212 protein-coding genes (2 of these 212 running past the window's edge) are annotated in these 230,686 nt (G+C 66.6%); 87 read left to right on the top strand and 125 right to left on the bottom strand.

What is annotated here, in order from left to right; genetic code table 11:
- Both B9C43_RS05100 and B9C43_RS05095 read right to left on the bottom strand, forming a co-directional pair.
- On the bottom strand, nt 1-396 hold the 5' portion of the coding sequence (locus tag B9C43_RS05100) for an MHYT domain-containing protein (RefSeq protein WP_051897410.1). It extends 375 nt beyond the left edge of the window; 396 of the gene's 771 nt are visible here — the first part of the coding sequence; the start codon lies at nt 394-396; the stop codon falls past the left edge of the window.
- A gap of 784 nt (nt 397-1,180) precedes the next feature.
- Entirely contained in the window at nt 1,181-2,524 is a 1,344-nt protein-coding gene (locus B9C43_RS05095; RefSeq protein WP_235038434.1) for a pyridoxal phosphate-dependent aminotransferase, read from the bottom strand.
- A 183-nt stretch (nt 2,525-2,707) separates the two neighbouring features.
- Between B9C43_RS05095 and B9C43_RS05090 the strand changes: the two genes are divergently transcribed.
- On the top strand, nt 2,708-3,550 hold the full coding sequence (locus tag B9C43_RS05090) for a TetR/AcrR family transcriptional regulator (RefSeq protein WP_084424865.1): 843 nt from the start codon (nt 2,708-2,710) through the stop codon (nt 3,548-3,550).
- 71 nt (nt 3,551-3,621) lie between these two features.
- Here the strand turns inward: B9C43_RS05090 and B9C43_RS05085 are convergent, their stop codons facing one another.
- Nucleotides 3,622-6,306 carry a helix-turn-helix transcriptional regulator gene (locus tag B9C43_RS05085; protein WP_143446124.1) on the bottom strand — a complete coding sequence of 895 codons (2,685 nt, stop codon included), beginning with the start codon at nt 6,304-6,306 and terminating at the stop codon, nt 3,622-3,624.
- A 270-nt stretch (nt 6,307-6,576) separates the two neighbouring features.
- On the opposite strand from B9C43_RS05085, the gene B9C43_RS05080 reads away from it, so the two are divergent.
- Together B9C43_RS05080 and B9C43_RS05075 are read left to right on the top strand one after the other, a co-directional pair.
- On the top strand, nt 6,577-7,122 hold the full coding sequence (locus B9C43_RS05080) for a hypothetical protein (RefSeq protein ID WP_143446123.1): 546 nt from the start codon (nt 6,577-6,579) through the stop codon (nt 7,120-7,122).
- Nucleotides 7,123-7,328: 206 nt separating this feature from the next.
- A complete protein-coding gene (locus B9C43_RS05075) occupies nt 7,329-7,934 on the top strand; it encodes a response regulator transcription factor (RefSeq protein ID WP_033391670.1) in 606 nt (201 codons plus the stop codon).
- A 187-nt stretch (nt 7,935-8,121) separates the two neighbouring features.
- Here B9C43_RS05075 and B9C43_RS05070 read toward each other — a convergent pair whose 3' ends face one another.
- The 5 genes from B9C43_RS05070 to B9C43_RS05050 all read right to left on the bottom strand — a co-directional run bounded on the left by B9C43_RS05070 (nt 8,122) and on the right by B9C43_RS05050 (nt 14,385).
- Nucleotides 8,122-9,276: a sensor histidine kinase gene (locus B9C43_RS05070; RefSeq protein ID WP_160096331.1), complete on the bottom strand. Its 1,155-nt coding sequence runs from the start codon at nt 9,274-9,276 to the stop codon at nt 8,122-8,124.
- A gap of 155 nt (nt 9,277-9,431) precedes the next feature.
- On the bottom strand, nt 9,432-10,919 hold the full coding sequence (locus B9C43_RS05065) for a SagB family peptide dehydrogenase (protein ID WP_084424861.1): 1,488 nt from the start codon (nt 10,917-10,919) through the stop codon (nt 9,432-9,434).
- A gap of 43 nt (nt 10,920-10,962) precedes the next feature.
- Nucleotides 10,963-13,242, bottom strand: coding sequence for a TOMM precursor leader peptide-binding protein (locus tag B9C43_RS05060; RefSeq protein WP_084424860.1), 2,280 nt, complete (start codon nt 13,240-13,242; stop codon nt 10,963-10,965).
- Between the two features lie 7 nt (nt 13,243-13,249).
- Nucleotides 13,250-13,459, bottom strand: coding sequence for a hypothetical protein (locus B9C43_RS05055; protein WP_033391659.1), 210 nt, complete (start codon nt 13,457-13,459; stop codon nt 13,250-13,252).
- A gap of 341 nt (nt 13,460-13,800) precedes the next feature.
- Nucleotides 13,801-14,385 carry a hypothetical protein gene (locus B9C43_RS05050; RefSeq protein WP_051897372.1) on the bottom strand — a complete coding sequence of 195 codons (585 nt, stop codon included), beginning with the start codon at nt 14,383-14,385 and terminating at the stop codon, nt 13,801-13,803.
- A 277-nt stretch (nt 14,386-14,662) separates the two neighbouring features.
- On the opposite strand from B9C43_RS05050, the gene B9C43_RS05045 reads away from it, so the two are divergent.
- Nucleotides 14,663-15,583: a glycoside hydrolase family 25 protein gene (locus B9C43_RS05045; RefSeq protein WP_160096329.1), complete on the top strand. Its 921-nt coding sequence runs from the start codon at nt 14,663-14,665 to the stop codon at nt 15,581-15,583.
- Between the two features lie 110 nt (nt 15,584-15,693).
- Here B9C43_RS05045 and B9C43_RS05040 read toward each other — a convergent pair whose 3' ends face one another.
- The 8 genes from B9C43_RS05040 to B9C43_RS05005 form a co-directional block, all read right to left on the bottom strand.
- Nucleotides 15,694-16,029 (bottom strand): hypothetical protein, encoded by a 336-nt coding sequence (locus B9C43_RS05040; protein ID WP_084425591.1) that lies wholly within the window; start codon nt 16,027-16,029, stop codon nt 15,694-15,696.
- Nucleotides 16,030-16,125: 96 nt separating this feature from the next.
- Nucleotides 16,126-17,127 carry a LacI family DNA-binding transcriptional regulator gene (locus B9C43_RS05035; protein WP_033391658.1) on the bottom strand — a complete coding sequence of 334 codons (1,002 nt, stop codon included), beginning with the start codon at nt 17,125-17,127 and terminating at the stop codon, nt 16,126-16,128.
- Nucleotides 17,128-17,167: 40 nt separating this feature from the next.
- On the bottom strand, nt 17,168-17,374 hold the full coding sequence (locus tag B9C43_RS05030) for a ferredoxin (protein WP_235038433.1): 207 nt from the start codon (nt 17,372-17,374) through the stop codon (nt 17,168-17,170).
- Nucleotides 17,371-18,627 carry an NADH-ubiquinone oxidoreductase-F iron-sulfur binding region domain-containing protein gene (locus B9C43_RS05025; protein WP_160096327.1) on the bottom strand — a complete coding sequence of 419 codons (1,257 nt, stop codon included), beginning with the start codon at nt 18,625-18,627 and terminating at the stop codon, nt 17,371-17,373. The genes B9C43_RS05030 and B9C43_RS05025 overlap by 4 nt, the downstream gene beginning before the upstream one ends.
- On the bottom strand, nt 18,624-19,163 hold the full coding sequence (locus B9C43_RS05020; protein WP_160096325.1) for a ferric reductase-like transmembrane domain-containing protein: 540 nt from the start codon (nt 19,161-19,163) through the stop codon (nt 18,624-18,626). Before B9C43_RS05020 ends, B9C43_RS05025 begins: the two co-directional genes overlap by 4 nt.
- Nucleotides 19,160-20,059, bottom strand: a complete 900-nt coding sequence (locus tag B9C43_RS05015; RefSeq protein WP_033391655.1) for an FAD:protein FMN transferase — start codon at nt 20,057-20,059, stop codon at nt 19,160-19,162. The genes B9C43_RS05020 and B9C43_RS05015 overlap by 4 nt, the downstream gene beginning before the upstream one ends.
- 106 nt (nt 20,060-20,165) lie before the next feature.
- Nucleotides 20,166-20,570, bottom strand: a complete 405-nt coding sequence (locus tag B9C43_RS05010) for a hypothetical protein (RefSeq protein WP_084424856.1) — start codon at nt 20,568-20,570, stop codon at nt 20,166-20,168.
- 63 nt (nt 20,571-20,633) lie between these two features.
- Entirely contained in the window at nt 20,634-21,770 is a 1,137-nt protein-coding gene (locus tag B9C43_RS05005) for a sialidase family protein (protein WP_051897369.1), read from the bottom strand.
- 78 nt (nt 21,771-21,848) lie between these two features.
- Here B9C43_RS05005 and B9C43_RS05000 point away from each other — a divergent pair, with 78 nt between their 5' ends.
- Nucleotides 21,849-22,592 carry a DUF3800 domain-containing protein gene (locus tag B9C43_RS05000; RefSeq protein WP_084424855.1) on the top strand — a complete coding sequence of 248 codons (744 nt, stop codon included), beginning with the start codon at nt 21,849-21,851 and terminating at the stop codon, nt 22,590-22,592.
- On the opposite strand, the gene B9C43_RS04995 is transcribed toward B9C43_RS05000, so the two are convergent.
- On the bottom strand, nt 22,587-23,534 hold the full coding sequence (locus B9C43_RS04995) for a tetratricopeptide repeat protein (protein ID WP_084424854.1): 948 nt from the start codon (nt 23,532-23,534) through the stop codon (nt 22,587-22,589). The genes B9C43_RS05000 and B9C43_RS04995 overlap by 6 nt on opposite strands.
- 191 nt (nt 23,535-23,725) lie before the next feature.
- Between B9C43_RS04995 and B9C43_RS57430 the strand changes: the two genes are divergently transcribed.
- Entirely contained in the window at nt 23,726-24,529 is an 804-nt protein-coding gene (locus tag B9C43_RS57430; protein WP_200825420.1) for a universal stress protein, read from the top strand.
- Nucleotides 24,530-24,589: 60 nt separating this feature from the next.
- Here B9C43_RS57430 and B9C43_RS57425 read toward each other — a convergent pair whose 3' ends face one another.
- The 4 genes from B9C43_RS57425 to B9C43_RS04975 are packed head-to-tail and all read right to left on the bottom strand — an operon-like array spanning nt 24,590 to nt 26,411.
- A complete protein-coding gene (locus B9C43_RS57425) occupies nt 24,590-24,733 on the bottom strand; it encodes a hypothetical protein (RefSeq protein WP_200825419.1) in 144 nt (47 codons plus the stop codon).
- 1 nt (nt 24,734) lies between these two features.
- Complete coding sequence (locus tag B9C43_RS57420; protein ID WP_084424852.1) at nt 24,735-24,935, bottom strand: hypothetical protein; 201 nt, start codon at nt 24,933-24,935, stop codon at nt 24,735-24,737.
- The gene (locus B9C43_RS04980; RefSeq protein WP_235038432.1) at nt 24,925-25,539 is read right to left on the bottom strand and encodes an alpha-ketoglutarate-dependent dioxygenase AlkB; all 615 of its coding nucleotides are present in this window, start codon (nt 25,537-25,539) and stop codon (nt 24,925-24,927) included. The genes B9C43_RS57420 and B9C43_RS04980 overlap by 11 nt, the downstream gene beginning before the upstream one ends.
- A gap of 38 nt (nt 25,540-25,577) precedes the next feature.
- Entirely contained in the window at nt 25,578-26,411 is an 834-nt protein-coding gene (locus tag B9C43_RS04975) for an NAD(P)-dependent oxidoreductase (RefSeq protein WP_084424850.1), read from the bottom strand.
- A gap of 82 nt (nt 26,412-26,493) precedes the next feature.
- Here B9C43_RS04975 and B9C43_RS04970 point away from each other — a divergent pair, with 82 nt between their 5' ends.
- Genes B9C43_RS04970 through B9C43_RS04960 form a run of 3 tightly spaced genes read left to right on the top strand, consistent with a single transcriptional unit; the run spans nt 26,494 to nt 30,644 of the window.
- Nucleotides 26,494-26,835 carry a winged helix-turn-helix transcriptional regulator gene (locus B9C43_RS04970; protein WP_327221651.1) on the top strand — a complete coding sequence of 114 codons (342 nt, stop codon included), beginning with the start codon at nt 26,494-26,496 and terminating at the stop codon, nt 26,833-26,835.
- Complete coding sequence (locus B9C43_RS04965; protein WP_084424849.1) at nt 26,835-29,870, top strand: AfsR/SARP family transcriptional regulator; 3,036 nt, start codon at nt 26,835-26,837, stop codon at nt 29,868-29,870. Before B9C43_RS04970 ends, B9C43_RS04965 begins: the two co-directional genes overlap by 1 nt.
- Nucleotides 29,871-29,915: 45 nt before the next feature.
- Nucleotides 29,916-30,644, top strand: a complete 729-nt coding sequence (locus tag B9C43_RS04960; protein WP_084424848.1) for a DUF2306 domain-containing protein — start codon at nt 29,916-29,918, stop codon at nt 30,642-30,644.
- On the opposite strand, the gene B9C43_RS04955 is transcribed toward B9C43_RS04960, so the two are convergent.
- Nucleotides 30,628-31,155 (bottom strand): hypothetical protein, encoded by a 528-nt coding sequence (locus tag B9C43_RS04955; protein WP_084424847.1) that lies wholly within the window; start codon nt 31,153-31,155, stop codon nt 30,628-30,630. The two genes, B9C43_RS04960 and B9C43_RS04955, sit on opposite strands and share 17 nt — an antisense overlap.
- Before the next feature lie 68 nt (nt 31,156-31,223).
- Between B9C43_RS04955 and B9C43_RS04950 the strand changes: the two genes are divergently transcribed.
- Complete coding sequence (locus tag B9C43_RS04950) at nt 31,224-31,964, top strand: ANTAR domain-containing response regulator (RefSeq protein WP_033391644.1); 741 nt, start codon at nt 31,224-31,226, stop codon at nt 31,962-31,964.
- Here B9C43_RS04950 and B9C43_RS04945 read toward each other — a convergent pair.
- Nucleotides 31,950-32,447, bottom strand: a complete 498-nt coding sequence (locus B9C43_RS04945; RefSeq protein ID WP_033391632.1) for a DUF6328 family protein — start codon at nt 32,445-32,447, stop codon at nt 31,950-31,952. The genes B9C43_RS04950 and B9C43_RS04945 overlap by 15 nt on opposite strands.
- Nucleotides 32,448-32,655: 208 nt before the next feature.
- Between B9C43_RS04945 and B9C43_RS04940 the strand changes: the two genes are divergently transcribed.
- On the top strand, nt 32,656-33,048 hold the full coding sequence (locus B9C43_RS04940) for an STAS domain-containing protein (protein ID WP_143446121.1): 393 nt from the start codon (nt 32,656-32,658) through the stop codon (nt 33,046-33,048).
- 1 nt (nt 33,049) lies between these two features.
- Here the strand turns inward: B9C43_RS04940 and B9C43_RS04935 are convergent, their stop codons facing one another.
- Both B9C43_RS04935 and B9C43_RS04930 read right to left on the bottom strand, forming a co-directional pair.
- Nucleotides 33,050-33,562, bottom strand: coding sequence for a hypothetical protein (locus B9C43_RS04935; protein ID WP_051897363.1), 513 nt, complete (start codon nt 33,560-33,562; stop codon nt 33,050-33,052).
- Nucleotides 33,563-33,643: 81 nt separating this feature from the next.
- Nucleotides 33,644-33,958: a DUF6292 family protein gene (locus B9C43_RS04930; protein WP_143446120.1), complete on the bottom strand. Its 315-nt coding sequence runs from the start codon at nt 33,956-33,958 to the stop codon at nt 33,644-33,646.
- Nucleotides 33,959-34,038: 80 nt separating this feature from the next.
- On the opposite strand from B9C43_RS04930, the gene B9C43_RS04925 reads away from it, so the two are divergent.
- From B9C43_RS04925 to B9C43_RS04905, 5 genes are read left to right on the top strand one after another with little or no spacing between them, the layout of a single operon-like run.
- Nucleotides 34,039-34,602 (top strand): type 1 glutamine amidotransferase domain-containing protein, encoded by a 564-nt coding sequence (locus tag B9C43_RS04925; protein ID WP_033391631.1) that lies wholly within the window; start codon nt 34,039-34,041, stop codon nt 34,600-34,602.
- A complete protein-coding gene (locus tag B9C43_RS04920; protein WP_143446119.1) occupies nt 34,599-36,860 on the top strand; it encodes a phosphoketolase family protein in 2,262 nt (753 codons plus the stop codon). Before B9C43_RS04925 ends, B9C43_RS04920 begins: the two co-directional genes overlap by 4 nt.
- Nucleotides 36,857-38,008 carry an acetate/propionate family kinase gene (locus B9C43_RS04915; RefSeq protein ID WP_235038431.1) on the top strand — a complete coding sequence of 384 codons (1,152 nt, stop codon included), beginning with the start codon at nt 36,857-36,859 and terminating at the stop codon, nt 38,006-38,008. Before B9C43_RS04920 ends, B9C43_RS04915 begins: the two co-directional genes overlap by 4 nt.
- An 11-nt stretch (nt 38,009-38,019) precedes the next feature.
- Nucleotides 38,020-38,490, top strand: a complete 471-nt coding sequence (locus B9C43_RS04910) for an SRPBCC family protein (protein ID WP_033391629.1) — start codon at nt 38,020-38,022, stop codon at nt 38,488-38,490.
- Nucleotides 38,491-38,522: 32 nt separating this feature from the next.
- The gene (locus tag B9C43_RS04905) at nt 38,523-38,921 is read left to right on the top strand and encodes a ChaB family protein (protein ID WP_033391639.1); all 399 of its coding nucleotides are present in this window, start codon (nt 38,523-38,525) and stop codon (nt 38,919-38,921) included.
- A 52-nt stretch (nt 38,922-38,973) separates the two neighbouring features.
- Here the strand turns inward: B9C43_RS04905 and B9C43_RS04900 are convergent, their stop codons facing one another.
- Together B9C43_RS04900 and B9C43_RS04895 are read right to left on the bottom strand one after the other, a co-directional pair.
- Nucleotides 38,974-41,145, bottom strand: a complete 2,172-nt coding sequence (locus tag B9C43_RS04900) for an RICIN domain-containing protein (protein ID WP_084425588.1) — start codon at nt 41,143-41,145, stop codon at nt 38,974-38,976.
- A 205-nt stretch (nt 41,146-41,350) separates the two neighbouring features.
- Nucleotides 41,351-42,163 (bottom strand): NAD(+)/NADH kinase, encoded by an 813-nt coding sequence (locus B9C43_RS04895; RefSeq protein ID WP_235038430.1) that lies wholly within the window; start codon nt 42,161-42,163, stop codon nt 41,351-41,353.
- A gap of 153 nt (nt 42,164-42,316) precedes the next feature.
- Between B9C43_RS04895 and B9C43_RS04890 the strand changes: the two genes are divergently transcribed.
- Nucleotides 42,317-42,856, top strand: coding sequence for a hypothetical protein (locus tag B9C43_RS04890; RefSeq protein WP_037257966.1), 540 nt, complete (start codon nt 42,317-42,319; stop codon nt 42,854-42,856).
- Nucleotides 42,857-42,865: 9 nt separating this feature from the next.
- Nucleotides 42,866-43,222, top strand: a complete 357-nt coding sequence (locus tag B9C43_RS04885) for an STAS domain-containing protein (protein ID WP_084424844.1) — start codon at nt 42,866-42,868, stop codon at nt 43,220-43,222.
- A gap of 130 nt (nt 43,223-43,352) precedes the next feature.
- Here the strand turns inward: B9C43_RS04885 and B9C43_RS04880 are convergent, their stop codons facing one another.
- The 3 genes from B9C43_RS04880 to B9C43_RS04870 form a co-directional block, all read right to left on the bottom strand.
- Entirely contained in the window at nt 43,353-43,874 is a 522-nt protein-coding gene (locus tag B9C43_RS04880) for a GNAT family N-acetyltransferase (protein WP_084424843.1), read from the bottom strand.
- A gap of 1 nt (nt 43,875) precedes the next feature.
- Nucleotides 43,876-45,030 (bottom strand): LCP family protein, encoded by a 1,155-nt coding sequence (locus B9C43_RS04875; RefSeq protein WP_084424842.1) that lies wholly within the window; start codon nt 45,028-45,030, stop codon nt 43,876-43,878.
- A gap of 101 nt (nt 45,031-45,131) precedes the next feature.
- Complete coding sequence (locus B9C43_RS04870; protein WP_235038429.1) at nt 45,132-45,752, bottom strand: alpha/beta hydrolase; 621 nt, start codon at nt 45,750-45,752, stop codon at nt 45,132-45,134.
- A gap of 18 nt (nt 45,753-45,770) precedes the next feature.
- Between B9C43_RS04870 and B9C43_RS04865 the strand changes: the two genes are divergently transcribed.
- From B9C43_RS04865 to B9C43_RS04855, 3 genes are all read left to right on the top strand, one after another.
- Complete coding sequence (locus B9C43_RS04865; protein ID WP_084424841.1) at nt 45,771-46,607, top strand: alpha/beta fold hydrolase; 837 nt, start codon at nt 45,771-45,773, stop codon at nt 46,605-46,607.
- Nucleotides 46,600-47,157 carry a nucleotidyltransferase family protein gene (locus B9C43_RS04860; RefSeq protein WP_084424840.1) on the top strand — a complete coding sequence of 186 codons (558 nt, stop codon included), beginning with the start codon at nt 46,600-46,602 and terminating at the stop codon, nt 47,155-47,157. Before B9C43_RS04865 ends, B9C43_RS04860 begins: the two co-directional genes overlap by 8 nt.
- 485 nt (nt 47,158-47,642) lie before the next feature.
- Nucleotides 47,643-48,359: a sugar isomerase domain-containing protein gene (locus B9C43_RS04855; protein ID WP_084424839.1), complete on the top strand. Its 717-nt coding sequence runs from the start codon at nt 47,643-47,645 to the stop codon at nt 48,357-48,359.
- On the opposite strand, the gene B9C43_RS04850 is transcribed toward B9C43_RS04855, so the two are convergent.
- Complete coding sequence (locus B9C43_RS04850) at nt 48,324-50,207, bottom strand: ABC transporter ATP-binding protein (RefSeq protein WP_084424838.1); 1,884 nt, start codon at nt 50,205-50,207, stop codon at nt 48,324-48,326. The two genes, B9C43_RS04855 and B9C43_RS04850, sit on opposite strands and share 36 nt — an antisense overlap.
- Before the next feature lie 73 nt (nt 50,208-50,280).
- On the opposite strand from B9C43_RS04850, the gene B9C43_RS04845 reads away from it, so the two are divergent.
- Complete coding sequence (locus B9C43_RS04845) at nt 50,281-51,552, top strand: glycosyltransferase 87 family protein (protein WP_235038428.1); 1,272 nt, start codon at nt 50,281-50,283, stop codon at nt 51,550-51,552.
- 35 nt (nt 51,553-51,587) lie between these two features.
- Here B9C43_RS04845 and B9C43_RS04840 read toward each other — a convergent pair whose 3' ends face one another.
- Together B9C43_RS04840 and B9C43_RS04835 are read right to left on the bottom strand one after the other, a co-directional pair.
- On the bottom strand, nt 51,588-51,797 hold the full coding sequence (locus B9C43_RS04840; protein WP_033391619.1) for a helix-turn-helix domain-containing protein: 210 nt from the start codon (nt 51,795-51,797) through the stop codon (nt 51,588-51,590).
- 172 nt (nt 51,798-51,969) lie between these two features.
- Nucleotides 51,970-53,598 (bottom strand): ABC-F family ATP-binding cassette domain-containing protein, encoded by a 1,629-nt coding sequence (locus B9C43_RS04835; RefSeq protein WP_084424837.1) that lies wholly within the window; start codon nt 53,596-53,598, stop codon nt 51,970-51,972.
- 190 nt (nt 53,599-53,788) lie between these two features.
- Here B9C43_RS04835 and B9C43_RS04830 point away from each other — a divergent pair, with 190 nt between their 5' ends.
- On the top strand, nt 53,789-55,000 hold the full coding sequence (locus B9C43_RS04830) for a low temperature requirement protein A (protein WP_084424836.1): 1,212 nt from the start codon (nt 53,789-53,791) through the stop codon (nt 54,998-55,000).
- Nucleotides 55,001-55,042: 42 nt separating this feature from the next.
- Here the strand turns inward: B9C43_RS04830 and B9C43_RS04825 are convergent, their stop codons facing one another.
- Nucleotides 55,043-57,814, bottom strand: coding sequence for a S8 family serine peptidase (locus tag B9C43_RS04825; RefSeq protein ID WP_407657069.1), 2,772 nt, complete (start codon nt 57,812-57,814; stop codon nt 55,043-55,045).
- A gap of 236 nt (nt 57,815-58,050) precedes the next feature.
- Between B9C43_RS04825 and B9C43_RS04820 the strand changes: the two genes are divergently transcribed.
- A complete protein-coding gene (locus tag B9C43_RS04820) occupies nt 58,051-59,022 on the top strand; it encodes an SMP-30/gluconolactonase/LRE family protein (RefSeq protein ID WP_084424834.1) in 972 nt (323 codons plus the stop codon).
- Here B9C43_RS04820 and B9C43_RS04815 read toward each other — a convergent pair.
- Nucleotides 59,019-59,663, bottom strand: a complete 645-nt coding sequence (locus B9C43_RS04815; protein WP_084424833.1) for a TetR/AcrR family transcriptional regulator — start codon at nt 59,661-59,663, stop codon at nt 59,019-59,021. The two genes, B9C43_RS04820 and B9C43_RS04815, sit on opposite strands and share 4 nt — an antisense overlap.
- 96 nt (nt 59,664-59,759) lie before the next feature.
- Between B9C43_RS04815 and B9C43_RS04810 the strand changes: the two genes are divergently transcribed.
- Complete coding sequence (locus B9C43_RS04810; RefSeq protein WP_084424832.1) at nt 59,760-60,641, top strand: MBL fold metallo-hydrolase; 882 nt, start codon at nt 59,760-59,762, stop codon at nt 60,639-60,641.
- Here B9C43_RS04810 and B9C43_RS04805 read toward each other — a convergent pair.
- Nucleotides 60,611-62,158: a deoxyguanosinetriphosphate triphosphohydrolase family protein gene (locus tag B9C43_RS04805; RefSeq protein WP_084424831.1), complete on the bottom strand. Its 1,548-nt coding sequence runs from the start codon at nt 62,156-62,158 to the stop codon at nt 60,611-60,613. The genes B9C43_RS04810 and B9C43_RS04805 overlap by 31 nt on opposite strands.
- A gap of 63 nt (nt 62,159-62,221) precedes the next feature.
- Between B9C43_RS04805 and B9C43_RS04800 the strand changes: the two genes are divergently transcribed.
- The 3 genes from B9C43_RS04800 to B9C43_RS04790 all read left to right on the top strand — a co-directional run bounded on the left by B9C43_RS04800 (nt 62,222) and on the right by B9C43_RS04790 (nt 66,607).
- Complete coding sequence (locus tag B9C43_RS04800) at nt 62,222-63,316, top strand: lycopene cyclase family protein (protein WP_084424830.1); 1,095 nt, start codon at nt 62,222-62,224, stop codon at nt 63,314-63,316.
- A 42-nt stretch (nt 63,317-63,358) separates the two neighbouring features.
- Nucleotides 63,359-65,038, top strand: a complete 1,680-nt coding sequence (locus B9C43_RS04795; protein WP_084424829.1) for a GGDEF domain-containing protein — start codon at nt 63,359-63,361, stop codon at nt 65,036-65,038.
- Nucleotides 65,039-65,167: 129 nt separating this feature from the next.
- Nucleotides 65,168-66,607, top strand: a complete 1,440-nt coding sequence (locus B9C43_RS04790; RefSeq protein ID WP_084424828.1) for an aminotransferase-like domain-containing protein — start codon at nt 65,168-65,170, stop codon at nt 66,605-66,607.
- On the opposite strand, the gene B9C43_RS04785 is transcribed toward B9C43_RS04790, so the two are convergent.
- Together B9C43_RS04785 and B9C43_RS04780 are read right to left on the bottom strand one after the other, a co-directional pair.
- Nucleotides 66,604-67,254: a response regulator transcription factor gene (locus B9C43_RS04785; protein WP_084424827.1), complete on the bottom strand. Its 651-nt coding sequence runs from the start codon at nt 67,252-67,254 to the stop codon at nt 66,604-66,606. The two genes, B9C43_RS04790 and B9C43_RS04785, sit on opposite strands and share 4 nt — an antisense overlap.
- A gap of 54 nt (nt 67,255-67,308) precedes the next feature.
- On the bottom strand, nt 67,309-68,556 hold the full coding sequence (locus B9C43_RS04780) for a sensor histidine kinase (protein ID WP_235038427.1): 1,248 nt from the start codon (nt 68,554-68,556) through the stop codon (nt 67,309-67,311).
- A 151-nt stretch (nt 68,557-68,707) separates the two neighbouring features.
- On the opposite strand from B9C43_RS04780, the gene B9C43_RS04775 reads away from it, so the two are divergent.
- Together B9C43_RS04775 and B9C43_RS04765 are read left to right on the top strand one after the other, a co-directional pair.
- Nucleotides 68,708-69,112: a hypothetical protein gene (locus tag B9C43_RS04775; RefSeq protein WP_084424826.1), complete on the top strand. Its 405-nt coding sequence runs from the start codon at nt 68,708-68,710 to the stop codon at nt 69,110-69,112.
- A 348-nt stretch (nt 69,113-69,460) separates the two neighbouring features.
- Nucleotides 69,461-71,395 (top strand): ABC1 kinase family protein, encoded by a 1,935-nt coding sequence (locus tag B9C43_RS04765; RefSeq protein WP_084424825.1) that lies wholly within the window; start codon nt 69,461-69,463, stop codon nt 71,393-71,395.
- Here the strand turns inward: B9C43_RS04765 and B9C43_RS04760 are convergent.
- Nucleotides 71,370-72,017: a TetR/AcrR family transcriptional regulator gene (locus B9C43_RS04760; RefSeq protein WP_084424824.1), complete on the bottom strand. Its 648-nt coding sequence runs from the start codon at nt 72,015-72,017 to the stop codon at nt 71,370-71,372. The genes B9C43_RS04765 and B9C43_RS04760 overlap by 26 nt on opposite strands.
- 83 nt (nt 72,018-72,100) lie before the next feature.
- Between B9C43_RS04760 and B9C43_RS04755 the strand changes: the two genes are divergently transcribed.
- The gene (locus B9C43_RS04755) at nt 72,101-72,475 is read left to right on the top strand and encodes an SgcJ/EcaC family oxidoreductase (RefSeq protein ID WP_084424823.1); all 375 of its coding nucleotides are present in this window, start codon (nt 72,101-72,103) and stop codon (nt 72,473-72,475) included.
- Here the strand turns inward: B9C43_RS04755 and B9C43_RS04750 are convergent.
- Nucleotides 72,454-73,422: an LLM class flavin-dependent oxidoreductase gene (locus tag B9C43_RS04750; protein WP_084424822.1), complete on the bottom strand. Its 969-nt coding sequence runs from the start codon at nt 73,420-73,422 to the stop codon at nt 72,454-72,456. The two genes, B9C43_RS04755 and B9C43_RS04750, sit on opposite strands and share 22 nt — an antisense overlap.
- Nucleotides 73,423-73,589: 167 nt before the next feature.
- Here B9C43_RS04750 and B9C43_RS04745 point away from each other — a divergent pair, with 167 nt between their 5' ends.
- From B9C43_RS04745 to B9C43_RS04710, 8 genes are all read left to right on the top strand, one after another.
- The gene (locus tag B9C43_RS04745; RefSeq protein WP_084424821.1) at nt 73,590-74,123 is read left to right on the top strand and encodes a hypothetical protein; all 534 of its coding nucleotides are present in this window, start codon (nt 73,590-73,592) and stop codon (nt 74,121-74,123) included.
- Entirely contained in the window at nt 74,120-75,025 is a 906-nt protein-coding gene (locus B9C43_RS04740; RefSeq protein WP_084424820.1) for a copper resistance D family protein, read from the top strand. Before B9C43_RS04745 ends, B9C43_RS04740 begins: the two co-directional genes overlap by 4 nt.
- Before the next feature lie 28 nt (nt 75,026-75,053).
- A complete protein-coding gene (locus B9C43_RS04735; RefSeq protein ID WP_084424819.1) occupies nt 75,054-75,992 on the top strand; it encodes a cupredoxin domain-containing protein in 939 nt (312 codons plus the stop codon).
- A gap of 70 nt (nt 75,993-76,062) precedes the next feature.
- Nucleotides 76,063-76,518: a YceI family protein gene (locus B9C43_RS04730; protein WP_084424818.1), complete on the top strand. Its 456-nt coding sequence runs from the start codon at nt 76,063-76,065 to the stop codon at nt 76,516-76,518.
- A complete protein-coding gene (locus tag B9C43_RS04725; protein WP_084424817.1) occupies nt 76,515-77,105 on the top strand; it encodes a cupredoxin domain-containing protein in 591 nt (196 codons plus the stop codon). The genes B9C43_RS04730 and B9C43_RS04725 overlap by 4 nt, the downstream gene beginning before the upstream one ends.
- Nucleotides 77,106-77,118: 13 nt before the next feature.
- On the top strand, nt 77,119-77,484 hold the full coding sequence (locus tag B9C43_RS04720) for a VOC family protein (RefSeq protein ID WP_033391601.1): 366 nt from the start codon (nt 77,119-77,121) through the stop codon (nt 77,482-77,484).
- A gap of 29 nt (nt 77,485-77,513) precedes the next feature.
- Nucleotides 77,514-78,188 carry a FadR/GntR family transcriptional regulator gene (locus B9C43_RS04715; RefSeq protein WP_084424816.1) on the top strand — a complete coding sequence of 225 codons (675 nt, stop codon included), beginning with the start codon at nt 77,514-77,516 and terminating at the stop codon, nt 78,186-78,188.
- A gap of 101 nt (nt 78,189-78,289) precedes the next feature.
- Nucleotides 78,290-79,228, top strand: coding sequence for a trypsin-like serine peptidase (locus B9C43_RS04710; RefSeq protein WP_084424815.1), 939 nt, complete (start codon nt 78,290-78,292; stop codon nt 79,226-79,228).
- A 50-nt stretch (nt 79,229-79,278) separates the two neighbouring features.
- Here B9C43_RS04710 and B9C43_RS04705 read toward each other — a convergent pair whose 3' ends face one another.
- Complete coding sequence (locus B9C43_RS04705; protein ID WP_084424814.1) at nt 79,279-80,439, bottom strand: cytochrome P450; 1,161 nt, start codon at nt 80,437-80,439, stop codon at nt 79,279-79,281.
- A gap of 101 nt (nt 80,440-80,540) precedes the next feature.
- Here B9C43_RS04705 and B9C43_RS04700 point away from each other — a divergent pair, with 101 nt between their 5' ends.
- Entirely contained in the window at nt 80,541-82,622 is a 2,082-nt protein-coding gene (locus B9C43_RS04700) for an ATP-binding protein (RefSeq protein ID WP_143446117.1), read from the top strand.
- Here the strand turns inward: B9C43_RS04700 and B9C43_RS59915 are convergent.
- Entirely contained in the window at nt 82,586-83,692 is a 1,107-nt protein-coding gene (locus B9C43_RS59915; protein ID WP_327221622.1) for a ThuA domain-containing protein, read from the bottom strand. The genes B9C43_RS04700 and B9C43_RS59915 overlap by 37 nt on opposite strands.
- Nucleotides 83,693-83,762: 70 nt before the next feature.
- On the bottom strand, nt 83,763-86,540 hold the full coding sequence (locus B9C43_RS04690) for a PQQ-dependent sugar dehydrogenase (RefSeq protein ID WP_084425583.1): 2,778 nt from the start codon (nt 86,538-86,540) through the stop codon (nt 83,763-83,765).
- Between the two features lie 395 nt (nt 86,541-86,935).
- On the opposite strand from B9C43_RS04690, the gene B9C43_RS04685 reads away from it, so the two are divergent.
- On the top strand, nt 86,936-88,186 hold the full coding sequence (locus tag B9C43_RS04685; protein ID WP_160096321.1) for a GGDEF domain-containing protein: 1,251 nt from the start codon (nt 86,936-86,938) through the stop codon (nt 88,184-88,186).
- Here B9C43_RS04685 and B9C43_RS04680 read toward each other — a convergent pair.
- From B9C43_RS04680 to B9C43_RS04665, 4 genes are all read right to left on the bottom strand, one after another.
- Nucleotides 88,128-88,655: a methylated-DNA--[protein]-cysteine S-methyltransferase gene (locus B9C43_RS04680; RefSeq protein WP_084424810.1), complete on the bottom strand. Its 528-nt coding sequence runs from the start codon at nt 88,653-88,655 to the stop codon at nt 88,128-88,130. The genes B9C43_RS04685 and B9C43_RS04680 overlap by 59 nt on opposite strands.
- A gap of 11 nt (nt 88,656-88,666) precedes the next feature.
- The gene (locus tag B9C43_RS04675; protein ID WP_033391585.1) at nt 88,667-89,020 is read right to left on the bottom strand and encodes a VOC family protein; all 354 of its coding nucleotides are present in this window, start codon (nt 89,018-89,020) and stop codon (nt 88,667-88,669) included.
- Nucleotides 89,017-89,817 carry a helix-turn-helix domain-containing protein gene (locus tag B9C43_RS04670; protein WP_143446116.1) on the bottom strand — a complete coding sequence of 267 codons (801 nt, stop codon included), beginning with the start codon at nt 89,815-89,817 and terminating at the stop codon, nt 89,017-89,019. The genes B9C43_RS04675 and B9C43_RS04670 overlap by 4 nt, the downstream gene beginning before the upstream one ends.
- A 102-nt stretch (nt 89,818-89,919) precedes the next feature.
- The gene (locus B9C43_RS04665) at nt 89,920-90,333 is read right to left on the bottom strand and encodes a peptidase inhibitor family I36 protein (RefSeq protein ID WP_160096319.1); all 414 of its coding nucleotides are present in this window, start codon (nt 90,331-90,333) and stop codon (nt 89,920-89,922) included.
- Between the two features lie 212 nt (nt 90,334-90,545).
- Here B9C43_RS04665 and B9C43_RS04660 point away from each other — a divergent pair, with 212 nt between their 5' ends.
- The 5 genes from B9C43_RS04660 to B9C43_RS04640 all read left to right on the top strand — a co-directional run bounded on the left by B9C43_RS04660 (nt 90,546) and on the right by B9C43_RS04640 (nt 98,973).
- Nucleotides 90,546-91,838 (top strand): helix-turn-helix domain-containing protein, encoded by a 1,293-nt coding sequence (locus B9C43_RS04660; protein ID WP_084424807.1) that lies wholly within the window; start codon nt 90,546-90,548, stop codon nt 91,836-91,838.
- A gap of 21 nt (nt 91,839-91,859) precedes the next feature.
- Nucleotides 91,860-92,825 carry an AAA family ATPase gene (locus tag B9C43_RS04655; RefSeq protein WP_051897353.1) on the top strand — a complete coding sequence of 322 codons (966 nt, stop codon included), beginning with the start codon at nt 91,860-91,862 and terminating at the stop codon, nt 92,823-92,825.
- Between the two features lie 6 nt (nt 92,826-92,831).
- On the top strand, nt 92,832-93,956 hold the full coding sequence (locus tag B9C43_RS04650; RefSeq protein ID WP_084424806.1) for a DUF58 domain-containing protein: 1,125 nt from the start codon (nt 92,832-92,834) through the stop codon (nt 93,954-93,956).
- A gap of 257 nt (nt 93,957-94,213) precedes the next feature.
- The gene (locus B9C43_RS04645) at nt 94,214-96,061 is read left to right on the top strand and encodes a transglutaminase TgpA family protein (RefSeq protein WP_143446115.1); all 1,848 of its coding nucleotides are present in this window, start codon (nt 94,214-94,216) and stop codon (nt 96,059-96,061) included.
- Nucleotides 96,062-96,129: 68 nt separating this feature from the next.
- Nucleotides 96,130-98,973: a PKD domain-containing protein gene (locus tag B9C43_RS04640; protein ID WP_143446114.1), complete on the top strand. Its 2,844-nt coding sequence runs from the start codon at nt 96,130-96,132 to the stop codon at nt 98,971-98,973.
- 30 nt (nt 98,974-99,003) lie between these two features.
- On the opposite strand, the gene B9C43_RS04635 is transcribed toward B9C43_RS04640, so the two are convergent.
- Together B9C43_RS04635 and B9C43_RS55390 are read right to left on the bottom strand one after the other, a co-directional pair.
- The gene (locus B9C43_RS04635; protein ID WP_084424803.1) at nt 99,004-100,335 is read right to left on the bottom strand and encodes a toll/interleukin-1 receptor domain-containing protein; all 1,332 of its coding nucleotides are present in this window, start codon (nt 100,333-100,335) and stop codon (nt 99,004-99,006) included.
- 27 nt (nt 100,336-100,362) lie between these two features.
- Entirely contained in the window at nt 100,363-100,815 is a 453-nt protein-coding gene (locus B9C43_RS55390) for a DUF1707 SHOCT-like domain-containing protein (RefSeq protein ID WP_143446113.1), read from the bottom strand.
- A 49-nt stretch (nt 100,816-100,864) separates the two neighbouring features.
- Here B9C43_RS55390 and B9C43_RS04630 point away from each other — a divergent pair, with 49 nt between their 5' ends.
- Nucleotides 100,865-101,866 (top strand): acyltransferase family protein, encoded by a 1,002-nt coding sequence (locus B9C43_RS04630; protein WP_160096317.1) that lies wholly within the window; start codon nt 100,865-100,867, stop codon nt 101,864-101,866.
- Between the two features lie 152 nt (nt 101,867-102,018).
- Here the strand turns inward: B9C43_RS04630 and B9C43_RS04625 are convergent, their stop codons facing one another.
- From B9C43_RS04625 to B9C43_RS04610, 3 genes are all read right to left on the bottom strand, one after another.
- The gene (locus B9C43_RS04625) at nt 102,019-102,318 is read right to left on the bottom strand and encodes an iron-sulfur cluster biosynthesis family protein (RefSeq protein WP_033391576.1); all 300 of its coding nucleotides are present in this window, start codon (nt 102,316-102,318) and stop codon (nt 102,019-102,021) included.
- A gap of 66 nt (nt 102,319-102,384) precedes the next feature.
- The gene (locus B9C43_RS04620) at nt 102,385-104,238 is read right to left on the bottom strand and encodes a SpoIIE family protein phosphatase (protein ID WP_084424800.1); all 1,854 of its coding nucleotides are present in this window, start codon (nt 104,236-104,238) and stop codon (nt 102,385-102,387) included.
- Between the two features lie 587 nt (nt 104,239-104,825).
- A complete protein-coding gene (locus tag B9C43_RS04610; protein ID WP_143446111.1) occupies nt 104,826-106,169 on the bottom strand; it encodes an LVIVD repeat-containing protein in 1,344 nt (447 codons plus the stop codon).
- A 116-nt stretch (nt 106,170-106,285) separates the two neighbouring features.
- Here B9C43_RS04610 and B9C43_RS04605 point away from each other — a divergent pair, with 116 nt between their 5' ends.
- The 3 genes from B9C43_RS04605 to B9C43_RS04595 all read left to right on the top strand — a co-directional run bounded on the left by B9C43_RS04605 (nt 106,286) and on the right by B9C43_RS04595 (nt 109,159).
- Complete coding sequence (locus tag B9C43_RS04605; RefSeq protein WP_084424795.1) at nt 106,286-107,611, top strand: peptide ABC transporter substrate-binding protein; 1,326 nt, start codon at nt 106,286-106,288, stop codon at nt 107,609-107,611.
- Between the two features lie 76 nt (nt 107,612-107,687).
- Nucleotides 107,688-108,407 carry a TetR/AcrR family transcriptional regulator gene (locus B9C43_RS04600; RefSeq protein ID WP_033391571.1) on the top strand — a complete coding sequence of 240 codons (720 nt, stop codon included), beginning with the start codon at nt 107,688-107,690 and terminating at the stop codon, nt 108,405-108,407.
- A complete protein-coding gene (locus B9C43_RS04595; RefSeq protein ID WP_084424793.1) occupies nt 108,404-109,159 on the top strand; it encodes a thioesterase II family protein in 756 nt (251 codons plus the stop codon). The genes B9C43_RS04600 and B9C43_RS04595 overlap by 4 nt, the downstream gene beginning before the upstream one ends.
- On the opposite strand, the gene B9C43_RS04590 is transcribed toward B9C43_RS04595, so the two are convergent.
- On the bottom strand, nt 109,138-109,764 hold the full coding sequence (locus tag B9C43_RS04590) for a nucleotidyl cyclase domain-containing protein (protein WP_084424792.1): 627 nt from the start codon (nt 109,762-109,764) through the stop codon (nt 109,138-109,140). The genes B9C43_RS04595 and B9C43_RS04590 overlap by 22 nt on opposite strands.
- 299 nt (nt 109,765-110,063) lie before the next feature.
- Here B9C43_RS04590 and B9C43_RS04585 point away from each other — a divergent pair, with 299 nt between their 5' ends.
- Nucleotides 110,064-111,146 carry a helix-turn-helix domain-containing protein gene (locus B9C43_RS04585; protein WP_084424790.1) on the top strand — a complete coding sequence of 361 codons (1,083 nt, stop codon included), beginning with the start codon at nt 110,064-110,066 and terminating at the stop codon, nt 111,144-111,146.
- The gene (locus B9C43_RS04580; protein WP_084424789.1) at nt 111,143-112,270 is read left to right on the top strand and encodes a hypothetical protein; all 1,128 of its coding nucleotides are present in this window, start codon (nt 111,143-111,145) and stop codon (nt 112,268-112,270) included. The genes B9C43_RS04585 and B9C43_RS04580 overlap by 4 nt, the downstream gene beginning before the upstream one ends.
- Here the strand turns inward: B9C43_RS04580 and B9C43_RS04575 are convergent.
- Nucleotides 112,242-112,754, bottom strand: coding sequence for a GNAT family N-acetyltransferase (locus tag B9C43_RS04575; RefSeq protein ID WP_084424788.1), 513 nt, complete (start codon nt 112,752-112,754; stop codon nt 112,242-112,244). The two genes, B9C43_RS04580 and B9C43_RS04575, sit on opposite strands and share 29 nt — an antisense overlap.
- A 56-nt stretch (nt 112,755-112,810) precedes the next feature.
- Here B9C43_RS04575 and B9C43_RS04570 point away from each other — a divergent pair, with 56 nt between their 5' ends.
- Nucleotides 112,811-113,878, top strand: a complete 1,068-nt coding sequence (locus tag B9C43_RS04570) for a GDSL-type esterase/lipase family protein (protein ID WP_084424786.1) — start codon at nt 112,811-112,813, stop codon at nt 113,876-113,878.
- Nucleotides 113,879-113,882: 4 nt separating this feature from the next.
- On the opposite strand, the gene B9C43_RS04565 is transcribed toward B9C43_RS04570, so the two are convergent.
- The 4 genes from B9C43_RS04565 to B9C43_RS04550 form a co-directional block, all read right to left on the bottom strand.
- Entirely contained in the window at nt 113,883-115,208 is a 1,326-nt protein-coding gene (locus tag B9C43_RS04565; protein ID WP_235038426.1) for a nucleobase:cation symporter-2 family protein, read from the bottom strand.
- A 74-nt stretch (nt 115,209-115,282) separates the two neighbouring features.
- Nucleotides 115,283-115,741, bottom strand: a complete 459-nt coding sequence (locus B9C43_RS04560) for an Lrp/AsnC family transcriptional regulator (RefSeq protein WP_037257803.1) — start codon at nt 115,739-115,741, stop codon at nt 115,283-115,285.
- Entirely contained in the window at nt 115,738-116,874 is a 1,137-nt protein-coding gene (locus B9C43_RS04555) for a M24 family metallopeptidase (RefSeq protein WP_084424785.1), read from the bottom strand. Before B9C43_RS04555 ends, B9C43_RS04560 begins: the two co-directional genes overlap by 4 nt.
- A 10-nt stretch (nt 116,875-116,884) precedes the next feature.
- A complete protein-coding gene (locus B9C43_RS04550) occupies nt 116,885-118,126 on the bottom strand; it encodes an MFS transporter (protein WP_084424783.1) in 1,242 nt (413 codons plus the stop codon).
- A gap of 123 nt (nt 118,127-118,249) precedes the next feature.
- Here B9C43_RS04550 and araD point away from each other — a divergent pair, with 123 nt between their 5' ends.
- A complete protein-coding gene (gene araD / locus B9C43_RS04545) occupies nt 118,250-119,962 on the top strand; it encodes an L-arabinonate dehydratase (RefSeq protein ID WP_084424781.1) in 1,713 nt (570 codons plus the stop codon).
- Nucleotides 119,963-120,060: 98 nt separating this feature from the next.
- On the opposite strand, the gene B9C43_RS04540 is transcribed toward araD, so the two are convergent.
- Nucleotides 120,061-120,606: a hypothetical protein gene (locus tag B9C43_RS04540; protein ID WP_200825417.1), complete on the bottom strand. Its 546-nt coding sequence runs from the start codon at nt 120,604-120,606 to the stop codon at nt 120,061-120,063.
- 62 nt (nt 120,607-120,668) lie between these two features.
- Entirely contained in the window at nt 120,669-121,568 is a 900-nt protein-coding gene (locus tag B9C43_RS04535) for a dihydrodipicolinate synthase family protein (RefSeq protein ID WP_033393365.1), read from the bottom strand.
- A gap of 172 nt (nt 121,569-121,740) precedes the next feature.
- Here B9C43_RS04535 and B9C43_RS04530 point away from each other — a divergent pair, with 172 nt between their 5' ends.
- The 4 genes from B9C43_RS04530 (at nt 121,741) to B9C43_RS04510 (ending at nt 125,067) form a co-directional block, all read left to right on the top strand.
- Nucleotides 121,741-122,724 (top strand): LacI family DNA-binding transcriptional regulator, encoded by a 984-nt coding sequence (locus tag B9C43_RS04530; RefSeq protein WP_033393368.1) that lies wholly within the window; start codon nt 121,741-121,743, stop codon nt 122,722-122,724.
- 9 nt (nt 122,725-122,733) lie between these two features.
- Nucleotides 122,734-123,663 carry a 5'-3' exonuclease gene (locus tag B9C43_RS04525; RefSeq protein WP_084424777.1) on the top strand — a complete coding sequence of 310 codons (930 nt, stop codon included), beginning with the start codon at nt 122,734-122,736 and terminating at the stop codon, nt 123,661-123,663.
- A 264-nt stretch (nt 123,664-123,927) separates the two neighbouring features.
- Complete coding sequence (locus B9C43_RS60075; RefSeq protein ID WP_143446110.1) at nt 123,928-124,398, top strand: NAD(P)-binding protein; 471 nt, start codon at nt 123,928-123,930, stop codon at nt 124,396-124,398.
- A 42-nt stretch (nt 124,399-124,440) separates the two neighbouring features.
- Nucleotides 124,441-125,067, top strand: coding sequence for a YdcF family protein (locus B9C43_RS04510; RefSeq protein ID WP_084424773.1), 627 nt, complete (start codon nt 124,441-124,443; stop codon nt 125,065-125,067).
- Here B9C43_RS04510 and B9C43_RS04505 read toward each other — a convergent pair.
- From B9C43_RS04505 to pafA, 13 genes are all read right to left on the bottom strand, one after another.
- Nucleotides 125,045-125,524, bottom strand: coding sequence for a hypothetical protein (locus B9C43_RS04505; RefSeq protein WP_084424771.1), 480 nt, complete (start codon nt 125,522-125,524; stop codon nt 125,045-125,047). The two genes, B9C43_RS04510 and B9C43_RS04505, sit on opposite strands and share 23 nt — an antisense overlap.
- Nucleotides 125,521-126,126, bottom strand: a complete 606-nt coding sequence (locus B9C43_RS04500; RefSeq protein ID WP_143446109.1) for an RNA polymerase sigma factor — start codon at nt 126,124-126,126, stop codon at nt 125,521-125,523. Before B9C43_RS04500 ends, B9C43_RS04505 begins: the two co-directional genes overlap by 4 nt.
- A 130-nt stretch (nt 126,127-126,256) precedes the next feature.
- Complete coding sequence (locus tag B9C43_RS04495) at nt 126,257-127,051, bottom strand: SAM-dependent methyltransferase (RefSeq protein ID WP_084425581.1); 795 nt, start codon at nt 127,049-127,051, stop codon at nt 126,257-126,259.
- A 141-nt stretch (nt 127,052-127,192) separates the two neighbouring features.
- Nucleotides 127,193-128,407: a GNAT family N-acetyltransferase gene (locus tag B9C43_RS04490; RefSeq protein WP_160096315.1), complete on the bottom strand. Its 1,215-nt coding sequence runs from the start codon at nt 128,405-128,407 to the stop codon at nt 127,193-127,195.
- Between the two features lie 46 nt (nt 128,408-128,453).
- Entirely contained in the window at nt 128,454-129,149 is a 696-nt protein-coding gene (locus tag B9C43_RS04485) for a DUF4333 domain-containing protein (RefSeq protein WP_084424764.1), read from the bottom strand.
- Between the two features lie 109 nt (nt 129,150-129,258).
- Nucleotides 129,259-132,009 carry a DEAD/DEAH box helicase gene (locus tag B9C43_RS04480; protein ID WP_084424762.1) on the bottom strand — a complete coding sequence of 917 codons (2,751 nt, stop codon included), beginning with the start codon at nt 132,007-132,009 and terminating at the stop codon, nt 129,259-129,261.
- Nucleotides 132,010-132,054: 45 nt separating this feature from the next.
- Nucleotides 132,055-132,948: a diacylglycerol/lipid kinase family protein gene (locus B9C43_RS04475; RefSeq protein WP_084424761.1), complete on the bottom strand. Its 894-nt coding sequence runs from the start codon at nt 132,946-132,948 to the stop codon at nt 132,055-132,057.
- Complete coding sequence (tatC, locus tag B9C43_RS04470; protein WP_084424759.1) at nt 132,948-133,856, bottom strand: twin-arginine translocase subunit TatC; 909 nt, start codon at nt 133,854-133,856, stop codon at nt 132,948-132,950. The genes B9C43_RS04475 and tatC overlap by 1 nt, the downstream gene beginning before the upstream one ends.
- A gap of 93 nt (nt 133,857-133,949) precedes the next feature.
- Nucleotides 133,950-134,306, bottom strand: a complete 357-nt coding sequence (tatA, locus tag B9C43_RS04465; protein WP_033393350.1) for a Sec-independent protein translocase subunit TatA — start codon at nt 134,304-134,306, stop codon at nt 133,950-133,952.
- Between the two features lie 48 nt (nt 134,307-134,354).
- Nucleotides 134,355-134,582, bottom strand: a complete 228-nt coding sequence (locus B9C43_RS04460; RefSeq protein ID WP_033393349.1) for a bacteriophage holin — start codon at nt 134,580-134,582, stop codon at nt 134,355-134,357.
- Between the two features lie 19 nt (nt 134,583-134,601).
- Nucleotides 134,602-135,564 carry a helix-turn-helix transcriptional regulator gene (locus tag B9C43_RS04455; protein WP_084424755.1) on the bottom strand — a complete coding sequence of 321 codons (963 nt, stop codon included), beginning with the start codon at nt 135,562-135,564 and terminating at the stop codon, nt 134,602-134,604.
- Nucleotides 135,561-136,535 carry a helix-turn-helix transcriptional regulator gene (locus B9C43_RS04450; RefSeq protein ID WP_033393346.1) on the bottom strand — a complete coding sequence of 325 codons (975 nt, stop codon included), beginning with the start codon at nt 136,533-136,535 and terminating at the stop codon, nt 135,561-135,563. The genes B9C43_RS04455 and B9C43_RS04450 overlap by 4 nt, the downstream gene beginning before the upstream one ends.
- A 718-nt stretch (nt 136,536-137,253) precedes the next feature.
- Complete coding sequence (gene pafA / locus B9C43_RS04445; protein WP_084424753.1) at nt 137,254-138,612, bottom strand: Pup--protein ligase; 1,359 nt, start codon at nt 138,610-138,612, stop codon at nt 137,254-137,256.
- A gap of 121 nt (nt 138,613-138,733) precedes the next feature.
- Between pafA and B9C43_RS04440 the strand changes: the two genes are divergently transcribed.
- Nucleotides 138,734-140,203 (top strand): bifunctional phosphatase PAP2/diacylglycerol kinase family protein, encoded by a 1,470-nt coding sequence (locus B9C43_RS04440; RefSeq protein ID WP_084424751.1) that lies wholly within the window; start codon nt 138,734-138,736, stop codon nt 140,201-140,203.
- A gap of 6 nt (nt 140,204-140,209) precedes the next feature.
- On the opposite strand, the gene eccCb is transcribed toward B9C43_RS04440, so the two are convergent.
- From eccCb to arc, 8 genes are all read right to left on the bottom strand, one after another.
- Entirely contained in the window at nt 140,210-143,470 is a 3,261-nt protein-coding gene (gene eccCb, locus B9C43_RS04435; RefSeq protein WP_235038424.1) for a type VII secretion protein EccCb, read from the bottom strand.
- 80 nt (nt 143,471-143,550) lie between these two features.
- Nucleotides 143,551-144,309, bottom strand: a complete 759-nt coding sequence (gene prcA, locus B9C43_RS04430) for a proteasome subunit alpha (protein WP_033393338.1) — start codon at nt 144,307-144,309, stop codon at nt 143,551-143,553.
- A 36-nt stretch (nt 144,310-144,345) separates the two neighbouring features.
- Nucleotides 144,346-145,200: a proteasome subunit beta gene (gene prcB, locus B9C43_RS04425; RefSeq protein ID WP_033393340.1), complete on the bottom strand. Its 855-nt coding sequence runs from the start codon at nt 145,198-145,200 to the stop codon at nt 144,346-144,348.
- A gap of 75 nt (nt 145,201-145,275) precedes the next feature.
- Nucleotides 145,276-145,470: a ubiquitin-like protein Pup gene (locus B9C43_RS04420; RefSeq protein ID WP_033393337.1), complete on the bottom strand. Its 195-nt coding sequence runs from the start codon at nt 145,468-145,470 to the stop codon at nt 145,276-145,278.
- A 93-nt stretch (nt 145,471-145,563) separates the two neighbouring features.
- The gene (dop, locus tag B9C43_RS04415; protein ID WP_033393336.1) at nt 145,564-147,072 is read right to left on the bottom strand and encodes a depupylase/deamidase Dop; all 1,509 of its coding nucleotides are present in this window, start codon (nt 147,070-147,072) and stop codon (nt 145,564-145,566) included.
- A gap of 9 nt (nt 147,073-147,081) precedes the next feature.
- The gene (locus B9C43_RS04410) at nt 147,082-147,744 is read right to left on the bottom strand and encodes a hypothetical protein (RefSeq protein ID WP_033393335.1); all 663 of its coding nucleotides are present in this window, start codon (nt 147,742-147,744) and stop codon (nt 147,082-147,084) included.
- Between the two features lie 243 nt (nt 147,745-147,987).
- Nucleotides 147,988-148,893, bottom strand: a complete 906-nt coding sequence (locus tag B9C43_RS04405; protein ID WP_084424750.1) for an aldo/keto reductase — start codon at nt 148,891-148,893, stop codon at nt 147,988-147,990.
- 63 nt (nt 148,894-148,956) lie between these two features.
- Nucleotides 148,957-150,762, bottom strand: coding sequence for a proteasome ATPase (arc, locus tag B9C43_RS04400; protein ID WP_033393339.1), 1,806 nt, complete (start codon nt 150,760-150,762; stop codon nt 148,957-148,959).
- A 249-nt stretch (nt 150,763-151,011) separates the two neighbouring features.
- On the opposite strand from arc, the gene B9C43_RS04395 reads away from it, so the two are divergent.
- From B9C43_RS04395 to B9C43_RS04375, 5 genes are all read left to right on the top strand, one after another.
- The gene (locus B9C43_RS04395) at nt 151,012-151,758 is read left to right on the top strand and encodes an Rv0361 family membrane protein (RefSeq protein ID WP_084424748.1); all 747 of its coding nucleotides are present in this window, start codon (nt 151,012-151,014) and stop codon (nt 151,756-151,758) included.
- A gap of 210 nt (nt 151,759-151,968) precedes the next feature.
- Nucleotides 151,969-152,673 (top strand): Rv0361 family membrane protein, encoded by a 705-nt coding sequence (locus B9C43_RS04390; RefSeq protein ID WP_084424746.1) that lies wholly within the window; start codon nt 151,969-151,971, stop codon nt 152,671-152,673.
- A 10-nt stretch (nt 152,674-152,683) separates the two neighbouring features.
- Nucleotides 152,684-153,166: a hypothetical protein gene (locus B9C43_RS04385; RefSeq protein ID WP_143446108.1), complete on the top strand. Its 483-nt coding sequence runs from the start codon at nt 152,684-152,686 to the stop codon at nt 153,164-153,166.
- Nucleotides 153,167-153,200: 34 nt separating this feature from the next.
- The gene (locus B9C43_RS04380) at nt 153,201-153,851 is read left to right on the top strand and encodes an Rv0361 family membrane protein (protein ID WP_143446107.1); all 651 of its coding nucleotides are present in this window, start codon (nt 153,201-153,203) and stop codon (nt 153,849-153,851) included.
- The gene (locus B9C43_RS04375; protein WP_143446106.1) at nt 153,848-154,336 is read left to right on the top strand and encodes an Rv0361 family membrane protein; all 489 of its coding nucleotides are present in this window, start codon (nt 153,848-153,850) and stop codon (nt 154,334-154,336) included. Before B9C43_RS04380 ends, B9C43_RS04375 begins: the two co-directional genes overlap by 4 nt.
- Here the strand turns inward: B9C43_RS04375 and B9C43_RS04370 are convergent.
- The 4 genes from B9C43_RS04370 to B9C43_RS04355 all read right to left on the bottom strand — a co-directional run bounded on the left by B9C43_RS04370 (nt 154,333) and on the right by B9C43_RS04355 (nt 157,909).
- Entirely contained in the window at nt 154,333-155,160 is an 828-nt protein-coding gene (locus B9C43_RS04370; RefSeq protein WP_033393332.1) for a tRNA (adenine-N1)-methyltransferase, read from the bottom strand. The two genes, B9C43_RS04375 and B9C43_RS04370, sit on opposite strands and share 4 nt — an antisense overlap.
- A gap of 62 nt (nt 155,161-155,222) precedes the next feature.
- Nucleotides 155,223-156,353: a site-2 protease family protein gene (locus tag B9C43_RS04365; RefSeq protein ID WP_084424741.1), complete on the bottom strand. Its 1,131-nt coding sequence runs from the start codon at nt 156,351-156,353 to the stop codon at nt 155,223-155,225.
- Between the two features lie 62 nt (nt 156,354-156,415).
- The gene (locus B9C43_RS04360; RefSeq protein WP_033393325.1) at nt 156,416-156,979 is read right to left on the bottom strand and encodes a TIGR03086 family metal-binding protein; all 564 of its coding nucleotides are present in this window, start codon (nt 156,977-156,979) and stop codon (nt 156,416-156,418) included.
- Between the two features lie 45 nt (nt 156,980-157,024).
- Nucleotides 157,025-157,909 carry a RecB family exonuclease gene (locus B9C43_RS04355; RefSeq protein WP_235038423.1) on the bottom strand — a complete coding sequence of 295 codons (885 nt, stop codon included), beginning with the start codon at nt 157,907-157,909 and terminating at the stop codon, nt 157,025-157,027.
- 110 nt (nt 157,910-158,019) lie between these two features.
- Here B9C43_RS04355 and B9C43_RS04350 point away from each other — a divergent pair, with 110 nt between their 5' ends.
- A complete protein-coding gene (locus B9C43_RS04350; protein ID WP_084424738.1) occupies nt 158,020-158,889 on the top strand; it encodes an alpha/beta fold hydrolase in 870 nt (289 codons plus the stop codon).
- 129 nt (nt 158,890-159,018) lie between these two features.
- Here B9C43_RS04350 and hisG read toward each other — a convergent pair whose 3' ends face one another.
- From hisG to B9C43_RS04335, 3 genes are read right to left on the bottom strand one after another with little or no spacing between them, the layout of a single operon-like run.
- Nucleotides 159,019-159,864, bottom strand: a complete 846-nt coding sequence (gene hisG, locus B9C43_RS04345) for an ATP phosphoribosyltransferase (RefSeq protein ID WP_084424736.1) — start codon at nt 159,862-159,864, stop codon at nt 159,019-159,021.
- Nucleotides 159,865-159,876: 12 nt separating this feature from the next.
- On the bottom strand, nt 159,877-160,140 hold the full coding sequence (locus B9C43_RS04340) for a phosphoribosyl-ATP diphosphatase (protein ID WP_033393321.1): 264 nt from the start codon (nt 160,138-160,140) through the stop codon (nt 159,877-159,879).
- Between the two features lie 13 nt (nt 160,141-160,153).
- Complete coding sequence (locus tag B9C43_RS04335; protein ID WP_143446105.1) at nt 160,154-160,831, bottom strand: HAD family hydrolase; 678 nt, start codon at nt 160,829-160,831, stop codon at nt 160,154-160,156.
- A gap of 200 nt (nt 160,832-161,031) precedes the next feature.
- Between B9C43_RS04335 and B9C43_RS04330 the strand changes: the two genes are divergently transcribed.
- The gene (locus tag B9C43_RS04330) at nt 161,032-161,934 is read left to right on the top strand and encodes a PAC2 family protein (RefSeq protein WP_084424734.1); all 903 of its coding nucleotides are present in this window, start codon (nt 161,032-161,034) and stop codon (nt 161,932-161,934) included.
- 87 nt (nt 161,935-162,021) lie between these two features.
- Here B9C43_RS04330 and B9C43_RS04325 read toward each other — a convergent pair whose 3' ends face one another.
- Nucleotides 162,022-163,038 carry an aldo/keto reductase gene (locus B9C43_RS04325; protein ID WP_084424733.1) on the bottom strand — a complete coding sequence of 339 codons (1,017 nt, stop codon included), beginning with the start codon at nt 163,036-163,038 and terminating at the stop codon, nt 162,022-162,024.
- Nucleotides 163,039-163,124: 86 nt separating this feature from the next.
- Here B9C43_RS04325 and B9C43_RS04320 point away from each other — a divergent pair, with 86 nt between their 5' ends.
- A complete protein-coding gene (locus tag B9C43_RS04320) occupies nt 163,125-164,012 on the top strand; it encodes a helix-turn-helix transcriptional regulator (RefSeq protein WP_051895934.1) in 888 nt (295 codons plus the stop codon).
- On the opposite strand, the gene mshC is transcribed toward B9C43_RS04320, so the two are convergent.
- From mshC to B9C43_RS04300, 4 genes are all read right to left on the bottom strand, one after another.
- Nucleotides 163,956-165,194 carry a cysteine--1-D-myo-inosityl 2-amino-2-deoxy-alpha-D-glucopyranoside ligase gene (gene mshC, locus B9C43_RS04315; RefSeq protein ID WP_084424731.1) on the bottom strand — a complete coding sequence of 413 codons (1,239 nt, stop codon included), beginning with the start codon at nt 165,192-165,194 and terminating at the stop codon, nt 163,956-163,958. The genes B9C43_RS04320 and mshC overlap by 57 nt on opposite strands.
- A 117-nt stretch (nt 165,195-165,311) precedes the next feature.
- Nucleotides 165,312-165,731 (bottom strand): hypothetical protein, encoded by a 420-nt coding sequence (locus B9C43_RS04310; RefSeq protein WP_084424730.1) that lies wholly within the window; start codon nt 165,729-165,731, stop codon nt 165,312-165,314.
- A 104-nt stretch (nt 165,732-165,835) separates the two neighbouring features.
- Nucleotides 165,836-166,432, bottom strand: a complete 597-nt coding sequence (locus B9C43_RS04305; protein WP_084424728.1) for a response regulator transcription factor — start codon at nt 166,430-166,432, stop codon at nt 165,836-165,838.
- 50 nt (nt 166,433-166,482) lie between these two features.
- Entirely contained in the window at nt 166,483-167,646 is a 1,164-nt protein-coding gene (locus tag B9C43_RS04300) for a sensor histidine kinase (RefSeq protein ID WP_084424727.1), read from the bottom strand.
- 119 nt (nt 167,647-167,765) lie between these two features.
- Between B9C43_RS04300 and B9C43_RS04295 the strand changes: the two genes are divergently transcribed.
- The gene (locus B9C43_RS04295; RefSeq protein WP_084424725.1) at nt 167,766-168,833 is read left to right on the top strand and encodes an LGFP repeat-containing protein; all 1,068 of its coding nucleotides are present in this window, start codon (nt 167,766-167,768) and stop codon (nt 168,831-168,833) included.
- A 20-nt stretch (nt 168,834-168,853) separates the two neighbouring features.
- On the opposite strand, the gene B9C43_RS04290 is transcribed toward B9C43_RS04295, so the two are convergent.
- Together B9C43_RS04290 and B9C43_RS04285 are read right to left on the bottom strand one after the other, a co-directional pair.
- Nucleotides 168,854-170,044 (bottom strand): cytochrome P450, encoded by a 1,191-nt coding sequence (locus B9C43_RS04290; RefSeq protein ID WP_084424723.1) that lies wholly within the window; start codon nt 170,042-170,044, stop codon nt 168,854-168,856.
- Between the two features lie 56 nt (nt 170,045-170,100).
- Nucleotides 170,101-170,790 carry a TetR/AcrR family transcriptional regulator gene (locus B9C43_RS04285; protein ID WP_084424721.1) on the bottom strand — a complete coding sequence of 230 codons (690 nt, stop codon included), beginning with the start codon at nt 170,788-170,790 and terminating at the stop codon, nt 170,101-170,103.
- A 110-nt stretch (nt 170,791-170,900) separates the two neighbouring features.
- Between B9C43_RS04285 and B9C43_RS04280 the strand changes: the two genes are divergently transcribed.
- The 3 genes from B9C43_RS04280 (at nt 170,901) to B9C43_RS04270 (ending at nt 178,008) form a co-directional block, all read left to right on the top strand.
- A complete protein-coding gene (locus B9C43_RS04280) occupies nt 170,901-171,335 on the top strand; it encodes a nitroreductase family deazaflavin-dependent oxidoreductase (protein WP_084424719.1) in 435 nt (144 codons plus the stop codon).
- A 197-nt stretch (nt 171,336-171,532) separates the two neighbouring features.
- Nucleotides 171,533-177,769, top strand: a complete 6,237-nt coding sequence (locus tag B9C43_RS04275) for a PA14 domain-containing protein (RefSeq protein WP_084424717.1) — start codon at nt 171,533-171,535, stop codon at nt 177,767-177,769.
- Between the two features lie 26 nt (nt 177,770-177,795).
- Nucleotides 177,796-178,008, top strand: a complete 213-nt coding sequence (locus B9C43_RS04270) for a hypothetical protein (RefSeq protein ID WP_084424716.1) — start codon at nt 177,796-177,798, stop codon at nt 178,006-178,008.
- A gap of 63 nt (nt 178,009-178,071) precedes the next feature.
- Here B9C43_RS04270 and B9C43_RS04265 read toward each other — a convergent pair whose 3' ends face one another.
- The 7 genes from B9C43_RS04265 to B9C43_RS04230 all read right to left on the bottom strand — a co-directional run bounded on the left by B9C43_RS04265 (nt 178,072) and on the right by B9C43_RS04230 (nt 188,041).
- Entirely contained in the window at nt 178,072-179,880 is a 1,809-nt protein-coding gene (locus B9C43_RS04265) for a Xaa-Pro dipeptidyl-peptidase (RefSeq protein WP_084424714.1), read from the bottom strand.
- Nucleotides 179,881-179,979: 99 nt separating this feature from the next.
- Nucleotides 179,980-180,939 carry a DUF4352 domain-containing protein gene (locus tag B9C43_RS04260; RefSeq protein ID WP_143446104.1) on the bottom strand — a complete coding sequence of 320 codons (960 nt, stop codon included), beginning with the start codon at nt 180,937-180,939 and terminating at the stop codon, nt 179,980-179,982.
- A gap of 112 nt (nt 180,940-181,051) precedes the next feature.
- Nucleotides 181,052-182,581: an ABC transporter permease gene (locus B9C43_RS58335; protein WP_235038422.1), complete on the bottom strand. Its 1,530-nt coding sequence runs from the start codon at nt 182,579-182,581 to the stop codon at nt 181,052-181,054.
- A complete protein-coding gene (locus B9C43_RS04245; protein WP_160096313.1) occupies nt 182,582-183,550 on the bottom strand; it encodes an ABC transporter substrate-binding protein in 969 nt (322 codons plus the stop codon).
- Nucleotides 183,551-183,953: 403 nt separating this feature from the next.
- Nucleotides 183,954-185,897 (bottom strand): vWA domain-containing protein, encoded by a 1,944-nt coding sequence (locus B9C43_RS04240; RefSeq protein ID WP_084424708.1) that lies wholly within the window; start codon nt 185,895-185,897, stop codon nt 183,954-183,956.
- A 73-nt stretch (nt 185,898-185,970) separates the two neighbouring features.
- Nucleotides 185,971-187,368, bottom strand: coding sequence for a sigma 54-interacting transcriptional regulator (locus B9C43_RS04235; protein WP_084424706.1), 1,398 nt, complete (start codon nt 187,366-187,368; stop codon nt 185,971-185,973).
- A gap of 10 nt (nt 187,369-187,378) precedes the next feature.
- On the bottom strand, nt 187,379-188,041 hold the full coding sequence (locus B9C43_RS04230) for a TetR/AcrR family transcriptional regulator (RefSeq protein ID WP_051897987.1): 663 nt from the start codon (nt 188,039-188,041) through the stop codon (nt 187,379-187,381).
- A 78-nt stretch (nt 188,042-188,119) separates the two neighbouring features.
- On the opposite strand from B9C43_RS04230, the gene B9C43_RS04225 reads away from it, so the two are divergent.
- Nucleotides 188,120-188,914, top strand: a complete 795-nt coding sequence (locus tag B9C43_RS04225; protein ID WP_084424704.1) for a hypothetical protein — start codon at nt 188,120-188,122, stop codon at nt 188,912-188,914.
- Here B9C43_RS04225 and B9C43_RS04220 read toward each other — a convergent pair.
- From B9C43_RS04220 to fabG, 10 genes are all read right to left on the bottom strand, one after another.
- Nucleotides 188,804-189,889: an N-acetylglucosamine kinase gene (locus B9C43_RS04220; protein WP_084424702.1), complete on the bottom strand. Its 1,086-nt coding sequence runs from the start codon at nt 189,887-189,889 to the stop codon at nt 188,804-188,806. The two genes, B9C43_RS04225 and B9C43_RS04220, sit on opposite strands and share 111 nt — an antisense overlap.
- Nucleotides 189,890-189,965: 76 nt before the next feature.
- Nucleotides 189,966-191,243: a 6-phospho-beta-glucosidase gene (locus B9C43_RS04215; RefSeq protein WP_084424701.1), complete on the bottom strand. Its 1,278-nt coding sequence runs from the start codon at nt 191,241-191,243 to the stop codon at nt 189,966-189,968.
- Nucleotides 191,244-191,249: 6 nt separating this feature from the next.
- A complete protein-coding gene (locus tag B9C43_RS04210) occupies nt 191,250-192,137 on the bottom strand; it encodes a carbohydrate ABC transporter permease (protein WP_033393530.1) in 888 nt (295 codons plus the stop codon).
- On the bottom strand, nt 192,134-193,123 hold the full coding sequence (locus B9C43_RS04205; RefSeq protein ID WP_084424699.1) for a carbohydrate ABC transporter permease: 990 nt from the start codon (nt 193,121-193,123) through the stop codon (nt 192,134-192,136). The genes B9C43_RS04210 and B9C43_RS04205 overlap by 4 nt, the downstream gene beginning before the upstream one ends.
- 7 nt (nt 193,124-193,130) lie before the next feature.
- Nucleotides 193,131-194,471: an extracellular solute-binding protein gene (locus B9C43_RS04200; RefSeq protein ID WP_084424698.1), complete on the bottom strand. Its 1,341-nt coding sequence runs from the start codon at nt 194,469-194,471 to the stop codon at nt 193,131-193,133.
- 16 nt (nt 194,472-194,487) lie between these two features.
- Nucleotides 194,488-195,750 carry an ROK family transcriptional regulator gene (locus tag B9C43_RS04195; protein WP_084424696.1) on the bottom strand — a complete coding sequence of 421 codons (1,263 nt, stop codon included), beginning with the start codon at nt 195,748-195,750 and terminating at the stop codon, nt 194,488-194,490.
- A gap of 515 nt (nt 195,751-196,265) precedes the next feature.
- Nucleotides 196,266-197,318, bottom strand: coding sequence for a ferrochelatase (locus B9C43_RS04190; protein WP_084424694.1), 1,053 nt, complete (start codon nt 197,316-197,318; stop codon nt 196,266-196,268).
- Nucleotides 197,319-197,338: 20 nt separating this feature from the next.
- Complete coding sequence (locus tag B9C43_RS04185; protein ID WP_084424693.1) at nt 197,339-198,910, bottom strand: Na+/H+ antiporter; 1,572 nt, start codon at nt 198,908-198,910, stop codon at nt 197,339-197,341.
- 37 nt (nt 198,911-198,947) lie between these two features.
- Nucleotides 198,948-199,715 carry an enoyl-ACP reductase FabI gene (fabI, locus tag B9C43_RS04180; protein ID WP_084424691.1) on the bottom strand — a complete coding sequence of 256 codons (768 nt, stop codon included), beginning with the start codon at nt 199,713-199,715 and terminating at the stop codon, nt 198,948-198,950.
- A 22-nt stretch (nt 199,716-199,737) separates the two neighbouring features.
- Nucleotides 199,738-200,442: a 3-oxoacyl-[acyl-carrier-protein] reductase gene (gene fabG / locus B9C43_RS04175; RefSeq protein ID WP_084424689.1), complete on the bottom strand. Its 705-nt coding sequence runs from the start codon at nt 200,440-200,442 to the stop codon at nt 199,738-199,740.
- 202 nt (nt 200,443-200,644) lie between these two features.
- Here fabG and B9C43_RS04170 point away from each other — a divergent pair, with 202 nt between their 5' ends.
- The 7 genes from B9C43_RS04170 to B9C43_RS04140 all read left to right on the top strand — a co-directional run bounded on the left by B9C43_RS04170 (nt 200,645) and on the right by B9C43_RS04140 (nt 208,941).
- Nucleotides 200,645-203,104: an FtsX-like permease family protein gene (locus B9C43_RS04170; RefSeq protein WP_084424687.1), complete on the top strand. Its 2,460-nt coding sequence runs from the start codon at nt 200,645-200,647 to the stop codon at nt 203,102-203,104.
- A gap of 84 nt (nt 203,105-203,188) precedes the next feature.
- Nucleotides 203,189-204,199 (top strand): YncE family protein, encoded by a 1,011-nt coding sequence (locus tag B9C43_RS04165; RefSeq protein WP_084424686.1) that lies wholly within the window; start codon nt 203,189-203,191, stop codon nt 204,197-204,199.
- 103 nt (nt 204,200-204,302) lie between these two features.
- Nucleotides 204,303-205,607 (top strand): MFS transporter, encoded by a 1,305-nt coding sequence (locus B9C43_RS04160; protein WP_084424684.1) that lies wholly within the window; start codon nt 204,303-204,305, stop codon nt 205,605-205,607.
- A gap of 11 nt (nt 205,608-205,618) precedes the next feature.
- Entirely contained in the window at nt 205,619-206,281 is a 663-nt protein-coding gene (locus tag B9C43_RS04155) for a response regulator transcription factor (RefSeq protein ID WP_033393540.1), read from the top strand.
- 1 nt (nt 206,282) lies between these two features.
- Nucleotides 206,283-207,641 carry a sensor histidine kinase gene (locus B9C43_RS04150; RefSeq protein WP_084424682.1) on the top strand — a complete coding sequence of 453 codons (1,359 nt, stop codon included), beginning with the start codon at nt 206,283-206,285 and terminating at the stop codon, nt 207,639-207,641.
- A complete protein-coding gene (locus tag B9C43_RS04145) occupies nt 207,638-208,576 on the top strand; it encodes a TAXI family TRAP transporter solute-binding subunit (RefSeq protein ID WP_084424680.1) in 939 nt (312 codons plus the stop codon). The genes B9C43_RS04150 and B9C43_RS04145 overlap by 4 nt, the downstream gene beginning before the upstream one ends.
- An 89-nt stretch (nt 208,577-208,665) precedes the next feature.
- Nucleotides 208,666-208,941 (top strand): GlsB/YeaQ/YmgE family stress response membrane protein, encoded by a 276-nt coding sequence (locus B9C43_RS04140; RefSeq protein WP_084424678.1) that lies wholly within the window; start codon nt 208,666-208,668, stop codon nt 208,939-208,941.
- Between the two features lie 48 nt (nt 208,942-208,989).
- Here B9C43_RS04140 and B9C43_RS04135 read toward each other — a convergent pair whose 3' ends face one another.
- The 5 genes from B9C43_RS04135 to B9C43_RS04115 all read right to left on the bottom strand — a co-directional run bounded on the left by B9C43_RS04135 (nt 208,990) and on the right by B9C43_RS04115 (nt 213,633).
- Nucleotides 208,990-209,586: a DUF5655 domain-containing protein gene (locus B9C43_RS04135; RefSeq protein WP_143446103.1), complete on the bottom strand. Its 597-nt coding sequence runs from the start codon at nt 209,584-209,586 to the stop codon at nt 208,990-208,992.
- A 24-nt stretch (nt 209,587-209,610) separates the two neighbouring features.
- The gene (locus tag B9C43_RS04130; RefSeq protein ID WP_380142994.1) at nt 209,611-210,606 is read right to left on the bottom strand and encodes a VWA domain-containing protein; all 996 of its coding nucleotides are present in this window, start codon (nt 210,604-210,606) and stop codon (nt 209,611-209,613) included.
- On the bottom strand, nt 210,606-211,490 hold the full coding sequence (locus tag B9C43_RS04125) for a DUF58 domain-containing protein (protein WP_084425577.1): 885 nt from the start codon (nt 211,488-211,490) through the stop codon (nt 210,606-210,608). Before B9C43_RS04125 ends, B9C43_RS04130 begins: the two co-directional genes overlap by 1 nt.
- 71 nt (nt 211,491-211,561) lie before the next feature.
- Nucleotides 211,562-212,620 carry an AAA family ATPase gene (locus B9C43_RS04120; RefSeq protein ID WP_033393550.1) on the bottom strand — a complete coding sequence of 353 codons (1,059 nt, stop codon included), beginning with the start codon at nt 212,618-212,620 and terminating at the stop codon, nt 211,562-211,564.
- Between the two features lie 107 nt (nt 212,621-212,727).
- Nucleotides 212,728-213,633, bottom strand: a complete 906-nt coding sequence (locus B9C43_RS04115; RefSeq protein WP_084424674.1) for a hypothetical protein — start codon at nt 213,631-213,633, stop codon at nt 212,728-212,730.
- Nucleotides 213,634-213,837: 204 nt separating this feature from the next.
- On the opposite strand from B9C43_RS04115, the gene B9C43_RS04110 reads away from it, so the two are divergent.
- Complete coding sequence (locus B9C43_RS04110) at nt 213,838-214,518, top strand: Crp/Fnr family transcriptional regulator (protein ID WP_033393552.1); 681 nt, start codon at nt 213,838-213,840, stop codon at nt 214,516-214,518.
- A 6-nt stretch (nt 214,519-214,524) separates the two neighbouring features.
- The gene (locus B9C43_RS04105; RefSeq protein ID WP_051897996.1) at nt 214,525-215,118 is read left to right on the top strand and encodes a nucleotidyl cyclase domain-containing protein; all 594 of its coding nucleotides are present in this window, start codon (nt 214,525-214,527) and stop codon (nt 215,116-215,118) included.
- Between the two features lie 14 nt (nt 215,119-215,132).
- On the opposite strand, the gene B9C43_RS04100 is transcribed toward B9C43_RS04105, so the two are convergent.
- Nucleotides 215,133-216,446, bottom strand: coding sequence for an NlpC/P60 family protein (locus B9C43_RS04100; RefSeq protein WP_407657064.1), 1,314 nt, complete (start codon nt 216,444-216,446; stop codon nt 215,133-215,135).
- A 158-nt stretch (nt 216,447-216,604) separates the two neighbouring features.
- On the opposite strand from B9C43_RS04100, the gene B9C43_RS04095 reads away from it, so the two are divergent.
- The 3 genes from B9C43_RS04095 to B9C43_RS04085 all read left to right on the top strand — a co-directional run bounded on the left by B9C43_RS04095 (nt 216,605) and on the right by B9C43_RS04085 (nt 219,547).
- Entirely contained in the window at nt 216,605-217,078 is a 474-nt protein-coding gene (locus B9C43_RS04095) for a hypothetical protein (protein ID WP_143446102.1), read from the top strand.
- A complete protein-coding gene (locus tag B9C43_RS57415) occupies nt 217,075-218,625 on the top strand; it encodes a flagellar basal body-associated FliL family protein (RefSeq protein WP_200825416.1) in 1,551 nt (516 codons plus the stop codon). The genes B9C43_RS04095 and B9C43_RS57415 overlap by 4 nt, the downstream gene beginning before the upstream one ends.
- Before the next feature lie 85 nt (nt 218,626-218,710).
- Nucleotides 218,711-219,547 (top strand): LLM class flavin-dependent oxidoreductase, encoded by an 837-nt coding sequence (locus B9C43_RS04085; protein WP_084424671.1) that lies wholly within the window; start codon nt 218,711-218,713, stop codon nt 219,545-219,547.
- A 123-nt stretch (nt 219,548-219,670) separates the two neighbouring features.
- On the opposite strand, the gene B9C43_RS04080 is transcribed toward B9C43_RS04085, so the two are convergent.
- On the bottom strand, nt 219,671-220,027 hold the full coding sequence (locus B9C43_RS04080) for a VOC family protein (RefSeq protein WP_084424669.1): 357 nt from the start codon (nt 220,025-220,027) through the stop codon (nt 219,671-219,673).
- A 162-nt stretch (nt 220,028-220,189) separates the two neighbouring features.
- Here B9C43_RS04080 and B9C43_RS04075 point away from each other — a divergent pair, with 162 nt between their 5' ends.
- The gene (locus B9C43_RS04075; RefSeq protein ID WP_084425575.1) at nt 220,190-223,006 is read left to right on the top strand and encodes an aconitate hydratase; all 2,817 of its coding nucleotides are present in this window, start codon (nt 220,190-220,192) and stop codon (nt 223,004-223,006) included.
- A gap of 141 nt (nt 223,007-223,147) precedes the next feature.
- Here B9C43_RS04075 and B9C43_RS04070 read toward each other — a convergent pair whose 3' ends face one another.
- Nucleotides 223,148-223,774: an O-methyltransferase gene (locus B9C43_RS04070; RefSeq protein WP_084424668.1), complete on the bottom strand. Its 627-nt coding sequence runs from the start codon at nt 223,772-223,774 to the stop codon at nt 223,148-223,150.
- 64 nt (nt 223,775-223,838) lie between these two features.
- On the opposite strand from B9C43_RS04070, the gene B9C43_RS04065 reads away from it, so the two are divergent.
- Nucleotides 223,839-224,405, top strand: coding sequence for a TetR/AcrR family transcriptional regulator (locus tag B9C43_RS04065; RefSeq protein WP_084424667.1), 567 nt, complete (start codon nt 223,839-223,841; stop codon nt 224,403-224,405).
- On the opposite strand, the gene B9C43_RS04060 is transcribed toward B9C43_RS04065, so the two are convergent.
- The 3 genes from B9C43_RS04060 to B9C43_RS04050 all read right to left on the bottom strand — a co-directional run bounded on the left by B9C43_RS04060 (nt 224,402) and on the right by B9C43_RS04050 (nt 228,355).
- Nucleotides 224,402-226,477, bottom strand: a complete 2,076-nt coding sequence (locus tag B9C43_RS04060) for a DUF4185 domain-containing protein (RefSeq protein ID WP_160096311.1) — start codon at nt 226,475-226,477, stop codon at nt 224,402-224,404. The genes B9C43_RS04065 and B9C43_RS04060 overlap by 4 nt on opposite strands.
- A gap of 748 nt (nt 226,478-227,225) precedes the next feature.
- The gene (locus tag B9C43_RS04055; RefSeq protein ID WP_160096309.1) at nt 227,226-227,807 is read right to left on the bottom strand and encodes a TetR/AcrR family transcriptional regulator; all 582 of its coding nucleotides are present in this window, start codon (nt 227,805-227,807) and stop codon (nt 227,226-227,228) included.
- A gap of 98 nt (nt 227,808-227,905) precedes the next feature.
- Entirely contained in the window at nt 227,906-228,355 is a 450-nt protein-coding gene (locus B9C43_RS04050) for an Lrp/AsnC family transcriptional regulator (RefSeq protein ID WP_033393423.1), read from the bottom strand.
- A 120-nt stretch (nt 228,356-228,475) separates the two neighbouring features.
- Here B9C43_RS04050 and B9C43_RS04045 point away from each other — a divergent pair, with 120 nt between their 5' ends.
- A complete protein-coding gene (locus B9C43_RS04045; RefSeq protein ID WP_084424661.1) occupies nt 228,476-229,300 on the top strand; it encodes a hypothetical protein in 825 nt (274 codons plus the stop codon).
- On the opposite strand, the gene B9C43_RS04040 is transcribed toward B9C43_RS04045, so the two are convergent.
- Both B9C43_RS04040 and egtD read right to left on the bottom strand, forming a co-directional pair.
- Complete coding sequence (locus tag B9C43_RS04040) at nt 229,241-229,795, bottom strand: DUF3710 domain-containing protein (RefSeq protein ID WP_160096307.1); 555 nt, start codon at nt 229,793-229,795, stop codon at nt 229,241-229,243. The two genes, B9C43_RS04045 and B9C43_RS04040, sit on opposite strands and share 60 nt — an antisense overlap.
- 57 nt (nt 229,796-229,852) lie before the next feature.
- On the bottom strand, nt 229,853-230,686 hold the 3' portion of the coding sequence (egtD, locus tag B9C43_RS04035; protein ID WP_033393425.1) for an L-histidine N(alpha)-methyltransferase. 138 nt of this gene lie beyond the right edge of the window; the window shows 834 of its 972 coding nt (coding positions 139-972); its start codon lies beyond the right edge, outside the window; the stop codon is at nt 229,853-229,855.

Genomic DNA, 230,686 nt, shown 5'->3' with positions numbered 1-230,686 from the left:
GAGGTTGATCGCGGCCATTCCGACGTAATGCATGACGGCCACTCCCGCGCCCGTGAAGGCGCCACCGACAAATAGCCAACCCGATCGCGTCGTGAACCCGACGATGAACAACCCGATGGCGACAACGCCTATCGACAACGCCATGCTGAGGATTGTTATCGGAACGTCATACCGTAACGGCGTTCCATGGACTTCGGACCCGAGCATGGCAATGAAATGCATGACCCAGATACCGGTCCCGCCAATGGACAGCGCGGCGAGCGCCAACCACCTCGCCCTGCTCGCCCCACGCGTCGCGCGAGCCCGTGACGTGCACAGCAAGCCCAGCGCAGCGCCCACAACGGACACCCCGTACGCAATGACCGCCGTGACCACATCAAAAGAGAAACCCAGCATTGCCCCGCCTCCCCGAACCAGCGACGCCACCCCAGTAGCAACTTACTTAGTGATGCTCAACATAGCTGCGGCCGAAGAAATAGCAAAGGGGCATGCAGGCGGTTCATTGAACGCCGGTGAATCACCAACAAAATGAATGAGACACATACCAACCGGACTGGGGTCGCTGTTTTTTAGGACCGAGCTGGGCGAGTCTACGGTCAAGTAGGAACATGTTTCAGTTAGGCGGCGCTTGTGGGTCGGCTGGGGCGCTCTTGGGTTGCTGCGATGCGCTGGTGGGTCGCCGCGGCGCGCTCTGTGGTTGGTTTTGGCGCGTTCTCTTGTTGGGTCGGCGCGCTTGGGTTGCTTTCGGCGCGCTCTTGGCTCACCGCGGCGCGCGCTGTGGTCGCCTGCGGCGCGCCCCTGTGAGAGGTCGGCGCGATTTGGTGTGGAGCCTCTGCGCCGCAAAGCAGGACCAACAACGCGGGCAGGACCTGCGGCCCTGCCCGCCGACAAGCTTATTTGCGGCGCCACTCCACACAAAATCGCGCCGACTACCACTTTTGGCGCGCCTTCACTTGGGCCCGGGCGCGCCTCCGCTGTTGGTTAGGGCGTGCCTTCACTGTGACTTGGGGCGTTGCCGATGCTCAGCGCTCGCCTTGTCGGTGGCTGGGGCGCACCTTCGCTCTCTGTTCGGGCGCGCCTTTCTGTGCTCCGGGCGCGCCTCCGCTTGGCCCGGGCGCGCCTCCGCTGTTGGTTAGGGCGCGCCTTCTTGGTCGGCTGGGCGCGCCTTCGTTGTTGTGGTTCAGCCGCATAGCTTCGTGAAGGCTTCGCTCAGCCGAGTGAGCACCTCGCGGATGTGCGGCAGTTTGGCTGGGTCGTCGGCGGCCAGAGCCTGCTGTTGCAGCTCCACCGTGTCGCCGTACAGCATGCTCGTGGCGGCCTTGAACCTCAGCGCCGTTGGATCGTCGCCGAGCAGATGGCCGCCCAGGACGACGATCCCGTGCTCGTCCACGAGGTGGCGGCTTAGCGTGTCCGCGTCGGTCACGCCACGGGCCGCGAGCTTTTCCCTGACCGGGTTGAAGTCCGGGTAGACGTAGAACGCGCCAACCGGCGGGCGGCATACCGCGCCCGCGTCCACCATGATCCGATGCAATGCACGGGCCACTGAGCCGTGCAGCCGGGCGCTGTCGGCGAGGCGTTGGCGGACTTCCTGGGGCTCGGTGAAGGCGTACTCGGCCACCTGCTGCATTGGACCGGCCAGTGTGGACCACACTTCGCTGGCGAACGAGATCACGCCGTCCCGGATCCGTTGCCCCCACAGGCTGTCCGGGAATCGGGCCACGCCTATCCGCCATCCGCCGAGGGCGAGGTTCTTGGAAAGTCCTGTTGTCACAACGGTTCTCCGTGGGGCTGCCTCCGCTGGGCTGAGCATGGGGGTGCGTGGGTCGTGCAGGACGTCGCGGTAGGTTTCGTCGGAGATGATCAGCAGGTCTTCCTGCTCGGCGAGCGCGCAGATCTCGCGGACCAGCTCCGGTGGCGCCACCGTGCCAGTCGGGTTGTCGGGCAATGTGAGGATCACGATCCGCGGATCGCGGCCGAGTGCGCGCGCGGCGAGAATGGTGTCCTGCAAGGCCGCTGGATCCGGCACGCCGCCCGCGCGGGCCGGGATCGAAATGCGGAAGACCTTCTTGCCCGCGAGTTCCGCTTGCGGGGCATAGGTGTTGCGCGCCGGTTTCGGCACGATCACGTCACCGGGCACCACCAGGTTCAGTGCCAGCAACAGCGGTTTGCTGCCGGGGCCGACCACGACTTGCTCCGCGTCCGTGGGGATCCGCCGTCGGGTGAAGTACCCCGCCGCCGCCTGACGGACTGCCTGGCTTCCGGCCACAGGGCCGTACGTGTTCCGCGACGCACCGGCCACCAGGCGGTCGACCAAGGGCTCGAACGCGGGCAGCCGGACCTCACCGAAGCCAAGGTGCACAATGGACTCGCCTCTTTCCTGGCGCTGCGCGACCATGTCGTTGAGCGCAAGGGTCGGCGAGATCCGCCAGTCCGCCATACCGCGCAGCTCCTTCAGCCCTTGGAATCCCTTGCCGAAATGATTGCCCAGCGGGCAGCGGATTTCGAGCCCTCCGCGCCTCCGCACTTGGCCCAACCCCGCTCTGCGGCGGGGAATTCTCCGGGTGCGCTCCCAGAAAGCAATCGTTCGCACCGTGCCCGTCCGCCGATCCGGGAATCTCCTGGGTTTGCCGAGGCCGGCCCCTGGAAACCCCGGTGCCCGCCTTATAAACTCTTCTGTTGGACGTCCGTCCACAAAGATGGGACAACTATGGGGCATCGGGAGCAGCTGCTGGCCGGCGCGAAGAAGTGCTTGCTGGAGAAGGGGTACGCCCGGACGACCGCACGCGACATCGTCGCGGTCTCGAAGACCAACCTCGGATCGATCGGATACCATTTCGGCACCAAGGACGCGTTGATGAACGCCGCATTGGTCCAGGCGACCGATGAATGGGCCGATGACATCGCGCAGTTGCTCGCCGGCACCGAAGACACCGGCACCCCGCTTGAGCTGTTCGAGGCTTCGTGGCCGCGGATACTCGAGTTGTTCGAGCAACACCGTGCGTTATGGGTGACCCAGTTCGAAGTTCTCACGCAATTGCATCACGCTCCCGAGATGCGGCCGTACTTCTCCGCGACGCAGGAAAGCGCCCGGCGCGCGCTTGCCACCCTGCTGCGGCTGCTCGACCCGGCTGCCGACGAGAAAACGGTCCGATCGGTCGGTTCGTTCGCTCTCGCCATGCTCTTCGGCGTGATCGCGCAATGGTTGGTCGACCCGCAGAAGGCACCGCGTGGTGACGACCTCGCCGCGGCCATCCGCGCCATCGCAGGCGCGTCACAGCTGGACCTGGCGGAGCAATCCGGCATCCCACAACTCGGCGATCCAGATGTCAAGATCGGCGCGCATGTTGTCGACGTCGAGCCGCCAGAGCCCGGCCAGCAGCACGGCGGCCGCGTCAAGCTGCCAATCCTGCTGGCACAAAGCGATCCACATGGCAGTGCCGACGGGTCCACACCGGAGTCGGTGACCATCACCGGACAGCTCCATCCGGCCGTCGGCGAAGACCACGGCCCGCACCCAGGGTTCCGGCCGGACAGCCACGAAATCCATTAGAACGCCGGCACTGGCAAACCCACCACCCGAGAGCACGGCCGAAAACCCCCTAACTTTCCGTCCACAAAGGCCTACTGCACGCCCTTGACCGTGACCCGGCTCAGCAGCAGGCCGACCGGCAGGTCCGCGCGGCTGCCCACGTTGAGCTTCCGGTACACCCGGGTGAGGTGCTGCTCGACCGTACTGACCGTGATGTAGAGCATCCGGCCGATCTCACGGTTGCTGTACCCGCGAGCCGCGAGCGTCGCCACCCTGCGCTCGGCTCCGCTCAATGGGGGAACGCCCTCAGTCTCCAGCCGTTGGTCCTTGGGCTCGAAACAGCCGCCGTGCGACAGCATCTTCGACAACGGTTCGGCCCGGCACGCCTTGGCTTCGGCGGCCGCACGGCGGGCGTGCATCCGCGCCCGGCTGAACTCGCCGAGCTCCTGGTGCGCCTCGCTCAGGTCGATCAGGGCCCGCGCCAGCTCCAGCCGGTCGCCACAGTTGTGCAGATCCTCGATGGCCTCCATCAGCAGCTGTGGGCGCTGCCGAAGCTCACTGGTCGCGGCCAGCACACGAAGCGCCGTGCCGCGGGTGCGCGAGCTGATGGCCCGTGGCCGCTCCAGCTGACGGCTCACCAGATCCCTGGCGACCTTGCGCTGATCCAGCCGCAGATATGCCTGAGCGAGATCGGAGTGCGCGGGCACGAGTGCGGGAACATCGACGTTCCATTCCCGCATCTGCCGGTCGCACGTCTGAAAGTCGTCCAACGCCGCCAACGCACGGTCGGTCGCCAAGTAGTAGTGACCGCGGGCATGCAGGAACCGCAAGCCGATGACGGTGTCGGACATCCGGTCCGGCACGAACTGCCTGAGCACCTCAGCTGCGGCATCCGTCCGGCCCATTCCGGTGTACGCCAACAACAACGTAGCCCTCGGAAGTCCGATGAGGACTCCCCAGCCGTCCGGAGGAAGCAGTTGCAACGCCGTGTTCGCCTGTGCCTCGGCCATTGCCAGGTCGCCTTGCCGCAGCGCCACGTCTGCCCGCGCCGCGCAGAGCACTGCCTGCCACGTGGTGGCGTTGCACCGATCCGCTTCGTCGGACAGCGTGTCACACCAGAAAGCCGCCTTGTCAGGTTTGTCCGCGTAGCACAAGGCAATGACCGCTGAGACGATGATCTCCAGCGTGGTGTCAGCCAGCTGGCAGCTCTGCAGGATGTGCTCGGCACCCGCGGCCACCTCCACAGACCGGCCCTTGATCATCAGCCCGGCCAGCTTCTTGCCAACCTGAACCCATGGCGTACTGCTGCCCTGCCTGGCGGGCAGTCCCTCCTGGGAGCCGTACTGCCACTCGTACACCAGCCGAAGCTCGTCTGCCGCTTGGGTGTCCGTCACCGCGCTCAACGCGGCGACCGCCGCGGACTTGTCGCCCTGCCATAACGCGTGTCTGGCCAAGGTGACAGCGTCTCGGCCCGCTGGTGTGCCGTTCATCAGTGATGTCATGTGCAAGGCTGCGGCGGCCGGGTTGACTCGCCACTCGACGCGGGCCAAGGACTTCGCGATCTCGTCCCGCCGAGAGTCGTCGCAGTCCCGCAACGCCAACCGCAGGCATTGCCCGGCCCACGTGACCTCGTCATCGGACAACGCTCGTTCGGCTGCCTCACACAGCAACGCCACCGCCCAGGGCTCCCGCGCCACGTCCGCAGCCACCAGGTGCCGCGCGATCTCGAGTGCGCCAACGCCCTTTTGGTGCAGCAACTTCGCGGCCATCAGATGCATCCGGGACCGGTCGTCTGGCCGCATGCTGTCGAGCACAGTGGTCGCGGCGACTGGGTGCCGGAACGTCATCTGGTCGAACACGCCCGCGCAGTTCAGGAAGTCGAGCGCGGGCAAGACCTCGTCGAGGGGCTCACAAACGAGCTGGCCCACGAGCGCGGGCGTGATGTGTTCGCCGAGCAGAGCCGCAGCGCTGGCAACGGCGTGCAACTGCGGCCCGGCGCGGTGCAGGCACGTCAGCACGGCTTGGCCGTACGCGACACCCGGGGCCAGGTCCCTGTCGGTCACGTCGTCCAGCAATGCGTTGATCAGCAAGGGGTTTCCACCGCTGAGCTGATGGCAGCCAGGGCTCAGCCGGGTGGCGGCCGGGCCGTCCAACCGTTCCGTGATCAGCTCGCCGACACCGTCCAACGACAGCGGCGCGAGCTTGATGTGGTCGTGCGGCTGCCGGGTGATCTCGGCACGGAAGGACGGCCAGGTCTGCCGTCGCTGCGCCCAGCCGGACATCACCAGCAGGATTGGCGCGGTGGTCATCCGTCGCCGCAGGTACAGCAGGACGCGCAACGTGGCGCTGTCAACGAACTGGATGTCGTCGATCCACACAACGACCGTGCGATGCTTGGCCGCCGTCAGCAGCGCGCCGCACATCTCTCGGATCACGGGAGCGTCGTGTGGACCGACGACTGCTGGGTCCGGGTCGACCTCGTCCCATGGCACTTCGTCCACAGCAGACAAGGACGGCACCGGGATGTCCGGGAACGCGGGCCCGTGCACGATCTGGCACATCACGCCCAACGGCAGCGACTGCTCGGCCCGCGAGCCGGTGGCGGACAGCACCAACGTGCCACTGCGGGCCGCGTTGCCGGTGAACTCCCGCAACAGCTCGGTCTTTCCGGTGGCCATACCGCCGGTGACCAGCGTGACCCCGCCCTGCCCGGTAGCGGTGCGCGTGAGCATCCGTTCCAACGCCCCCAGTGGGCCATTCCGCTCGACCAGCTCCATCGCCACAGCCTTTCGCTGAAGTCATACACACCCCGTATCCCCCACAAAAATGTTCAGCGCTGATCCGCCCCTTTTCCAGTGCGAGGGTCATCAAGATAGGTGTGCGGTTGTCACCGACCGGTATGACTCAGCGCGGTGAACGACTGGTTGTTCCTCATAGTCGTTCCGGCAGAAATCTCATAAGGGACTTCATGAGGCCGCTACTACCCGGCCTCTAGCGGCCAGGCGTATACCTCTTGATGCATTATCTGGAGGGCGACCATGACCGGAATGACAAATCTGACAAGTCTCGAACTGTTACGCACGCTGGCCGACGCCAGGACCCGCTACGAGGAACGGTTCGGCTGGCCGGTGACCATCGAGGTGCAACCGGGCAGGCTGGTGATGCGGCTCGGCGAGGTGGCCGACGCGGTGGTGATGCCGCGGCGGTTGGGCCGCGATGTCCTAGCCGACCTGCGGATAGCGATGCTGGCGGGTCCCGTGCTCGCCGACGGCGGCGGGCAGTGGTGGATGTTCCTGACGCGGCCCGCCTGCCATGCCGCACCGAAGCACGAAGACGAACTGCGGTGCATCGAAGTGCATCCGGTGCCCAGCGGTGCGCGTGTGGTCGTACCGTGCGAATTCGACGCGAAAAATGGATGTCCCTGGATTGAACAGCCGCGGGCACTGCCGCGGCTGCCACCGTGGTCCGCGGTGATCGCCACGGCGCGCCGGATCGCGTCGATTCCGCGGCAACGCGTGCCGGAGCACCCCGGATTGCATCCATCGGGTGTCACCCATCCGCCATCCGCGCCAGTGCTGCCCGCGCTCGCCTGATCGGCCGACAGAAATGTGTTTGAATAACGTCGTGTTTTAGGGGAATTACCAGGCACACTTCGCGTGATCGGCCGAATACAGCGAGTTCCCACACACCTGGACGCACACACCGTATGCTGTGCATTCCCCTATCAGCCGATCCGAATGAGCGGCAAAACCCCTATGATCTCGGGTTAATGGGTGGCATCGCTGGAAGGGGGCTGCCGATGATCAGGGTGATGATCGCCGAGGACATGCACATGGTTCGTGGCGCACTCGTCGCATTGCTCAACGTGGAGCCCGACATCGAGGTGGTCGCCGAAATGTCGTCGGGCGACGAGATCCTGCCGGCCGCGCACAAACACCGTCCGGACGTCGCACTGCTCGACATCGACCTGCCCGGCAAGGACGGCCTCACCGCGGCTGCGGAAATCCGTGCGGCGCTCCCCGAAGTGCGCACGCTCATCCTCACCGGCCTCGGCCGTCCCGGGACACTGCGGCGCGCACTGTCCGCCCATGTCAGCGGTTTCATGCTGAAGGACGCACCAGCCAGTGAACTCGCCGACGCGATCCGCAGCGTCGCAGCTGGCCGCCGGGTCGTCGACAGCCAACTCGCTCTCGCCGCGTGGGACAGCACCGACTGCCCGCTGACGACCAGGGAAAGCGAAGTCCTACGGCTGGCGGCGCACGGCGCTGACGCTTCGGAGATCGCGGCGAAGCTGTACCTCTCAGTGGGAACGGTCCGCAATTACCTGACGACCATCGCCGGGAAACTCAACGCCCGCAACCGGGTCGACGCGATCAGGATCGCCACCGAGGCAGGCTGGCTGTAATTCGTTGAGCGGCAAGGGTACTTCGGAGTACCGCAAGGGGTATCCCGCCGTGCCGCAGAGCGCATCTCATCGTGCCGCAACGCGTATTTCGCGGTACCGCAAGACGCATCTCACTGTGCCGCAACGCGTATCTCGTCGTCGCAGCGGGGTTTTCCCAGAGATGCCCCTGAAGCCACTCGGGGGTCCTTTATGAGACCACGCGCAGCGGTGGGTCCAGGTCGTCGTCTTTGCCTTTGACGGGCTGATCCGACAGCGGCAATGTCGCGCACAGCTTGAATCGCTTCTCCGGCTGGAAGTCGGCGACCAGATCGCCGCCGAGCTCGGCCACCCGCGCGGACAGGTTGTGGATTCCGTTGCCGCCTGGCCCGCTGTGCTCACGGGAGTCGACCGGGTCGTCCGGGACGCCGTCGTTGACCATCGCGATCGTCACCGTGGTGGCGTCCTGCCGTAGCGAGATCTCGCAGAACTCGGCTTTGCTGTGCCGCAACAGGTTCGTGATGCCTTCCCGCAACACCGTGGCCAGTACGGTGGAAACGCGGACCGGCAGGTCGCGGTAGTCGACGTCCATCGTCACATGGACATCGGCGGCGGCGAGCACCGAACGAGCCGACACGCACTCGTCGTCCAATGACATCGCGCGGTACCCGCTGGCGACCGCGCGCACGTCGGTCAGTGCTTGCCGGGAGATCTGCAGGATCTCGACCAGTTCCTCACGGGCCCGCACCGGGTGTTTCAGCACAAGGCGGTGCGTCAACTCGCTCTTGAGGGTGATGGCGGAGAGGTTATAGCCCAGCAAGTCGTGCAGATCCCTGGCGAATCGCAACCGTTCACGGGCGACGGCCATCTTGGCCAATTCCTCGCGAGCCTCGTGCAACTGGGTGACCAAAGTGGCCAGCCAGCTGAGCCCGTAAACAAGCAAACCGGTGAGTATCGTGGACAATGTTATGTATGCGACCGGCTCGATCTGTCCCTGACTGAATTCCGCCTGCGCGAAAGTCATACTCACCACGACAAGTCCCGCGGTGATCCACCCGTACAAAGGCGGCAGGACCAGAAGCGCGCTGCCGGCCAGGAACCCCGGCATCGACACCCAGTTTTCCCTGAACTGGAGCAACGGCAGATACACCAGGCAGGCCTGGACGAACAGCGCCGTATAGCGCAGCAGCGGCGAGAGTTCGGACGCACGCCGGGAAGTCCACAAAATCTGGATGGACAGCAGCACGATCAGGTAGACCGCGGACAGCAACTTGCTCGCCAGTCCCACGTCCGGCAAGAGCAGCACCCGGATAAAGGCAAGCACTGCTATGCAACTGAAGACCGTGACGACGACCGCTCTTGCCACCTTAGGGGCGAGTGTCGAGTTGACGGATAAGTCGTTACCGTCCGAGTCTGGGCTCATTGTCCCCCCAGCGTCGTCACGCGCTCGGCATGCTCCGAGAGTACACGTCAACCTGCACGGACAGTGCCTGCAGCAAGCTGCAGCCACGCTCATGGCGGCTAGGTCACCGCTTCGGGCCGCAACCCGACGACAAACCCACCGACAGTGACTTCGGAAGGCCACTGAAGCAGGAACGCGCTGTCCGATACTTCTATATCACCCACAGAAAGTGCGCATGGCGCTAGACCCATCGCGGTCGCGACAAGATAGAGCGTCTGCTGCAGTACACCGACATGTCGCAGTGTGGTGGCGTACGCGATGCCGTTGTACATCCACGAGAGCCGGCCCATCCGCGCGGTCATGGTGATCAACGCGGGTGGCCGCTGTATTGCACCGGTCGCGGCCTTCGCGTCGTCCAGTAATTCTCCTACCTTGTCAGGCGACGTATCGATAAGCGTCAAGGCGTGCCCGAGCGGGTCATAGTGGTATATCCCGCGCGGCAGATCGGTACATCGGTCGAGGGTCAGGTACAACTCGAGTTCGTGCAGATTCGCAGTGCTGGGATACGGCCGGTCGGAAACCGCGTAGCTGACTCCACCGCCTTCGGCAGGCCGTACCGAACGAATCCGCGCGGACCGAAACAGCAACTCACCGAGTCGTTGCGCGGACAGTGGCCTGCGCGCGAATTTACGGAACGACCGCCGGTTTTCCACCACCTCGGTGAACTTCGGGTCGGCGGCCACGATTTCGGCAAGCACGGGTTTGTACAACGGATAACGCGGCCCGTCAGGCAGCGGCTTGACCGCGGGAGGCGGCGGCACTTTGTCACCTCGCGGGTACGTCGCGTGCCGCGGCGCGTCCGGCCGGCTCAGCTTGCTGCGCGAGTGGAACAACAAGTCGCTGTGCGACCAGACCATCAGTGACGGATCGCTGTCCTCAGCGAACCGTGCGGTGGGTGCGCTGCCACCGTTCTCACTGAACACAATCATCCCGACAGCCGCGACATACGTGACAATGTCCGCCACCAAAGCCTCGGCGACGTCCAGCGCTGGCGCCAGGTCCGCCACCGTCGTCGCCTTGCCCAGCGAGCCGATCACACGCGTGGCCAACGACCGGTGGAACACCACACGGTGGCGGGCCAGCGGTGATTCGAGCACGACCTCGCCGTCGCTGGCCCGCATGGCCGCGAACCGGGACAGCCGCACCGGGTGGTCGGCGTCGATCCGCGGCAGCTGGAAAGTCGCCTTGCGGGAGATCGGCACCGCGGACAGCAGCGGGCCTCCCATGTCCGCCAGGCCGAGCGAATGCACTACGCAGCTGCCCAGCTTGGACAGCACGTTCTGGACCCGGTCGTACTCCGGGTCGTCCTCGACCGGCCGGTGGTGGTTGTCCGGCCGGGGCGGCAGCAGGTTCTCCAGCGACACCGGGCCGAGGCTCATCCGGTAGAGCCATTCCCGCACCACCGGGCTCGGGTCGTCGATCTCGATGTCGCCCCAGCGGGTGAACACCAGCAGCGAGTCGTCCGAACCGGTCTCCACCAACGCGTCCTCGCGCAACGACCACAACCGCACGCGCTCCGGTTCGTCGGTGAGATGCTGGAACTGCACTGCGCTATCTCCTATTGGCGTTATCTCCTGCTGGTTGCCACCCTCAAAGGAACAGCGGGATCGGGTTGAGGTCGTGGTACGCGGTGGGTTTCGGCAGCCAGCCCAGCCGCACCGGGACGTCGAACAGCCGCCCGGGCGCGAATCTCGCCCAGAAGCTGCGCAGCCCCGGCACGATCACCTTGACCACCGGCAGCCCGATGTCCGGCCTGGTCTGGTCCAGTACGAGGACTTCGAGGCCAAGCGCCTCGACACGGCCACGCACCTGTGTGACGTCGTCGAGCAGATCCGGCGATGGCGTGTAGGCGTAGTCGAACGGAACCCGTGCCCGCACAGCCGGATCCGGCATGAGATACGGCTGGTTGGTGACAGTCGCGTGCTGCCACCAGTGCAACGGCTCCGGTTCGGTCCACTTGTAGCCGTCGACGACGACCGGCATCAGCTGGTTCATCTCGGTCAGTGCCCGGCGCAGCGCCACCCGTGGATCCAGGTGCGCTCCGAAGCCGAACATGATGTCCTCGTTCCCGCCGTCGATCCGCCGTGACAACGCCACCAGCACGGGGATCCCGGAGTCCGCGGTCACGTCGAGCACCCAGACCTCACGGTTGAGCCCGGCGTGGACCGCGCGCAGCTCGTCGATCCACGGGTCACCGAAGGCGGTCAGGTCCACTTCGGGCCGCCGGGTGCGGTTGTACCACCACATCGCCACCGAGTCGCGCTCCACCAGTTCAAGCAGTCCTTGCAGGACAGCGTCTTCCAGGCAGCTACCAGCCGCGTTGCCGTTCGAGTCGGCGTAGACCGACACCAACCCCGCCTCGGGCGGGGCGCCGTAGTAAAGCATCGCCGTGGGGAGCAATCGGTGCCGCTCACGCGTAAGGGACCATACCGGTGTCCAATCGAGGACCGCGTTGTCGTCGAAGGGATCTGGCACGTGCTGGAACGTCGAATGCGTCGCGTTCCACGTTGACCTGCCCGGATACTGCCGGTCGTCGAACAGTTGACAGCTGGACGGGTGGATCGCGTACTCGCGCAAGGACTTGTAACTGCCCCGGATACGTTCCTCGTCGCCGTGGAAGAACCCAGAATGCCGTTCGAGCGCTTCACACATCGCGCTCACCTTGCCGTGCAACGGTGTCACGCCTTTGCCGCCGTTCTCCGCGCGCGGGGCGCTCGGGTTGAACAGGCAGTTGCGGCGCACAGCCACGTTCGGCCCGGCACGGAACGAGTTGAAGAACGCCGGACCGGTCTGGTGCTGGGTGATTTCCTTGATCACTCCGGTGACCGGGCTCAGCAGGTGCTGATACCGGTCGAACACCTGTTGCGGAGTAAGCGATCGGTGCCCGCCCGCGTTGTCCGAAGACTTCGGCTGCGATGACAAACGGACAGGTCGCCGAGCCAACGCGCGCATGTGCGTCGGGTCGCCGCACAGCGCGCACTGCGGGCGACGACGGAACTCGTGGTGCCTCGCGGTCAGGTCGAGGCTGTCGAACGTCATCACCCCGCGCTGACCTGGATACCGATATCCAGCAAGCCATTTGGTGACTTCGAGGGCCATCAGGTGCGTCGCCATCGCGTCCAACGCGGGCAGCGACGCGACCGGGCGCGACGCCGGGCCGACTCGTCCCAGTGCGTCCTGGACGTGCGCCTCGGCGTCGCGATGCGCCCACAACCGGCTGGCCAGGCAGTGCCAGCAGCCGAGTTCGGGTGAGTCGAAGACGGGACCAAGCCACACCTGCGTACCCGTGAGCTTGGTCAGCAACCATGGCCGGCGCGCGGTCCGGTGCACCGCGTCGATGTCGGCGAGGTCCGGTGAAAGATAGTCGTCGCACACCACGACCGAGAGATCGGCCGGGTCGTCGGTGGTCAGCTCCCCCGAGCTGACCTGAGCGGTCAATCCGGCCTGCCGCAACGCGGTGAGAGCGGCCGACGGATCCGTGGTGCCTGCCGGGATCACCAGCACGTGCTTGGCCGCGGTGTTGGCCACGGCGGCGTCCGCGTCCGTCCCGGCCGCTTCCCAATACGCCCTGGCACGTTCGGCCACGCCGCTGGCGGGCGGCGGCCCGAGGGTGAGCAGCCCGGCTTCGTCCAGCCGGGCGATGAACCTTCCGACCTGCTCGGGGGCCACGCCCGCGGGGACATCCCGGAGCAGGGCCGGAAGGTCCCGGGTGCAGTCCAACAGTGGCGCGAGGGCCTCGGCGTCCGAGCCCTTCAACGCCGTCACGCCGCGCTCGGAAAAGAGGTACACGGCCTCGCCCTTGATCACCTCGACGCGCAGGTGGCGTTTGAACCCGACCACCCGGCCTGTCGGCACACCCGGCCCGGTCATCGCCGGGTCAGCTCGCCGTCGATAACTGGTGCGCGCCGATGGCGACGTGGCTGAAAGTCGGCTTGCTGAAGCTGGCCACCGACTCCATCGGGTTGTGCCACTGGTCGAGTTCGTCGATGACCAGATCGGTGACCACGGTCCCGGTCGAGCGCGGAAAGTCCGCGAAGAAGGTGTGGATGGTGTCGGTGAGGGTGGCGGCTGCAAGGGTGGCGATCACGGTGTCCCCAATCTCAGAATCCCCGCTGAATTGGTGCTGCGAAAAAAGTTTGCGCCAGCGTGAGCCTGGGAACCAGTGTCGCCCTAATCAATGACTTCGAAGGTCTATCACTGTCCAGAATGGGAGGAACACATACCTGGATCATGAAAATCTCATACCCACGGCCGAAGTGACAGCGTCGCAGGTCAGACCCGCTATCGACGGGTTACGCGGACCGTGTGCGGTAGCTGGCCGACGGTAATCGCCACACGCCGGACAGAACGGACACACATTCGCGGAAGAACCCGCCGGGAATGAACATTTGCCATTGTTACCCGGCGGGTTCGAAACGCCGTCTCCGGTCACTTCCGCCAGAAGCGAATCCCGCTCCAGACCACGGTCACCGGGCCCTGCCCGCTGTTGGTTCGATAGCTGCCGAACTTGTCGTAGAAATCGCCGCTTGGGCTGGCGACATCGTGCTTGAGTGAACCGTTGATGTACGTGCGGTGCCGGCTGCCCACCTGGTGCACGGTGTTGACCCGCACCGTCGCGCCCACCGTGGCACCGGTGGCGACCGTGGTGCCGCCGTGCACCGCGTACAGCCTGCCACCCCGTTCCACTGCCAGCATGAAGAACGGACCAGTTGTCTTGAACGTCTGCTTCAGACTGATCCGCGAACCGCTCATGCTGGTGATCCGGAACGAACCTTCGAACTGGCGCGTGCCACCTGTGTAGGTGGCGTACCGGCGCTCGGCGCGCTGGTCACCGCTGGCCGTGGAGCAGGTGAGCCGGAAGGTCAAGTCGCTCACTTGACCGCATCCTCGTTCCTGCACGGAGAAAGTCGGTTGATAGGGCGTCCAGCCGCCGCCCTCGACCTGGGCGAGCGCCGGCGCACCGGCGACAAGCAGTCCGGCTGCCGCGAGCGCGGCGAGTACGCGTGAAGACACCGCGAACCTCCATGGTTGTTGCGTCCCAACAGGAGTGCGGCGTGCGCCCGAGAGTAGGGATCAGGGGCTGGCACAAACAAGCCACATGCCCGCTCACCGGGACCTGAATCGTGTCACCGTGGCGCTATGTGCTGGCACTCAGCCGTCGTTCAGCGGATATAGCGGACCCGAATAGGTGTTGTCGGTCTGCGCCGAACGGTGTTACGTCGACAGTGGTGTGTGAATCAGCGACTGACCGGACTGCCTTCGGGGTAACCGGTGGCCCGAGGTGATGCCCATGGCACTTGGAATCGACATCTACCGCTACCAGACAGTCACCGACTGGAACGCCGTGCGCAGCGCCGGTGTCTCCTTCGTGTACGTCAAAGGCAGCGACGGCGGCGGGCCCGCGCTTGTCCGGGCCGACGCGCAAGTGCGTGGCGCACAAAGCGTGGATCTTCCCGTCGGGTTGTACCACTACGCCCAGCTCTCGCCGAGTCCCGAAGCACAGGCGAACGTGCTGACCGCCGAGGTCCGCAGGCTCGACGCGACCGGCCTGCCACCCGCACTGGACCTCGAAGACCCGCACCGGCCAGGACCCGCGGCCCGTGACTTCGCGTTCCGGTTCCTGAACCAGCTGCGTGCCAACGGCTTCCAATCGGTCACGTTGTACGCCAACACATCGATGCTGACCGGGATCAACGCGGACACGATCGGCGTGCCCAACACCATCGTCTGGGCGGCGCAGTACGGCCCCAACGACGGGCGCAGGCATCCGTTGCGCTACAACGGCCGGGCCAACATCCACCAGTACACGTCGGTGGGCGGCGTGCCGGGCATCAGCGGCCAGGTCGACCTGAACGAGTCCCTCACCGAGCTTCCAGGAGCGGATATGCCACTGACACAAGACGACATCAACAGGGTCGCCAACGCGGTGTGGGAACAACACCGGCCACTGCTGCACGACTGGTCGGTGATGAACCCGATGTGGGTCTGGCTGGTCGGCGCGAACATGGGCGCTTGGGAAGCCGCCACGCGCCCGTTCCCGCCGCCGCCGAACCCTGAGGAGGCGGTGCAGAAGCTGGCTGAGGCTATCGCGGTGCCGCTGCGGGAAGAGTTGTCCCAGCGCAATGGGGAGCCGGACGCCGACGCCATCGCAGTGGCGATCGCCCGGCGGTTCGTGCCTACCGAGCCCAGGCCGACCGATCAGCAGACCTAGGGCTGTGACCAGGTACGTTCGCCGGGATGTCAGGCCGCTTCGGTGTTGAGGCGGCCGCCCCAGCGGATGTCTTCCGCGCTGCGGAAGCGGGCACGTTCGCGGCCACAGCGCTAGCTGGAGAACCTTTTCGCGAGGTCCCGAAGCCGTTCTATGGCTTCGGCCGCTTGGGCGCCTGGAATGTTCATGCCAGGGTTCTGGCTCAAGCGCTCGACCTGGTCGGCGAAGCGCAGGTACTCCCTGTGAGCATGTTCGCGGCAAGCGAGGCAGGTGACACTTTCCGGACGGGGAGAGGTCATCGCATACGGCACTTCAAGTCCACAACCAGTGGTGACGACGGTCGGTGCGTCGGTCACGCGGCCCAACATCGATACGATCACGTTGCGGACCTCGGCGCCGGCCTGCACCACCTTCTGCTCGACGTGAATATGCGGATCGGTCTCGCCCATCGGCATCCGCGCCCTTCGTCCGAGTTGCTCAGCAACCAGACTAGTGCAGTAACCCCAGGGTTCATCCAGCCCCGCGTGGCGGTGCCCTGGGTCGCGTCAAGTGGAGTCGCGGATCACCAGTTCCGGCTTGAACATCACCTGCTGATGTGCGTGTGTGTCCGGGTGGTCGCATTCCTCCAGCAGCAACTGGGCCGCGTTACGTCCAATTTGGAGAGTTGGCTGCCGGATGGATGACAGGGGGACGGCCGCGTCGGCGGCGAACTCGATGTCGTCGTAGCCCAGGATGGCGATGTCTTGCGGGACGCGACGGCCAGTGCTCACCGCGGCGCGTAACAAGCCCAGCGCGAGCAAATCGTTGGCGCAGAAGGCCGCGGTGATGTCCGTCGACCGCTCGAAGATATCGCGGGCGGCTTCGTAGGCGATTCTCGCCTTCAGCGCGGGCAGTTCGATCACGTCGATCGCCGTGTCCGGGTCCCGGCCCGCGTCGGCAACGGTGTTGCGTAAGCCGTCAAGACGGTCTGCGCACTGCTGGATGGCCAACGGCCCGGTGAAGAACGCGATCCGCTCGTGCCCCTTGGCCAGCAGGTGGGCGCCGGCGAGTTCGCCACCCGCCACGTCGTCCACCGCGACCGAGCAGCAGTTCACCCTGGGATCGTGCCGGTCGACCAGCACCGTCGGCGTGCCGCGTCTGCGCAGCGCGTCCAGCCGTTCCGAGCTGACCTCGACCGGCGTGATCAGCACTCCCCTGACACGCTGTTCCTCGAGCACCTGGAGGTAGCGGTCCTCGCGGCTCGCCTGCTCGTCGGAATTGCACAGCACTACGGCGTAGCCGAGTTCGGTGGCCACGTCTTCGACGCCCTTGGCCACGTCGTGGAAGAACGGGTTCGCCATGTCCAGCACGATCAGGCCAAGCGACCGGCTGGTGCCCGCCCGCAGCTGCGCCGCCGAGGAATTGCGGACGAACCCGAGTTCGGCGATCGCGGCGAGCACCTGGTCCCGCGTCGCCTCGGCCACCTTGTCCGGCCGGTTGAGCACATTGGACACCGTGCCGATCGAGACCCCAGCCCGGACGGCGACATCCTTGATACTCGGCGCCATGGGCTGAAGCGTATCAACCGAACAGTGGTTGACTGTGGAACTACGTCCTCGTCCTGGCGAGGCTGAGGGCGAGCTTGGGGCAGAGCGAGACCGCTTTTCTCGCGTGCTTGTGCAGCTCCTGCGGCACGGGAGCGTTGGCGAGGATCGGGTAACCCCACTCGTCCAAGCCGATCAGCTCCGGCACGAGCTCGGCGCACACGCCGTGCCCATCGCAGGCGATCATGTCGACTTTGAGCCGTTCGGTCACTGCCATCCCTCGCTTTCGCTCGGCAGTTCGGGGATGGGCAAGACGCGGGGCCCACCAGGACACAGCTGCCCGGACAGATGCCGCCGGATGTCCAATGCGAACGTCTTCAGCGCCGAGTCGACGAACTTCACGACACCGTCAGGATGCGCACACGCCCCCCTGCCGTTGATCACACCGAGCCGGAACCGGAGCCGTTCGTAGGCCTTGCGCGAACCATCCCGCGCGATCATCGCGAAGTCCTCAGCGATCGCGGGCAGCCCCCGGAAACACGGACCACATTGCTTCGCGGTCTGGTCAGCCATCCACGTGGCCACCCGGACCGTCTCGAACAACCCGCAAGTCCTGGCGGGCAAGGCAACCACGATTCCCGCTCCAAGCGATGCGCCAAGCGGCTCAAGCCCTTCCGGCGAGAACGGCCGGTGCAGCTGCGTCGGCGGAATCCACGCACCACCGTAACCGCCGACCAGCATGGCAGAAATCGGCTCACGAACCCCGTTGGCAACGCGCAGGATCGTCTCGCCGGTGATACCGACCGGCAACTCGTACACGCCAGGCGACCGCACGGCACCACTCACAGTGAACAGCGCCGTCCCCGGGGAATCGCCTGTTCCCGCCTGCCGGAACCAGTTAGGACCGTACCGCCCGATCAGCGCGATGTGCGCGAAGGTTTCCACATTGGACACCAGGGTCGGCCGGCCGTTCACACCGGACACCCTGGCCGAGTCCGCCTTCGGCTTCGCCTCTCCCCCACCGACAAAGCTCGCCACGGCGGTCGATTCGCTGGAGACGTACCAGTTCGGCGGCTCGCTGACGTCGATCTCGACCTTGCCCCAACCGGCCGCGACGCGGTCGGCGATCGCATTCATCATGTGCCGAGCCAGCCCTGTGTCCCGGTGCACCGCCACCGTGATGCGATCCGCGCCCAACGCCAGCGCGGCGAGTTCGGCACCGTCCAGCACGAGGTGCGGGGCGAGCCGCAGCAGCAGTTTGTCCTTGCCCGCAGCCGGTTCGCTTTCCATCCCGTTCACCACGACGTACGGGTTCGCACGGCCGGCGACCGACGCGATCTTGCGGCCACTGGGGAACCAGCCACCGCCCCGGCCACGGAGTCCCGATGCGGTGATCATGTCGATCAGTTGCGGGACAACACTTGTAGGCAACGCACCGACAGCTTTGGCGTGCTCGGTGATGGAACGAGCCTGATTGCTCAGCAGGCGGGGACGGCCGTCATAGCGTTGCGCGGGTGCACTCACAGGGACCGCCTCCGCAACGAGACCACACGCAGGCTGCCGCACCCAAGCACCACGGCCACGCTGGCACCGATCGTGATCAACGACCAGAGCTGGTCCGTGCCGATGCCGATCGTGTGCACCACCGCGACCGGCCAGCTGATGTACGCCGCCCAGTGGATCAGCCGCCATGCCCGGTAAGGCATCCGGGTCCGCAGCACCCCGGTCAGCGCCAGAACCAGGATCAAATCGAGAGCGATCGCACCCAGTCCCAGGTACATCGGCTTGTACGAGCCGACGAACGGGACGAAGACTTCAAGAATCCCAATCGACACGTAAGTGTCCAGCACGACCGAGGCGACGTGAACCGTCAGGAAGATCAGCGAGCTCAGCGAGATGCTGCGGTGCAACGACTCCGTCACGAACCGGGGCCACCGCCGTGAGCTGACGCGACCGGCGGTGAGCAGGCCGAGCGAGAACGCCACCGTGAACAGCACCAGCGAGACCAGCCCGCTGCCTCTCGCCAGGTACCAGTAGGTGCTTTCACCCAGGAACGTCATGACTCCTCCTCGGGCCATTCGGCCACAGTGGTAACGGCACCACCCGTTGCCACGAGGCGCGCAGGGAGTCGGCGCGCGGCAAGCCAGTTCGGTGCACGGTCGCCGAGCACGAGCGCGGCGGTCGAAGCTGTGTTCGCGGCGACGCACGTCATTGCGGAAACCGTTGCGTACCGCCAAATTCGTGAGGCCGGAAGGCCAGTCATGGGGTTGAGCACATGGTGCAACTGCTTGTCGCCGCGTTGCCACGTGCGAACGGTCACGCTGGACGTGGCGAGGCCACCTGAGTCGATGGCGACGACCTGCCCGCCTTCGTCGCGGGCGTGATCCGCAGTCACCCGGACGCTCCAGCCGTCTTCGGGCGCCGGTCCGGCGACCGCGATGTCGCCGCCAAGGTTGACCAGGACGCCTGCCCCGGTCTCCGCCGCGATGCGAGTGGCGGCAACGTCGGCGGCCCAGGCCTTCGCGGTGGCGCCGAGATCCACTTTGACTCCACTGGGGACGGTGACCGTGTCGCCGGAGACCCGGATGTCGCGCCACGCCTGCTTCACCGGGGCGTCGACATCCACCGCGACCGGCCCGCGGCGCGGGACCTCAGCGAAGGTCCGGTCGTACCCCAGGGTGACCATGTACGAGCCGAGCGCAGGGTCGACGAGGCCGTCCGTGTCGGCGGCCGCGCGTAAGGCGACCTCCACTGCCTTCGCCAGCAACGGATGCGTGGCCGAGCCCGTGCGGTTCAAGAGGCTCAGCGCGGAGTCGTCCCGGAACCTGCTGCAGGCCAGGTCGAGTTCCTTGATGAACCAGCGGAGAATCGTCTCGGCGACCGGCAGCACGTCTGGTTCGGTGACCAGGACCTGGGCGGTGGTGCCGATGGCTTCGAACTTGACCCCGGCGTTCACGGTGCACCCGCCTGGACAGCCAGCGACTCAGCGCCCCCGACGCTGGCGAATCGCTCACCCGACACATCCGCGGCCGCCCCCGTGGCGCCACCCTCGAACCCCGCGCTCACGATCCACCCGACGAGGTCGCGGGCGGCTTGGTGGTCGGCTTGGGCTTCGGAGCCGGTGCGGGCTTCTGCGTCGCCGGTTTCTGGGCCGTCGGCTTCTGCGTGGTGGGTGTCTGCGTGGCCGGGGTCTGGGCGTCCTGGTCCTGCTGCGTCGGCGGCACCTGGGCCTGCGGCACCTGGTCCTGTGGGAGCTGTTCCTGCTGCGGCTGCTCCTGCCCAACCTGGGCGGCCTCTTCGACGGCCTGCGCCGCTGCCTCAGCGGCTTTCTCCGCCTTCACCTGTTCGGAGATGGTGAACCCGAGGCCGACCGTGCCGGCAAGACCGAGCACCACCATGCCGGTCGTGATCATGGTGACCCGGCTGACCGCCGCGTCCCGCGCGGCTGGATTCAGTCGCTGCGCCATCGTGCTCCGCCTCCCCGGCTGTCTCGTCCTTCACAGCACACACGTAGCCGGGGTGAGCACGGTTCAAGTCTTGTTGAGCGGACCGGTGGCGTAGTAGGTCTTGCAGATCGACTGGTCGTAGTCGGTGGTCACCTCGAGCACCGACTTGCCGTCCTTCGACGGCAGCAGGCCGGGGCTGAAATTGCGGCAGCCCTCGTTGTCCACCCCGGCGACGTGGATCGGCGCCGGGATCTCGTACCACGGGCCGTCGCCGAAGTTGTCGTTCGCCAGTATCGTCCCGCCGTTGCCTTCGGCGATCTTGCCGCCGTTGTGCACCAGCATCTCGGTGATCAGCAGGATCGTGCCGTTCGGGCCGGGGCCGGGACTCCACGCGGGCACCGGGGTGTGCCGTCCCTGCTTGCCGTCGGCCGTTTTGACCAGCGTGCCGAGGTCACGGGGATTGCCGAAGTCCCAGCCGTCGGCCGACCTGCGGAAATAGGCGCTGCACAGGTGCACCTTGTCGTTGTTGCAGACCTCGTAGGTCATGAAGTAGCTGCCGTCGGGCAACGTGATCGCGTTGATCATGCCGGGCCGCACGTTCCACGCGTCGCTGACCACGGTCTCCTTGTAGTCCGTCCACTTCAGACCGTCGACCGTGCGGACCTGGACCAGCTTCTGGTCGTGTTTGACCTTGTCGGTCTCGTCGGAGTAGAACGCGACGAGGCTGCCGTCCTTGGCGACGGAAAGGCTTGGCTCCCATGCGTTGTGCTCGTTCGACGCGACCGCGATGTCGGACATGAACTTCCACGTGGCGCCGCGGTCGGCGCTGGCCCACATCCGCTGCCTGGTCTTCTTGGTCTGCGCGGGCGCGGTGTATCCCGTGGTGTTCACCCACAGCACAGTGCCTTTGGGCATGGCGCCGACCGGCGAGGGCAACTCGAACAGCGTCGAGCAGCAAATCCCGGCGCCGTCGGCGGACGCTGGGTCACGAATGGTGGCGATCTGCCGGAACGTTTTGCCGTCGTTCTCGCTCGCCATGATGACGCCCATGCCCTGCGAGCCGTCATTCGTGGTGATGCTGGCGAGAATGCGGCCATTCTCCAACCGGATCACCCGCGGATAGCTGCTGCCGCCGTCGTAGAGGACTTGTCTTTGCGGAGCGGCGGCCACGGGAAGTGCTGTCAGGAGCATCGCGACCAGGGCAACCAGCAAACTCCGCACAGCGTTCCTCCGATTACTCCGGGTAACGGCGGAATACTAGCTTGCACTTCCTGACTCCGCATCTAATGTGGAGGCACTATGCGCACGAATGGGTTATCCGTCGAGGTCGCGTGCGATGAGTCAGGCTCGGAAGGCAGCAATCTCATTGACGCGATAACCGACGTGTTCGCACACGCCAGCGTGCTGCTTCCGATCTCGTCGGCGCAGGAGTGCATTCTCCAGTTACGGGAGCGAATACGCTCGCCCGCGCTGGAGTACAAAGCCAACCACTTGCTGCGCGAAAAACACCGCGCGGTGTTGCTCTGGCTGCTCAGCGCGGACGGCCCGATCCTCGGGCACGCCGCAGTGCACCTCACCGAGAAAGCGTTCTTCGTCGCGGGCAAGGTAGTGGAACTTCTCGAGCCGGAGAAGGACCCGGCCACCGTCTACCGCTCGGGGCGCGCGGTGCTCGCCGCGTACAACGTTGTCCTTCGTGCTGAGTATCGCGAGCACCTCGACTTGCACGTCCCCGCGATTGTGCGAGCGGTGCACTTGTGGGGCACCGACAAGCCCGTCACGATCGTCCATGATCGACAGAACCTGCTGACCGAGGACCGGGTCGCCCTGATCAAACGAACCCTCGGCGACCGGCTGGCCGACATGACGTTCGTCGATTCCCGCGACGACGCGCGCGTGCAGATCGCCGACTTCCTCGCGGGCGTGGCCCGCCGCATCGCGTCCGACGCACTCAACGGCCACGGCGACGTCGAACTCGTTGCCGCGCTGCGGCCCTACGTGGACCCGTCGTCCATCTGGGGCGACGAGCGCAGCAGCTTGCTATGAAGCCGCCGGCAGCATGGTCCGGATCTCCTCGGTCAGCTCGTCCGCGCCGCACCACTTCCGCGCCTCGTTCTCCAAGGGACGCAAGCGATCCCGTAGCCGCGAAGACTTGACCGACCGGCCATGCACGAGCGCGTCGCGGCCGATGTCCACCGCGCCGTCGACGTCGTGCAGCAGCAGCTGGTTGACCGCCAACGAGATCAGGCAGAACGCCCGGCTCCGAGCCATCCCATCGCCGTATGAGCCGATCGCCGTCCCCAGCTCGGGCACGGCTCGCTTGGCGTACCGGACGTCCACGAACCGGGCGAGGTCGGTGTGGACGGACCCGCTCATCGCCGACAGCTCGGTCTCCGTGAAGAACGCGGCCCAACTGGGGACGTCGCTGCGATCCGCTGCTTCGAACTCGGTGCGCATCATCGCCAGCGCCGCGATCGCCTCCTCGGCCCGCCCGAGTTTGGCGTACGCCCACGCTTGGTTGGCCGACAAGATGGCCGCGGCGAGCAGACTGTTGGACGCGTGCGCCTCCATGCGGCCCCGCTCGAACTCCGCCAGCGCCCGCCCGGGCGAGTTGTAGTGCAGGTGAACGCGGCCTATCCGGTATCTGATGTTGGCCGCCATGGCTTTGTTGCCCGCGCGCGTGGCAAGGTCCAATGCGATGGTGAAGTGGTGCAGCGCCTCAGTAATTGACCCGTTGTCGAACAACGTCCATCCGGCCAGGTTGTGCATGTCCGCCACTGCGGTGTCGACCCTGCGTGTCAACCGGACTGGCACAGTCGCCGCCAACAACGCCCGGGCCATTGGCAGGCGTGTCTGCACGGCACGGTGACAGCTGCCGCCGCCGTACTGGTAGTCCAGTGCTCTGAGCTCGCGGACGGTGCGCTCAACGCTCTCGACGTCCGCGATTCCGATTCGCGCTGGTGCACCGGTTGGACGGCGTCGATACATGGCACCTCCATGGGTCGTCCCCATACCGAGTTGCCAATGTGCGGCGAACGTAAACGACAGGCAATCTCCCGGAAAGGTCCATGTTGGACGGTTAACCGGTCAGGCAGACACGCATCTGGACCTATCGCTAGCATTCTGACAGGACTACCGTGGACCGCGGCCATTCCTGGGGCCATTTTCGGGAGGCTCAGTTGACAGCTACTTCGGCGGCGACGCCCTCGGTAGCCGTACCGGCGCAGCAATCGTCCGCACGGCACCGCCCCCGTGTCACGATCGGCACAGACGGCTCGACTTGGGGTGATGCCGCGCTGGAGTGGGCGCTGCGGCACGCCTGGCTGGTCAACGCCGGACTGAAGGTCTATTCGGCGAAAACCAGCGATGACCATGCAATCGCCCGTCGACTCGACGTATACCGATGGCTCCACGCCTCGGTGACGACCTCAGACGAAACCCCCGAACACACCCTGCTGACCGCGAGCGCGGACACCGACCTGTTGGTACTCGGCCACCACGGGCACGGTCACCACAACCTCGGCGTCGGCCACCTCGTCCTCCCCGTGGTGAGCCGGAGCCTGTGCGACACAGTCGTCGTACGCGGAGAGCCACGAGCCGTCCGCGCCGAACACGGATGGGTGACAGCAGCAATCGGCGGCCAACACGACGAGCCAATAATTCGCCGAGCGACGGAGATAGCCACCCGCTACCGCGACGGCCTGCGCATCGTCCACGCTTGGCCACTGCCCGGCCCACGGGCGGTGGAGGCCGGGAAGCCGAACGAGGTTCTCGACCGGGCCCGGCGGCTGGTCGCGAAGCTGGCGCCGACGTTGACGCCGAGCCTGCACCTTGTGCGCAGCCGGCCACATGAGGCTGTCGAGACGTGCACTCGCAGCGACCTGCTGGTCATGGGCCCTGGTAGCCAAGCAGGACGGTTGTCCCCTATTACTCGGACCGCACTGCACTTGTCGCCTTGCCCGGTGCTGGTCGTTCGTCCCTGAGTCGCTGAGTCCTGAGGTCTCTGAGCGTGGCGGTCCCCGGGCCGCCACGTCCTATGTGGACTAGTTCCGCGCGCGTGAAGGTGGCCTCGGCAGCACGGGTTGGTCGACCACTTCGACGCCCGCGTTGGCCACGACGATGTCGAGGCGTCCGAATCGATCGAGCGTCGCGGCGAAGAGCCGCTCCAGATCGCTGACTTTCGCCACGTCAGCTTGGCGGCGCGGGGGCGCCTGACTGCTCGATCGCGGCGACGGTTTCGAGTGCCCGGTTCGCGTTGCTCGTGTGGTTGATGACGAAGTTCGCACCGAGTGACGCGTAGCGTTCGGCGATCGCTCGTCCGTGGTTCCCGGTACCGGCGACGCCGAGCGGCTCGCGTTCCTTTCCATCGTCAAAGGCGCTACCGAACACCAGCCGGGCGGAACTGGATACTGATCCTGGGCCCGACCGCACGATTGGTCTTCGGCACCGCGTGCTCCCACGTCCGCTGGCACGAGCCGCCCATCACGAGCAAATCGCCGTGGCCCACCGAGAACTTGACGGCTTCGCCGCCGCCTCGCGGACGCAGCCACAGGCCCCGCGCGTCACCGACGGACAAGATCGCGACCATGGTGTCTTCGGTCGCACCCCTTCCGATTCGGTCGCCGTGCCAGGCGACACTGTCGCGGCCGTCGCGGTAGTAGCAGAGGCCTGCGGTGCGGAACGGCTCACGTAACTCCGGCATGTAGTACGAAGTCAGTGCCGCTCGGGCTTCGGCCAGGACCGGGTGGGGTAAGGCGTCCCGTTCGGCGTAGAAGCACAGCAACCGCGGGACGGCGACGACCCGGTCGTACATCTGGCGGCTTTCGGCATACCAGGGCACATCGGCGGCCAGCAGGTTGAACAGGTCGTCCGCCCCGGTCAGCCAGGCGGGCAGGAGATCGACCCACGCTCCATCGGTCAGCGTCGTGCGCCGGACCGCGTCCAGTGGACTCAGCCCGATGGTGCCCGCCGTGTCGAAGAGTGATCCCTGCACACATCCCACGGTACACCGAGTTCGAACACCCGTTCGAGTTATTTTCGCAGCGCCTCGATCATGGCCGACATGCTGTGGTCGCGGTGCCCGAGGTCCACCGCGCGCCGGATGACGTCGTGCATTCCGAGTTGCCACGACGCGTCGAGGCCGAACTCCGAAGCCACGGACAGGTCCTGTTCGATGCCTGCTTCGAACAGGCCGACCGTGGACGTGGGATCCGTGTAGTTCCCCGAGTCGATCTCCGCCGCCACCCGAGGCAGTTGGGCGGCGATCATCTCCAGCCACTTCACGCTGAACCGGACCATGCTCTGCGCGGGCAGACCGCGCGCGGTGATCATCGCGGCGCCTTGGAAGAAGCCGAGCAGTGCGGGCAGCAGCGTCCCACCGACCGCCTGCTCGTACAACGCCGCAAGATCGGGTGACGAACCCAGATAAACCGTGTCGCCGCCGAGCACTTCCAAGACCGGGAAATACTGGTCGAAGATCTCTCGAGGACCGCTGTAGTACAACAAAGTGTCGCGCGCACCTACCGCTGACGGGACATTTTTCACCGCGCCGTCCAGGAACGCCGCGCCGCGCGCAGCCGCCCATGCCGCCATTTCGCGGGCTCCGGCCGGGTCGCCCGTATTCAACGTGATCAGGGTGCGACCGGACAGGTCAGCCGGCTCCAACGCGGACTTGGTGGCCTCGTAGGTGGTCAGACAGGCGACGACGAGCGGACTTGCCGAAACGGCTTCGGCAACGGACGGAACTTGATACGGAGCTTTACCGGGCGTGCGATTCCACGCGGTTGTCGGATGGCCTGCTTTGCGGAACGCTTCCGCCAATGCCTTGCCCATCAGGCCAAGGCCGATAACCGTGACTCGATCCATGCGTTGATCTTCACCGCTTTACAGACATTCCTTCAAGTACCTACAATTTTGCCGGGTACTGACATTTTTGTAAGGGGGTCCGGTGCTGAAGAGGCGCACGTACACGTGCGGGCTGGATGCCGCGCTCGACGTGATGGGCGGCAAGTGGAAGGCGCTCATCCTCTGGGAGCTGATCGACGGGCCGCAACGGTTCGGCCAGCTGCGCCGCCAGGTCGCCGGGATCTCCGAACGCGTGCTCATCCTGCAACTGCGTGAGCTCGAGGCGTGCGGGCTGGTCCATCGCGAGCTGTACCACCAGGTTCCGCCCAAGGTCGAGTACTCGCTGACCGACCTGGGCCAGTCCCTGATCAAGGCGATGATCCCGCTCGGCGAGTGGGGCGAGCAGCACATGGAGCTGATCGAGTCGCTGGATCGGGGCGACTAGTGCGGTTCGGCATCCTCGGGTCCGTCGAAATCCTTTCGGCGCAAGGCGAACCCCTCCCCCTCGGCGGGCCGAGGCAGCGCGCCCTGCTCGCGTTGCTCCTGCTCGACGCGGGCCGTGTGGTGACTGTCGAGCGCTTGCTTGACGGCCTGTACGGCGACGATCCGCCAAGCGGAGCGACGAGTGCGTTGCAGTCCCAGGTTTCGCGGCTCAGACGCAGCCTTCCGGAGGGCATGCTCGAGTTCCATCCCGGCGGATATCGGATCGCCGCTGATCCCCAAGCCGTTGACGTGCACCAATTCGAGCGCCTGGCCAAGCAAGGGGCCCGAGCGCTCGCCAGCGGGGACCCGGCAGCCGCGGCCGCCACGCTCACCGAGGCCCTGGGCTTGTGGCGCGGTCCGGTCACGGCAGACGAAGCAGCCACGGCACGGCTTGAGGAGCTCAAGCTGGCCACGACCGAGGACCTGTTCGACGCTCAGCTCAAGCTCGGCGAGCACACCGCGATCATCCCCGAGATCAGAGCGGCCATCGAACGGCATCCGCTACGAGAACGCCTGCGTGGCCAGCTGATGCTCGCGTTGCAAGCCGCAGGCCGCCAAGCAGAGGCGCTCGCCGAATTCGAGAACGCCCGCCGCACGCTCGTCGAAGAACTCGGCACAGACCCGTCTGCCGAACTGTCCGCGATCCACGTGGCGATACTGAAAGGTGAGCACCGGCAGACCTCGAACGTGCCCGCTCAACTGACCAGCTTTGTCGGGCGGGCCACGGAACTGAGCCGGATCGCCGGCCTGCTCACCGCAACGAGGCTGGTCACCATCACCGGTCCCGGCGGAGCGGGCAAGACCCGGCTGGCCATCGAAATCGCGGCGCAACAGGCCAGGGAGACCTGTTTCATCGATCTCGCGGCCCTGACGCACGGCGCGGACATCCCGCAAGCCGTCCTGACGGCGTTGGGAGTGCGCGACGCCGGCTTGTTCACGTCATCCACCCAAGATCCAGTCAACCGGGTCGTCGCCGCGCTCGAAGACCGGCACGTCCTGCTGATCATGGACAACTGCGAGCACGTCATCGCCGGCGCCGCCACGCTCACCCACCGGCTGCTGAACGCATGTCCCGACTTGAGGATCCTGGCCACCAGCCGAGAGGCACTCGGCATCACGGGCGAGCACCTGTGCCCGTTGCCGTCCCTGCCCGCGAAGGCCGCCATCCGGTTGTTCGCCGATCGCGCCGCGGCCGTCTCCCCCGATTTCCGGCTCACCGATGACAATGCCGACGCCGTCAGGCAGATCTGCACCGCACTCGACGGGATGCCGTTGGCCATCGAACTGGCCGCGGCCAGACTCCGGGCGATGGCGATCGACGACATCGCGGAACGCCTGCACGACCGATTCTCCTTGCTGTCCCGAGGAGATCGCACCGCGGCCCCGAGGCACCGGACACTGCGGGCCGCGGTGGAGTGGAGCTGGGACCTGCTGGAACCGGACGAGCGATTGCTCGCCGCACGGCTGACCGTGTTCACCGGTGGCGCGACGTTGTCCGCGGCCGAGCAGGTGTGCCAGGTGCCCGCGACCGCGGAACTGCTCGCAGGCTTGGTGGACAAGTCGTTGGTGGAGAACGCGGGCGGCCGCTACCGGATGCTGGACACGATCCGCGCGTTCTGCGCCGAGCACCGCACCGATTCACTGGAAGCCGTGCACGCCAAGTACTTCTACGACTTGGCCGAGCAGGCGAACCCGCATCTGCGGCGTGCGGAACAGCTGGAGTGGCTCAGCCGGTTGGACGCCGACCACGGAAACCTCCTTGCGGCACTGCGCTGGGCGGTCGCCAACGACACCACGTTGGCGTTGCGGATGTTCGGTGCGTTCTCGCTGTACTGGTACCTGCGGGGACTACGCGGCCAAGCCGCGCCTTTGGCCGTGCAACTGCTCGACCGGATCGGCACGCATCCGCCGGAGGACCTCGACGAGGAGTACGTGCTGTGCGTGCTGCAGGCCGCCTGGGGACGGCTTGGTGCGCCCGAATGGCAGGACCACCTCAAACACGCCGAGGAGTTCATGACTTCACCGCGTGGCGCGCTGCGGCGTCCGCACAGCGTGTTCCTGTGGGCCTCCGCGACCGGGCCTCCCAAAGGTGAGCCAGTACGCCCGTTGCTGGACCAGGACCTCTGGGCGGAGTCGTTCACCATGCTCGGAGCCGCGTTGCTGCACTTGTTCGACGGCGAGATCGCCGAGGGCGAGGAGAAGCTGCGACGCGCACTGGCGGGTTTCCGGCAGCTCGGTGACCGGTTCGGGATGGTGCTGGCGTTGGATGCGATCGCCGGGATGGCCGACAGCCGAGGCGACCGGCAGGCCTTCGTCGACGCGGTCACCGAGGCCATGGAAGTCGTCAGCCAGCTCGGCTCGATCGACGACACGACGTCCCTGCTGTGCCGCCGCGCGGAGAATCTGGCCCGGTACGGCGAGCTGGACGCCGCACGCGCCGACTTCGACCAAGCGTTGACGCTGGCCCGCCGCAACGGCACGCTCGACCACCTGGCCTGGGCGTACTCCGGGCTCGGCGAGATCGCCCGGCTGCGTGGGGATCTCGCCGAGGCCCGCAGGCTCCAGGAGCTGGCGCTGAGCAAGTGCTCGACCGGGCCGTACGGCATCCGGGAGTACCAGGCACGCGCCTTGATCGCGTTGGCACACCTGGCTGAGCTCGACGGAGACCTGACGGCCGCGCGCTCTCGTTACGACGAAGCGATCACGTCCGCCATGGCTGGCCGTTCGCTGCCGTTCGTGGCCAGAGCCGCGGCTGGGCTGGCGAGCCTCGCACTGCGAGCGGGCGACGGCTGGCTGGCCGCGTTGCTGCTCGGCGCGAGTGCCGCGATCCGGGGGATGCCGTTGGCCGGTGATCCGGAGATCGCCCGGATCACCGCCGAGGTCAAAGCCCTGACCGGCGCGAACGAGTTCACCGAGGCCTTCGAGCGGGGAGCCGGGATGCCGCAGGAGGAGGCGCTCGCACTGGTCGGTGCGCGACGGTCAGCGCTTGGTGCGTGACCGGTAAGCGGGTTGCGACACCGTCATGGCCGGGAGGAACAAGCCATGACAAATGTGCTCGACGAGACCGTCAGCCCCAGCCCAGTGCCCAGCAAGAAGTGGTGGCGCAAACCGTGGGTAGTGCCCCTCGGCTTCGTCGCCGCCGCCTTCGTCGCGTTCTCACTGCCGCCCTACCTGACCGGCGACCGCGCGCTGGCCCGTGTCCAGCAACCCGAGTTCAGCTGGCACTACCCGTTGCTCGTGATGCACGTGATCTTCGCGTCGATCGCGATGATCACGTGTGTGCTGCAGGTATGGCCGTGGTTGCGCGCACGCTACCCGCACATCCACCGGCTGTCGGGCCGGATTTACGTGTTCGGCGGTGTGCTGCCTGCCGGCGTGTCCGCGTTCGCGATCGGCGTGATCACGCCGTTCGGCCCGGCCGCCATGTCCAGCGGCATGGTGATGGCGCCGCTCTGGCTGATCTTCACGTACAACGGCTACCGTGCGGCGCGGCGGCGGCTGTTCGTCGATCACCGGAAGTGGATGATCCGCAGCTTCGCGCTGACCATGTCGATCATCACCAACCGGATCTGGGGCGTGGTGTTCACGATCTGGCTGATGCCGCAGTTCGACACCACCTTCCACGGCGACGACAAGCTGCTGACGTATTCGATCGCTGGCTCGACCACGTGGCTGGGCTGGGTGATCCCGCTGCTGATCGCCGAGTGGTGGCTGCAGCGTGACGAGGTGGCCAGGCGCAGGGCGAAGATGCGGCCTAGGCGGACTGGCTGACCAGCTGGGCGCGCAGGACCTTCACCACATCCGGATGGCCGAGCGGCAACGGCGGGTCGCGCCGATCCCGGTCGCCCTCGAAGCTGTGGGCGATCACCCGGACCTGCACGCCCAGCTCGGCCAGGGCGTTGACGCGGTCGGCTTCCCTGCGCATCCACAACTCGTCGGCGATCTTGGCGGTGGCCGGGTCCACTGGCGCCTCACCCGCCGCCGGATCGACCAGCAGGACCGACCGGATCACGTCGTGGTACCTCTCGCCAAGGACCATGGCCGCCACCGAAGACGCCCCCGAGGCGACGACATCGACCGGGCCTTCCACGCCCCGCATGTACTGCGCCAGCTGCGACGCGGAGTCGTCGGCCGGCAGGCGGCACCAGACCACAGTCCATCGGTTGGTCAGCTCACGCCAGGTCGCGGGCAACTCTCCGTGGCTCGCGGCCCCGGTCGGGTCGAGCACGACAACAGTCCCGACCGCGTTCGACGGGCCTTGGCGAACGATCGACTCCGGCACGGTGCCCTCCTTTTCCCTGTCTTGATTACCCAGGTTCGAGCGGCTCGACACGCGGTATACATGTGGCTGTGACCGCTGAAGAACTGCCCGAGGCCAGCCGAGTGGACGAGGCCACCGACGCACTGGAGGACCTCGAACTGCTCTGGGCCGCGCTGACCGCCGAGGAACCGCTGGAGGCGGCGCTGCAGCGCCTGGTTGAAGCCGCGCTGAAGGTGGTCGGCGGGGCGGATGCGGTGAGTGTGACTGTCCACTCGGGACTCGAACCGGAGACCGCTGCCGCGTCCCATGACTGGGCGATCACAGTGGACGAGAACCAGTACGCGGCGGGCGACGGGCCGTGCCTTGAGGCAGCGAGGATCCGTGAACCCGTTCTGGTCGCCGGCGCGGAGGCGTTCAGGCGGTGGCCGCGGTTCGCCGCCGATGCCGAGCGGTTCGGCGTGCACGCTTATCTGTCCACGCCGTTGGCGCTTGCCGGACCCGACACCGAACTGATCGGTGCACTGAACGTCTACGGATTCCAGGTTGACGCTTTCGACCGCTTGGATGAGGCGTTGCTGAAACTGGTCACCAGCACAGCAGCGACGACCATCAGCAACGCCAGCCGTTATGTCAGGATGCGCAACCTGGCCGAGAACCTGCGGACCGCGATGGCGTCCCGTTCGGAAATCGAACAAGCCAAAGGCGTGTTGATGGCCGTGCACGGAATCACCGCCGATGAGGCTTTCGCCCGGTTGGTCGGCCAATCGCAGCACACCAACACGAAACTCGCTGTGGTTGCCCGGGAATTGCTGGCGTCATTGCGAAGCTGACTCGATCGGCGGTGGCGAAGACCTGTCGCCGTTGACCCGCTCGCGCCACGGGATGATGAGCCAGAGCAAGCTGAAGCCGATCGCGGTCAGCACAGCGACGACGATCGCACCCCAGCCACCGAGCACGACTTCCCCGATGAGCAGCACAGTTCCGGTGACTGCCACCGCAAGGCAGATGAGTCCGCTGACGGCGAGTTTGTTGGCAGCGTCAATGATGCGCTCACGGCGACCGGCCCGGAACAACACCCGATGCCATGCCGCCGGAGCGGTCAGCAAAGCCGTCGCCGCGGTCGCGAATAGCACGGTGATGAAATGGGTCGTCTTGATGTAGACGTCAGCTTCGGCGTACTGCTGGGTGAAAGCGATGGACAGCAGGAACCCGAAGAGGATCTGCACTCCCGCCTGCGCCACCCGCAGCTCTTGCAGCAGCTCCGCCAGATTGCGGGCTAACTGTTCCTGCTCTGATTCCTCAGCCTCGCTCACCCGGTAGGTGTACCCTGACTTTGGCCTGGATAATCACCCGGGACCTGCGAGAACGCACTTGTCAGGCCGACTTGGTTACCCATCTTCGCCGGGTTGTAACCACTTTTTTCCTCAGGTTGTGCCACGCTCGCGGGCTACGTACGGTTGAAGCATCACGACGGTTGAACACACAGCCGCGCTGACGTGTTGCACAACCGGAAGGAACCCCGTGAGCACTCAAGACCCGATAACGGGCGGCGGTACAACTCAACCGAGTAAGTTGCTCACTGTCGACGTACAGCCGCATCCGCGCGGCATTCCCTTGATGCGCGTGCTCGGGGACGTGGACCTGGCGACGGCACCGGTGTTCCAGCGGGCAGTGCAGGAACAAGTGGCTCAGCGCAAACGGTTCGTTGTGGACATGGACGGCGTTGACTTCCTGTCCTCGGCCGGCCTGGCTGTCCTCGTCGATCTGCGTCAGCAGATGGAAGACCAGAGCCTCAAGTGGGCAGTGGTCGCCGCACGGCAGACCGTCACCCGGCCGCTGGAGATCACCGGCCTGCTGACCGTCCTGCCCATCTTCGACACCGTTCCCGCCGCTCTGGACGCGGTGACGGGTTAGGTCACGATCCCGCGCCACCCCGGCGAGCCGAGGCAAGGTCACCAAGCCAGTGGGGCCTTGCCACGCCGTGCTCGTCGCACCACTCGATCATGCCGATCGTCCACAGCAGCACGTGCACGAACACCTCGAGGGTTACCCTGAATTCGGGCTCGCGCAACGCGAGGTCCACTTGGAACAGTGCGTCTTCGGTGTGGTTGTTGAGCTGTGCCAGCAAGGCGCGCACGGCCGCCCGGATCGGCGGACTTGTCTGGTCGATGTCGAGTTGCCTGTCGTCGTCTCCGGTCAGTTCAAGCCCGTAAGCCCGTTCCTCGGCGGCCTCCGACGGCCCTGACGCGGTGAGCATCATCTCAGCCAGTGCGGCGATCAGCTCACAGACGATCAAATGGGACTCCCGGCCCCCAGTGGCCCGGTCCGCGCTGAGCCTGGCCATCTCCAGCACCAGACTCTCGTCGTCGCCGCCACGCATCGTCCCGATCAGTCGCCTGGCCTGCAGCCGCGGGTTGCGCTCACTCATCGGTCCTGATTCACCCCAACCAATCAGGTTTGCGGATCCGTCTTGCCTTCTCGTGTACCCGGCAGGGCCGTCGGCAACCGCTCAGCTCGCCACGGCCGGCTCGCGGGTGATTTCAGCCCACACCGTGGTCACGAAGTCGGCCACGGCCGCGGGCGGTGGGATCACCTCACCATCGAGCCGGGCAACGACATCAAGGTCGCTGCCGATGTCCGGTTCCGTCGCGATCGACCATCCCGTCCGCTCGTCCCAGAGCAGTGCGACATCCCGGCCGGCCAACCGCCGGTCCAACGCCACATATCCCCAGGCTGGTGTTTCCGAGCCCCAGCAACACGATTCCAGTCCGACGCCAAGATGAGCCGCCACCGCCGCGAGGTAATCCCTGAGGTCATCGATCACAGATCAAGGATCGGCCGCCGCATGCCCGGTCAAACCTGTTTTCGCGGGTTACGTCAGCACTGCGCGGGTAGTCGGGAGCCATGAGCACTGAACTGAATGGACGCCGGGTCGCTGTGCTGGCCACCGACGGCGTCGAACAAGCGGAGCTCACCGAGCCCGTGCAGGCGGTCAAGCAGGCCGGGGCGACCACCGAACTGCTGTCCATCAAAGAGGGTTCGATCCAGGCGATGAACCACGACACGGAGAAAGCGGACACCTTCCCGGTGGACAAGCAGGTGTCGCAGGCGTCGGTCGACGACTACGACGCGCTGCTGTTGCCCGGCGGGACGACGAACCCGGACAAGCTGCGGATGGACGAGTCCGCTGTGGCCTTCGTCAAGTCGTTCGTGAACTCGGGGAAGCCGGTCGGTGTGATCTGCCACGGACCGTGGACCCTTGTCGAGGCTGACGTGGTTCGCGGCCGGACCCTGACGTCCTGGCCCAGCGTGCGTGCGGACATCCGCAACGCGGGCGGCCGTGTGGTCGACCAGGAAGTGGTCGTCGACGGCAACATCACCTCCAGCCGGAACCCGGACGACCTGCCGGCGTTCTGCCGCGAGGTCGTCACCCAGTTCGCGGAGGGACGGCAGCACGCGACGACGTGAGTACAACGGCTGAACGCTATCGGCGCGCGTGCGACTACCTCGCCGCGTGCATGATCTACTTGCGCGACAACGTCCTGTTGCGGGAGCCGCTCAAGGCCGAGCACATCAAGCCATGTCTGCTCGGCCATTGGGGCACCTGTCCCGGGATCACGTATGTCTACAACGGGTTGAACGGCTTGGTCACCCGCACGGGCCGACGCACCCTGCTGGTGACCGGGCCTGGCCACGGTGCCCCGGCCGTGCACGCGAACCTCTGGCTGGAAGGTACTCACCAGCTGTATGACCCGTCCCTGTCGCTCGACGAAGCCGGAATGACCGAGCTGATCAAACGCTTCTCCTGGCCGGGCGGATTTCCCAGCCATCTGTCCCCGCAAGTCCCCGGCGTCATCCACGAAGGCGGTGAACTGGGCTACGCCTTGTCCACCGCGGTCGGTGCGGCATTCGACGATCCCGAGCTGCTCGTGGCGTGCCTGGTCGGCGACGGCGAAGCTGAGACGGGTCCGACAGCGGCTTCATGGCACGCCAACAAGTTCGTCAATCCGTGGTCCGACGGGACGGTTCTGCCGATCCTGCACCTCAACGGGTACAAGATCTCCTCGCCGACCATCTACGGCGCGATGAGCGACGAGGAACTGATCTCGTTCTTCCTCGGCGCGGGCTGGTCGCCGACGATCGTCGACGTCCAGCAGACGACGGATCCAGATCTGTCGCTTGCCCAGGCTTTGGACCAGTCGATGGCCGAGACGCGGCCGATGCTGATCGTGCGTTCGCCGAAAGGCTGGGGCCTGCCGGGCCGGGACACGCACGGAACGCCGTTGGCCGGGACCTTCCACGCGCACCAAGTGCCGCTGGACGCCGAGCAGCTTCCCCTGCTGGAGTCCTGGCTGCGTTCCTACCGCCCGGAGGAGTTGTTCGACCAGGACGGGCGGCCGTTCGAGGACCTGCTCGGCTTGCTGCCCAAGGAGGATCTGCGGATCGGCCGGGTGCCGCAGGCCAATGGCGGCGCGCTCCGGCGTGATCTGCCCATGCCACCGTTGGCCAAGTTCCAGTGCGAGGTGCACGAGCCGGGCAAGTCGGTGCAGAGCGCCAACCAGGTTCTCGCGTCGTGGCTGGCTGAGTTGTTCGGTGCGACCGAAGACCGCAGGGACTTCCGGATCTTCTGCCCTGACGAGATGGAGTCCAACAAACTCGGTGCCGTTCTGGACGTCACCGACCGCGAGTTCAGCTGGCCGGTGCGTGGATACGCCGAGCACCTGGGGCCGAGCGGCCGGGTCGTCGAAGTGTTGTCCGAGCACCTGTGCCAAGGCTTCCTGCAAGGTTATCTGCTCACCGGACGGCACGGCCTGTTCCCCTGCTACGAGGCGTTCGCGGCCATTGTGGACTCGATGGTCAACCAGTACGCCAAGTTCCTCAAGATGGCGGCCGAAGTGCCGTGGCGTGCCCCGGTCGCCAGCCTGAACTACCTGCTGACCAGCGAAGGCTGGCGGCAGGAGCACAACGGCTACAGCCACCAGGGTCCGGGGTTCATCAACAACATCCTCACCAAGAAGGCCTCGGTGTCCCGGATCTACCTGCCGCCGGACGTGAACACCTTGTTGCACACGATGCGGCACTGCCTTGCCGGGACCGGCCGGATCAACGTGGTCGTGGCCAGCAAGCAGGAGTATCCACAGTGGCTCGACTTCGACGCGGCCGAGGCGCATTGCCTTGCGGGCGCCGGTGTCTGGCAGTGGGCGGCCGACGACCCGCGGCCGGAAGTCGTGCTCGCCTCGGCCGGAACCGTGCCGACCGTGGAAACCTTGGCCGCGGTGTCGCTGCTGCGGGAGCACGCGCCGGATCTGCGGATCCGGATGGCCAATGTCGTTGACCTCCTTGCGTTGGCGCCACCCGACCGGCATCCGCACGGCCTGGACATCGACGCGTTCACCCGGTGCTTCGGCCTGGAAATGCCTGTCGTCATGGCATTCCACGGCTATCCATCGGCTGTGCACGAAGTGCTGCACGGCCGTCGTACACCAGAACGGTTCCACGTGCACGGCTACCAAGAAGAAGGCACTACGACAACACCGTTCGATCTCTTGGTCAGCAACAACATGAGCCGATACGACCTCGCCGCGGACGCCGTGCGACGCGCGTGGCGCACCAAGGGCGCACCGATTGCGGACTTACTCATCGCCAGACGTGACGCGGTACTTCAGGCCGCACGGGAAAACGGCGTCGACCCACCCGAGATCACCGAATGGCGATGGTCCACATGACGGTTGTGCTCACGGTCAACCCCGGCTCGCACAGCTTGAAACTGCACCTGATCAACACCGAAACCGAGGAAGTCCTCGCCTCGGAGACCAGCAACGCCGTCCCGGACGCCAAGTCCGCGGCGTCGGTGATCGAGGAATTGATCGGCGACACCACGATTTCAGCTGTCGGTCACCGCCTGGTCCACGGCGGCCCGCACCTGCGCAGCCCGACCGTGGTCGACGCCTCCTCCCTCAAGCGGGCGCAAGCCGCAGCCGATCTCGCGCCGCAGCACGTGCCGGTGACGTTGGAGATCCTCAACGGGGCGTGTGACCTGCTCCCGGACGTGCCGCACGTCCTTTGCCCGGACACAGCGTTCCACTCGGACCTGCCTGAAGTCGCTGCGACATATCCGATTCCGGCGTCATGGCGGGAACGCTTCGGCATTCGCCGGTACGGCTTCCATGGTCTGTCCTACGCATGGGCGACCAGTCGGGCGGCTTCCTTGCTGGGCCGGCAGGCGACATCCGTGAACCTGCTGCTGGCTCACCTCGGCGGCGGGTGTTCGGTGTGCGCGGTGCGTGACGGGTGCAGTGTGGACACTTCGATGGGGTTCACCCCATTGGAAGGCGTGCCGATGAGCACCCGCTCCGGCAGCGTCGACCCCGGCATGCTGCTCTGGCTGTTGGAACGGATACCGCTGGAGGAAGTGCGCGACGAGTTGTACCACCAGTCCGGGCTGCTTGGCATGTCGTCGAATTCGGGCGACACCAGGGATCTCGTCCGCGCGTCGGCGCAGGGTGACGCCAAGGCCCAGCTCGCGCTGGACGTCTTCACGCGGCGAGTCAGCCAGGCACTCGCCGCGATGGCCGTGAGCCTGCCGCGAGTGGACGCTCTGGTCTTCACCGGGGAAATCGGGTGGGATCAGCCAGAAGTACGCCAGGCGATCTGCCAGGACCTCGGCCGGTTGGGTGTTCCTGCCACCCTCCCATCGGGAAATCCGACGACTGACTCCCTGTTGTCGTCCCGGTTCGCGCCAGTGCCGGTGCTGGCGGTGCAGCCGCGCGAAGAGCTGCAGATCGCCAGGGAGACCGCCATGGCCATGCGTGGACGTGTGAACGCAGGCCAGCAGGGTAGTCCATATCAGGAAGCAAAAACGGACAACGACTGAAAGGCACCGGAGTGACCACCATTCAGCAATCCATTGACGTGCACGTTCCGGTTTCCACCGCGTACAACCAGTGGACGCAGTTCGAGTCGTTCCCGTACTTCATGGACGGCGTCGAGCGCGTCGTCCAGGTGACCGACACGATGACCCACTGGGAGACCAGTATCGGCGGCGTCCGCCGGGAGTTCGACGCGCAGATCACCGAGCAGCACCCCGATGAGCGCGTCGCGTGGCGTGCCGTCGACGGGCAGCAGCAGGGCGGTGTGGTGACCTTCCACCGCCTGGACAACGAGAACACCCGGGTGAACGTGCAGATGGAGTACGACCCGGACACGTTCACCGAGAAGGTGGGCGCCGGACTCGGTGTGATCGACCGCAAGGTCAAGGGTGACCTTGAGCGGTTCAAGGAGTTCATCGAAAGCCGTGGCCAGGAGACGGGTGCGTGGCGCGGCGACGTCAACCGCTCGCCCCAGCGAGGCGAATGATCCTTGCCCGCGAGGGCACGGAGGTGAGACCCATGCCAGGTAGGGAAGTGATGCCGAGCACCGTGCGCCGGTCGTCGAAGAAGGCCCAGGCGACATGGGCGAAGACGTACGACTCGGCCCTTGAAACGTACGGTGAAGGCGACCGCCCGCGCCGGACGGCCTTCGCGGCGTTGAAGCACTCGTTCGAGAAGGTCGGCGACCACTGGGAGCCCAAGGAGCAGAGGGGTCCGTCCGACCCGCAGGCCGCCGGCAGCTACGGCGAGCGGGAAGGCGAGAGTGCCGGCGGCGTGGACCTCAACGCCAGCAAGGAACATCTCTACGAGCTGGCCAAACGCCTTGACATCCCAGGGCGTTCGCGGATGAGCAAGAAGCAGTTGGGTGAGGCCATCCAGAAGGCCAACAACCGGGAGACCGCGAAGGCACGGTCCTAATAGGAAAAGGCGCGTCGTAGGGTGGCTACGACGCGCCTTTTCTTTTCCACTATTACGGGTAGTTGATGACGTTCACCGGGTTGCCGGTGTTGATCGGGCCCGCGGTGTTGTTGATCAGGCGGTTGATCGTGCCGACACCGCCGCCGAGCGAAACGCCAACGATGTTGTGGAACCGCACATTCGGGTTGTTCGGCACCTCGAACGCCCGCTCCGCGACGACACTGCGGTTGACGTTGAAGAAGCAGTACGCCCCAAGACCCCACGCCTCATGGCTCGTGACATGATCCGCCACCTTGTACGCGGCCCAGCCCCTCGTTGAGCCGTTCATGTACTCGCCTTGACTCGGTGGGTCGTACGGCAGTTCGTTCTGGAAGAAGTACGTCCTGCCGCCCTGGCCGTTCCAGATCACGTTGTACTGCTGGTAATGCTCGACGAACAAGCCGTAGAACGTGACGTTGTTGCCGTTGACGATCAGGCCGTTCCGGCCCGTGTTCTGGTACCAGCCCGTGGGCACACCTTGCTCGGCGTGATCCGCTCGCCAGACCCACGTGTGGTCACCGATCACGTTGTTGCTGTTGATGGTGAGGCTTGTGGTCGCCTTGCCGACCCATGGCCCGCCGACCCGGAAGAACACGTCGTGCAGTGACGTCGGGTTCGCCGCGTGGTTGGCGTTCGACCCCGGCGGGCCGACCTCCATCAGCAGGTTCGAGTTGGTCACGTTGGCGTCGAACATGATGCCCGCGACCTTCACACCGTCCACATCGGCCACTGACATCGCGGTGACGCCGTTCTCCGGCACCAGGGTGGCCAGGCCGAGGCCCAGCACCACGGTGTCCGGCCGGGTCACCCGGATGGTCTCGTTGACCCGGTAGACGCCCGGGGTGAACAGCAGGTTCTTGCCCGCGGCCAGCTCGGCGTTAATCTGCTGGGCCGTCGCGCCGGGCTTGACGATGAAGAACTGCTCGATCGGCAGCGACTGGCCCTGCTGGGTGCCTTGCCAGGTGATGCCGCTGGTGTTCTGCCGCAGCGCGGGCACGAACACCTGGTACTTGCCGGCGTTGTCGATGTACAGGAACGGCTTCTCCCGCACGATCGGTGTCTGCGCGACCCGGGTGTACGGCGGGTTCGGGTAGGTGCCGGCCGGCGCGTTCTCCACACCGACGAACACCATGTTCCAGTTGGAGCCCGTCCAGCTGCCCCACCGGGTGTTGCGGGAGATCCACTGCTGCTGCGAGCCGGACCGCACCTGCCCGTCGATCAGCGTATCGGACATCCAGCCACCGCTGGACCAGCCGCCGTCGTCCAGCAACAGGTTGCCGCGCACGTGCATGCGCCGGTACGGCGCCGCCTGGGACACCGCCCAGCGGTCGGTGCCACCGGTCGGCGTGACCGAGAGGTTCTCCGCGGCCCGCCAGAAGTTCTGGGTCGCGTTGCCGCCGAACCAGTCGGCTTCGACGTGCACCGATCCGTTGATGTTGACCGCATCCGGCGTGAACCCGAGACCGGCTATCTGGGTGAAGAAGCCGATGTTCGCGTTGACGTTGTAGGTGCCCGGCTTGAACAGCAGTGCGACCCGGTTCTGCCCGAACTGGGCCCGCTCCTGCTGGCTGAACACCGAGTTCAGCCTGCTCTGGATGGTGGACGCCGGCATCGACGGGTCGAAGACGTAGGTGTTCGGTCCGAGGTCGATGTCGCCTCCCGGAGGTGGCTCGCTGCCCACCGGGGTGAGCGTGAAGGACTGTGCCGCGGTGTTGTTGCAGGTGTACTGCTGCAGCTGCTGACTGTCGGCAGTGGACGCACCCGGCACGTCGAGGCACTTGCCGCTGTGCCTGGACACGAAGTGGTACGCACCGCCTGCTTGCTCGACAGCTTGCCATTGCTGGTTGTTGCCGCCGCCGTAGGTCCACAAGTGGATCAGGCCACCGTCCGCACTGGACACATCGGCCACGTCCCACACCTGGCTGGAGAGGTTGCGGGAATTGACCCGGTAGTACCCGTCGCTGGTCGGCTGGAACTGCCATTGCTGCGAACCGGTGCTGTTGCACGCGTACTGCTGCACAGCGGTGCCATTGGCCGTCCCCGCGGCGCGCGCGTCGACGCACTTGCCGCTGTTGACGCTCGTGACCGTGTACCACTGCGCTGGGTCGATGGCCGCGTTCGCCTCCCGCGGCGCGACCACCGTGATCACCGTCAGGTACGCCGCGACGAGGCTGACAACTGCCATTGCGAAAGTGATGATCTTGGTTCTGCGTCTGCGCAGGACCTCACCGGAGAACACGATGGTTCCTCCATCTGCCGCGTCGCTGCGGCATGCAGGGTCAGGAGAAAAGATCCGTGGGTAGCGGACGCGTCACGCCGCGTGGCACCGGACTCTAAGTGGTTGAACCAATCGTGTCAACAACTCTAAATAAAAGGCGTAAACAAAGTCGTCACTCGCAGCTGAAGTCCTCGCTGGTTGCCGATCCGATCAACCGGAACTTGCGCTGAGTGCGCTGGTAGAAGGTGGTTCGGCCGAGCCGGACCACGCGCGCGGCGCCCGGCAGCGCGGTCAGGTCGATCATCGCGCCCGGCTGGACCTTGCCCATCAGCCTGCCGTCCGCCTCCAGGGCCACTTCCCCGCTGCCTGACGTCACCTCGAGTGCGAGCTTCTCGCTCGTGGACAGGAACAACGCCCGGTTGAACGCCGAGTGCGGGGCCGCGGGCGTGACGAGCAGCCCTTCGGCACGGGGCGACACGATCGGGCCGCCCGCGGCGAAGTTGTAGGCTGTCGAACCCGTCGGCGTGGCCACCACGACCGCGTCGGCCGCGTATTCGACGAACGGATGTCCCTCGACGTGCAGCATCACCTCGGTCATACCGAAGCCAGGCACTCTGACCAGAGCGATGTCGTTGAACGCGACAATGTCCTGCTCCCCCATGGTCGCGCACAGGCCAGACCGGGTCTCCACGGTGAACCGGTGGTCGTCGATGGCGTTCAACGCGCTGCCGAGCTCCGGCACGTCGACCTCGGCGAGGAAGCCGAGTCTGCCGAGGTTCACCCCGAGCACCGGGATCCGGTTGCCGAGCCGGAACGCCCGCAGCATCGTGCCGTCACCGCCGAGGCTGACGATAAGATCCGCGCGCTCGGGAAGTTCGTCCTCGGTCACCGGTTTGACCAGACCGTTGGCCCGGACGACCTCACCGGCCAGTCCGAACACGTCGGTCTGGCGGGCCCGCGCCCACGACGTGATTGTGTCGATCACCGGGACACAGTCCCGGCGGGGGTGCAAAACCAGACCTATGGCGCGGATCAAACCGATCACCTCGGCAAGAATTGGATAACCCTGGCTACCGCAACGCGAGCTTATGTTGGCAAGATACGGCCGTTCGGGTGACGCGCGCGAGGAGGCAGCAGGGTGAACCCGCAGACGACGCAGGTTGATGACCTGCGATTGGTCGCGTTACCGACAGCGGTGAACTGCGCGGACATGTTCGTCAGATTCGCGCTCACCGAGTGGTCGCTGCGGCAACTACAGGACGAAGCGAGCCATGTGGCGTGCGAGCTGGTGCACGCGGTGGTACAGCAAAGCGACTCGAAAGTGCCCGGGTTCATCACATTGCGGTTACGACTGCACGGCGACGCCCTGGTGATCGAAGTCGAGGACGCCTCGCTGCTGCCGCCGGTCGTGCCCGAGACGCTGACCGGGCGTAAGACCGGCTCCATGTCGCTGCAGGGCGGCGGGAACCTGATGTGGTGCGAGATGGGCCTGCCGACCGGCATGAACGCCTCAGCGGTGCCGCTGCCACGCCGGGAACGCCGTAAGCCACCGGCCAGTGCGGGCGGCTCGGAACCGGAGCCCGCGGACGTGGACGACGAGTTCTTCGAGCGGCTGTTGTCCAAGCTGAACCGCTCCCCCGAGCCACCCCCGGGCAGCGGTCCACATGGACTGCGGTAGAACACGGGTGTGAGCAAAGGTTCGACATCCGACGACTCGTTGCGGGTCGACCGGCGGGTCGCAGGCCCGGCGGTCGTCCTGCACGTGGCCGGCGAGATCGACATGAGCACCGCGCCCATGCTGGCGGAAGAGTGTGACCGGGCGATCGAGTCGGCCCCAGGCCGTCTGGTTGTCGACCTGTCCGACGTGACGTTCTTCGGGTCAGCCGGACTCGCGGTTCTGCTGGACGCCAGCCAGCGCGGCGAACAGGCGGGCGTCCAGGTCAGACTGGTCGCCGACGGCCGCCCAGTACTCAGGTCGATCGAGATCGCCGGAGTGCAGGAGATGCTGCCGGTGTACCCGGACCTGGCGGGCGCCCTGGCCTGAGGCCGTACCGAAGGGACCACCGACGAATCTGGTTGTCCACAACTGCCCGGTAGCCCCTTGACCAGCGCTTATCTCGATCAACTGGACTGGGGACCCCCGGGGAGTGGCGGGGGCTGTTCTGGGGTGGGGTCTAGCGGGGATCGCCTTCGAGCAGGCCGAAGAGCAGGTCGTCGGTCCATTCGCCCTTGATCCACGTATTGCTCCGCAGCAGGCCTTCTTGGTGAAAGCCGACTTTGCGGAGCAATCGGGCGGATGCCTCGTTGCGGGCATCGCATTCGGCGGAGATCCGGTGCAGGCCGCGTTCCGCGAACAGGTAATCGACCATTCGGCCGACAGCCTCGGTGCCGTAGCCCTTGCCTTGCTCGGAGGCGGCGACGGTGAAGCCGATCTCGGCTTGCATCCGGTTGTCGTGCGTGTTCACGCCGATGTCCCCGATGAGCAGGCCATCGCGGTCGATGGCCCACTGGTACCAGCCGACCATCGCCGGGTCGTCAGCGCCGTACCCAGCCACCGTTCTGGCGGCGTCTTCGAGGCTGAGCGGCGTATCCCACGACTGATACCTGGCCACCTCGGCATCCGAGCGGTACGCGGCGAACGCGGCCGCGTCGTCCGGGCGGAACGGCCGGATGGCCAGGCGATCAGTCGTCAGCACGTCAGCTGCCAGGCAGCACGATCGAACTGGATGGCACCGCGGTGTCGGTGCGCAGTGCGTCGAACAGGGCCTTCGACTTTTTCTGGTCCCACAGGATCACCGAGCCGATCTTGGCGACGCTGCGGCTGTCACCGATGGGCACGCTTGTGCTCACGGTCGAACCACTGCTGGCGCCCGCGATGGCGAACCCGAGGCTCGGCAGGTTGTGCAGGTGGTCGCCCTCGTCGAGCGTGATCGCGTCCGGCGCGTCGGCCAGCAGCGGGACCATCCGGAACGGGTTGAGCAGCGTGCCGGGGCTCGCCACCTTGTCCATCAGCGCACTGATGAACTGACGCTGGCGGACCACGCGGTCGATGTCAGCACGTGCGGTCGCGCGAGTCCGCACGTAGCCCAGTGCGTTGGCGCCGTCGAGTTCCTGGCATCCGGCGGGCAGGTCGATCCCGGCCAGCGGGTCCTTGATCGGCTTGTCCAGGCACATCTCCACGCCGCCGACCGCGTCGACCAGGCTGGCGAACCCGCCGAAGCCGATCTCGATGTAGTGGTCCAGCCGCAGGTTGGTGTTCTTCTCCACGGTCTGTGCCAGCAGGGCCGGGCCGCCGAACGCGTACGCGGCGTTCAGCTTGTTCTTGCCCTTGCCCGGAATGTCCACGTACGAGTCACGCAGCAGGCTGACCAGGGTGGGCTTCTGGTCGTTGTCCGGCAGGTGCAGCAGCAACATCGTGTCGGTGCGCTGGCCCTTGGCGTCTCCGGTGGCCAGTCGCTCCTGGTCCTCGGCGTCCAGACCGGCCCGGCTGTCCGAACCGACGATCAGCCAGTTCGTGCCCACACCCGCGGCCGGACGGCCGGGGTAGTCGGTGAGCGCGGCAACCCGGTTGAACGACGACTCGAGGTAGATCCACGTCGCCGCGATGAGCACGACGATCGCCAGCAGAATGACCAGCAGGATCCGGCCGACCCTGCGCTTGCGCCGCGGCGGGCGGCCACCTGGCGGCGGCACCTGCTGGCCGGGCGGCTCGTACGGTGGCGGCGGCTGCCGGTACCCACCCTGCGGTTGCCGGTAGTCGCGCCCCTGGTCGTACTGGGGCGGCGCCTGCCCAGGAACCGGGTAGGCGCGGGTTTGACCGTCCCTCGAACCGTACGGCTGCCCGTGACTCATCCTCGTCCTCATATTCAGTCCCCCGACTTCTTCAAGGATGCTCACAAGGACGTGAGACCGCAGGCGGAGGTTGCGTCCTCATACCCTACGGAGTCGGCCGGTCACCCCTCGCGGGAGTGCGCGAGTTGATCAAGAGCGAACTCGAGTACCAGGTCACGCCATACGCGAGGCTTGCGCAGCAACGCGTGCGTCTCGCCGTCGACGAACCGCAAATCAACCCGATCGGTGACCTGTGCGGCCCGCCGCGCATAGTCCCGTGACGACCGCGGGTTCGTAACACGGTCCTGCTTGCCGTGCGCGATGAACACGGAACGGCCAGCGAGCTGCTGAACCGGATCAGCGGGTTCGCACCACGGCGCCAACGCACAGACAGCGGTGACGGCGGGATCATCGGCGACACGAAACGCGACGCGCCCACCCATCGAGTGCCCGAGCAGGACGACCGGAACACTGGGAAACTTGCTGTGGATCTCGCCCAGCGCCCATCGAGCATCCTGGACAGGGTCCAACGCAGGGGCGTTCCACCCGCGCACCCGGTAGCGCAGCAAGAAGACGGCCATATCCGGAAGGCGCGCGAGCGTACGCGCGAACGGCACCATCCTCAGATGCGCGAGAGCGAGACGTGGCACCGGCCCCTCACCGAACTCACGGCCACCGTGCAGAACGAGTGCGACGACGCGCGGCGAGCGGGAACCGAGCTGACTCAGATGGGGTACGGGCACATTTGCAACACTAATATCGTGATCGAGCACATCGGGATCAGCACAGACCAAGGCCGATTCGACGCGCTGGCCGCGGGCCCGGACGACGGCCGCGGCGTGCTCCTGTTGCACGGCTTCCCCGAAGCATCCACGGAGTGGGAGCACCAGCTGGCCACGCTGTCGGCGGCAGGTTACCGGGCGATCGCGCCCGATCAGCGCGGCTACTCCCCCGACGTGCGCCCGGAGCGCCCGGAGGACTACAGCATCGAGGACCTGACCAGCGACGTGCTGAAGATCGCGGACGAACTGGGCTGGCCGAAGTTCGACCTGGTCGGCCACGACTGGGGCGGCAGCGTCGCGTGGCACACAGCGGCAGAACACCCCGACCGAGTCCGAACGCTGACCGCGGTCTCCACCCCACACCCAGGCGCATACGCCCAAGCGGTCCGTTCAGACGAAGACCAACAACAACGCAGCTCCTACATCCCAACCCTGCAGAACGTCCGAGGCGCGGAGAAGCAACTGCTGGCCAACGACGCAGCAGCACTCAAGCAGCTCTACGAAGGCGTTGTGCCCCGTGACCACGTGCGGGAATACGTGGAGCGGTTGTCCGAACCAGGAGCGCTGGTAGCGGCGCTGAACTGGTACCGAGGCATAAAATTCAGCGGCCACACCGGAAAAGTGAAAGTCCCGACTCTCTACGTCTGGGGCACCGAAGACGTCGCATTCGGCTCAACGGCAGCACTTTCCACGGAGGAATGGGTGGAAGGCCCGTACCGGTTCGAGATGTTCCAGGACATCTCACACTGGCTGCCGGAACAAGCGGACGAAGGCCTGAGCCGCCTGCTGCTGGAACACCTCTCGCAGCATGGCTGACGTCGCAGGACTGGTCCTGGCGGCGGGAGCAGGCCGCCGATACGGCATGCCCAAAGCCCGCGTCAGGTTCCAGGGCCAACTGTTCGTCGAGCGCGCGGTGCAGGTCCTGACAAACGGCGGCTGTTCCCCCGTACTGGCCGTGCTCGGGGCCGACGCGGAGATCGTTCGAGCGGAGTCGCCGGACCTGAACGCTGTTGACAATCCAGATTGGCAACAGGGCATGGGATCTTCACTGCGCGTTGGCCTGCGCGCCATAACGGGAGACGCGGTGATAGTCCTTCCGGTCGATACACCGGGAATTCGCGCGGAAGCGATCCACCGCCTCCGAGCACTCGCGACGCCACAGGCGCTGCTAAGGGCGAGCTATCACGGCGAACCAGGACATCCAGTACTGATCGGCCGGGATCACTGGGATGGCGTGTACGAACTGGCAACTGGTGACGCGGGCGCAAGGGAGTATCTGCGCAGGCACAAGCCGGAGCTGGTGCCGTGCGAGGACATTTCGGACGGATCCGATGTGGACAAGCCAGAGCAGCTGCCACAAGAGTGAACGCCAGAAACTGAGCGCCTGCCATCAGCCAACCGATTGAGCCCCAAGCAAAGGCGCGCCCCAACCAAAACCGGAGGCGCGCCCCGGCCCAAGCGAAGGCGCGCCCTAGCCCACCAACAAGGCGCGCCCGGGCCCAAGTGAAGGCGCGCCCCGAGCACAGAAAGGCGCGCCCTAAGCAGTAGTCGGCGCGATTTTGTGTGGAGTGGCGCCGCAAATAAGCTTGTCGGCGGGGCAGGGCCGCAGGTCCTGCCGCTTTCCCTGTCCTTTTGCGGCGCAGAGGCTCCACACCAAATCGCGCCGACCAGTCACAGGAGCGCGCCGAGGTGACCACAACGCGCGCCGCGGCGACCCAAGAGCGCGCCGAAGTAAGCACAGCGCGCGCCGCAGCAACCCACCAGCCCGCCGTGGTGAGCACCGTCCCCCTTGACGCACCTCTCACCACTGGTATAGACCATTGCGAGGTCGACCGAGGAGGTACCGCGAGCATGGCCGTATTCGGCAACCTGGTCAGGGATCACCTGATCCAGGTGGAGAAGCACAACGCCGACGCGTTGAACAATGTCGCCGAGTTGTTCCTCGGCAGCATCCGCGCCGGCGGCCTTGTGCTGACCGGCGGGGCGGGGCACTCGCTCGCCGCGGTCGCCGAGACGTTCTACCGCGCAGGCGGCCTGGCCTGCGTGTATCCGCTGTACCACCCGGACATCCAGCCACTGCACGGCGGCCGCGCCTCCACCAGCGCCGAGCGCCTCACCGGCCTGGCCGACGAGGTCTTCGGCAAGGTCCAGCTCAGCGGCAACGACGTCCTCGTCGTCTTCTCCACCTCTGGCGTGAACCCGTATCCGGTCGAACTCGCGATCGCCGCGCAGAACGCCGACATGCCGGTCGTCGCGGTCACGTCCAGCCCGGCCAACGCCGTCGCCCCCCGGCGGGCCGACACCACGCTCGCCGAGAACGCCTCCATCGTGCTCGACACCCTGGTCGCTCCCGGTGACTCCAGCTACCCGCCGGAGGCACCGGTCACCGCCGCACTGTCCACTGTGGCCAACGCGTTCCTGTGGGCCGAGATCCTGGCCCGCCTGGTCGACAAGGCGGCCACCGCGGGTGTGGAGATCCCGTTGTGGCGCAGTTCCAACGTGCCCGGCGGTGACGAGGCGAACCAGCGCTACCTAGACCTGTACGGTCCCCGGGTCCCGCAGCTCTGAGCGGGAGAACTGCGTGTTGTGCAGTTCGGCGTACCGGCCGTCCCGGTTGAGCAACTCGGTGTGCGTGCCGCGTTCGACGATCTGACCGCCCTCCACCACGAGGATCTGGTCGGCGGCCCGGATCGTGGACAGCCGGTGCGCGATCACGATCGCTGTCCGGCCTTCCAGTGCGTGCACGAGCGCCTCCTGCACCGCGGCCTCGGATTCCGAGTCCAGGTGCGCGGTGGCCTCGTCGAGGATCACCACGCGCTGGTTGGCCAGCAACAACCGGGCGATCGTCAGACGCTGCCGCTCACCGCCGGACAGCCGGTACCCGCGTTCGCCGACAACGGTGTCCAGACCGTCGGGCAGTGAGGCGATCAGGTCGGACAGCCGGGCCCTGGCCAAAGCGGACGTGATCTCCTCGTCCGAAGCGTCCGGCCGGGCGTACGCCACGTTGGCCCGGATGGTGTCGTGGAACAGGTGCCCGTCCTGCGTCACGACTCCGACCGTGTCCCTGATCGAGTCGAACGACAGGTCTTTCACGTCCACATCGGACAGCCGGACCGACCCACTGTCCACGTCGTACAGTCGCGGCACCAGTGACGCGATCGTCGACTTGCCCGCACCCGATGAGCCGACCAGGGCGACCATCTGACCGGGTTCGGCGCGGAAACTGATGCCGTGCAACACTTCCTTGCCGCCACGGGTGTCCAGCGCGGCGACGTCCTCGAGTGATGCCAACGACACCGCCGAAGCCGCCGGGTAGGCGAACCGGACGTCCTTGAGCTCCACCGAAACGCCGCCGGCGGGCACCGGCCGCGCGTCCGGCTTCTCCTTGATCATCGGCGGCAGGTCGAGCACCTCGAAGACGCGCTCGAACGACACCAAAGCGGTCATCACGTCCACTCGGACGTTCGCCAACGCCGTCAGCGGCGAGTACAGCCGCGTCAGCAACAGCGCCAACGCCACGACCGTGCCAGGGGCGAGCTCGCCGCGGATCGCCAGCCAGCCGCCCAAGCCGTACACCAGCGCCTGCGCCAGCGCGGAGACCAACGTCAAGCTGGTCATGAACCACCGGGTGGCCATCGCGTTCTTGATGCCGATGTCCCGTACTCGGCCAGCTTTTGTCCCGAATTCTTCCGCTTCGGCTTTCGGCCTGCCGAATAGCTTCACCAAAGTCGCGCCGGGCGCGGAAAAACGCTCGGTCATCTGCGTTGTCATCGCCGCGTTCAGCCCGGACGCCTCGCGCTGCAGGTCCGCCAGCCTGCGGCCGACCCGGCGGGCAGGCAGCACGAAGACCGGTAGCAGCACCAACGCCAGCGCCGTGACCTGCCACGACAGCGTCGCCATCACAGCGAGCGAGAGAACGAGCTGGATCACGTTGGCGACAAGACCGGACAGCGTGGACGTGAATGCCCGCTGCGCGCCCATAACGTCGTTATTCAACCGGCTGACCAGAGCGCCCGTTCTCGTCCTGGTGAAGAACGCCACCGGCATCAGCTGAACGTGCTGGAAAACCGCACGGCGCAGATCGAAGATGAGACCTTCCCCGATTCGCGAGGACTGCCAGCGTTCGACCAATCCGAGACCGGCGTCGACGACCGCCAGAGCCGCAATCAGCACCGCCAGCCAAATCACCAAAGACGCGTCCTTGCCGCCGACAATCGCATCCACCACACGACCGGCAAGCAATGGTGTCGTCACTGCCAGCACTGCCGACGCAACGGTGAGTATCAGAAACGCAATGAGCAGCTTCCGATGCGGTTTCGCAAAACGGAGGACCCGCCGCACCGTGCCTTTCCGAACTCCCTTTGGCGCGTCCACACTGCGCGCCGCCCCCATCAACAAGTTCCAGGTTCCGTCCACCCCAGCACCTCACTCTCCGCTGGCCTCAACACCGGTGAACGGCTGTCACTTCCCGATCGGTAGAGTTTTCGCTGTGGGCGATCGGGGCAAGGTTCTCAGGCTGGATGTCGCCATCTACCTTGTCTGCGCCGCATTCGCCATCCCGACGGCAATCTGGTCGGAGTTCTACGGCTACCGGGTCTGGGGAAACTTCGCGTCCGTGGCCTACGTGCTCGGCGCTGCGCACGCGATCTGGCTGATGACCAGCACCGGCACCAGCTGGCTGCGGTCCCGCTGGGTCCCGGTCGGCCTGGTCGGCGGCCTCGGCATGGTCGTCCCGCTGATCGTGCTCGTGTTCCGCAGGCTGACCGGCTCGGACTGGGTGATCAAGCCGTTCCAGTGGGCGGCGCAGCCGGAAGTCTGGGTGATCGAGCGATCTGCCCAGCTGCTGTTCGACACCGGAACGCCCTATGTGGACATCGCGGCCCTGCCGCGGCCGCCCGAGGTCAACGACTACACGCCTTATGGCCCGGCGATGACCATTTTCGGCATCCCACGGGCGCTGTTGTCCGGCGCGATCACCGACGCGCGGATCATGTTCGCGCTGACCACGATCGTCACCATCGCACTGGCGCTCAAGCTGCTCGGCTGGCCGAAAGTGCCGGTCAGGGCCGCGCACCTGGCCGTCGTCAGCCCGCTGACGGCGTTGACCTTCGCCGTCGCCGGGCCGGACCTGGCGATCATCGGGCTGATCATCCTGTCCGGCGCGCTGGCCGCGCGCGGCAAAACAGTGTGGTGCGGCGTCGTCCTCGCTGTGGTCGTGAGCATGAAGCTGAGCGCACTGCCGGCCGTGGTGGTGATCATCTTCTACGTGGTCACCACCAGGGCCGGCCGCACGTCATCGATCCGGTCTGGGTTGCTCCGGTTCGGCACCGCGATCATCGGGGTCACCGCGCTGCTGAACATCCCGGTGTTGATCGTCCACCCGGGAGCCTTCGTCGAACACGTGATCAAGTTCCCGTCCGGGACGGGTATGATCACCTCACCTGCGGCAAGCCCGCTGCCTGGCCATTTGATCGCGAGCATGGGCCAAGTGGGACACGTGGTCGCACTCGTCCTGCTCGGGCTCACCGCGTTGGCCCTGACCATCTGGCTGTTCGTACACCCACCGGCGACCGGCTCGGCCGCGATGCTCAAAGCCGCGATCGGCCTCGGCGCCGCGATCCTGATGGTGCCCGCCAGCCGCTACGGCTATCTGGTGTACCCACTCGTCCTCTGGGGGGCCGCAATGACGTTCTCGGTGGCCGAACGGGCCGCGTCCCGGCCGGCACAACCGCGGGATCTGAACACGATCCCGGCCCGGTAAAACACGAGTGTGCTGGGAGAACAACCAGACAGTCGCTACTTCTTCTTGGTACGCGTCGCGCCGCCACGACCGCGCAACTGCACACCGGACTCCGACAGAACCCGGTGCACGAATCCGTACGACCGGCCCGTCGACTCCGCCAAAGCCCGGATGCTGGCGCCCTTTTCGTACTTCTTCTTCAGATCAGCGGCTAGCTTGTCGCGCGTACTTCCAGTAATGCGCGCGCCTTTCTTGAGGTCAGCCACGTCTCCGCCTTCCGTAGCGAGTAACTAGGGTCACATGCGACCCCTGCGCCCGCAATGATCGAACACGGAAGCTCGGAACGCCAGGCGAGTTGGAAAAATCATCATGAAGTCGCCCACTCGCACTACTCCATCCGAGTGGATCACCGATGATCTAGGCGCATCCGTGCGGGATTCAGGCCAACTGGACCAACTCAAGATAGTCTGCTGACCAATGATCTTCCGTGCCGTCCGGCAGGAGGATCACGCGCTCGGGCTCCAACGCCTCCACCGCACCGGGGTCGTGCGTGACGAGCACGACCGCGCCCGAGTAGCGGCGCAGCGCGTCCAAAACCTGTTCCCGGCTGGCCGGATCGAGGTTGTTGGTCGGCTCGTCGAGCAGCAACACGTTGGCCGCACTGGAGACCAGGCCGGCCAGCGCGAGCCGGGTCTTCTCACCACCGGACAACGTCCCGGCCTGCTGGTCCAACTGCTCGCCGCTGAACAGGAATGTGCCCAGCAGGGTACGAAGTTGCTGCTCAGGCGTGTCCGGCGCGGCGTGCCGGATGTTCTGCCACACGCTGGCCTCGTGATCGAGGGTCTCGTGTTCCTGTGCGTAGTAGCCCAGCCGCAACCCGTGTCCGGGTAGGACAGTCCCGGCGTCGGCCGGTTCCATCCCGCCGAGCAGACGCAACAACGTCGTCTTGCCGGCACCGTTCAGGCCGAGCACGACCACCTTGGAGCCACGGTCGATCGCGAGATCGACTCCGGTGAACACCTCAAGCGAGCCGTAGGACTTGCTCAAGCCCTCGGCGGTCAACGGAGTCCGGCCGCACGGCGCGGGATCGGGGAACTTGATCCTGGCGACCTTGTCGGCCTGGCGTTCCTGCTCGAGACCGGCGAGCAGCTTTTCCGCGCGCTTGGCCATGTTCTGCGCGGCGACGGCCTTCGTCGCCTTGGCCCGCATCTTGTCGGCCTGCGCCATCAACGCGCCTGCCTTCTTCTCCGCGTTGGCGCGTTCGCGGCGGCGGCGTTTCTCGTCTGTGGCACGGGCTTCGAGGTACTTCTTCCAGCCCATGTTGTACAGATCAAGCTCGCCGCGGTTGGCGTCGAGGAACCAGACCTTGTTCACCACGGCGTCGAGAAGTTCGACATCGTGGCTGATCACCACGAGTCCACCGTCGTGCGATTTGAGGAAGTTGCGCAGCCAGGTGATCGAGTCCGCGTCGAGGTGGTTGGTCGGCTCGTCCAGCAGCAAGATCGTGCTCGACTTGCCGCCAGCGCCCGCATCGGATGCGGCGAACAGGATCCGGGACAGCTCGACCCGGCGGCGCTGGCCACCGGACAGCGTGCGCAGCGGCTGCGCGAGCACCCGGTCGGCCAGACCGAGGTTGCTGCAGATCCGTGCGGCTTCGCTTTCCGCGGCGTACCCGCCGAGTGCGGCGAACCGCTCCTCGAGCCTGCCGTACTTGACGACCGCGGCCTCACGGGCTTTGTCGTCGACCAGCTCCGACATGGCCGACTGGGCCTTCTCCATGTCCCTGAGCAACTGGTCGAGGCCACGCGCGGAGAGCACCCGGTCCTTCGCGGTGACCGAAAGATCACCTTCCCGCGGGTCCTGCGGCAGGTAACCGACTTCGCTGGTGCGCCGCACCGCGCCCGCGTACGGCTGGCCCTCACCGGCGAGCACCTTCAGCGATGTGGTCTTGCCCGCGCCGTTTCGGCCGACCAGGCCGATCCGATCGCCAGGTTGGACACGCAGTGTCGTTTCCGAGAGCAGGATGCGCGAGCCAGCACGCAGCTCCAGATCGATAGCAGTGATCACCAGTAAGGCTCCATAGACGAGTGGCTCGCGGTGGCGACCACCGTCACGAGTTTACAGACCCGGGCTAATCAAATTTCGGCCTACCACATTCGACCGGGGATGCGATACCCCTGCGGTCCACAATGGACGCCGCGGCGACGTTCGGGCACAGAGAAGGCTGAGCGGCCCCGGCCGTGTCACCATTCTGGCCATGAACAAGCCGTTGAGGTCCAGGATGGAGCGCGTCGGCGAGCGGGCAAGCGCGACCAACCTGGAGCTGTTCTTCGACCTGGTCTTCGTGTTCGCGTTGACGCAGGTCACGGCCATGATGGCGGAGACGCCGACGTGGCCAGGCCTGCTGCGCGGCGCCCTTCTGCTCAGTGTGATCTGGTGGTCGTGGATCGGGTATTCATGGCTGTCCAATTGGGTCAAGGCGGACGAGGGGCTGGCCCGCAGCGCGATGCTCATCGCGATGGCGGCGATGTTCCTGCTCGCGCTGGCCATCCCGGAGGCCTTCGACGACCTGCCCGGCGGCTTGGACGGACCGCTCGTGCTGGCGTTCTGCTACCTGCTGGTGCGGGTGGTGCACGTCTGGCTGTTCTGGATCGCCGCGGGCGACGAGGCCGAGCTGCGGGCCCAGCTCGTCCGGTTCGTGCCGTCGATGATCGGCGGGACGGCCCTGCTGGCGATCGCTTCCCAGCTCTCTGGTGCCGCCCAGACGGCTGTCTGGGCGGCCGCCGTCCTCGCCGACTACGGCGGCACGATGCTGATCGGCACGAAGGGCTGGCGGCTGCCATCGGCCAAGCACTTCGCCGAGCGCTATGGGCTGATCATCATCATCGCGCTGGGTGAGTCGATCGTCGCGATCGGTGTCGGTGTCACGCATCTGGCCATCTCATGGCCCATCATCGTGGCCGCGACCCTCGGCCTGGCGATCGCCGGGGCGCTGTGGTGGTCGTACTTCGACACCCATGTGCTGGCCGCCGAACAAGCACTCGCCGAAGCGCGCGGCGCAGAGCGGGTCCGGATGGGCCAGGTCGCCTACACGTACCTGCACCTGCCGCTGATGATCGGCATCGTGATGCTGGCCCTGGGGTTGAAGAAGGTCCTCGGCTACGTGGGTGGCGAGAAGGGCCATACGCTCGCCGATCCGCTCTACGGCCCTCCCCTGTGGGCCATGTACGGCGGTGTGGCGCTGTTCATGTTCGCTTACGTGGGTATCGGCTGGCGCACCAAGCACGTCTTCAAGGTTGAGCGAGTCGTCCTCGGCGTCGTCCTGCTGGCCGTGGTGCCGCTCGTGTCCTACGTGCCCGCGATGGCCAGCCTCGGTGTGCTGACGGTCTTGCTGATCGCCTTGATCGTCTACGAATGGTTCAAGTACCACGACATTCGTGAAGAGATTCGGCACGCGACCCACGAATGACGGCTGGTGGGCCGGGCACGCACCCGGCCCACCAGGCTGGACTCAGCTCCCCGGGGTCACATAACCCGACACGTGCAGCGAGAACGCACGCAGCGAGCCCACGTCCCGTCCGGCGGCGTCGCGGACGTGCAGCGTCCACGTGCCGTCGGTCGCACCGACCGTGCCCTCAAGCGGCTGGAACGGCCGCCACGAACCGGTGTACGGCGCGTCCTCGGACTTGGAGTCACGGAACGCGCGCGCGGCGGTGTCGTCGAACACGACCTTGCACATGTTCTTGCCGTTGGAACCGTTGCCGGAGAACAACGTCGCAGTCGCGCCACTTGGCGAGCGCAACGTACCGACGAGGTCACTCACGAAGGTGTGGTCGATCCCGACGGTGGTGGCGCCCGGGTTGGCCGTGCACTCCGTGCCGTCGATGGAGAACGTCACACGACTGACCGGGCCGACACCGGAGACCTCGATCGGCACCGTGACGCCGGTCGGGTCGTTGTCCGGGATGGCCAGCGGCGTACCGGTGTAGGTGAAGTCATGCACCACAGTGGACGGTTGGCCGATCTTCACGGGGAAGCGGGCCGTCTTCGGTGACTGCGCACCGGCGAAGCTCACCTTGGCGTCCAACAGAACCGGGGTGCCCAGTGGGTGGTTGGCCGGGACGGTCAACGTGAAGTTGTTGATCGCGGTCTGGCCCTTGTCGATCGAGCCGTAGAACTTCGAGCGCGGCGTGATCGTCACACCCGCGGTCGGCGAGCTCAGCACGACACTCGTCGAAGCCGCGAGACCGTCACCACGGTTGGTCACCGGCAACGTCACCGTCGCGGTGTCACCCGGGTCGATGAAGTTGCCGCCGTCGTTGGCGCGCACGGTCGGCGTCTGCGCCTCGGCCAGCGGCTGCGGGCTGGCACCCGTGTAGCCCAGAACCCTGTCCGCCAAGATGATTCCGGAACCGGCACGGTTGTCGAAGCCGGCCTGCTCGATGTCGATGCTCGTGGTGGTCAACGCCTCACGGACATCAGCCGGAGCGAGCCCTGGGTTGCCGGACAACACAAGGCCGGCGATGGCCGCCGCGTGCGGTGCCGCGGCCGAGGTGCCGTAGAACGTCTCGAAGTCCGGCACCGTCGTGGTCACCCCGTCGGCGGCGGTGAGGTCCGGCTTCTTGCGCACCTCGCCACCGGTCGAGGAGACGTCGCCGGGCGTGATCGGCGTCCCGTCGGCGTTGTAGATGATGCGCCGTGGGCCGTCCGAGGTGAACCGCTCGACCTTGGAGGTCGGCCCGAACGCACCTGGGAACGGCCCGGTCGGGTTCGGCGGGTCACCGGGCTCGAGGGCACGCCCGAAAGCCTTGGCGGCGGGCGCGGCCGCGACCGCGAAGGCGTTCTTGGCCGCGGCGTGGCCGAAGATCTCGCCAGGCGTGTTGTATCCGGTCAGCACACCGGCGGTGTCCTTGAACCGGCTGCGCAGCGCGGACAGCGAGAGGTAGCGGTTCTCGCCCTTGAACTTCACGATGGCCAGGCGAAGTCCCTGCCCGCCGCCGCTCGGTGTGTTCACGCGCTCGTAGGCGTCCTGTGTGCCGTTCTGGAAATTCTGGCTCGCGGAGAGGACATTTCCGTTGCGGTCCAACAGGTACAGGTCGTAGTCGTTGGTCGACGCGCCGAGCGGGTCGGACCAGTTCAGCAGAACCGGGACGCCTGCCGAGGACGCATCGGAGATCGGCTGATAGATCTGAACCCCGTTGCTGCCCGCGAAGTTGTGCGCGGTGCCTGCCCACTTGCCGATCGACAGACCGGAGTCGACGAAGTCACCTTCCCAGTGCGCGGCCGTACCGTCGACAACGTTGCCCTCGTTGCCCGCACTCGAGAAGTACAGAGCGCCGTCAGCGGTCACGTCGTTGACGGCCTGAGCGATGATCCAGTCCTGGAAGACCGCTTCCTTGAAGTAGATGACGTCGTCGACGATGATGTCGCAGTTGGCCTGGAAACGCAGTTTCCGGATGTTGTCGGCGAAGCTGGCGTCGGACCGGAATGCCGTGGCGAAGCCGAGTTCGGCGTTGGGCGCGAGGTCGTGGATGATCTCGAGCATGGCAGTGCCCTCGTCACCGTCGCCGCCCTCGCCGGGCAGCACGTCGACGGCAGGCAGCTCGCCCGCGGCCTGTGACGCCTGAAGCGAGTCGATGCCGTCCGACAGCGCGCAGATCTTCACGCCGATGCCCGTGACCCCGAACTGCTGCCGTGCTTTGTCGGCATTGTGCGCCCGGTCGCCTTCACTGACCGCGGGCTCAGCCTGAACGCTCAGTGCCTGCCGGGTGCGCTCGGTGATCTGCTTGGCCTTCTCGTCCTTGGTGGGCTTCTTCTTGGGCTTGTCGGCAAGCTGCTTCGCCGTCATCGCACCGACGGCAGGCTCGACGAACTTCACGTCCTTGCGAGACGCGATGCTCTCCATCGCGCTGACCGGCACCTCGGCCCGGACAGAGCTGTAGTGCTCGGAAACAGCGCGGATGCCCGCACCGACCTTGCGCAGGTGGTCAAGCAGGTCAGCGGAAGCACTCCCCCGGATGTCCACAGTGACCCGGTCCCCCACGCCGGTCTGCAGCGCCGGAAGCGCGGCGCGCATCCCCCGCCCGGCGGCCTCGGTGCCGCGCTTGGCGACGACAAGCGAGGTGTCCAGCTTGGATTCGACGGCCGATTGCGAGCGTTTGAGCTCCTGTAAGGCGGAAATCTGCTTGCTGGCGTTGTCTGCGGCCTTGCCTGCCGGATCCGGCCACGCGGCGGCAGGCGAAACGATGCTCAGCGAAAGTACAACTCCCAGTGAAGCGGCCAAGAATCTTCGATTCGGCCGAATGGGCGCACGCACTAGTCCCCTCCCAGCATTCCAACGCGTGCCCCGACACACGCGGATGAAACCGGGGTCAACCCCGGATCGCGCAGACGTTATGTGCCGGAACACTCAGGGAATAGCAGCCGTATGAGTGACTCCGTTGCCACATGTGGTCACGGAACGAAAGCACCTAACCTTCGTCGGTATGCCCAGGTAGGCGCCACGGCTACGTTGCACACATGAGACGACGAGGGTTGCGGTCCGTTGTGCTCGCCCTGATCGCCGTTGCCGCGGTCCCGGTTTCCGCGTCTGCGACGGAAAACCGGCCGTGCCCCGACTTCGTCCTTGGCAACGGTCCCACCCTGCATCCCGAAGGCATTGCCTACGACGGCCGGCGAGACAGGTTCCTGGTCGGATCCGTCACCCATGGCACAGTCTCCGCGGTCCAACCAGACGGATCCACACGAACCCTCGTCAACGATCCCAGACTGATCACCACCATGGGCCTCGCGGTCGACCGCGGCAAGGTGCTCGCGGTGAACGGCGACATCGGCATCGGCGACCGCTCAACGCCGGAAACGATCGGCAAGACATCCGGTCTAGGCATCTACGACGCCCACTCCGGCAAGCAGATCAGGTACGTCGACCTCGCCGCGCTCGACCCACAACGGCCACACTTCGGAAACGACGTTGCCGTAGCACCCGACGGCACAGCGTACGTCACCGACTCGCGCAGTGGCGCCATCTACCGCGTGCCACCCTATGGCTCGCCGTCGATCCTGATCCGCGACGACCGGTTGATGCCCGCAGGTTCAGGCAACGGCGCGAACGGAATCGTCTGGCACCCCGGCGGTTTCCTGCTCGTCGCGCATTCGTCCGGGCGGAGTCTGTGGCGGATCCCGTTGCGTGACCCGGCGAACCTCGCTCAAGTCACCGTGAACGAACCCATCGGTGCCCTCGACGGCCTGTTGCTCACCGGAACCACCATGCTCGACGGCATCGACAACACCAGCGCCAACCGGGTACTCCGACTGCACTCCACCGATGGCTGGCACACTGCGACCGTCAAGTCCTCACTCCCCTGGCCTGATCCGGCACCGACGACCATGGCCCGCAGTCGCTGCGGCACGTACGTGCTGACCGGCAGGTTGGACCAGTTGCTCAGCGGCACCCGCACGGACGAGTTCCGGCTTCGCGCATTGCGTTTCTAAGAGCCAAGGTGCTCGGTATGTGCCGAGCGGGCTTGGGGCCGATGCTGGGAGGTCTCCTCTCGCAGTCCGGTGAGGACCGCGCGAATCAGCCTTTCCACTTGTGCGTCAACCTCACGGGCGCTGTCCAGGCGCATCAGGCCGTCTCGCAACAGGGTGGCGAGTCCATGCACCGCGGGCCACAGCACGAACTCGGCCCCGATGCGTGCCGACGCTGTCAGACCACCGGCCTCGACGAGCTTGTCCAACTCGGCGGCCAACACGTCATGGGGATGCGGAGAAACTGGCGTCTCGGCCTCGTCGTGGTGTGCGCCGAACGCGAGGCCTGCGACCGATGGATCCTCCACCGTCCAACGGACATACGACCGGCACAGCGCGATCACTCGCGACTGTGGGTCCTCCCGCTGGCCTCGGGCGCGCCCGGCGGCTTTCCGGACTCGCTCCCCCAGCCGAGCGAGCACTTGTGCGGACAAGGCACCGACCAACGCGTCGCGTGACTTGAAGTGGTGGTACGCCGCGCTGGGGCTGACGCCGATCCGCGCGGATACCTCACGCAGCGACCAACCGTCGATGCCGCGCTCCCGCACGAGTGATTCGGCGGCGTCGAGCAGCGCTGCCCGCAGGTCGCCATGGTGATAGCCCACGCGACGATCTTAGCAGTGTTCAGATTCGTGCTACCGTCGGACTAGCATCTGAACACCGATCAGATTGGGGCCAGCGCGGTGACCGCATTACCAGACGTGAGCAGTGCACCGGAACCGATTGTCAGCGGCGAGCCGGTCGAGGTGGCCGATGGCGTTTTCGTGATCCCCGACCGCCGGGTACCGCTCGTGCCGAACGTCGGCATCGTGGTGGGCGAGCACGCGGCCTTGATCGTCGACACCGGTCTTGGTCCTCGCAACGGCGAATACGTGCTCGGCCAAGCCAAACGTCTCGCCAATGACCGCCGGCTGTACCTGACGACCACGCACTTCCACCCCGAACACAGCTTCGGCGCGCAAGCGTTCAAAGGCGCCGCGACCATCATCTACAACCGCGCCCAACGCGACGAACTGCATCGCAAAGGCGCCGCGTACCTTGCGATGTTCAGCGGCCTGAGCCCGTCCTTCGCCACCCAGCTGGAGGATGTCGAACTGACCGAACCGGATGTGACGTACGACGGCTCGCAAGCGGAGATCGATCTCGGCGGACGCACAGTCACGCTGCACCACCGGGGCCCGGCACACACCAGTTCCGATCAGACGGTGTTGGTCGACGGTCGCGTGCTGTTCACCGGCGACCTCGCCGAGACCCGCATGTTCCCGATCGCGCCGTACTTCCCGCCGCACGACACGGATGTCGACATCACCGGGTGGATCCGCGTGCTGGACGAGCTGGTGGCCTTGGACCCCGCGGTCGTCGTCCCCGGCCACGGCGAAGTCGCCGACGCGCAACTCCTCGTCGAAATCCGCGACTACCTCAAGCACATCCGCGCCCAGGCCCGCCAACTACCGCCCGACCAAGCCGTCGCGGCCATCGAACAGGACGCCCGGACACGCTGGAGCACGTGGGAAAACCCGGAATGGATCGCCTTCGCGGTGCACGCCGCCTATCACAGCACGAAGGCGTCAGACCAAGGCTGAGCGCTCCGTCCCGACAACGCGTCCATCAGGGACACGGCCTGCTTGTCGGTCAACGACGACACGAAGTCGATGACCGCCCGGCCACGAGCCAAAGCGTGCACGGCATCCTTGCCCTGAGGAGCATCTCCAGTCGCCCCAACCAGAACAGTGGGCTCCGAACGAGCCAGGGCCTCATACTCGGCGACGGCCAAATCGACGAGATCATGCAGTCGGCGGGGCAACCTGTCGGCCTCGAACCGGTCACCCAGCCACTGGTCAAGAGCCTCGACCAGGTTGGTGATCAGGCGGGCCTGACCACGCTGGTGCAAAGCCAGGTCCGGCCGCAGCAGCACGAACTTCCGGTGCAGGAACTTCAAGACCTGCACCTCGTGCCACTGTTCGCCGCCCAACAGCACGTGCCCGGACCGGGTCGACGGATCCTCCACAACGGACATCTCCTCGACCAGCCGGGAAGTCCACCGCATGGAGAACCGAGCGACCGCCTGCTCAGCTTCCACCGATCCGTCAAAGGGCGAGGAAAGCAGCTCGTCGACCAGCTCGGCCCGAACCCGGGCCACCGCCGAGTGAAAAGCGTCGTCGCTGACGATCCACGAGTCCTTCTCGTGCATGCGCCGGCGCAGCAACTCCAACGACCGCCCAGGCAGTCGCTGCTGGCGCCGAACCTCCTCATCGGACAGCCACGCCAACGTCGCCGCGTTCGACTGCCACTGGCCGAGTTCGGCCGCGACGGGCGCGTGCTGCAGTACCCCGATCCGGTGAAAGTCGGTGATGTCGTGGATCGCGTACGCGATGTCGTCCGCGGTGTCCATAACGGACGCTTCGATCGTCTGCTGCCAGTCGGCCAAACGGCCTTCGAACGGTGCACGGGCCTGCTCGAGGTCGTCCAGTTCGGTCACGTAGGCCGAGAACTTCCCCGAACCTGTGCCCGGCGCGTCGGACGGCTCGGACGCGCCTCGGGGAGGTTCGGCCATGAACCGGGGATGCGGCTCGGGGTGGTGCAGCCGCGTCCACGGGTACTTCAGCATCGCCGCCCGCACGGCCGCCGTGAGGTCCAAACCAACCGCAGACGGGCCTCCGACATCGGTCGTCGTGACGATCCGGAACGACTGCGCGTTGCCCTCGAAGCCGTCAGCCAGGCCGAAGCGGTGGCGCGCCAGCCGGTCGAGCACTTGTTCACCGAGGTGCCCGAAGGGTGGGTGGCCGAGGTCGTGGGCCAGCGCCGCCGCCTCGACCACGTCCGGGTCGCACCCGCCGAGTGCGTCGATGAGCGAGACGTACTCGGCGCACAACCGCTCGGCGATGGCCCGCGCGACCTGTGCGACTTTCACGCTGTGGGTCAGCCTGTTGTGCAACAGGCCCGAGCCGCTCGCGCTCACCACCTGGGTGACGCCACCGAGTCGTGCGAAGAAGGGCGAGCCGGCGATCCGGTCCCTGTCCACCCGGAACTCGCTCGCGGCCAGGTCGAACGCCACCGCGGGCGCTCCGTGTGAACGCCGTTCCTCCCTCGGATCACTCATGAGCGCACGATAGACCGCTATCCCCCGACCAAGCGGGAAACGCGGCCATGGTCCAATCGGGATATGCCCGACGTCATGATCGCGGGCGCCGGGCCGTCGGGGTGGGCGCTCGCCGCGCACTGTGCCCGGCTGGGGCTCCAGACCGCGATCGTGGCGCCGCATCCGCTGCGGACCTGGCCTGCCACATACGGCCTATGGGGTGACGAGCTGGCCATGCTGCCACCGGATGTCACCGCCGCCGAGCCGAAGGTCATCCGGGCCTACACCAACAAGACGCACGTGATCGCCCGCCGGTACGCGATCCTGAACAACGAGCGGCTGATGGCGGTGCTGACCAAGAACGTCACGGTCATCACCGGCCGGGTGGTCAAGGCTGACCACAAGGGACTCGAGCTCGCCGACGGCCGCACGTTCGCGGCCAAAACCGTTGTGAACGCCATGGGTTCACGCGGTGGTACAGCGGAACAGACCGCGTACGGCATCATCGTGCCCGAGGAAGTCGCGGCACCTATTGTCGCGCCGGGCGAAGCGATTTTCATGGACTGGCGCGGCGATCACAACACGTTCCTCTACGCGATGCCGCTGGGCCAAGGCAAAGTCCTGCTTGAAGAGACCGCGCTCGCGCGCCGTCCGGCGATGGATTTCCGCACACTTCGTGAGGCATTGCGAGAACGCCTCGCGCCATACGGGATAAAGATCGACACGCCCGATGTCGAACGTGTGCGTTTTCCACTCGATGTGCCGAAGCCGAAACGCGAACCGGTCCTGCCGTTCGGCGCCGCCGCGGGGTTCGTCCACCCGGCGGCCGGCTACAGCGTCGGTGAGGCGTTCCGGCTGGCACCGCGCATCGCGGCGGCGATCGCCGCTGGTGAGGACCCGTGGCCGGCGTTGTGGCCGTCCCGCGCCCGGTTCGTGCATTTTCTGCGGCACTGCGGCCTTGAAGCACTGCTGTCGTTGTCGGCCACCGAGACACGCGATTTCTTTGAGTTATTTTTTGACCTACCACCGGACGCACAGCGTGGATATCTTTCCGGACGCGACGATCCGGGCGCGACGTTCGCGGCAATGTTCCGAATCTTCCGCAAAGCATCCGGACGGGTCCGCCTGGTTTGCGCCAAATCGGTGATTGTCCGCGTCCGCAACGTGAACAGTGGGTGACGAAATCGCCGAAACGTGAGCTCATTCGGCAGTATGTGACCCGTGTCCGCGACTCAAGAAGTGAGCTTCGCGTTCCAGCCGTTGCTCAGCACCCGCACTGGCCGTGTGATCGCCCTTGAGGCGTTGCCCGTGCCATCGACCGGCAACATCCACGGTCTGTTCAAGGCCGCCAGCCGGGCCGGGCAGCTGACCCAGACCGACATCGCGTTGGCGGGGCATGCCCTGCTCGCGTCGGAGGAGCAGGATCCGTCGATCCCGCTGCACGTGAACATCCTGGCCTCGACGGCGGCGCGCACCGACGACCTGCTGCACTACCTGCTGCCCGTGCTGCGGCACACCGGACGGCACAGCCGTGACGTCGTGCTGGAGATCGGCCCGCCGTTCTGCCAGGCCCGCCGGGCCGACCTGCTGTCGGGCATCGCCAAGCTGCGGGCGGAGGGGTTCCGGATCGCGCTTGACGGCATCGGTGACGGCGACGCGCCGCTCGCCCTGCTGGCCGAGGCCGCACCGGACATGTTCAAGATCCACTCCAAGATGCTCACGAACCCGGATGACCCGGCCGCCGCCGCGATGCTCGAGGCGGTCGTCCGCCTCGCGTCACGCACCGAAGCCAGGGTCACGGCGGTCAACGTGACCAACGACAACCAGCTCGTCACGTTGAGCCGGCTCGGTGTGCGTGCCGCGCAGGGCGAGTACCTCGCCGCGTCGATCGACGACCCCAAGCGCACCCAGGCGCTGGCCGAGGCCGCGGAACGGCGCGTCACGGCCGTGAAGCCGCCGCAGGTCACCGACTTCATGCACCCCGCGCTGATGCTCCCGGCGACCGCGACGGCCGAGGAAGTACGCGCCACGCTCGCCGAACGCCCGGACATCAACGGCCTTGTGCTGGTCGACGAGGCGTGGCGACCGCAGTGGTCGATCGACCGCAGCCGGTTCCTGCTCATCGTCGCCGGTCCGTACGGGCACGCGCTGCACGCCAAACGCGCGGCCGCGCGGCACGCGGACAAGCCGTTGCTGATCGACCGCGAGGCGACCGGCATGGAGTTGCTTGAGCTCGTCGGCGACACCGACTGGGAACGCACCGGTGACGACGTGGTGGTCACCGATGAGAGCGGCCGGTGTGTCGGCGTGGTCCGCGCCAGCGACGTGATCCGCGGTGTCGCGGACATGAAGGTCGAGCAGGCCGCCTCGCTCAACCCCTTGACCCGGCTGCCGGGCACGGACGCGGTGGCCCGCGAGATCGACCGGCGGATCTCCGACGGCCAGATGTTCGTCATCGCGTGGCTGGACGTGGACTCCTTCAAAATCGTGAACGATTCACTGGGTTTCGCCGCGGGCGACGACCTGATCAGGACATTCGGCCGGACGATCACCGAAGCCAGCTCGAAGATGCCGAACGTGATGGTGGGCCACGTCGGCGGCGACGACTTCCTCCTGGTCACCGAACTTGACGAGATCTCGGCACTCGCCGGGGTGCTGCTGGACACCCAATGGTCGATCGAGGGCATGCCGGTGACGGTGTCGCTCGCCTCGTTGGTGTGCGCGGTGAACAGCGTGTCGTCCTACCGTGAGGCGTCCGCTCTGCTCGCGCCGTTGAAGAAGCAGGCGAAGTCGGTCCCGGGTTCCAGCTGGGTGCTCGGCCGCCCCGGATCCGACCGGATCGACGTTTTGCGTGGTCGGACGGCTCGCGGGCAGACCCACGCGCAGCAGCCCGTTGCCTGATGGCGCGAACCCGGGAGAACTCTTCTCGTTAGGTGCTAACGAACCCACCAGAAAACCGATCAGTGTGGAAAAGGTTGGCACCGAGTAGAGGGAGTTTTGGCCTGGATCGCGGGCCATTCAGGGGGAGCAATGGACCGTTTGACCGACGGCTCCGACCTCGTCGAGGTACTCGGCGACTGGACGAGCACGTCAGCCGGGCGGGCTCCGCTGTACCGGCGGTTGGCTGAGGCTGTGCGCCGAGCCATCCACGCAGGCGACCTGCATGCCGGTGAGCGGTTACCGTCCGAACGTGATCTGGCGCGGGCTCTTGCCGTGAGCCGCGCGACCGTGGTGTCGGCGTACGACGAACTGCGCTCGATCGGCCTTGTCGACAGCAGGCGAGGCAGTGGTACGCGGGTCGTCCGTCCGCCCGGGTTCCGGCCGAGTGTGGAAGGGCGGGTGTTCGGCCGGGCGACACCGATCATCAATCGCACGAACGACGCGGCAGGCGAGATCATCTCGCTTGCCAGGGCGTTCGACCCTGGCGCGCCGCACCTGCGTGGGGCGTTGCTCGATCTGGTGCACGCGGATTTGCCCGCGTTGCTCAACGGGTCGGGGTATCACCCGGCCGGCCTGCCTGAGCTGCGTTCGGCGGTCGCCGGACATCTGACGGCCACAGGCATGCCCACGGAACCGAAGCAAGTCGTCATCACCACCGGCGCACAGCAGGCGATCGGGCTGATCACCCAGATGTACCTGCGGCGTGGCTGGACCGCGGTCGTGGAGACGCCGAGCTGGCCTGGCTGCCTCGACGTGTTCCGGGCGACCGGCGTCCGCCTGGTCGGCGTGGAACTGGACAACGAGGGTATCCGGGCGGATCAGCTTGGCCGCGCGATGGCCGAGCACCAGCCGGACCTGTTGTACGTCATGCCGACGTACCACAACCCGACCGGCATCCTGATGTCCACGAGCCGTCGCCGTCGGATCGTGGAACTGGCCGCGCGGTACGCCGTCCCGGTCGTCGAGGACCACGCGTACACCGTGGGCGCGGCCGAGGGTGCTCCGCCGCCCATCGGCGCTTTCGCCAACAGCAACGCGGAAGTGCTCACAATCGGTTCGCTGGCCAAATCCGTGTGGGCGGGCCTGCGGATCGGCTGGGTGCGGGCGTCGATCGAGACGGCGGAGCGGCTTGCCCGGCACAAGGCGCTCGCGGATCTCGGCAGCCCGGTACTGGATCAGGCGTTGGCGGCACGGCTGCTGCCGCAACTGCCCGAACTGGCAGGCGCGCGGATCGCCGAGTTGCGGGACCGGCTCGGCCGGGCCCGTGAGCTGCTCACCCAGCACCTGCCCGAATGGCGTTGGCGCACACCGGATGGCGGGTCCGCGCTGTGGATCGAGCTGCCCGGTACCGACGCGCGGATCTTCGCGCAGGTCGCGTTGCGGCACGGAGTCGAGGTCGTGCCAGGCGCGGCAACGGATCCGTCCGGCGCGCACGACAACTTCATCCGGTTCCCGTTCGCGTTTCCCGACGATGTCCTCACCGAACTGGTCAACCGCCTGAGCCGGGCCTGGGCGGAGGCACGACGCTAGCCGGGTGTGACGAAACCCGATTCGTAGGCGGTGATCACGGCCTGGGTGCGGTCCCGGGCGTGCAGCTTGGACAGCACGTTGCCGACATGCGTTTTCACCGTCTGCACACTGACGAACAACTGCTCGGATATCTCCACATTGGACAGACCGGTCGCCATCAGCCGCAGCACCTCGGCCTCCCGGTCGGTCAGGCCTGCCTCCCGCAGGCCTGACCGACCGGGTCCCAGCCCGCGCTGCCCGGCGAGCAAGCGGATCTTCTCAGGGAACAGCAACGAATCCCCCGCGACCACGACCCGGATCGCCCGCACGATCTCGGCAGGCCGGGCCCGCTTGAGCAGAAAACCATTCGCACCGGCCCGAAGCGCGTCGTAGACGTAGTCGTCGTTCTCGAACGTCGTCACCACAATGATCTTCGGCGCATCCGGCACGCGATCGATGATGTGCCTGGTGGCCTGGATTCCGTCGACCGCGGGCATCCGCACGTCCATCAGCACGACGTCCGGCTTGAGCTTGGTGACCAACGGCAGCACGTCGGCACCGTCCTCGGCCTCGCCGACCACGGCGAGGTCGGGCTCGGTGTCGATGATCGCCCGCAGCCCCGCCCGGATCAGCTCCTCGTCGTCGACGAGCAGAACGTTCACTGTCACAGTGCGATCCTCACAGGGCCAACCTCACAGTGCCAATCCTCACTGTGCCAATCCTCATAGGGGAATCCTCGCCTTCACCCGCCACGTCCCGTTGTCAGGCCCGGCCTTGATCTGTCCACGAAGGACGGTCGTGCGCTCCCGCATGCCCGCGATCCCCCGGCCACCCCGGCTGCTCTGGGGTTGCCCGGTCAACGGGTTGGCCACCTCGACCTCGAGCGCGTCATGGCTCGCCTTGACCGCCAACGTCACCTTCACCTTGCCCGCGTGCTTCAACGCGTTCGTCAGGCACTCCTGCACAATCCGGTACGCCTCAGTGGACACCGCGAACGGCAGCCCGGGCACGTCTCCGGAGATCTCGGTCTGCACCGTGACGCCCGCCAGCCGCATGGTCCCGAGCAGATCGTCCAGGTCGGTCAACGTGTGCTGCGGCTGTGTGCCGGGCTCGTCCTCCCTGAGCAGGCCGAGGACGTGGTCGAGGTCGGCGAGCGCGTCCCGCGCGGCCTCCTCGATCGCCGACAGGGCACGCTGCGCGAACTCGGGATCCTTCGCCAGCACCCGCCCGGCGGCACTGGCCTGGATGGTGACCACGCTCAGCGCGTGCCCGACGGAGTCATGCAGTTCCCTGGCCAGCCGGTTGCGCTCGGCGAGCCGCTCGGCCCGGTGCTTGAGCTCGGCGAGGTGATCCGCGGGCGTCGGGCCGAGCAGGACCTGCGACAGCCTGGTCAGACCCACCCCGGCCAGATTCACCAGGTGCACGAGCACGATCGTGCTCACGACCGCGGCAACCGGGATCCACGCCGACTGCCAGCCGACCGGCACCCGCAGGTTCGCATCACCGATGAGCAGCCACTCACCGGTGAAGGGCGCCACGAACGACTGCAGCAAAGCGATCGGGACGTACAGCGTGAACCCGCCGATCGCAGTCCCGATCACGATGTGCACGAGAAACCACTGGCACGTCTTCCACCGCGCCTCCAGGTTGGTCGCGCGCATCGACGCCTGCACGGGCACCCCGGCGCCCAGCAGTTCGCGTGCCGCCGTGCCTTCCACGACCCGGACCGCTGGGATGAACGAGGTTCCCGCCGCCCAGGCAAGGACCGCGACGATCATCGTGACGGCGACGACCAGGGGCTGCTCGGCGGTGTCGCTGGGCAGCAGCAGGTGCAACACCGGCGGCACGATCGCCACGGCAGCCAGCGTGAAGGGAACGATCAAGGTCGCCCCGAGGACCAGGTACGTCCAGCGCCGATACGTCAGCCGACTGGCGACTGGCCCGACCACAGCACTGAACACTCCCGCCACGGCTCGATCTTCACATGAGCCCCCGCACCGCGGCTCACTCCCGGGAGTGATTGTTTGTTCAGCTGGTCACGCCGTTGCTGGACAATCCGCGCCGCCCCTAGCTTGGCCGCTGTCAACGTCTGTGAACATTTCCAAAGGAGCGAGACGCACCATGCTCAAGCACTGGGCCCGGCGGCTGACGGTCGTCACCTTTTCCGGGCTTCTGGGATTCAGCCTGCTGACCGCGTTACCTGCGCACGCGACACTCGGTGACGTGCTGAACCGTCTGCCGTCCAACTACGTCGTCAAGGTGGCCGAGTTCGGCATGGGTACGCAGTCCTGTCGCCTGGCGACCACGACAGTCCGGTGTGCGCACTGGTGGTTGCCGTCCGGCCAGTCCGACGACCAGATCAGGCCGGGCATGGACACCGACGCCTTCATGGTCGAGCGGGAGGTTCTCGTGATCCGGGCCGGGCTCGCCCGCCGGGTGCCCGCATTCGAGTACACCCAGATCGGCGATTTGGCGAACGTCGAATGCCGCGTCGATGGCGGACCGGTGTGCATCATCAGCCAATGAGCTTCAGCCGCCGATCGCGCAATTCGCGTGGGTGACGGGCCAGTCGATCACCACTGCGGTGTTGGTGCATTGCCCGGCGAGACTAGTCATGCCGCCCCGGGACAGAATGGGGGTGTGGAATTCGGCGGCGACCCGGATGGCTTCCGCCGCCGCATCCGGTTCTTGGGCAGTACCACCCCGATGGGTCCTTGCCGGAAGTTCGAAGCGTCTGCGGGATAGGCGGCTCTCGTTCCGGTGTCGGATCTGACCTCGCCGTCGACACGTTCGCGCCATGCCGGGCCCCTGGTCTCAGGGGCCCGGTCCGGGCCCCTCCAGCGGCAGGAGTGAGCGTCTGGTTGGGTGCCAGCCATGGGGTATCTGCTGCTAGGCATCGTCGGGGTGATCGGGTTCGGGCTCGTGACGTGGATCCTGATCGCAGGGGCGCGCAAGGTGCTCGGGGTCCGGGTCGGCATCGTCCGGGCGGCGATCGCGGCGGCAGCGGCGTGGAGCGTGGCCGGGTACATCGGCGGCCAGGCACCCGTGGTCGCGCCCGGCAGTGAGCCGATCGCCCTGCTGTTCATCATCCCGATCTTCGGTGGCACGCTCCTTGTCGCGGTCGCGATCCTGTTCGTGCTCGAGGTGATGAAGCCGAGCGGCACGGGCATGTGGTTCGTCGGCGGTCTGCGGTCCATTCCCGGCCGGATCAGCCGGGCCAGGCGCTACTCGAAGATCACCCGGATCGCCCTGCGGCACGGCCTTGGCCCGGCACTTCGCGGCAGGCTGCGGACCAGCGACCCGATCAAGCGGGCGCAGCTGGCCAGGTCGCTGCGCGAGGCCTTGGAGGAAGCCGGGGTCACGTTCGTCAAGCTCGGCCAGGTCCTGTCCACTCGCGCCGATCTGCTGCCACCGGAGTTCATCGAGGAGCTGAGCAGGCTGCAGGACCAGGTCTCCCCCGCGCCACGCGAGGAGATCGACAAGGTGCTGAGCGAGGAACTCGGCCAACCGGATGCCGTGTTCGCCGAAGTTGACGCCACGCCCTTGGCCAGCGCGTCGGTCGCGCAGGTGTACAAGGCAAAGCTGATCGACGGCACGGACGCGGTCGTGAAGGTGCAGCGGCCCGGGATCGGCGTGATCGTCGAACGGGACCTGGACATCATGTACCGCTTGGCCAGGACCCTCGAAGAACGAACGCAGTGGGCGCGGCGGCTCGGCGTGCTCGCCCTGGCCGACGGCTTCGCCAAGAACCTGATGGAGGAACTCGACTTCCGCGTCGAAGCCAAGAACATCCAGGCCATCTCGGCCGACGCGACGGTCCGCGTCCCGACTGTCCAGCGGGCCACAAGGCGGGTCCTCGTCATGGACCGGCTCGTGGGCACACCACTCGGGTCGGCCGCCGCCGAGATCGACGCGCGAGGACTCGACCGGACCGAGTTGGCCCGGTCCCTGCTGCATTGCTTGCTGCGTCAGGTGATGCGCAACGGCGTCTTCCACGCCGACCCGCACCCGGGCAACGTGATGCTGCTGGCGGACGGCAAGCTCGGCCTGCTCGACTTCGGGTCGGTCGGCAGGCTGGACGGCTCGCTGCGCACCGGCTTGCAGAACCTCTTGGTCGCCATCGATCGCGGTGACCCCGCGGCGTTGCGTGACGGGTTGCTGGAGGTGGTGTCCCGGCCGGACGACATCGACGAACTCAAACTCGAACGAGCGCTTGGCCAGTTCATCGCCCGGCACTTCGCCGGTGGCGCCGCGCCGGACGTCGAGATGTTCACGGACCTGTTCCGGCTGGTCACCACCTATGGGCTGAGCGTGCCGCCGGAGATCGCGGCGGTGTTCCGCGCACTGGCCACAATGGAGGGAACGCTCGCCGGGCTGGCGCCCGGCTTCAACATCGTCGTGGAGTCCCGTGCCTACGCCGGGGTTCGGCTCAGCGAGCAGATGGATCCGGCGTCATTGCGCAAGACCGCGACGGAGGAACTGCTAACGCTGCTGCCGGTCCTGCGCAGGCTGCCGCGCCGGATCGACCGGATCGGCGGCGCGCTGGAGGAGGGCAGGCTGTCGGTCAACGTCCGGCTGTTCGCCGACGAACGCGACCGGCAGCTGATCAACAACATCGTGCACCAGGGCCTGCTCGCGTTCATCGGCGCGACGACGGGAATCATGGCCGTGCTGCTGCTCGGCACGACCGGCGGCCCACGCCTGGTCGCCGAAATCACGCTGCACCAGGTGATCGGCTACAACCTGCTGGTGATCAGCGTCCTGATCGGCCTGCGGCTGCTGTTCATGATCTTCCGGAATCAGCGCTAGACCAGCGTTCGGTGAACAGGTTCATGCCGGGTGGCTCGCCGGGCATCGGCTGATCGCTCGGGCGCAGTCCCGCCAGGGCGATGGCGGTCACGCGTTGCTGCGCGTTCCTCGCCGCCTCCAGCAGGTCTTCGCGGCCTTGCTGCTGGAGTTGTTCGATCAGCGGGGACTTGGTCAGCTGCTCGATGATCAGCAGCACGTCCACCAGCGTGACGTCCTCGCGCAACACACCGGCTTCGTGGGCGTTGGCGACGAGCGCCTCGAAAGCCTTGTCGGAGCGGGCGTTCTTCGCGGCCATCTCCTCGGTGATGGTGACCTTCCCGGCAAGCGGTGCCAGTGAGCCCATACCGACGGCGCTGGTCACGTAGTGCACGATCCCGTCCCACGGGTCGTCCTTGGCCAGGGCTTGTTCGGCGATCTCGGTCCACTGGTCCAGTGCGATCTCGACCAGGTGCTGGAACAACTCGTCCTTCGAGCGGTAACGGCGGTACAGGCTGCCGATCCCGACCCCCGCTCTGGCCGCGATCGAGGCGACCGAGGCGTGCACCCCGTCTACGGCGAGCACCTCTCTGGCCGCTTTGAGCAGCGCGCGATCGTTGCGTTCGGCTTCGGCAGTCCTCGGCATGGCCTAGATCATAACCACTTGCGGAGCGAAACACTCCGGTTCTAAGCTAGCGGAGCGAAACGCTCCGTTTGAAGGGATCGATCATGGAAGACATCAAGCAGGTCGTGACGAACAGCGACAAGCTGCAGAACGACCCGGACGGCTTCGCCGACCTGCTCACCGAGGACGCCAACCTGGTCAACATCGCCGGGCGCAGGCTGCACGGCCGCGAGAACATCCGTGCCGCGTACCGCAAGGCCATGGCCTCACAGCTCGCCCAGGTGCAGACCAGGATCGAGATCCACGACGCGTGGCTGGTGCAGCCCGACGTCGCCGTGGTCACCGCGACCAAGCATGTCTCGGACGAACGCGACGAGCCGAACGCGCCCCTGCCGGACAAGGGCGCGGTGACGTTCGTCCTCGCCAAGCGCGGCGAGCAGTGGCTGATCGCCTCGGTTCAGACGACCCCGATCAAGTGACCTAGCCGTTCGATGGTGCGACGGGTGAGCTGGGGGTCGCCACACCCGTCCACCATGAGGATGTAGTGCTCGATGCCGGAAGCGTTGCGCCGCAAGTGCTCAAGGCACTGCTCGGCGGTACCGACCGGGCTGATCCCGATCAGCTGCTCGGTGTAGCCGACCGGATCCCGCGGGGTGCGCGGCCGGTCGTCGACGGCGACGTAACCTTTCAGCCCCGGCCCAAGCCATTGCGGCATAAGAGTTCTGAGCTCGTGGACGGCCTGCTCCCGCGTGTCGGCGACATGCGTGAGTACGGCTCCGATGTGCTCCGTTGCTGCGCCACCTGCCTGCCGGTAGGCGTCGATCATGGCAGCTTTACGGGTGTCGTCGAGGTCCATCCCCAGCAACATCGGCAGGTTTCGCCGCGCAGCCACCTCGACGGTTCCCGGCGACGTGCACGCGATCGCCAACCGTGGCCGCCTTCCAGGTTTCGGCACCATCGGCACCTCACTGAACTCGAACCGGCCAGTGCTTTTGACCTGCGGTTCGGTCAGGCACTCGATGAGCAGGTCGAGGCTTTCAGCGAACCCGTTCTCCCACCGGTCCAGCCCGGTGCCGAACACCTCCAGGTCACGCCACGGCCCGCCACGCCCCACCCCGAGGTGCAACCGCCCGCCGGACATCTGGTCGAGCATGGTCACCTGTTCGGCGAGCATCACCGGATGAGTCGTCGACAGCACGCTGACCGCCGTGCCAACCGTGATCCTTTCCGTACGCCCCAAGGCATGCGCCGCGAACGTGATCGCCGATGGACAGACGCCGTATGACATGAAGTGGTGCTCGGCGATCCACACATCGTCGAATCCCGCCTGCTCAGCCCAGACCACAGCGTCCGACGCACGCCGCAGGGCGTCCCGGTCGTCTTGCGCCGGAAAACGACCTGCCAGCAAGAACACGCCAAATCTCATGCGATCCAGTGTGCTGTTAACCAGGCGTGTCCCCGATCTCACCCCATTGATCAGTCAGCCGTGCGGCCAGCTTTACCATTGAGTCATCGGATCGCTACGCGCAGCAATGAGCCCGGCTGGTCTACTTCGCCGTACTCCACACGGTCGAGACCTCAAGGGGACATCCGATGGCGACCGGACTCAAGCGGGAACACTTCGTCGCGGCAGGCTTGGTCGGCACGGTGGTCGTGGTGCTCGGCTTCGCGTCCGGCCTCGGGTTGCGCCAGCAACCCGGTGACACAGCACAGGCACAGAGCACCCCGCCCGCCAGGCCGCCGACCACGCGGACGCAGACCACCCAGCAGCAGCCCGCTCCCGTTCAACCGGTCGGTGGTGGTTCCGTGGGTGGCGGCGGAGTCGTTGCGCCCCAGCCGATCCAGGGACGCCCGGATCCGACTACTCCGGCTCTGACGCCACCACCCCACACCGGGCACCCCTCAACGCCGCCCTCGGCACCGCCATCAACGACAACACCGAGCCCGCCGCCGTGCGATCCTGGTCTGCTGCGCGCACTCGTGGACACAGTGGACGGAACGGTCGGCGGTCTTACCGGATTGCTCGGTCTGCCAACCGAACCGTTGGCACCAGTGACGGACCCGTTGCTGGGCACGGACTGCCAGCCGCCCACAACGACCACCACCACGACAACCACTGCCCGATGATCGTCGCCGATTCGGCACGCGAGCTGTACGTCTTCGCCCGCGTGCTCGACTATCTCGGGATCACTTTGTTCGTCGGCGGGTGCCTGTTCGTCGCGTTGCTGTGGCCGAGTGGCGGCGACGATCCCCGGACGCGGCGACTGCTGGGCATCGGCTGGTTCCTCGGCCTGGCAGGCACACTGGCCGCGATCGCGTTCCAGGCGGCGTGGGTTACCCAGCAACCGGTCACCCTGGCAGCCGTCCAGCAGCTGCTCACTGTCCAAGTCGGACGCGTATGGTTCGCCAAGGCGCTGTTATGGGTGCTTGCCACGGTGGTACTCGCCGACCTGTTGCAGCGCAGGGAAAAAGCGGCCCGGTCCGCGGCCTGGCGCGTCGGCGCGGGCGCGGTCGCACTCGGCCTGTTACGCACTGCGGGACTCACCGGGCACGCCGTCGACGCGCCTGACAAGACGGTCGCGGAGATCGCCGCGTTGGTGCACCTGGCCGGAGTCTGCGCGTGGTTCGGCGGACTGGCGTTCCTGCTGCTGGGTGTCCTCCCCCGCAGGCACCCGGACGAACTGGCCACGGTGACGCCCAAGTACTCCAGGCTGGCGATGATCAGCGTGATCGTCATCGTGCTGGCGGGAACCGTGCTGGCACTGCAACTGCTGCCGTCACTGGACGTCCTGGTGACCACCGGCTACGGCAGGCTGCTGCTGATCAAGCTCGCCGTCTTCGCGGTCATCCTCGGCGCCGCCCAGCTGAGCAAACGCTGGGTCAAACGGCGGCTCGACTTCGCTGTCGTGTTACGCGGCGACTCCGCGACCGTGCGCCCGTTCGTCTACTCGGTCGCTGTGGAGACCGTCCTCGTCGTCGCCGTTCTCGTCGCGGCGAGCTTGCTCGTCACCGCCAATCCCGGCCGGTGATGTGTCCCTGTGAGAGGAGAACACCCCCATGGACAAGCCTGATCCACCAGACGAGCGGGTCACGTACCGCGGCCGTCTGCTCGGCGCGCTCGCCCTAGTGGCGATCGCCGGATCGCTGTTCGCGTTGTTCACGCTGGCTGCCCCGGTTCGTACGGACTCGACGCCCGCTCAGGTCGGCCTCGCCGCCCAGAACGACGCGCTCGCCGTGCCGGAGTTGCCCGCACTGGCCGCCCCGGCGCAGGCCGCGCCGGTCCAAGCCGCAGCACCGGCCACTGCCCAGCCCGCAGCGGCGAAGACAGTCGAGATCATGGGCTACAAGTACATGCCCGCCGACCTGACCATCGCCGTCGGCGACACGGTGACGTGGACCAACCACGACAGTGCGCCGCACAACGTCGTGGTCACCGACGGGCCGGAGAAGTTCACCTCGCCCCTGCTGCAGCAAGGCCAGACCTACACGTACACGTTCAGCAAGGCGGGGACGTACTCCTACTTCTGCTCGGTGCATCCGGACATGACGGCCAAGGTCACCGTGACCGGCGGTTCGACGCCACCGCCGACCACCCAGCCGCCGACGTCACCACCCACCACGGCGCCACCCACCACGGCGCCACCGGCCAAGTGCGTGCCGAAGGCGGCGCTGGAGCCATTCATCGCGCACGTTCGAGCGGCACACCTGCAGACCTCGCCGCTCACCCAGGTGACCGAGATCCTCAACACCGATCAGTACGTCAAGACCCACACCGTGATGCTCGACCAGATGCTCGTGCCCATTGTGGACGGTACGACCAGCAAGGCGGTGACCGACGCACTGAACCCGCTGATCACGCACATCCGCGCGGCACACCTGCAGACGTCACTGTTCACGCAGCTCACCGAGCTGCTCAACGCCGACCAGTACATCAAGACCCACACCGTGATGCTGGACCAGGTGCTCACACCACTGCTGAGCCAGGCGGCGTGCTGACGTCGCCGTGAGGGCGGCCCGGCCAGGGCTTAGCTGGCCGGGCCTGCCTCATTCTGCCTCGGAGGCAACCATGACTGACACACTCACCCTCTGCCCGGACCGCTGCGTCATCGAAGTCACGCCACGAGTGCTCGGCCTTCCGCTGACCAGAGCACGGTTGCGAGCACGCGACGGCGAGCTCACCGACTCGATCTCGATCACAGTCGAGGCCGCCTCGCTCAAGACACCGTTACTCGGCCGGGCGCTGCGAGGCCACAAAGGACTGTCCACGAACCGCTATCCCACCATCGCGTTCCAGGCCGAGCGAGCCGGCGACGACTTCACCGGAACGGTTCGCGTGCGCCAGACCGACTGTGTCCTGACCCTGCGCACGAAGACCATCACGGTCGACAAGGACACCGTGATCATCTGGGGACGCGGGCGGATCGGCCGGTCGCAGCCGCGGACCCGGCGGCTCAACCTGCCCGCCCGGCTGCTGAGCCGCCGCAAGCTGCACGTCGAGATCGCCGCGGAGTTCACCCGATGAGCCGAATCCTCGTGGTACTGGCCCTGTTCATGCTCATGGCCGCACCCACCGCCGCCGCGGCGACGCAACAGGTCCACATGTCCGGCTACGCCTACGGACCCGGCACGCTGACGATCAACGTCGGCGACACGGTGACGTGGACCAATCACGACCAAGCACCGCATGACGCTGTCACCACAGCCGGACCCGCGCAGTTCCGCTCACCGATGCTGAACACCGGGCAGACGTGGAGCTTCACCTTCACCACACCGGGGACCTACTCGTACTACTGCTCGGTCCATCCGGACATGCGCGGCCAGATCGTGGTCCGCCAAGCGGCCCAGGCACCAACACCTCAACAACAGCAACAACCTGCACCGTCGCAGCGGCGGCAATCAGCAACCCCGGCACCGCGCACTCAGCAGACCTCTGCCGTTGTCGTACCGGAACCAGTTGAGGAAACGCCTGTGGCGCAACAACCTGTGGCGGCAGCTGCGCCCGCGCCGCCGCCGCGCATGGGCCTCGACCCACTGCTGTTGGTCGCCGGCCTGGTCGCGGGTGTCGCCACGTTGTGCCTACTGCTGATTGGTTCACGATCGGCTGGGTGAGTATGGTCTGCGGGTGATTACCGGCATGCACGCCATTGTCTACTCGAAACAGGCGGAGGAGACCCGGGCGTTCTTCCGCGACGTACTGGGCTGGCCATCGGTCGATGCCGGTGGCGGCTGGTTGATCTTCCAGTCGCCGCCCGCGGAGGTCGCGGCGCACCCGACCGACGGCGATGGCGCACACGAGCTGTACCTGATGTGCGACGACATCGAGGCCACCGTCGCCGAACTCAAGGCCAAGGGCGTCGAGTTCACCACGGACGTCACCGATCAGGGCTGGGGTCTGCTCACCGAGTTCGCCCTGCCCGGCGGCGGCACGATGGGTCTTTACCAGCCACGTCATCCCATCGCGGCGGACATGCCGCATACTGGGGCGTGAGACATCCGATGTCTAACGAGAGGTGAGGCGTGGCGGTAACCGACGACGCGATCCTGCGCGTCCGGGAAATGATCATGTCCGGCGAGCTGAAGCCGGGCGACCGGCTGCCGCGGGAAGCCGACCTTGCCGATCGTCTCGGGCTGTCGCGTAACTCGCTGCGTGAGGCTGTGCGGGCGTTGTCCCTGGTCAGGGTGCTCGACGTGCGCCAGGGCGACGGCACGTACGTCTCCAGCCTGCGCGCGGGCGAACTGCTCGGCGCGCTGTCGTTCGTGCTGGACCTGCACCGCAGCGAGGAGTCGGTGCTGGAGATGCTCGAAGTCCGCCGGATTCTCGAGCCCGCGGCCACCGCGACCGCCGCGTTGTCGGTCAGCGAAGAGGACATCGAGGAGCTGCGCAAGCTCTGTGACGCCACCGAGCAGGCCGCGTCGGTCGAGGAACTGGTCGAGCACGACCTGCAGTTCCACCGGCGGATCGTGGCCGCCGCGGGCAACAACTACCTGGCACAGCTGATGGACACCCTCGCAGGGCCGACCGTCCGGGTCCGGATCTGGCGCGGCATCTCGCAGGGCGGCGCGGTCGACCGCACGGTCGCCGAGCACCGCGCGATTGTCGCCGCGCTCGAAGCCCGCCAGCCGGAGCTGGCGCGCTCGTGGGCCACCGTGCACGTGGCCGGAGTCGAGCAGTGGCTGCGGGACCTGGGCTGATCTAACCCTTCTGTCGGTAGCTGAACCGTTCCAGGCTGGTTCTTCTCCGGGTCGCGAGTTACCTTCGGGTAACCCTGCTCCCCACCCGGAAAAGAGCCGGCATGAAACGAGTACTCGTCTTAGCCGTGACCGGATTGGCAGTGGCCGCGTTCACCACACCCGCCGCACAGGCGAAGAGCGCAGCCACATCGCATTTGGCTACACATCTCGCGGCGACGACCGCGGACGCAGCGAGGGCCGTGACGGCGTTCTGGACGCCCGAGCGGATGCGTTCGGCGAAGCCGCTTGATCTCATCTCCATCACCCGAAACGCCGTGAAGAACGTGGCGGGCGGCTTACCCACGGTGGTACCGCAGTCCATTCCGAACGGTGGTGCGGTGTGGACCGGCGGAGGCGCGGTCACCAAGACCGCGGGCCGGGTGTTCTTCACCTATCAGGGCCGGACGGCCTCGTGCAGCGGCAACGCGGTGACCAGTGGCAACAAGAGCACTGTGATCACAGCGGGGCACTGCGTGAAGCTGGAGGGCACGTTCCACACCAACTGGGTGTTCGTTCCCGGCTACAACGACGGGAACACGCCTTACGGCACGTGGACGGCGAAGAGCACGCACGCCACCCCGCAGTGGGTGGCCAGCGAGGACATCAACTACGACATCGGCGCGGCCGTCGTCAACCAGCTCAACGGCCAGAACCTGACTGATGTCGTTGGGGCCCAAGGCATCGCGTTCAACCAGGCGCGCGGCCAGAACATGTACGCCTTCGGCTACTCGGCCGCGGCGCCGTACGACGGGTCGAAGCTGATCTACTGCAGTGGCCGGGTGTTCAACGACTTCCTGCTGTCGCGGGGAATCGGGATGAACTGCAACCAGACCGGCGGCTCGAGCGGCGGGCCGTGGTTCCTGTCGTTCAGCGAGGCGACCGGTACCGGCACGCTGAACTCGGTGAACAGCTTCAAGTACAACTTCTTCCCGAACTGGATGTTCGGCCCCTACTTCGGCGCCGAAGCCCAGAACCTCTACAACTCGGTTCAGGCCAGCTAGAAGGTAAAAGCCCTGCGAGCCCTCGTCCCTGCCACGAGGGCTCGCAGAGGTCACCACGCGACCGGCAACGCCACGAGCCCCCGCAGGGCTCCACCGGTCCGCCAAGTCAGACTCTCCTGCGCCGCACCGAGCCGCAACTCGGGCAGCCTTTCACTCAACGTCGCAAGGGCCACTTGAAGTTCCAACCGGGCCAGCTGCGCACCCAGACAGTAGTGGATGCCATGCCCCAAGCCGACATGCGGGTTGGGTGACCGGGTCACGTCGAGCCTGTGCGGGTGACGGAAAACTCTCGGATCCCGGTTGGCCGCCGACCGGTCCGCGAACACGGCCTCACCTGCCCGGACCGTCCCACCCGACAACGTCACGTCCTCGACGGCCCATCGCGGCGTCCCGACGGTTGCGGCTAACGGCAAGAACCGCAGCAGTTCCTCGACCGCGGAGGGCACCAGTTTCGGCGGCACCAAACCGCCGAGGTGGGTGAGCATGGCGTACACCGAGTTGCCGATCTGGTTGGCGGTCGTCTCGAACCCGGCGGCGAGCAGACCGGCGGCCAGGAACAGCAGCTCGTGCTCGGTCAGCTTGCCGTAGCCGTCACGGGCCTCGACCAGTGCGCCGAGCAGGTCATCGGTCGGCCTCTCCCGGCGCTGCCCGACCAGCCCGGCCATGTACGCCAGCAGCGGCTCGGTGTCCGCACCGGTCAGGAACGTCTGCGCCCAGCCTGTGAAATCCGGCCGATCGGCCACCGGTACGCCAAGCAGCTCGCAGATCATGGTGATCGGCAGTGGCACCGCGAGGTCCCCGACCAGATCGGCCGATTCGTGCTCGACCATGCGGTCGATCAGGTCCGTCGTAACCGTCACGGCGCGCGTCCGCAACCGCTCGACTCGCCGTGCCGTGAACGTGCCCGCGACCAACTTGCGCAGCCGCGTGAGGTCTGGCGGGTCCATGTCGAGCATGCCTCGCGGTTGGACGTGCGGCGTCACGCGAGGTTCATCACGGCCAACCCCAGCGGCGCGGCTGAAGCGGCTGTCGACCAGTACCGTGCGGACGTCGTCATGCCGCGTGACCAGCCACGCCTCTCCCCCGTACGGCAACCGCACCCTGCATAACGGCTCATTCTCACGGATGTAGTCGTAAACGGGGTCCAGCTCGAGCCGCTGGTACTCGGTGAAGGGGTACGACCGCACCTCTCGGTTAGTGGACACGCGCATTCGCCCAGCGTGACGTTCCGTGGCCGCGCCGGTAAAGCACGACGTAACGTGCCGTAACGCGTTCTGGTCTGTGAACATCCGAGCTGTTACGTTCGATTGCTGTGAGTGCCCGGTGCGCGATGTGTCAGAACGCGCTGCCGGAACCGGCGACGCGCGCGTATTGCTCCAACGCGTGCCGTCAGCGTGCTTACCGGCAGCGGATGGTGCAGGCGACGGCCAAGCCGGCCGATCGGCTTGTCAGCAACCTTCCCGCTGAGCGGGACAGCTTCATCGGGCGGCAACAGGAACTGATCACAGTGGACAGGCTGCGCCGCAAGCACCGGCTGATCACCCTGACCGGCAGCGCGGGCGCGGGCAAGACCCGGCTCGCGGTCGCCGCGGCGAGCCGTGCCGACCGCACCGACACCGACCGGGTTCTCCTGGTGGAACTGGGAGCTGTGACCGACGAGCACCTGATCGAGCAGACCGTCGCGGCCGCCGCGGGTCTGGTCGAGCACAGCGACGAATCGATCATGGAGACCATCGTCGCGACCTTGCGCACCATGCGGGTGCTGGTCGTGGTGGACAATTGCGAACACGTGCTGGAGTCGTGCGCGAAGCTCGCGGACACGTTGTTGTCCCAGTGTCCCGGCCTGCGGATCCTGGCCACGAGCCGGGAACCCCTGCGGATCACCGGCGAGGTCACCGTTCGCGTCGATGGACTGGCCACTGGACAAGACACCAGCGTCAACGCCTTGCGGCGCATGGAATCCGTGCGGCTGTTCGTGGAACGTGCCAAAGAGATGGTGCCGGAGTTCCGTTTGCCAGCCGCCGAAACGCACGCCGTCGCCGCCTTGTGCACACGGCTGGACGGTATTCCGCTGGCCATCGAACTGGCCGCGAAATGGGTGCCTGTATTGCCGGTCGGCGAGATCTGCGCCCGGCTCGACAGCCGGTTCGACCTGCTCGTGCTGGGCGGACGGACCCGGCCGAACCGGCAACGCAGCCTGTGGGAAGCGATCGACTGGAGCTATCAACTGCTTGCCACGAGCGAACAGCGCGCGTTGCGCCGGTTGTCGGTCTTCACAGGCGGGTTCGATCTGGACGCCGCGGCCGCGGTGTGTGGCACGGACGCCGACACGACGTTGAACATGATTTCCCGGCTGCAGGCCAAATCCCTGCTGACGCCGATCGGCCGGACGCGGTTCCGGATGCTGGAGTCGATCCGGCTGTACGCCATGCGACGGCTGACTGAAGCCGACGAAGCCACCTTGGCCTTCGACGCCTTGACCACCTGGCTCACCGAACTTGTCTCGGCGTTCGTGTCCAGGCCGATGTCCGTTCCCCGCGCGGTACACCGGCAGACCACGGAACAGGTGGAGAGCTGGCGGGTCGCCTGCGAGTGGACGGCGTCGTCCGGCGATCCCCGGCATCTGGCAATGGCCATCGGGCTGGCTGTGGCAGAGGCGAACCTGGGGTTCATCGCCGACGCCCGCAAGGTCCTGCGGAACGCACTGACGGATGGCACCCAAGAATATCGTTGCACGGCAATGGATCGCGCCGCATGGTTCGCCGGCTTCCAAGGCGAGTTCGCCGAAGCGCTCGACTACGCGGAGCAAAGCCTTGCCATCGCCAAAGAACTCGCTGACCCGGCGTTGATCACGAACTGCCTGACCACTTTGGCCTGTGTCCAGCAGATGGCCGGCGAACTCGATCTGGCGCTGGCCCACCGGACCGAGTGTGTCCGGATGGTCCGCGAATTGCGCCAACCGCACGCAACCGCAACCTGCCTCGTACACCTTGCTTGGTCACATCAGCTGGATGGCGACCACGTCCGAGCTCATGCGCTTGCCAGCGAAAGCCTGGCGATCTGCCGTGAGATCGACTCCACCACGCGAACCTCGGAGGCGCTCAACGTCCTCGGAGCGATCGCGTTGCGGCGCAACGACATCGACGCGGCCGAACGGGCGTTCAACGAAGTTCTGGCCAGTGGACCCAAATACCCGCACAACCTGCCCAACGCGATTGAAGGGCTCGCCGTGGCCGCCGTCATGCGGGGCGACCACGAGCGAGCCCTTCAGCTCTACGACCAAGCGCGACCCATGCGACGGGCCACTGGCGTCATCGGCGATCCGTACTGGCAGAAGATGGTCGCCGATGCCCTCGATCAGGTTCCGTACACGTCGAACTCGAACAACGAATAGCCCCATGCCGTGGCCCTGGCGGTGCCGAAGACCCGGACATAGCGAGCGTTCGTCGCGGTGAACGTGATGTCGTCCACTCCGCCGTCACTGGCGGACTGCGTGTTCACAGTGGACCACGTGCTGTTGTTCTCCGACGTCTCGATCCGGTACGAGCGGCCGTAAGCGGCTTCCCACTGCAGCCGGACCCGGGACACCGAGCGGACCTGGCCGAGGTCGACCGAGATCCACTGTGGATCCGCGAACTGCGATGACCAACGGGTGCCGGTGTTTCCGTCCACCGCGTTGCCCGCGCCGTAGGACGCGTTCTCCACAGAGGACGCCGTGGCCGGACGGCCACGCGACAGCAGCTGCGGTCCAGGCTGGGTGCTGGGTGCGCAGTCACCCGGGACCATGCCTGCCACCCACCGGATTCCGCCGAGCAGCATGGTGCGGAAGTTGCCTTCGGTGTACGACTGCTGCGTGTGGCCCAGGCCCGAGTACCACGCGCGACCGCCCTGGTAGTTCTTGCACCAGACGATCGGGTGGTCGGCGCCCATGTTGCCGCCGGTGTAAGTGGATTCGTCCAGCCGGGCCAGGACCTTGGCGTCACTGCGGGGATTGGTGCGGTAGTTGTACAGCTCGTCGGTACGAACCCAGGCCGCCGGCAGGTGTGCTGTCGACGGGTGGGAAAGGTCGTCCACACGCACGGTCACCTGCTGGATCTGCGGGTGCGAGTGGAAGTACGCGCCGACCAGGTTGCCGTAGAACGGCCAGTTGTATTCGGTGTCCGCTGCCGCGTGGACACCGACGTAACCGCCGCCACTGCCGATGTACTGCTCGAACGCGGTCTGCTGGGTCGCGTTGAGCACGTCACCGGTCGTGTTGAGGAACACCACGACCTTGTACTGAGCGAGGTTGGTCGTGGTGAACCGGGCGGCGTCCTCGGTCGCGTCGACGGTGAAGTTGTTGGCACTGCCCAGTTCCCGCAGCGCCTGGATACCGGCCGGAATCGAGTCGTGCCGGAATCCTGCCGTCTTGGAGAAGACCATGATCCGGTATGGCGGGTCGGCCGCCTGACTGACACCTGTCACAAGGGAGACCATAAGCGACAGTGCAAGGGCTGCGGAGATCAAAACAGCCGAACCAGCCCTGCGCAGAGTGCTACGCACCGTAAACCTCCATTTCCCACAAGGAGTAGCCCCACGCCGTGGCTCGGGCGGTTCCGAAAACTCGGACATATCTCGCGTTCGTGGCGGTGAAACTGACGTCGTCGACGCCACCGTCACTGGATGTGGTGGTGTACACCGGGTTCCAGTCGTTGGTGCCGGCCGTGGCCGACGTCTCGATGCGGTAGGCGCGGCCGAACGCCGCCTCCCAGTTCAGCCGGACCCGGGAGACCGATCGGGTCTGCCCGAGGTCGATGTAGATCCACTGCGGGTCGGCGAACTGCGATGACCACCGGGAGGTCGTGCTGCCGTCGGTGACGTTGCCCGGCCCGTAGGTCGCACTCTCCGAAGAGGACGCCGTGACCGGCCTGCCCGCGGACAGCAATCCCGGCTGCGGTGGCGCGGACCCGCCGAGCGTGAACTGGTCCACATCGAACAGCGCACCGGCACCACCGGTGAACACCAGGAACAACTTCGTCGTCCCGGCAGGCGCGTTCGACAGGTTCGCGGTCACGTTGACGAAGTTCTCCCAGCCACCGGTGTTCGACACGGTCGCCGTGCCGAGCAGGGGGCCGGTCTGCGAGCCCGCCCGTACCTGCAGCTGACCACCGGCGCCGCCGGAGGACACCCGCGCGGTGAAGTTCGGAATCCCCTGCAGGACATAGGGATCGAACGACACCCAGTCACCGTTCTCGATGTTGCCGATGGTCTTGCCACCGTTGGCGGCCGGCTTGTCGATGATGCCGACGCCCTGCATGGTCTTGAAGTGCTCGGCCTGCCGGGTGCGCGGCTGGGTCACAGCCTGGGTGTGCGTGGTGATCGGCGGCTGGCCGTTCGCCCCGTTGTCGGTGTACTCCGCGTCCCAGACCCCGAAGAGGTTCGCGGACGTGTCGTGTTCACCGTCCAACGGCGTCGCAATGCTTCCTGTACAACCGTTTTGCGAGGTGATCGCGTGGCCGTGGCTGTCGTGGCCCAGGATGTAGGTCATCTTGACGCGGCTGCAGTCGATGGTGCCGTCCTCGGGGTCAGTCACCCTGATCCGGAACGGAACAGTGTCGCCGAAGTTGAACACCTGGCCGTGCGCGGGCAGTTCGACTGTCACTGTCGGCGCGGTGTTGCCGACGTTGATGATCACGCTCGCGTTGGCGGTCAGGTTTTGGTTGTCCGTTACGGTGACTTGCGCCGTGTACGTCCCGTTCGCGGTGTAGGTGTGCGACGGGTTCGCAGCTGTTGAAGTACCGCCGTCACCGAAGGTCCAGCGGTAGGTCAACGGTCCACCGTCCGGATCGGACGACCCGGCCGACGAGAAGTTCACTGCCAGCGGTGCCGCACCGGATGTCCGGTTGGCGCTGGCCGCGGCGACCGGTGGCCGCTGGCCCGCTGGCCGGTACTCGATGCGGTAGACGGCCGAGTTCGCGTCACCCTGGAACCAGCCGGTGCCGTAGTCCAAAATGTACAGTGCGCCGTCCGGGCCGAACTGCGCGTCCATGATCTGCGTGCCGGACCACGGGAACGGCTGGATCGTGCCGCGGTCACCGTTGGACAGCACTTCGATGTCCTTGATCCAGCGGCGGCCGAACTCGGTGGCGAACACGTGTCCGTCCAACGACTGCGGGAACTTCACCGAGGACTGCAGGTTCGGGTCGAAGCGGTACACCGGCGCACCCATCGGTGACTCGGAGCCGCCACCGAACTCCGGCGGCGAACCGCTGTCACCGGCGTACTTGATCCACGCGGGCTTCGCCGCGGGCAGGTTCTTGATACCGGTGTTGTTACGGGAGTTGTTCACCGGCGCGCCGCAGTTGAACTTCGCGCCCACGGCACCGGTGTCGTAGTTGTACTGCGCGTACGTCTCGGTGGCGGTGTTGCTGCCGGTGCAGTACGGCCAGCCGTAGAAGCCGGGGCTGGTGACCCGGTTGAACTCGACCTGGCCGCTGGGGCCGCGGTTTGTTGTGCTTCCCGCGTCAGGACCGTAGTCACCGAGGTAGACGATGCCGGTCGCCTTGTCCACGTTCATCCGGAACGGGTTGCGGAAGCCCATGGCGTAGATCTCGGGCCGCGTGTTGGCCGTCCCCTGCGGGAACATGTTGCCGGCCGGGATCGAGTAGCTGCCGTCGGCATTGACCTTGATACGCAACAGTTTGCCGCGCAGGTCGTTGGAGTTCGCGGCGCTGCGCTGGGCGTCGACAGCCGGGTTGCGGCTCGGCCGGTCGTCCAGCGGGGCGTACCCGTCGACGAACGGGTTGGAGTCGTCGCCTGTGGTCAGGTACAGGTTTCCGGCCGCGTCGAAGTCGATGTCACCGCCGACGTGGCAGCACAGGCCGCGGCTGGTGGGCACTTCGAGAATGGTGCGCGCGCTGGCCATGTTGATGGTCAGGTCACTGTTGAGGGTGTAGCGCGCGAGCCGGTTGACGCCGTTGAACCGGGCGAAGTCCGCGGCCGTCCCGTTGAGCGGTGCGTCGCCCGCGGGGGTGGACAACGGTGGTGCGTAGAAGATGTAGATGAACCTGTTCGTGGCAAAGCCGGGGTCGGCGGCGATGCCCTGCATGCCCTCCTCGTCGTGGCTGTACACCGGGATGGTGCCGATGACTCTGGTGTTGCCGGCCGCGTCGGTGGCCCGGACCGTGCCATTTCTCGCGGTGTGCAGGACAGTTCGGTCGGGCAGCACCGTCATCGACATCGGTTCGCCCATCTCCGGCTCACCCTTGGCCAGCGTGATCTGCTGGTAGTCCGCAGGATTGACTGGCGGCGCGGCCTGGCCAGTGACGGCCATCGGCCCGACGGTAACGGTGGCAGCGACCAGTAAACCGGCTGCGAACAGCCGTTTTGGGCGCGCGAAAGTGACAGAGTAACCGGAAGTCACGGTTCTCCTTCCGAGATCGGCCCGTGCGGGCAGGGTTGGGCACGGGCGGATCCGGCCAGCGCTGGCGGCGGGGCGTGGTCCGGTATCCAACTGAGGGAGCGCTCTCCCGGGCCTGAGTGTGACGTGGCTATCTGCTCATGTCAACGACAGGTTTCCGTTGTACACACAGGACTTTAAATAGTTCACATACTAAACAAATAGCGCCGGCCCAGTCCGGTTGGTATCAGCCGGTAGGCGGAACTCCCTGTTCAGAGCGTGGCGATGTGGCTACGCTCGGCGGTCATCCACTTCTCGGGGGAGGAACAGTGGATACCTCACGCGATTCCAGGGGTGCTCGGCTGCTCAGCGCACCGAGCGGGGTCCTGCCGTACTACCTCACGCTCGAACTCGCCGCGGTCATGCTGCCGGTGATCTTGCCAGGCCGCGCCGTGACCGGTCAGGACTGGGTCTGGTTCGTGGCCCTGCTGGCCGCGGCGGTGACGCAAGCCGAGCTGTCGGTGCAGGTAGAACGCATGCGACGGTTCTTCAGCAACAACCCGCACGTGAACATGACGTCGGTCTGGCTCTTCGCTGGAGCGTTGCTGCTGCCGCTCAGCATCGCCTGTGCGCTGGCCGCGCTGACATACGCCCACCTGTGGCTGCGGATCTGGCGAGTGGTGCCGAGCGTCCGGCTCTATCGGGCCGTGTGTTCCGCGGCGACGGCCGCGCTGTCGGTCGTTGCCGCCCAAAGCGCGTTGTCCCTGCCGCTGGGTTCGGTCTCGATCGTGCTCAGCGGCGTGGCCTACATGCTCGTCAATCTGGTGCTGGTGGTGATCGGCTTCCGGCTGCACAACCCATCTCGGACAGTCGTCTCGCTGACCGGCTCGTTGGCTGACCACCTGCTCGAAACGACGACCTTGTGCCTCGGCGGGGTCACTGCCGTTCTGCTGATCGAGCACCCGGCCATGATCCTGCTGGTGCTGCTGCCTGTTGTGCTGCTGCCACGAGGCGATCTCAGCAGACAGCTGCATATGACCTCCGGGCACGACGCCAAGACCGGCGTGCTGACTGCGGGCGAATGGCAGCGCCGTGCGAGCGCCGAACTCGCGCAGGCGTCACAGCCGTACGGCGTGCTGATGATCGACGTGGACTTCTTCAAACGGATCAACGACACACACGGTCACCTCGCCGGGGATGCCGTGCTGCGCGCGGTCGCGTCCACCATCTCCGACGAGGTACGCAAGGGCGACCTCGTCGGCCGGTTCGGCGGCGAGGAGTTCGTTGTCCTGCTGCCGGCGACGTCCCAGGATCATTCGATGAGCGTCGCGGAACGCATCCGGCACGCCGTGACCCTCCTGGAAGTCACGCATTCCGGCACCGTCGTGCGGGGCATCTCCGTGTCGGTCGGTGTGGCCGTGCACAGCGACTCAGGCGCTTCGCTCGACGACGTGCTCGCCGTGGCCGATCAAGCGATGTACCGGGCGAAGAAGCAGGGCCGCAACAAGGTCTGCGCCGCGGTCAGAGCTCGAGGCGGCCGGGATCCCAGCCGAGGGTCGGTGGCAGCGCTCCCTCCATGATCAGCAACCACTGCTTGACCGCGAGGCCGTCTCGTCCCGTTCCGCCGCTGTAGCCACCGAGTCCGTCACTGGCGACGACCCGGTGGCAGGGAACGACAATCGGGACGGGATTCGAGCCCATGATCGAGCCGATTCCGCGCGCGGGCACGCGGTCTCCACTGCGGACAGCGAGTTCGCCGTACGTGACGGACTGACCGTAGTCCACAGTGGAGTACAACGTCTCCAGCACGTCCCGCTGCACACCCGAAGTCAGCCGCCAGTCGATCGGGATGTCGAACCGCTTGCGCTCACCGCGGAAGTACTCCGCCAGCATGTCCAGCACGGCCTTGGTCCGTACAGGGTCGTCGACGACGCGTAACGCGACCCGTGTCTCGGCCCAGCTCACGTCGACGAGGCCGACGTCGGTCACGGCCACGTGCAGCCGCCCCACTGGGGTCTCCAGCGAGCCGATGGCGACGTCAGCACTCATCCTGTCCTCTCTTATCCTCGTGGCACCAGGCAGAACACATGGCCCTCCGGGTCCTGCAACACCGTCCAGTCCTCGCCACCGGGCTGGAACTCGGGTTTGGTCGCACCGGCACCTTCCAGCTCCCGGACCGCCGCGGTCACATCGTCCACTTCGAAGTCGAGATGCACGTGCTTGCCCTGATCAGGCCAGCCGGCGGCGCGGTAGTCCGGCACGTACTGGAACGCCAGGCCGACCGGGCCGCCGGTGAGCGAGGCGAAGTCGTCCGTTCCGGAGGCGAGTTCCCAGCCGGTGACGGCCTGGTAGAACTTGGCCAGTGCCAACGGTTGGGCGCTGTCGATCACTACGGTTGTCAACGTGTGGGTCATGCCGACGAGTCTCGGCGTGGGTCCTGTCCTGGTCTTGAAGATTCTTGCAGCAGCGCGCGCAACGCCCCCGGTGTCCGCCCGACCTGGGCCTTGAGCACCCGCGACAGGTGCGCCTGATCGGCGAACCCCAGGTCGGCCGCGAGCCCGGCGAGGTCCCGCTCCCCCTCGGCGATCCGGTCGAGGGCCTTGGCCGCCCTGACCCGGTTGCGGTACTGCGTGACCGAAACCCCAAGCTCCCGTGGAAACGCCCGGCTCAACCGATACGGCGACACCCCGAGCTTCCCGGCCAGCGGTAACAGACCACCCGGATCCTCGGCCAGAACCGCCGCACGGGCAGCCGCCACCATCGTGCGCTCCCGCGACCCGTCCCCGACAGGCGACCTGCCAGCGATCACCAGCAGCCGGAGTAACTCGTCGACCACCGCGTAGTCGACATCCCCACTGTGAACGGCAGCCAACAGCCGCCGATGCGCCAAATCCACCCGCGCGTCGACGTACAGCGCAGGCCCATCCGAACCTCGCCACAGTTCTGGAGCCACAGCCACCGAGGTACACACATCCCCGCCCACCGGATGCGAGAACCGCTCCTCTGCCCCAGGAACGGTCACGTACCCGACGGTCCGGTCGACATCGACCTCACGCCCGTGCGACGAGAAGCGGAACCGGCCCCGCCAGGCCAGCACGAACCCGAAGCCCGCCCTCGGCTCCGGCGTCGACCACCCGGTGTGGTCATCCCGGCAGGTCACGACGTCGATCCCGAACCCGGGCCGTCGCGCCAGCACAGTCGTCGTCCGCATGGGTGCCACGCTAGACCGGGGGTACGACAATTTCGTCGTAGCCGCTGGTCAGCAGTTGTCCGGGGACAGGTTTCGGCCGTCCCCCTCGGACGGCCGAAACCTTCAGTCCGGGAGCGGGCCGTTCTTGGCGGCAGGCTCTGGCCGCATCGAGCTGATCAGATCGCCGAAGTCGTACTCCGGGCCGGGATCGCCTCGCCAGCCGGGCGCGATGACCAAACGCCGTCCACCGTATCCACCGTGCTCGTGGACAGACCATTCAACGTTCGTGCGATTCCACAGCAACGAGACCTGGTCGTTGAAAACGTAACCATCAATAGCCAGGGTCAGGTCAGGTTGGGCACGCCGAGTTTCCACCCATTCGCCCGTGCCGTCATTGGGCTGCCAAACACAGAACCAGCCGGCTCGGCAATCCGTGAATACCGCATTCGACACGTCTTCCACGGCGACAGCGGGAGTGGCGACCACGCTGGCCAGCACAAGTCCCGCGACCGCGCAGGTGCTTTTGAACCAACGCACGATGGTCAAAACCTTTCGTCGAGTTCCGTGCCGGACGACCGGCAAGGGGACAACCCATTTCCACGTCGTCACACTGGAGATCGCACGTGTAACTCGTGGTAATCTCCGTCTGCCGCGGTGGTTCCTGACCAGGATGGGTCGGCGTGGCGCCTGCCGGGGAGGGGTTTCCCGTCGACTGAGGCGGTGGGAAACGGGCAACATCTGGGGGTTGTATGGACGATCAAGCGAGACTGTTCGCGGAACAACTGCGGCGCATCCGGTTGGCCGCGGGAGTTTCGCTGTCGGAGCTGGCCAAGCGCGTCCACTACAGCAAGGGCTACCTCAGCAAGATCGAGACAGGGGTCAAGCCCGCGGGTGCTGACCTGGCTCGACGGTGCGATGCGGCGCTCGACGCCGGTGGTGAGCTCCGCTCGCTGGTCGAGCAGCGCACTCCGATGGCAGCGGACTCCGATGGCAAGCACGAGTCGTGGGACGCGGAGGTGTGGATGTTGAACCTGGAGTCCAGCGGTTCCAGCTGGTTCAACCCGGTGAAACGCCGCGACGCGCTCGCCTCCGGGGCGGCTTTGCTCGCCTTCGGCCTCACCGAGCGGCACGCGTCGGCCGCGGCCCAGCAGGAAACGACGATCGCCGGCTATCAGAAGATCTTCGAACAACATCGCCTGATCGGGCAGACGACAAGCCCCGCGTTGGTTCTGCCCGCGCTCATCGCGCAGACGCACACCCTTCGCGGGCTGGCAAAAGCCACGCGGTCGCCCATGCGCGAGCAATTCCTCCGCTTGGCATCCCGATACGCCGAGTACGTCGGCTGGATGACCCAGGAAGCGGGCAACGACCGGGCCGCGCTGTGGTGGACGCAGTCCGCTGTGGAAATGGCCAGCGCCGCGGGCGACCTCGACCTGGCGGCGCACAGCTTGGTCCGCAACGCCCTGATCGCGCTGTACCGGGATGATGCCACCCAAACCGTGGAGCTTTCGCGGCAGGCGCAGGCCGATCCGGCGACACCCGCCCGCATTCGTGGCCTCGCCGCACTGCGTGAAGCGCAAGGGCATGCCTTGGCAGGCAACGACAAACTCTGCCGTAATACATTGGACCGCGCGATCCGGCTGCTGGAGACCGTCGATTCGACGGACGGAATGGTCCTTGGCACGACTGCGGTGTCGGCCATCGGGCCGATGGTGACCGGTTGGTGCTTGTACGACCTCGGCCGTCCAGCCGAAGCCGCGGAAATCCTCGCCGAGGAAATCGCCCACCTTCCCGCCGTGTCCCGGCGTGCACACGCCCGCTTCGGCGCCAGGCTGGCGCTGTCCCATGCCGCGGCAGGCGACATCGACCGTGCTTGCACGCTGACACACCAGGTTCTCGACAGTGCTGAACTCGTCGACTCGGCCACCGTCCGGTTCGATCTGCGCCGGATCGGGCGCACGATCGCCCGGTGGCCGTCCCATTCGTCGGTCCGTGACCTGCAGCCGCGCCTGACCACCGCGCTGCACGCACCAGCATTCTGAGCAAGCAGTAGGGGGACCCGGGTGGCGGACGAGGCTATCTTCCAGCGGCAGTTCAACGAACTGTGCCGCAACATCGACGACTTCATCCGGGGCAAGCCCGAAGTCGTCCGCCTCGCGGTGGTGTGCCTGCTGGCGCAGGGCCATCTGCTGATCGAGGACGTGCCCGGCGTGGCGAAGACATCGCTGGCCAAAGCAATCGCTCGTTCGATCGCGGCCACGACGGTGAAGCGCATCCAGTTCACCCCCGACCTGTTGCCTTCGGACGTCACGGGTGTCCAGGTCTACGACCAAGCAAGCGGCCGTTTCGAGTTCCGCCAGGGACCGGTGTTCACCAACATCCTGGTGGCGGACGAGATCAACCGTGCGTCCCCGAAGACCCAGTCGGCGCTGCTCGAGGTGATGGCCGAGCGCCAGGTCACTGTGGACGGACGCGCCCGTCCCGTGCCTGAGCCCTTCCTGTGCATCGCCACGCAGAACCCCGTCGAACACCACGGGACCTTCTCCTTGCCGGAGGCCCAGCTCGACCGGTTCATGATGCGGATCTCCATCGGGTACCCGGAGAACCTGGACGACGAAGTAACGATCATCGCGGACGGCGTGGCCCGGCGGATGCCCGAGGAACTCAAGTCGGTCATGGAACTGGACGACCTGCGCCTGATGATCAACGCCGTCCAGGATCTGCACCTGTCCGACGAACTGCAGCGCTACATCGCGACGATCACCCGGGCGACCCGCAATCACCCGGACGTCAAGCTCGGCGTGAGTCCCCGTGGCAGCATCGCACTCGCCGCCGCTGCCCAGGCGTACGCGATCTCAATGGGACGGCCGTTCGCGACAGCGGACGACGTGAAAACCGTTGCGGTGCCGGTGCTGAACCACCGCCTCCTGCTGACCCCGGAAGCCAAGATCCAGAACCAGACGGGCGAAGCGATCGTCGAGGACATCCTGGCGAGTGCGCCAGTCCCGCGTGCGTCGAGACGGAGGTGAATCGCCGTGTTCACACGAACCGGCGTGGCGGTGGCCGTCTCCGCGGTGGTTCTGGTGACCGCCGGAGCGGTGGCGAACTACCCCGAACTGGTCATGGTCGGACTGGCCGGTGCCATAGCCCTGTTGGTAGCCGCGACGTGGATGCTCTGGCGGCCGCAGATCACAGCGGTTCGCGAGATCCGCCCACAGCGGGTGACCGAGGGAAGCCCCGCCAGAGCTGTCCTGACCTTGACGAACACAGGGCCACGCCGTAGCCCTCCCCTTGTCGTCACCGAAACGATCGCGGATCGAAGCACAAGCGTCCCACTGCGAAGCCTGGCGGCCGGAACCAGCTACGAGACAACGTATCCGCTGCCGACCACCCGACGCGGCCGCTATCTCATCTCCGGACTCACGATTGGACACTCGGATCCGCTGCGGCTTCTGCACATCGGCCGCAGGACCGGCAGCGAGTCCGTCCTTTATGTACATCCGCAGGTGCACGATGTCGCGCCGGTTCCGATCGGTGGCCCGCGCGACGCTGAGGGGTCCACTTCGGCCCGTTCACCGTTGGGCGGTATGGCCTTTCACAGCCTGCGCGACTACTCCCCCGGCGACGACTGGCGGCTGATCGACTGGAAGTCCACGGCCCGGACCGGAACTCTGGTCGTACGACACAACGTTGTTCCCGACGAGCCTCGCCATCTGATAGTCCTCGACACCAGGGCACACGACGGCTTCGAAGACGCCGTCCGGGTGGCAGCCTCATTGTGTGTGGCCGCGAGCAGATCAGGCTTCCCGATCGATCTGCGGGTGACCCGCACTGCGACCGAGTCGGCCCACACCGAGCTTCAAGCGCTGGACGTACTGGCGAGCGTGGAGTGCTCGGCAGGCGACCGTGGACTGTCGACGCTGCCGGAGATCATCCACGACGCGTTGGCAGCCAACGAAGGATGCGCACTCGCAGTGATCACCGGACGGGCGACCCTCGACGACCTCGACCTGCTTTCGGCCGTGCGGCCGCATTTCCTGACGGTCAGCCTCATCCAGATCGGACAGTCACCGACTCCGGCGCCGCCCGGTGTCATCGCCGTGGACGCGACGTCCAGTGAGAGGTTCGCGGCGGCCTGGAACCAGTTGGTACCACAGTGAACCGCCAAGCAGTCGCTGAAGCTGTCGCATGCGGAGTGGCCACTTTGGGCGCCAGCCTCATCTACGGGGCGTTCTTCGCTTCTGCGGGCTATCTGCTGCCGTTATGCATAGCGTCATTCGGCGGTGCTTTGATTGCCGCGATCCAACGTTGGTCGCTGGCCAGGAGCGCACTCATCGCGTGCGGCGGTTTCATCGTCCTCGCCATCTACGGAGTCTTTGCCGACACAGTCGAGTATGGGGCGCCGAGCAACGCAACAATGACAGAGCTGTTCTGGGGCGTGGTCGGCGGATGGGCTCGAATGCTCACAGTCGGCTTGCCAGTCGACGTACGCGGCGACTTGCTCATCACCCCGGTACTGATCGCGTGGATCGCCGGCTTCACCGGAACAACGTTGGCCACACGCACCCGCTCCGCGCTCGCGCCCATCGGACCACCGCTGGCGGCCTTCGCGATCGCGCTGCTGTTCGTCGGCGACCGGCCAGGCACTCACGTCATCGCCACCACAGTGTTCCTCGCAGGCGCGTTGTCCCTGGTGTTGCTGCGTGCCAACCAAAGCGCCCTCCGATACGGTGTTCCGGTTGTCGTCATCGTTGCTGCTCTGGGCATCGGCGTAGGCCTCATAACGCCACTCAGCCGGGGAGATGACCGATTCGATCCCCGGGACCTGCACAAGGCGCCGTTGTGGATCGCCGACACCCTGACGCCCCTGGCCGAAATCAAGAGCCAGCTCCGCGAACAACCGCCACGCCAACTGTTCACTGTCCGCACGGACCCAGCAGTTGACCGGATCCGAACCGCCACTCTCAACGACTACGACGGTACATTGTGGACATCGGCGGACCAGTTCGTTGTCGCAGGCCGTCAACTTTCTGACGTCGACGGCCCGGCCGTCACAGCAGACATCGAGATAGACACCCTCAAAGGTCCGTTCCTGCCGGTGGTCGGCGAGCCGACGAGACTCGACCTGACAGTCGACGACATCACCAAGATCGGCTACAGCGAAGCCTCCGGTGTCCTCGCCACAACCGAAACCAATCCCAAAGGCCTGCGTTACACCATCGTCGGCAACGTAAACCCACGCGATGACCAACGCCTCCACGCCGCAATACCCAGCGCGACCGTCCCATTGCCCAACGGCCCGCCGCCACAACTCCGCGCGCTGGCCCAACAACTCACCCTCGGCGCCCAAACGCCCTATGCGAAGCTCCTGGCAATCGAGACTTATCTGCGGCGCTTGCCGTACAACATCGATGCCCCACCTGGCCACTCGTACGGCGCTTTGACCCGCGTGTTGACCGCCACTGACCCAGCTGACGCCGCAAGCCATGCCGAGCAACACGCCGCCGCATTCGCCGTGCTCGCTCGTGCATTGGGGTTCCACACCCGAGTCGCAGTGGGATATCGGTTGCCAGCCAACGGCTCCGTGACGACCAGCGATGCCCACGCTTGGGCCGAGGTGGCGTTCGACGGGGTCGGCTGGGTCCCGTTCGAACCCACCGACGTCAAGAGCAAACCGAGCGAACCCCGTACTCAATCGGACAGCCCGGTCTCCGGACCACCGCCCCCGAACCCGCCGCTCGCAGCCCCACCCGCCGAGGGCCCCACCCCGGATCCCTCAGGAGAGCCAGGTTCCGGCTGGGGTGACGTCCTCCGCACGACAGCGGTCGTGGCGATCAGCTTCGTTTCGTTCTTGATTCTCCTGACCGGCTTGATCCTCGCGGAGAAAGCGCGTCGCCGCTGGCGCAGGCGCAAGGCGCCCGATCATGCGGCCCGGGTGCTGGGCGCATGGGATGAGGCAACAGACCGCCTTGTCGAACGCGGAGCGACATTCGCCGTATCAACGACGTTCGCGGAAGCAGCCGAACGTGTTGTGGGATTGGCACCGCTGGCGCCACTGGCAACCGCAGCCGTCTTCGCGCCAGACCACGTGACCAACGACGACGCGCGCCATGCCTGGCAACTGGAAAAGCAACTGCGCCGCGAACTCAGCCCGCGCCCTTCGCCGCGCTCGTTGCGAGCCTGGCTCAGCCCACGGCCGTTGCTGGTCAGCTGGCGCCACGCCCGCACAACCCGAAGGAACTTGCGAGAACTGGGGGTGTCTTGATAATCCGACGCAAACGCTTCTGGGCCTTGTGTTTAGCGGCGGCCACGTGCCTCACGAGTGTTGTCGTGGTGGGAGCGGACAAGGCCCATCAGGCTCCACGGGTGCGCCTACATGGCGGGGCAGCGTGGCTGGCTTCCAGCAAAGTCGGCCAACTGACCTTGCTGGACGGCTCTTCGGCAGAGGTCGCGGCGAAGGTCTCGGTCGCACCGCCCGGCACACCCATTCGTTCTTCGCAGCTGGGGCCAACCGGCTATGCCCTCAACCTCTTGGACAACTCAGTCGTCCGGGTGGACGGCGCGACGCTGGAACCATCCCAGCCGTCGAAGCCCCTGGGATCTTCGCTGTTCCCAACGCCCCAGACCCTGCACCTCCTCAACTCAGAGCGCGGACTCCTCACCCCGATCGACCCAGGCACGTTGACGCCCCGCGGCGCGCCTCATTCCCTCGCTGCCAAGGTCACTCCCGACGGGGCCATCGTCGACGGCGGCGGCCGCTTGTGGCTCCTCGATCAGCGCACCGGCGACCTGTCATGGTTCGCCGCCGACTCCCGGGGTTCACGAGACCACGCCGGTACAGCGGAACGAACCCGTATCGCTGTTGCGTCCGGCCATCCGGCACTGCTCGACCTGGACCGACGCCAGGTTTCTCTCCTCGACCCCGAGACCGGCTCGATCCTGTCGTCGGTCCGCGCGGACGTGCGACCAGACGACACGGTATCGGTGACCGGTTCGCCAACCGAGCGCAGAATCCTGATCTCCATCGCCTCCCGCGGCTTGCTCATGGTCTGCGCGTTCGACTCGGCATGTCATGAGCCCGTCCCGTTGGGGGCGGGCAAGGCAGATCTCGGTGCTGCGGTGGAGGTCGACAACCACGCGATCGTGCCGGACTACTCGACTGGACGAGTGTGGATCGTCAATCTCACCACGATGCGCGTGGTCGTCGAACGCCAGCTGTTCGACCGTCCAGTGCGCTTCGAGCTACTGTCGCACGACGGCATCGTGTTCTACAACGATCCCGACAGCGACCAGGCGGGCGTTCTCGACCTCGACGGCAATGTCCGTGCCGTCTCGAAGTACAACCCAACCAAGCCAGACACTGGTCCTGTCGAGGTAGCCGCGAACACTCCAAGCGCTCCGCGGCAGTCGTCACCACCAACCAACCGACCGCGATCCGGCCCGACCGGCAACGTGCCACCAGTAAGCGGACCAGGCAGGTTCGAGCCCAACCCGCCTGCACCAGTTGGCGCGCCCATCGCAGACATCGTCATCAAACCGCGCAACCGTGGGCTCGTCGGCGATGAGTTCGAGCTCAGCGTCGTATCGCGCAGCCCTATCGGCATCGCCACCGCACGATGGACCTTCGGCGACGGCACTGAGTCGACAGGACTCGTCGTACGTCACCGCTGGCAAAGGCCAGGACAGTTCCAGGTCAACGTGGCGCCGACCCTCACCAGCGGACTGGCCGCACCGACCGCCACTGCCACAGTGATCATCGAGCCTGCGGGCACGCCACCGCGCATCGATTCGATCAGCGTCGATCCGGAAACACCACGCGTCGGTGAAGCCGTGCGGTTCACCGCTGGGGTCAGCGGGCGCTGGCCCGATCGCTGGGAATGGACCATCCAAGGCGACCAAGGCACCGAAACCGTGTCGTCGCTCCCCGAGTTTTCGCACACCTTCGCAGCACCGGGCACCTACACCGTGACTCTGGCTGTGCTGGCTGGCGGAGTCCAGGTTCAGCGATCTCGACAGCTCACTGTCGCGCCCGAACCACCGCCAGTGCGATGCGGTGACGTCCTGACTGCCAGCGCCGTCCTCAAGAACGACCTCGTCTGTCCCAATGACATCGCGCTAACCATCGCCGCCGACAACGTCACTCTTGACCTTCGCGGGCACACGCTTAGCACTGACACCCCTAGCGAAACCAGTACCGGAATCAAGGTGGCCGGCTCTCGGACGATCCAGAACACCACCATCAAGAACGGCACGCTGACCCGGTTCAGAACCGGTGTCGGCTTGACCGACGTGTCCGGGGTCAAGCTCTCGGCCATGACCGTGGCATCGTCAGCCGACGCCAACAACTTCGAACAACTCGCGGGGGACATCTACGGGGTCAACGCACTCGACGTTCAGGTTTCGCACACCAATCTCACTGGCAACGCTCCTTTCATGTTCCACGAGAACTCTGACATCAGAATCGCAAACTCCACTCTTTCGAACAATGCAAAACAGAGAGCGGAACGAGGCAAAGCATTATGCACCAGCCACAGCAGGTGCACACTAGCAGAAAGCGTTCTAAAACTTTCTGACATATCATGCGCCGACGAGGTGGACCAGAGCTACCTGTCAATCGAGGGCAGTGACGTCGATTCGACCGAAATCGGCTATAGATGCCACTCCGTTACGTTGAAGAACAACCGCATTCTTCCTTTTACAAACCACGCCGCACAACACATAACAATGACCGAGAACACTGCATTCACAACACCCGAAAGTCGAGAACCCGGACCGACGATCATTTCTATAAGCTACGCCAGCGTGGACATTGCACGCAATGAGTTCTCCAATATGCATTATGGCCTGGCCGTATGGCGCACAAGTGGACGGATAACGGGAAATACATTTACAACAAACAGCCTTCTCGGGCTGCAAATTGAGAGTGGAGTGCAATACGAAGTCTCGCACAATTTGTTCACAAACAATGGATATTCCGAAAAGGACCCCACGTCCACCGTGATACGTGGTGGACTCTTCGTCAATGGACCAGTCAACTCCGGGATCGAGGTTTCAAATAATCGCTCTCAAGATAATTATGGTTACGGAATGAGCGCGATCGACAGTTCGGACGGGGGCGGAAACACCTCATCCAGAGATCAACTGGGTTGCGCAGGCATAGAATGCAAGAAGGAATAAGTTCTCCCGACCCCGACCATTCGCCCACCATCACCGGGAGTATCTGCCCTGGACAGTCGTGTCCAGTTGCCGTCGCGCGGCGATCACATTATTGACGACACCGCTGAACGCACCAGAAGCCAGTAGAGCCGAGTCGGCACTGAGCAGCTTCTTCACACGTTCGTGGACGGCTATCCGGTTTTCTGCACAATGGAACGCGAATTCTCCCAACGACGTGAACGCGGTGTCGTGCAGCTCCAACAAACTTCGCAGGTACTCGAACTCCTCGAATGCCGCCTGGTAATCGCGGTCATCCGAGATGTCCTCGAAGGCAGTCCTCAGGCACAGTCGAAGGTGCCTGCTCAGGACGTAACGATGAGGCAGGCCCCGCGCGCTGGGAAAAGATTCCGCCAGCCGGGGATCGACGACATGGCGCAACGCCAAGGCACGCAGCACCGTGTCGCCGGAGGCTTGCACCTTGACATCGGTAAGCGCTCGGTAGACGACTTCACTGCGGCCGGAAGCCATCGCGGCTACGCCGATCGCATAGAGCAGAAGGAGTGCTGGATAAGCCGATGCGGCAACCCACGGTTCATTGAAGCGGGTCGAGCGCTTGGTGGGCCGGTTCAGCACACGGGTCAATGCGTGGAACCACAACTCGTCATCACCAAAGGCAACGCCGGCGGCCACAAGTTTGAGCAGCGGCATCATGTCGTCCGCGTACGACACCAGCCGTTCCTCAAGCACTGCCGGGATATCCTCCTCCGGCAGGTCGGGCATGGACACCGGGTAACGGGAATCGGTGAGGGCATCCAGTGCCTTCGTCGTGGCCGCGTCAAAAGCCTCACGTACAGAAGCCAACTGGCCCGGATCTGCGAGAGCCTTCTTCAACCACGGAACGACATCTGCCGAAGGGACAGTGCCATCAAGAATGGTGCCGACCTCTTCGAGGAGGCGAGCGACGTCTCGGTCGTCATTGCGGTGGTGCAATCGCAAGTACTGACACCGGGCCAATGAGGCTAGGTCATCCGGCAGGTCACGTTCACTGATGACCTCTGTGCTGTCCAGGAACACCGGGATCACACGCAGACCGCAGCTGAATGCTTCGATTATCTCCCGGCGGACCCAGTCTTCTGGGTTGTCCAGGCGGCGCGCACCTTGGCGGTCGGTCTTATGCAGCCATTGGGGGCCGATTACGACCAGCAAAATGGCGCACTGGCGCAGTCCTTGGAGTATTCGGGTTGTGAAGTCTTCTCCTACCTGGATCGACTTGCTGGCGTAGAAGACCTTCTCCTGCCCGAACTTCACGGCCAGTTCACGGGCTATCAGTGCCGCTGCCCAGTCCCCGTCTCCGGTGCGGTAGTTGACGAAGACGCCACCCATGTACGTTGACTGTACAGCCCCCGGCGTTTACTCCGAGGCGCGCTTCTTCGCTGCGTCGCTGGCGCTGCCCGCTATCACGAGCACCGCCCCGACTGGGATGAAGAGCCACCACATGCCCAGGAAGATCGTCAGCAGGATGGCGGCGGGGATACCGATGATGAACGCCACGCCCGCGATCGCGTCCAGCGCCGCGGTGGTCGGCGTTTCCAGCTCCTTCTTCGTTGACCTGCTCACCAGCTGGCCCGTCTTCTTGACGATGTCGACCGGGCGGGTCGCTGAACTCAGGTCAGGGTGCGGTGCGGGCAGGTCTTCGAACAGGGCCTCCAGGTCCGCTCTCGTTCTGGCCGCTGCCGCTTGCCCGCAGCGTTCCTCGTACTCCGACAGGTCCAGTCGGCCGGTCGTCATGTGCGTGCCGAGTTTCGCGACGGCTTCATCTCGCTCCGCGTCGCTGATCCGGATGGTGCTGTCGCCCTTCCCCATGGCCGCATTCTATGAGCGGGGTGCCCGACGGCTGAGTCACAATCTGGGCATGAGGGACCCTGCGGTCGATCTGATCCGCGCTGTCGCTGTAGTCGGGGTCATCGCGGGTCACTGGTTGGTGACCGCACTCGTCGCCGGCCCGGACGGCTTCACTGTGCAGAGTCCGTTGCGGTGGATGCCGGAGCTGGCGCCGGTGAGCTGGCTGCTGCAGACGTTGGGGCTTTTCTTCTTCGCCGGTGGGTTCGCCGCCGCGCGTTCCAAAACAGCCTTATGGCTCAAGGTCCGCAGGCTCGCGATCCCCGTCGCCGTCGTTGTCGGCGTGTGGGGTTTGATCATCATTGTCAGCGGAATGCCCGACGAGACCAGCAGGACCGTCATCCACCTGGTTGTCAGTCCACTGTGGTTTCTCGGTGTCTACGTCATCCTGCAAGGACTCACACCGGTCTTCCGATGGTTGGACGAACGACTCGGCGCATGGGCGATCCTCATCCCGACAATGCTTACGATCATTGGGGAATTCACCCTCACTGAGATCAATGTGCTCGCTGTGTGGTGGGCGCCTTGGCAAGCGGGCGTTGTGATGGCGCGCGTCGGCCTTCAGCGCGCATGGGGATTGCCTTTGCTGGCAACGGGTGCCGTTGCCTACTTCGTGCTTGTGACGTACGCGGGATACCCCGTCAGTGCGGTGGGCGGGACGGGTGAGGCACGTTCCAACCTCGCACCGCCCTCCCCTGCGGCATTGGCGTTGGCCGCTGCTCAGATCGGACTGGTGCTGCTGCTGGCGAGGCCGATACGGTGGCGAATAACCAACTGGTTGAACCGGCACGCGTTGGCACTGTTCTTGCTACATCAAAGTGCTTTGCTGACGGTCACTTTGCTGCTCGGCGCTTTCGGTGTCCTGCCTGGTCTGCACACTTTGCCGGATCATCCCATGTGGGTACTGGCCAGAGCGGTTTGGCTGCCAGCGTTCATCATCGCGCTGGTCGGGTGGGCATTCGCACTCCGCGCTGTCCCTTTTGGACAGACAAGGTCCGCGCAGCGCAACCACTAGGGGTTCTTCGCCATACCTAGGTCATATTCGTCATGGCCGCGCCGACAGCTGGGTCATACCTTGATCTACAGCCGGTGCAAACGTGTGCGATGAGGGGCACCAGAGTGGCCGGGCTGAAGGCGACCGCCACGCCCGCCTTCAGCCCGACCTTTTTATACGCCTTGGGGCGCAAGGGCGAAGGCGACCTCGCCATCCGTGTTGCGTTGTATGTCGAGCACCTTGTCGTCAAGGAACTCGGCCGCGCCACGTTCGAGGTACACATTCGCGCCGTTGTCGGCGGTGACGACCTGGTCGCCCTGCTCCGGCTGCTTGGTCACGGCAAGCGCCAGCTGGGCACCGGCGTCATCACTGGACTGCAAACTGAACCGGAGCCCGCCCTCGGTTTGCTGCTGACCGTTCTGGCTGGTCAACGCCTCGATTGCCTGGGCAGCGGCGTCCGTAACTGCGAGCATATCCGCTCCTTCTGGGGTTGGTTCTCTCGCGTGTCCAACCTATGGGGTACCGCGCGTACTCGCAGATCAAGCGTGCGCCCGGACATCCAGCAGCATGTCCACGCCACTGATCGACAACACGTTTCCGGCCGGACTGCTTGGCGTCGCGACAACACGAAGCACTCTGCCCGCGTCACCGAGCCGTCTGCCTTGCTCGGTCAGCACTCGCAGGCCAGCGCTGCCGAGAGCGGTCACGTCGTCGAGCACGAGCGTGATCGGCAATCGGCTGCCACCGCGCGCGGCTTCCAGCAACGCACTACGCAACCGGGCGGCCGAACTGCCGTCGAGCGCTCCGGAAACTGTCAGCCACAGGGAGTCCGGCGCGCTCATCGTCTCGATGTGCAGGTCGTCTGCTTCTTCGTCACGCGCGGGCGCCACGCGTGTCGCGCCGGTTCGCACCGGTCGCCGCACGGTTTTGGACATCTCCACCACTGTTCCCTTTGACGTGGTGGACAAACGCATCTCATCCATCGATTCGCGCATCATCAGCATGCCGCGACCGCGGAAACCCGGTTCGTCGTCGGGTCTCTTCCACGCGCCGGTGTCCGCGACCTGAACGTGCAGACGGCCGACTTCGTCAAGCGACGCTTCGATGTGCACTTCCCCGCCGGGCTCGCTGTACGCGTGCTCGATGCTGTTGGTGACCGCCTCGATCACGCTCAGTTCCACCGCGACCAGGTCGTCTTCCATCAGCCGCAGGTCGGCCAGCCATTTGCCGAGCTCACGCCGGACCTCGGTCAGCTGCTCAGGGGCCGCCGGCACCGACATCACCAGCGGTTCGACGAACGGCAGCAGCACCGTCACCGCGAGCAGGCTCGCATCGTCGTGCGGCGCGTGACTGTCTTCGATCAGCTGCAGGCCGCCTTGACAGATCCGGTCGGCCAGTGCGCGCTGGCCCGTACCGTTGAACCGGACCACATGCGCGGAACACGCGGCCAGCTCGCCTATCCCGTCCACGATCGTGCGACCGGGCCGCTCCACCGCCCCATCCGAGTACAGCAGGATCGTTTCGCCAGGCCACAACACGTCCTCGGCGAACATGAACTCGCCCTCGCCGAAGGCCAACGGCGGCCCGCTCGGCTGCGGCAGCACTCGCGTGTCCCCGTTCGTGCTGACCACTAGAGGCGGCGGGTGCCCGCGCGTGCAGTACTCCAGCGAACCGGTCTGCCGGTCAAGGATGGCCACGCAGACCGTCGTGCCACGGGCTTCTGGCGCGTTGTGGGCGAACGTGTCCAGCGCGTTGACGACGTCCCTGAGCTCGCTGCCGAGCAGCATCCGCTCGGCCACGATCGCACGCAGCTGACCCATGATCGCCGACGCGCGCGGGCCGTGCCCGACCACGTCGCCGACGATGAGCCCAAGCTTGCGGCCCGGCATCGGGACCACTTCGAACCAGTCCCCGCCGGCGGCGTCGTTGGCGCCTGCGGGGAGGTACGCGGCGGCCATGCTGATCTCCGGCAGGACCGGCAGACCGTGCGGCAACACCGCGAGCTGAAGGTCGAGCGCGACTTCGTGTTCGTCGCGCCGAAAGGGCGGCGGCTGGTCGGACATCACCACGGCCTGCGCGATCAGACCGGTCACGACGTCGTACGCGTCGATCACCGGCCGCACGGTCACGAGCGCGTCCGTTTCCTGGACCGAGAGGGTCCGGCCCTCGCGGTACACCTCGTCCAGCATGTCCAGCAGCCGTGTACCCGGCAGGGCCTTCCCGGCCAGCCGGATGGGCATCCCGATCAGATCGAGATCTCCGACACTCGCCCGAGCGGCACGGTTCGCGGCGACCACGATGTGCTCTGGGCCTTCCAGCATCCACACCACAGCGGGCAGATGCTCGAAGGCTCGTGCCACGTCAGCCGGATCGCCCCCGATCGCACGTCCCACGAGAGGCTCACTCCCTCTTGCCTGGGCGAGATGTGCCCACGCCCCTCGAAGGGTCTACCCCTTGGGCCAAAAGCTTAAACATGGAGATCCAGCGGGGGTTTCGGCCGCTGCTGGAGTCCTGTGGCAGGTCCCGGTCTCACGAACCAGCCGCACAATCTCGGGCGCACAGCCACGCTCATAATCTCGGCCGCGCGGAGGATCCCGGCGGCGCAACCCGACCGCGAAGGACCCGACCACGAAGGCCCCGGGCCGAGCACCCTTGCCGCGCAGCCCGGCCGCGCGAAGGAGCCCGGCATCGCAACCGACGTCATGCCCGGCCTCGAAGGACCCTGACCGCGCACCCCGGCGGCGCGAAGGAGGATCCCGGCCGCGCAACCCCGGCCTCACAATCCCGGGCCGCGGGGAACAACCCGGCGTCGCGAGAGCGCCTGCCCATCGCGACAAACCCCGCCATCCAGGGGAGCCCCTGATCTTCACGTTACCGGAGGGGTACGACAGTTCTTGGCCGCCCGTGTGCACCACCAGGGCCGGTGGTGCACAAGGCTCGGCGCCCCTGACCGCACAGTCAGGGGCGCCGGTGCCGGGATTCAGCGGGTGAGCTTCAGGATGTCGATGCCGCGCGTGTTGTCGGCGACGTAGACCAGGCCCTTGTGCCAGGCCGGGTACCAGGACCGGCCGTCACCCGGACGGTGGTACGCGATCTGCCGCGGGTTGGTCGGGTCGCTGATGTCCAGGAACCGCGTGCCCTGCGCGTAGAACGATTGCACGAGGATCTTGCCCTCGACGTCGAAGTAGTGCGCCGAGCAGTCCCCGCTGGCCGGGTCGCTGCCTTCCTGGCCAGCCACGCCCCAGCTGCCGATGGTCTTGAGCCGGAACGGCTTGTCCGGCGTGGACCGCCAGCCTTCACCGTTGTACGAGCCCTTCAGCGACGCGATCACGAGGATGCCGTCGCCTGCGCATCCGTCGAGGAAGGACTCCTCGGTCGCGTAGATCAGATCGCCGTTACGGCCCCAGCGCTCGTGGTCGCCGCCGTCCTTGGCGCGCCAGCCCACCGGCCGGTAGCTGTTGTGCATGAACTTCGACGGTGCTGCCAGCTCGGAGATGCCGCCACCGGCGTACGGGACCGGATTCAAGGCCGTGGCCTTGCGGACCTTGCCGGTCGTGGGGTCACGGTGCCAGCCGTCGGTCCAGTAGCCGCGCACACCGCCACGGCCCGACGACCACGCGATGCCCATGGCGTCCACCTGGACGTCGTGGGCGTAGTCGGTCTTGCCGTCGTTGCGGTACAGGTCGATCGGGTTCGGGAAGACCTTGGGGTTACGCGGGTCCCTCATGTCGGTCACCCAGATCGGCCGGCCGCCCCAGTCAGCGGGCTGGTTGTCGGCCTTGGCCGGACCGCCGGTCCAGACGTACCGGCAGTCGTTGACGCAGCTGGTCGTGTGGCCCGCCGGGACCTTCACGTAGCTGACGATCTCCAGCTTGTCCGGGCGTTTGGCGTCGACGGTGTAGATACCGGACTCGCCGGTCTGCGTGTTGCCGCCGTACGCACGCGGGTCGCGAGCGAGGAAGACGAGCTTGCGCTTCTCGTCGACCTCGGTGTCCTCGCCCTGCCAGAACCCGGGCAGTTTCACCTCGCCGAGCAGCTTCGGCTTGCGCGGATTGTCGACGTCGTACGACTTCAACCCGAACGTGCCGGAGACGAACAGCACGTCCTTGCGGCCGTACTTCAAGAACCGCACTGAGGTGGCGCCGGCCGCGTCCGGCACGTTGGCCACCTGTTCGACGTTCTTGACCGCGCTGGTCGCGGCCACTCCCTCGGCTTTGGGACCACTATGGCCGGCATGTGCGGCGTTGGACGGGTTGCCGAAAACCTCGTCACCGCAAGCTTGAGCGGGCACTGTGCTGACGAACATCAGCGCTACCGCGGACATTGCGACTGCAGAACCGAATAACCACCTACGCACCCCGGTGACCCTAAGCGCCTTACCAAATGAGACACAACGGCCTTTAGTCGTTGCTGCAGCCCTTATCTGCTAGGACTTGCGACATGCGCGTCACCACGATCCTGCTCGCCGCCGCCCTCGTGATCACCGGCTGTAGCAGTACTCCGGAGCCCGTTCCCGCACAGGAGCCCGGTTTGCTCACCGTCGGTATCGGCGAACCGGTACTTGGACCCGCGCGTGACCGCATGATCAGCAATGCGCTGTACACGCCGCTGGTCGACTACGATCCAGCGACCGGCAAGATCACCCCGCGTGCCGCCGAGTCGGTCACCGGCAGTACCGACCAGGTCACGTGGACGATCAAGCTGCGGCCCAGCACGTACCACGACGGCACGCCGGTCACCGCGAACTCCTATGTGGACGCCTGGACCAAGCTGGCCGACAACCCGGTTCCGGTCGACCGGATCGAGCCGGTCGACCAGCTGACCATCCGGCTGACCACGAAATCGCCAGCCAGCTACGTGCCTGCCTTCCTCGCCTCGTGGCGGGCATTGCCGGTACGCGGTGGCAAGGAGCTCATCGGCAACGGCCCGTTCCGGCTCGACGGGCAGTGGGACAACGGCAAAGGTGGCCGGCTGGTCCGGATCAACCCGATCGGCACGAAGGCGCAGCGGATCGACCTCAAGGTGTACCGCGACCTCGGTGCCGCCTTCGACGAGGTCAAGGCGGGCAAGCTGGACCTTCTCGTCGACTTCCCCGGCAGCAGGCACCACGCCATGCACCAGGACTTCGCCGCACGGCACGCCGTCTGGCCGAAGCCGGCCGCCAGCTACCTCGAGTTCAGCCCGGAGATCACCGACCCGGCCGCGCGGTACGCGATCGCGTTGTCCATCAACCGCAAGGCCGTCACCGAAGGCCCGCTCGACAACCAGTTCGACCCGGCCACGAGGCTGTTCGCGCCTGCCGTCGCGCCGGGCGAAACGTCCGGTGTGTGCCGTGCGTGCAATTTCGACGCCGCCACCGCGAAAACCCTGCGCGAGCAGGCCGGCCTTGGCGGCGTGAACCTCACCGACGGCGATCCGGCACAGCTGAAGGCGGTCATTGACCAGGTCAGCGCCAATCTGAGGCTGCCGACCGGCACCGGCCCCGCCGTCGTGGTCCGGCAGCTGGACTTCGCCCTGGACAGTCCCTATGAGCTGGTCAAGAGGCTGAACACGGCCGCTGTCAAGCCGTTCGTCGACGCCGCGGCCGCATCCGGTGATCCCGCTGTGCAGGCGGAGAACTACCGGCTGGTCGAGAACGAGATCCTCCGCGAACTCCCCGTCGCTCCACTGTGGACAAAGCACGGCCACGCGGTGTGGGCCGAGCGAGTGCGTGACGTCACCGCGAACGCCGCGCACGACGTGGACCTGACAGCGATCACATTGTGAGAACGTGGGGTTGGAAACCCCCTAACTCTGAGCAATCGGCACAGCCTCGGCAACCGGAAACGCTACTGTCGCCGCTATGGGGATTCCGCAGCAGCGGGCGCGCTCGCGTAACGGCGCCGGACTGCCCGCGGTCACGGTCGAGCAGATCGTGGCCGAGGCCGTCGCGCTGACTGCGGACACCGGCCTGGACAACTGGACGCTGCGGCAACTCGCGGCCAGGATCGAGGCGTCACCGGCGGTGATCTACCACCACGTCGGTGACCGGGAGGCCGTCGTCAGCCTCGTGCTCGACCATGTGGTCCGCGAGCTGACGGTCCCACCCGAGACGCTTCCATGGCGCGAGTGGTTCGGGCTGCTGCTCGACGATCACCGGGAAGTGCTGCGCCGCTACCCCGGCGTCGCGTACCGGCTGGCCATGCACGGTCCGCCCGCGTCGTGTGGCGGGCCGATCATCGACTTGGGTGTGCGGCTGTTGCAGGAAGCCGGGTTCGGCGACGACAGCGTCCTGGCCTACAACGTCGTGATGACCACGGCGTGCCAGTACATCGCGTTGGAGGACGACCAGCGCCGGATCGCCGCGATGCGCAGTGTGCACGCGCAGCAGTACCAGGCGTTCCGCGACCGCACCGACCTGCCGGGCCTCGCCGCGGTCGGTGACTTCGTCGCCGCGATCGCCGGTCACCCCGAGCGCGTAGCCTGCTTTTTCACCGACCTCTTCCAGTACGCCGTGCAACGCTGTCTCGACGGGATGGAGCAGCGACTCGGGCGCTTGAGAGAATGGGATGACACGCAATGACCGACAACCGGTGGATCCGACGTTTCGTCCAGGCGCCGGGAGCATCGGCCCGCTTGGTCTGCCTGCCGCACGCCGGCGGGTCGGCCAGCTACTACCTGCCGGTGGCCAAGGCGTTGGCGCCCAAGGTCGACGTGCTGGCCATCCAGTACCCCGGCAGGCAGGACCGGCGCGACGAGCCGTGCCTGGAGACGTGCCAGGAGATGGCCGACGGGGTCTTCGAGGCGCTGCGGCCGCTCACCGACAAGCCGCTCACCATCTTCGGCCACAGCATGGGCGCCTCGGTCGCGTTCGAACTGGTCCGCAGGCTCGAGGACGTCGGCGTGCGGCCGACCGCGCTGTTCGCCTCCGGCAGGCGCGCCCCCAGCCGGGTGCGTGACGAACAAGTCAGCCTGCGTGACGACGAGGGCCTGATCGCCGAGGTGAAGCGGCTCGGTGGCGCAGGCTCACACCTGCTCGACGACGAGGACATCCTCGCGATGGTGCTGCCGTCCATCCGCGCCGACTACCGGGCCGCGGAGACCTACCGCTGGACCCCTGGCCCGAAGCTGTCGACCCCCGTCTTCGCGTTCATCGGCGACGCCGACCCGAAGGTGAACCAGGACGAGGCCCGCGCATGGGCCGAGCACACCACCGGCGAGTTCCAGTTCCGGGTGTTCTCCGGAGACCACTTCTACATCGATGCCAACGCCCCCGCGGTGATCGCCGCCATCAGCGAGCACATCGAGGCGAATCAGGCCGTCAGGCCGGTGTAGCCGGAGACGCCGGGGATCTGCACCCACCCGCGCTGCCGCCGCCTGCCGATCTGGACCTGCACGACCTGCTGGTACGAGGCGTCGTCGATGCCGTCGTAGCCGTGCCGGACCACTGAGCGGTAGATGTCGTGCGACACGACCAGGATCAGCCGCGCCTTGGTCTGCTTGAGCCTGCGTTTGAGCTCCGGCGCGTCCAGCAACCGGGCGGTGACGTCCAGGTCCTCGCCGTACCAGCCGCGGTTGTCGTAGTGCACTTCGCCCGCGTGGACCGCGGCGCGCAGCCGGAACCGGTGGTCGGGCCGCTCGGGCTCGTACTGCGCGAGCAACTCGGCCAGTGTCGGGATGACTGTGGTGAGCAGGACCGTCTTCGGAGCGTCGTCGACCGGGTGGATCAGGATGAAGGCACCGTCCCCCCGGTCGATCACGTCGCGGTGGTGCTCCTTGATGCCGCTGATCAGCAGCGCTTCCTCGAGCAGTTCGTACATGGCGTTGCGCAGCGACGCGCGTGCCTTGTTGGTCCTCGTGGTCGATCCTTCGATGTCCACGGCGACGATGGCCCGATGACGGGGTTGCACAGGGGTTGGTGGCGATGATGAGTTCGTCATGACGACCCCCTTCCGGTTCGTTTGGTCGACGCCGGTCGGCGTGTCTCCTGGTCTCCTCCGTCCCTGCCTGCGAAGGTGTGCCCGGTCGAGACCAACTTGTGCCTAACTGAATTTCAGAAACTTCAGTAAAGTTGCCTCGACTTTGCTAAGCTTCAGCGTAAGGCTTGTAATGGTGATGCACAATATCCGCCACCACCTGGGTTCTTCTTATGACACATAGGGGTTCACAGGTGGAGATGGCCGGGCTGTACACTCGCACTTCTAGTGCTTAACTGAAGTTCACTGAAAGGTTAAGTGCCGTGCTCCCGGATGACCCTCGCCGCGCGCTGGCCCGCCGTCTGCGGGCGCTGCGTGAGGAGCACTGGCCGGGACTGGGCATCACCCAGCACCAGCTGGCCGAGGCGTTCGGCGGCGGGCGCAGACCGCTGAGCATCTCGCTGATCTCGTCGTGGGAGAACATGACGGCGATTCCGCCTGCACGGCGGCTCGAGGCATACGCGACCTTCTTCGCGACAATGCGATCAGTGGAGACCAACCCGTATCGGCTGCTGTTGCCGAGCCAGCTCACCGAGGACGAACGGGCCACCCGGGACGCGCTGCGGCACGAACTGTTCATGCTGCGCGACCGGGCGGCAACCGAACCGGGCCCGATCACCGACGCACCACCGCGACCGCCCGGCGGCTTCTGGCACTTCAACGACGAGAACATCATCACCATCGTGTGCGCCCAGCTGCCGCAGGACCTGTTGGCCGGCTTCAGCTACGCGGATCCGACGAGCCCGGACTACGTTGCCCTCTATACATACGCGGATCTCGACGCGTTGATCGAGTTGTACGGTCATATCCGGATGGTCAACCCGAACAACCAGGTCTACTTCAAGACCGCACCGGAACTCGTCACCGACGACTACACCTCACACCTGGTCCTGCTCGGCGGAGTCGACTGGAACTTCCTCACCCGCGACCTGCTCAAGCGGGTGGAACTGCCGGTCCGTCAGGTCGCCAGGGCCGACGAGCAGGATATCGGCGGCTTCGAGGTGCGGTTGGACAACGGGACGAAGCTGTTCGCGCCACAACTGGACCGGGACGGTCAGCTCGTCGAGGACGTGGGGCACTTCTACCGAGGACGCAACCCGTTCAACGCCAAGCGAACCGTGACCATCTGCAACGGCATGTACGGCCGTGGCACGCTCGGCGTGGTCCGGGCACTGACCGACGCCAGGTTCCGCAATCGCAACGAAACGTTCCTGGCACGACACTTCGACAACGCTCCGGCTTTCAGCATCCTCACCCGTGTCGAGGTGGTGATGGGGCAGGCGTTGACCCCTGACTGGACTCAACCCGACACACGGGTGCACGAGTGGCTGGAGCCCGAAGCATGAATCCCACCGCGTCGACGGGGACCACGAACCACATCCCATCGCACCGCAAACTGGTCACCGACGACGCGGTCGCCCGGTCCGCCGAGATCAACGCGATCATCGTGCCCACCGCGCGGACGGTCGGCTACCTGCGCACCGCGATGGCGTTAGCGCGTGCGCAAGGGTGCATCCTCGTCGCGTTGTGCAGCAAACGCGCATCCGCCGAGGCCGCTTTCAACCTCGCCAAGGACATGGGGACGCAGATACTGGCCGTCGACGTGCCCCGATTGAGCAAGCGGCTGCTGCCGACCTTCCACAGTTCGACGATCCTGCGGCACACCAAGTTCGACCGGCGCACCGACACCAGCACCAAGCGCAACCTCGGACTGCTGCTGGCACTGGTGGCCGGCTGGGAACGGATCCTGTTCCTCGACGACGACATCAGCGTGCCGCGCGTGGAAGACCTCAACGAGGCCGCCGGCCTGCTCGACGGCTACGCCGGCGTGGGACTGTCGATCGGCGGATTCTGGGACAACTCCGTTGTCTGCCACGCCTACCGGGATTCCGGCGGCGAGCAGGACACGTTCATCGGCGGCGGCGCGCTGGCGATCGGGAACAGGTCGTACACCTCGTTCTTTCCCAACATCTACAACGAGGACTGGTTCTTCCTCCTTGACGACAAGGGATTGCGGCCGTCGGCGATGACCGGCCAGGTCATCCAGAAGCCGTACGACCCCTATCGGGACGGGGAACGCGCCCGCTCCGAGGAGTTCGGCGACACTCTGGCCGAAGGGCTTTTCAGCCTGCTGACCACCGGCAAGGACCTGACCGACGCGACCGACGCGTACTGGCGTGTGTTCCTGGACAAGCGCAGGTCTTTCATCGCCGAAGTGCTGGAGATGGCCGAGACGGCGCCGCTCACCGAGGCGGAGCGCAGCCGGATGATCATCGCGTTGAAGGCGGCAGGCGGCCGGAGCATGCTGATCAAACCGGACTTCTGCGTGCGATACCTGGAAGCCTGGCGCGCCGACCGGCGCATCTGGCAGCGGCACGTGGCACAGACCGAACATCGTTATCAGCGCGGTGGTCTGGAGAAACTGCTCGCCGACATCGGTCTCATGCACTGCTATCGCGGAGCGATTTGACCATCATGTAGCAGGTTTCCGGACAGCGCTTGCGTGTGCCATCCGGGAGCCGGAGCTCGTACATGCAGACGACCGGAGGATACGGCCACGTCTCGTACCCGAGCCGCAAGTACAGCCGGTGCGCGTCGAGGTTGTCGATCCGCACAGCGAGTGCGACTCGGTCGTGACCACGTTGTGCCAGAAGCCTTTCCGCCGCCCACACCAGTTGTGTGCCGACAGTCTTGTTGCGGTGTTCTGGATGGACCTCGACGTGGTTGAGCAACGGCACCCCGGGCAAGTGCTCCCGGACCTCGGCTTCGTCGGCACGTTCCAGCCAGAGGTACACGTCCCCGACGGGTTTGTCGTGCAGCCATGCCGTCAGCAGCATGCCGCGGCCGGCGTGCTGCCGAGCCATCCGGTCGACGAAGAAGTCCTCGTCGCCGAACGTGCTGATCAGCACGTCTAAGTCGGCGTCGGTCGCCGTCCTGATCTCGACGTCGCTCATAGGCTCCCCTCCCGCATGGGCGACTGTATGGGGACATCGCACTAGAGTTAGCAGAGATGCGAAAGTGGCGCTGGCACCTGATGGCTCTCGCGGGACTGCTCGCAGTCGCGCTGATCACGGTCTTCGTCGTGGGCGGGGACCAGCAACAACCGCCTGAGCCGGGGTTACGGCCACCGGAGAACGTTCCCAGGGTGTTGGTCGCGATGGGCGACAGCACGATCTCAGGTGAGGGCGCCGGGGACTACGAGCCGGGCACGAACGGCGAAAATGGTGACTGGTGTCACAGGTCACGCAACGCGTCCATCCACAAGACGGGCATGCCCGACGTCGCGGCGACGATCAGCCTGGCGTGCTCCGGTGCGTCCAGCGCACAGGTCGGCCTTGGCGAGGCGAAGCAGTACACCGAACCGTCGCAGGCAGGCAGGCTCGCTGTGCTGGCGCGCCAGCAGCGGGTTGTGGCGGTGGTGGTCGCGGTCGGCGCGAACGATGACCCGTCGTTCGCCAACTCGCTCAACAGCTGCGTCGAGGCGTGGTTCGACACAGGCAAACCGGCGTGCAGCCTTTCACTCGGCCAAGGATGGCAACGCCGGATCGACGCGATGGTCCCGAAGGTGACGAAGGTCCTCGGCGACATCAAGAAGGTCATGGCGGGCGCGGGATATCAGGACAGTGACTACCAGCTCGTGCTGCAGTCGTACGCCTCCCCAATCTCCCCCGATGTGTTGCACAGCCTGCAGGATCTGTCCGGATGTCCGTTCAGGACAGAGGATTTGGAGTGGGTCCGGAACACCGCCGTGCCGACCCTCACGACAGGACTGCGCAAGGCCGCGCAGGACAGCGGCGCCCGTTTCCTTGATCTGTCCCGCGCGGGCAATGGCCGGGAGGCGTGTTCGTCGACCGACCCGAACAGGGAATGGTTCCGCCGCTTGGCCGTGCAGTGGACTGACCTGCGCGCACAGGAACGAGCGACTCACGCGTTGCAGGAGTCCTTCCACCCCAACGCCGCCGGTTACGAGCAGATCGGCCGGTGTCTCGGCGAATTCCTTGCCATCGGGGGTCGTTCGGCGAGCTGCCTGGCCGGACCGGACGGCAACCTGCACGCGGCACCGACCGTCGGTTCATGATTGCTCAGGCTGTGGTTTCCTTCTGCCGCCTGCCTTTGATGTGGTTGAACAGCAGGTTCAGCACGACCGCGGACAGTGCGCCCGCGCTGATCCCCGACTCCATGATGGTGCGGAACCAGTTGGGGAAGTGCTCGTAGATGTTCGGCACGGCGGTCGGGACAAGGCCGACGCCGAGTGAGACCGCGACGACCATCAGGTTGCCGTTGTTGTCGAAGGCGACTTTCGCGAGCATCTTGATGCCGATGGCGGCGACCGTCCCGAACATCACGATGCCTGCCCCGCCGAGCACGGGAGCGGGGATCCGGGCGACGATCTCGCCGAGGATCGGGAACAGACCGAGGATCACCAGGATCCCGCCGCCCACCGCGACGACGAACCTGCTGTACACCTTGGTCAGCCCGACCAGGCCCGCGTTCTGGCCGAAAGCCGTGTACGGGAAGGTGTTGAACACCCCACCGAGCACCGTGGACAGTCCGTCCGCGCGCAGACCGTCGGCCAGTCGCCTGCCGTCGACCGGGCGGCCAGCCATCTCGCCGACAGCGAGGATGTCACCGGTCGTCTCGGTCATGGTGACCAGCATGACGACGATCATCGCGACGATCGCGGCGATGTTGAACGTGGGCAGTCCGAAGTGGAACGGGATGCTGATGCCGAAGATCGGCGCGTCCGACACCCCGGAGAAGTCCGTGAACCCGAACGGGATCGCGACGAGCGTGCCGAGCACGATCCCGACGAGCACCGAGATCCGGCTCAATGCCGGCGGCGCGAACCGTTGCACCACAAGCACAAGCAGCAACACACCGAGCGCCAGCGCGAGGTTGCCGGGAGCGCCGAAGCTCGGCGATCCGACGCCGCCCGCTGCCCAGTTCACCGCCACCGGGATCAACGCCAGGCCGATCACCGTGATCACGGTGCCGGTCACCAGCGGCGGGAAGAACCGCAACAGCTTGCCCCACAACGGTGACAGCAGGATCATCAGCAGCCCGGAGACGATCACCGCGCCGTAGATCGCGGTGATCCCGTCGCTCGTCCCGATGAACACCATCGGTGTGACCGCGGCGAACGTGCAGCCCTGCATCAACGGCAGCCGGACGCCGAAGCGCCAGAAGCCAAGGCACTGGATCAGCGTGGACACGCCCGAGATGAGCAGGTCCGCGTTGATCAGGTAGCCGATGTCCGCTTTGGACATGCCGAGCGCGCTGCCGACGATCAACGGCACGGCGACAGCGCCCGCGTACATCGCCAGCACGTGCTGCAGACCCAGTGCGCCCATCTGCCCGGCAGGCAGCAGCTGGTCCACTGGGTGCGTGGAGCGTTTGATACCGAACACTGACGCATCCTCCCAGGACAGACCCCGGTTGGGGAATTGCCAGTGTGGTTAACGCCTTGTTGCTTCGTCTCGCCCTAAAGGGCCGGTGGACGGCCCTCGTAGGGTGTCGAGAGGACGACAGTGGTGCGTGTGGACACCTTCGCGGCCTCGCGCACCTGGCGCAGCAGGTCTTCCAGATCGGCGGGCGAGCCGACCCGGACGAGCAGGACGTACGATTCGTCGCCGGCGACCGAATAGCACGATTCGATCGCCGTGATGTGCGCGAGCCGTTGTGGATAGTCGTCCGGCGCGGCCGGGTCGATCGGTGTCAAGGAGATCAACGCCGTCAGCGGCAGGCCGATCGAGTCGGCGTCCAGCCGTGCGGTGTACCCACGGATCACGCCACGCTGCTCGAGCCGTCTCACCCGCTGGTGGACGGCCGACACGCTCAGGCCGACGCGTTCGGCGAGGTCGGTGAAGCTGCACCGGCCGTCGGCGGCCAGTTCTCGCACGATCGCCTGGTCGAGCGGCTCCAGTTGACTGGGTGTACTCACTCGCCGAGCACCACCAGTTCGTGTGGCCGGTTGTTCAGCGACTCGACGCCGTCTTCGGTGCACACGACGATGTCCTCGATCCGCGCGCCCCAACGGCCGGACTGGTAGATGCCCGGCTCGACACTGAACGCCATGCCCGGTTCGAGCGGCAGCTCGTTGCCCTCGACGATGTACGGCTCCTCGTGCACGTCCAACCCGATGCCGTGACCCGTGCGGTGGATGAAGTACTCGCCGAAGCCCGCGTCCTCGATCACCTTGCGCGCGGCGCGGTCCACGTCCTGCGCCGTCACGCCAGGCCGGACAGCGTCCACAGCGGCCTGCTGGGCCTGCTGCAGCACGGCGTAGGTCTTGGCGACGTCCTCGTCGCGCGGGGTGCCGATGGCGTACGTGCGGGTCGAGTCGGAGTTGTAGCCCTCGGCGACCGGGCCGCCGATGTCGATCACGACCACGTCGCCCTGCTCGACCACGCGGTCGGACGCGCCGTGGTGCGGGCTGGCGCCGTTCGGGCCGGAGCCGACGATCACGAACTCGGCGACCGCGTGGCCTTCCTCGAGGATCGCGGCGGCGATGTCGGCAGCCACCTCGTTCTCGGTACGACCGGCCCGCAGGAACTCGCCCATCCGGGCGTGCACGCGGTCGATCGCGGCGCCCGCCTGGCGCAGCGAGTCGATCTCACTGGCGTCCTTGCGCATCCGCAGCTCGCGGATGACCGGCCCGGCCAGCTGCTGCTCGACGCCGGACAGCGCGTCGCGCAGGCCGAGCACGTGCAGCGCCGGGGTGAAGTCGCTGACTGCGACCCGCTTGGCCGACTTGACCAGTCCGGCGGCCAGCGCGGCCGGGTCTTCGCCGTCCACCCAGGTGGCGGCCTGCACGCCGAGCTCGTCGACCAGCACGGACTCGTAGCCCGGCAGTTCCAGCTTGGGCACGACCAGCGTCGGGTTTCCCGACACGGGCAGCACGAGGCAGGTCAGCCGCTCGAACGACCCGCCGACCGCACCGATCAGGTAGCGCAGGTCGGACCCTGGCGTGACGAACAGGGCGTCAAAGCCCGCCTTCTCCGCCGCGGCGGCGGCGCGCTCCAGTCGGCTGCGAAGGATCTCGGGTGCGGGCACAGGTGCGGCGGTGGACGACATGAGCCAGAGCCTAAACCGCGACTGGTTGTCGTGTGGGTGCTGGGAGCCTGTGATCGTCCATCTGTCGCCATACGCGGAACGCCACCGGGCACAAAGTTGTCACCGCGTACACGGCGGCGAACGCCAGCAACGTCGCTTCGAGCCCGATCCCGTCGAGCAGCACGCCCGCTGCCAGCGCGCCGACCGGCATCATCGCCAGCACGCCCGCCTCCCCCGCGCCGAGCACGCGAGCCCGTAGGTGCGGCGGGATACGGTCGAGTTCGACGGTGACCAGAAGGGGGTTCAGGCTGCCCGCGGCGAGCCCGCACGCGAAGAACCCGAACAGCAGCAACGGCACTGACGGTTCCACCCACAGCAGCAGGAACCTCGGCGCTCCAGCAAGCAACGCACAGACGGCGAACGTGTTCCACCTGCCCCAGCGCGCGCCCCACCAGCCGTACATGACACTGCCCGCGGCGGCGCCGAGTCCGAACACGCCCATCAGTTCGCCGAGCAGTACGGGGCTGCGCATTACGTGCGCGGCGAACGCGGGCTGCAGGACCGCGTTCATGCCGGCGTCGAGTGCGTTCATCATCGTGACCGTGCCGATGATCGCGAGGATCAGCCGGTCGCGGCGGACGTAGCGCAGACCTGTGGCCAGCCAGCCGAAGTACCCGCCGGGCTCGGTCAGCATCGCTTCCTCGTCGACCCGGACACACAGGCCGATCAACAGCGCGGCGACGAGGAAGGTGGCCGCGTCGAGCAGCAGTACGCCGGGTGCGCCGATGACCATGATCATCGTTCCGGCGAGCGGCGCGCCGAGCGTCCGGCCGATTCGGACCATGGCGTCGGCGGAACCTGAGCCTCTTTCGAGTGTGGTGCCCGCCAAGGTGATCACGCCCGGCAGGAGCACTCGTTTGGCGGTGTCGCCTGGCGCCCGCGTCAACCCGGCGAGTCCGGCTAGGACAGTCAGCAGGGGCAGTGACAGCCCGGTGGTGGCGTCAGCGAGCGGGATCGCGCCCACCGCCACCACCGCGGCGAGGTCGGCGAGCACGCTGATGCCACGTGCGCCGATCCGGTCGATGACCGGTCCGGACAGAATGGACGACGCGAGGAGACCGACCGTCTCCGCCGCCGTCACCACACCGGTCTGGACGCCGCTTCCCGTGGTCTGCAAGACGAACCACGGGATCGCGAGCAGTGTCATGACCGATCCGGCATGCGAGATTCCGAACGCGCCAAGCAAGGCAAGCAGCGGCAGGCGCCGTCTCATTTCCCTCCTTCTGGACCAACGTCCCACTGCACCACGGCGCTCGGTGTTCGGCAATGGTCTTTTGTCATGCGAAGATGGGTTACAGAAACCTTGAAAAGGTTTACCGCTTGATCGGGAGGTGCGATGACCCGGAAGTCGCCCGAGCAGCTGCGCAGCAGGCGTTGGTACGGCGGCGAAGGGCTGCGTTCGTTCAGCCACCGAACCAGGACAAGGCAATTGGGCATCGGCGCGGACGAGCACATGGGCAAGCCGGTGATCGGCATCGTGAACACCTGGAGCGAGATCAACCCGTGCCACCTGCATCTGCGGGAGCGAGCCGAAGCGGTCAAACGGGGAGTGTGGCAGGCAGGCGGCTACCCGATCGAGCTACCCGCGAGCGCGTTGTGCGGTGAGACGTTCCAGAAGCCGACCGCCATGCTGTACCGCAACCTGCTCGCGATGGAAGTCGAGGAACTGCTTCGCTCGTACCCGGTTGACGGCGCGGTGCTGATGGGCGGCTGCGACAAAACCACCCCCGCGCTGCTGATGGGCGCGACGTCCGCCGGACTGCCGTCGATCTTCGTTCCGGCCGGGCCGATGCTGCGCGGGCATTGGCGCGGCAAGACTCTGGGCAGCGGCAGCGACATGTGGCGGGCGTGGGACGACAAGCGCGCCGGCCTGGTGGACGACCGTCAACTGGCGGAACTGGAGGAAGGCCTGGCCCGCTCCCCCGGTCACTGCATGACGATGGGCACCGCCTCGACCATGACGTCCGTGGCCGAGACGCTTGGCATGACGTTGCCCGGCGCGGCGTCCATTCCGGCCGTCGACTCGGCACACTCCCGGATGGCCGCGGCGAGTGGTGCCCGGATCGTGGACATGGTGTGGGAGGACCTGACCCCGGCGAAGATCATGACGGCCGAGGCCTTTTCGGACGCGGTGGTGACCGTGCTCGGCCTCGGCGGGTCGACAAACGCCGTCATCCACCTGGTCGCGATGGCCCGCAGGGCGGGCGTCCCACTGTCGCTTTCGGACTTCGACCGGCCGGTGCCGGTATTGGCCGACATCCAGCCCGGCGGCCGGTTCCTGATGGAGGACTTCTACTACGCGGGCGGCCTGCGTGCGCTGCTGGCACAACTCAAGCCGTGGCTGCACGTGTCGCGTCCAGTGGCGTCCGGCGGGACGCTCGACGACGGCCTCGCCGACGCGTCGGTGCACGACCCCGAAGTGATCCGGCCACTGGACAACCCGCTGGCCGCGGAAGGAGGCCTCGCGGTTCTGCACGGAAACCTGGCCCCGTCCGGCGCGGTGATCAAACCGATCGCCGCCGACCCGTCCTTGTTACGGCACACAGGTCCGGCGGTCGTGTTCGACTCGTACGCCGAGATGCAACGCACCATCGACACGGTGCCCGTCACGGCCTCGTCGGTGCTGGTGCTGCGCGGCACCGGGCCACTCGGCGGGCCGGGCATGCCGGAACACGGCATGCTGCCGATCCCGAAAAGCCTGCTCCAGCAAGGAGTCCGGGACATGGTCCGGATCTCCGACGCCCGGATGAGCGGCACCAGCTTCGGTACGTGCGTACTGCACGTGGCACCCGAGTCCCACGTCGGCGGGCCGCTCGCGCTGGTCCGCACCGGCGACATGATCACCCTGGACGTGCCCGGCCGTGAACTGCGGCTCGAGGTCTCCGACGACGAACTCGACCGACGCCGCGCGCAGTGGTCGCCGCCGGAAACGCGGTTCCTGCGCGGCTACGCGGCCCTGCACGCCCAGCACATCACCCAGGCCGACGAGGGCTGCGACTTCGATTTCCTGGCCGCACCAGGCGAAAATCCGGAGCCTGACGCGACATGAGTAGTTATACGCTGGGCGCCCGTGCCCGGCGCCGATAGTGTCCTTTCCCAGAAGGAGTGGCCCGTCGCACCGGGGGGCACGGCGGGCCATTTCTCTGCTCAGCAGACCGTCCGGTACTCGACATCCGGGACGTACCGAGCCCATTCGTCGGCAGTGAGATCACGCTTCACCTTGTCGCACAAGGACTTGACGACGTCGACCGTGTAGCCGACGTCCCACATGCGGACCATGGTGTCCTCGCCACCGGAAGCCAGCGACCGTCCGTCCGGGCTGAACTTCACCGACCGCACCGGCCGGGAATGCCCCAGAATCGGGTCGCTGACCTGCTCGCGAGTGGCGACATCCCACAGCCGCACGGAGTTGTCGCCGCTCCCGCTGGCCAGCAGTCTGCCATCCGGGCTGAACGCGACTGAGGCCATCAGCACAAAGTACCGCGAGTCGGCGAGGGCCTCCTCGATGGACTGGCCGAGGTTGCTGCCCGCAGGCACGCTCGTGTGGTCACGGAAGATCCGCCTGGGACTCCGCCGGTACCACGGGACGGTCAGGCGCTGCAGACCACGCTGAACCGCAGGCGCGAGCCGTGGGCCATCTGTCTGGTAGCTATAGGAAATAAACGCGTCGTAGCGGCGCTCGTCGCCTGGCATGCGGCACGGTAGCAGCGGCCACATGGAGTAACGCGACAGGTTTCCTGTTGCCAGTCGTCCGGTCAGCCACCGATGCCCCAGTCGCGCAGGATCTTGCCGACTTCGGCGCGTTCGGCCTCGGGCAGTTCACTGATCGGCGGCCGGACGTCCCTGCGACACATTTCCAGCTGTGCCAACGCTTCCTTGACCGCGGAAACGTTGTACGCGTTGCCGTGCCGTGCCCGCAGGTCCTCGAATGGCTTCAGTTTGCGCCACAACTGCATCGCCGAACCTGGGTTGCCCGCGTCCAACTGGTCGAACAACTGCAGCGACAACTCGGGCGCGACGTTGCCGAGGCCGGTGGTGAAGCCTTCCGCGCCCGCGACCCAGAAGAACGGTGCCCATGACTCAGCCAGGCCACACACCCAGACCAGCCGCTCCGCGCCACCGAACGCCGTCTGCGTGATGATGTCGGCGAACGCGATCGCGTCGGGCACCGCGTACTTCACGCCCGCGACATTCGGGCACTCGACCGCCAACCGGTGCACGGCCGACGGGCCGATGTGGGGGCTACGCAGGTAGCACACCACGCCCAATGACGGCACCGCGTCGGCGATCGCGCGGTGGTACTCGACCCAACCGTCTTCTGACATGTACGGGTGGACGGGCTGGTGCACCATGACCGCCTCGGCGCCGGCATCATGTGCCGCCTTGGCCATACGGATCGCACGGTCGAGTTCATGGCCAACCCCGGCGACCACGAGAGCGCGGCCCTTGACCGTCTCGACGGTGACGGCGAGCGCGGTGTCCAGCTCGTCGGGGGTCAGTGAATAGAACTCGCTGGTGTTGCCGTTCGGCGTGACCGCGCCGATTCCGGCGGTCACCGCGTGGTCGAGGACACGGGCGTAGTCGTCCGTCGCCACCCCGCCGTTCTCGTCGAAGGGCGTCGCGTTGATCAACACTACCGAGCGGAGCGCGTCCATGCCTCTTCCCTTCCAGCCCGAAAGGATGTAAACGTTTTCGTTATGTTTCCATCCGTGAGGCCGGGAGGTCAACGCGCCGCACGTCGGAACCGCCGCGCCGACGGCCCGGTACCGGTCCCGCGTTACATCGGCCGGTACGATTCCCGCAAAGCGACGAGTGGAGGTGTGCCCGGTGGCGGTTACCATCCGCGACGTCGCACGGGAAGCTCAAGTTTCCGTTGCCACGGTCTCGCGTGCGTTGTCCTCGCCCGATCTGGTCCGGCCCGCGACACGTGACCGTGTCCTCAACGCCGCCAGCCAGCTCGGCTACCAGCCAAACCGCGCCGCTCGCGGCCTGATCACCGGCCGGACCGGCAACCTCGGCATCGTCGTGCCGGACCTGAACAACCCGTTCTTCACCGGCGTGCTCAAGGGCGTGCAGGCGCGGGCCCGCCAGGCCGACTACGCGGTGTTCGTCGCGGACAGCGACGAAGACCGCGCCACCGAAGAGCAGCTGGTGCGCGCGATGGCCAAGCAAGTCGACGGCGTGATCGTCTGTTCGCCCGGCATCGACGACACACAGCTCTACGAGGCCGCGGGCATCACGTCGCTGGTGATGCTGAACCGGCGGCTGCGGGGCGTGCCCGCCGCGTTGATGAACAGCGCCTCGGGCATGCGGCAGATCGTCGACCACCTCGTCGCGTTGGGACACCGCAAGCTCGTGTACCTCAACGGGCCTCGGACGTCCTGGTCCAACAAGGAGCGTCGGCGCGGCCTGCGGCTGGCGACCCAGCAGCACGGCGTCGAGCTGATCGAGCTCGGGCCGTTCCCGCCGCGCTACGAAGGCGGCCTGCAGGCGTGTGACCTGGCCTTGGCAGCCAAGCCGACGGCGATCATGGCGTACAACGACATCATGGCCTTGGGTGTGCTCGCCCGGTTGCGTGACCGCGGGGTCAGCGTGCCGGAGGACGTCAGCGTGACGGGCTTTGACGACCTGATGTTCGCCGAGCTCTGCTCGCCACCGCTGACCACTGTGGCCATGCCGCTGGCGCCCGCCGGGACGCTCGCGGTGGACCTGCTGCTCGACGGCCTCAACTCAGGGCAGGCCGAGGTGCGTCACGTCGATCTCGACACGCAACTCATCGTCCGCGCCACAACGTCGCCACCACCGGCCTAGGCTGCACGCGTGACCCTCGCGTTGCTTGATTCCGCCAGTCTGTACTTCCGCGCGTTCTACGCCCTGCCCGACTCGATGCGGGCGCCCGACGGCACCGCGGTGAACGCCGTGCGCGGCTTCGCCGACACCATCGCCCGCATCATCACCGACCGCAGGCCGACGCGCCTGGTGGCGTGCCTGGACGCGGACTGGCGGCCCGCGTTCCGCGTCGAGGCGTTGCCGACCTACAAGGCACACCGCGTGGCCGAGGAAGGCGACGGCCTGGAAGAGGAAGTGCCCGACCTGCTCTCGCCGCAGATCCCGATCATCCTCGACCTGCTCGACGCGGTCGGCCTGTGCACAGCCGAAGCGGTGGGCTACGAGGCCGACGACGTGATGGGGGCGCTGACGCACCGCGAGACGGTCGACCCGGTCGAGGTCATCACCGGCGACCGGGACATGTTCCAGGTCGTGCGGTACTCCCCCACGCCCGCCACAGTCTGGTACGTCGGCAGCGGCTGGAACAAAGCCGTCGTGATCGGCCCGGCCGAGCTGGCCGAGAAGTACGACCTGCCGACCGAGGACACCGGCCCGCGCTACGCCGACATGGCCGTGTTGCGTGGCGACCCTTCGGACGGTTTGCCTGGTGTGCCGGGAATCGGCGAGAAGACCGCGGCCAAGCTGATCCGGGAGTTCGGTTCGCTGCAAGAACTGCTCGCCGGCGCCGAGGCCGGGGACAAGCGGATTCCCAAGCGTGCCCAAGCAAATCTGGTCGCGTCCGCCGAGTACCTCGCCGCCGCTCCCACGGTGGTCGCGGTGGCGGTGGACGCTCCGGTCGTGCTCGACCGGGACGACAAGCTGCCCGCCGCGCCCGCGGACCTCGACCGGGTCATGGCGCTGAAGGAGCGCTGGGACCTGGGTAACTCAGTCGACCGGCTGGTCAAGGCGATCACCGGGTAATCGGGGACGCGTTTGGAGGAAAAACGGGCAGCGCCCCGATTCGGCGCGGACTGCCGGCGGATCCTGAAAGCGTGAACGGTCGTGGTGTGATCGAGGCGGCGTTCGACGTCCTCGACCATGTCCGTGCGCTGGAGCCGGTCCGGGCACACGAAGGTGGACTGCCCATTGTGGACGCGGGCGGCGTGTTGGCGAATCTCAGTTGTGTGACTGTGCCGGTGTCCTTGCCGGGACAGGGAACGGCGGCGGCGTACATAGTCTGCGGACATGACCAGTTTCGATGTGGTGTTCATCGGCGCCGGGCACAACGCGCTGGTGGCGGCGGCGTACCTGGCCAAGGCAGGCCGCAGCGTGTGCCTGCTGGAGCAAGGCGATCGGCCAGGCGGGCTCGTGCGCAGCGAGGAGTCACGCTGCCCGGATTCGTGCACGACACGTACTCGGCGCTGCACCCGGTCCTGGTCGGATCACCCGTCTTCGCCGAACTGGGCACGGAACTCGGCAAGCACGGCCTGCGATATGTCCAAGGTGGAACAGCCACCGCCATGTCCTTTCCGGACATCTCGAGTCGGTGATGCCGCTGCTCAGCATGGACCTGACCACGCCGCAGGCCGATGGTCTGATGCAGGCGCTCAATCAGGACACTGGGGCTGTCCAGCGCGCCGGACACCTCGTCCAGCACGGACTCGGGCAGGCCCAGTGTCAGCGGCGCCTCGGGCCGCGCGGTTGCGAAACTGCTGACAGACTGATTTTCCCGGCACGGCCGTGGGAAGATCGCGGACCATGACACGCAAACCACTGGTGGTTCTCGGAATTCTCGGGTTGGCGGCCTGGGGCGAGTTCGTGCACTGGCGGGCCAGTCGTGCTCACGCGCACGAGCGTCTGCCTGCTCGTTCTGAAGCGGTGGTGGTGCTGGGATACCGCAACGCCCGCGGTGATCGTGCGAACGCGCTGAACCGGTGGCGGGTGCGAGCGGCGTTGCGTTCGATCGATCCCACCTTGGCCAGCTCGATCTTGGTCTGCTCCGGCGCGAGCGGCTCGGCTTCGGTATCCGAGGCGGCGCTGCTCGCGTGTTACGCGGTGGAACGCGGCTTCACCGGCACGGTGAAGCTCGACGAAGAGTCGCGAAGCACCTGGCAGAACGTGGAAAACGTGATCCCGCTGATCGAGGATGCCGACCAGATCAAGTTCGTGTCGAATCCGCTGCATGCCCAGAAAGCACGGCTTTACCTGCGGCACCAACGTCCCGACCTCGCCGACCGCCTGGTGCGCGCCGCCGACTACCGACTCGGCGAGGCATGGCCGATCAAACCGTTGTTCGCGCTATATGGCCTGCGAGACCTCGCCCGCAGCGAGCGCAGCCTCGCCGGAAAACGCCAGCTGAGGGCTAGAGCAACACCGTCGGAGTGATGACGGTCCGGTTGGGCGGGCCGTCGAAATGGATGACGATCTGCGTCGTGCCGCGCGGCACGCGATCAAGCACGAACCGGCCGTCCTCGTCCGAGGTTGTGTCGTGGGAACCGTGGCCGGCGACACGCACCTCGACGGAATGCTGGCCTGGCGGCACGAGCCAGCCGTCGATCTGGTTGTTCTCGCCGACCGTGGTCAGGTTGATCATCACCATCAGGTTGTCGACGGTGAACGTGATGGTCCCGTGGCTGTCGCCGCCGCCTCGCACACCCGCCAAGGCGTCCGCGCGCTCCCAGCGGGCCACCTCCACGTCGAGGTCTTCCAGCTCGATGGCGAACTGCACCCGTTCGATCAGGCCGGCCGGCGGCGGGTCGAACTCGTCGATCATCCGGTCAAGGGCCGCGAGCAAGGTCTCGTCGTCGGGATGCGCGTGGCCGCCCGCGTTGGTCTTCGTCATCCCCCGCCCCCTTTGGCGTCCAAGAGCTCCCTCAGCGTGGTCAGGCACCGTCCCCTGGTCGGGCCTATGCTCCCGCGCTTCATGTGCAAGGCCTCGGCGACCAGACGATATTCGCTACGGCCCGCCAGCACTGTCAGCCGGAGCAGCTCCTGGCACTTCTCCGGCAACTCGCTGAACGCGCGCCAGAGTCTCGTGTCACGGTCCGCGCGCAGCGCCTCGTCCTCGGGCTGCGGCTGCGTGCTCGTCAGCTGCTCGGCCATCTCGTCGGTGAGCGGCAAGTCGTTCGCGCCCTTGGTACGCACCCGCTGCGCTTCCCGGCGAGTCGTGGTGATCAGCCAGCTGGCCAGTGCTTTCGGCTCGGCCAGCGAGTCGAGGTGGCTGAACAGTGCGAGCCAGACCGTCTGTACGACGTCCTCGGCGAGAGTGCGGTCGAGACCGTTGCCGCGTGCGACGTGCCAGACCAACGGCGTGAGGTCGGTGACCAGGGTCGACCGCGCGACCCGGTTACCGGCTCTGGCGGCGCGCATACATGCCGCATACCGTTCCGCGCCTTGCAAGCCCTCCCACGGAGGATCGTCGCCTGTGGTTCGAACGCTGGTCACCACTCCGCCCCTCGCCAACCGCTGTCCAACTGCCATCGGACGCGCGCGAATTTCGCACCACCGACGGCAGCACCCAATGGACCTTAATGGGCCAGCGTTGTCAAGAACCGGGGAATGGCGAACCGTCGCCTCATCCCTTGATGGCGACGCCCGCGTAAAGGTTGGAGCGCGAGGCGTCCGCGACGTCGCTCGCCCGGTCGGGACGCCACTCTGGCGTGTAGACCAGACCCGGCTCGACCAGGGTGAAGTCGCCGAACATACGCAGGATCTCCTCGTAGGTACGCGGGAAGATCGGATCACGGCTGTTCTTGAACACCTCGATCGCCGCACGCATGCCTTCGGGAGCGTTGTCCCAGGTGAACGCGGACAGCGCGAAGTAGCTACCGGGGGCCAGCTCGGCGCGGAACCGCTCGGCGATCGCCCACGGGTCGTCGGCGTCCGGGACGAACTGCACGACCCCGACCATCAGCAGGCCAACTGGCTGCGAGAAGTCGATCAGCCGCCGGACGTGCTCGTTGGCGAAGATGACGTCGGGCTCCCGCATGTCCGCCTCGATCGCGGCGGCGTTGGGGTTGTCACGCAGCATCAGCTCACTGTGCGCGACGGCGACCGACTCGTTGTCCACGTACACCACGCGGGCCGCGGGGTTGAGCTTCTGCGCCACCTCGTGCACGTTGCCCACGGTCGGGATGCCCGAACCCAGGTCAAGGAACTGGGTGATGCCCTCACTGATCATGTAGCGCACGACGCGGTCGAGGTATTGCCTGTTCAACCGGGCCATGTCCCGGGCGGGCAGCACCTTCAGCAGGTTCTCCGCGAGCGCCCGGTCGGCGCTGAAGTTGTGCCCGCCGCCGAGCAGGTAGTCGTAGACACGTGCCGCGCTGGGCACTTCCTCGTCAATGCCGGTCGGTACCCATTCGGTCATCGCGTCGGTCACGCCTGAACCCCACCCCTTGCTCGTCGACTGCCGTCGGAGTCAGGGTAACGGCGTACTCGCGAGTTGAAACCAACCGGAGTTGGGATTAACACGATCGCGCTACGTGAGCGTAGAAATAGCGCAAACGAATCAGAAGTTGGTGCCGCACCACGGGATCGAATCGGGCTCGAACAACCTGTCGGCACGGGCCAGCGCCGCGTGGTCGCCCACCCGGATCCGGCCGGCCGCCGCGAGATCCGACGGCCGCCACGCACCGAAGTACAGCATTCCGAGCGTGTCGGCATCCAGCGTCAGCTCGGCCTGCGCCGTTGCCTTGGTGACGCCCTCACGGGAAACCAGATATGACCCCGAATTCTCCGGCAGGAAGGCGTCGTTCACTGCTACGACAACAGGATCAGCGTCACCATACGTCCGTGCCGACAGTGCCGCCGGGACGTTAACGAGGCGAACCCACACGTCGTCGTCGATGTTGCGCGTGATGCACGAGCGAGGGTTCTCCAGCAGCAGCTCGACCGGTTCGTCGACCGGACGTGCATGCGCGTGGATCTCCCTGACCAGGTCGATCTCGATGAGAAATCGCCACAAGTCGTTGCGTGCCGCCTGATTCGCGCCGACGAGGTCGAAAACCTCCAGTGTGGCGCCGTAATCGTCGGCGACGTATCTGTCGTTGCCTTTCGCCTTGTAGATCACGTATCCGTCGTCGCCATCCGGACCAGAGTGCACGGCGACCAGATACGGTTCGTCACCGCGCGTCGGATCCTCGAACTGGACGGTCCACCAGTCGCGGCCACGGGCCATCATTCCCGTGCGGTACAAGCCGATCCGCTCGTACAGCGGCGCGGTCTGCTCGATCGCTTCGGCCGAGCTGAGCATCCGCACGCGCCCCGATCGCGGTACGCCTGCCCGTATCCGCGGTTTGATCAGGTGGATCTCCCGTGCGCGAGTGCCGATCCCGTAGCCGAACCTGCCGTAGATCCCGGATTCGCTGGCGTGCAAAGTGGACAGCACATGGCCGTTGGCCTTCGCGTCGGCGAGCTGGAATCGCATCAGCTCAGTCATAACGCCACGCCTGCGGTAGTCAGCACGGACACCCACTCGCGCGAGACCGCCCATCAGCACAGTGTTTCCACCGGGTACGGCCATCGCCGAGTCATAGACGTACGCGGAGCCAACGGCCACACCGTCGGCGATCGCACCGAAGTAACGCTTAGGCGCGTAGGTCTTCCTCACCGACTCCCAGTCCGAATCGGACATCGGCGGGGAGTGCAGTGCCACGCGCAGCAACGAATGCGCCGCCCGCAGCTCGGTGTCCTCGGTCAGTACCCGAACAGCGAAGTCGGCCATGACAGCGGATGATGTCATGGCCGACTTCGCGAGTTCGACCGATTTTCTACTTGGGCTGGCTGACTTCGTACTCGGCCTTGTCCTCGGACTTCACCGTGATGGTCACCTTGCGGTCGTCACCGTCGACCTTCAAGGTGCACTCGAAGGTGTTACCGACCTTGACCTCCTGGTCGGCCGGGCACACCACGTCGGTGGCCTTGTCGCCGTACCGCTCGTCGAGGATCTTCACGACACCCTGCTGGACCGCGTTCTTGTCCAGGACCTTCGTCATGAAGAAGCCCGGGGTCACGAACCCGAGCACGCCGAGCGCGGCGACCACGAGCACCACGACACCGACGATCACCCACAGCATCGCGCCGGACTTCTTCTTCGGCGGCTCCTGGCCGGGGTACTGCGGCTGTTGTCCATAGCCGCCGTACGGCTGCTGCGGTTGCTGACCGTAACCCGGGTACTGCTGCTGTTGTTGTGGCTGGCCGTACGGCTGCTGTGCCGGGAAGCCACCACTGCCCGGCGTGTTGGGGTCATGCGGCTGGCCGTAGGGCGACTGCTCCTGCGGCTGGCCATACGGCGCCGTTGGTTGCTGCTGCTGGGGGTAGCCACCGTACTGCGGCTGGCCCGGCTGCTGGGGGTATCCCCCTGGCTGTTGGGCCGGGAAGCCGCCCGACGGTGGGCCGTAGGGTTGCTGAGGTTGCTGCCCCCACTGCTGCGGATCGTTCCCGCCGGGCCCGTACGGGCTGCTCATGCTTTGCCTCCGGTGTCCTTATGCAGCCATTCCGCGCGATCCAACCACAGGTCGTGGTGATTTCCCCACTCGACCCGGCAAGCTTGTCCGAGCCGTGGCCCAACACACGTCATGTCGTCCCGGCGGCTACTACGCCGCGTCGGATGTCGGACACGGCCTGTGCGGCAGTCGCCCCGAGGTCGGAATCGCCGCCGACGACGTCCTTGATCTGGTCGAGCAAGTCGATCACCTGGCGGCACCAGCGCACGAAGTCGCCCGCGGTGAGCTCCGCGCCCGCCGATTCCGCCGCGGTCAGTACCCGCTCCAGCGATTCGCCCCGCGCCCAGCGGTACACCGGCCACGCGAAGCCGGCGTCCGGCTGACGGGTGCGCTCCAGCTTGTGCCGTCGCTCGTCCTCGTTCAGCCCTGCCCACAACTGCGCGGTCTGCGCCAGCGCATCGGTCACCGCGCCTTGCGGCACCCTTGCCTCGAACGGCGAGTCGCGGCGGGCTTCGAAGACCAGTGCGGACACGACCGCGGCGAGCTCGGCCGGGTTGAGGCCCTCCCATACGCCGTGCCGCAGGCATTCCGCGGCCAGCAGGTCGGACTCGCCGTAGAGCCGGGCCAGTCTGCGGCCGTGCGCGGTGACTTCCTCATGACCGTTGCCTGCCAGGTAGTCCCGCTCGGTGAGCAGTTTGCGGATCCGGTCGAAGCTGCGGGCCAGCGAGTGCGTTGTCGCGGCCACTTTTTGTTCCAGCTGCTGGGTTTCCGCCTTGAGCCGGTGGTAGCGCTCGGCCCAGCGCGCGTGGCTTTCCCTGTCCTGGCAACCATGACACGGGTGTGCGCGCAGCGCCCTGCGCAACGCGGCCAAGTCCGCGTCGTCATCTGGCCCCGACCGGCGCTTGCCCCGAGCCGGTGCGCTGATTCCCGTGCTGCGCAACGTGGACGCGAGGTCACGCCGGGATCGTGGTGAGCGGATGTCGACCTGTTTGGGCAGCCGGATCCGGCCGAGCGACTCGACCGGGTGCGGGAAGTCGGTGACCGACAGCCGCCCGGCCCACCGGTCCTCGGTGATCACCAGCGGCCGTGGCTCGCCCATCGGGTCGAGACCCGGGTCGATCACGATCGCCAGCCCGGACCGGCGGCCGCTGGGCACGGCGATCACGTCGCCCTTGCGCAGCCGCTCAAGCGACGCGGCCGCTTCGGCCCGGCGCGCCGAGGAGTTCTGCCTGGCCAGCGACTTCTCTCGGTCGGTGAGCTTGCGGCGCAGCTCGGCGTACTCGGTGAAGTCGCCGAGGTGGCACGTCATCGACTCGGCGTACCCCTCGAGGGCTTCGCGGTTGCGCTCGATCCGCCGGGACACGCCGACCACCGACCGGTCGGCCTGGAACTGGGCGAAAGACTGCTCCAGCAGGCCGCGTGCGGCCTCGGAGCCCAACCGGGCGACCAGGTTGACCGCCATGTTGTAGCCGGGCTTGAACGACGATTTGAGGGGATAAGTCCGGGTCGACGCGAGCCCGGCGACCTGCTTGGGGTCCACACCCGGCTGCCACAGCACGACCGCGTGGCCCTCGATGTCGATCCCCCGGCGCCCGGCACGGCCGGTGAGCTGGGTGTACTCCCCTGCCGTGAGGTCGACGTGCGCCTCACCGTTGTACTTCACGAGCCGTTCGAGCACGACCGTCCGCGCGGGCATGTTGATGCCCAGTGCCAGGGTCTCGGTCGCGAACACGACCTTGACCAAGCCACGGACGAACAGCTCCTCGACGGTCTCCTTGAACGCGGGCAGCAGACCGGCGTGGTGGCTGGCGAACCCACGCTCCAACGCGTCGCGCCATTCCCAGTACCCGAGCACCCCGAGGTCGCCCTCGGGCAGGTCACGGGTCCTGGCGTTGACGATCCGGCGGATCTCGGTGACCTCGGCGTCGGAATTGAGCCGCACTCCGGACCGCGCGCATTGCATGACGGCCGCGTCGCAGCCCGCGCGGCTGAACACGAACACGATCGCGGGCAGCAGCCCGGCCGCGTCCAGCCGCTGGGTCATGTCGATCCGCGACGGCGGCTTGAACCGGCTCCGGTTGATCGGCGGACGCCGCTTGCCCCGGCCGACCGGCTGCCACGCGTGCATCCGCGTGGTCTCCTCGATCCGGCGGATCAGGTGCGGGTTGATCCGCGCTTCGCCCTGCGGGTCCTCACCGACGAACAGGTCCATCATCCGCGGGCCGACCATCATGTGCTGCCACAACGGGACCGGGCGGTGCTCGTCGACCACGACGGTGGTGTCGCCGCGCACCTCGACCAGCCACTCGCCGAACTCCTCGGCGTTGCTGACCGTCGCGGACAGGCTGACCAGCCGGACGTGGTCCGGCAGGTGCAGGATGACCTCCTCCCACACCGCGCCACGGAACCTGTCGGCGAGGTAGTGCACCTCGTCCATGACGACGTACTGCAAGCCTTTGAGCGCGTTGGATCCCGCGTAGAGCATGTTGCGCAGGACCTCGGTCGTCATCACGACGATCGGCGCGTCGCCGTTGACCGACGTGTCGCCGGTCAGCAGGCCGACTTTGCCAGCGCCATACCGGGCGACGAGGTCCGCGTGCTTCTGGTTCGACAGCGCCTTGATGGGCGTTGTGTAGAAGCACTTGCGGCCCTCGGCCAACGCGAGATGCACGGCGAACTCGCCGACCACGGTCTTGCCCGCGCCGGTCGGGGCACAGACGAGCACACCATGCCCGGCTTCGAGCGCCTCGCACGCCTGGACCTGGAACGGATCGAGCTCAAAGGAGAGCACGGAAGTGAATTCGGCCAGCTCGGGGCTTTCTGAGCGGCGCTTGGCCGCCTGAAAAGCCTCAGCCGGCGTACGCGAAGGGCGTGCGGCCACATGTCTACAGTAACGAATACCTACGACAATCGTCGCATCTATTGGTCAAGCGCGTTGACCTGCGACAACGCTGAGCGCGCCGGGCACACAGCGCACGTCGAGGGGCAGTTCGCGGATCCGCTCGCCGTCGGCGTACCCGATCCAGCCGCCGTCGCTGTCGATCGTGATCGACTTCGCCCGCAGCGTGGTCACCGCTGGATGGTCCACGTGCGAGCCGGTCCGCAGGCTGGGCAGAATCCGCACCAGGTCGCGGCGGTGGGCTTTGCCGACGACGGTCACGTCGAACCAGCCGTCGGCCGGGTCGGCGTCCGGGCAGACCGGGATCCCGCCGCCGTAGTAGCGCGTGTTGCCGATCGCGATCGAGTTCGCGTCGAGTTCGAGCGTCTCCGACTCGGTCCGCACGACTAGCCGGGATGACTTCAACGCGGCCAGTTCAGCGACGATCGCGACGTCGTAGCGGCGCGGCCCGCGTGGCCAGCGCAGTCGGTTGACGCGTTCGTTCACTGCCGAGTCGAAGCCCGCGCACAGCACGGTCGCGAACCAGGCGCCGTTGTCGACTTTGCCCAGGTCCACGCTGCGTTTGTGCCCTGCGGCCAGTGCGGCACCGACCTGTGCCGCCGCTTCGATCGGGTCTTTGGGCAAGTCCAAGGCGCGGGCCAGATCATTGCCTGTACCTGCGGGAACGATCGCCAGCGCGGTTGTCGTTCCGGCGCAGGCTTGGACTCCGGCGTGCGCGGCGCCGTCACCGCCGAGCACCACGACAGCCTCGACCCCGTCGGCCACGAGACGACGCATGACTGCGACGGTTTCGTCAGCCGAAGTCGGAACGTACTGATCGAGGTGGTCGACCGAGTCGCGCAGCGTCGCCGAGACCGTGCCTGCGACACGGGCCGCGGTACCCAGCCCCGATGCTGGGCAGACGACGAGAGCGGCCCGCATTACGTCACATCGTCGTAGCCCGAGGAAGGCTTGTCGGGCGGCGAGGCCGGAGTCGGGCTCGGGCTCGGCTGCTCATCCTCGGCGGGCCGGTTGTCGAGGTTCAACGACGACACCTCGTCGTCGTCGAGCTTGGAGTAGTCCTCTTCGGACCCCAGCTCGCGCCTGGCCTTGCGCCTGTCGTGAATCCGTGCGAACTGCACGGATATCTCGAACAACATGACCATCGCGACCGCGAGAGCGAGCATCGAGAACGGGTCCGTTCCCGGTGTCGCGATCGCGGCGAACACGAACAAGCCGAAGAAGAACCCGCGACGCCAGCGCTTGAGCTTGTCGTACGGCAGCACCCCGGTCTGGTTCAGCATGATGATCACCAGCGGCAGCTCGAAGCTGACGCCGAAGATCAGCAGCATCACCAGGATGAACGAGAAGTAGTCGTCCGCCTTCAGCGCCGTGGTGAACTGCCCGCCACCGAAGCTGACCAGCACGTCCAGGCCCTGCGGCACCACGTAGTAGGCCAGGAAGGCACCGAGCACGAACAGCACGGAGGCGAACAGCACGAAGGTGCGCGCGAACTTGCGCTCCTTGTCGTACAGGCCCGGCGCGACGAACGCCCAGATCTGGTACAGCCACAGCGGGCTGGTCAGCACCGCGCCCGCGCCGAGACCGACCTTCAAGCGCACGAGGAAGCCCTCGAACGGGGTGGTCTGCAGCAGGGTGCACGGATGCTGCGGCAGCCGCATCTCCGGCGGCAGACCGCAGTATGGCGCGATCATGATGTCGCCGAGTGATCCGTTCGGCCAGATGTCCCAGCCCCACCAGATGTAGCCGAAGATGGCTCCAACGGCGAGGAAGGCCATGGCCAGGGTCAGCCGGTGCCTGAGGTCGTACAGGTGATCTCTCAGGCTCATCGTGCCGTCGGGATTCTGCTTGCGGCTTCTTACCCGCCGCGACTCCCGGCGGTGCGGATCACGCGCCACCGTGCGAACCGTCTCTCTTGGTTGTCAGGCGTTCTTGGGTGCCTGGGTGGGAGCGGCCTGGTTGTTGTTCAGCTTGGCCTGCAGGTCGTCGATCTGCTTCTGCATCTTCTCGACGTCCGGCTGCGCCGCGGCCGGAGCGGCCGGCGCTGCGGGCTTGGCCTCCGGCAGCTGCGCCGGTGCGGCGGGTGCCGGGGTGGTCGCAGTGGCGGTGGTCGCCTGCGCGGCGTCCTGGTCGTCCTGCTTCATGCCCTTGGTCTCGGCCTTGATGATGCGCATCGAACGGCCCAGCGACCGGGCCATGTCCGGCATCTTCTTGGCTCCGAAGAGCAGGATGATCACCACCGCGATGATGATCAACTCGGTAGGTCCGAGGTTACCCACGGGACTCCTCCTGACGCGTCGCCCAACTCAGTTGCATGTTACCTGTCATCACGCTTGCGTGGACTTATCGATCTCCGTGCGCCGGAAACGGTCACGGACAGCGATACGCAATGCGGCCCTCCGGGCTTTGAGCATGCCCATCCGGGCGCCCACTTCGGCGTTCACGTGACCACGCGTCACAGCGAACCTGCGTGCGGCCTTGGCGAGGCTCAGCAGCACCAAGACCAGAACAACCAGGCCGACGGCCCCAAGCACTACGGCCGGTATGTATTGCACGAGCGGAAGCGTATCGGTCTCAGGTTGACGCCAGGTTGCTGGCTAGTTCAAGTGCCTGACGGGCACGTGTCCGCAGTTGGTCGGCGAGATCGGGCGGCGATTCGACGTGCACCTCGCCGCCCTGGCCCAGCAGGAGCCGCACCATCCAGGCACGATCCGAGTACCGCATACGCACCCGGACCCGGCCGCCTTCCAGCTCTTCCACGCTTTCCACCGGGTAGTACTCGGAGATCCAGCGGGTGTCCGGCTCCAGCACCAGGGTGGCGACCAGCTGATCGGGTTGTGGCGTGAACAGGCCACTTGAGACGTCCGTCGGTTCGGCGTACGGCGGCGGGGAAGCAGGCTCAGCGAGCTGGGTGACCTCGTCGATGCGGTCGAGCCGGAACAGGCGCACCGCGTCGGCGCGACGGCACCAGGCTTCGAGGTACGAGCGGCCTTCGACGATCAGCAGCCGCATCGGGTCGACTGTCCGCTCGGTGATCTCGTCCTTGGAGGCGGTGTAGTACGTGATCCGCAGGGCTTTCTGCGCGGTCAGCGCTGTCTGGACGATTCGCCGGACTTCCGCGGTGTCCTCGCCTTCCCGCACACCGAGACCGACCACCACACCGGCGGGCTGGGCAAGGCCGGCGGCCGCTTCGATCTTCGCGACCGCGCGCCGGACGGCCTCACCGTCCACGACTCCCGGGGTCTCCCCCAGCGCCCTGAGCGCCACCAGCAACGCCGTCGCCTCGGCACCGGTCAGCCGCAACGGGCGGCTCATGCCCGCGTCGAACGCGACCGTGATCGTGTCGCCTTCGAAGGACAGGTCGATCAGGTCGCCCGGTCCGTAACCGGGCAGCCCGCACATCCACAGCAGCTCGAGGTCCTTGCGCAGCTGCTTCTCGGTCACGCCGAAGTCCGCGGCCGCGTCCACGACCTTGATGCCCGGCCTGGCCAGCAGGTACGGCACCAGGGCGAGCAGCCTGGGCAGCCGGTCGCTCATTTCGCCGCCTCCAGCAGCCGCTCGTACACCGATTTGCGGAGCACTTCCGGTTCGAGGACAAGGACATCGGGGCCGAACCCGGCCAGCCACGAAGCGGCAGACTCCGGGAACCGCAGCTCCAGCTCGACCTCGTCGCCGTTGACACCGCCGATCTCGCGGCTGCCAAGGACTTTGGCACGCCGCCGGACACCGGCGGCCTTGCCTCGCGCGACCCACACCTTGGCCGTCGATGTACTGGACGGTTCGTTTCCGGTGGTGGCAACGAAATCCAGCAAGTTGATGTTGTCGGGGCGTTGCACGGCACCGGCTTCACCGACGAGTTTGACGTCACCGACGATGCGCGACAGCCGGAAGCAGCGAGGTGCGTCGCGGTCGCGGTCGTGGCCCACGACGTACCAACGGCCACGCCAGGAGACCACACCCCACGGCTCGATGGTCCGCATCTTCAGCTCCGCCGGGCTCGGGCGACGGTAGGAGAACGTGACGGCTTTGCCTTCCTGGACCGCGGCGAGCAACGGGCTGAACGCCGGCTCGGCCGTGCGCACCTTCGGCTCGACGATCGCGGGCGACGACTGGTCGACGTCGACACCGGCGGCCCGGAGTTTGATGATCGCGCCGTGCGCGGCCCCGGTGAGCTCCGGCGAGTCCCACAGGCGCGACGCGAGCGCGACCGCCGCCGCCTCGTCCGGCTCGAGATCGATGTCGCCGAGTTCGTAGTCCCGGCGTGCGATGCGGTAGCCGTCGACGGAGTCGAAGCCGTCGAACCCGGTGTTGCGCCCGGTCTCCAGCGGGATCCCCAGTTCCCGCAGCTCGGTCTTGTCCCGCTCGAACATGCGGGAGAAGGCCTCGGTGTTCGGCGCGTCGGCGTATCCGGGCACGATCGCGCGAATCCGGTCAGCGGACAGGAACTGCCGGGTGGACAACAAGCAGAGCACCAGGTTCACCAGGCGTTCCGCACGGGCGATGGACACGGAGACGACCTTAACGCCACCCGAAGAGCGCCTGACACCCAACGCGCCAACGAGACCGTACGAACGGACCGTCGGCGCGGACTCGTGACACGTTCGGGTGGCATCCAGCGCGAAACGAGCCGCAGTGATCCAGGCTACTGCGCGTGTGGATCTGTCTCGTGCTCGTGCTCGGCCTTGTCGCGTTCCTCGCCGCCCGGCGCAACGCCCGGACCTATCCCGAAGTCGAGGTCGATCATGTCCAGGCGGTGGCCTCGACCTGCGTGGTCATCAGATCCCACTACGTGCCAAGTGGCCCTCGAAGGCCAAGTGGAAGACGGCAGCGCGCCCACTATGCGGCACCGGGCCGCTGATGCCCTGTCGCCTTTGTGAGTGGCCGGGGGTTCCGCTTGAATTCTTGGCTCTTGGGTGAGGTGGCTGGGGCGGTTGAATTCTTAGCCCTCGGGTGAGATGGCTGGGGCGGCGCGATTTGGTGTGGAGCCTCTGCGCCGCAAAGCAGGACCAAAACCGCAGGCAGGACCTACGGCCCTGCCCGCCGACAAGCTTATTTGCGGCGGCCCGCCGTGCACCTTCGTGTCCACCTTTGCGGCACCCTGAAATGCACTTTCCGGCACCCCGAAATCTCCGTTCCGGCACAGTGAAATCCCCGCCGGGGGTGCTCGGCGGGGATTTCACTGTGCCGGAGTGGTCGACACGCTGTGCTGGAAAGGTGGACACGGCCTCACAGGGAGGCGATCAACCTCTCGACCCTTTCGTCCACTGCCCGGAACGGGTCCTTGCACAGCACTGTGCGCTGTGCCTGGTCGTTCAGTTTCAGGTGGACCCAGTCCACTGTGAAGTCACGGCCTGCTTCCTGTGCCGCCGCGATGAAATCGCCGCGCAGCTTCGCCCGCGTCGTCTGCGGCGGGGTGTCCTTGGCTGCTTCGATCTCGCCGTCGTCGGTCACCCTGGCCACCAGGTCCTTGCGCTGCAGCAGGTCGAAGATCCCCCTGCCGCGGCGGATGTCGTGGTACGCCAGGTCCAGCTGGGCCACGCGGGCGCTGGAGAGTTCCAGGTTGTGCTTGGCCTGGTAGCGCTCGACCAGCCGGTGCTTGATCGCCCAGTCGATCTCGCGGTCGATCTTGCTGAGGTCCTCTTGCTCCACCGCGTCGAGGGTGCGGCCCCACAGTTCGATAACGCGCTGTGCCACGGCGCCGGTCCCGCGGCGCTCGACGTGCTCCACAGCCTTGGCGTAGTACTCGCGCTGGATGTCCAGCGCCGACGCCTCGCGGCCGCCTGCCAGCCGGACCAGGCGCCTTCCGGTCAGGTCGTGGCTGATCTCGCGGATCGCGCGGATCGGGTTGTCCAGGCTGAAGTCACGGAACTGGATGCCTTCCTCGATCATCTCGAGCACCAGGTTGGCACTGCCGACCTTGAGCAGGGTGGTCGACTCGGACATGTTCGAGTCGCCGACGATCACGTGCAGCCTGCGGTACCGCTCGGCGTCCGCATGCGGCTCGTCGCGGGTGTTGATGATCGGCCGGGACCGGGTGGTGGCGCTGGAGACGCCTTCCCAGATGTGCTCGGCGCGTTGTGACAGGCAATAGACAGCTCCGCGAGGCGTCTGCAGCACCTTGCCCGCGCCGCAGATGAGCTGGCGTGTCACCAGGAACGGCAGCAGCACGTCAGCGATCCGCGAGAACTCGCCGGCCCGCGTGACACAGTAGTTCTCGTGGCAGCCGTATGAGTTGCCCGCCGAGTCGGTGTTGTTCTTGAACAGGAAGATGTCGCCGCCGATGCCTTCGTCGGCCAGCCGACGCTCGGCGTCGACGAGCAGATCCTCCAGGATCCGCTCACCGGCCTTGTCGTGCGTGACCAGCTGTACCAGGTCGTCGCACTCGGCCGTGGCGTACTCCGGATGCGACCCGACGTCCAGGTAGAGGCGCGAGCCATTGCGCAGGAAGACGTTCGATGAACGCCCCCATGACACGACCCGCCGGAACAGGTACCTGGCCACCTCGTCGGGGCTCAGCCTGCGCTGCCCGTGAAAGGTGCAGGTCACACCGAACTCGGTTTCGATGCCGAAGATCCGCCGCTGCATCCCTTTAGCCTAGGCGGTCTCGGCGCTGACTACCGTGCGCCGTTCGGGGCGACATAGGTCAACTACCCGAAATGAGACATCCGATCGGCGCCGCATCGGCTCTGTCGCTACCGTTCACAGTGTGTTCCGACGTGTTCGAAGATCGCTGCGCGACGCCAGCCAGATGGACAAAACCCTTGTCCGCCGCAGTGCCGAGCTGCCGGAGACAAGGGTCGACCGGGCGCTGAAGAGTTTGACCAAATCGGCGAACCACGGCGTGTTGTGGTTCAGCGTGGCGAGTGTTCTCGCCATGCGGAAAGGCAAGCCCCGCCGGGCGGCGTTACGGGGAGTGGTCGCGATCGGCTTCGCGAGCTTCAGCGCGAACCTGATCGGCAAGCAACTGTTTCCGCGGCGTAGACCCGCCGCTGAGTTGTTGCCCACATACCGGCGGCTGACCAAGCGGCCGACGTCCTCGTCGTTCCCGTCGGGCCATTCAGCGTCCGCGGTGGCGTTCACGACAGCGTTGACGATGGAGAGCCCGGTGCTCGGCGCCGCGGTGCTGCCGTTGGCGGCAGCGGTTGCATATTCGCGCGTCCACACTGGTGTGCACTGGCCGACGGACGTGGCCGCGGGCGCTGCCATCGGCGTCGCCGCGGGCCTGGCCACCCGCCGTTGGTGGCCGCCCGGCGCGGACGAGCCCGCGAGCGCGCACCCGCAGTCGGCGTTACCAGCGATCGAGAACGGCGAGGGCGTTCTCGTACTCGTGAACCCGGGTTCGGGCATCGACGGCAACGACCCGACCGAGGAGATCCAGTCGTACTGGCCGAAGGCGACGGTGGTCTACCCCGAGGGCGACAGCTTGATCGAGCACCTGCACAAGACGATCGACGAGGCCGAAGTACCGCCGAAGGCCCTGGGGGTGGCGGGCGGCGACGGCACTGTCGCCGCGGTGTCGGCGGTCGCAGCCGAACGCCACTTGCCGCTGGTGCTCGTGCCAGCGGGAACGTTGAACCATTTCGCCCGCGATGTCGGGATCGACGGCATCCAGAGCGTGGCCGACGCCCTGGCGATCGGTAACGGTGCCCGCGTCGACCTGAGCCACGTCGACGTGGACGAACACCCGCCGCGCTGGTTCCTCAACACCGCGAGCCTCGGTGGCTACCCGGACATGGTGCGGCTGCGCGAAAAACTCACCCGCCGCTGGGGCAAGTGGCCTGCCGGGGCGATCGCGCTGGTCCGCGTGCTGGCCAAGTCGGCGCCGCTGCACCTGACCATCAACAACGAACGGCACCTGGTCTGGATGGTGTTCGTCGGCAACGGGTCCTACCGGCCGAAGGGCTTCGCCCCGACCACCCGGTTCGAGCTGGACACGGGCTTGATGGACGTCCGCTACATCCGCGCCGACGTCCCGTTCTCACGGCTGCGGTTCGTGTTCGGCGCTGTGCTGGGCGCCTTGCACCGCAGCAAGACGTACCGGCATCTGGAAGTGTCCGAGCTGGACGTGAAGGTGTACGGCAAGCCGATCAGGATCGCCACGGACGGCGAAGTCGGCCCGCTGGGCACCAGGTTCCGCTTCACCGCCCAGCCAGCCGCCCTCACCGTCTACCGCTGAATCCGTCTACCGCTGAATGTCCGGAGTCCACGTCAGCTGGAGGCCCTGCTGTCCGCCTCGGGTGATCATCGTGCCGCGGCCGGGTGGCAGGAGCGTGGGGCGGTAGTTGCCCATCTGCGGGCCTTGGTCCTCCGGCACGCTGAGCACGACGCCCGGGCTGGCGAACTCCTTGAGGATGCCGATGACCGGATCGAACGACGCCCGCGCCGGGGCCATGGGACGGCTCGCGACGATGACGTGCAGCCCGACGTCCTTGGCGAGGGGCACGAACTCCCGCAGCGGTGCGAGCGGGTTGTTCTCCTGCGCTGTCAGCAGTTCGTAGTCGTCCACGATCAGGAACAGCTCGGGTCCCTTCCACCAGGACCGGTCCTTCGCCTGTTCTTGTGTGACATCCGGGCCTGGCAGGCGTTTACGCAGCGACGCGATGACATCCGCTGCCATGTCCGCGAGCTGGGACGGCGAGAAGGCGTACGCCAGGAGGTGCTGCGTGTCGATGTACCCGAGCATGGAGCGCCGGTAATCGACGAGCATGATCACCGCGTCTTCCGGCGTGTACTGCTGCATGATGCCGCGCACGATGGTGCGCAGCACGTTCGTCTTGCCTGACTCACCCGCGCCGAACACCAGGAAGTGGGGCTCGGCGTCGAAGTCGACGGACACAGGGGCTTGGCCGTCGTTCACGCCGATCTGGATCGTGCGGCTCTTGGCCGTGTACGGCTCCGGGCGCGCCAACGGCGGCACCGGCCCGCGCCAGTGCTGGCGGATTTTGCCGAGTGCGTCCTGGACACCGGCGTCCACGTCGTCGGCGGATGCCGAGCCGTCGATCCGCGGCAGGCCGCCGACGAAGTGCAGCTTCTGCTGGCTCAGCCCGAACCCGGGGCGCCCGATGGGAACGTTCACCGCGATCCGGTTGTCCACTTCGGACTCAGCTGGGTCGTCGACGCGCAGCTCGAACCTCGTGCCCAGCAGGTCCTTTGTCGCGGGCGGGATGTCGGCCCACCGCTCGGCGGACACGATCACGTGCACGCCATACGCCAACCCTTGTGCGACAAGGTTGACGACAGGGCCTTCCAGTGCCGGGAACTCCCGCCGGAACACCTGCCAGCCGTCCACGACCAGGAACACGTCACCGAACGGGTCGTCGGTGATTCGCCCTTGCCGCTTGCGGTCCCGGAATTCGGCCATCGAATCGACGCCCTGCTCGCGGAACCGCCGCTCCCGGTCGGCGACCAGCGAGGCGAGTTCGGTGACGATCCGTGGCACCAAGTCCCGGTCGGCTGCCGACGCGACCGAACCGACATGCGGCAACTCGGCCACCGAAGCGAGCGTCCCGCCACCGAGATCGAGGCAGTGGAACTGGGCCTCCAGCGGGGTTTGGGTCAAAGCCATCGACACCAGCAGCGTGCGCAGGAGCATCGACTTGCCCGATCCCGCGGCGCCGACGACCGCGCCATGCCCCGCAGCGCCGGAGAAATCCGCCCACAGCAGGTCACGCCGCTGCTCGAACGGCTTGTCGACAACCCCGACGGGCGTCTGCAGCTGCCCGAGCCACGGGGTGTTCTGTGGGCACAGACCCCGATCTGTCACGTGCAACGGCGGCATCAGCACGTCCAGCGAACACGGCCCATCCAGCGGCGGCAGCCAGATCTCGTGAGCCGGTGGTCCTTGACCGAGCATCCGGTGCACGACGAGATCGAACCTGGGCCACGCGTCCGGCGAATCGTCCACGTTCCCGGTGACAGTCGCCGTGGTGAACCGGACCAACGTCCCGACGTCCTTCTTCAGGTATGCGGCACCAGCGTCGGCCGGGAGTTCGTGGGCGTCCGGAATGCCGAACACCACACGGGATTCCTCGGCCGAGGACATCCGAAGCCCGATCCGGTACGACAGGAACGGGTCGAGCGCCCGCAGACTGCCCTGATCCATCGCTTTGGCCACCAGCAGCATGTGCAGTCCCAGCGACTTTCCCAGCCTGCCCAGCGCGACGAAAACCCGCTCCAGCGCAGGTTTGGCGGTCATCAGGCTCGCGAACTCGTTGACGACGATGACCAGTGCGGGCATCGGGTCGAGGTCGGCGCCGCTGTCCCTGGCTTGTTCGTACTCCCAGAAGTTCTTGAAGTTGCCGGACGCACGCAGCAGTTCCTGGCGCCTGTTCATCTCACCGGCCAGCGCGTCCATCAACCGGTCGACCAGCAGCAGGTTGTCGCCGAGGTCGGTGAGCAGCGCCGAGACATGCGGCAGGTTGGCCAGCTCTTGGAACGCGGCCCCGCTGTCGAGGTCCACGATGACGAAGTTGAGGATCTGCGACGAATGGGCCGCCGCGAGCCCAAGGACGAAGGTGCGGACGAAATCCGTTGTGCCGGAATCGAAAAGCGAGCCGAAGCACAGGCCGTGCGGGCCCATGCCGTCCATCCCGGCGTTCTTGATGTCCACCACGACCGGCTGGCCGCTCTCGTCGACACCGATCGGCACGCGGTACCGCTCGTTCTCCGGTCGCCGCCGCCACGCGTGCTGGACGTCGAACGTCACCGGAGACGAAATCCCCAGCAGGTCAAGCAGATCTGGTTGGCCGCCGGGCTCGACCGGCTGCGGCGGCGCGGCGGGCTCGGCGGGCTCGGTGGTCTGCGTGCGTGCCTTGGCGATCACGATGTTCGGCTCGACCTGGCTGGCGCACCCCTGCGTTCCCTCGTCGTGCAGTTCGGCAGTGACGAAGTCGTGCAGCTCCGAAGCGGAGATCTGGCCGTCGCCGTCCTTGTCCGCCGCGCCGGTGTCCAGCGCGCGGACGACCGTCGCGGTGAGCCGGTTCGTCGCCGAGATCAAGAACGCGCTCGTGCCGAGGTAGTCGTTCAGGAACGGCTGCGCCCCTATGGCGCAGTCCAGCAGGACGACCTTCGACTTCGCCTGGCACTCGGCGAGCATGTACCCCAGCACCATGGCCGACAGAGCCGTCGACCACGGCTGCATCGCGTCAGTGCCCGCCGTGGCGAAGAACAACTGGCCGTACGCGTTCCACACCGCGCATCCGGTCAGGTGCAGCAACACCGTGTCCTCGGGCGCGCGATCCCGCAGCAGGCGCTCCAGTTCGCGTTCGATCCCGGACTTGGACTCGTTCGCGAGCAGGACCACCTCGTCGTACCCGCCCACGTCCGGGTCGAGCAGCAGTTCCCGCAGACGCCTGCCGTCCCCCGGCGGCACGCTGTGGCCACGCAAGTTGGGATCGATGTGCTCGGTCGTCGCGACCAGCAGCGCGATTCGGCGGCCTGTCACGCCGGTTTCCTCCCCATGACAAAGCCCGGACCCGAGAGCGCGGAGTCGGCTCCCGGGTCCGGATGTATGACTCTGGTGTCCTACTTGTCGGTGGCCGGCGGCTCTTCCTCGGCGGCCTTGGGCGGCTCGCTCGTGGGCAGCAGCGCGGTCAGCGCCTCGCCGGAGATCCGGCGGAACGCACGCCGTGGCCTTGCCCGGTCGAGCACTGCCACCTCGAGGTTCTCCGAGGCGAGCAGTCCGCCGTCGCCGCCGTTGTTGCTGTTGCTGCTCGACTTGCTCAGCGCGCGGACAGCGACGTCAACGGCAGCGGGCAACTCCATGCCCTCGCTGTAGGTGTCCTTCAGCGCGGTCACGATCGGGTCGACGTTGCCGCCCATCACCATGAACCGCGACTCGTCGACGATCGAGCCGTCGTAGGTCAGCCGGAACATCTGGTCCTGCTCGGCCGTGACACCGACCTCGGCGACGCAGAGCTCCACCTCGTACGGCTTGAGCTGCTCGGTGAAGATCGCACCGAGCGACTGCGCGTAGACGTTGGCGAGCTGGCGCGCCGAAACGTCCCGGCGGTCGTACGCGAAGCCCCACAGCTCGGCGTGCCTGATGCCGCCGCGGCGCAGGCCTTCGAACTCGCTGTAGCGACCGGCCGCGGCGAACCCGATGCGGTCGTAGAGCTCAGAGACCTTGCGCAGGGTGCTCTTGGCCGGGATCTCCGCGACGAACAGCACGCCACCGGCGTACTTCAGCACGACGACACTGCGGCCCCGCGCGATGCCCTTACGGGCGATCTCGGACTTCTCCCGCATCAACTGCTCGGGCGAGGCGAACAGCGGCATACTCACAGCAGTGGCTCCTGGATCTTGTGCGGACTGGACTCGTTAGCCACGCGGCCGTTGACTGCGGTCGGCGACGACCGCCTCGGCCACCGCACCCGTTTCCTCGTCGGTCAGGCGCACCGCGCCTTCCGGTCCGGTGATGGTGATGATGGACGGGAAGATCCGCCGCGACAGGTCCGGCCCGCCGGTCGCACTGTCGTCCTCGGCGGCGTCGTACAGCGCCTCGACCGCCCACCGGATCGCGGCGGCCTGGTCGCCTTGCGGATCGTAGAGCTTCTTGAGCGCGGACTTGGCGAACAACGAGCCGGAACCGACCGCGTGGAAGCCTGCCCGCTCCTCGTAGCGGCCGCCGACCACGTCGTAGGACACGATCCGGCCGTGCGGCTGGTCCGCGTCGATGTCGTAGCCGACGAACAACGGCACCACTGCCAGGCCGTTCATCGCCATCCCGAGGTTCTCGCGCACCGTCGAGGCGAGCTTGTTCGCCTTACCGTCCAACGACAGCGGCACGCCCTCGATCTTCTCGTAGTACGCGAGTTCCACCGTGTACAGGCGGACCATCTCGACCGCGAGACCCGCGGTGCCCGCGATCCCCACCGCCGAGTAGTCGTCGGTGACGAACACCTTCTCCATGTCGCGCTGAGCGATCAGGTTGCCCGACGTCGCACGCCGGTCACCCGCGAGCAGCACGCCGCCGGAATAGGTCACCGCGACGATGGTCGTGCCGTGCGGGACCTCCGCGAGAGCACTCTGGTTGTTCAGTTCCGCCGCGCGGGCGCCCGGAAGTAGATCGGGCGCCTGCGAGCGCAGGAAGTCGCTGAATGACAATGACGCGGCCGAGAGATAGGCAGCCGGTAGCCCGGTGCCCGCCCCCTGGCGGGTGAAGGTGTGGTCCATGCCCTGCTTTCGTCGCTCTGCTGGTTCCTGCTTACCGGCGGTGCCGATCACCCGCGCTGATCAGGCGCGAGAAGGTTACTCGCCGCCCTTTTGCACGTAGGCGCGGACGAAGTCTTCCGCGTTCTCCTCAAGTACGTCGTCGATCTCGTCGAGGATGGTGTCCACGTCCTCGCCGAGCTTTTCCCTGCGCTCCTGACCGGCAGGCGCACCGTCGACGGCATCGTCGTCGTTGTCGCCGCCGCCCTGGCGCTGGACCTTTTCCTGGGACATCTGGCCTCCCGGTTTTCGACTGGCCTACATGAACATTACCCAGGGGGACCGACATGTGTCCCACAGGTTCACGGGTGTTTCTCCGCCAGTGAACTAACCGCGGGGCGCGCCGGTGAGCGCGTCGACCAGTTCCTCGGCCGTGTCAGCGGCCTCCAACAGGGCTCCGACGTGCGCTTTTGTCCCGCGCAGCGGTTCGAGGGTCGGGATGCGCACCAGCGACTCACGGCCCAGATCGAAGATCACCGAATCCCACGATGCGGCAGCGATCGAAGTCGGGTACTTCTCCAGGCAGCGGCCGCGGAAGTAGGCCCGGGTGTCGCTGGGCGGCTCGGTGATCGCCGCCTGCACCTCGTCCTCGGTGACCAGCCGTTTCATCGAGCCACGGGCCACCAGGCGGTTGTAGAGGCCCTTGTCCAGCCGCACGTCGGAGTACTGCAGGTCGATCAGGGACAGCCGCGGCGAGGACCACTGCAGGTTGTCCCGGGCCCGGAAGCCCTCGAGCAGGCGCAGCTTGGCAGGCCAGTCGAGCCGGTCGGCGCATTCCATCGGGTCACGGCGCAGCGCGTCGATGATCTCCGCCCAGGTCTGCAGCACGTGCCGGGACACCGAGTCCTGGTCGGTCTTCTCGATGTGCTCGGCGGCCATCTCCATGTACGCGGACTGGATGTCCAACCCGGTGAACTTGCGGCCGTTGGACAGCTCGACGACGGTCTTGAGCGTCGGGTCGTGGCTGAGGTTGTGCACCGCGCGGACCGGATCGGCCAGTTTGAGGTGGTCGAACCGGAGCCCGGACTCGATCATGTCGATGACCAGTGCCGCCGTGCCGAGCTTGAGGTAGGTGGAGTACTCGGCGAGGTTCGCGTCGCCGATGATCACGTGCAGCCGCCGGTACTTGTCGGCGTCGGCGTGCGGCTCGTCGCGGGTGTTGATGATGCCGCGCTTGAGCGTGGTCTCCAGGCCGACCTCGACCTCGATGTAGTCCGACCGCTGGGACAGCTGGAACCCGGCCTCCTCGCCGGCCACACCGATGCCGACCCGCCCGGAGCCGCAGATCACCTGGCGGGACACGAAGAACGGGGTGAGCCCGGAGATCACCGAGGTGAACGGCGTGCTCCGGTTCATCAGGTAGTTCTCGTGCGTGCCGTAGCTCGCGCCCTTGCCGTCGACGTTGTTCTTGTACAGCTGCAGCCGGGGCTGACCGGGCACGGTGGCGGCCTTGAGCGCAGCCTCCTCCATCACCCGCTCCCCTGCCTTGTCCCAGATCACCGCGTCACGCGCGTTGGTGACCTCGGGCGCGGAGTACTCCGGGTGCGCGTGGTCGACGTACAGCCGGGCGCCGTTGGTGAGGATGACGTTGGCCGCGCCGAGGTCCTCGACGTCCGGGTCGGACGGGGCCATGCTCGGCGCGCCCAGGTCGAACCCGCGCGCGTCCCGCAGCGGCGACTCGACCTCGTAGTCCCAACGCGCCCGACGGGCACGCGGTATATCGGCTGCTGCCGCGTAGGCAAGCACGACCTGGGTCGATGTCAGTACGGGATTGGCTGTCGCATCGCCAGGTACGGCAATGCCGTACTCGACCTCAGTACCCATGATCCGCCGCATGCGACAAGCCTATGAGTTGCGTGCCAGAGCCGTTGCAGCGAGTGGTGCGATTCGTGTCACCGCGGGCTTGGCCTTGGCCTCCGTGGTGGCCGTGACGACCACGACGGACAGCACGGAACCGTCGGCCTTGAGCACGGTGCACGAGGACTGCCTGCTGCTCGTGGCACACCAGCTGACCTGCCCGTCCGTGACGACAGGGGTGCTGACGCGGACCTCGGCGCCAGCGGACTGGTACTTGCCGCAGTTGAGCTTCGCGCGGGCGGCGGTAACGATTTCACCGGCATTTCCGTCGTACTCCGCCAAGTACTGCCGGACGATCGATCCGGTCGGGTACTCCCACGAGGTCTGATACGCCGACGTCGCCTTACCCAGCGGCGCCTGGCAGTCCGGCAGCGCCGCCTGGACGGCCCGTGACGGGCTCCCGGACGGTTGGACACCTTCCTCAGCGAGGTCCTGCGCCGTCATGGCCACACGGTCCAGCTGCGCGGCTTTGCGCTGGGTTGTCGGCGCGGCGGCCGGGCGCGGGGTCTCTTGCTGTGCGGCCGGTGCGGGCGGAGCGCTGGACGGGGGCGGTTCAGGGTCCTGGTAGTACCGGTTGTCCCGCAGGTCGTTCGGCCGGTCCGAGCAGCTCGCCAACAGCAGCGCCGCACCGACGCCGGCGAGCACGTGCACACGACGCAAGGTGTGTCGTCCCCTTGTTGCGATCTTGGTTGTTTCCCCGAGGCAGACTTTAGTGGTGCCCGTTCAACGAGGTGTCGGCGGCACACCCCGTGCTGAGCTCGCCGACCTGGAAGCCGGTCGTGTCGGGGTGATATAGCCGGCGACGACACCGCGCGATGCCCACTTGGCCCCCTCGTTCGTCGAGCGCGCTTCCCCGCACGGCGGAATGCTGGCCACGTCCCGAGTCTGATGTGGTCAGTTCCAACTCAGTGCCGAGCGGTGTTTCCAGTAGTCCTGTGGCGGCTCGGCGAGGTCTCGCAGCAACTCGTGGTCGACGACGTCCAGTTCGACCGGCATCAGGTTGGCGTACAACTGCGGAACGCTCGCCGCGCCGCTGAGCACCAGATCGGCCCACGGCTGGGCCAAGGCGGCGGCCATCGCGACCGCGTCAGGGCCGGCGCCGTGCCGGATGGCGATTTCCGCGACCGGGCCAGGTGGCTGCATCGCCAGCCGGCCGTTGGCCATGACCTCTTTGAGCATCACCCGTGCGCCTTCGGAATGGGCCTCGGCCAAGGCCGGGCCCGCTGAGGTCTCCAGGAGGTTCCAAGTGGACTGCACCGCCGAGAACAGCCGCTGCCCGTTGACCTCCAGGTCGAACGCGCGCCGGATCGTGTCAGCCTGCGCCGGTCCGCTCGTGGAGAACCCGACAGGTACGCCGATATCCGCCATCCGGGCCTGCAAGTCCTTGTCGGCGAACAACGGGCTGTCGGCGGTCAGCGAATGCACTTGGTACAACGCGACTTCGAGCAGGGCTCGAGTCTCGCTCCACTGGCGCTCGAACCGGGCGAGCGAATGTTCCTTCACTTCGTGCACAGTCGCGTCGGGACGCCAGTCCGCTGTGTACTCGTAGCCCCATTTACTGGAAACAGTCACGTCTGAAACGCCGCGCTCGGCCAGCCACGCGGCCACGAACTGCTCGGCACGGCCATATGACCTCGCCGCGTCAACCCACCGGATTCCGGCCGCGTACGCGGCATCCAGGACCGCGAAACTGGCCTCGCGCATCGCTTGAGGCGTGCGGTCGGCCGGCAAAGCCGTGTCGCGACCGAGGTTGATGTACGCGGGCCGTCCAAGTGCTGCCATGCCCAAAGCGATACGCATGGGCACCAACGTAAACGAGCGCCGCGACCAAGCTGGTCGCGGCGCTCGTCTTGTTCCGGGTTTCTACAGGTACTGGCCGGTGTTGGTGGCCGTGTCGATCGCCCGGCCGGACTCCTGGTTCTTTCCGGTGACGAGCGTGCGGATGTAGACGATCCGCTCGCCCTTCTTGCCGGAGATCCTGGCCCAGTCGTCCGGGTTGGTGGTGTTGGGCAGGTCCTCGTTCTCCGCGAACTCGTCCACGATCGCGTCCAGCAGGTGCTGCACGCGCAGGCCGGGCTGCTTGGTCTCCAGCACCGACTTGATCGCGGCCTTCTTCGCCCGGTCGACGATGTTCTGGATCATCGCGCCGGAGTTGAAGTCGCGGAAGTACAGGACTTCCTTGTCCCCGTTGGCGTACGTGACCTCGAGGAACCGGTTGTCCTCGCTCTCCTCGTACATCCGCTCCACGGTGTGCTGGATCATCGCGTCCAGGCACGCCCGGCGGTCCCCGGCGAACTCGTCGAGGTCGTCGGTGTGGATCGGCAGGGTGGTGGTCAGGTACTTCGAGAAGATGTCCTTGGCCGCTTCGGCGTCCGGACGCTCGATCTTGATCTTCACGTCCAATCGGCCCGGGCGCAGGATCGCCGGGTCGATCATGTCCTCGCGGTTGGACGCGCCGATCACGATCACGTTCTCGAGACCTTCGACACCGTCGATCTCGCTGAGCAGCTGCGGGACGATGGTCGTCTCCACATCGGACGACACACCGCTGCCACGGGTGCGGAAGATCGAGTCCATCTCGTCGAAGAACACGATCACCGGGGTGCCTTCCGAGGCCTTCTCCCGCGCGCGCTGGAAGATCAGCCGGATGTGCCGCTCGGTCTCGCCCACGAACTTGTTGAGCAGTTCGGGACCCTTGATGTTGAGGAAGTACGACTTGGCTTCGCTGTCGCCTTCGCCCCGCGCCAACGCGACCTTCTTGGCCAACGAGTTGGCCACGGCCTTGGCGATGAGTGTCTTGCCGCAGCCGGGCGGACCGTAGAGCAGCACGCCCTTTGGCGGGCGCAGCTCGTATTCCCGGTACAGCTCGGCGTGCAGGAACGGCAGTTCCACCGCGTCGCGGATCTGCTCGATCTGCCGGTAGAGGCCACCGATGTCGGCGTAGTCGACGTCCGGCACCTCCTCGAGCACGAGATCCTCGACCTCTGCCTTGGGCACGCGTTCGTACGCATACCCGGACTTGGTGTCGACCAGGAGAGAATCACCTGGTTTGAGCGGCGCGTCGGCCAGTGGATCGGCCAGCCACACCACCCTCTCCTCATCGGCATGTCCGACCACAAGTGCCCGCAACGAGGCACCATCGGATCCGGCGGCGAGCAGTTCACGCAACGTGCAGACCTCGCCGGTCTGCTCGAAGGTGCCACCCTCCACAACGGTCAGCGCCTCGTTGAGACGCACCGATTGGCCGCGCTTGAGCGTGTCGACCTCGACGGCGGGTGACACTGCCACCCGCATCCGACGGCCCGCGGTGAAGACATCCACCGTGCCGTCCTCATGACCGGCGAGATACACGCCATAGCCGCTGGGCGGCTGCGCTAGCCGATCCACCTCCTCCCGCAACGCCAGCAACTGGCTTCGGGCCTCGCGCAGCGTGTCCACCAACTTGGTGTTGCGCTCAGTGAGCTGCCCAACTCGTTCAGATGCTTCGGCAAGCCTCTGCTCGAGCAGGCGCACATGGCGAGGCGATTCCGTCAACTTGCGGCGCAGCAGTGCGATTTCCTCTTCGAGGAATCGGATCTGCGCGGACTGACTAGTCTCACGGCCCGCGCCTTCATCGGCGCTGTGGTCGTCGGCCTCCTCAGGCCGACTGCCGGGACGGTCGTGCTGCATGGTCGGCACCTCCTCCCGAACTACGTACCCCATACGGTACCGGTGATCACTGACATTAGGAGCTCATCCAGATGTCGAGATCGGCGCGTCGATGTCAAGAAACCCCCGCTCGGAGGGATTCAATGCTCCATCCCGGTGTAGTAGGGAACCTCACACCAGCTACGGTGCGTCCAGTACTAGTCCGATGGCGCCCGGGCGAGCGCCGTTGAAACATGACATGTACACGATCGCCACAGCTAGGAGAACGTAATGTCTCAACCGCCGCAGCAGCCGGGCGGATACGGCGACCAGCCCGGTTACGGCCAGCAGCCGGGATATGGCCAGCAGCCTGGCGGCGGCTACCCGCAGCAGCCGGGTGGATACCCACAGCAAGGTGGCTATCCGCAGCAACAGCCGGGCGGGAACTTCCCGCCATCCGGGCCGCAGCCGGCACAGCAGCAGCCGGGCGGCCACTACCCGCCTTCGGGCCCGCAGCCGGCGCAGCCCGGCTATGACCCGAACAACCCGTATGCCCAGCAGCAGGGCGGCTACCCGCAGCAGCCCGGCCAGTTTGGACAGCCCGGCTTCGAGCCGCCGAAGAAGAAGAGCCCACTGCCGTGGATCCTCGTCGGTGGCGCGGTGGTCGTGATCGGTGTCGTGGTCACGCTGATCTTCGTCCTGGGGAACGGAGGCGGCACGGGCTCGGCCAGTGCCACGGCGGACGCTCTGGTCACGGCGATGAACAACAAAGACGTGGAAGCGGCGAAGAAGGTCTCCTGCAACCCCGATGAGGCGGGCGGCCAAGAGGTGCTGGACCAGCTGAAGGCAGGCGGCATCGACTTCAAGCTCTCGGTCGCCGAGGCACCGAAGGAGAACGGTGACACCGCGACCGGCAAGCTGAAGTTCGACATCACGGTCCAGGGTGCGAGCGTCTCGCTGAACACGGAGTTCACCTTGCGCAAGAACGGTGGCAACTGGTGTGTCGCCGAGATCAAGGAACCGCAGATGGGCAGCTGACCAAGCGCGAACTTGGATGACCAACTGGCGAGAGGCCCGGACCGCGGTGGCGGTCCGGGCCTCTCGGGCGTAACCGGGCGATCACCATCGGGTGAAGTAGCCGGTTCGTTACCGGCGCGGCACGGGTTTTCCCGCGAAAGTCCCAGCGGAGCGGGCCGGACTCACTTACGGTGACGTCGCGATCTAGGCCTTCGGAAGACTGGGACTTTCATGACTTACCCGCCACAGCAGCCAGGGCCGTACGGCCAACCCGATCCGTACGGTCAGCAGCCCGGTTGGCAGCAAGGCGGTTACGGCCAGCCGCAGCAGCAAGGTGGCTACGGGCAACCGCAGCAGCCAGGCTGGGGCCAGCAACAACCGGGCTGGGGTCAGCAGCCCGGCTATCCGGGCGGGATGCCACCGCAGAAGAACAAGAACGGCCTGATCATCGGCTTGGCCATCGCGGGTGTCCTGGTTGTGGGCGGTGGCGTGACGGCGATCCTTCTGCTGACGGGCGGCGACGACAGCTCCACGCCCGCCGCGCAGACCACCTCCGCCCAGCCGAAGTCCGACTCCGCACAGGGTGTGGTCGACGAGGTCATCAAGGCGGTGGACAAGAAGGACAGGGACGCCGCGACGAAGACGTTGTGCGACCCCAGCAAGCCGAGTCCGGCGTTCGAGCTGGGCAGGATCCCTGCCGACGTCACACTGCAGACCAGTCTCGTCGGCGAGGTCACCGAGAGCGGGGACAACGCGCGGGCCAGGCTCAACATCAAGGTCACCGAGGTGGGCAAGGCGCGGCCGAGCACCAGGCCGATGTCGCTCACCTTGCAGAAAGAGGCAGGCAAGTGGTGCGTGAGCCGGGCGACGCTCGGCAGCTCCGACAGCCCGTCGACGTCGCGCAGGTCCACATCCACGACTTCCCCGACCAACTAGGGTTGTGCGGGTGCGAGAGCCCGCGAGACGCCGCACGACCGCAATGGTCATCACGGGCATGGTGCTGGGCGGGGCCGGAACTCTGACGTACTTCGTCATCTCGCGCCCCGACCCGCCGCCCGCGACTCCCCCGGCCGCCGCGGGGACCGGACCCACTTCGCCGGAGAGCATCGCGAAGGCCGTCATCGACCGGCTCAACGCCAAGGACCTCGACGGTGTGATTGAGCTCACATGCGCACAGGGAAAGTCAACCGGGCGTCGTGAGCTGATGAAAGCCGTGCCGCACTTGGACCCCGCCTCCCCGGCGACCACTCGCGCCAAGCCGATCGCGTTCGAACTGGGGCAGCTGAGCAAGTTCCCGGACGGCTACGTCGCCTCGTTCACCGTCCGGTTCGACGGCGCCGAGCAGGACGGCACGATGCGCATTCAGCTCAGTGCCGACAAGTGGACGTTGTGCGGCCTCGACTCGCCCCGCATCGGCGGGGTCGGGTGACGCTCATTTCACAGCCGCCGGATACGGTGTGGGCATGGCCGAGCCCGAGAAACCTGAGGCCGACAAGCCTGCCGAACCCGAGACCGTCCAGATCAGCCCGCCCGCGTCGAAAGCCAGCCGGATCCGTTTGATCATCGCCATCGGGCTGGCGGTTGTGGTGCTGGCAGGCGGCGGTGTCGCGCTCGCGATCGTGGCGTCCCGGCCCAACCCCGAGGACATCGCGCTGCAGCAGGAGAAGGCCGCGGCGCGGGACGTCGTGCAGCGGTTCGCCACGTTGCTGGAGAAGGGCCGCAACGACGGCGCGTTCACACTGTCCAAATCGGAAGTGCAAGCGCTGATCTGCGAACAGGAGCAGGAAGCGCTCGACCAGGAATGGCAGGACCGGGAGAGCAAGGAACTCATGCGGTCCTACGCGCCGACGCCGTCGTCGCGCCTCTCGATCACCGTGAAGGACGTCCAGATCGAGGGTGACAAAGGACGCGCCACGCTCGTCGGCGGCACGGAGAACGTCCGCGCCGACCAGGATTACGCGCTGGTCAAGGAAGAGACCGGCTGGAAGGTCTGTGGTGTGACGTTCCGGCCGAGGCCGAGCACCACCCGGCCCACGGAGACCACACCTCCGGCCGCACCAAGCGAACCGACGCCGACCGTACCGTCCACTTCGGAAACAACGCCCGCGCGATGATCCAGAAGAGGCCGCGCGCGGCGAAGATGGGACCGCTGGGGCGGACCGAGGAAACCAAGCGCCGCAACGGTGTGATCTTGGTCGTCGCCGCGACGGTGCTCGTCGCCGGGATCGTGGTCGGCGGCATCCTGCTGTTGACCGGCGGCAGTTCGGCCGACGAACCGACGACGGTCGCCAGGGAGTTCGCCGAGATCTACCAGCGCGGGCTGAACACCTCGGGCCGTGACGTCAATGTGGACGATTTCGAACCGTTGGTGTGCAAGCAGAACATGCAGCAGCTGCGGGACGCGTTCGCCGCGAAGGAGAATCCCGTCCCCGGCGCGCCGCAGTTCACCTTGACGGTCAAGGACGTCACCACCGACGGCGACAAGGGCAAGTTCACCATGGGCACGAAGGTGACCGCGCCCGGCACGCCGGAGCAGAACGAGGACGAGCCGTTCGATCTGGTCAAAGAGGACGGCGACTGGCGGGTCTGCGGGCTTTAGTGCTTGCCCGACCGACGCTGAACCCTAGGTGCGACAACACCGTCGGCCAGCCTTCGAGCGGTCAGCAGGAACGCGGTGTGCGCGATCATCCGGTGGTCCGGGCGCACGGCGAGACCAACCACGTGCCACGGCCGCTGCAGTGTCTCCCACGACTGCGGCTCGGTCCAGCATTGCTGTTCCCGCAACGCTTCGGTCACCCGCGACAACTGCGTGACGGTCGCGACGTAGACCACCAGGACCCCGCCGGGAATCAGGTTCTGCTTGACGACGTCGAGCATTTCCCACGGCGCCAACATGTCCAGCACGACCCGGTCCACTTCCCCGGTGTGCGTGGCCAGATCGGCGACGTTCAGCGTCCAGTTCTCGGGCTGCTCACCGAAGAACTGGACCACGTTGCGCCGCGCGTGATCGGCGTGGTCGTCACGGATCTCGTAGGACGTCACACTGCCCGTCTCGCCGACCGCACGCAGCAGTGAGCACGTCAACGCGCCCGATCCAGCGCCCGCTTCCAGAACGCGCGCGCCCGGGAAGATGTCGCCCCACATGACGATCTGGGCGGCGTCCTTGGGGTAGATCACCTGCGCGCCGCGCGGCATGGACAGCACGTAGTCCGGCAGCAGCGGCCGCAGCGCCAGGAACGACGTGCCGCCGACCGACGTGACCACCGAGCCCTCGGGGGCACCGATCAGGTCGTCGTGCGCCAGCGCGCCGCGATGCGTGTGGTACTGGCCGCCTTCTTCAAGCACCAGCGTGTAATGCCGGCCTTTCGGGTCGGTCAGTTGTACCCGGTCACCTTTACGGAACGGGCCGCTCGCCCTGCTCACCGACACCTGCGCTCTACTCCCTGTTGGCCCGTCTGGCCACATATCGTGGCATCCCGCCCCGATCAGGCGTTACGCAGGGCTGCTTTGAGGTCTTCCCGGCGCAGCACGCCGGACGGGCGGCCTTCTTCGTCGACGACGAGGAACTGCCACGCGGCGGTCTCGGCGACCCGTTCGATGATCTCCTCGCCCGGTTCGGAGTCGAGCAGGACCATCTCCGGCCGGATCGGCTCGGCGGCCTGTTCCGCCGGGGACAACGGCGACTGGCTGGCGAGCCGCTCCGCGGTCTCCCGGTCGAGCAACCCGGCCGCGACACCGTCCGCGCGCACGAGAACCACGCCACGGCCTGCCGAGGCACCCAGCGCGTCCGCGACCGGGCTCTCCGCCGGAAGCTGCAGGACGGGCTGGACGAGGTCGGCCAGCCGCAGGCCCTCCGGCCACGTCCGGCGCTGTTCGGCGGAGAACTCTCCCGCCGCGCCCGCGACCACGAACCACGCTGTCAGCAAGCAGACGCCGAGCCGCAGCCACTTGTCCGGGCTGTCGTCCGCGATGCCGAACATCGCCCAGACCAGCAGTGCGGCGGCGACGAGCCCACCACCGAGGGCGGCCGCGAACGTGCCTTTCGAGCGGCGCCCGGTCAGCGCCCAGATCCCCGCGCGCAGCATCCGGCCACCGTCCAGCGGCAGCCCTGGCAGCAGGTTGAACACGGCGACCACGAGGTTCGCGGCCGTGCATTCGAGCAGCAGGACCCAGATCGCGCCATCGTCCGGGCCGATCAGCAGCGCCATCCCGAACAACGCGGCGAGCACGACGGACACGCCCGGACCCGCCGCGGCCACGAGGCCTTCGTGCGCGGGTTTGCGGGGTGTTCTGGCGACTTCCGAGATCCCGCCAAGCAGGAAGAGCCGGACCCGACGGACCGGCAGGCCGAACCGCAACGCCACCACGCAGTGCCCGAGTTCGTGAGCGAGCACGGACGCGCCAAGCAGGATCGCGAAGGCAGACGCGAGCAACAGGGCGGTGCCGTCGCTGACGCCGGGCATCAGCCGGTCGACCAACGGTGTGTAGAGCAGCACGACGGCGAACGCGCCGATCCACCACGACGGCGCCAGCAGCACCGGCACACCGGCGACCCGGAACAGCAGCAAGCCGCCGTCGCCACCGGCGACGCGGCCACTCCTGCGGATCGTGGTCATGGTGTCGAGCCTAGGGGGCCTGATGTTGAACTGCCGTGTGCCGCGCTACGGAATACGTGTCGTCAAGGAATTCGGCCCAAGAAAGCAACCAATCGGTCGCCCGGCCGGGCCAAGCAGCTCATCGGAACCGGTGCGGCGAACCGGTCCGGCCGGTCGTGATCGGTCACGAACAGCTCGGCGAGCTGCAGCAGGTCCTCGGCGAGTTCGTCGGGCACAGGCCTGTTGACGCCGCACGCCCTGGCCACGTCCCAGCCGTGGGTGGTGATCTCCACGGCTCCCGCGCAGCTGACGATCGCGCCGGTGAGCTGCCGGTCGGCGATCGACACAGTGGACCGGGTGGACGCCGTCCACGCTCCGATCAGGTGACAGGCCCGGTCCTTGAGCTCGGCGACAAGATCAGCCGCGGGGTCGCCGGTCGCCGCCTCCAGCCCGACGTGTCCACTGTCGACGGCCTCGTGCAACGCGGCGAGCGAGTCGTTCATGTGCCGCAGCAACGCCTTCAGGTCCCACGCCCGGCAGGGCGTCGGATGGCCGAGGACCTCGGGCTTGACGAGCAGCAAGCTGCCGAGCGCGTACCCGACGGCCCGCTCCAGCAGCTCAGCCCCGCCGATCAGTGGTGGAGTCACACATGTTGAGACCCCGATCGGTCCAGAAACTAATCGGCGCGGAAACTAATCGGCGCGGTCGAGGACCGTCTCGGTACCGGAGTCGGGTTCGGGCCAGCCGGGGTACTCCGGTGGGGTACCGCCGAATTCCGGGCAGAACGCCTTGTGGTCGCAGTAGTCGCAGAGCCTGCTCTTGTTCGGCCGGAAGTCGCCGGTCTTGGCCGCGCGCATGACGGCGTCCCAGATCGCTTCCAGCGTGCGCTCGAAGCGCTTGAGTTCGGCTTCGTCCGGCGTGTACGCGAGGGACTGCCGGTCGGAGAGGTACATCAGGCGCAGCTGCCTGGGCACCACTCCGCGCAGGCGCCACAACACCAGCGCGTAGAACTTCATCTGGAACAGGGCTTTGGCCTCGCCGATTTCCCGGGGCGCGGCGCCGGTCTTGTAGTCGACGACCCGGATCTCACCGGTCGGCGCGACGTCGAGGCGGTCGATGTATCCCCTGAGCAGCACGCCGGACGGCAGCTCGGACTCGACCAGCAGCTCGCACGCCTCGGGTTCGAGCCTGCGCGGGTCCTCGAGGGTGAAGTAGCCGTCGATCAGCTCGCCTGCCGAGGCGAGCCAGTCGTCGAGGCTTTCGCCGTCGCTGAACAGCTGACCGGCCAGTTCGGGGGCCTCTTCGGTGAGTTTGGCCCACGCCGGCTGCAGGAGCTTGTGCGCGGTGGCGGGGACCCGTTCGGCGGCGGGCAGGCCGTAGAGCTGTTCGAGGACAGCGTGCACGACCGTGCCGCGCATCTGGGCCTTGCTCGGCGTTTCGGGCAACCGGTCGACGGCACGGAATCTGTAGAGCAACGGGCACTGCTTGAAATCGCTGGCGCGGGAAGGGGACAAAGCGGGCCGCCGCCGCACCTCGGCCGCCACTTCCACTGGGACCGCTTCTTCAGGCACCGTCACGCCCGAAACACTAGGCGAGGGGTCTGACAGTTCTGGAAACGCCATGGCAACAAGTCGTCGTCGCAGGTCTAGCCGCTGCGAGCCGGGCACTTCGGCGGCACGATGACAGTGTGACGATTCTCGATCTGCCGGACGGGCGTGTGCTGGACGTGCTTGTCACCGGGCCGGACGACGGCGTACCGCTGGTGTTCAACCACGGGACACCGAGTTCTGTCGTCCAGTTCAGCTACATCCAACGAGCCGCACACGAGCGTGGCCTGCGGCTGGTGACGTTCTCACGCGCCGGATACGGCAAGTCAACGAGACAACCGGGCCGGGACATCGCCGCGGCGGCGCCTGACGTGGCCGCGATCCTCGACCACCTTGAGGCACCGAAATGCGTGGTCGCCGGGTGGTCCGGAGGCGGACCGCACGCGTTGGCGTGCGCCGCGCTGTTGCCCGATCGGGTGGCCGGTGCGATGTCCGTCGCCGGAGTGGCCCCGTGGGGACAGCCGGACCTGGATTTCCTCGCCGGAATGGGCGAGCCGAACATCGAGGAGTTCTCGCTCGCGGCGAAAGGCGAAGGCGTCCTGCGGCCCGCGTTGGAAGAAGCGGCGCCAGCGATGGCGACCAACGATCCGGCCACGGTGGCGGCAGGCTTCGCGGGCCTGCTGTCAGCGGCCGACGAAGCGGCGATGACAGACGAGTTCACGCGTGACATCGCGGCGATCTTCGCCGAAGCCATTGGCACGAGCGTGAACGGCTGGCTGGACGACGACCTGGCATTCGTCAAGCCGTGGGGCTTCGACGTCGCGGACATCGCCGTGCCGACATTCATCTGGCAGGGCACCGAAGACTGGATGGTCCCCTTCGCACACGGCGAATGGCTCGCCGCCCACGTCCCGAACACCGTGGCACACCTGGAAAACGGCGCAGGCCACATGTCCATTATGGACAACGCGTACACCACGGGACTCGACGAACTCGTAAAAACGCTGTGACAGTTCCAGACGGGCAGCGAATGCCCGGCAGATCGACACGTTGACTACAACGCCCGCCATCGCGGACGTGTGTTTTCTGTGCCGGTCCCCGCGCGGTGACCATGTGAGTCACCGCGCGGCTGTCGTGTGTTAGAGGCGGCAGGAGCGGATGTCGGAGGCGAGGATGGCCTTGGCGCCGATCGCGGCCAGTTCGTCCATGATCGGGTTGGCCCGCTTGCGCGGCACCATCGCCCGCACCGCCACCCAGTCCGGGTTGGCCAGCGGCGCGACCGTCGGCGATTCCAGGCCGGGAGTGACTTCCAGGGCGTTGTCCAGCAAGGTCTTCGGGCAGTCGTAGTCCAGCATCATGTACTGCTGGGCGAAGACCACACCCTGCAACCGTGCCGTCAGCTGCTCGGCTTCCGGGGACGGGTTCACTCCCGCGCGCGTGACGAGCACGGCCTCCGACACGCAGATCGGCTCACCGAACGCGACCAGGTTGTGCTGCCGCAAGGTCCGGCCCGAGCCGACGACGTCCGCGATGGCGTCGGCCAGGCCGAGTTGCACCGAGATCTCCACGGCGCCGTCCAGCCGGATCACGTCCGCTTTGATCCCGTGCTTGCCCAGGTCGTCGCGGACCAGCCGGGGGTATGCGGTCGCCAGGCGCTTGCCGTCCAGGTCGGCCAGGGTCCAGTCCCGGCCTGCCGGGGCGGCGTAGCGGAACGTCGACGCGCCGAAGCCAAGGCTGAGCCGCTCCTGCACCGGCGCACCGGACTCCTGTGCGAGGTCACGGCCGGTGATGCCCAGGTCCAGGTCGCCGGAGCCGACGTATGCGGCGATGTCCTTCGGCCGCAGGAAGAAGAATTCGACCTCGTTGGTCGAGTCGAGCACGGTGAGGTCGCGCTGCTCGCCTCGCTGCCGGTAACCGGCCTCGGCCAGCATCTCCGACGCGGACGCGGCCAGTGACCCCTTGTTGGGCACGGCGACACGCAACATGGCAAAGACTCCTCAGAGATAGCGGTAGACGTCGTCGAGGGTCAGTCCGCGCCCGATCATGAGCACCTGGACCCGGTAGAGCAGCTGGGAGACCTCCTCAGCCAGATGCTCGTCGTCCTCATGCTCGGCGGCCAGCCACACCTCGCCGGCCTCTTCCAGCACCTTCTTGCCCTGCGCGTGCACACCCGCATCCAGCGCCGCCACGGTGCCCGACCCAGCAGGACGGGTCCGCGCGCGCTCACTGAGCTCGGCGAACAGTTCGTCGAACGTCTTCACAGCTGGGATCTTTTCATCCCAGCTCGACGGCGCTCAAAGCGCCGAGGGTGAACGCATCCACACCAACGAGCGAATTCCGGACGGTCCATCGCTCGCCAGGCGCGATCGGCACCTCGGCCGGCACGACCAGCACAGTGCAGCCCGCGGCCACGGCCGACTGCATGCCCATCGGCGAATCCTCGATCGCAACGCACCTATCAGCGGGAACACCCAGCAGGTCGGCGGCCATCAGGTACGGCGCCGGGTCGGGCTTGTTGCGGCCACCGACCTCGTCGCCGCAGATCGTGGCGGCGAAGAAAGACCGCCCGATCGAGTCGAGCGCGACCTCGGTGAGCGCGCGCTCGGTCGATGTGACCAAGGCCATGGGCACGTTGTTGTCGCGTAGTGACTCAAGGACCTCACGAGCACCGGGCCGCCACGGCAGGCTCAGGCGGAACAGCTCCATCGTGCGTTCGGTCAGCCACGCCGCCGCCTTGTCCATCGCGGCGGGGTCCGGCTCGAGGCCCAGCGAGCCGAAGATCTCCAGCATGGTGTTCTCCATGTTGGAGCCGACGACCGCGTCCCTGGTCTGCTGCGACAGCCGGCCGCCGAGCTGTTCGGCCAGCTCGTGCAGGCCGATGTCCCAGAGCTTCTCCGAGTCGATCAGCGTCCCGTCCATGTCCCACAGCACGGCCTCAGGCACGCGTGTCAACGAATCCCCCTTCGCGTTCGCTCATGCTTGTCTTCAGTGGTGTACCACGCGGGTATCCCTCGATGTGGTGAATGTGACCGTCGCACCACCCGCGATCGCGACACGCTCAGCGAGGGCGTCAAGCAGCGCAAATGGCATGTCAACAGGGTACGTAGCGCTGCTGTGGTCCAACTGCCCGCTCGGGGTCGTAGGCTTGGCAAGTGACCGATCACGACCCGCAGAGCACCGCCGGCACTCCAGCGCTCGTCGAGCCTGTTCTCGTTGCCGCCTTCGAAGGATGGAATGACGCTGGCGACGCGGCGAGTACGGCGATCGAACATCTCCAACTGACCTGGGACGCGTCCCCGCTGGTGGACATCGACCCGGACGACTACTACGACTTCCAGGTGACCCGGCCGACGGTCAAGCTGGTGGACGGCGTGACCCGGCGAGTGGAGTGGCCGACGACCCGGCTGTCCTCGTGCCGCCCGCCTGGCTCGAACCGCGACATCGTCCTCGTGCACGGTATCGAGCCGAACATGCGCTGGCGGAAGTTCTGCGCCGAACTGCTCGAACACATCGAACGCCTCGGCGTGACCACGGTCGTCACCCTGGGTTCGATGCTGGCCGACACGCCCCACACCCGCCCTGTCCCGGTGACCGGAACAGCGTATGACGCCGCGTCCGCCGCCAGGTTTGGCCTCGAAAGGTCCCGCTATCAGGGCCCGACCGGCATCGTGGGCGTGCTGCAGGACGCGTGCGTGCAGGCCGGGATCCCAGCGATCTCGCTGTGGGCCGCGGTGCCGCACTACGTCTCGCAGCCCCCGTCGCCGAAGGCCACGCTCGCGCTGTTGCACCGCGTCGAGGAGGTCCTGGACGTGGAAGTGCCCCTCGGGGCCCTGCCGGAGCAGGCCGACGAGTGGCAGCGCACGGTCAGCGAGATGGCCGAGGAGGACGAAGACGTCAGCAACTACGTCCGCGCCCTCGAAGAGCGCGGCGACGCGGCGATCACCCTGAACGAGACCAGCGGTGACGTCATCGCGGCCGAGTTCGAGCGCTACTTGCGTCGCCGCCGCCACGGCGGCCCCGGCCGCGGACCACGGTCCCAAGAGGGTCCGTCATAGGAGAGGCTTGTCCGCGATGGCGGGCGTCAGCCACCCGTCCGGAAGCAACACGTAAACCGCGCGGCGACACAGTCACCGCGCGGGCCTTCACAGCCGACGAAGGCGTTTGTCGGCGATGGCGGGCGGCGTGTAGTACGAGTCGCTCTGCCGGAGTGTGACGCCGGGCGGGACGATTTCGTCGATCTTGTCCAGGATCTCCTCGCTGAGGCGGATGTCCGCGCCCGCGAGGAGGTCCGTCAGGTGATGCGGCTTGCTCGCACCGATGATCACCGACGTCACGCCTGGGTGGGCGAGGACGAAAGCGAGAGCCATGTGCGGCAACGACATTCCGGCATCACCGGCTAGTTTGGACAGTTGTTCGACCGCTGCCAGCTTGGTCTGGTTCGCTGGGTCCGACAGGTCGTAGATGTCGCCGGCGATCTGTGCGCGTTGGCCGGTTGCTGCTGCGGGCGATACGCGGCCGGACAACCATCCGCCCACCAGCGGACTCCAGGTCAGTACGCCCATGTTGTAGCGCTGGGTGGTGGGTAGGACGTCGCGTTCGATGCCGCGCATCAGGATCGAGTACGGCGGTTGCTCCGCGCGGAACCGTTGGTAGCCGCGCCTTTCCGCCGCCCACTGGGCTTCGACTATCTGCTCGGCCGGGAAGGTCGAGGAGCCGATCGCGCGGACTTTTCCTTCGCGCACCAGGTCCGTCAACGCCGACAACGACTCCTCGATGTCAGTGTCCGGGTCCGGCCGGTGCATCTGGTAAAGGTCAATGTAATCCGTGTCCAGCCTGCGCAGACTTTCCTCTACCGCTCGCTTGATCCACCGCGGTGAGCCGCCGCGCTGGTTCGGGTCGTCACCCATCGGGAAGAAGAACTTCGTGGCCACCACCACGTTGTCGCGCCTGCCCTTCAGCGCCTTGCCGACGATCTGCTCGGACTCTCCCCTTGAGTAGTAGTCCGCCGTGTCGATGAAGTTGATGCCCGCGTCCAACGCGGTGTGGATCATCCGGATCGACTCGTCGTGATCGGCGTTCGCGAACTCGCCGAACGTCATCGCACCGAGCGCGAACTCGCTCACCGAGATGCCGGTGCCGCCAAGAACCCTGTATTCCATGACGTCCACCAAACCCGTGCGGCCAGGTTCGTGACAGGGTCTGCCAGTACCCCGCACGATCGACGCATTCGCCCTACGCTGGAAGGATGAACACCGACCTCCGGGAGTTTCTGCGCTCGCGCCGCGCCAGGGTGACGCCTGAGGAAGTCGGTCTGCCGAACCTGCCGGGCACGCGCCGGGTGCCCGGCCTGCGCCGCGAGGAAGTCGCACAACTCGCCGGAGTGAGCGTGGACTACTACGTCCGGCTGGAACGCGGCAAGAACGTCAACGTGTCGGAGTCGGTGCTGGACGCGTTGGCGAGAGCGTTGCTGCTGAACGAAACCGAGCGCACCTATCTGTACACAGTGGCCAAACCGACGCGCAGGACACGGCCCATGCCGCCGCAACGGGTCCGGCAAGGGCTGCGGCTGGCGTTGGAGTCGATGTCCGACATCCCGGTGATGCTGTTGGGTCGCCGGATGGACGTGCTGGCGACGAACCTGCTGGCTCGCGCGCTGTACAAGGACTTCGACGCGGCGCCGCCGCACGAGCGCAACATAGCCAGGTACATGTTCCTCGACCCGGCCGCGCGCGAGGTCTACGTCGACTGGGCGGACGGCGCGCGCAATGCTGTGGCAGGCCTGCAGTTCTACGCCGGGCAGCACCCGCATGACCCGGAGCTGGCCAAGCTCGTCGGTGAATTGTCGGTACGGGACGCGGATTTCCGGCGCTGGTGGGCCGACCACGACGTGTTCCGGCACGGACATGGCACGAAACGCCTGCACCACCCGGTCGTCGGCGAGCTCACGGTGTTCTACGAGTCCCTGATCCCGCGCGACGACCCGGACATGATGATCGCGATGCACACGGTCGAGCCGGGCTCGCCATCAGAGCAGAGCATGCGGCTGCTGGCGAGCTGGGCGGCTTCGGCCATGGGCTCAAATGTCGATGCCGAGCAGAGCGTCGACGGCGTCTCGGAACTGCGCGGGAGCTGACGGGTCGTTACCCCGGCCGGCGAGCGCTTCGTCGGCCCACGCGTCCACCGCCCGCAGCGCGTTCGGCGTGTCCAAGTCGTTGGACAGGTGGTCACGCAGCCGCGTGATGGTGTCCGTGGCGTCCGGCCCGGACTCCAGCAGTGCCGCGTCCCGCCAACGACCCAGCCGCCGCTCCCCGTCCGCGAGCAGGTCGGCGGTCCACGGCCGGTCTTCGCGGTAGTGCCCGGCGAGCAGAGCCAGCCGCACCGCCGCCGGGTCCACCCGGTCGGCCCGCAACCGCGACACGAACACGAGGTTGCCGCGGGACTTGGACATCTTCTCCCCGTCCAAGCCGATCATCCCGGCGTGCACGTAGTGCCGGGCGAACGGGAACTCACTGCTCAGTGCCTCGGCATGGGCGGCACTGTTCTCGTGGTGCGGGAAGATCAGGTCCGAGCCGCCGCCCTGGACGTCGAAAGCCGACCCCAGCCGGTTCAACGCGATGACCGAGCACTCGACGTGCCACCCGGGCCGTCCAGCCCCGATCTCGCTCTCCCACGACGGCTCATTCGGCCGCGCCACCCGCCACAGCAAAGCGTCCAACGGGTGCCGCTTGCCTGGCCGATCGGGGTCGCCGCCGCGCTCGGCGAACAGTTCGAGCATGGTCGGCTCGTCGTAGCGGGACTCGTAACCGAACCGGCCAGTCGCGGTGTGGTCGAAGTAGATGTCTGGGTACTCGGAGTCCTCGACGCGGTACGCGTGCCCCGCGGCCAGCAGCTTGCTGATCGCCTCGACGATCTCGGGAATCGCCTCGACCGCACCGATGTACGAGCGCGGCGGCAAGACCCTGAGCGCGACCATGTCCTCACGGAACAGCGCGGTTTCCCGCATACCGAGAACAACCCAGTCATCCTGGTCCCGCTCGGCCCGCTCCAACAGCGGGTCGTCGATGTCGGTGACGTTCTGGACGTAGTTGACCTCGTGCCCGTTGTCCAGCCAGACCCGGTGGATCAGGTCGAACGCGAGGTAGGTGGCGGCGTGGCCCAGGTGGGTCGCGTCGTACGGCGTGATTCCGCAGACGTACAGGCCGGCAGTCTTGCCGGGCGCGGTTGGCCGCACCTCACCGGTGGCGGTGTCGTAGAGCCGCAGTGGCCGTGGCGTCCCTGCCACACGTGGAACCGGTGTCGTTGCCCATGTCTGCATGTCAGTCAGGTTAATAGGCGGCCATGCATGTGAGCTGGCCGCTCACAGGTTGGGAGGATCACAGTCCCAGTGAGCGGCCAGCGGGCAATAGGGTGAATCCCGGTTACGCTGTTTCAGTCACGCCCCGACACTGAACTTGTACCAGACGCACAGGCCGTGATCCCACTGAATGTCCGCGACGACCTGGATTTGCCCACCCCACACGACCACGTTGTAGACATTCATCAGTGCGGAGCCCAGGAATTCGCTGCCGCCTGAACCATTCTCAGCCAAAGTCACGGCGACTGGGTATCCGTCCGGCAATCCGCGCGCACCGAAATCCTGTCGCACGAGCCGGTGGATACCGCACCTGAGTTCCCGCCACGACATGGCCATCGGCGCAGCGGCGTCGCCCCGTTGCGGCAGCGCTTTGAAGGTGGTGATCTCACCACCATTGGACTGGTCGGCGTACACCGCGGCGGTCGTGAAGAATCCCCCGAGAATCAGCGCGACAGCCGCGACGACCACTGCGGCCTTCCGGGAAAAGAAACCTTTCACGTGACCCCTCCTATTCGTCAACGAAACGAACCTTCGGGACCAATGTTCGCGAATGACACCTGGTCTGAAAATGCCCAATAAAACGCAGCCGCCCGTGGGTGTTCTTACCCAGTGTGGTGTGCGCGGGCGATGCGGATCAGCTCCGAGCGGCGCCGGGTGCCGAGCTTGTCCCTGATGGACTCCAGGTGCCGGTTCACCGTACGAACGGAGATCTCCAGTTCGCAGCCGATTTCCCGGTTGTCGTAACCACGTGCGAGCGCCCGTAATACCTCACGCTCGCGTGGCGTCAACCCTGGCCGTTGCTGGAACTCGGTAACCAGCTGCACAGCCAGCTCTGGCGGCACAACAGGTCCCTGCACCACGGCCGCGACCGCGCGCTGGAGTTCCGCCGTCGGCGCGGACTTGCTGACGTATCCGTGCGCACCGGAGCGGATCGCCCGGACGACCTCGCTCATCGAAGCCTGGGACACCACGAGGATGCGTACGGCAGGAAAGCCCTGCACGACTTTCTGGATGAACTCCACGCCGTCCTCGTCACCAAGTCGCAGATCCGCGATGAGCACGTGTGGTCGGTCGTGGTCCAGCGAGCGGAACGCGGAAGCAGTGTCGCCCGCCTGGAGAACCGTGGTTCGGCCATCTGCCAAGCCCGCCCGGACACCGTCCCTGGTCAACGGATGATCGTCGACGATGAGAACCCGCATGTCCCCAGCTTGCCGGGGTGATCATGAACGTGGACACCCCGATCGGGCACCTAACCGGGCAGCCGCAGTTCGATCTCGGTCCCGCGCCCTGGCCGGCCGTTGATCGCGACCGTGCCACCGATCCGCTCGATCCTGGCCCGTACGCTCAACAACAGTCCCAGTCGCCCGGCCGCACGGACCTTCTCTTCGGAAAACGTGAATCCGATACCGTTGTCGCGCACGAACACAGTGAGACCTGAGTCCTCTTCGAGCACCGAAACCCATGCCTGCGTGGCTTGTGCGTGCTTCACCACGTTGGTCAATGCCTCTTTGACCGCCGCAATGATCTCGTCGACCACGTTGTCCGGCAGGACGACCGACCCGCTTGCCAGGACCTGGACGGCCAGATCCCCATACGTACCAGGCAGTTTCTCCAAGGCCGCCGTGAGGCAGGCCGAGCCGTGCGGTGCGACCATCGTGCCGGAAACCACCATGTCACGCAACGCTTTCTCCTGTGCCCGGACCTCGGCCATCAACGCACGCAACTCCCCTGGACGCACGTCGCCCCGCGCAGCGAGATCCATACCCTTGCGTTGGAGCAAAGCCAAGTGCTGCAACATGTCGTCGTGAATCCGTGCGGCCAGTTCATCTCGCTCGGCCAGCCGGGCGGCCTCGGAACTGCTGCGTGCCAACGCTTGCGCCAACCGGTGGAACTGACGCGACGCTGTGCCCACGGCCGCACCGACTAGCACATAGGACAGACCCGACGCGGTCATCGTCAGTGACTGAGAGAACGACAACTCAGCCAATGGCGCCCGGTTCAACGCGTACGCGAATGGTAACGCGGCAGCGACAACCGCCCCCGCGAGCAGACCACCGCTGACTCGCCGCACCACTGCCCATGCCGCCACGGCCGCCATCGGATAGGCACCGGTCACCGACGGATGGTTCGTCAGAACATGCTGTGCTGGATGGAAAAAACCGCCAGCGACGACGAGTCCGACGGCCAACGCGAGATCTATCGCAAGCGCCAGGCCTGATCTACGCACCGCAGCGAGCGTGAGCCACACTGTCCAGCCCAGTGTGGCGACCAAAGCGGCAACGGCGACCGCGGCTGCCTGTTCACGAACCTGGCCGCCGATGGCGGCGACGATCGCCATCCACGCGAACGCGCACCAGCGGAACACCAGAACGAGCAGCATCGGCGCCGGATGCTCCCGTGTCGAAATGGCCACCCCTTCCCCCGATCCATGAGCCTACACTCGGCCGAGGGCCCGCCACCGAACGTAGTCTCGCCGAAATCGTCGGCACGCAGGTCGCTTGGTGGCAGCTGGGCTTCCGGCGGCGCCGGGAAGTGATCCACCTGGCCGCGACCGGCCGAGCACACCCGGATCCGGATGTCTGGACCGAGGCCAGGCTCTGGGCGGGCCAGATGCTGGACTCACCGTGGTGGTGGCGAATCGTCAGAGCTGTGGTGATCAGCGGTTTCGCCGTTGGTGGGGTGGCCGCGACGACAGGCGTGGCCGTGGAGTTCCAAGCCGACTACGCGATCAGTATCGCTGTGCTGACGGTCGCGCCGCTGGCGGTTCTCTGGGCGCGGCGGCAGATGCGCACCGCACGTCTGATCAACCGCGTCGAGCCCGCGGAAGGCAACCCGCGCGCAAACCCGCGTTGGGTGCCAATCGTGTTGTCAGTGGTGGCTTTCGCCGCGATGGCAACATCCGTCGCGGTCATCGTCCATACCGTCCAGGTGAACCATGAGGCAGTGTTCGGCTGCCCATTCGAGCCGGAACACCCCGATGTCCGGGCCGCGTGGATCAAGCACGAGGGCAAGTCCGGCAACCTCGGATGTCCCGTCGGGCCGGGCGGTGTGACCGCTGGCGGTGAGCCGTTCCAACACACGACCACGGGCGTCTTCGCCATCACGTCGATCGTCGGGGAGTTCCTCGTACCGCACGACTTGTTCGACGTCTGGCAAACGCATTGGAAAGTGCTGGGTGAGCCAACGGAAGTCCCGATGCTCGATGGATCGACTATGTACGTGAACTTTCAGCGGGGCCACATTGTGAAGACGGCGGGTGGGCAATCCATCGCCGTACCAGGAAAGGACTATCAACAGAAACAGGTCGCGGGCGGCCCGTGCACAACGCACGACCGCCCCTGCCTGGTCCGTGCCGAACGCAACGGCACGAACATCCACCTCGCCTGGCACTGGGAAATCGCCGACGCCTTCAACGTCAGCTGGCGAGTGCCCAGCCAAATCGTGCCGACCAGCGTCGAAGCAGCGGGCAGTGAGTACACAATAGACGGTGTCGATCCGAGAGCCAGATACATCGTGGAGGTGCAGGCCTGCGACAAACGCTTCCTGCGTCGCTCGGTCTGCACCCCCGCAGCGACGTACATCATCACGCCAGTGCCCTGATGAAATCCGTGAACTTCTCTTCAGTCGTCCCACGTCACCGGCAGGTTGAACAGGCCGTAGATGGTCATCCTGTCACGGAAACGCACCTCGCCTGCCAGCCTCAGCGTCGGCAACCGGCGCAGCAGCGCCGCGAAGCCGATCCGCATCTCGATGCGCGCCAGCTGCTGGCCGAGGCACTGGTGGATACCGTGGCCGAACGCCAGGTGTCCTTGGGCGTTCCTGGTCAGGTCCAGTTCGTCGGGGTCGTGGAACTTCTCGGGGTCCCGGTTGGCGCCCGGGACGGACATCGCGACCGCCTCGCCCGCCTTGATCTGGTGCCCGTCGATCTCCACGTCCTCGAGCGCAGTCCGTACCGGTCCGAAATGGATGATCGAAAGGTAGCGCAGCAGTTCCTCGACGGCCGCGACCGGGTCGGCGAGCAGTGCTTCGGCTCGGCCGGGTTGCTGCAGGATCGTGTATGTGCCAAGGGCGAGCATGTTCGCGGTCGTCTCATGCCCGGCGATGAGCAGCACCATCCCGATGGTGACCAGTTCTTCGTGGGTCAGTTCGTCTTCCGCGATCAGTCCGCTGAGCAGATCGTCCGCGGGCGCGGACCGCTTTTCGTTGATCACGTCGCTGAGCAGTTTCTGGATCGACACCCAGGCGGCCGTCGCCTCCTCGGCGCCGGATTCCAGATTCAGCAGCGTCGAAGCGTCGCCTTGGAACTGCTCGCGCCGCTCGTAGGCCACGCCCAGCAGTTCGCAGATCACCAGCGACGGGATCGGCAGTGTGTACGCGGGCACCAGGTCGACCGGCGGTCCGGCGCTGATGATCGCGTCGAGGTGTTCGTCGACGATCTGCTCGATCCGTGGTTCGAGCAGCTTCATCCGCCGCACGGTGAACTGGCCGGTGAGCATCCGGCGGATCCGGCCGTGCTCGGGGTCGTCCATCCGGTTGAACATGCCCGGTGGCATCGGGAAGTCCTTGAGGGACTGGCCGGTCAGCCGTTTCGCCGGGATCACCGGGTGGGTCAGCTCGACCCGGTTGCTGAACGCCGGGCTGGCCAGCACGGAGCGGACCGCGTGGTGCCCGGTCGCGAGCCAGCCGAGGTGACCGTCAGGAAACGTCATCCGCACCATCGAGTCGGTGGCTCGCAGCGAACCGATCTCGGCAGGCGGGTCAAGCGGATTCGGGCGCTGGGTCGGCAGGCCCGGAATGCTTTCGGTGGTCATGGTTCAACGACTACACGAGCTTCACAAAGTTGTGAAGTTAAGGAAACGTCAAGAAGTCACCTGTTACTGACATTCCTAGTCAGTCCGACAAAGTCCGCCATCTGCTCGGCCGCGTGCGCGAAGAACTCGTCGGCCGGGTCGACACTGCCCACGAACTGGCCGAACAGCTCGAAGGTGAGCATTCCGAACAGCTGGCTCCACGCCACGATGGCCCGGTTCACCGTCTCGGACGACAACTCCCGCGCGAACTCACGCGCGTCCAATTGGGCTGCCAAGCCCTTCGGCAACGGAGGCCCGGCGAACGCGGGCTTCAGCTCGCCCTCACCCAGAATGCCCAGCAGCGCCAAGGGAGCACGGGCCGCGGCGACGACCGTGTCCTGCGGCGCCTGGTATCCCGGGATGGGCGAGCCGTAGATCAGGGCGTACTCATGCGGATTCGCGCGCGCCCACTCGCGAACCGCGTGATACACCGCTATCCACTTCTCCCGGGGCGTCTCCCCCACGGCCGCTTGCTCCGCCGCGTCACCGACTGCGTTGTACGCATCGATGATCAACGCCGTCAGCAGATCGTCCCGGCTCGGGAAGTACCGGTAGATCGCCGACGAGACCATGCCCAGCGCACGCGCGACCGACCGCAACGACAACTTCTGCGCCCCGTCGACGGCCAGCTGCCTGCGCGCCTCGTTTTTGATCTCCTGCGTCAGCTCGGCCCTGGCGCGGTCTCGCGCGGTCCTCCCAGCGTTCATGCCCTCAGTGTAGAGCACTGCACAAATCCGAGAGCACTGCTCTTGACTTGAGGGCGCGATCCGTGTTCACTGATCTCAACAGAGAGCACTGCTCACACTTTGGAGCCGAGATGACCCGCAACATCAAGCCGAACGCCGCCGACAAGATCTTCAACCCGATCGCCAAGTTCCTGACCGGCCTGGGGATCAGCCTGGCGGGCAGCCGGATCCTGGCCGTGCGCGGGCGCAAGAGCGGCGAATGGCGAACGGTGCCGGTGAACCCGTTGACGTACAACGGCGAGCGTTACCTTGTCGCACCCCGTGGCCATACTCAGTGGGTTCGCAACATGCGGGCGGCCGGCGGCGGCGAACTGCGGCTCGGCCGCAAGGTCGAGGCGTTCGAGGCCGTCGAAGTGCCGGACGACGAGAAGCCCGAGATCCTCCGGCTCTACTTGAAGAAGTGGGCGTGGGAGGTCGGCCGGTTCTTCGATGACGTCACCGCGGAGTCGAGCGACGAGCGCCTGCGTGAGATCGCTCCCGGCTTCCCGGTCTTCCGCCTGCGCTAGCAAAGTCCATAGTGTCCAGTCCAGCGCCCTTCGGATGCTCTTGTGTCCTATTTGCGCCCACGCCATCCCGGAACACCGTGCGGCTAGCCCAATTGGCCGCTTACCTGAACCCCCACGCACATGCGACGCTGCACTCGTCGTTGTCTGGGTTGGCGTGAGACTGGGCACGCTCATAGTTGACCCGCAGGGGGTTCTCCATGTCGGACCACAGAGTGGTCCGGCCATTCGGCCTGCGCACAGCGCGGGCGGTGGCCACTTCGTTAGTCGCTGTTCTTGGTGTGAGCCTGGTGGAAGCGCCGGCGACAGCCGCACCACCGGTGGTGAACACGGTCAAGCGGATCGATCCGCGCGACCTGCCGACGTTGCCAAGCTCCGCTCAGGCCGCGCCGGCTCCTGCCGCCATATCCACAGCGGACTTCACTCCGCTGTCCACCAGGTCGGGTGAACAGGCCAGCCGCTTCGACCCGCAGCGGTCCAAGCTCGTATCGCGGTCGATGTTCACAGAGGACTTCCTCAATCCCGATGGCACACATACGATCCGGCAGTCGTCGGTACCGTTGAACGTGCCGGACGGCAAGGGTGGCTGGCGTCCAGTGGACACCACGCTGGCGCCCGCCGCGGGCCGGATCACGGCCAAGGCGCAGGGTATGTCGCCGACGGTCGCCGAGAAGGCCGACGATCCCGAAGTCGTCTCCGTTGCCGTGGATGGCAAAGAGGCCTCGCTCGGCCTGCACCAGGCCGCGCCAAGCCCGGCGAAGGTGAACGGCAACAAGGCGGTCTACGAGAACGTCCTGCCGGACACCGACCTGGACTACGAGATCACGCCGGGTTCGGTCAAAGAGACGATCGTCCTGAAAAAGCCGCCCCAGCAAGGGAAATCTTCCTGGCGGTTCCGGCTGGCCACCCAAGGACTGACGCCGAGCCTCGGCTCGGACGGCACCGTCAAGCTGACCGACGAGACCGGCACTGTGAAGCTGGTCATGCCACCCATCGAGACATGGGACTCCACTGGGGACGCCGAGCGCCCGCCCGCGATGACCGGCGGCCGCTACGGCCTGGAGCGCGACGGTGCACAGTGGACGCTGACCGTGTCGGTGGACGAGGCCTGGCTGCGCGACCCCAAGCGCGTCTATCCGGTGCGGGTCGACCCGACGTTCTCCTTCGGCGTGCTGTCCTCGCAGACCTACCGTTCCGACGGCTACACATGTGACAACTGTGGCCTGCGGATCGGCAACAGCCAAAGCTCGGGCGACTCCTACAACCGGACCGCACTACGGTTCGACTACGCGTCGCTGTACGGCAAGACCGTGGTCGGCGCCCGCGTCGACGTCACCCGCAACACAAGCGTGGTCGGGTCGGTCAAGACGTGGGACACCACGCTGTACCATGCGTCGGCGTTGAACATCAACGGGTTGGGCGCACGCCTGGCCGGTGCTTTGGTTGGTGACGTCGGCAGCTTCTCCTCACCGGAGTTGACCGGTTTCTTGCGGCACGTGGTGGACACCCGGCAGGCGTCCTACTTCATGCTGGTCGGCAGCGAGGTGCCAGGCACGTGGACCTACAAGAACCTCAACGCCACTCTGAGCGTGGACACCGGATCGGCCCCACCGGCGGCCGTGCTGGCCGCCCCGGCCGACAACACCGTGACCACGTCACTGACACCGACGCTCGCGGTCAACCCGGTGTCCGATCCGGACGGCGACCCGGTCAAGTACTGCTTCCGCGTCGCGACCGGCCCGGATGCGAAGTCCGGCGTCGTGGTCGAGTCCGGCTGTCTGTCCACTCCGACATGGACAGTCCCGGCGGGCGTGCTGCAAGACGGCGTGGCCTATACGTGGCAGGCGATGACCTACAGCGGCATCACCACGACCACCCCGCCATGGATCGGCCATGTCAAGGTGGACCAGCGCATCGGTGACCGCGGGCCAGCGCCGTCGGACACGATGGGCCCCTTCGCGATCAACCTCGCCAACGGCAACGTCACCACCCAGTTCACCTCGCCGACGTTCAACACCGTGGCCGGTGACTCGGGTCTGACGTTCACCTACAACTCCCAGCAGACCGATCCCAAGGGACTCAAGACGTCCTACTTCGTCGACCTGTCGCACAACGGGATCATCAACGACGCACAACAGCCAGTGCTGGTGCGCACCGAGCCGCAGGTCAACGTCAACTGGGACGTGAACTCACCGTTCGCGCCCGCGCTCGCGGCAGACTGGTTCGTGGTGCGCTGGGAAGGTTTCTTCCAGGCTCCGGTGACCGGCAGCTACCAGTTCGCGGGTGCGCACGACGACGGCGCGGTGGTGTGGATCAACAACGCCAAGGTCTACGACGTGACCACTCCCAGTGACGTCAACTGGACCCAGTCGACCGCGGTGAACCTGACCGCCGGTCAGCGCGTGCCGATCAAGGTCGAACTGGCCGAGAAGACCCACAACGCGCAGATGCGGCTGTTCGTCCGTACGTCCGACGGATCGACGGTGCCGTCGCAGATCGTCCCTGCGGACTGGCTGTACTCGGCGGACCTGCCGACGTTGCCGCAGGGCTGGACCATGTCGTCGGACTTGGACGGTGACGGCAGCTCGTACACCGAGGCCAAGGTCACCGACCAGAACATCGTGCTGACCGACACCAGCGGTGCCAAGCACACGTGGACCAAGAAGAGCACCGGCGGCTACACCCCGCCCGAGGGCGAAACCGCGGTTCTGGGCCTGGATTCCGGTGGCCGGGTCACGCTGACCGAAGGCTCGGAGGTGTTCTCCTTCCGCGCCGACGGCAAGCTGGAGTCACAGACCAGCGTGGTGGACTCCCGCAAGGCCGCGACACTGCGCAACGTCTACGACGGAGTCCCGTCGCGGCTGCGGGAGATCAAGGACCCGGTGTCCGCCCGCTCGCACGTCCTGCACTACAACCGTGCCAACGACAACTGCTATGGCGGAACCACTCCCCCGTCAGGCGCCGACTCGTTGGCACCGTCGCAGATGCTGTGCCGCATCGCCTACTGGGACGGCACGGAAACGCGGCTCTGGTACGCGCAGGGCAAGCTGATCCGGATCGAGGACCCGGGCTCGGAGATCACCGACTTCGGTTACAACGACCGTGGTCTGCTACAGGCCACACGGGACGCGCGAGGCAACGACTGGGTCGCCGCCGATCCAGCTGCTCGCCGTCCGCACGAGGGCGAGGTGACCAGCGCCGTCCTCTACGACACGACGAGCACCAAACCCAAGGCCACCACGGCCATGTCGGCTATCCCCGCCATCGGCAAACCGCGGTCATGGCGGACTTACCGGTACGACCCTGCGAACCGGCAGACGTTCGTCGACACCGCTGGGCTCTCCCCAGCGATCGGGTTCAGCACCAAGGTCACGTACGACGACGCCGACCGGTTGCTGACCACGACCGACGCGACGGGCAAGACCAGCAGCCAGACGTGGAACGCCAAGGACCAGAAGCTGACGTCCACCGACACGGCCGGACGGGTCTCGACTTCGGTCTACGACTACGCCGGACGCGAAATCGAGGAGTACGGCCCGGCACCGGCGTCCTGCTTCAACGGTCAGGTACCGACTGCCGCGTGCGCGGCAACTGTACCGACCACACAGACGAAGTACGACGAAGGCCTCAACGGCTTGTCGGTGTCCTATTACGACAACCGCACACTCACGGGCGCGCCCAAGGTGTTCAGCACCGGGATCGGTGAGGCGGACGGCAGGCTGGTCAAGAACTGGAACAGCACCGCGCCGGCCACCGACATCCCCGCCGACCACTTCTCCTTGCGCGCCACCGGCGAGATCGTCTTCCCCCAGGCGGGCGACTACACGTTGCGTGTCCTGGCCGATGATGGTGTGCGCGTGTGGGTCAACGACCAGATCGTCATCGACGACTGGCGCAACACCACACCGGTGTGGCGACAGGGAACCGTGCGCAGCGACGCTGCCGGGTCGATCAAGAACATCCGGATCGACTACTACGAGTTCGACCTCACCGCACAACTGGAACTGCACTGGACGACTCCCAGCGGAACACAGGAAGTAGTCCCAGGCAACCAATTGCGGCCGGGCTACGGGCTCTCCACGTCGTCTGTGGTGCCGGAGTCCGACGGGCTGCCGAACCAGGTCGCCTCGACCAAGTACAACGATGGCCTTGACCCGGCGTTCGGGCAGGCCACAAGCACTGTCACCGATCCGGGCGGACTACGGCTGACCAGCGGTTCGACGTACGAGCCGGTGGGCACGGGCTACCTACGCACCACAAGCAAGTCCATGCCCAACGGTGCGCGGACAACGTACTCGTTCTACGGGGACACCGAGACCAGGGCGAACCCCTGTGTCGCGGGCAGCCCCGCGGTCAACCAGGGCGGCATGGCCAAGCTCACCACCTCGGCCGCACCCGCGTCCGGGCCGGCCAGAGTCGACGAGCAGGTCTACGACGCCTCAGGCAGGCTCATCGCCAAGTCCACGTCCGGTGCCTGGACGTGCACGACCTACGACGCCCGTGACCGAGTGCTCGAGCAGACTGTTCCCGCCAGCGCCACGTCGGCGGAACGCAAGATCCGCTACGACTACGCGGTCGGTGGCGACCCGCTCACCACGTCCACAACGGACAACGCCGGTACCGTGACGACCACTGTGGACCTGATGGGCCGCACCATCGCCTACACCGATGTGCATGGCACCCGCACGGAAACCACGTACGACCAAGTGGGACGGGTGTCGTCCGAGAAGGTCATCCCGCCGAACTCGAGTGATTCCCCGCAGATCACCACGCCGTCCTACGACGACGCCGGCCGTCTGCTGACCACCAAGCTCGGTGACACGGTGCTTGCCACCTCGACTTATGACGCGGCAGGCGAACTGGCGACCGTGACCTACGCCAACGGCTCGTCGCTGAGCGGCGTCGGTAAGGACGCGGCCGGGCGGACCACGTCGCTGAAGTGGAAGACCAGTGATGGCACGGAAGTCATCTCGGCGGTCAGCCGGACGAGAACCGGCACGATCGTTGACGAGCAGCTCGGCGGAGTCGACGCACGACCCAACGCGCCGAACTACGTATACGACGCCGCGGGCAGGCTGACCGAAGCGTGGGTGGCCGGACACCACTACACCTACGACTTCACCTCCGCCTCTCCGGCCGCGTGCCCGACCGGCACGGTGCCCAACGCGGGCAGCAACACCAACCGGATCCGGCTGCTCGACCAGACCGCCAGTGGTACGGCGGAAACCGGCTACTGCTACGACAACGCGGACCGTCTGCTGACGACGGTCGGCGCCAACGCGGTGACCGGCTTCAAGTACGACGCGCGCGGCAACACCACGGAGTTCACCTCCGGCGATGCGGTCACCACGCTCGGCTGGGATGGCATGGACCGCAACACGTTCGTCCGTGTCACCGGATCCGACCCGGCGTACATCAGTTACACCAGGGATGTCACCGGCCGGATCGTCCGCCGGTTCGCGGCAGAGGGCGACACCATGACGGACATCCTCTTCGCATCCACAAGCGACAACGACTCCGCGGACCTGGTACTGGGACCGGACAAGCGGCTGCTCAACCGCAGCATCTCGTTGCCGGGTGGGGTGTTGTACAACGCCAACGGCAGCCAGGGCAGCTGGGACCACCCGACGGTACGTGGCGACATCTGCCTGACAACGGACAACGTGGGCAAGCAGGTCGGTGAGCTGCGCACGTACACGCCATTCGGTGAGCCGTTGCGGGCAAACGGTGTCGTGGACCCCGATGCTGTGCCGGACAACCAGCCCGGCCAGTTCGACAACGGCTGGCTCGGCCAGCACCAGCGCCCGTACGAACACGCGGGTTCGCTGGCACTGGTCCAGATGGGTGCGCGACCGTACAGTCCGATCCTCGGCCGGTTCCTGTCCATGGATCCGGTTGAAGGCGGATCAGCCAACGACTACGACTACACCAGCGCCGACCCGATCAACAACACCGACCTTGACGGGCGATGCCTGTGGGGCTTCTGCAACTGGGTCAAACGGCAGGCGACACGTGCCGTGACCTGGGTCAACCGCAACGTTGTGCAACCCGCGTGGAACTGGACGAAGAACAACTGGCGGACGATCGCGACCGTCGGTGCGTGGGTCGGCGGGGCCGCGGGCGCGATTGCTTGTGGCGTCAGCGTGATCTGCGGAGCGATCGTCGGCGGTGTCGCCGCCTTCGCCGGGTACTCGGCTCAGAACGCCGGGACGTCGAACTGGAACTGGGGCGCGGCGATCCGCACCACCGCACTGGGCGCCGCCGGCGGCGCGATCTCACCTGCCCGCGCCAGGATAGGGGCGAACCAGGCGAAACCCACCCGGCACGGACTGCGCAACAACGGCAGGGTCGCCTACCGCAAGCCCTTGTTCTACCGCGGCAAGCACTGGAACGCGCGAAGCAAGAGCTGGAAACGCTGGCTCTGGTGGAAGCGCTAATCTGAGATCGGAGAAGAAGGAGAAGAATGGCTTCCAGGCGAATCCCGCGGCTGACCCCCGTGCGCCTCCTGATCCTCGCGGGTTGCGTGGCCGTGGCGGCGTTGGTCAACTACCTGGTCGGTGGGTGGATAGGTCCAGGGCTCGCCGGAGGGCTGGTGGTGTTTCTCGGGATGGAGTTCGCCATGCGTTGGCGGCGCCAGGACACGCAGCGCGAGCCGAACGAGCACCAGAACACCTGATGTAGACAGTCACGAACCGGCCCTTGTCCGAATTCACGGACAAGGGCCGGTTTTCTGTCAGCTTCAGCTGATTCGACCGCCCACGACGGGGATGTCGAGGCTGCTGCCGTCAAGCGACACGGTCAGCGCACCCGCGCCCTGGTCGACCGAGATGTACGTCCGGTCGTTGGCCATCAGCACGAGCCCGATCCGGTGCCCGGCGGGGACGACGTAATCCTTGCCGTGCAGTTCCCAGGAAGCCGTGTACGTCTGGCCCGGGACAAGCGGGGTTCCGGACGTCAGCGACGCGCGGTTCTTCAAGTCGATCGCACCACGCGTGATCACCGTGGCCGTGACGGCCTCAGCCCGGGCCGCGAACGGCTCCGCACACCCGGTCTTCTGGTCGATGTCGGACAGCGAGCATTCCATGTTGATCAGTTCTTCCGGTGACATGTCCTGCACGCTGAACGCCGTGCCAGGGCCGTAATCCACCAGGAGAGCCGTCAGCGGAGCACTCGCCGTGTTCGACCGGACGGTCACGTTCACCTTGGGAGTACCGGACATCCGGGCCGCCTGGGTCAACGCCGGTGTGACGTAGACGAGCCGGTTCGGTGCGGCGACCGTGTAGTCGGCCATCGCGGTGGTCTCGGTCTGGGTACGGTTGTCCGTGAAGGTCTGGGTCGACGCCGCCGGGCGCGTGGCCTGCAACGTACCCGCGACGCCGGAAGCGGCTGGGCCGAAGTTCAGGCGCACGTTCCGCGCGGCCGCGTCCGGCCAGCTTCGATGCGCCTCCCAGGAACCGTTGGGCCGCTGGATGTCGGCCATCGGCTCGTCCATGATCCCGTTGTTCATCCCGAACAGCCAGTGGTCCATCCACCGGTGCATCACGCGCCGCCACTCGTCCGGCCGGGCGCTGACCGGATCGATGTGGGCACTGCGGTGCAGCCAGATCTTGCGGGGGATGCTGCGCTCCTGCAACAGGTTCCACCACGCGACACCGTGCCGGAGCTTGACGTTCCAGTCCTCCATGCCGTGCACCAGCAGAACCGACGCCTTCACCTTGTCCACGCTGGGCTTGTAGTCCCGCTCGGCCCAGAACGGCGTGTAGTCCCAGGTGTTGTCGCCCGCGTCGTCGCCCAAGGACTTGATGAACGCGGCACACCGCTGCTTGGCTGCCGCGCTCGCCACGTAGTTGGCCAGGTATTCCGGATACCTGCTCCCCCAGGCGCCCTGGTACCCGATACCCGCGTCCCGCGTGTAGTCGTACCAGCTGGAGATCGCGGCGATGGGCACGATCGTCTTCAACCCGTCGACACCGGTTGCGGCAACGGCGTTCGGCAGGGTCCCGTTGTACGAGACGCCGACCATGCCGACCGCACCGGTGCTCCACGACGCCAGCGCCTCAGACCCGTTGGCGTAGAAGCCCTTCACCCGCCCGTTCAGCCAGTCGACCACCGACTTGATGGAGATCGTGTCCTCGGCGTCGCCCGTGGTCGGGCACCCGGCCGACCGGCTCGTGCCCTGCATCTCGGCTTCGATCACGGTGTAGCCGCGTGGCACGAAGAACTCGTCGTACCACCGCGCGAACCCGTACGGCGTCGTGGCTTGGGTCCCCGGCGCGCGGTAGTACGGGCTCGGTTCCATGACCACGGGTGTCTTCAGCCCGCTGTTGGTCTCCTTCGGCCGCATGATCTGGATCGCGATCCGGTCGGACTTGCCGTCCTTGTCGCTGTCCATCGGCGCTTCGACGAACACATCCTCGCGGATGGCGTCCTGGTACGAGTAGATCGGCGTTGTCTCTTCGATGTCCTGTGCGGCAGCGGGCACAGGCGTCGCTATTCCGGCCAGTACCGTGCCTAAGGCAGCGGTGACCGCGATTCGTAGTCGTCCCATGACTTTGAGCGAACCGATCAGAGCCGACGACCGGCCACGGCCGAAAGGACCGATTCGTTCACACTTCGTTCACGGTGTCCCGATCATCGGCATCACCGCTCACAAGGACCATTCCGCCAGTGCTTTGTCCTTGTAGTCGAGGACCACGATCTTCGTACCGGGTTCGAGCTTGCTGTCGAACGACACCTTGCCGGTCGCGGTCTTGCCCGGACTCAGATCGGTCGACTGGAGTTCCTCCGCGTCCAGGTCCACGCCCCACGAGCCGTTGCCGTCGCCCGAATCGATGGTCGTGCCGTCCGGCTTCTTGAGGTGCACGTTGCGCGGGATGAGCCGGTAGGTGCCGGTCTTGCCTTCGAACTTCATGTCGATGATCACGAAGTTGCCGCTCTCCGGCGCCGCGGTCTTGTCCAGGCTGCCGCCGCCGTTGGTCTCGGTGACCGACACCAGCGTCGCCACCGCGGACGAGTCCAGGTCCTTGATGGTCGCCGTTTTGTTGATCTCCCGCTTCGGCAGGCCCTCGCCGAGGATCGGCTCGCCACCGGACAGCGGCCACTGCGCGAGGATGTGACCCATCACGCCGGTCACCAACAATTTCGCGCCCGGGTCGTACGGCGCGTCGAAGGCGACAATGCCTTCAGCCGATGTGCCTTTGACGAGTTGGCTTTCGTCGCTGGTGATTCCCTGCTTGAGCGACACGGCACGGTCGGCGTTTCCGGCGTCCGATTCGAGGACCGTGCCGTCGGGCTGCTTGAGCTTGATGTACGACGGGCTGGCCGAGTATTTGCCGTCCTCGCATTCGAACCGCAGTTTCACCGCGACGAAGTTGCCGGTCTTCGCTTTCGTCCCGTTGTCGGCCTTGAAGGACTCGCTGACCGAGACCAGACTGACTTTCGCCGATCCGTCATCGGTTTTCACCGTCACGGACTTGTTGACGTCCCTGCCGGAACTCTCAGCCGGCTTCTCACCGGCGGTGTCCGACTGGGCGGACGAACAGCCCGCCGTGATCGCCGCGGTCAGCGCCACGGTCATGAGCAGCGCAAGACTGGCTGCAGTACGCACGATTGCTCTTCCATTCGCTTTGGTGAACCGCCCACAGATGGGCGTCAAGACGCGTTGGAAGGTAACCGCGCGTGCCACACGCTACGAACACTCTCCACGACTCCCGGGAGAGCTAGCCGAATTGGCCCCCGTGCCACGCGAGACTGCGGCGCTGTACGACGAGCAGCACCCTGTTGAGCACGAAACCCAATACACCGATCAGCACGATCCACGCCCACATCCCAGGCAGGTCGGCATACCCCTGCGAGCTGTTGAGCTGGTAGCCGATCCCGTTGCTGGTGCCGACAAGCTCGGACAACACCATCAGGATCAGGGCGATCGACAGGCTCAGGCGCAGACCGGCGAAGATCTTGGGCGCGGCCGCGGGCAGCACGACACCGAAGATCCACGAGGCTTTCGTGATCCGGAACGCCCGTGCGGTATCGGTTTTCGTCGCGTCGACCGACCGGGCACCGTCCACGGCGTTGAGCAGCACTGGCCAGATCGCACCGGAGACAATGGTGACCACTTCGGTCTGCGGGCCGAGCGAGAACATCACCATGAACACCGGGACCAGCAACGGCGGTGGAACAGACCGCGCGAACGCCATCAAGGCACCGACGTAGTCCATCGCCTTGTCCGCACGGCCAAGCGCGACACCCACGACAATGCCGAGCACGGCGGCGATCAGCCACCCACCGAGCAGCATGCCGAGGCTGGGCAGGATGTCGCCGCTCAGCATCGATGGCGCGAACCAGAGTTCCCCCGCACGATCGGCGATCTGCAACGGCGGCGGGAAGTACGGGTCAGCGACCGCGCTCGCGATGGCTTGCCACGCAACGAGAACAGCAGCCACGGCCGCGCAACTCACGACAAGCTGCCAGCGGCGTCTGGAACTGCTGGCGTCCCCGGACGCTCCCGACGCGGGCCATCCCAGCCAACGACGTTGCACACCAGCAAGGGAGGCGTTGATCAGCAAACCGAACAGCCCCGCCAGGACGGTCACCGCAAGCACTGTGTCCATCCGACCGGCACTCAGGCCGTGGACGTACACGAACTGGCCGACACCAATGCTGCCACCGAAGATGAACTCCGTTGCCACCACGGCAATCAAAGCGATCGACGCGGACAGCCGGATGCCGGTCAGGATGAACGGAGCCGCACTGGGCACGATCACCGCGGACAGCATCCGGCGGCGGGACGTCCGGAACGCACGCGCCGTTTCGACCATGTGCCGGTCCACTTCGGCCACCGCGTAGCTGGTGTTGAACAGGATCGGCCACACCGCGGCGAACGTGGCCAGCGTGATCTTGGTCTGCGCGCCGACACCGAGCAGGACCGTGATCAACGGGATCAAGGCGACGCCGGGCAGCGGGCGCAGGAATTCGATCAGCGGCATGGTCGCGGCGCGTACCAACGGGATCCGGCCGACCACAAGTCCAATCGGCACTGCGATGAGGACCGCAAGGCACAACGCGATGAACCACGACAACGCCGTCGATGCGACGTCCGCGACGAACCTTGCCTCGTTGGCCAGGGTCAGGCACCGGACCAGCACCTCGGAAGGCGGTGGGACCAGCTCGGCATCGAGGACGAACCGGCTGGCGGCTTCCCACAGCAGCAAGAAGCCCGCCAGCCCGATCAGCGAACGAACCAGTCGCACTCAGCTACCCGCGGGGGTTGGGGCGTAGATGAACGTGCTGGCGTCGATCTTCTGCGTCAGCTTGGAGAGGTCGGGGTAGCTCTCCATCAGCGAGATGACCCGCTGCAGGCGGGTGGCGTCGAGGGATGTGGGGAACACGCCCAGGTTGAGCAGCGGCACGGTGGCCGCGTCGACACCGGTCAGGTCGGGCATGACCTCAGCGAGCTTGCTGCGGTCACCGGACGCCTGCTGTGCCTTGGACATCGCGCGCTGGAAGGCCGCGACGGTCTTCGGGTTCTCCTTGGCGAACTTCGACGGGGAAACGTAACCACTCAGCGGGATGTCCTGTGTCGGCCCGGAAACGACCTTCAGCACACGCACCGCGCCGGTGTCCTTCTCCGCCTGCGTCATGAACGGCTCGATCGCGATGCCCGCGTCGATCGTCCCGGTCTTCAGCGCGTTCGGGATGTTCGGGAACGGCACCTGCTGGTAGTTGACCTTGTTCGGGTCAGCGCCGTTGTCGCGCAACGTGCTGCGGAACAACAGGTCCGCGATGTTGCCCGGTGGCTGGTGCACGCTGACCTTCTTGCCTTCGAAGTCCTTGGCCGAGGTGATGGTCACGCCCGGGCGCGCGAGCATGACGAGCGCGTCGCTGGTGCCCTGGTAGGCGTCCGCGACGATCTTCGCGTCCAGCGTCTTCGCGGCCGCGTTCTGGAAGTACGTCACGTAGTTCATCAGGCTGAAGTCGAGGTCACCGCTGCCCAGCGCGGGCAGGGTCTGTGACGCCGACTGGAACATCTTGATCTCGGGGTTCAGGCCTTCTTCCTTGAAGTAGCCGAGTTTCTCGGCGACCTTGACCGGCGCGTCGTCCACCGACGCGATGATTCCAATCCGAACATTGGGCTTCTCGACCTGTCCGTTCGAAGTGGACGAGCTGTCGGACGAGCCGTCCAGGATGCCGCACCCGGCGGCAGTCAGCAGGGTGGCCACAGCCGCCGCGGTGAGACGGAGCCCCCTACGCGCACGTGCCGTAAACATTCGATCCTCCGAAGATCCGACCTGTGAAGGCGGCTCATGGTAGGCCGAACGAGGTCGATCTTGGCCAGTTGGAATGCCCTCACACCAGAAAAAAACATGCAAATAGCCTGAACGGACCAGCAAGTGAACACTCGCTAATGGACCATCCAGGTGATCACTTACCCGAATGTCACAATTGAGCATCACCCAGCGTGAGACCCATTGCGGTGATCCTCATACGGCGAACGTGACGATTCGGATAATCACCGACTGCGGCCCAGGATTTGCCGGACTCCGCCGGGCGCCTCCCCGCGAAAGCCCTCTAACAGCGAAAAGCCGGCCGCCCGCGTAGGGACGACCGGCTTCACGGTGAGGTTCAGCCCTGGCGGTTCCTCAGGTAGTCACTGACCACCGCGGCGCCGAGGCCGTCCAGGTCAGGAGCGACCACCCGACCGCCGCTGCGACGGGCCATGATGTCGACGAAGGCCTTCAGGCGTTCGTCCTCGCCGAGCATGAACACCGACACCGACGCGCCAAGCCGGGCCAGCTTGTCCACTTCGGCCAGGGTCAGCCGGAGAGTCCGGGGCAGCGGTGGGTAGTTGAACTCCGCGTCGCCGTCCGGCTCGAGGTGCGCGGTCGGCTCGCCGTCGGTCACCACGATCACCACCGGCTGCGCGTCCGGGTGACGGCGGATGTGCCGCCCGGCCAACAGCAGGGCGTGGTGCAGGTTGGTCCCCTGCTCCCACACTCCTTCCAGTGCGGTCAGCTCCGCCATGTCCACTTTGGTGGCGTACCGGCCGAACGTGATCAGCTCGAGCGCGTCGCTGCGGAAGCGCGTCTTCACCAAGTGGTGCAGTGCCAACGCTGTTCGCTTCATCGGCAGCCATCGGCCGTCCTGCACCATGGACCACGAGGTGTCCACGCACAACGCGACCGCGGCACGAGCGCGTTGCTCGGTTTCGATCACCTCGACGTCCTTGACGTCCAAAGTGACCGTTCCACCCGAAGAAGCCGACCGCAGCACGGCGTTGTGCACGGTCCTCGACACTTCCCACGGTTCAGTGTCGCCGAACTGCCACGGCCGCGACGAGCCCGTGGGTTCGCCTGCGGCACCGGCACGGGCGGTGTCCCGCTCGCCGCGCCTGGAGGACAAGGACTTGACGACGTCCTTCAACGCCGTCTCACCGAGCCGACGCATTGCCTTGGGAGACAACCGCAACGACCCGTCCGCGGCACGCTCGAGCAGTCCTTGGTCACGCAACGCGCGTTCCAGTTCGGACAACCGCCGAGCGTCCACAGCGGACTCTGGGCCGAGCTGACGTTCCAACGCCTCAAGGTCGATGTCCTCAAGCCGCGCACCGGGATACGCCTGACCCAATTGCTCGGCCAACGCGTCCATCTCGGCGAGATCCTGCATCGCCTGCACGCCTTCGCCCATCCCGAACGGGTTCTGGCCACGGAACCGGCCGCTGGATGTCCAGTCCTCCCCCGGCCGCAACGCCTGCAGGTGCGCGTCCAGCCTGCTGATCTCGCTGGCCAGCCGGGGATCCCCGAAGGCCTGCTGGATCAACGAGCTCAACTCGGCCCGCTGCTCGGCGGACATCGAGTTCATCATGCGCTGCGCGGCCGCGGCCCGAGCGGCCAGCGCGTCGATGAGTTCATCGACGTTACGCGGGTTCTCCGGGAAGAACTCGCCGTGCTTGCGCATGAACTCCTCGAACCGCTGCTGGGTGTCGGCATCCCCACGGGCATGCGCCGCCAGCAGGTCGTTGAGGTCCGACATCATCTCCCGGACCCGTTCGACGTCCTCGGGCGTGGCGTCCTGCAGTGCCTGTTTCATGCCACGGAACCGGGACTCCATCAGCTCTTGGCCGAGCATGTCCTGGATCTTCTGGTAGTTGTCCCGTCCCTGCGGGGACTGCCAGTCGTAGTTCGCCAGTTCCTGCACCTGAGCCGCGGTTCCGGGCGGCAGAGCGTCCAACTGGGCTTCCCGGAACCGAGCGTCGTCCGACGGATCCGGGAACAGGTGCCTGCGCTCGGCCTCCAGTGCCTCCTGCAACAGCCGCTGGACTTCCTGCAACGTGCCGTCGAGGCGGTTGCGGCGCTGCAGGCGGGCCCGCTGCTGCCACAAGCGACGGGTCATGTCGTCGAGGCCGCGGGTGCCTCGGACTCCTTGGCGCAGCAGCTCTTCCAGTGCGGCCCGGGGCGAGGAGCCCTCCATCACGTCCCGGCCGATCTGGTCAAGCGCGGCCCGTAGATCCACCGGTGGCGCCAGTGGATCAGGACCGTCATGCCACGGCAGGTACGCGAAACGCGTCATGGCTGCTTCCCGTCGTGGTCACTTCGCGCGCCATGACGCCGCGGCTGTATCGATGATTCGCTCGCAAGCTCGCTCATATCCCGTACACCGCCGTGCCGTCTTCGGCGTCAGCGTCCTTCGCGAGCCTGCGCGACAGATACAACGCCTCCAGCGCCAACTCGACCGCCGAGGCGATGCGGCCTGCGGAGTCCGTCGGCTTGACGCCAAGGCGTTCGGCGACTTCGTGCAGCACAGGCAACTCCGGCAACGCGTTCAACACGTCGGAAGCCGGAACACGCTCGCCTGTCGTGACAATCCGGCCCTCGCCGATCGCGTCCTCCACTGGGCTCAGGTCAAGCCCAGCGAACGCATACCGAGCCGTCTCGGCAGTCGCCATCCGCAGCAGGTGCGTCAGGTGCTCGGTCTCCCGGCCTTCCTCACCGGCCTCGAACTCCAGCTTGCCCCGTAGGACGTCGGGGATCGCGTCGAGATCGATCGGCCGGGCCACCGGGTCGTCCTCGCTGGTCAACGCCGCCCGCCGCAATGCGGCCGCTGCCAGGGTCTCCGCAGCCGCCACGGCGAACCGGGCCGACACGCCTGAACGCTGGTCAATGGCCCCAGATTCGCGGAGGTTACGGACAAACCGGGCAACGACCTCGATCAGCGAGTCCGGCACCTCGGCCACGAGGTTGGATTCCTGCCGGACCAGGTCGATCTCGTCGTCCACATCGAGGGGGTAGTGCGTGCGCACTTCCGCGCCGAACCGGTCCTTCAACGGCGTGATGATGCGGCCGCGGTTGGTGTAGTCCTCGGGGTTGGCTGTGGCCACGAGCAAGACGTCCAGTGGCAGCCGCATGGTGTAGCCGCGGATCTGGATGTCCCGCTCTTCCATCACGTTCAGCAGACCCACCTGGATCCGCTCGGCCAGGTCCGGCAGCTCGTTGACCGCGATGATGCCGCGGTGCGACCGGGGCACGAGTCCGAAGTGGATGGTCTCGGGGTCGCCGAGGCTGCGGCCTTGGGCGACCTTCACCGGGTCCACGTCACCGATCAGGTCACCGACGGACGTGTCCGGCGTGGCCAGCTTCTCGGCGTACCGCTCGGAGCGGTGGCGCCACGAGACTGGCAAATCATCGCCAAGCTCAGCGGCCCTGCGCTTGGACTCGGCGGTGATCGGCTTGTACGGGTGCTCACCCAGTTCCGAGCCGTCGATCACGGGCGTCCACTCGTCCAGCAGGCCGACGAGTGTCCGCAGGAGGCGGGTTTTACCCTGGCCGCGCTCACCCAGCAACACGATGTCATGTCCGGCCAGCAGCGCACGCTCCAGCTGCGGCAGGACAGTCCGGTCAAACCCGACAATTCCCGGCCAGGGGTTCCCGCCGGCCCGCAGGATGGCCAGCAAGTTGTCCCTGATCTCGGCTTTCACGCCACGCTGCTGATGGCCGGCGGCCTTCAGCTCGCCGACAGTGCGTGGCAGATTTCCACGATTCACCTCATTGACGCTACGTCGGATCTTCGGATGCGCCAACGTGGAGTAGCTCCGGGTCGCGCGGCTTGGCCGGCGCGGCGGTCGCCCGCAGCAGCGCCAGTGATGTATCCAATGCCGCTTCGAGGTGGTCGCTCTTCCCGGTGGACAACAACAACACCACGCCACCCTGCACTGTCGCCATCAGCGACGCAGCGATCTGGTCGGCGTCCAGCTCCGGCGAGATCTCCCCGATCTCCTGCATCGCCGTCACACCGGCACGCAACCGGCCCTGCCACTGTTCGAGCAGCTGCCCCGTCAACGCCTGCGCCGCCGGGGTCTTGCGGCCGAGTTCGGTGATCAACACGCCGAGCGGGCAGTGCACGCCAAGCTTGCGGTAACGCCGGACCACCTGGTCACGCCAGCCTTGCCAGGCATCCCACGAGGTCAGGGAGCTCAGGTACGGCTCCTGGTCGAACAGCACACGGTCGGCCTCGTACGCGGCCACCGCGAGCAGCAGTTCCTCTTTCCCACCTGGAAAGTAGTGGAAGATCTGGCTCTTGCTGGTCGATGTGCGAGCACAGACGTCGTCAAGTGTCGTTGCCGCGGCGCCGCGCTCGCGGACCTCGGCTGAGGTGCCCTCGATGATCCGCTGGCGGGTCGCGGCGCCTTTCGGGGTCAACGCCTTGGTAGTGGACACAACGCCCTCCGCATTTGGACTCGGTGGTCCATTTTACCTGCTGCGTTCGAGTGAATCAGCGGGCAGTACGCTTCCGGCGTGCCATTTCCAAGTGCCACGTTCGCTGTGTGGGGCTCCGCCTGGTTGCACGGAGCCGCAGCGCCCGACGACGCGCTCGACGCACTCGCTGTCTGGGCTGAGATGCATGAGGTGGTCGCGGACGACGAAGGAACCGCCACAGCGTTGGAGTTGCCTGCCAGAGACGAGCGCGCCGGACAGCTGGCCGCACTGCTCGCCGCACTGCGGAAGGCGGGCGCCACGACCGCTCACCTGGTCATCCCGGTGCCGGGCGACGTACGTCGGCTTGGCGGATCGACCAGGCTGGCCAGCGCGGCCGTGCAAGCCGGTCAGGCGGTTGTGGTGCCGGACGCCGGTGTCGGGATCGTCCCGGAGAATGTGGCCGACGGCGTCATCCGGTGGACGGTGTTCGACCTGCCGACGCCCACTCCCGCCGAGCACACACCGTTGGGCGAGGCCGATCACAACCTGTCGACCGCGATGCGTGAGGCCGCGGGCACGCTGGCGTCGCTGGACCTGACGAGCAACCGGCCCGGTGTGCGGCACGAGATCAAGGAACGCGTCGCGGTCAGCGCGCGGGCCCGATGGCCGATTGGTATGCCGCAGAAGACGTTGCGGGTGCTGCAGCGCGCCGCCGAGGTCTCCGCGATCCTCGAGGTGGCTGCGGAGGACGACCCCGGCGGTGCGTTGTCGTCCTCCGCCGCGCTACGACGCTCCGAGGCCCTCCGCCCGCTCGCCAACGCTGTCCGGCTCGCTCGGTGCGCGGCCATTGACGAGGCTGTCCGGGTTCTCTCCGACCACGCTGGCCGGCACTGAGCTCATCCGCAGCCGCGACTTGGCGGTGGCTGACGCACCGATCGCGTCGAGACCGAGCAACGCCGCGCCGACGACGGGGGCGATGTCCACCACCCTGACCTCGGCACGAGGCGCGACCTCGACGCATTGGCGCTCGATGACATCGATGACATCGCGTGAAGCGCCCGTCATCACTCCACCGCCAAGAACGATCACCGGCGCCTCCTCGGTCATACCGAGTTTGCGCAGGGTGGTGGCCACCAGACAGCTGACCTCATCGGTCAACTGCTTGACCACGCCGGCGGCGACCTCGTCACCGGCCGCGGCGACCTGGAACAGCACCGGGGACAACTCGTGGATCACCGCCCGCGGCAGGCTGTTGAAATGCAGTCGTTCCACCACTTCGAAGACGTCCTTGGCGCCGAAGTGGTTCACGACCGCGGGAAGCAGCTCGGTCTTCGGGCCACGGCCGTCCGCCGCGCGCACGGCCCACCACAGCGCCTCGGAACCGAGCTGGAATCCGCCGCCCCAGTCACCGGAGATCTTGCCGAGAGCCGGAAACCGGTGCACGCGCCCGTCTTCGGCGACGCCGACGCAGTTGATGCCCGCGCCACAGACCACCGCGACACCGACGCCGTCCGTGGTTCCCGCGCGCAGCATGGCGAACGTGTCGTTACCGACCACAGTGGACTGCGCCCAGCCGCGTGCGGTCAACTCCCTCGACAGCTCTTCCTCCTCGCTCGGCAGGTCCGCACCGGCGAGGTAGGCCGCGAGGTGCGTGCCGTAAGGCCGAGTGGCAGGCAGGCCCGCCTGCTCGACCACTTCGATCACCAGCTGCTCGAAGACACCGAGGCCCTTTTCCATGCCGACGGTCTGCGGTGACGCGCCGGGCCCTCGGGTCCGGCCGAGGATCGCGCCCGACGCGTCCACCAGCATGACGTCGGTTTTGCTGCCGCCGCCATCGATCGCTACGACCACAGCCTCCGGGGCGGTCATGCCTTCTCCTCACTGTGGTTGCTCATGCAGCATGACCGCCGGCGCACTGTGTTGAATGATTCACTCGCAAGCTCGCTCATGCGTTGGCCCACGGCAGATCAGCGCGGTTGGCGGCGATCAAGTCGTCGGCCAGCCGGTCGGCGAACTTGTACTGACCGATCAACGGATGCGCCAGCAACGCGTCGGCGACCCGGTCGCGGCCGCCGTGCAGCGCCGCTTCCAGCGCCAGGTACTCGTAGGCCGTCACATGGGAGATCAGGCCGGAGAACCGGGGTTCGACCGGCTTGATCGGCAACGGCACGGCACCTTCACCGTCCACAGTGGCCGGAACTTCGATCACGGCGTCGTCCGGCAGGAACGGCATGGCGCCGTTGTTGCGGACGTTCACCACGTGTTCCTCTGGCTGCCCGCCGCCGGTCAGCGCGTGCACGAGCTGCACGGCCGCCTCGGAGTAGAAGGCACCGCCGCGCTTGGCCAAGCTCTCCGGCTTGGTCACCACCCCCGGATCGGCGTACAGCTTCAGCAACTCGTTCTCCACCTCGATGACGACGTCAGCCCGAGGCGGGCTCTCCAGCTGGTCGGCCAGGACTTCGTCGTGCGCGTAGTAGTACTTCAGGTAGTAGGACGGGATCGCGTTCATCCGGCGCATCCAGTCGACCGGCGCGCCGAGTTCGGCGGCGACCTCGTCGCCGAACTCGCCGAGCAGGTCGGGCAGCCGGTCGACCCAGCCGTCCGGTGTGGACACATGGACGCCGCGCTCCCACGTGAGGTGGTTCAGCCCGATGTGGTCGAGCCGGACCGCGTCGATGTCCACATCGAACAGTCTGGCGAACTTGCGCTGCAGCCCGATCGCCACGTTGCACAGCCCGACAGCGCGGTGCCCGGCCTGCAGCAGTGCCCTGGTGACAATGCCGACCGGGTTGGTGAAGTTGACGATCCACGTGTCGTCGCCTGCGACCCGGCGGACACGTTCGGCTATGTCGAGCACAACCGGGACGGTGCGCAGCGCCTTGGCAAGCCCGCCCGCCCCGGTTGTCTCTTGACCGATACACCCACAGGCATGCGGAAAGGTCTCGTCGGACCGCCTGGCCTTCTGCCCGCCGACCCGCAGCTGCAACAGCACCGCCGAAGCACCTTCGGCGCCCTGCTCAAGACTGGAGGTGGTCAGCACCTTCGCCGGGTGCCCGGCGTGCTGGAGCAGTCGCTGGCAGAAGTCACCGACGATCCGCAACCGGTGGGTGTCCGGGTCGACGAGCACGATCTCGTCGACGTCCAGACTCGCTCGCCGTCCGGCTATGCCGTCGACCAGCTCCGGCGTGTAAGTGGACCCGCCACCCACAACGGTCAGTCTCATCGCCCTCTAACCCTTCACTCCCGTGAACGTGATCCCCTTGACGAACGACTTCTGCGCGAACACGAACAGCACGATCGCCGGCGCCATGGTCAGAACGGTCGCGGCCATCGTGAGGTTCCATTCCACGTGGTGCATCCCCCGGAAGGACGCGATGGCCAACGACAGCGTCCAGCTGTCGCGGTTCTCCGCGGTGTACAACAGCGGTCCGAAGTAGTCGTTCCAGGTGAACAGGAAACAGAACATCGCCGCCGCGGCGATGCCCGGCTTCGCCATCGGCACGACCACTCTGGTCAGCACCCGGAACTCCGAGCAGCCGTCGATCCTCGCCGCGTCCAGGTAGTCCTTCGGGATGGTCAGGAAGAACTGGCGCAGCAGGAAGATGCTGAACGCGTCGAACAGGAAGTACGGCACGATCAGCGGTGCGAGCGTACCGGTCAGGCCCATCCGCACCCAGAGGTCGAACAGCGGCACGACAGTCACCTGTGGCGGCAGCATCATCGCGACGACCACCAACATGAACGCCCACGTCTGCCCGCGCCACTTCAGCTTGGCCAGCGCGTAGGCCGCGGGCACGGCCGAGACCAGGATGCCGAGCGTGGCCAACAGCGAGTACAGCAAGCTGTTGATCATGTACGTCAGCATCGGTGCCCGTTCGAACACCTCGGCGAAGTTCTCGAAATGCCAGGACTCCGGCCAGAAGCTGGAGGTCATCGCCTGGTCGCTGGCCATGAACGAGGTCAGCAGCACCAGGATCACCGGCAGCGTGAACATGATGCCCAGCGCCAGTCCCAGGCTGTGCGTGGCGATCCAGTAGAGCGTGCTCCGCCAGGATTGCTTGCGCCGCTGGATGACTGGCGACCCACCGGTGCGTGGCCGGTCCAGTGTCACGGTCATGCTGCCTCCTCAACGTGTGAGGCCTTGCGCAACTGCCTGACCAGGATCACCGTGAACGCGGCGGACACGATGAACAACAGCACTGCCATCGCCGCGGCGTAACCCATGTTCGCGTACCGGAAACCCTGGACGTACAACCAGATCGGATAAGTCAGTGTGGTGTTCTGTGGTGCGCCGATGTACTGCGTCGCACCGGCCACATCGGACTGGTTGGACGCGGCGGACGCGGCGACCACGGCCTGTGTGAAGAACTGCAGCGCGAAGATCATCGAGTTGACGATGCCGAACAGCAGCACCGGCGAGATGTTCGGCAGCGTGATGTGCCAGAACCGGCGGACCGGACCGGCACCGTCCAAGGAGGCCGACTCGTACTGTTCCTGTGGCACGTCGAGCAACGCGGCCAGGATGATGATCATCAGCTCGCCGGATCCCCACAGCACCAACAGGGTCAGCGACGGCTTGGACAACGCCGGGTCGCTGAACCACAGCGGGCCTTCGACGCCGATCCAGCGCAGGAACCTGTTCACCGGGCCGAATTCCGGGTTGAACACGAACACGAACACCAGCGTGGCCGCGGCGGGCGGGGCGAGCGCAGGCAGGTAGCACAACGTCCTGATCAGCCCGAGCCCGCGCTTGAGCCGGGAGATCACCGACGCCACCCCGAGCGCGAAGATCACCCGGCACACCGTCAACACGATCACCAGCCACAACGTGTTGTACGCGGCGGTGCCGACCAACGGCTCGGTGGTGAACATCCGGATGTAGTTGTCGAACCCGATCCACTGTGGAGCGTTGATCAGGTCGTACCGGGTGAACGAGAAGTACACCGTCGCGATCAGCGGATAGCCGAAGAAGATCAGGAAACCGACCGCCGCGGGACCGAGGAACCCGACCAGGACCCATCGGCGGCGGGAACGGACCCGGCCCAGCCCCCGTGCGAGGGCCGGCGCCGAGTCCGTCTCCGGATGACGCAGAGTGGCAGTCATCTTGAGACTACTTGCCCAGCTTCTGTGCCAGCTCGTCGTTGATCTGCGCGTCGACCTTCGCCAGACCGGCGGCCAGGTCGGGCTCCTGACCGGCGATCCACCGTGAGGCGAAGTCGTTGACGATCTTGATCGCTGCCGCGTTGACCGGCGATGCCGGGTTGGACTGCAGCTTGCCGCTGCCGTACATGTCGAGGAACGTCTTGAACTGCTCGTTGACCTTCAGGTTCGGCGACTTGAGCGAGTCCGTGGTGCTCGGCAGGTTCTTGATCTGGTTGGACAGCTCGACCAGGGTGTCGGTGTCCAGCGTGACGTGCTTGATCAGTTCCCATGACGCGCCGGGGTTCTTGACGCCCTTGGGAATGCCGATGATCGTGCCGGTGGAGTACCCGCCGCCGTACGCGTCGAGGCGGTTCGGCGACACGGGCGGCGGCGCGGTGCCGTACTTGATGTCCGGCGCGGTGTCGGCGAGGAACGCGTTGCGGTACTCACCGTCGAACATCATCGCGATCTTGCCCTTGTGGAAGGCGTTGTCCGGCGAGTACTGGTCACCGAGGCCTGCCTTGAACCGCTCCAGCTTGTCGCGGCCGTAGAAGTCCACCAGCTGCTTCTGGAAGTCGAACAGCTCCTTCCACTCGGCACTGCCAGCCATGTTGGACTTGCCGTCCGGGCCGCTGAGGTACTTCGCGCCCCACATCGGCGCCCAGATCTGCGCTTCGTTGGCGTAGAACGGCATCGACGGGATGAAGCCGGCCACCTCGATCGAGCCGTCCGCCGCGAACTTGGTGGTCTTCTTGGCGTACTCGAGCAGTTCGGTGGTGGTCTTCGGCGGTGCGGTGTATCCGGCCTGCGCCAGCAGATCCTTGTTGTAGTAGAAGCCGTACACGTCGGCCAGGAACGGCATCGAGCACCGCTTGCCGTTGTACTCGGTGTAGTCCCGGACCTGCTTGGGCAGCACGTTCAGGTCGACCTTGTCCCGCTGGACGTACGGGTTCATGTCCTGGAAAGCCCCGCTGTGGCACCAGTTGCCCAGGTTGTCGGAGAAGAACGAGATCGCCACGTCGGGCGGTGAGCCGCTCTGGATCGACTGGGTCAGCTTGTCGTCGTCCTGGTTGCCCCGGTGGTCGATCTTGATGTTCGGGAACTTCTTGTTGAACGACTGGAGGGCCGCGGTGACCGCCTTCTCCTCCCGGTCGGTGAACTTGCTGTAGACCACGAGCGTCAGGTTCGCGTCCGCCGCGGGCGCGGCTCCTGGCTCGCCGCCACCGCCACCACCGCCTGCCGCACCGGAACACGACGCGACGAGTAACGCCGCCGAAGCCAGCACCACTCGCATGGGGGCCTTGCGCATTTGCCCTCCTGGGGACCTAGGTAACTATTTGGACGCCGTCGCCATCGCCACTGGCGTCCAGCCGGCGAGATGGTTCGGTAATGTCGCCGGTCAGCCCGAAAACCTGCTCACGGACCACGGCGAGGGCGGAGTGCAACGCGCCCGCCCGCACGGCATTGCCGGCGAGAGCGCTGAACGCCACCGGAGTGCGGGGCACGACCATGTCCCGCAACTCGGCACTGATCAACCGGCACAGCGTCTCCCCGCCAGCCAGGCCGGTCTTCCCGCACAGCAGCACCAGTTCCGGGTCCACCACACTGACCACGCCGGCTACTCCGGTGGCGACCCGGCGCGCCAGGTCGGTCAGGAACTGCTCCCCTTGCTGCTGTTCGGAAGTCTCTTTCTCGGCCATCATCCCGACGGCCTTGGTCACGGCTGTCCAGCCGTTGCGTGCGGCGATCCCGTACGCCTTGGCCAGCTTCACCACGTTCGGTGAGCTGACCAGATCGCCGAACCTCGTTCCCGTCGCGGGAATCCCGGTGTCGGCGGACGCGCGGTCCGGCACGTGCATCCAGTCGATCTCGCCCGCACCACCGGTCGCGCCGCGCAGGAGCTTGCGGTCGACGACGATCGCGCCACCGATGCCGTGATCCAGCCACACCATCACGAAGCTGCGCGCCGCGGTCGCCTGCCCGGCGATCATCTCCTCCAGCGCCACCAGGTTGACGTCGTTCTCGATGGTGACCGGGACGCCGAGTTCGGTGCTGATCCGGCCGGGCATGTCGAAGCCTTCCCAGCCGGGCAGGTGCGGGGCGAACCACAGGTGCCCGGTGCGCGGGTTGATCGCACCCGGCGTGCCGACCACGACGTGCCGCAAGTCCTTGAGCGTCAACCCGGCTGCCTCGCACGCCGCGGCCGTGGCGTGCCGGAAGTTCGTCAGCACCTCGTCGGCTGTCCCTCTTGGCGGGACGGCTTGCCGGTACTCGGTCAGCACCGCGCCGGAGATGTCGGCGATCGCGATGTCCACACCACGTGGCGTCAGGTCGATCGCCGCGACGTGCGCGACCGCGCCCTTCACCGCCCACAGCTGAGCTCGCGGGCCCCGGCCGCCGCCACGCAGGCCTTCGCGCACCACGACGCCCTCTTCCTCAAGGCGGGCAAGCAGTTGCGCGGTGGCCGGTTTGGACAGGCCGATCGCGTACTCCAGCTCGGATCGCGTCAGCGGGCCGTCGCGCAGCAGCGCGTCGATGGCCGCGCGATCGTTGATCTCGCGCAGTAGCCGCGGACTCCCGGCTCTCAACTCGGCTCCCGGTTTAGGCTCTAATTAATCTGGTAACTTCCCAGACGATTTCTGGTGACGGTAGTCACCCAGCAGGTGGCGGTCAAGAGCGGTAACCGGAGCGAAACGTCAGACCCCGGGGTTACGGTGGCCCGATGTGGCAGCCAAGCGAGGCCGAACAGGCACTACAGGCCAAGAAAGCCGAGTCGGTCCAAGGCAACGGCCGGGACGCGAAGAGGCTCGGCAACCTGCCGCCCGACTACAACCCCACCCGGGTGGTCTACTGCACTTGGGGCCGTGAACGAGGCGCGCCGCTCCGCCCGCTGGCCGAGTTCCGCTGGAGCGCCGAGGAAGGCGTGACGGCGACGGTGTTCGACCACGACAGCGCCGACACCGTGCGGCGTTTCATGAAGGAAGGCGCGAGCTTCGACCGCGAAGACGCATGGTCAAACCCGAGGAAGGCCCGGTGTTCATGCGGGCTCTGCTCGGGCATGGCAACTCGTCGAGCTACTACTGGTTCCTGGACAAGACGCCGGTCAGCGGGCTGGACGCTTGACCGGCTCGCAGCACAGCGGTGCACACGGCGCGCCGTTGACCGTGCACCCGGCCGCGGTGAAGTCGGACAACTTGCGGGGCGTCACGCCTTCGGTGTGCTCACGGACCAGCTCGACAACCAGCTGCGCGAAGCGCGGGTCGCTGTTGGGCGTGGCCACGCGGGCGAAGGCCATCCCCAGCTCCCCCGCCTTCTCGGCGGCTTCGTTGTCCAGGTCCCAGATCACCTCGAGGTGGTCGCTGACGAACCCGATCGGGCACACCGCGACCGCCGTGACACCTTGCTCGTGCAGCGCTTCGATGTGGTCGACGATGTCCGGGTCCAGCCACGGGATCTGCGGCGGGCCGGACCGCGACTGCCACACCACGTCGTACTCCGCCACCCCGACGGCCTCGGCGACCAGCCTGGACGCCTCGGCGACCTGCTTGGAGTACCGGCCGCCGCCCTCCGACGGCGGGCCCGCGGCCTTGTCGGCCGACACCGGCACCGAATGCGCGGTGAACACGAGCCGGGCGCCGTCGGGCAAGGACGCTAATGCCTGCCGGGTGGCGTCGGCGAAGGAGTCGATGAACAGCGGGTGGTCGAAGAACTGCCGCAGCTTCACCAGTTCCGGGGCTTGCTGTTCATCCGATGCTGCGCCGACCGCGGCACGGGCGCGTTCGATGTCCTCGTCGTACTGACGGCACGCCGAGTACCCGCCGTACGCGCTGGTCGGGAAGACCAGGGCGCGCTGGACGCCGTCGGCGAGCATCTTGCCGAGGGTGTCCTCGGCCATCGGGTGCCAGTTGCGGTTGCCGAAGTACACCGGCAGCTTCACGCCCTGCCCGGCCAGCTCGGCCTCGACCGCGGCGATCGCCTCGCGGTTGAGCCGGTTGATCGGCGAGACCCCGCCGAAGTGCTGGTAGTGCTGCTCCACCTCGTCGAGCCGCTCCGGCGGCACGCCCCGGCCTCGCGTCACGTTCTCCAGGAATGGCCGGACGTCGGCAGGGCCTTCCGGTCCGCCGAACGACAGCCACAACAGCGCGTCGAAACTCACGCCCTCCATCCTGCCCCTTGTCAGTCGAGCGCTTGCCGCCGGGACAGCCTGATCTCCTCCAGATCGAGCTGGGTCTGGATGTTGCGCAGCACGGAGTCGTCGATCAGGCGCTCGTCGCGCAGCCGCACGATGGTCGAGCGCTTGTGCGCGATCATCGCAAGCCGCAGCGCCTGGTAGTCGTTCTCCAGCCGCCGGTACGGGTGGTCTTCGTCGTCCTGCGTGTCGCCCTGGCGCAGCAGCTTCAGCCGCTTCTCGTACTCGCGCCGAGTCCGTTCGATGATCAACGGATCGGTGCCGAGCTCGGCGGCGATCTTCGGCATGGCCTCGAAGGCAGCTTCGGCCGACGTCAGGATCGCCATCGCCCGCTCCTCGTCGAACTGGGTGTCCGGCGGCAGGTTCGCCCAGCGCACCACGGGTACCAGCAGCAGGGCCTGCACGACGAGCGTGACGGTGATGACACCAGCCGTGACGAAAACGATCAAGTCACGACCCGCCATCGTCTCCGGCACCGCCAACGCCGCCGCCATCGACACCGCTCCACGGAACCCGCACAGCGAGTTGACCAGGCGACTCCTCGCGCTCGCTCTGAGCTCTCGTTGCTGTGGCCGCCGGTCGATGGCCCGGATCAGATACGGCGTCGTGAACATCCACAGCATTCGCACGCCGATCACGGCGACGGAGATCAAGCCGACCAACGCCAGTCCGCTGAGCACACCGGTCGAGTTGAGCTCGCGCACAGCCATGTTCGCCTGCAACCCGACGAGCACGAACAGCGAACCGTTGAGCAGGAACGTCGACAAACTCCAGAAAGCCGAACTCTGGGTGCGGGTGTCCGCGTGGATCAGGCGCGGCCCGACCTGGCTGAGGATCAGTCCGCACACGACAACTGCGAGCACGCCGGACGCGTGCACCACTTCGGCGAGCAGGAACGCGACGAACGGCGTCAGCACGCTCAAAGTGTTCTCGTGCAACGGGTTGTCCAACAGCTTGCGCCCTTGGACCGTCAGCCACGCGGTGATCACACCGGCCAGCGCGCCACCGCCGAACGACAGCACGAACAGCCAGGACACGTTGCCGAAACTGAACGTTTCGCCGCCCGCGGTGACACTCACCGCCACGCCGAAGATCACCAGCGCGGTGCCGTCGTTGATCAGGCTCTCGGCGCGCAGCAACGTCATGCTGCGGGCGGGCAAGCCACGTGCGAACACACCGACCACAGTGGCGTCCGTCGGTGCGAGCGCCGCGCCCAAGACCCATGCCGGGCCCCAGTCCATCCCCATGGCGTGCGCGACGGCGGCCACACCGGCAGCCGTGGCGATCACGAGCAACGTGCTCGTCAGGATGACCACACGGACGTAGCGCCGGATCTCCCGCAGCGAGGTCGTCAGGCTCTCCCAGTACAGCAGCGCGGGCAGGAAGAGCAGCAACATCACCTCGGACGGCAGCTCCACCTCGCGCAGCAGCGGGATGAAGCCCAGCGCCGTGCCGATGCCCAGAAGCAGCACGGGCGCGGCGACTCGAAGCCGCCGCGCCGCGACACTGCAGGTCAGAACCGTGACCCCGAGAATGACGACAAGCTCAAGCCCTAACATGCGTCCTCCCGGGCGATGACGTCACATCCCAGCCAGATCACATCCCTACAGCGTGGAATCCTCCGTCAACCATGACCATCGAGCCAGTCGTGGCAGGCAACCAGTCGGAAAGCAGGGCACAGACGGACTTGCCGACCGGCTCGGCGTCGTCGAGTTTCCAGCCCAGCGGCGCGCGCGTGGTCCACTGGTCTTCCAGGTCCTTGAAGCCCGGGATCGACTTGGCGGCCATCGTGCGGACCGGGCCAGCGGCGACCAGGTTCACCCGGACGTGCTGCGGACCGAGTTCACGGGCCAGGTAGCGGGTCACGGACTCAAGACCCGCCTTGGCAACGCCCATCCAGTTGTACGCGGGCCACGCCTGACGGGCGTCGAAGTCCATGCCCACGATCGAGGAGCCCTCGGACAGCAGCGGCAGCACGGCTTTGGCCAGTGACATGAACGAGTAAGCCGACACCTGCACGGCCGTGGACACGTCCTCCCACGGCGCCTCCAGGAACGGGTTGCCCAGGCACGACGCGGGCGCGAACGCGATCGAGTGGACCACGCCGTCGAGGCCGTCGACGTGCTCGGACACCTTGCCCGCCAACGAGTCCAGGTGTTCCTGATTGGTCACGTCCAGTTCGATCACCGGCGCGGGCTTGGGCAGCCGCTTGGCGATCCGCTCGACCAGGCTGAGCCTGCCGAACCCGGTGAGCACCACCTCGGCGCCCTGCTCCTGCGCGATACGGGCCACGTGGAACGCGATGGAGGCGTCCGTGATCACGCCCGTGATCAGCAGCCGCTTGCCTTCGAGCAAACCGGTCACTTGTTCTTCTCTCCCTTGTGTTTCAGTGGCCCATGCCGAGGCCGCCGTCGACCGGCAGCACGGCGCCGGTGATGTACGCGGCGGCGTCCGAGGCGAGGAACGTGACGGCGGAGGCGATCTCCGAGGTGTCGGCGTACCGGCCAAGCGGAACCTGGCCGAGGATCTCCTGCTTGCGCTCCTCCGGCAACACGGCGGTCATCTCGGTGGCCACGAAGCCCGGTGTGATCACGTTCGACGTGATGTTGCGGCTGCCCAGCTCACGAGCGAGCGAGCGGGAGAAGCCGACGAGACCGGCCTTGCTCGCCGCGTAGTTCGCCTGGCCCGCGCTGCCGGTCAGGCCGACGACGGACGAGATGAAGATCAGGCGTCCCCAGCGCTTGCGCAGCATGCCCCGGGTGGCGCGCTTGGTGACCCGGAACGCGCCGGTCAGGTTGGCGTCCAGGACGCGGCTGAACTGCTCCTCGGACATCCGCAGCAACAGGGTGTCGTCGGTGATGCCCGCGTTGGACACCAGGATCTCGACCGGGCCCTGCTTGTCCTCGATCTCGGTGAACGCGGCCTCGACCTGTTCGGCGTCGGTCACATCGCATTTGACGCCGAGCAATCCCTCCGGCGTTTCCGAGCCGCGGTGCGTGACCGCGACATTGTCGCCCTGGTCCGCGAATGCCCTGGCGATCGCCAGACCGATACCGCGGTTACCACCTGTGACCAAAACCGACCGTGCCACCCTCAACTCCTCGAGATGCCCCGACGCTTGCTCGCGCCACAGGCTAGCGGCCTACTAGCTGGTCCGACCTATCCCCCTCCGGCACTTGTGGTGGGGCTAACCCCACCAGGAATCGTCAGTTCTGCACCATGGGTCGGGCACGGTCCGCAGCAATAGCGTCGAGCCACAAACAATCGGCTGAGAAATTGGGGACGGACCGATCATGCTGCGCTTGACGTTACGAACACTGCGTTACCGCAAGGGAGGATTCGTCGCCACCTTCATCGCGTTGTTCTTCGGCGCGGCGATCGTGATGGCATGTGGCGGCCTGATGGAGACCGGCATCCGGACCGCGATCCCGCCGCAGCGGCTCGCCGGCGCGGACGCGGTGATCATCGCCGACCGGTCGATCAGGTTGGCCACCGATGATGTGCCCGATGAGGACGGTGACGTCGACTACGAGTACTCGATGCTCACCGAGGACATCCCGGTGGACGCGAGCGTCGCCGCCAAGGCGTCGGCGGTTGCCGGGGTCGCCCGGGTCGTCCAGGACGTCGCGTTCCCGGTCTCGTTGGCGGGGGCGTCGACGACCGGCCACAACTGGGCATCGGCCTCGCTCGCCGGGCTGGACGGCGCCGCTCCGCGGCAAGGACAGGTCGTCGTGCCCGCGAGTTCGGGCGCGCAGGCCGGCTCCCGTGTGGACATCTCAGTCCGCGGCAAGATCACGCCGTTCACGGTGTCCGGGACGTCCGGTCAGCCGGTCGTCTATTTCGCGGACTCGGACGCACAGCGACTCGGCAAGTTGATGGCCCTCGGGGTCGTGGCAGCACCCGGCACGGACACGTCGGCCCTGGGTGTGCGCCTGGAGGAAGCTCTCGGGACCACGGTGACCGTGCTGACCGGTGATGAGCGGGGCGTGGCGGAGTACCCGAAGGCCGCAGAGCAGAGCGAAATGCTGATCACCCTTTCCGCAGTGTTCGGCGGGTTCGCGGTGATGGTGTCGATGCTGGTCGTGGCCAGTACGTTCAGTGTGTCCGTGCAGCAGCGCAAGCGGGAGATCGCCCTGCTGCGGGCGATCGGCACCACCCCTGGCCAGATCCGCCGGATGATCTTCATGGAAGCGCTGGTGGTGTCGGTGCTGGCCACCCTGGCCGCCTGGTTCCCCGGTGCGCTGGTCGGCGAGTTGCTGTTCGAGCGGCTGGCCGAGTACGGCGTGGCCAGCCCGGTCGTGCAGTTCCACCAGGGCTGGATCCCTTCGATCGTCGGTGTGGGCACGGCACTGCTCGCCGGATTGATCGCCGCACTCGCCGGAGCGCGCCGCGCGTCCCGCACTCGCCCGACCGAAGCCCTCGCCGAGGCCGCGCTGCAGCGCAAGTGGCTCACGCCGGCCCGGCTGATCTTCGCGATCATCTCGTGCGGCGGTGGCGTGGCCTTGGGCATCGTGTCGGTGACGGCGATGTCCGGCCCGATCGCCGCGTCCACCGCAGGTCCGGCCGTGCTCTGCTGGGCCATCGGGTTCACGCTGCTCGCGCCCGGCGCCACCAAGGCTGTGATGGCGTTGCTGCGCCTGCCGATCCGCGCGTTGACGAAGGTCCCAGGCTCCTTGGCGGCCAACAACACTCGTATGCGTGCCGTGAAGCTCGCGTCCGCTGTGGCGCCCGTGATGCTCGCGTCGGGTTTCGCGTTCGCGCAGATCTACACCCAGACAACCTCTGCCGAGTCGGCGCAGCGCGCGTACACCCAGGACCTGCGTGCCGACGCGGTACTGGTCTCCGCAACCGGCGGCTTCTCCCCCGACGTCGTCGACACGGTCCGGTCACTGCCCGGCGTCACGGCGGCATCGGAATGGGTCACCAGCATGGGTTTCATCGAAAGCCCGTACGACCCGGAACTCAGCGACGAGGGCTTGGAACTGCAGGGCATCACCGCGTCGGGCGCCTCGTTGACGGCGGTGCCGGTCGTCTCCGGGGCGTTGAAGGACTTGTCCGGTGACACCATCGCATTGCCTGCGGACCACGCCGCGTCAATGGGACTGGGCGTCGGCGACAAGCTCACCATGCGCTACGGCGACGGTCAGACGAGCCGGGTCACGGTCGTCGCGTTGATCAAACCCCGCCAGGGCTACGAGATCGCGCTGTCGCCCGCGGCCACGCTCGCCCAGCACACGTCCGCGGGCGTGGCCAGGCAGATCATGGTTTCCGGCGACACTTCCGCGGTCGCCGCCCGGTTCCCGAACGACAGGCTCGCCGACCGCTCGACACTGACCGAGGCCTACGCGGCCGACCTGGAGACCCAGGCGATGATCAACTACCTGCTGGCCGGGATGATCATCCTGTACACGGCGATCTCGGTGATCAACACCCTGGTGGTGGAGACCTCCGACCGCCGCAGGGAATTCGGCCTGCTGCGGCTCTCCGGCGCACGTCGTGGCCAGGTGCTGCGGATGGTCGGCGTGGAAGGCGCGGCGATCACCCTCGCCGGTCTGATCCTCGGCACGATCGTCTCCGCGGGAACACTGGTGCCGTTCAGCCTGGCCGCCTTGGACTCCGTCGTACCGTACGGTCCGATTTGGATCTATTTGGCGGTTTCGGCGGCTGCCGGACTGCTGACGATGACCGCGACCATGATCCCGGCGTGGGTCGCGCTGCGGACTCGCCCGGCGGACACGGTCGCCGTGCAGTAAACCGCCGATCAGATCTTGACCTTGGCCGGTTGCTGGACTGGACTGATCGCGCTGACGGGATATGTCGGATCAAGGAGCCAGCGGATGACTGACCATACGATCACCCGACGTAACGCGATCAAGCTGGCGGGAGTGGCCGGACTGCCACTCCCGTCCGCCATGCAGGCCCCTGCCGGCGGCGACGTACTCGCCGTCGTGGAGAAAGGCGACAAACGGCTGGCCTTCTTCGACGCCGGCACCGGACAACGCCTGGCTGAGATTGTCCTGGGGGACTATCCACATGAGCTCGTTGCCGACCGTGAGCGGAAATTCGCGTACGTCGGCCACTACGGCGTGGAGTTCTCGTCGGTGGTCGGGCCGGGCGCGTCGGCGGTGTTCGTCGTCGACCTGCGGGCCCGCAGCCTGGTCCGGACCATCGAGATCGCGCCGTTCAACCGGATCCACGGCGTGGGCATGGACGCCTCGGACCGGCTTTACGTGCTGAGCGAGGAGAAAGCGACCCTGATCGGCTTCGACGCGCCGATCACCGCACCGTCACGGGCGGTCAACACCGGCGGCATCAAGACGCATCTTTTCTCCATCACCCGCGACGGGCAACGTGCGTACGTCACTGGCCTGCTCTCCCACACTGTGAGCCTGGTGCGTCCCTACGACGCCGCCATCGCACCAGTGCTCGTCACGCCAGGGCAACTCCCCGAAAGCTCCTGCCTGAGCACCGACGAACGCACCCTGTACGTGGGTGCGCGGCGCACTCCCGCTGTCGTGGCAGTGGACGCGCGGACCATGCGCGTCCGCGGTGAGATGAAGGTCGCCGGGGATCCGCTGCGGGTGTACACCGTCTCGGACGACCAACTGCTGGTGACCGACCTCGCGAACAAGACGATCTCGATGATCAGCACGGGGTTGCGCCCGATCTGGACGGTCTCGGTGCCCGGTCAGCCGTCCGCGGCCTCGTTCCACCCGACGAAACCGATCGCCTATGTGTCCCTATTGGACACTCAGCGGGTCGCTGTCCTGGACCTGGACCGCAGGCAGATCGTCGGCACCTTCGCCACGCTGCGTCAACCCGACGCGTCGGTGCTGATCCCCGGGTAGGGCGCCTATCGCCTTAAGCGAGTGTTAGGTCTGGCCTTCGCACATTGCCCCGCACGGGGTCCGCGTCCGACGGTGAGGCGGATCACGTGACGAGGAGGTCCGGATGGCGATAGCCAGTCAGGAACGCAAACCGGTCAATGAGCGCCGGGTCATCGGGAATGTCGTCCGAGGATCCATCGGCAATCTCATTGAGTGGTACGACTGGTATGCCTATACGGCGTTCAGCATCTACTTCGCCAGTGCGTTCTTCCCCGCAGGCGACCAGACCGCACAGCTGCTCAACACCGCGGGCATCTTCGCCGTCGGCTTCCTGATGCGGCCCATCGGCGGTTACGTACTCGGGCGGTTCGCCGACCAGTTCGGGCGGCGCAACGCGCTCACGCTCAGCGTGGTCATGATGGCGCTGGGGTCGTTGCTGATCACGGTGACGCCCGGGTACGGCACGATCGGCGTGGCCGCACCGGTCATCCTGCTGATCGCCCGGTTGCTGCAAGGGCTTTCGGTCGGCGGCGAGTACGCCACCTCGGCAACCTATCTGTCCGAAGTGGCCACTCCGCACAAACGCGGCTTCTACTCCAGCTTCCAGTACGTCACGCTGATCTCCGGCCAGCTTGTCGCGCTGGGCCTGCAGATCGTGCTACAGCAGGTGCTCACCGACGACCAGCTGACCACGTGGGGCTGGCGGATCGCGTTCGCCGTCGGCGCGGTCGGCGCGATCGTGGTGATGTGGCTGCGTCGCGGCATGGACGAATCCGAGAGCTACCGGCAGGAGAAGACCAAGTCGCGCGAGCGCGGCACGATCCGCGTGCTTCTGCAGTACCCCAAGGAATGCCTGATCGTCGTGGGCCTCACGCTCGGCGGCACGGTCGCGTTCTACACCTACAGCACCTACCTGAAGAACTTCATGGTGAACACGAGCCACATCGACAAGGGCACGGTCACCTGGATCAACTTCATCGCACTGGCGATCTTCATGGGAGTGCAGCCGCTCGCCGGGCGGTTGTCCGACCGGATCGGCCGGCGGCCGCTGCTGTTGTTCTTCGGCATCGGCGGGGTGATCGCGACCGTGCCGCTGCTGTCGGTCCTGTCCGGCACAAAGAACCCGATCGTGGCATTTCTGCTGATGATGGTGGGCTTGTCGATCGTCACCGGGTACACATCGATCAACGCGATCGTGAAAGCGGAGCTGTTCCCGACCAAGATCAGGGCGCTTGGCGTCGGCCTGCCGTACGCGCTCACCGTGGCCATCTTCGGCGGCACCGCCGAATACGTCGCGCTGGGCCTGAAGACGGCTGGCGTCGAGTCGCTCTTCTACTGGTACGTCTCGGCGTGCATCCTGGTTTCCCTGATCGTGTACTGGACAATGCGGGAGACCTCCCAGTCCTCCGAGCTGGAGAAGACCACGTAAGGACGAATGCCGTGCGGGTGTTGCTCGTCGAAGATGACGACGGTGTCGGCGACGCGCTGACCGAGGCGCTGGCCGCACGCGGTCACGTGCCGACCAGAGTCCGCCGTGGCGCCGACGCGCTCAGCCGCCACCACGAGGCCGACCTGGTCCTGCTCGACCTCGGCCTGCCGGACACGGACGGGCTCGAGGTACTGCGCATGCTCCGCAAAGTCGCGGACGTGCCAGTCCTCGTGCTCACCGCACGCGGTGACGAACGTTCGGTCGTGCGTGGCCTACGGCTCGGCGCGGACGACTACGTGGTCAAGCCGGTGCGGTTGGCCGAACTGCTCGCCCGGATGGACACCATCACCCACCGCGCCGCCGCCCGGTCGAGCACCCCGCACACCAGCGTCGTGCGGGTGTCCGATGTGGAGATCGACATGTCGGCGCGCCGGGTACGCACCGGCGACCAGGAGATCTCCTTGACGACAAAGGAATTCGAGCTGCTCGCGGTGCTCGCCAGGCGGCGGGGCACCGCGGTCAGCCGCCAGCAGCTGATGGACGAGGTCTGGGGCGACGCCTACCTGGCCATCTCGCGCTCGCTGGACGTGCACATGACCCAGTTGCGCGCCAAGCTCAAGCGCCCTGGACTGCTCACCACGATCAGGGGTTTCGGATATCGGCTCGGTGAATGACATGCGGACGCGCCTTTTGGTGGTGCTGCTCCTGATGTCCGCGGCAGCGATCGCGGGCTTCGCATGGCCGTTGCTCGGCAGCACGGCCGCGTCCCGCACGCAGGAGTTGCTGATCTCACGGACCGCGGAGCTCGACCGGTTCGCTGTGCTGGCGCAACACGCTGACGACACCGGCGACACCAGCCAACTGTCCAACGAAATCCGCGCGTACAGCGAGCTCTACGGCGAACCCGTACTCGTCGTAGACGCGCGCAAACGCCAAGTCGTTGCCACGGGAGGGCTGCGCGCGGAGGACGTCCTGCCCTTGATCGACGGAGCCTTGCGCAACCAACCTGGTCCCGCTCCCCCGCAACTTCGGCCGTGGTCGTCCGATCCCCTTCTGCTGGCTCGGCCCGTTGGCGCGGGAACACGGGTTGCGGGTGCAGTGGTGATGCGGGCTTCGGTAACAGCGGCCGCTGCGGATGTCGCTCATGACTGGTTGCTCATCGTCTTGGGCGCGTTGGCCGCCGCGTTGTTGTTCGTATTGCTGGCGTTGGTTGTGTCGCGGTGGGTGCTACGGCCGTTGGCGCAGCTTGAACGTGGCGTACTCGCGTTGACTGCCGGTGAGCAACGCACGCACGTGCCCGCGAGCGCCGGGCCGCGTGAGCTGCGCGCGTTGGGTTCGTCGTTCAACAGGATGTCCGACGCGGTCGCCGAAGCGGCCGAACAGCAACGCAGGCTTGTCGCGGATGCGTCCCACCAGATGCGCAACCCGATGGCCGCGCTCCGGCTGCGCGTGGATTCCCTTGCCGGGCAGGTGAAGCCGGACGGAATGCGGACGTACAACGGCTGTGTCGCCGAGGTCGAACGCATGGAGTCGTTGCTCGACGGCCTGCTCGCGCTGGCGACCGCGGAGAACGTCGCCAACCGCCAGACTCCAGCCGACACGTGCGACGCGGCGACCGTTCTCGTTGAACGGTACGACGCGTGGCACGCGGCCGCCGACCAGGCTTCCGTCGGTATCGAGTTGTCCGATGTGGAGCATTTCATCGTGGCCATGCCGGACACCGAACTCGGCCAAGTCCTGGATGTGTTGCTGGACAACGCCGTCAAGTACGCGGGCACGGGTGCTTCAGTCGCCCTGAGCTGCACTGACGGCACGATCACGGTGTCCGACAACGGCCCTGGTCTGCCAGAAGAGGATCTCGCACTGGCGACCCAGCGGTTCTGGCGCTCCAGCCAAGCCAGCACCCGCGGCACCGGGCTGGGGCTGGCGATCGCGGAGCGCCTGGTCACCGCGCGGGGCGGCGAGATCGTGCTCGAAGCCACCGAACCACACGGCCTCACCGTGCGCGTCACCCTGCCGATGGAGTCCACATGACCGTGACCAGGCGATCAGTGTTGCTCGCCGGCCTCGCAGCGCTCACCGGCTGCGGCACCGGCTACTCCGGTCCATCGAGGACACTGACCATCGCGGCGGGTGAGGAAGGCGGCTTCTACCTCGCCTTCGCCAAGCTCGTGGCCGGGCAGATCACCGCGGCCGAGCCGCGTCTGCAGTGCTCGGCACTGACCACTCAGGCCAGTCAGGCCAATGTGGAGATGGTTCAGGCCGGTCAGGCGGACCTCGCGCTGGTTCTGGCGGACACCGCGCAAACGGCGGTGGCCGGGAACCGTCCATTCACGACACAGGTGCCGTTGCGGGCGCTCGGCCGTGTCTACGAGAACTACATGCAACTCGTGGTGCGGCAGGACGGGCCCGTGCGCGCAATCGCGGATTTGACCGGACGCGCCGTGTCGTTGGGCGCTTCCGGTTCCGGCGCGGCCCTGTTCGGCGACCGTTTGGTCGAGGCAGCGGGCGTGCGGCCACACATCGAGCGCTTGCCACTGGCCGACGCGGTCGCGAGCCTCACCGACGGACGGATCGACGCGTTGCTCTGGTCCGGTGGCGTGCCCACACCCGCACTGGCCGAGTTGGACGGTCGTATCGGAATACTGTTATTGCCGCTGGACGGTGTCGCGCCAAGGCTACGAGCAGGACACGGTCCGGTATACGAGACTGTGGCCGTGCCGTCCGGTGCGTACCAGCACGTGCGGGATGTCCGGACGATCGGCGTGGCCAATCTGCTGGTCTGCGCGCCGTCGCTGCCCGACGAAGTCGCAGGCGCGGTGGTGTCCGTGCTGGTCAGAAGGGCTGCGGAGCTCGTTCCCCAGCAAGCGCTCGGCACGCAGTTCCTGGACGCGCGGACGCTGATCGCGACCGCGGGCGTCCCGCTGCACCCCGGGGCCGCCGACATGTACCGCGACCTGCACGGATAACGGTTTGTAGTTTCAAGATGCCGAACATGGGGACTCCTGGGACCGTAGGAGGAAGTGGTTCACCACCTTGCACTCAAAAGGAGTGTGCGATGACCATTGAAACGATCATCGGCGCGATTGTGATCGGCCTGATCATCGGCGCGCTGGCCAGGCTGATCATGCCCGGCAAGCAGAACATCCCCATCTGGCTGACCATTGTGGTCGGTATCATCGCCGCCTTCCTCGGCAGCCTGGTGGCGCGGTGGGTCGGCGTACAGGACACGGCAGGTATCGACTGGATCGAGCTGCTGTTCCAGCTCGGCGCGGCGATCATCCTCGTCGGCCTGGTGTCGGGCGCGATGGGCAGGCGTGGCGTGAACAGATAGCAACTCCGGACCTGAACGGAAAGGCCGGCTCGGCGGAGCCGGCCTTTCTCACGTGTTCTGCTCGAAAGCCACCGCGAGCCAGTAACAAACCTCATCGTCCACGTCCTCCACAGAGGACAGCGGAATGCGGTGGGTCATCGAGTCGTCCCTGAGCACTTTGGCTGACTGCAACCGAGCAGCGAACCGCTCATGTCCGCCGGACAGATCCACGATGCGCAGCCCGAGATCGACCCGGGTCCTGGTGGTCGGCTTGACCATCGCGAACTTCCGCCGCTTGGTCCGCAGTGTCACGAAAGTCTTGCGGGCCTGCACCTCGACCAGACCCTGGTGCGCGATGCCCACCCCCGCCTCGATCACTTCGTTGAACACCGGCCGGAGGTGTTCCCGGTCAGCGAACTGGTCAGCCACCAGTTCCTCGGCCGTCTTGAGCAGGAAGTCCGGGTAGCCGAAGCGTTCCATGATCAGCAGCTGCTGGGCGTAACCGTTGATGTTGCGGGTCTTGAGCCACTGTTGCAGCTCGTCGCGGGAGGTGATGCCGGTTTCCTTGATCCGGACGTTCCAGTCCTCAACGCCGTGGCCGGTCTGACGCTTGAGCAACTGGGCGGACCACTCGTGCATCTCCCGCCAGTCCTTGGCGTCGACCATGGCCAGGCCTCCCGGGCACCTGGGTTACGGCAGGCGCTGCCCGATGAACAGCGCGCTGGCCGCGGCGCTTATCGCCGCGATGGTGCCCAGTATCAACCATGGCCGACTGGCATCGGCGTCTTTGATCTCATATCCGATTTGTTCACCCAAAGTGTCGTAGACCTTGCGCACTTCCTCAGCGGTGGCTGCCTTGAAGAACTCACCGCCGGAGAGCTTGGCCACCTGCTCGAGCGACTCGTCGTCGACCGGCACAGGCGTTCGTCTGCCGTCGATGTCGACCGTGCCGTCGCTCGTGCCGAACGAGATCGTCGAAATGGGGATCTTCGCATCGGACGCGGCCCTCGCCGCGGTGAACATGCCGCGGGGGTCGTCCTGGTTGTCGGTCGGGATGGTCTGCTTGCCGTCACTCATCAGCACGATCCGCGCCGGCGGTGGGCCTTCCTGGCCGCCGACGACCTGAGAGAAGCTCTCGATCGACTGCAACGCCGAGAAGATCGCCTCACCGGTCGCGGTCGACTGGGCCAGCCGCAGCGTCTCGATCGCCTTCACCACGCCCTGGCGTGACGTCGTCGGCGACACCAGCACGGTCGCTGTCCCGGCGAACGAGATCAGGCCAAGGTTGATGCCCGGTGTCAGGCCGGCCGCGAACGACTTCGCCGCGGCCTGGGCGGCCTCCAACCGGTTCGGCTTGACGTCCGTCGCCTCCATCGACAACGAAACGTCGATCACCAGCATCACGGTCGCACGGTTGCGCGGCACGCGCGCCTCGGCCGTCGGGCCGGCGAGCGCGATCGTGAACAGTGTCAGCGCGGCCAGCAGGAGCGCGATCGGAACGTGCCGCGCTTTACGTGCCCGCTTGGGCGCGACCTTCTCCAGCAACGCGAGGTTGGTGAACCGCATGGTGTTGCGACGCCGCCTGCGCTGCAGCACCACGTATCCGGCGACCAGCCCGGCGACCGCGATCAGCAGCAGGAACCACCATGCGTCGGCGAACCTGCCGAAACTCAATCCCAGGAACATCAGGCAGCACCTCCTCCGGACCAGCCACGTTTGCGGGCCACCACAAACCGCACCGTGTCCGCCACCCAGTCGGAATCCGTACGCAGAACCAGATGTCCCGCACCGGCGCGGCGAATCGCAGCCGCCACGTCGGCACGGTGTTGCGCGGCCGCGGCCGCGAATTCCCGGCGCAGCAAGGGCGTGGCGTGCACCTCGCGCTGGCGGCCGGTCTCCGGGTCGGACAACACGACCGTGCCCACTTCGGGCAGATCGACGTCACGCGGGTCGAGGACTTCGATGGCGATCAGGTCGTGCCGCGCCGAGAGCCCGCGCAGCGCCCGCTGCCAGTTCACGCCCCCGAGGAAGTCGGAGATCACCACGGCCAGCCCGCGCCTGCGCGGCGGGCGGCGCAACTGCTCGATCAATGTGGCCAGGTCGCCGGCCGTCCCTTCGGGAGCCTGTGGCGTCTCCGCGACCTTACGGATCAGCCCACGCGCGTACGCCAGGCCACCACGCGCGGGCACACGGACCGTGTCCTTGCCCGTTGAGATGACCGCGCCGATGCGGTTGCCGCCGCCCCTGGTCAGGTGTGCCACGGCAGCCGTGGCCGCGACGACCAGATCACGCTTCTCGCACGCCGCCGTACCGAAGTCGAGGCTCGGCGACAGGTCAACCGCGAGCCACGTCTCCAGCTCACGGTCCGCGACCGTCTCCCGGATGTGCGGCACGGTAGTCCTCGCCGTGACCGCCCAATCCATCCGGCGCACGTCGTCACCAGGTTGGTAGGGCCGCGCCTCGCCCGGTTCGGTGCCCGGCCCGGGCACCAAGCCGAGGTGGTTGCCCTGCAGCAGGCCGTCCAGCCTGCGTCGGACGTCCAGTTCGAGCAGGCGCAGCCCGGCTTCCATCCGGTCGCCGCGCAGGACCGGCGGCGTCCACGAGGGACGCCCCTCAGCCTGTGCGGTGGTTTCCTTCTCGCTCACGGCCGGGTTGCCACACCCGCCGGTGCATGGTGCCCCTGCGGCGGCGGGGTTTGCTGGGGCCGTGCCGATACCTGCGGCAACGGCACGGTCTGCAGGACACGCGTGATGATGTGGTCCAACGGAACACCGTCAGCCAACGCGTCGTACGACAACACGAGCCTGTGGCGCAGCACATCCGGCACGACGTCCACGACGTCCTGAGGCAGCACGTAGTCACGCCCCCGCACCAACGCGAGCGCCCTCGCGGCAGCGACGATACCCAGGCTGGCACGCGGCGAGGCACCGTACGCGACCCAACCGGCCACGTCCGTCAGGCCGTGCTCGGCGGGTGTCCGCGTTGCCAGGACCAGGCGCACGACGTAGTCCACGAGCGCGTGGTGCACAAACACCTTCGACGCGACGCCCTGCAGGCGCGTCAGCTCGGCGGGCGAGAGCACCTGGTGCGGCTGGGGAGCCTCGACACCCATCCGGTAGACGATCTCGCGCTCTTCCTCGGCCGTCGGGTACTCGACGATGATCTTGAAGAGGAACCGGTCGCGCTGCGCCTCTGGCAGCGGGTACACGCCCTCGTTCTCGATCGGGTTCTGCGTGGCCAGCACGAGGAACGGGTCCGGCATCGGGAAGGTCTTGCCGCCGATGGACACGTGCCGCTCGGCCATCACCTCGAGCATCGCCGACTGCACCTTGGCCGGTGCGCGGTTGATCTCGTCGGCGAGCACGAAGTTCGCCACCACCGGCCCGAGCTCCACGTCGAAGGACTCCGAGCCCTGCCGGTAGATCCGCGTGCCGAGGATGTCGGCGGGCACCAGGTCAGGGGTGAACTGCACGCGGGAGAACGATCCGCCGACCACGCGCGCGAACGTCTCGACCGCCAGTGTCTTGGCGACACCGGGCACACCTTCCAGCAGCAGGTGGCCCTTGGCCAGCAGCCCGACCAGCATCCGCTCGACAAGCCGGTCCTGCCCGACGATCACCCGCTTGACCTCGAACACGGTGCGTTCGAGCAGCTGCGCGTCAGTGGCCGGGGTACTCGTCCCAGCCTCGGGTTCCGTCACGGGCCAACCTCCAACAAGACACGGTTATCCACCGGGTCCCATCGAATCCGATCAGCGGTATGACCTCTGTGAAGACGGCACGTGGCATGATCAACCGATCGGGGCCGTCACGGCTCGAAGTGCTCAACCGGAACGACTCGCAGGGTGGTCGCGGCTTTGAACAGGTCGTTGTCCGGTACCGAAGCGCCGGGCCGGAACTCGACGATCTGACTGCCCTTGCGGGCCAGATATGTGCCCTGCGAGGTCCGCCAGACGTCCGGGGCGAGGAGCGTGCACGGTTCTGGAATCCTCGACCCCATCAGGTCGCAGTCGGTGGGCGGGTCGAAGTCTGCGGGCGTCAACTGCTGGGTGACCTCGATGTTGACCGCCGACGAGGTGTTCTCGTCTGCCGACCTTGGCCGCAACCGGTAGTAGACGCGCGGGGTGAGTTCGTTGGCAGCACCGGCCGCTTGGATCCGGTAGTCCGGCATGTCCGGTGCCAAGAGCGGGCGGGTGTAGGCACGCAGTTCGTCCTCCCGCCACCAGTCCCAGGACTCACCCGTGTCGTTCACGGCCACCGGCCTGAACAGGAAGAGCGCGGCGACGGCGGCCCCGACGGCGATCCGTCCCCAACTCGGCAGGCGGGGCGCGGTGACCAGCGCTGCGGCGGCATACCCGGCCGTCCCGAAGAACACCGGCTTGAAGAGCTCCAGAACGTCGACCGCACCGAGGAACTCCCACCACGCCCAGACCGCCAACGGTCCGAGCAGCGCCACCTGCCCGGCCTTCTCGACCTTCGCGGCGCGCAGCAGCGGCCACGCCATGATCACACAGAACGCCAGCGCCAACGGTGTCAAAATGATGAGCCAACCCAAGCGCCCCAAGCCGTCGCCCAGGACGCCTTCCGACGTGATCAGAGCGATCAGCCCGACGTACACCAGGCCGAGCCCGGCGCCGATGCCGGCAGCGATCGCACAGCGAACGCCCACCCCAGGCTTGCTGTCGGCCGAAGCGGCGGTTTGCTCAAGCGTCACAGGCGAATCATCGCGGCATGCGGCCAAGCGAGTCTTGAGTAGGACTACTCGTGGAGAATTCAGTCGCGCTGCAAATGATCATCGACTCGGGCGATCGCGGTACCTCCGGCCAAACTTGACACAGCCTGACAATTTTGTGTCGTACAAGCTGCGCAAGACCGTAGAGCTACCCACATGAATGTGTAGTGGACTACACTCAGCCGCATGGTGGTCAGCACACCGCTTCATATCGTGGACTTCCTCACCGATGACCAGCGCCAAGCCCTCGAGGCGTTGGGCAAGCCGGTTGTCTACCCTCCTGGCGCCACCGTGTACTGGGAAGGACAGCCGGCCCGGTCGGTGCTGATGATCCGCAAGGGCAGCGTCAAAGTCAGCCAGCGAGGCCCTGACGGCACCGAGGTCCCGTTGGCGATCCGAGGCGTGAACGAGATCATCGGCGACGAAGGCGTGTTGATGGGCGAGGTGCGATCGGCCACGTTGACAGCCGTCACGGTGGTCGAAGGACTCGACATCGCCGCCGACGACATCCTGCGGTTCGTCGAAGACAACCACCTCTGGCCGATGATGTACCGGGCGGCGGTCTACCGGCGCAGGCAGATCGAGGAGCAGAACCTGCTCGGCAGGCTCGACGTGCGCGGCAGGCTGGTCAACTGGTTGCTCGACCTGAAGAACAAGATCGGCCAGCAGGCGCAGGACGGCAGCTGGACCATCGAATCGACGTTGTCCCAGCAGGAGATCGCCGGGTGCATCGGCGCGTCACGGGACGCGGTGGCCGTGGAACTGCGCAAGCTGAGGGCTCGCGGCCTGATCACCACGGCACGCCGCCGGATCGTGCTGCACGACTTGGCGGGGTTGCAGGATGACTCGCCGCCATCCACGGGTTGATGACCGATGACCGGATATCTCCTGGCTGTGCACCGCTCGATCGTGGTCGTCGACGTGGCGGGGTTCTGCAGCCGCGAGCGGACCAACGAGCATCAACTCACCGTGCGGCGCAGTCTTTACGAGATCCTCGGCAAGGCATTCGGCAATGCCGGCGTGCCGTGGACCGAGTGCGACCATGAGGACCGTGGCGACGGTGCGCTCGTGCTGGTCCCTCCGACCATCAGCAAGACCACTTTGGCCGCATCGTTGCCCACCGAGTTGGTCGCGGCGCTGCGGCAGCACAACCGCAGGCATTGCCCGCAAGAGCAGATTCGGTTGCGGATGTCCTTGCACGCTGGCGAAGTCGTCTACGACAAGCACGGAGTCGTTGGCAGGGCGGTCAATCACGCGTTTCGCCTAGTAGATGCCCGGGTCCTGCGCGAGGCACTCGCCGCTTCGGCCGACCCGCTGGCGATCATCGCCTCATCGTGGTTCTTCGACGAGGTCATCTGGCACAGCGACACCGCCAATCCACGCGCCTACCAGGAAGTTCACGTACGCAGCAAGGAAACCGACGTCACCGCCTGGATCCACCTCCCCGACTCGGACGTTGCCGCGTAGCGACATCGGTTCCCTCAGAGCAGGCGGGTCACGTACGGCACCAGACCTCCATACCGCACTGATGTGATGCGCACACGAGACCCCGAATACGGCGCCTCCACCATCTGGCCGTTACCGATGTACAGCGCCACGTGATGGATGCGGCCACCGGTCGCCCAGAACAACATGTCGCCCGGCGCCATCTGCGACAACGGCAACTGTCTGCCCGCCTTGGCCTGATAACCGCTGTAGTGCGGCAGTTTGATCCCTACACCGGCGAACGCGTAGATCATCAGCCCCGAACAGTCGAAGCCGACTTTCGCGTAGTCCCCGAACGAGTCCGCGACGCCGCCGTCACGGATCCCCCTGGTCGGGCCGTTGGCGTTGCCGCCGCCCCACGCGTACGGGACGCCCAACTGAGAGATCGCGCGTGCGATCACGACTGCTGCCGCGCCACCCGAGATCGGCGGGCGGCCGGGAGCGGGCCGGCTGGGTTTCGCGCCGGTACCCGGTCGCTGTGCCGCGGCGGCCGCGGCCTTCGCGCGTTCCTCGTCCTCGCGCTGTTTTGCCCGCTGCCACTCCTGGTAGCGCTGCAACTGCGATTCGAGACCGCCGACTTTCGCTTGCGCCTCAGCGAGTTCCTTCTCGGTCTGTTCGCGGAACGCTTCGATCTGCGCTGCTTCGCCTGCCTGGTCGCGGCGCGCCTGCTCGGCGATGGCGGTGGCACGGTCGGCGGCTCGTTTGGCGCTTTCCGCTTCGGCTTGCTTCTCGGCGGCCAGGTTCAGCGCCGCACGGGCGCGTGAGTCCTTATTGGCCTGTTCGACCCGGGCGCGCTGCATGCGATCGAGTGCGTCGAGTTGGCTTCCGCTCACCGCGTTCAGAAATGCGGCGCGGTCCAGCAGATCCTTCGGGCTGGTCGCGCCGAAGAACGCTGTCATGGAACCGACTGTGCTGCCTTGCCGGAAGCTCGCGGCGGCGAAGTCGTCGACGTCCTTGTGCACCTTCTCGATCGCCGCACTCGAGGCGTCGGCTTCCTGTTTGGCCGCGGCTGCGTCAGCGCGCGCCTTCGCGGCGACGTCACGGGCGGTGTCGAGGTCGACGAGCGCCTTGTTGGCGTCCTCCATCTTGACCTCGACCACGGCCTGCAGTTCGACCAGTTTGGACTCCGCGTCGGCCAGCTTGCTGGTCAGCTCACCGACCTTGCCCGCCTTGGCGTCCCTGTCCGCCTTGCTGTCCTGTACTTCCTGGTCGCTCGGCTTCGGCGGCGGTGGCGGCACGGCGAAAGCCGGTGCCGGCACGGCGAACGCGAGCATCGTGAGGATCGGGATGGCCGCTCGACGGACCCGCACGGCGCCTCCTTCTCAATCACCACTTTCGTCACAACAAATACTTGTCGTAACAGTGACAACTTAGTCACCGTGCATCACAAAGTCCTGTTTGGACAGGCGGGACGTGCGAATTCGACCCGAAAGGGGGATACCGGGGTGGTCTTTGGCACGATCATCCGGTGCGGACATCCATGCCCCGGATCGGGGCCGCAGGGGCAGCCGTCGGCCTCGGACTCGTCGTGCTCGGCACGTTCCTGGCCTGGGTCCGGTCGGGCACCGCGTACTACACGAGCTACCAATCGCTGGGGATACTGCGACATCTAGGCGCGTTGGACATCGTCCCGCAGTTGCGTGTGCTGTTCGACGTCTGGTTCGCCGTAATACCGACGGCGGCGATCACGATTGCAATGTACGCTCTGCGCCTACGCCGGACGGCCGCGGTGCTGGCGGTCATTCTGGCGTTGTTGATGGGAACGATATCGGGGGCTGCCGCCGTCCAAGGGGATGACAAGGACGGTCTGATCGGCATCGCGAGCACTGGACCAGTGGTGACACTGGCGGGGTCGGTGCTGGGACTCGCCGGGGCAGTGATCGTCCTCGTCACGCAGCGAAAACGGGTGAAACAGCACCATCGATCTGGAGGAACCCTGTGACTTATCCGCCTTCCGGCGGCCAGTGGCAGCCGAACGACCCGAACCAGCCGAGCGGCGGGTTCCCGGCACAGCCTGGCGGCTACCCGCAACAGCAGGGATACCCCCAGCAGAACCCTGGCCAGCCGGATTACGGGCAGCAAGGCTATGGCCAGCCTGGTTACCCGCAGCAGCCTGGTTACCCGCAGCAGCCTGGTTACCCGCAGCAGGGTTACGGCCAGCAGGGCGACCAGCAACAGCCTGGTTACCAGCAGCAGGGCTACCCGCAGCAGCCCGGTTATCCGCAGCAGGGATACGGCCAGCAGGGATACGGCCAGCCCGAGTACGGCATGCCGCCGCAGCCGCCGCAGAAGAAGAAGACCGGGCTGATCGTCGGCGCACTCATCGCCGTCGTCGCGCTGGTCGCCGGTGGCCTGGTGTACTTCCTGGCGATCCGGCAGAGCGACAGCGTCGCCGAGGGCGCGCCGACGCCTGCCGCGGCCGCGCAGAACCTGGTCGACAAGATCAACGCGGGTGACGTCGCCGGCCTGCTCACCGTGCTGCCGCCCGGCGAGGCCGCGCTGATGCGTGACACCAACACCCAGGTGAACAACGAGCTCAAGCGGCTGGGTATCTACAAGCAGGACGCCGACCCGAACAAGATGGGCGCGGTGAAGGCGACCGGGCTGAAGTTCGACGAGGCCCGCAAGCAGAAGATCAACGATCACCTTGAGATCAACATGCTGGTCGAGGGCCAGTTGGAGATCAACTCCGACATGCGCGACCAGCCGTTCACCGAGAAGTTCCTCGACCAGGCCTTCCCCAACGGCATCGACACCGCGGCGAAGACCCAGAAGATCGACATCGCCAAGACCGTGCGGGAGATGGGCGAGCCGATCCGGATCGCCACAGTCAAGGTCGACGACGAGTGGTACCCGAGCCTCTTCTACACGATCGCGGACTACGCACTGCTGGCCGGCAAGCAGAAGTGGCCGGCCACCCCGGTCGCGGCCAACGGCGCGGGCAGCCCCGAGGAAGCGGTGAAGCAGTTCGCCGGGGCGATCGTGGACGCCAACATCCAGCGGCTGATCGAGCTCACCCCGCCGGACGAGATGGGCGCGCTGCACGACGCGGGCCCGGCGTTGCTCCAGGCGATCGGCAATCCAGAGCCGACCGGCGCGAAGATCAACAAGTTCGAGGTCGACACGAAGGACGCCACCGGCGGCACCAAGGTCACGATCAGGGAAATCGACCTGACCGTCGAGGGTGAGCAGTACCGGATCACGCGCCAGGGCGACTGCTACGAGACCTCCGGCGAGGGCAAGACCCAGCGCTTCTGCGCGGCCGACGCGGCGACGGAGATCAGCCAGAGCGGCATGCCGCCCGCGGCCACCACGGCTATCACGCACATCGTCGAGAGCGTGTTCAAGGACGGTGTCGGCGTGATCGCCACCGAGGTCGACGGCAAGTGGTACGTCAGCCCGGGCCGTAGCTTCTTCGAACTGGGCCTGCAGATCCTCCGCGGCCTGCAGCCCGGCGACGTCGAGGCGCTGCTCAAGGGCATCAAGTAGGTCCCGCGGAAAGGTCCCGCACCGGCGTGGTGCGGGACCTTTCGGCTATTGACCTCAAGCCGTCTTGAGGTTCGACACTGGGCAGATGCTGGACATCGGAGTAGTACTGCCATCGGTGGCGGTACAACGAGAGGAAAAGCTCGACCTGGCCACTGCTGCACGACACGCGGAGGACGTCGGCCTCGCGAGTGTGTGGCACGGCGATCACCTGGCCGTGGGGACGCCGACACTGGACTGCGCGGTGGGCCTGGCTGTTGCCGCGGCCTCGACGCGGCGCGTCAAGATCGGCGCGAGCGTGTTCGTTCCCGCGATCCGGCCGCTGGCATGGGCGGCCAAGCAGATCGCAAGCCTGCAGTACGTCTCGCGAGGCAGGCTGATCCTGGGCATCGGATCAGGCGGCGGCGCGAAGCAATGGGCTGCCGCGGGCGTGCCCTTCGCACAACGCGGGCACCGCACGGACACGGCGTTACGAATGCTCCCCCGCCTTCTCGCGGGCGAGCACGTCGATGAACTCGACGTCGAACTGCTGCCCGCGGTGACCCGACCGCCGTTCTGGATCGGCAACGCCTCAACCACCGCGATCCAACGAACCGTCCGCTACGGCGACGGCTGGTTCCCGTCGCTCATCACGCCGGAAGACGTTGCCAAAGGCGCGAAACAGCTCTCCGGACGGACCGTCGCGATCGGCGCGACCGGACGAATCAACGACGACGACAGCCGCACCGAGATCGCCATGAGCCTCAGTCAGGCATATGGCATGCCGCTCGAACGCGCCACGAAGATCCCGATCACGGGCTGCCGCGAACAGGTGGCCGAGCGCTTCGCGGCCTACGAAGCCGCCGGAGCACAGCACCTCGTCTTCGGCATCTCCGGCGGCGACTGGCTGGAACAAACCGAACTCCTGGCCGACGCCCGCACCTGACCCCCGGGCGTGTCCACCACTCCGGCACCCCGTGTCGCACATTCCAGCACCATGAAATTCCCCTGGCCTGCGATTCCGGTGTGCTGGAAAGGTGGACACACCGTGCTGGAAAGGTGGACACGGCTAGGTCGCGTCGATGAACTCCAGCCGGTTGCCCACCGCGTCATAGGTGTGCAGCCTGCGGCGGCCCGGGATCTCGGCCGGATCGGGCCAGACCACTTCGCATCCCGCGTCCCGCAGGGCCGCCGCGACCGCGTCGAGGTCGGCCAGGAACGCCGGATGAGCCTTGCGAGCAGGGCGGAAGTCCGCCTCGACGCCTACGTGCAGCTCTCCCCCGCCGGGCACCTGGAACCAGCATCCGCCGCGTGCGGCGAGCAGCGGAGGCTTGTCCAGTTCCGGCCAGCCGAGCACCCCGTGGTAGAACGCCCGCAGTCGATCTTCGCTACCTGCCGGACACGCCACCTGGACATGGTGAATCATCTCTCTCCACCCCGCCTTGTCGTCGAATACAGGACAAGCGTACTGTTAGTGGCGAGGATGGGGCCCGGGGTCTGCGAGTCCAGCGGGGATGCGCGAGACTCGGCCTAACCCGAACTGACTTTTGCTGCCACCCGCACACCGGCGCGCGAGATGGAGTTGGACGTGACTGCACCTGCGAGCAAGGACAGCTTCGGTGCCCGCGGCACGCTGACGGTCGGCGATACCTCATACGAGGTGTTCCGGCTCAACGCGGTCGACGGCGCCGAGCGCCTGCCGTACAGCCTGAAGATCCTGATGGAGAACCTGCTTCGGACCGAGGACGGCGTGAACATCACCGCCGACCACGTCCGTGCCCTCGCCGGATGGGACCCGAGCGCCGAACCCGCCACCGAGATCCAGTTCACCCCCGCCCGCGTGGTCATGCAGGACTTCACCGGCGTGCCCTGCATCGTCGACCTGGCGACCATGCGCGAGGCGGTGACCCAGCTTGGCGGCGACCCGGACAAGGTCAACCCGCTGGCACCGGCCGAGCTGGTGATCGACCACTCGGTGATCGCCGACATCTTCGGCCGCCCGGACGCGTTCGAGCGCAACGTCGACCTGGAGTACGAGCGCAACAAGGAGCGCTACCAGTTCCTGCGCTGGGGCCAGACCGCGTTCTCCGAGTTCAAGGTCGTCCCGCCGGGCACCGGCATCGTGCACCAGGTCAACATCGAGCACCTGGCGCGCGTGGTGATGACCCGTGGCGGCCAGGCCTACCCGGACACCCTGGTCGGCACCGACAGCCACACCACGATGGTCAACGGCATCGGCGTGCTGGGCTGGGGCGTGGGCGGCATCGAGGCCGAGGCGGCCATGCTCGGCCAGCCGGTGTCGATGCTGATCCCGCGGGTGGTCGGCTTCAAGCTGCACGGTGAGCTCCCCGCGGGCGCCACCGCGACCGACCTCGTGCTGACCATCACCGAGATGCTGCGCAAGCACGGTGTGGTCGGCAAGTTCGTCGAGTTCTACGGCACCGGCGTCGGCGCTGTGCCGCTGGCCAACCGTGCCACCATCGGCAACATGAGCCCGGAGTTCGGCTCGACCTGCGCGATCTTCCCGATCGACGGCGAGACCATCGACTACCTGCGGCTCACCGGCCGGTCCGACGAGCAGCTGGCGCTGGTCGAGGCGTACGCGAAGGATCAGGGCCTGTGGCACGACCCGTCGGTCGAGGCCGCCTACTCCGAGACGCTCGAGCTCGATCTGTCCACTGTGGTCCCGTCGATCGCCGGTCCGAAGCGCCCGCAGGACCGCATCGTGCTGGCGGAGGCCAAGCCCGCGTTCCGCGGCGCGCTGGGCAGCTACGTCTCGCACACCGAGGAGAAGTCGACCTCCACTGTGGACGAAGCGGTCGAGGACACCTTCCCGGCCAGCGACCCGGTCGCCATCCACGAGGGTGAGAACGGCGACGGCAAGCCGCGCGTCGCGCACTCCGCGGCTGAGGGCAGCGAGGGCCGTCCGTCTGCGCCGACCACGGTCACCGTGGACGGCAACACCTTCGAGCTCGACCACGGTGCCGTCGCGATCGCCGCGATCACGTCCTGCACCAACACCTCGAACCCGTCGGTGATGATCGGCGCCGCGCTGCTGGCGAAGAAGGCCGTGGACAAGGGCCTCGAGCGCAAGCCGTGGGTGAAGACGACGCTGGCGCCGGGCTCGAAGGTGGTCATGGACTACTACGAGCGCGCGGGTCTGCTGCCGTACCTGGAGAAGCTGGGCTTCCACCTGGTCGGTTACGGCTGCACCACGTGCATCGGCAACTCCGGCCCGCTGCAGGACGAGATCTCGCAGGCCGCGCAGGACGCCGACCTCGCGCTGGTGTCGGTGCTGTCGGGCAACCGGAACTTCGAGGGCCGGATCAACCCGGACATCAAGATGAACTACCTGGCCAGCCCGCCGCTGGTGGTGGCGTACGCGCTGGCCGGGTCGATGGACCTGGACATCGTCAAGGAGCCGATCGGCACCGGCTCGGACGGCAAGCCGGTGTTCCTCGCGGACATCTGGCCGTCGCCGCAGGAGATCCAGGACGTGATCGCGTCCTCGATCTCGTCGGAGATGTTCACCAACGACTACGCCGACGTGTTCGCGGGTGACGAGCGGTGGCGTTCGCTGCCGACCCCGACCGGCAACACCTTCGAGTGGGACACCGAGTCGACGTACGTGCGCAAGCCCCCGTACTTCGAGGGCATGAAGAACGACCCGTCGCCGGTCACCGACATCGACGGTGCCCGGGTGCTTGCGCTGCTGGGCGACTCGGTCACCACCGACCACATCTCCCCGGCAGGTGCGATCAAGCAGGACTCGCCCGCGGGCAAGTACCTGACCGAGCACGGCGTGGAGCGCAAGGACTTCAACTCCTACGGTTCCCGTCGTGGCAACCACGAGGTGATGATCCGCGGCACCTTCGCCAACATCCGGCTGCGTAACCTGCTGCTGGACGACGTGCAGGGTGGCTTCACGCGCAACTTCCTCGAGGACGGCGCGCCGCAGACCACCATCTACGACGCGTCCGTCGCCTACGCCGAGGCCGGTGTGCCGCTGGTTGTGTTGGCGGGCAAGGAGTACGGCTCGGGTTCGTCGCGTGACTGGGCCGCGAAGGGCACTTCGCTGCTCGGTGTGCGTGCGGTCATCGCCGAGTCGTTCGAGCGCATCCACCGGTCGAACCTGATCGGTATGGGCGTGCTGCCGCTGCAGTTCCCCGAGGGCGAGACGGTGTCCTCGCTGGGCCTCGACGGCACGGAGACGTTCGACTTCAGCGGCATCACCAAGCTGAACGACGGCGAGACCCCGCGCACGGTCAAGGTCACGGCCACCAAGGCGGACGGCTCGAAGGTCGAGTTCGACGCGGTCGTGCGGATCGACACGCCGGGTGAGGCGGACTACTACCGCAACGGCGGCATCATGCAGTACGTGCTGCGCAAGATGGTTCGTTCCTGATCATCTGCTGTGACAACACCGCCGGGGCGCACGTCGCCCCGGCGGTGTTTGGCATTTAGCGGACATGTGTTGCGCTCGCTTTGCGCTGCTCCCGCAGACTCAGTGGGCACCGTCGAGTCCCCGCTCGGCGGTGCCCTTCGTTCAGACTGCGGTGTAGCAGCTGACTTCCATGCCGTCCTCGACCGGGAATTCCACGCTGACATACCCGTTGGCGGGGTCACGGACGTAGCCGAGGTAGTCGGCCATCGTCGGGAACGTGACGTCGTCGGCGACAACCAGCGCGCCCGGCGTGAGTTTGGGTTCCAGCAACTTCAGCACGGGCAGGCAAAGGTCCTTCCACCCGTCCAGCAGGACCATGCCGATCGGCCCAGGGACCTCTTTCAGTGATTCGCGCGCGTCGCCCGGCAGGACGGTGACGTGCTCGGCCAGCCCGGCTTCTTTGAGGTTCGCTTGTGCGGCTTCGCGTTTCGAGTCGTTCATCTCGCTGCCGTACACGTGTCCCGTGCCGTTGTCGGCGACCGCGGCGGCGAGGTAGATCGTGGATATCCCGAACGAAGTACCGAATTCCACCACGGTTTCCGGCCGCGCCGCCCGGATGAGCGAGTAGAGGAGCTTGCCGCCGTCGGCCGAGATCGGCATGTAGATCTCCGCGAGGGCATCGGCATGCCCCTGCGGGTCAGCGGGATACGACTGCGGCCAGGCGTCGTTCGCGGCATTCGCGAACAGCCGATCGAGCACTGCCTGGACCTTCGCGAGAGTGTTGGCCATAGTCCTAGCGTAGACACAACGTTGCGTCTAGGCTAGGACTTATTAGTCTTCGGGAGTGACGAACATGCGCCACCACGGCAACCGGCACGGCCGCAGCGAACAGGCCCGCCAAGCCGTCCTGGAAGCCGCCGACGACATCCTCGTGGAGCGCGGCTTCGCCGGCGTCACAGTGGAAGGCATCGCCGCACGCGCAGGCGTGGCGAAGCAGACGATCTACCGCTGGTGGCCGTCGAAGGTCGACATCCTGCTGGACGCGTTCGTCGACGACATGAACGAGGAACTGACACCGCCCGACCTGGGCTCGCTGGCCGACGACCTCGCCGCCTACCTCCCCATGCTCGCCACCTTCCTGACCGAGACCGACGAGGGCGCGGTCTTCCGTGCCCTGGCAGGCCAAGCGCAACACGACCCCGCGGTGGCCGCCCGCTTTCGTGACGAGTGCGTGCTTCCGTTGCGCGCCAGGGACAGGCTCATCCTCCAGCGGGCCGCCGAGCGGGGCGAATTCGCCGACCTCGATGTCGAGGCGGCAGTCGACCAGCTCGTCGGCCCGCTGTACTACCGCGTACTGGTGACCGGCGAGCCCATCACACGCGAGTTCATCGACGGGCTCGTCCGGGCACTGGTTGCTTAACGAGTTCCGCCGGTCGGCGTCATCGAGAACTTCACGAATCGAGGCCGGTAGATACTCGGGTCACGGTAGTGGTGAGCGGTGTCCGACACTTGACTGTCGAAGCTGTTCACGTTGTAGGACAAGGTGAACGGGCCGTCTTCGGGTGACAGCGTGTCGTGGATGTGAGCGTTGTAGGCGAAGATCGTGCCGTCCTGGTAGCTGCCGTACGGCCCTGGCTCAGGCATGTGGTACACCAACGTCTCCAGTTGCCATGGGCCATGCGGGGAACACGACACGGAAGCGCGGATCTCGCCGCTGAACGCCGCCGTGCTGGTCTGGCTCAGCACGGTGAAGCCGCCGTACCAAGGCGTCACGCTGTACTCGTTGGCGATGCCCGTGAAGACGTTCGCCGCTTCCTTCTCGTGCTTCATCCATCCGGTGCCCGGCCTGAGGTACTCCCAGTCGCCGGTGAGGTCGGTTCCCCGGACGCGCGCGACACGCATCTGCTTGTTGATCGGAGCGTCGTCCACGCCGTAGATGTAGGTGTACCCGTCACCGCTGCGGCTGGCCGGCAGCAGGGCCGAACCCCAGCCCACGCCGGGAGTCGACGGAACCGGGTCGACGTAGAGCGGTTCGTGGCCGTGGGTGGTGCCGAGGTTGGCCAGTGAGAACCAGGCCACGAAGTTCGCCTTGTGCCTGAAATCCCAGTCCCCTGGCCCGAACTTGTAGTACTCCTGGAACAGCACCTGCAGGTAGTTGGTGCCGCCTTCGTTGTGGATCAGGCCGTCACCGAGCCAGTACCAGTGCTTCTCGGCGGCAGGCGTCATCAGTCCCTTGGGTGTGGCGGCCGTGCCACCCCGCAGTGTCGTCAGATTGTCGCCGTCCTTGAGTACGAAGGTGCTGTTCACGAACGGGGCATTCGTCGGCCGGGTGCCGTCGCTCTTGAGCGGGCCGAGGAACGTGTCGGAGAACAGGAACAGCAGACGGCCGTCGGGCAGCTTGACCGAAAACGTCGAGTCGCCGCCGGTCCATCCGTTCGGAGTGGTCCTCGCGTAGTCGTTGAAGGTCTGTTCCGGCGGAGCGGTCTTCTGCACGTTGGACACCACGGGCTGGCGCAGATCACACTGCCGGTTCGCGATCGGCGACGAGATCCCCTCGGGTTCCTGCAAACCGGGATAAGGACCGCCGTCGGCTGCCACGACATCCACGAAGAACTCGTCAGTGTTGATCACCCGCTCGGTGCGGTAGAACTCTTCCAGCAGCCTGCCCGCAGCCTGGTTGTCCTCTGACTTGAGCGGGCGAACCGAATAGTGGTGCGTTTCCACGGCCGGATCGTTCGACCCGGTCCAGGCGCCCTGGTTGGTCGAGGCCATCGGGTATTCGTCGCAGTCCCGTGTCTGGTTGCGGCTGTACTGGGCGCCGAAGTTCGTCTTGCACGTAGCGATGGACTTGTCCCGGTTCGCCTTGTGACTGTTGGCCTCCGGAGTCCCCGCGGCGCCCGCGAGCCGCGACAGCGGCGTGCCGCTCTGGATGGAACCTGGTATCTCCTTGTCCTTGACCGACGGTGGGCGCGTCAGGTTGGGCTTGAACTGCGCGGTCCACACGTGTTTCGCTGTTTGCGCCACGTCGGCGGTGGCTTTGAACGTCCAGATCGAGCGGACACCGTCGAAGACGCATCCATAGGACTGCACGCCGACCGGCCATTTCTGATACCTGGCCGAGTCGCAGCGGAACCCGGCCTGCCCGGGGGCGATGACCGGCGCGCTGGACGGCCAGATCTTCGGGCTGGACATCGTGCCCAGCAGGTCGAAGTCGAAAAAGGCGATCTTGTCGGGGCTGGTGTTGCTCCCTTCAGGCGAGCTGTACTCCCAGTCGGCGTACCCAGCGGCTATCCATCCCTCGACTGTGTCCGTACGGCCATTTCCGGGCGCGGCCTGGCATGGAGCTCCGGCGGTGTAGGACTTGCAGGTTCCGGTGAAGCTGAGCGTGGCGGTGTAGTCGACCTTGCCGAAGGCCTGCGGGTCGTCCAGCATCATCCAGTATTTGACTTTGCGCGCGGCCGGGCTGTCCTTGTCCTGATGCCCGTGCCCCATGACAGCGACCCGGAAATTGATGCTGCCGACCTCGACGCACCCATTTCCAGGAGGCGGGCCTTGGCATTTCTCAAAGAAATAAAGATACGCCCTCGCGGTCGTACACCACAGCCAGTGGTCGAGAATGACCCGATTCGTGCCGGGCGGATAGGGCGCGTTCCAGCATTTCGTCATGCTTTCGCTCGGGAAATCGCCGGCGGCAGCGCGGGTAGCCACGCCCGTCTGCCGCATGTAGGCGCCGCGTTTCCGCGTTTCCTCTGGCGTCTCCCACTGGATCCGCTTCTCCCTGACCTGCGGCTCCGCCGGCCGACCAGGCTTGTTCGCGCGAGGCTGAGCCGCAACGGCGTTTCCGTTCCCAGGAGCGGCGATACTGGGCGGAGATATCACAGTCAGTAACAGAGCGACGAGCAGCAATCCGATCGTCGTGGATCTGATTGGTCTGGATAACGGCAAGGGTCGTCTCCCAATCATTCTGCAGAGGGGTATGTACGCCACAGGCATACACGACCGACGAGCCCGTTTGACTAAACTGATCCACCGTACCGGTATTTACGGAGGCAGTGTTCATGTTTAGCTGCAGGAAATTGCGAAACAACGGATGTGAAAGGCGGGAAAACCGCCGAATGCCGAGAAGTCGCCGGGTGCCGGACCTTGTCGAGCTGTATCCCCGGCAGCTCGCAACAGCCCGGCCGCCACGGCGACCCTGACAACGACCCTACGCGTGATTCGCTGCCGCAGCAGGCGCGGGTCAGTCCGAAACGTCCAGCAGGTAGGCGCGCAGGACTCGCTTGAGCTCACCGGTCAGCTCGACCCGCTCTCGGCCCGACGCGGCCAGAATGGCGGGCAGCAGCGCGCCGAAGATCTTCACGGTGACCGTGGCGATCAGCCGTCGTCTGCTCGGATCCAGCTCAGGCACCCTGGTCGCGATCGTCCGGTCGACGTTCTCGGTCACCGAGTCCCGCAGCTTGTCGCACGGCTGCGCCCAGAACATCGCCTCGAACGCACGGTGCTCCTCAGCGATCGCGATCGCCGGATCGACCATCCGGTTGATCACGTCGTCCAGCGGCACACCGACGACCTTGGCCTCCGGGTCGTGCACCTCGGCGAGCACGTCGACGTAACGCTCGGCCAATGCCGCCGCCATGGAGTCCTTGTTCGGGAAGAACTGGTACAGCGTGCCTGGCGAGACGCCCGCCGCCGCGGCGATCGCATTCGTGGTCGCGGCGTTGAAGCCCTCGGCTGCGAAGACTTCCTCAGCCGCGTTCAGCAACTGCGCCATCCGCCGCTCGCCGCGAGCCTGGCGCCTGCGTGGTTTGACTGTCTCGACCACCGGTCCACCTCCGCACCAAGCAGCGTAACGATCAGCGGCCGGCACGCCAAAGACGTGCCGGCCACCGTGTCGTCGAACGGCATGTCCCATCCGGCCGGTCAGACATCCAGAATGCGGTCCTGACCGAGCGGGACCTCGTGCAGCAGCAACCGGCTGCGCGCCTCGCGCACGCCGAGTTCGGCCTTGAGCCGGTCGACGATGTGCTCCAGTTCGAGGGCGTTCGCGACCACCACGTGCAGCAGGTAGTCGTAGTCACCGGTCATCCGCATTGCCGCGATCACCTGCGGAACGTTGACGAGCCCACGCTCGAAACCGGCGCGGTCGACGGTCTCCCGCAGGCGGATGTCGGTGAGGATCTGCAGGCCACGGCCGAGGACTGCGAGGTCGAGCTCCGCCCGATAACCACGGATCACGCCGTCCTTGCGCAGTTTGCGCACCCGGTCGGCGACGGTGTTCGACGACAGCCGGACCAGGCGGCCCAGCTCCTGATAGGTCGCGCGGCCGTCGTTCACCAACGCGGCCAGCAGCTGCCGATCTATCCGGTCCATGCCCGCAGTCTAGGAAATCTCAGCGAGACGGGCGAGTCGCCGATATTTTCTCGGCCGATGGGCGGTTTGCTCCGTTGATTCCGAGCCAATATCGGCTGGATCGGTGTTTGAGTCGAAGGTATGGAGGTTCTCCTACTCAGGGCGACACTCGCCCCCTTGCTGATCCTGCTCACCTCGATCGCGGCACACCGGCTCGGCCCACGGTTCGGTGGCCGCCTGCTCGGACTTCCCCTTTCCACAGCACCATTTCTGGTGATCCTCTGCATCGAACACGGGCCACAGGCCGCGTCCGACGCGGCCCACGGCGCCGCACTGGGCCAGCTGACGGTCGTGACCTTCTGCCTCCTTTACGCCCGCCTGGCCGTAAAGGCACGACCGCTCAAGGCGTTGCCAATAGCTGTCCTTTGTGGAGCGATCGCCGAGGTCGTCGTCGTGCTCACGCATAGCTTGTGGCTCACGGCCATCGCCATCGTCACCGCGGTTGCCGGCGCTGTCGCATGGTCCTCAACCACCGCCGACGCACCTCCGCGGCCTGGCCGGGGATCTCGATGGGACCTTCCGTTCCGGATGGCCGTTTCCGGCGCGGTCGTCCTGATCCTCACGACGACCGCGCCGCTACTCGGGCCTGTCGTCGCGGGTGCTTTGTCCGCGCTACCAGTACTTCTGATCGTCATGGCGCCTTCCGTGCACCGTGCCACCGGAGGCGAGGCAGCCGCCAGCCTGATGTACGGCGCACTGGCGTCAGCCGTCGGCACCATCACGTTCGTGCTCGTATTGTCGATGACGTTGGTCCCGGCGGGACCGTGGGCGGCGTTTGCCTTGGCGCTCGGCGGGATGGCGGCGGTCGACACGATCGTGCGCGCAGCCTGCCGTATGCGCCCACGACTAGAGGTGTCTGGCCATTTCGTCCGGCAGCGTGATCGGCAGCGGAGTGCGGTCGGGTAGGTCGTCGTTGCCGCGGACCACGATGGTGGCGCGCATGATGTCCCGAAGGGCGGCGGCGATCTTGGCGGCTGAACTTGGCTTTGTCACGGCGACACCGCGCACCATCCAGCCTGGGCCGTCGATGCCGATGAACCGGATGACCATGCCGTCCCTCTCGCCCACGATTTCCCTGCCCCACTCACCACGCTCGGCGCGTGCGGATTCCATCGAGGGTGGGAGGTCGAGCAGGTCGGAGCAGACCTCCGGCCACAACCCACCAGCGGGCGAGGCGGCGTACGCGCTCACGGTGCACTGCCCGAGCCCGGTCTGCAGGTGCACTGCCCGCACCTCTGTGTGGTCAGGGCTCAGTTCGACCCGCAACTCGGTGCCGGGCTCGACCGGGATCCGCACGGATCCCAAGTCCAACCGGGAGACCCCGTCATCCGGGGCGTCGCGCACGTCGTACGGGCCAGATGGCGTTGGGGTGTCACGGTTACGCCGGCGGAACCATTTCACGCCGGTGACCCTACTGGGTGGATCGCGGGAGCCCTCGCCGCGATCCACCCGGGCCGGTCAGACGGCTCGGGACAGTGACAGGCCGAACCGGTCGGCCGAGTCGGTCCACCAGCGGGTCAGTTCGAAGCCTGCGTCCGCCAGTTCGGTCGTGATGCCCTCCCGGCGGAATTTGGCGGAGATCTCGGTGTGCAGTTCCTCCCCTTCCTCGAAGGACACCGTCATGTCGAGCGCCGGGATGGTGACCCGCATGGCCTTCTCGGCACGCAGGCGCATCTCGATCCACTCGTTCTCCGGATCCCACAAGGCCACGTGGGAAAAGGCCGAGACGTCGAAATCCGCGCCGAGTTCACGGTTGAGCACGTGCAGCACGTTGCGGTTGAACTCGGCGGTGACACCGGCCGCGTCGTCGTAGGCGACGCGGACCGTTTCGACGTCCTTCACCAGGTCCGTGCCGAGCAGCAGCCACTCCCCTGGTTCCAGGACGTGCCGCACGGAGCGGAGGAACTTGGCGCGTTCGGCGGGCAGCAGGTTTCCGATCGTGCCGCCGAGGAACGCGACCACCCGTGGTACTTCCCCTGGCAGCAAAGCCAAATGCTCGGTGAAGTCACCGACCACGCCGTGCACGGTCAGGCCCGGGTAGTCGACGGCACAAGCTGCCGCAGCCTCCCGCAAAGCGGTCCTGGAGACGTCGAGAGGCACGAACTGATGAAGCGTTCCCGCCGCTCGCAAGGCATCCAGCAGCAGGCGGGTCTTCTCCGACGAGCCGGAGCCAAGTTCGACCAGGGTGTGCGCCTGGCTCGTCGAGGCGATCTCACCCGCGCGGTCGCCGAGGATCTCCCGTTCGGCGCGGGTCGGGTAGTACTCGGGCAGGCGGGTGATCTGCTCGAACAG

The organism is Kibdelosporangium aridum, from assembly GCF_900176515.1.
GTDB lineage: Bacteria > Actinomycetota > Actinomycetes > Mycobacteriales > Pseudonocardiaceae > Kibdelosporangium > Kibdelosporangium aridum.
This window is presented reverse-complemented; position numbering and strand designations above follow the sequence as displayed.

What these genes read in the sequence shown, in the direction of transcription:
- B9C43_RS05090 (WP_084424865.1), top strand. Translation starts at nt 2,708, where the DNA reads ATGGGGCATCGGGAGCAGCTGCTGGCCGGCGCGAAGAAGTGCTTGCTG.
- B9C43_RS05085 (WP_143446124.1), bottom strand. Translation starts at nt 6,306, where the DNA reads ATGGAGCTGGTCGAGCGGAATGGCCCACTGGGGGCGTTGGAACGGATG.
- B9C43_RS05080 (WP_143446123.1), top strand. Translation starts at nt 6,577, where the DNA reads ATGACAAATCTGACAAGTCTCGAACTGTTACGCACGCTGGCCGACGCC.
- B9C43_RS05075 (WP_033391670.1), top strand. Translation starts at nt 7,329, where the DNA reads ATGATCAGGGTGATGATCGCCGAGGACATGCACATGGTTCGTGGCGCA.
- B9C43_RS05060 (WP_084424860.1), bottom strand. Translation starts at nt 13,242, where the DNA reads ATGACCGGGCCGGGTGTGCCGACAGGCCGGGTGGTCGGGTTCAAACGC.
- B9C43_RS05045 (WP_160096329.1), top strand. Translation starts at nt 14,663, where the DNA reads ATGGCACTTGGAATCGACATCTACCGCTACCAGACAGTCACCGACTGG.
- B9C43_RS05040 (WP_084425591.1), bottom strand. Translation starts at nt 16,029, where the DNA reads ATGGGCGAGACCGATCCGCATATTCACGTCGAGCAGAAGGTGGTGCAG.
- B9C43_RS05035 (WP_033391658.1), bottom strand. Translation starts at nt 17,127, where the DNA reads ATGGCGCCGAGTATCAAGGATGTCGCCGTCCGGGCTGGGGTCTCGATC.
- B9C43_RS05020 (WP_160096325.1), bottom strand. Translation starts at nt 19,163, where the DNA reads ATGACGTTCCTGGGTGAAAGCACCTACTGGTACCTGGCGAGAGGCAGC.
- B9C43_RS05010 (WP_084424856.1), bottom strand. Translation starts at nt 20,570, where the DNA reads ATGGCGCAGCGACTGAATCCAGCCGCGCGGGACGCGGCGGTCAGCCGG.
- B9C43_RS05000 (WP_084424855.1), top strand. Translation starts at nt 21,849, where the DNA reads ATGCGCACGAATGGGTTATCCGTCGAGGTCGCGTGCGATGAGTCAGGC.
- B9C43_RS04995 (WP_084424854.1), bottom strand. Translation starts at nt 23,534, where the DNA reads ATGTATCGACGCCGTCCAACCGGTGCACCAGCGCGAATCGGAATCGCG.
- B9C43_RS04975 (WP_084424850.1), bottom strand. Translation starts at nt 26,411, where the DNA reads ATGGATCGAGTCACGGTTATCGGCCTTGGCCTGATGGGCAAGGCATTG.
- B9C43_RS04960 (WP_084424848.1), top strand. Translation starts at nt 29,916, where the DNA reads ATGACAAATGTGCTCGACGAGACCGTCAGCCCCAGCCCAGTGCCCAGC.
- B9C43_RS04935 (WP_051897363.1), bottom strand. Translation starts at nt 33,562, where the DNA reads ATGAGTGAGCGCAACCCGCGGCTGCAGGCCAGGCGACTGATCGGGACG.
- B9C43_RS04925 (WP_033391631.1), top strand. Translation starts at nt 34,039, where the DNA reads ATGAGCACTGAACTGAATGGACGCCGGGTCGCTGTGCTGGCCACCGAC.
- B9C43_RS04915 (WP_235038431.1), top strand. Translation starts at nt 36,857, where the DNA reads ATGACGGTTGTGCTCACGGTCAACCCCGGCTCGCACAGCTTGAAACTG.
- B9C43_RS04905 (WP_033391639.1), top strand. Translation starts at nt 38,523, where the DNA reads ATGCCAGGTAGGGAAGTGATGCCGAGCACCGTGCGCCGGTCGTCGAAG.
- B9C43_RS04900 (WP_084425588.1), bottom strand. Translation starts at nt 41,145, where the DNA reads ATGGCAGTTGTCAGCCTCGTCGCGGCGTACCTGACGGTGATCACGGTG.
- B9C43_RS04875 (WP_084424842.1), bottom strand. Translation starts at nt 45,030, where the DNA reads ATGAGTCACGGGCAGCCGTACGGTTCGAGGGACGGTCAAACCCGCGCC.
- B9C43_RS04860 (WP_084424840.1), top strand. Translation starts at nt 46,600, where the DNA reads ATGGCTGACGTCGCAGGACTGGTCCTGGCGGCGGGAGCAGGCCGCCGA.
- B9C43_RS04855 (WP_084424839.1), top strand. Translation starts at nt 47,643, where the DNA reads ATGGCCGTATTCGGCAACCTGGTCAGGGATCACCTGATCCAGGTGGAG.
- B9C43_RS04830 (WP_084424836.1), top strand. Translation starts at nt 53,789, where the DNA reads ATGAACAAGCCGTTGAGGTCCAGGATGGAGCGCGTCGGCGAGCGGGCA.
- B9C43_RS04820 (WP_084424834.1), top strand. Translation starts at nt 58,051, where the DNA reads ATGAGACGACGAGGGTTGCGGTCCGTTGTGCTCGCCCTGATCGCCGTT.
- B9C43_RS04805 (WP_084424831.1), bottom strand. Translation starts at nt 62,158, where the DNA reads ATGAGTGATCCGAGGGAGGAACGGCGTTCACACGGAGCGCCCGCGGTG.
- B9C43_RS04800 (WP_084424830.1), top strand. Translation starts at nt 62,222, where the DNA reads ATGCCCGACGTCATGATCGCGGGCGCCGGGCCGTCGGGGTGGGCGCTC.
- B9C43_RS04790 (WP_084424828.1), top strand. Translation starts at nt 65,168, where the DNA reads ATGGACCGTTTGACCGACGGCTCCGACCTCGTCGAGGTACTCGGCGAC.
- B9C43_RS04775 (WP_084424826.1), top strand. Translation starts at nt 68,708, where the DNA reads ATGCTCAAGCACTGGGCCCGGCGGCTGACGGTCGTCACCTTTTCCGGG.
- B9C43_RS04765 (WP_084424825.1), top strand. Translation starts at nt 69,461, where the DNA reads ATGGGGTATCTGCTGCTAGGCATCGTCGGGGTGATCGGGTTCGGGCTC.
- B9C43_RS04760 (WP_084424824.1), bottom strand. Translation starts at nt 72,017, where the DNA reads ATGCCGAGGACTGCCGAAGCCGAACGCAACGATCGCGCGCTGCTCAAA.
- B9C43_RS04755 (WP_084424823.1), top strand. Translation starts at nt 72,101, where the DNA reads ATGGAAGACATCAAGCAGGTCGTGACGAACAGCGACAAGCTGCAGAAC.
- B9C43_RS04750 (WP_084424822.1), bottom strand. Translation starts at nt 73,422, where the DNA reads ATGAGATTTGGCGTGTTCTTGCTGGCAGGTCGTTTTCCGGCGCAAGAC.
- B9C43_RS04745 (WP_084424821.1), top strand. Translation starts at nt 73,590, where the DNA reads ATGGCGACCGGACTCAAGCGGGAACACTTCGTCGCGGCAGGCTTGGTC.
- B9C43_RS04740 (WP_084424820.1), top strand. Translation starts at nt 74,120, where the DNA reads ATGATCGTCGCCGATTCGGCACGCGAGCTGTACGTCTTCGCCCGCGTG.
- B9C43_RS04735 (WP_084424819.1), top strand. Translation starts at nt 75,054, where the DNA reads ATGGACAAGCCTGATCCACCAGACGAGCGGGTCACGTACCGCGGCCGT.
- B9C43_RS04730 (WP_084424818.1), top strand. Translation starts at nt 76,063, where the DNA reads ATGACTGACACACTCACCCTCTGCCCGGACCGCTGCGTCATCGAAGTC.
- B9C43_RS04725 (WP_084424817.1), top strand. Translation starts at nt 76,515, where the DNA reads ATGAGCCGAATCCTCGTGGTACTGGCCCTGTTCATGCTCATGGCCGCA.
- B9C43_RS04710 (WP_084424815.1), top strand. Translation starts at nt 78,290, where the DNA reads ATGAAACGAGTACTCGTCTTAGCCGTGACCGGATTGGCAGTGGCCGCG.
- B9C43_RS04705 (WP_084424814.1), bottom strand. Translation starts at nt 80,439, where the DNA reads ATGCGCGTGTCCACTAACCGAGAGGTGCGGTCGTACCCCTTCACCGAG.
- B9C43_RS04690 (WP_084425583.1), bottom strand. Translation starts at nt 86,540, where the DNA reads ATGGCCGTCACTGGCCAGGCCGCGCCGCCAGTCAATCCTGCGGACTAC.
- B9C43_RS04680 (WP_084424810.1), bottom strand. Translation starts at nt 88,655, where the DNA reads ATGAGTGCTGACGTCGCCATCGGCTCGCTGGAGACCCCAGTGGGGCGG.
- B9C43_RS04675 (WP_033391585.1), bottom strand. Translation starts at nt 89,020, where the DNA reads ATGACCCACACGTTGACAACCGTAGTGATCGACAGCGCCCAACCGTTG.
- B9C43_RS04670 (WP_143446116.1), bottom strand. Translation starts at nt 89,817, where the DNA reads ATGCGGACGACGACTGTGCTGGCGCGACGGCCCGGGTTCGGGATCGAC.
- B9C43_RS04660 (WP_084424807.1), top strand. Translation starts at nt 90,546, where the DNA reads ATGGACGATCAAGCGAGACTGTTCGCGGAACAACTGCGGCGCATCCGG.
- B9C43_RS04645 (WP_143446115.1), top strand. Translation starts at nt 94,214, where the DNA reads ATGACAGAGCTGTTCTGGGGCGTGGTCGGCGGATGGGCTCGAATGCTC.
- B9C43_RS04635 (WP_084424803.1), bottom strand. Translation starts at nt 100,335, where the DNA reads ATGGGTGGCGTCTTCGTCAACTACCGCACCGGAGACGGGGACTGGGCA.
- B9C43_RS55390 (WP_143446113.1), bottom strand. Translation starts at nt 100,815, where the DNA reads ATGGGGAAGGGCGACAGCACCATCCGGATCAGCGACGCGGAGCGAGAT.
- B9C43_RS04630 (WP_160096317.1), top strand. Translation starts at nt 100,865, where the DNA reads ATGAGGGACCCTGCGGTCGATCTGATCCGCGCTGTCGCTGTAGTCGGG.
- B9C43_RS04625 (WP_033391576.1), bottom strand. Translation starts at nt 102,318, where the DNA reads ATGCTCGCAGTTACGGACGCCGCTGCCCAGGCAATCGAGGCGTTGACC.
- B9C43_RS04610 (WP_143446111.1), bottom strand. Translation starts at nt 106,169, where the DNA reads ATGTCCGCGGTAGCGCTGATGTTCGTCAGCACAGTGCCCGCTCAAGCT.
- B9C43_RS04605 (WP_084424795.1), top strand. Translation starts at nt 106,286, where the DNA reads ATGCGCGTCACCACGATCCTGCTCGCCGCCGCCCTCGTGATCACCGGC.
- B9C43_RS04600 (WP_033391571.1), top strand. Translation starts at nt 107,688, where the DNA reads ATGGGGATTCCGCAGCAGCGGGCGCGCTCGCGTAACGGCGCCGGACTG.
- B9C43_RS04595 (WP_084424793.1), top strand. Translation starts at nt 108,404, where the DNA reads ATGACCGACAACCGGTGGATCCGACGTTTCGTCCAGGCGCCGGGAGCA.
- B9C43_RS04590 (WP_084424792.1), bottom strand. Translation starts at nt 109,764, where the DNA reads ATGACGAACTCATCATCGCCACCAACCCCTGTGCAACCCCGTCATCGG.
- B9C43_RS04580 (WP_084424789.1), top strand. Translation starts at nt 111,143, where the DNA reads ATGAATCCCACCGCGTCGACGGGGACCACGAACCACATCCCATCGCAC.
- B9C43_RS04575 (WP_084424788.1), bottom strand. Translation starts at nt 112,754, where the DNA reads ATGAGCGACGTCGAGATCAGGACGGCGACCGACGCCGACTTAGACGTG.
- B9C43_RS04570 (WP_084424786.1), top strand. Translation starts at nt 112,811, where the DNA reads ATGCGAAAGTGGCGCTGGCACCTGATGGCTCTCGCGGGACTGCTCGCA.
- B9C43_RS04555 (WP_084424785.1), bottom strand. Translation starts at nt 116,874, where the DNA reads ATGTCGTCCACCGCCGCACCTGTGCCCGCACCCGAGATCCTTCGCAGC.
- B9C43_RS04550 (WP_084424783.1), bottom strand. Translation starts at nt 118,126, where the DNA reads ATGAGACGGCGCCTGCCGCTGCTTGCCTTGCTTGGCGCGTTCGGAATC.
- araD (WP_084424781.1), top strand. Translation starts at nt 118,250, where the DNA reads ATGACCCGGAAGTCGCCCGAGCAGCTGCGCAGCAGGCGTTGGTACGGC.
- B9C43_RS04540 (WP_200825417.1), bottom strand. Translation starts at nt 120,606, where the DNA reads ATGCCAGGCGACGAGCGCCGCTACGACGCGTTTATTTCCTATAGCTAC.
- B9C43_RS04535 (WP_033393365.1), bottom strand. Translation starts at nt 121,568, where the DNA reads ATGGACGCGCTCCGCTCGGTAGTGTTGATCAACGCGACGCCCTTCGAC.
- B9C43_RS60075 (WP_143446110.1), top strand. Translation starts at nt 123,928, where the DNA reads ATGACCAGTTTCGATGTGGTGTTCATCGGCGCCGGGCACAACGCGCTG.
- B9C43_RS04510 (WP_084424773.1), top strand. Translation starts at nt 124,441, where the DNA reads ATGACACGCAAACCACTGGTGGTTCTCGGAATTCTCGGGTTGGCGGCC.
- B9C43_RS04505 (WP_084424771.1), bottom strand. Translation starts at nt 125,524, where the DNA reads ATGACGAAGACCAACGCGGGCGGCCACGCGCATCCCGACGACGAGACC.
- B9C43_RS04495 (WP_084425581.1), bottom strand. Translation starts at nt 127,051, where the DNA reads ATGACCGAATGGGTACCGACCGGCATTGACGAGGAAGTGCCCAGCGCG.
- B9C43_RS04490 (WP_160096315.1), bottom strand. Translation starts at nt 128,407, where the DNA reads ATGGCCGACTTCGCTGTTCGGGTACTGACCGAGGACACCGAGCTGCGG.
- B9C43_RS04485 (WP_084424764.1), bottom strand. Translation starts at nt 129,149, where the DNA reads ATGAGCAGCCCGTACGGGCCCGGCGGGAACGATCCGCAGCAGTGGGGG.
- B9C43_RS04475 (WP_084424761.1), bottom strand. Translation starts at nt 132,948, where the DNA reads ATGCGGGCCGCTCTCGTCGTCTGCCCAGCATCGGGGCTGGGTACCGCG.
- tatC (WP_084424759.1), bottom strand. Translation starts at nt 133,856, where the DNA reads ATGAGCCTGAGAGATCACCTGTACGACCTCAGGCACCGGCTGACCCTG.
- B9C43_RS04455 (WP_084424755.1), bottom strand. Translation starts at nt 135,564, where the DNA reads ATGAGCGACCGGCTGCCCAGGCTGCTCGCCCTGGTGCCGTACCTGCTG.
- pafA (WP_084424753.1), bottom strand. Translation starts at nt 138,612, where the DNA reads ATGCAGCGGCGGATCTTCGGCATCGAAACCGAGTTCGGTGTGACCTGC.
- prcB (WP_033393340.1), bottom strand. Translation starts at nt 145,200, where the DNA reads ATGGACCACACCTTCACCCGCCAGGGGGCGGGCACCGGGCTACCGGCT.
- B9C43_RS04420 (WP_033393337.1), bottom strand. Translation starts at nt 145,470, where the DNA reads ATGTCCCAGGAAAAGGTCCAGCGCCAGGGCGGCGGCGACAACGACGAC.
- dop (WP_033393336.1), bottom strand. Translation starts at nt 147,072, where the DNA reads ATGCGGCGGATCATGGGTACTGAGGTCGAGTACGGCATTGCCGTACCT.
- B9C43_RS04405 (WP_084424750.1), bottom strand. Translation starts at nt 148,893, where the DNA reads ATGCGTATCGCTTTGGGCATGGCAGCACTTGGACGGCCCGCGTACATC.
- arc (WP_033393339.1), bottom strand. Translation starts at nt 150,762, where the DNA reads ATGCAGCACGACCGTCCCGGCAGTCGGCCTGAGGAGGCCGACGACCAC.
- B9C43_RS04395 (WP_084424748.1), top strand. Translation starts at nt 151,012, where the DNA reads ATGTCTCAACCGCCGCAGCAGCCGGGCGGATACGGCGACCAGCCCGGT.
- B9C43_RS04390 (WP_084424746.1), top strand. Translation starts at nt 151,969, where the DNA reads ATGACTTACCCGCCACAGCAGCCAGGGCCGTACGGCCAACCCGATCCG.
- B9C43_RS04380 (WP_143446107.1), top strand. Translation starts at nt 153,201, where the DNA reads ATGGCCGAGCCCGAGAAACCTGAGGCCGACAAGCCTGCCGAACCCGAG.
- B9C43_RS04375 (WP_143446106.1), top strand. Translation starts at nt 153,848, where the DNA reads ATGATCCAGAAGAGGCCGCGCGCGGCGAAGATGGGACCGCTGGGGCGG.
- B9C43_RS04365 (WP_084424741.1), bottom strand. Translation starts at nt 156,353, where the DNA reads ATGACCACGATCCGCAGGAGTGGCCGCGTCGCCGGTGGCGACGGCGGC.
- hisG (WP_084424736.1), bottom strand. Translation starts at nt 159,864, where the DNA reads ATGTTGCGTGTCGCCGTGCCCAACAAGGGGTCACTGGCCGCGTCCGCG.
- B9C43_RS04325 (WP_084424733.1), bottom strand. Translation starts at nt 163,038, where the DNA reads ATGGAATACAGGGTTCTTGGCGGCACCGGCATCTCGGTGAGCGAGTTC.
- B9C43_RS04320 (WP_051895934.1), top strand. Translation starts at nt 163,125, where the DNA reads ATGAACACCGACCTCCGGGAGTTTCTGCGCTCGCGCCGCGCCAGGGTG.
- mshC (WP_084424731.1), bottom strand. Translation starts at nt 165,194, where the DNA reads ATGCAGACATGGGCAACGACACCGGTTCCACGTGTGGCAGGGACGCCA.
- B9C43_RS04305 (WP_084424728.1), bottom strand. Translation starts at nt 166,432, where the DNA reads ATGCGGGTTCTCATCGTCGACGATCATCCGTTGACCAGGGACGGTGTC.
- B9C43_RS04290 (WP_084424723.1), bottom strand. Translation starts at nt 170,044, where the DNA reads ATGACCACCGAAAGCATTCCGGGCCTGCCGACCCAGCGCCCGAATCCG.
- B9C43_RS04285 (WP_084424721.1), bottom strand. Translation starts at nt 170,790, where the DNA reads ATGAACGCTGGGAGGACCGCGCGAGACCGCGCCAGGGCCGAGCTGACG.
- B9C43_RS04280 (WP_084424719.1), top strand. Translation starts at nt 170,901, where the DNA reads ATGACCCGCAACATCAAGCCGAACGCCGCCGACAAGATCTTCAACCCG.
- B9C43_RS04275 (WP_084424717.1), top strand. Translation starts at nt 171,533, where the DNA reads ATGTCGGACCACAGAGTGGTCCGGCCATTCGGCCTGCGCACAGCGCGG.
- B9C43_RS04270 (WP_084424716.1), top strand. Translation starts at nt 177,796, where the DNA reads ATGGCTTCCAGGCGAATCCCGCGGCTGACCCCCGTGCGCCTCCTGATC.
- B9C43_RS04265 (WP_084424714.1), bottom strand. Translation starts at nt 179,880, where the DNA reads ATGGGACGACTACGAATCGCGGTCACCGCTGCCTTAGGCACGGTACTG.
- B9C43_RS04240 (WP_084424708.1), bottom strand. Translation starts at nt 185,897, where the DNA reads ATGACGCGTTTCGCGTACCTGCCGTGGCATGACGGTCCTGATCCACTG.
- B9C43_RS04220 (WP_084424702.1), bottom strand. Translation starts at nt 189,889, where the DNA reads ATGACCGCCCCGGAGGCTGTGGTCGTAGCGATCGATGGCGGCGGCAGC.
- B9C43_RS04215 (WP_084424701.1), bottom strand. Translation starts at nt 191,243, where the DNA reads ATGAGACTGACCGTTGTGGGTGGCGGGTCCACTTACACGCCGGAGCTG.
- B9C43_RS04210 (WP_033393530.1), bottom strand. Translation starts at nt 192,137, where the DNA reads ATGACCGTGACACTGGACCGGCCACGCACCGGTGGGTCGCCAGTCATC.
- B9C43_RS04205 (WP_084424699.1), bottom strand. Translation starts at nt 193,123, where the DNA reads ATGACTGCCACTCTGCGTCATCCGGAGACGGACTCGGCGCCGGCCCTC.
- B9C43_RS04200 (WP_084424698.1), bottom strand. Translation starts at nt 194,471, where the DNA reads ATGCGCAAGGCCCCCATGCGAGTGGTGCTGGCTTCGGCGGCGTTACTC.
- B9C43_RS04185 (WP_084424693.1), bottom strand. Translation starts at nt 198,910, where the DNA reads ATGTTAGGGCTTGAGCTTGTCGTCATTCTCGGGGTCACGGTTCTGACC.
- B9C43_RS04170 (WP_084424687.1), top strand. Translation starts at nt 200,645, where the DNA reads ATGCTGCGCTTGACGTTACGAACACTGCGTTACCGCAAGGGAGGATTC.
- B9C43_RS04165 (WP_084424686.1), top strand. Translation starts at nt 203,189, where the DNA reads ATGACTGACCATACGATCACCCGACGTAACGCGATCAAGCTGGCGGGA.
- B9C43_RS04160 (WP_084424684.1), top strand. Translation starts at nt 204,303, where the DNA reads ATGGCGATAGCCAGTCAGGAACGCAAACCGGTCAATGAGCGCCGGGTC.
- B9C43_RS04150 (WP_084424682.1), top strand. Translation starts at nt 206,283, where the DNA reads ATGCGGACGCGCCTTTTGGTGGTGCTGCTCCTGATGTCCGCGGCAGCG.
- B9C43_RS04145 (WP_084424680.1), top strand. Translation starts at nt 207,638, where the DNA reads ATGACCGTGACCAGGCGATCAGTGTTGCTCGCCGGCCTCGCAGCGCTC.
- B9C43_RS04140 (WP_084424678.1), top strand. Translation starts at nt 208,666, where the DNA reads ATGACCATTGAAACGATCATCGGCGCGATTGTGATCGGCCTGATCATC.
- B9C43_RS04135 (WP_143446103.1), bottom strand. Translation starts at nt 209,586, where the DNA reads ATGGTCGACGCCAAGGACTGGCGGGAGATGCACGAGTGGTCCGCCCAG.
- B9C43_RS04130 (WP_380142994.1), bottom strand. Translation starts at nt 210,606, where the DNA reads ATGTTCCTGGGATTGAGTTTCGGCAGGTTCGCCGACGCATGGTGGTTC.
- B9C43_RS04125 (WP_084425577.1), bottom strand. Translation starts at nt 211,490, where the DNA reads ATGGAAGCCGGGCTGCGCCTGCTCGAACTGGACGTCCGACGCAGGCTG.
- B9C43_RS04110 (WP_033393552.1), top strand. Translation starts at nt 213,838, where the DNA reads ATGGTGGTCAGCACACCGCTTCATATCGTGGACTTCCTCACCGATGAC.
- B9C43_RS04105 (WP_051897996.1), top strand. Translation starts at nt 214,525, where the DNA reads ATGACCGGATATCTCCTGGCTGTGCACCGCTCGATCGTGGTCGTCGAC.
- B9C43_RS04085 (WP_084424671.1), top strand. Translation starts at nt 218,711, where the DNA reads ATGCTGGACATCGGAGTAGTACTGCCATCGGTGGCGGTACAACGAGAG.
- B9C43_RS04080 (WP_084424669.1), bottom strand. Translation starts at nt 220,027, where the DNA reads ATGATTCACCATGTCCAGGTGGCGTGTCCGGCAGGTAGCGAAGATCGA.
- B9C43_RS04070 (WP_084424668.1), bottom strand. Translation starts at nt 223,774, where the DNA reads ATGGCCAACACTCTCGCGAAGGTCCAGGCAGTGCTCGATCGGCTGTTC.
- B9C43_RS04065 (WP_084424667.1), top strand. Translation starts at nt 223,839, where the DNA reads ATGCGCCACCACGGCAACCGGCACGGCCGCAGCGAACAGGCCCGCCAA.
- B9C43_RS04060 (WP_160096311.1), bottom strand. Translation starts at nt 226,477, where the DNA reads ATGGGGCACGGGCATCAGGACAAGGACAGCCCGGCCGCGCGCAAAGTC.
- B9C43_RS04050 (WP_033393423.1), bottom strand. Translation starts at nt 228,355, where the DNA reads ATGGACCGGATAGATCGGCAGCTGCTGGCCGCGTTGGTGAACGACGGC.
- B9C43_RS04045 (WP_084424661.1), top strand. Translation starts at nt 228,476, where the DNA reads ATGGAGGTTCTCCTACTCAGGGCGACACTCGCCCCCTTGCTGATCCTG.